The sequence below is a fragment of the Hungatella hathewayi WAL-18680 genome (genome assembly GCF_000235505.1).
GTDB classification, from domain to species: domain Bacteria; phylum Bacillota; class Clostridia; order Lachnospirales; family Lachnospiraceae; genus Hungatella_A; species Hungatella_A hathewayi_A.
On the sequence record NZ_JH379027.1, the window covers coordinates 114,887 to 345,572 of the forward strand.

The window sequence follows — 230,686 nt, forward strand, 5'->3', positions numbered from 1 at the left end:
AATCGAGGTAGGCCGGCTTTTGCTGTTTACAATGGGAGGCATGGAATAAGCGGGCTGTCTGCACTGATATGGAACTGCTGATTCCATGGCAAGCGGCGTTCCGTTCCGGTACTCAATTTTATTATTGGTGCCAAAATAATAGATGGTTGCCGGCTGCGGACGGTTGGAAAAGTCTACAGAACCGCTTACAGGAATGCCTGTTTCAGCATCTACCACAGTTATCCGAACACCATCGTTTCCGGGAGACCATTTATTTTGGGACGTTCCCTGTCCCATGTTACCGCCTCCCTGGTCGATATTCCCCTCCCCGGCGGCCAGGGCGCTGGCAGGAACCAATACCAGCATCATAATCAGGGAACAGAGAATAGCAAATAGTTGCTTCAAGTGATATCACGCTCCTGTTCTTTTAAATTCTGGGTATTAAAAAGCCGCCACTCATTCAAGCGGCGGCAATACATATATTAAACTAATCTCCCATATTTCCGACCATTTTGTCCGGGTCCCCGTCACTGTCGATTGTGGACTGGATTACCTCTGCCGGAGTCACCCAGCCGAATACCGGATCGTAATACGCCCCGTTCCCATCGGTGCTGCCTGGGGCCGGCGCGCTTTCCGCTTCTGGAGCCGGCGCGGTCACATCGGGAGCGGGATTGACCGGGTGTTCCGGTCCGGGATCTTCAATAATCGTCTTTCCCTCCGGCGCAGGCGGTGTCTCTGTCGGCTTTTCTGTGGGAGAAAACTCCACAGCAACATCCTTTTCTGTTTTCTCTGCAATCTTGGGGTATTCTGCGGTTGTTGTTTCAGCCGGAGCAGTAGTTGCCGACAAGGTGGTTTCGGGAACCGCCCTTGTTGTCTCCTCTAATTCGGGCGCTGTTTCAGAAGATGATTCCACCCATTCCTGTGAGGCTGTGGAAGGGGGAGGTTCATCAGCGGTAAACTGGCTGTTCTTATCTCTGTTTACCGCCCAGCAAATTCCCAGAATAGCAACACAGCACACAGACAGCATGGTGATAAGGAAGCCTCTGGATTTAAAAAATTTCTTCATTCATTATCCTCCGATTGTTTTATTTAGCTATACTTTACGGGATATCTCTGCATTTTTCAACAAAAAGAGTATTAAAATTTTGTGTTGTGATATCCGGTCAGTTCAATTCCCTGTGTGATAACAGGATAGGAGCGTCCAAACATTTTGACATAAAACTCCGCGTCACAATAAAACGTGTATTTGACCCGGTCCCCGGTCACATGAAAATCCAGGGTGATGTTTTTGATCTTGTAATCGTCAGTAGACAGGGGAACCTTTGTGGACAGCCCCTCCCGCACCGTATCCTCCAGCATCTCCGTATAAGAACTGCTGGAATAAAGAGTGCTTAAATATTCGCTGAAATTCGTTTCCCTTTGGGATCGGTAGGTATCCGCATAGATGCTGGCACTTAAATTGTTCAGCTCCATCTTGGCTCCATTGCGGATATTGATGCAGTTAATCCGGATAGAGGCGTACAGGAGAAGAAATGAAATCAGCATGACAATTCCCACAACAAAGAAGCAGGAGTAAATGGCAATCTCTCCGTGTTCATTACAGAGCCGTCCTCTTAGCCTGCGGTAAATATATTTCATGCGCCACCTCATTTCCAATAATGTTCACTGACTCCGGAACCCCTTGCTACTATATTGATACGGACAAGACGGAGGTTCCAGAAGCCCCCCAGCTTTGCGCTGCCTTCAATCGTGATATAGAAGGGCGTTCCCAACTGGATTCCATAGCTCATGCCCGGCGGGGTGGGAGAGTGATAGGTGGCGTCAACAGAATATGTGATATTTTCCGCCCCCTCAATCTGGGAGCAGAGAAATTCAAACATCTCATCTGTTTCAGAATTGATACCGCCGGAAAGCTGTATCTGCTTTACCATCTCGTCCGCACAGTAATCCAGCTCCTGTTTCGTGGAAATGATAGAAAACAGGTCAATGATAAATGCCAGCAGCAGCACCGCGATAAAAATGAATACCATGGTGCTGAAATAGCTTGCCTCCGCCCGTTGGCTGCCCAGTATTACGCGGATTCTTTTCACTAAAATAATAATCACCGCCTTTACAGCAAAACAGCCGTCCGTGACACCAGGCGGCTGTTTTGCAAAGTTTTAACTGTACACATTATATCAGATACGGCTTTACGGTAAAATAGCAGAACCGTGCCAATATTGTGCAGATCTGTGCCAATATTCTGCCATTGGTACAGATCAAAGATTCTGGCGGATAATGCGGGTGATAATTCCAACCGCCACGCCGCGCTCCTCGTCAATTCTCGTCACTGCAAAGCTCACATCGTCCTTTTTTCCAGGCATACGCTGGTCATAGCAGGAATGGGCCACCGCATTTACCCCGTTGGAGAGCCGGACATAAACGACACCTTTGTGAACGTCCGTAACCTTACCCGCATACTTGCTTTGAATCCGGCATTTTTTCAAATTCTCGCTGTTATTATTCTGTGTTACACTCTTGATATCAGCCTTTACACTGATTTCCTCCAGGCTGTCCCGTCTCACCCCAAGAACACGCACCAGAACCTCGTCACCCACAGAAAACCGCTCATGGGCGTCCCCGACCCAGTCCCAGGCCAGATCCCGGGCCATAATGGAACATTCTACGCCGAAAATCTCCACACGGATAACCTTTTCAGCCACAGCTATAATACGGGCCTGGACAACGCGCCCTTCATAGATACGGTACATGCCCGCAGAATCACTATCCAGATAGAAAATCTGCCGTTTTTTCAGCATGGCTTCCTGTCTGCTTGCGACCACGCTGCGGGTTTTGGAGTCAATTCCCTTTACCACAAAATCTATATGAGCGCCCAGCATATTGTTCAGAATCTTGTTCTGCCGCAGCATCAAATCCGCATAAGCCTGGCCCGAAGGACTGCGCCCCACCTGAATCATCATTTCCTTCAGGGGGATTACAATACGGAAGCCTTTATAATCCGCAATGGCAATGGTTTTTCCGGAATCCGTCTGTTCAATCCCGCATAGCTGCCCCATGAGAATCCGGCGTGTTCGGTACGCATTATGGATTTCATGCCAGATAACATCTTCCCGTTCCTCGGCCGTCTCAACCTCGCTGCGTGCTTCAATCGTCAGTACCGGGGCCTCTGCCGCAGGACGGCCGCGGGAAGCACGCCGGGAGGCAGGAGGAGAAGAGGCAGAGGCCGGCTCTCTGCCTTCAGCCAAATCTTCTGTGAATTCCGTCATTTCCGCAGTCAGAGCTTCCGTCTCGCCTCCATTGGCCTCTGTGATAAAAGACGATGTTACCGATCCTTCCATAGCGTCAGACTGTTCTACAGCTTTCGTACTTCTGGTGTCGCTTTTTTTCCTTGCCGCTCTCTTAGGACTGGCAGAGGGAGGGGGATCGGAAGCTCCATCATTGATTCCAGTGACTTCAACTTCGCTGTCCTCCCAGTCAGCAGTTTCACAAGATAATTCATCATCAGACGATCCGGGAATCGCATTACCGGTTAAGTCCGGTCCCATGTCCGACAGAAGCTCGTCCAATTCAGGCTCAACTTCCCCTGCTGCAGCAGGAGCGTCCGTGCAATCAGCCATTTCCTCCAGCAAAATTGCCCCGCTGTCAGCAGCTTCGGAATTTTCTGTACCGATAACTGCGGGTTCCTGTTCTAATAATTCCTTTTTCTTAGCAGCCATAAAAACCTCCTTATAAAATGTATTAAGATAAAATAGAATCTTTATCCGATGTAATGATATCAGCCGTAAAAGTCACTTCTGGCTCAGCCGGCGCGGCTTCTTTGGCGGCGGTCTGTGCCCTGGTTTCTTTTGGCTTTCGTGCCGCCGCCTTTTTAGGCGTCTTTGGTTTGGCTTTTGCCATATCCTGTGCCTCCTGTTCTAATCTGCGCCATTCCGGAATATGGGCAGAAGCCTTGCAGGATTGGAGCTTTGGATACTCCGGGTGCTTCGAGTAGTCGAATTTATTGACTTTCAACGCCTTCTTTCCCCGGATAATTACAAGCGCCTGGTCAATCGGCAGGCGCAGCACTTCGTCCGGAGTCAGGACCGGACGTTTGCCCACGCCGCTTGTCTCCCGGTATTCAGGCGTATAGTTGGAAATACGCCATGTTCCCAGCTGCTTTGACTTGCTGGATACCGCAACGCTGGCAAGCCCTGTGCGGGAACTGATAAATTCCGCGGTCAGCTCGTCCGTACAGCCCAGAAAATACTGGATATCGCAATTTCCCAGGATTTCCTGCCACTGATTCAATGGGTAGCGGTTCTGAAGCCCCGCCAGGTTTTGAAATACGCAGCTCATTGATATATTTCTGGATCGAATTACCGAGATTTTTCTGCTTAAATCCGGAATGACGCCGCAGGCGCACAGCTCCTCTCCTAAAACATGTACCGGAACCGGAAGCCTGCCGCCCTCACAGTTTTTATCCGCAAACCGTACCAGCTTGATAAACACAAAGGACAGAAACAGCGAAGAGAGAAAATCAAAGGTGCTGTCCTGATCGCTGGTAATGCAGAAGTAAGCGCATGGTTTTTGACCCGGAAGCTCCAGGTCAATTTCATCGCGGGCAGTAATTTTCTTGATGATTTCGGACTGGAACACCTGCAGACGGCTTCCCAGCCCAATGATAACGCCGCTCCTCACAGAATCGGAAGCCTGCTTAAACAGGCTGAACGGCGCTTTTGCCGGGTGTGTGGAAGGCAGAGTATCAAATAAATTGTTGAGATCGGATTCCGCATTCAGCGTCAATAGCTGGTAAACCTGCCCGATATTCTTATTTTCAGGAGCATAGCTTCGGTCCACATATAAAACCAGAGCCTTTAATAAATTCATTTCCGCAGAATCCCAAAAGTGGTCGCCTTTTCCGTTGGTTGTGGTGTTTTTTATAATAACGTCTACAAAAAGCTGCGCCATCAGCTCCTGACCGTCAATCTCGCAAAGGCAGTTCCAGGAATCGGAATTTTCAGCGGAAACAAGATTGAACACTCGGACAATATACCCTTTATCCCGCAGATATTCGCTGGACTTTTCATAAAGCTCTGACTTTGGATCGCAGATAATCAGGGATTCCCCGCAGGCAACGCTCTGTAAGATGCGGTTCATGCAAAAGGATCGGGTTTTCATGGAGCCGCTGGCGCCATACACGGCCAGATTGCGGTTGAGTCTGGTTTCCTTGGGCACACAGACCGCCTTATTGTTCAGCATACCGAGAATGGTGCCGGGGTGCCCGCGCAGATCCGACACCAGCTCCAGGACCCCGTCCATTTCCTCACGGTTCATCCAGCCGGAGGTTCCATACGTCCCCTTGGTGGAGTATGTAAAATTCCGGTCCTTATCGTACTCGCCGTCCTCGCTGTACCCAAGACGCATGACCATAACCAGCAAAATGGCGAACAGGCCAATGCAGATTAAGACGCCATACACTCCATAGGGCGGACGGAACACCAGGGTCAGGCAGGTAAAAAAATCAGGCGTTGGCATAACCGGAGATGTACCGTCTCCAGGAACGCCGCCGCCTTGCTGCCATACTGCATAATTTCCGATAAACTGCGCCAGATAGCCCCCTGCATATAAAATGGAAAGGACTGCCAATGGCGCGGCAATCATAGTTTTGATTAATTTATATTTTCCTATGGAAAGAACCTCCTGTTAAATTTAGTAAAATCAATGGTCTGGAAGCGCATTGCGGGAATGCAGTACCGGCGCAGCACATCACACTGGAAGTCAAAGCAAACCAGCGTTCCGCCTTTCCCCTGCAGGCTGAGGGCCGCGTTAAACCGGGCAATCCGGGGCAGGTCAAAAAAATATCCGAACAGCACCGGTTCCCCACTCCGGTCAATGGCGTCATTTTCAATATGCCAGTCAGGTATCCGTTCTCCAAAGCCCTGCCCCAGTATCCGGTCAAGCTCAGCGGTCATAGCCGGATTGCAGAGAAGCCTTAAAAGCGTCTCCCCATGTGGATTGTTTGTCAGATAATAAAAATGTTCATAGTTGCCATCAAGAATAAAATAATTTTGTTTTTTCTCCCTGCCGGCAACGAGTATTTCATAAGCCAGCTCCATGCTGTCTCCAAACAGCAGCGCTTTTACATCGTCCATCTGATACTGGCTGTGGAGACGGCGCTGGCACAGCTCCATCTGCAGCAGCGCCTTAACACGAAGCTCGGAACGGTTTTCCCATCGGGTAAGGGAGTCACCATTGTTGTAGACGGAGAATATACCAGAGGGGGACAGGAGCACGCCGGCCATACGGGAGCCCCTGATTTTTGCGGCCTCCATTCCCAGATCCTTGACCTCCCGCGAGCTGTAAAAGGCCGGTTCCCCAATATGGGATACCGGGGAGCCGGACGGTGAGAATACCTCTGGTTTTATATCCCGGAAAATATGGACGCCCGCCAGTTTCATGTTTACATAGACAACTGCAATCTGATAGAGGCGCAGCCGCCTTGTAAATTCCCCCTTTAGAAGGTTTGTATCCGAATTCCCCTCCAGATAAAAAGAGAACCGGCCGGGCTGTTCTGCCATCAGCTGCGCTTTCGCCTGGGCGGTTAACCGGTATGTCCTCAAATGATCCCGGTAAAACGTGCGTATCAGCCCTTCTCTTTTCAACGTCTTGACAACAGACTCCTTATAGGTACTGCCGCCAGGAAGTCTGGAAAGCAGGTCAGCCGGAAAGTCGCCGGACAGCGCTATCAGTTCAAGAAGCTGATACAGTTGTGTATCGCGTCTGGGTAGAGTGTGGATAATTACCCCATAAAACCACCTCCTTTGTGGAAAAGACTACCGAGGCTGAAAAGACTTCGGTAAAATTCAGCCGGGCTGCTTTGCAAAAAGTAACGGAACTGTCGAAAAATCCGGTGTTAAGGTACTATCCCTAAAAAAACAGGGCAGATACCTAAAAATCGGATATATTTTTCAGCCCCTTTTCCCGCTTAGCCAGCCATGCCGGAAAACGGTTTTTGGGAATGACAAAGATACGCGTGCAGTCCTTTTCGCCAAATTCCGTTGTATTGTAGGCATCACAGAGGAGTCCCGTATCATCAACCATGATATAGGAGGCCAGAACATCTAAAATCTGCTTCAGCTCCATATTGTCGTAATCGTGGACACGCCGGGCGGGAAGCTCCATGCTGTAGGTATGGGAAAAACAGACTACGCACTCCCTGTATTTTGGCAGCGTATTCTGTCCGGCATATTGGCTCAAATAAAAGTGAAGCGGGTCAAGCAGAAATTCCACGCTCTTGCGGTTCCGGCGCTTTGGAAGCAGGCTGGGCAGCGTCACCTCCAGGATTTCATCTTCATAAAGGATCTCAACTCCATGGACCTCACAGGCCAGACCATGATATTCAGGCTTTTTTATCCCGCCGGTGGAAAAAATTAAATGACGCAGCTCACAGGCGATTTTTTCTGCCCGCAGCGCGGCGTCCGTAGACAGCACCTCATAGTTATCAGGATACCGCTGGATATCAGCAGTTCCCATAGCGTAGAGGGTATTTGACAGACGGGCCAGGTCATCGAGTATCTGCCCGATTTGTTGGGAAAGATGTTTTCTCTCCAATCACATTCCTCCATTCGTTTTTTTATAGTATTGAACCTCTCCGGACAGCTCCGCGGTACAGAATCCGGTAATACCGGGAAAATCCAGCTGATGAAGCTGCTCATGGCTGTCTACCAGCACAATCCGGCGCCCGTCATGTATTCCATGCTGGCGCAGAATGTGGCTGATCAGAACCTCCTGACCTGCCGCGGCATAGATAATTTCATAAATTTCACCGGAAAGGAAGAAGGTGATCTTAACCGGAAACTCGCCGGACGAGTGGTATTCCACACGGTCAATAAAATCCAGCAAAACCCAGACCGCCCGATTCAGTCCGCTGTCAATCGTAAAATCGGTAGTTCCAGCCGGAAAGTATCTGCCAACATTAGTCGGTACGATACGGGCCTGTCTCTGTAAGTGAGCCAGCAGGTTCTTAACCTTATCTGCTTTGTCAGGATAAAAGCGGCAGAGCTGCGTCTCCGACAAACCGGGATACATAGCAATCAGCCGCAGCAGTTCTGTGGCCTCCTGTCCGTAAAGCTCGGCTCTGGTCTTTATTTGAATCACCTCCTTATGCGTAATCAGAACGTAAAAAACACGTAATCATCAGAAAATGCGTATATAGCGCGTAATTACAGCGTATTGCGGACGTAAACGACAGTACGGGTACGGCAGAGAATACGCTTAACAGAAGTATACGAAGCGTATTCGCCACCGCAAACGGTTCTTTACAGGATTCGCAGATTACAGCAATCCTCTCGGTTTGGGTTTACATGCTGCCGCCAGTATTCGTAATGCTCCGTGACGTCCTCACATATGGTTTTTTCTGGTATATGGATTTTATCAAGGATTTTAAGCTTTACATCTAAGGGCAGGTGGCGGTAGCCTCCGTGCTGAAGGCTGTACTTTGTAAAATCCACCTCTTTGAACCATTGTCTGATCCATGTGTTGATTCTTAAAAACTCAATGACACACCTTTCAATACCAAGAGAATTAAGCATATCAAAATCCATAAATTCCTCAATCACAGGACTCAGGCGTATGGAGACATCGAAGCCAGATTCCTGCAATTTTTGAATCGCCAGTATCCGCTGTGACGGCGGGCTGGCCTTTTCATAGGTAAATGCCTTTTTATTATCTAAACAGGTGACAGTAATCTGGATATGAGCCAGTGATCTGTCCAGAATCTCCATATATTCCGGCTCTGCAATTAAAGCGGACTTTGTGACGATGAGATAGCCTATCCTGCGCCGGTTCATTTCAAGTATGGTATGGTAGGTTACCCGTTGTTCCCGTTCGCAGGGCTGGAAGCAGTCAGTCATTCCCCCCAGGCGGATAATCGTTCCCGGAGATAACTGATTCACTTTTCGGGCTATCTTCCGTACATCGGCAGCCTTTGGCTGGTCCGCGTTCCAGAAGCCGCGGAAATGAAGCAGAGAGCGGGCGTAGCAGTAGCTGCAGTTGTGCTGACACCCGCACCCATAGGTATCCAGTCTTGTATTGTATCTGCATTTATCTCCTTCATTTCCCTGGACACTCTTATAAAAACTTTTAAACTCGCTTGTATCTACCTCCTTGTGTGTTAAATAATAGTTGGTTTACGGGCTGCGGCAATCAGTAACCGGCATCACCTCACTTTTCATAGCGGAGAGCAGTACCGCCCTGCTTTCATCTGGTAAAGCAGCCAGATATGTTCTTTACACCACTCCGCGGCAGTCATATAGGATGAGAATGAATGTATAGGCGTCCCGATGCCGGAACGCCTATGAAGCTACTGTAATATAAGGTTTTCCTTCCTCTTGCGGTCAACAAGCTCCTTCAACTCCCGCCTGTCCGTTGTAATCAGTTCCTTTTCCAGATGACTGGCCTTAAATTCCACCATAATATTATTGTTATTGGTGCTGATTAATCCGTGTCCCCGTTCAAAGTGCGTTACCTCCATGGTTTCGGCGTCTGACAGGTGCAAAGATTCCTGTACGCGCATGGCCTCATCGTCCTCCAGGTTCAGAATGATTTTAGTCTTAGAGTTGTTGATAATGCCCTTTCCGAACCGTCCTTCGTCCAGATTAAAAAAGTCGTTTAAGTCCTGGCTGGCACAGACCGCAGAACCGCCATAACCGCGTATGGTTTTAAATATTTCCAGTATAAAATCACCGGCCAGCCGCGTACCCGTAGCGCCGGCGCCGGAAAGAAGCTGCCAACACTCGTCAATGAAAATAGCCTTCTCCTCCGTCCTGTTTTCCTTGGCCCTGTCCCATACGAAATCAAGCGCCACGAACATTCCCACCGCCAGCATGTCCCCTGTAAGGGAAGAAATGTCTAATACCGTATACTTGTTGTCTAAGGATACGTTGGTGGGCTGGTTAAAGCTGCGGGCAGAGCCATTTACAAGGCGGTTGATGATGTTTGCCAGGCGCCTTGTATCCTGGGACTGTTTAAGAAGCTCATATAATTCCCCCAGAATTGGCATTTCCCGATAGTTACCCGGCCGTTTTGGATCCTCCAGAGAAGCATTATCATGGGTAATGCCTCTGGCGTTGTAGGTGCGTATCAGCGCATCGTCTAAGAGCTGCCGTTCCTCGTGGGTCATATCGGGAATCAACAGGCTGAAAAAAATATGCAGCCGCTGGATTTTGGCAGCCAGCTCCGACAGGTGGATACTTGGACCATCCAGTAAGTCATTAACTGTGTGGTCGATCCGCCGGATCTCCATGATATTGATACAGTGGGGGCTGGCCGGAGAAATCTGGATAAACTCCCCGCCTACATTGGCGCAGGCCCGGTGAAACTCATGGGCTTTAAGAGGAGCCAGAATAAAGACCTGAATCCCCTTCCGTCTCATTCTCAAAGCCATGAGCTGCATGGTAAAGGTTTTGCCTGCCCCGCTGGTGCCAAGAATCGCTATATTGGCATTTTTATATACTGCGCTGTTAAAAATATCCGCAATAATAAGAGAACTGTTATATTTATTTACCCCCAGCAAAATGCCATTATCATCACACATTTCATAGCTGGTAAAGGGGTAGCAGCTTGCGGCGCCCTCTGTCAGAAGGTTGCGTTTACTCTGTTCATACAGCTTTTTCTCCATAGCCGCTAATGGCAGAGAGGTAAGAAACGCCTGCTCCTCCCTGAAGTGGCATGTATTGACGCGCATATCCTGGGAGAGCAGCAGCTTCTTCATTTCACTGACCTTCCATTCCAGATCATCTTCACTGTGGGCGGTAATGGTAATCAGCAGATTCAGGAAATAAAAGTCCTCATTGCCGGATAACCCCTCTTTTAAAAAGTAACCGCTGCGGATCGCGCCGTCGATACTGTCAAAATCCGTGTTGGTATCGCTGGCGTCCTTTAGCTTGGAGCGGTTAATACGAAGCTGCTGTCCCACCTTCTGGACAATCCTCTCTTTGGGCTGACGGGTAAGAAACATATCTAAGTCAATTCCGTCACCGGCGTTCACAATGAGGCTAAGCCATCCCGCAGGAACCTGCGGTTTAAAGCCGTCAGAGGGAATCAGCAGGTAGGAGTAATAAAGACCATCAATACAGACAGAGCGGCTGCGGGTGAAGTCTATGCTGGACGGCGCGAAAAATTCATTAGCAGGAATGCGGTCAACATCGCTTTCCCGCCCATTTTCCATGTACTTTGCAATTACCTCCTGCACCCGCTCAGAAAGCGGCTTAACGGCGCTCTCATTGCGGCACAGCAGGTTATAGAGGATATCCACGGTAAACTCGTCCTCACTGTCAGGTATGATAACCTCGTTCCCGCATTGCCGCAGGTAATTGGAAGCTGTGCGGACCGCGCTTTGTAAACACCCGATGGCTTCCCCCTCCTCCTCGGAGCGCTTGGTATTAGACCAGGGCTCATACTCAAAGATAAGAAAAAAGCGGCGTGTAACAGCTTCACGGGAGCCAACCTGCTGTACAAATTTCAGGTAATCCTCCTGCATCAGCCGGCACTGTTCATTGGTTTCCGTCGCCATCTCGCACCGCACCGCGTCCATATGGCGGGAAATGTCCGCCCGGCGGGTCAGAACCTTAAACTGCAGCTTAACCGGACTGATTTTTAAGTAGGAGATGAAGGAATAGATAATACTCCGTTGTTCCCTGGCGCTTCTCAGCATAAAGTTGATAGGCACAACTTCAACCACCTTGATATAGCGGTGATCCTTGGTATAAATAATGCCGTTTTCAATCTTGGTGATTGGAAAATAGTCAGCCACAGGATTCAAGCAGGAAAATGCTGGTTCCTGGGTGCGGGCAGCTTTCTTTAAGTGAGGCCTTTGTTTGCCATGATGTTTCTGTTTATCAGGCTTTGACTTTACGGTCCTTTTCCGCTTAACCCCTTTGCAGGGCCGCAGCTTTTGCTTTATCTTATATTCTCGTATTTCATCAAATTCTGCCGGAAAATCAGAATCAGCCAGGGTGCGGCGCTTTTTCTCCATGCTTCCTTTTGCGGATTTTTGGGCCTTTGCAGTCCTATGATCTTTCATGGATTTAGCGGCCCTTACCCGCTTTTGCTTTTCCAATTTTTGCTTTTCCGATTTGGGAGAGACAGTATCATTGGAAGTCTCTTTCCCCACAACCCGCCGGTTCTTTAAAAATTTAAGAAATATCATTAAAAAAGAGGACAGGCTTTCTCCAGATATGCCAATAAGGGCAAGGAGCGCCAGCGGCAGCGCGGTTAAACAAAGCACAATGATTCTGGCAGTCAGACCGAAAGGGAGGAACAGGAAAACCGGCAATCCGATGGCAAATGCCAGGATGCCGGCTTCAATCACGTTGCGCGCTTTAAACATACCGCCGAAAAAAGTACCGGTTTCCACGAAATTCGGCGGTATAATATAAGTATCGTGGTCATTCTGATTGTTCATTGATAACCTCATTTCTTCAGCCGTCAGGCATTTATCCGATAATCCAGAAGGGGCCACCGGCAGCAGCCCGGCGGCTGGCTTCATTTAAAATAATTGATAAATCCCAGAGCTGATTACTCCGTTTATAGCTGCCTGAGTCAGCTACCATAATTTTACCGTCCTGAACTCCCCGCAGAACAATAAAATGTCCTGACGAGGTAAAATGTCCCTTAGCCATAATCGCCACCACCAGCTTTCCTTCCGACAGGGCGTCAATAATTCGCTGGGGTTCCGAAGCGCTGCAGCCGGAAACAGGAAGCCCCCAGGCTTTAGCTGCTCCCGGAACGAGCGCGTGGTAGGAGCCGCTGCCTTTGCACCAAAAACCGTTTTTATAGGCCCAATCCGCCATTTTTGCAGGGTCAACAATTTCATCGGTGAGAGAAGAAACCACAATCGCCATAGCGCTGGGGCCACAACCATAACTTCCAACATGGTCCGTCCCATAAGGTTTACCTGCGTATCGCTCGTCCATCTGGTTAAAATAGACAACCGGGGTGCCACCGTCCGCAAACCGGATATCCCCCAGAGAAGGAATACTGTTTCCGTTCCATGCTGACAGGTTTTGCAGCATACCATCCCCCAGAAAAAGGCTCAAATTGGAAGCATAATCAGCGGCCAGCTCCTTCTGTTCATCAGTCAGCTGAAAAACATTGTCCGCAAAATGAGCTTCCCCGTTGTAGGAAATGGTATAGACCATCCATTTTTCAGTGACCGTGCTTTTTTCGTTGGTATCAGGATCGGTCTCCTCCCTGTCCCGAAACTCCTCTTTCCGGGTAAAAGAATAAAAGTAGCTTTTATTTCTACGCAGCACAGCCTCCATATCGGATAGAGATATGGTTCTAAAATCTGAATTCCGTGCCGCACAATATTGTGATATGAATAAATTCGCGTTGTAAACCGGGGCGGAGGCGTAAGGATTATGTACCTCCATCTCATCACCGTCCGAAGCAGCAAAATCCGCATCTATGCGTGCCATCACATCGTCCAGCCCCTCACTTAGAATCTGATTGATGGAAAAGGTTATGTCATTTGCATTCTCAATGACCGCCTGTTCATCATTCAGGACGGGAAGTCCATCGGTTCCGGAAGAGCCGGAGCCTGTCAAGCCGCCAAACAGCAGACCAGGGAGCATTAACACAAACAGAACCGGAAGCATAACCAAGACAGCGATAGCCGCAACAATCTTACCGATATGCCTGCGTCCGGCCAGGACAGCGCCGACAGCGGCTCCGTATGGCCCGCCGACAGCGGCTCCTTTTGCGGCGGCTGATACGGCTTTTCCTGTTTTAATTGCCCCGTGTATCGCCTGCGCTGCTGGAGCTCCTGTCTCTACGGCTTCTGATAATCCATTTTTTTGTTCTTCAGCCATTCTATATCCTGTCCTTTCTCTGCGGGGGCGGCGGGAGCTTCTTTACAATAGATTCGTTGTATGCGATAGAGCCGTCCGACGCCATGTATGGTGATTTCTCGACAGCATCGGCGGCGTACTGTTTATACCAGGAAGCCCCGTCCGCTGTCTGGATAGTGGTATAGCTCCCTGATGGAGCAGTGTACTGGGCGGTATGATACATGCCAAAGGCAGCGCCCTCCGGGTATTCCTCTGAAACTTCGGTTCCGGTAATACGGCCGCCGCCAATCTCCACATCGGAGAAAGAAGGGATATGCTCTGCGCCTTCCCCCAAAGCGGCATAGCCCATATAAGATTGAAGGGCCTGGGCTGCCTTTTCTCCTGTCATGGAGCCGGAAGCTGCGATACTTCCAGTTGCAATGGAGCTGATTACGCTGTTGGCGAAGTTCCCGCCTTTACTGACAGAAGAAGCGAATATTTGACCGCCAATTCCGCCTGAATCTTTTCCAACGCCACCGATCCCGCCAGGCGTTCCGGTCTCGGAGGAACCAGTAGCCGCCCTGGCGGCTCCATTCTGTATGGACCGGCTGACAACACCAGCAAGCCCACCGCTCATGAACCCGCCCATAGCGCCTGCAGCTCCTGACTTGGAGCCTCTGACGGAATTAGTATGAGTGGAGCTGCTGCGTCCGCCCCCGAAATGACGGCTGGAGGCATTGCGGACTGTGGACAGTCCCTTTGTGGCAATCATGGCTTCCGCCAGCATACTTCCCCCGGTATGTCCCACGTTGACGCCCAGACTTGCCATAAACGAATCTATCTTCTGGGATATTTTCAGGAAGCTGACCGCACACAAAAACCAGATCAGCACATTTCCAGCCACGGCTTCCTTCCCGGCCGAATCCACCTGGGCCTGTACATCACTTTCGCTAATAGCGGCAAAAGCCGGTTGGCAGGATAAACAGACCAGCAGCGCTACCGCCAGGACGCCCACCAGAAACTTACAGACAGCCGGGCACATGGCCGCGTCATTGAAATTGCTCGCCTTCCCGCTCGTTATGAACCATAAAAAGCCCTTTCGGGCATACTCTTTTTTCACTGTAAATAAACCTCCTTATACAGAGAGTGGATTGGCTATAAATGCGCCAACCATACTTGTAAAGAGCCGCAGGCACCAGGCGTTCATAATCAAAAGAAACACCTGTCCGCCCAACATACGGCACCATGACTTAAAAATGTTTGATGTAGCCTGGGCGGCTCCCATGGAAAAGGCCACAGGTGCAGTATAAACAAGCACTCCCAGCAGGATATAGCGCTCCGCAGCCTCAAAAAGCAGCTTTAAATAATTCCACGCCAGAATCAGCACCAGAACCAGGGTTATGAGAGCAACCGCGCCATTGGCGCAGACGCCGATGATAATCAGCATTACGGAGTTAAAATCAGCAAAGCTCAGAGCCGGAAGTTCGGAATCCAAAATCCAGCCATAAGGGGTTCCCCCGATTTCTAGCACCGTATTGACAATATTATCCGAAAAGTATGCTAACAGGATAAAAAGAACGGACCGGATGGTGAGCTTTACCGGATCTTCTGCTTCGACTCCTGTGCCAAGTCCAAAGTTTTTAAAGAGCTGCCAGACCAGATTGAGCAGTATTAATCCGATGGATAAGGCCACAAATACGTGATACATGGTTTCGGCGGCGGGAAAATAGCGCAGGAACACGGTCATATCGCAGCCAAGCGCACCTAAGACTGATGTAGTCACCAGGTCGAGGCCATTCATTACCTGTTCTGCAATCCATTCCACAATGCCGTCTAAAATCCCCATAATAGAATCACTCCCTTCTAAAATTCACCCGGCACCGGAATCAGCCGGTCCACTTTCCATCTGCGAAAAATGGGGTAATGTAAGCCATAATAAAACCCAACCCGTTTATGATGGCCCAGCTTAAACAGATACGTTTAAGCCACGCCCTGCTTTCGTCCACGGTTTTGCCGCTGCGGGAAAAGTTCATCATCAACAAAGCAACCGAGGCTGTTACAATAGCCGCCACGGTAGAGATAAGCACAATCTGGTTGTACACATCCTGCATGATTTCCTTGGCTTTTGTCCACACATCAGCCGCATAAGCGGGTTGGGAATACATGACGGATAAGCATACGGCCAGATAAGCGCAGTATGCCGCTTTCCGGACAGGGAAACGATACCTGCGCTTTCCCATCGGCTCGGGCGGTTTTGCTGTTTGGGATACAGTCATTTTTTTCAATTTACTGACCTCCTAATTTGATTTTGAATACCTGTAAAATGGAAATGCCACATTGAGTAAAGGTTATCCCAACGCGGCATTTTCCTGGCGGTACAGCCATTTGGGCATGAAAAAACACCTTTCGGAAAAGGTGTGGATTCAGCCCGATTTAATTTTAGGTGCAAGTTTGAGCATATTCATTTTAACACATCGGGATTTACGGCGAAAGGGCAGAACTGTGCCAATGTTCTCTCAATCCTGTGCCAATTTTTTGCCATGGAGCTGATCCGGGAAAAATTGTTCCAGAATCGCCATACTGTCTTTGGCGGTATAGCCCCACAGGACTGAACTCAGTGCGTCGATAGCTTCCCTTCGGCGCCGGTAATAGGTTCGGAAGCTGATATCACGGATATGTGGGCGCAGCTTTTCGATAATTTCGTCCACATTGCGAAGCTGCTGGGGGGATAAAAAGGAGTAGTACAGCAGCCAGTAAAAAGATTCTCCATTTTTGTGCTTTGTGCGGAGAAGATCAATGGCCGTATCCAGCAGCTTGAGCATTTTGTGGCTCTGTTCAATGCATTGGGCATGGTGTTCGATTGCGCTGCCGGTCAAATCCGCCCCGGCTAAGTAAATGGAATCCAAAAATTCTTCAACGGCGTTTCCGTATTCAATTTCAAATGTGTTGCGGACTTGCTGCACAGACAGTTCCAGGCTCCATACGACATCACGGTATTTTTTCAGAAGTGTCCAGGTATTGTGGTACAGCGGGTTATCAGCATGATTCAGTTCATTCTTTTTTTTCATTCTCATTTCCTCCTGGGTTCCATCTCCGCACAGGGAGAGAGCGTAAGTTCAAAGGTACAGACCTGTTTACCATCACCGCAGAGGACAGCCAGACCAATGCGGGATTCAGAAATTCCTCGTGCGCGGATTAGAGACTCTTCCATGCAGGCGTTTGATAAAGGATATAACTTATATTGGGATTTGGGACATTCAAAGCACGGAATCCCTTGTGCAGACAGGACTTTCGCCATCTGCCGGAGTATGATTTCAATGTGCGCTTTTGAAACGCTGGAAAGCTCATTTGAGACGCAGACATTATATTCCGGCACAGGCTGATTATCCCCGGATTCTGCTTCATCGGGCAGCTCCAGCTTAATATTCAGTATCATGGCAACCTCCTCTTTATCTATCATGACGTCTGATATCTGAAACATGGTGGATAAGTAGCTTTGAAGATAAATCACATTGCCATGGCGGCCAGGGAAGGTCAGCAGAGTGAGGTATTCCAGATCGGAAAGTCTTTTTAAGACCCGTCCAACAGTAGCTTTAGAGATCCCCCACCGGGCGGACAATTCCGTGTAAGTTACAAGAGGGTTTCCGGTGCCGTTTCTAATATAGACTACCGGACCGACATCAGAGCCGTCCACCTGCTCATCGTTGTAGACCGTAGAAATCCATAAGTCCAGCGCAATGTCCATTTCAGAGCAGCGGCTGGTACTTAAAAGCTCCATGGCCGTGGAGACAGGCATAAAAAAGAAGCCGGTGTCCTTTTGGCAGGGGCAATTATAATCCAGGACAGTATTATGCTTTTTCCAGTCCCGGATTTTATATTTGATTACCTTACCACGGTTAAGCTGCAGGAAGGATATCAGGTGGAGGCTTTGGAGCTTTTCCAGGATATTGACGGCCTGGTATTGGAAGCGGGTGCGGAACCATGCTGCCAGCTCTTTTGTGGTACAAATCCACTCGCCAGGGTAGATGGTATAGCTGATCCCATCTATGTGGCGGTACGAGGTACGGAAATTGGCAAAATTACAGAGTACCACATAATGAAAAAGACCGGAGCCTTCACTTGCGCGAAAGCTTCGGTCATCCATAAGTGTACGGACAAATTGGCGGTATATCCGGCAGCGCGGATAGTCCACGATCTGCTTGATTTGAAGTTGATATTCTGACATAGATTCTCCTTGTTAAAAAGTATAATTTGCGGTAATATGGGATAAGACTCAGGTGAACCTCGAACCTATCCTTTTCAACTATATTGTAAAACTGCTAATATTTTGCTAATACGACCAGCAAATATCATCAGCAGCGTGGTGGAACAAGGAGCGCTCTGGAAGAAAATAGAAGTTCAAAACCTTTGATTTTATTGGAACAGGAGAGACAACAGGGACTGTGCGATTTCCCTGTGGAAATGGACTTTTCAACTCCTAAGCGGTTGTTCAATCCTCACTATTTACAATTTCATTTGATATACGCGCCAATAGCTCAGCTGGATAGAGCGTCCCCCTCCTAAGGGGAAGGCCGGGGGTTCGAATCCCTTTTGGCGCGCCAGATAATAACGCCGAAAGCCTTTGTTTTCAAGGGTTTTCGGCTTTTTTATTGAGCAGTAAAAGAAAAAATAATCAAGCTTCGCTTGGAGAGGTTTTTCTCTTTTATTGCTGCAAGGGAATCATGGTTCGGGTGTTTCGTATCGCTTATATTATACAGTAAATTCAGTGGTTTTGTACAGTAGCTAAATATTTAGGTGATTAACGGCGTTAAATACGGTTGGTGTCGGATGACCTTTAATTGCCCGAATTGTTCTTCTCGTACATGGCGATAGCAAACTCAAGCATCTGTTTTCCGGCTGAATCAGAAGCCACTTCCTCAAGCTTTTTTGCAAAATCTTCATCTGCCAGAGAGATTGTCGCTTTGGATTCAGAATCCGATTTGCCGGAGCGACTAAGAAACTTTCCAATCGCTTTCGCTGTATCAATTCTTACGCTGTCCTCCGGCGTTTCGTAATAGTCCTGTATCGTGCTCAACTGACGATGGGCGGTATCCTTAGCCAAGCTCACATAGTCATGCTTGTTATAATCAAGTTTTTTTGTGATTGAGAAATGCCTTAGGCTATACAGGTCTACTTTTGGAAGTCCTAAAGGCTCATAGAGTGAACGGAACATATCATCGGCGTATTGTGAACTGATATGCGTACCATCCTCGTGAGCAAATATCAAATCATCATCAATGTAGCTGTCTCCTGCAAGCTGCTTATGCTGATTCTGAACAAGCCTGTAATCACGGAGCATGAAAATGACTTCCGGCGCTATATAGATTCTGTCCGTCTTTGCTTCGATTTCCTTTTCCGTCTTGGTAACATGAAAGACCGCACGTCTTTTTGCATCCGGTCGAGTGCTACGAACTTGGTCGAATACTTTGAGAATCCCCCGACCATTTGTTTCTTTAATAAATTTCTCAGTGCGGTAAGTCAACTCCTTGTAGTTACGAATATAGGACGGTTCATGCTTGTCCTCGTTATCGTATACATCAGACCATGTTAAGGCAAGACATTCTCCAATACGGCTGCTCAATGCCACCATAAGGCTGATTAGAAGCTTGAGCTGTGGATCGGAACAGTTATCATACGCAAAATTAAACTGTTCTTCTGTCCACACCTCACGCCTGCTTGACTTCGGCTGCTTTACAGTCACACCCAACATGGGGTTTTCTGTGATAAGCTCCAAATCATCCGTAGCGTACTTAAATGCTCGGCTGATGATTTTCTTGCAATCATAAACAGTACGCTGTGATACCCTTGCCCCATTTGCCTTATGATTCCCGTTGGCTTGCGGTAATTGAAGCATATCCTTGAAGCCCTGTCTCATATCGACACGGGTTATTTTCCATATAGGGAATGAACCAAACACGGGAACAATGTAATTACGAATCTTACCGATATTCGCTCTGTAAGTGCCCTCGTCCCATCCATATCTGTCTCCGATGGTATGTAAATACTTAGTATGTTCGGCATAGGCGTACAAGAGTTGTTCAACGGTTTCTATCTCCGTTTTATCAACTTTTGAAGCTACTGTTGTGCCCTTGGCAGCCTTATGCTCCTTTTCTCGGAGCAGAAGATAGGATAAGAACTGATTCTTCGCACGTTCGTTGTTCACAGTCTCGGTGGTCTGGTGTTCCTTGCCTTCGGAATCAAGATACCCATAGCGGATGCGCCAGTTGTCATTGGTAGCGTTAATCTTGGTGGGTTCGCTATGCCACAAATACTCAGCTATGTCTTTCTTCTTAGGTTTTCTGCCCATAACATCCGTTAGAACTCGTTCGGATGATTGTTATACCAATCTTCAAAACTGTTCTTGTCGATACGAAGATATTTCCCCACCATGAATACACGAAAATCATTGTTTTTCTGATGCTTTTTGATAAAGTTGCGGACACTTTCCTCTCCGACACCATAGATGTTCATAATGTCCTGCACAGAGTAGTTGCGACACTCCATGATAGACTGGGTTACTCCTGCCATAGTATTCATCTCCTTTGTTATTACTGGTTAATGCGGCTTTGCAACACAGTATAACGTTAATGTTATATTGTGTTATATTCTTATATTACTCCTGAGTAGTGCCGTTGTCAATACGGTTGAAGCAAAATAGTTACGTTAATAGCGTTTTTCATTCGAATGCGAATGGTTAATCTTGATTTCCGGCTCAAACGATGGTATTATCTGAAGTGTATTGTTGGGGCAACACAGTTGGGAGGAAAACAAATGGGTTTGTGGGATAAATTTCGAAGCGATAAAAAGTCTGGAAGGTATCTGGGAACAGGAACAAAAATTCGAAGAATCCGTTCGCAGAAAGATACAACTGTTGTTGAATTGGCAAACGCTTTAGGGGTAAATGAAGCCGCTATAAGGAATTATGAAATTGGATATAGACAAGCGTCCCGAGATAAATTAGAACTGATTGCCCAAAGGCTCGGTGTGCCAGTAGAAACACTCATTGACCGCCAGATCGACAGCTATAACGATGCCATACACATTTTGTTTGAACTGTCCGAGAAATATGACCTTGTGCCAATCGAACTTCCGCAAGAGCCTAAATACGCTATCCAGACAAAGGATGAGACAATTCTTCAAGCGTTACAAGCATGGTACAACGAAAGGCGCAAATGGGAGAACGGGGATATCACACAAGCCGAACTGCAAGAATGGACGGACACATTCCCTTTACAGTGCGAAGAAAACGAACCTCCGGCAGAAAAAGTGGAATCCCGTTATACAGACTTTGAACGCATTCTGGGGTTGAAATCCTCGTTAGAGCAGTTTGATATGATTGTGAATGACAATGTAGAACTGATTGAGGATTGCATTGCTCATAAGGACTATAAAACAGCTCGGGAGCATTTGAGAACGCTTAAAGCCACCGTCCACACGCTGTCACAGGTGGATATCAAACGATACGGAAAATAAGAAAATCACAGGCGATTCCTATTGCACTACGCAAAGGAGCTGCCTGTGATTTTTTGTTATTTGGGTTCGATGGAGCAGCGGTCTAACGAAAACTCCAACAGTATACCAATCAGTTCATTTCGGCTGCGCCCTGTCTGAGCCGATATTTCATCAATGCGCTGCACAACGTCCTCTCTGATACGAACAGAAAAGGTCTTATAACCGTCATCCCCCTTGGGACGTTTCGGATGAATTATCAATTTTTCCTCTTTCATGCTAAATCACCTCTATGTTAGATTTTATGTTTCCATAGATGTGATTTATATGTTATAATTTATGTTATAAATTATATTGGAGGGATTGAAATGAACTCGGACGAATTATATACGCTGAAAAGTATGGTGCTTGATAACTATGAGCAGTACCATGACGGCCTTAGAATACTCTTAGAAAGCGATAAGGGGCTTTTCAAGGCGTTTGGACAGTCTCCCCGTACAAAGTACCTAAAGACGGAGAACTTCTACCTAACGTCAAAAGAACGTCTTACATACATGATGGGATTTATTGATGCCTTAGCTTGGCTGACAAGACAGGGAAAGTTGGTGCCGGATACATTCCCTACAGATATCACAGGATTCACAGACCCGGAGGAAACCCCGGAAGAACGTGCAGAATATTTTGAGCAACGATACAAGGGCTTATCGCCGGAACAGCGTGCCGAACTGGAAGCGTTTGATAAAGAAAACGAAGAACTGTGGCTTGAACAAGTCGAAGAAAGCATTAAAGAGAATAAAGTAATCAATAATCTGATTCTGCGTTTTATTACAGGGGAAGATTTTTGATTTAAGATTACACCGCCAGAAACAGAAAATTGAATTTGCGGAGGTATATATGAGCAGAATTACAACAAAAATCTTAAAAATGATAATTTTTTTAGGAATCTTTGCTTGGTACGTATATAGCCAGTTCCAAAAAGGAGGGGCGATTTTTTCATTAGAAATAATAGGTGCCGGTCTTGGACTTGCCTCTTTAGCCTATATAAGCTTATCGCTTTATGGATTTATATTAGATGTATCAAAGAGGTATCTCCTTGCATTTATAATAACGGTAGCGATAGCGTTGTTTGTAAGTTTTAAAATAGATGGAATTATTGCTTCTATTCCTTGGCTGAGCGAAGATGGATTTGTATTTATCATAATTGTTCTGACAGTTCTCTGTGTGGTTCGGGATGTTAAGACAATACGAACAATATCACAAATTCAAAAAAGCAGTGTAACACAAACAAATTCTACGGACGAGCGTAATACATAAAAAATTCTACAGCCATGAGCAAAACTCCGATTTACTCATAACGACATACAACATATAGCACTATCAAGCTCGATACAGCGGCATATGGTGGTATCAATGTTGCAAAACCTGCGTTTTGCTCATGGCTGAAAATTCTATTCTTGCGAGGTGATTCATTATGAAAGATTACAACTATAATGAAAATAGAGAAGAACAGAGTGCAAGGGAGATTGGCAAGAAATTTGCAGAGTTGGGTTTTGGCACTGTTATGACAGATGAAGAATACGCAAGGTCAGAAAAACGAATTGAAAAGTCAGAAAAAAGATATAAGTTTTTCGGTTCTGTTTTCAGTGAATTGAGGACGATTATTTACACGCCACTTTCCATTGCGTTTCATGCGGTTTCCTATGTCGCAAAAGGAATTGGTTACATTTCTTCTTTCGGACTGATTGCAGGAGTTTACTATCTGTATCAGTCTTTTTGTGCTTTCAAAAGCGGCGTCCCATTTGGAGAAATTGGAGAATTTACAAAGGCAGTAGGCTTCATTGTTTTTCCTTTTATCGCTTATCTGGTAAGCTATGTTTCGGAAAAAATCTACACCTACTTTGAAGAAAATGCGTACTAATACCAAGGTATGCCCGACAAAAGCTCTGCATTAGCTTTTCGAATATGATAAATAACAAGAGCACCTCTGCACTCAATTGAGTATAGAGGTGCTCTTTGCGTTTGCGTCAGCAGTTAAAGTGAAATCAATACGTTGACAGTTTATCGCTGGTAAACCACAAACGCAACCATCATCCCCAAAAGCTGTTGTGTGCTAATCGGCAGCTTTAAACGACTTTATTTTGATACAATTAGTTCGTAAAACTGGAAGTTAGATGACAAAGCTATTTGATAAGCCACCGTTCCCCGTTTGGCATAATACGAATATCACCCGGAAGTCTCTCCAAAATCGCTCCGTCTCGCAGAGAACGCACCAGCGTCTCCTCCCGATAGTCCGGGTCTTCGTACCAAATATTGAAATAAAGGTCATCCCCCTCCCGAAAGTTAAAAGATTCCCTATCATTTATCGCAAAGCTTATTTTCTCAGGCCAAATCATCTCAAATGTCCCGTCATTTGGCTGCCGTGTCAGCGATAATGGAGAGGTATGAAGGATGAGATTATAGCAGTCTTTCACTGTGGACAGAGGCAACCTTGCCACTTCCTGCGTTTTCTCTTGTTGATGTATGAACCGAAGAATATATATCATACTTTCTGCGAAATTCACTACCAGCAGCACAATAGCGCCTTCATCATACACGGGATAGCCAAGATATTGACCGTCCACAGGCGGCACAGGCTCATACACTGTACCGTCCGGATAGTGGATAAGATACAAGCGGTTACTCCGCACATGGTGTCTCTGCCGGAATAGTTCTTCCGCTTCATAGAGATCGCCGTGAATATAGTCCGTTGCCCAGTACCATTCGTCGGTTCCTCCCTGAACAAGCTCCATATTGGTCATGCCATGTATGTCAACGGTCTTCATTAACGCACCTCCCGCTTCACAAATATATACTGCTCAAATACGTCTCGTTCATAGTGCAAGTTAAGCCTGCTCACTCATCAAGGACACATTTCCCCTTTGTACCATCAGCATTCATATAGTATCCATCTATAATGGTGCGATAGCCACCGCCAAAACTCCACTCATTTTTCTCAATGAATGCAATAAATTTATCAATAACTTCATCCATCGAGACGTCTTTTGGAATGGTAATGCAGCCTTGAATTTCAATTTCTTTTGTCATCGGAAGTCCCTCCCGGAATCAGCATCGTCTTATTTCCAAACAATAGAATGATGGCCTGTTAGGATACATTTTATCGGGCGTATTCCAAACATCGGCGTGGTCAATTTCTTTGATATGCTATGTTGAGTATATAAACCCACACCCCTCTGGCTTCGCCTTGACCGCTAATCTTATCAATAGAGTTTTTCCACCTTTGGTAAAGTATAGCACATTATACTTTACTCCGTAAAGTCATGTGCAGGGGATACTCCCCTTCGCCCCCCTCTTGGGGCTTTGCCCCAAACCCCACACTCGCCGTGTGGCAGGGGAATAAGCCATTGCTTTTTCCCCTTTGGGAAGTGTTACACTCCACTCCGTCAAGGTCGGGTAGTATAAACTAAATGTTTAAATATATGCGCAAAAGCCCTAAGATTAGAATATGTACTGGATAAAAGAAATAGTTGAACCATTTATATTGTTTGCCTCTTTCACCATTATAGGTTAGAGTCATGCCAAAACCTATAAATGAGTAAAGTTCTTTTATAATTGATATATATCCCAGGCCAGCACCAAGGAGAGGTTTATCATAGAATATATAAAAGAGATAGGCAACGACTATTGCGTGATAATCATAATCAAGATTTAGCTCCATAGATAGAAACCCAAAAAATGCTACAATCAGGATTGATAAAGCATACCAAGGATATTTATTGCTGATTTTATCTTTAAGAATGTCAATAATCCAAATTGTAATAAGGCATAGCGCTAAGGTAAACATTATATTGTTCCAATATGGAGAGAAACAAGTTTTTGATGTAAACAAATCAAAAGGCACTTCTGATATTACACCAAAAATTAAAAGCATAATCAGATATTTCATTCTGTTGCCAGTTTTGAAGAATCCCTCTACAAGAAAAAAACAAACAGCGGGAATGCAATTCTGCCCAAAATAGAAAATAGATTGGACAAATGTAATAGAAAACCTTGTCCATTTAAATAAGGTGTTATTAAAGCGTTATTAACATGATCTATTAGCATAGATGCAAATGCCAAATACTTCAGTTGTGCTCCATTGAAGATCTGGAGCTTCTTTAATTTTGTCTGGTTGAACCTTGTATCCATAATATCCCCCTCTAATAATTAAATGTTACTTTATCCTCTGTGCAAATCGTCACTGTCGCAAGTAGCCAAAAACTCATATATGCGTATCTCTTTTTCAATCTTACCCTGTTACATCAGCTTCTTATAGCTCTCTGCCATTACCGAAAAACCATTCATCTTTCACCCTCCTGTGTCGCTTATTGTCGAACTTCATGCTCGTTTGCCCTCTGACCTGTGCGTTCTTGACCTTTAACACTTTCCATAAAAGGACAAAGGAGGGATATCTCAAATATCGATTTGTTGGTTTCATTTTATCATATAGCATCATCATCTTACAAGCGTATTTTCTACCATGGTTAGAAAACAGAGATTATTATACACTTGAGGAATCGTCCTTTGGCATCAGTTCCAGAATCTTTTTATACCAGAGTTTTTCCTCTCCGTTCTCTCGCAACGCAAACTGACAAAACAGTGTCATTAACTCAAAATATTTTGTTTGGAGTTCTCCCCAATCCTTATTAGAAGAAAATCGAACAGCATTTGTGTTATAAGCAATTTGATTGACATTGTTTCCAATGCGGTTCACTTCGTAAATCAACTGCTTTGCCTGGTCTCTATCCATGTGCCACTGCTTACCCGTCAACGATTCTGCAAGAATCAGTTTTCTTAAATATTCCGATTTCGATAAGCCGTACTCAAAAGCATTTTTTGTGAGCATAGCATTTTCCTCTGGAAGCAAAGTAAAACGGAATTGCTCTGTGCGAACTCTATCTTTTTCAGCCATTTATTACTTCTCCTTTCAAAACTTCCTCACCGTGAGGAAATTACAAAATTGTTCGTCAGTGGTTTTAGTTTTGTTGTGCCGTCTGTGGGACAGTCATTTTGCCGTTTTGCAAAATGGTACAGGTGGGGGTATTAGGGGGCGTTGCCCCAGTGCAACGGCTAACAAGTGGGAAAATGACACGAGTGGGTACATTTCCCCTATGCTTGCTATTGCAAGTATAGGGAGAATAATGGACAACGAGTGGGTACAATTTCCCCATGCTTGCTATATGCAAGTATGAGGGAATGGGTACATTTTCCCCCTGCTTGCTAATAATGTGTTGCTATGGATTTTCGGGGTCGAGAATTGTATCAAGCTGCGATTTCCACGCCATAATATTTTCGATTTCTTTTTCAAAAACATAGGATTCTTTTTGACGTTTTCGCTCCAAAAATTTGCCCCAATAATAATCAATTTCTTTCTGCAACTCATTGATATACTCTTGCAGTTCGTCCCGTTCCTCAGCGGAGTATTCTTCGGCATCGGCTGTCATTTCCGCCATTTCTTTTTTATTGCTTTCAAGTTCATCCATCAAATCAATATAATCGTCCAAATCCCCCCACAGCAGCAAAAATTTCAGAAATGTATCATCCGAAAACATGGCAAACCAACAACGCTGATACCACTGTTCCGCATACATCCGTTCATCACTTCCGTTGGAATATGTTCCGTCTACCAAATCCCCGATGAAGTTCTCCAACAGCTCTGAAATTGTCAACCCACCCTCGCCGGATTTTTCGGCAAGGCGTTTCACATCTGCATTGGAAAGATTCACTGTTATGGTTCTTGGTTTTATGGTTTCAATCTCAATTTTTTGTGAACTGTAATCTCTCATTTCGTCTCCTTTGCTTATAAAATAGATTGATTTAAGCTGAGGACAACGGCAACTACGGGTGCGCCGTTGTTTCCGTTAGGATAAGCGGTAGAATTTTGCCGTTGTCCTCAGAAATCCGACTACGGGTAATTTTTCTTCATCGTCCTATGAAAAACAACGGTGCTGGCGTAGTACCCGTAGTTACTTGACTTCGATATAGTCAAGGGTTATCCATTTTTTCTTGTTATGGAATGCGCTCACATAAGAAACCCCATAGATCTCTCTCAGCGAATCTTGCGCTGCTTTCAAGCTCTTTGAGAACACAGCAGCACTGTAACTAACAAGAATCGGCTCTCGTGCCTGTAAGTTTGTCAGCAGCTCTGTTGCCGTCCCCTCCCAATGGTGTGCTTCCTCTGCTTTGACGAAATTAACGATAGCGTGTAAGAACCGCTCCTTTTCATTGACAACAGATTCGTCACGGGTGAGCTTGTTCCAACGGCAGGATTCTTTGTCAAATTCAAGGGCAAATTCAAAGGCTTCGGTATCACGGTTGGAAATGGTGAGATTGGCTCTGGTGTCGGTGCGCTTGCTCTTTGTCAGCACCCAGTTCCCGTCTGTTCCTCCTGCCATGCCCTCGCTGCCGGAAATCTTGCTGATATCATCATCGTGCTTGCCTTTGTTGGTGTGCGTGAGCGCAAGGATGGTAAGGTCAAACTCCATGCTTATCTGGCGCAGGATGTTGGTAAACTCCACGTCCCCGGCATAGATGTTTTTTACAAACTCATTCCCTCTGATATGTTGGAGCGTGTCAATGACCACCAGTTTGATATTGGGATGCTGCGTTAAGTAATCACGGATATCTTCCTCAACGCCGGAAGTGATGCTGTTTGCCTTTAAAACGAAATGGATGTTCTCCATACCCTCATAGGCTTCAAGCATCTCAAAACGGCTCTGTAAGCGTGTTACGGTATCTTCCAGACCGAGATACAAGACCTCGGACTGTATGGCTTGATAGCCCCAGATTTGCCCTCCACTGGCAACAGCGTAGGATATCTGCTCGGCAAGCCACGATTTACCCACTTTAGCACCTCCGGCGAGGATAAAGAAACCGTGCGGTAAAATGGTACTGATGGTGTAATGAAGCGGCGGCAAGTCCATTTCCATCAAGTCTTTTCCATTGATGGATTCAAAGCGGCTCTCCTTTATTTTTTCTTTTATCGCTTCTTCGGTTCTCATATTTGTAGTCGATTCATTCATTGCGAATACTCCTTTGCGTACTATTGTATTTTGAGATTCGCCATGCTATAATGTGGTATATTGTATTTCATAGCATGGTCTGAGCTTCTGTGTATTTGCCTATACAGAAGCTTTTTTCATGTAAAAAGAAAACCACAACTTCGATAAACGAAATTGTGGTTTAGTGAGTGATATTTTGTAGAGACATCAAGCTATTTGTACAGTTGCGTTTTTAAGTATAAGCCGTGATAACCAGTTTTAATCGGCTTGATGTCTCTATAATCGTCACGGAGAAAATACAGAAACCGGGCACTAACGTCACGAATCCGTTACAAAACGGATAACCCGGAAGCCTCGATTTGCCTCCTAAGCGGAAGGCCAGCGGTTCGAATCCGCTCAGGAACGTTATACAAAAAGTCGAAAACCTGTAAATTCAAGGTTTTCGGCTTTTTGTTATTTGAAAATGTAGTTTGCCAAACATGAAGAATAAGACGTGAACAGGAGCTGTCCCGAATGCTAATTTCCATTCTTATATAGCTGTAATTTCTGATTCAACTGCTCGGTATCTTTTTTCAATGCTACGTGCATGGCGAACCACATGGCGGCCAGGCCGCCTTCCAGAAACAAAAGGAGTACTATGGCCGCCCATCCGGGAATTCCGGAGAACCAGTCAAAGGCCAGGGTTCCACCGATAAATCCAGTATTACATACCAGACTCCACAATACAGTCCGGCGGACCATAGCGGAGCCCTCCCAGATGCCTTCTTCAGGGAAAATCCAGGTTTCCAACAGTGCAATTGCAAAACAGACAAGCATCATTTCCAACAGGGTCGGAATTGTGATGGACCGTTCTCCCATAAGCCACTTTACGAAACCATTCGTTGCGATCAGTGCCAGCGTATAGATGGCCATATGAAATTTCATTTTGATTCCCCAGGTATAAAATCTAATAAATTCATTCATAAGTGTTCCTTCCTTTCTTCTTTTCTTTACAATCCCAGGCGCTCTCTGAGAAGCGGGGCATAGTGGCGGGAGACCAGCAGCTTTTCCCCTGTTTCCAGCACGGCTTCAATTCTCCCGGCAGGCATACTTTTCAAGCTGCGTATATGGTGCAGATTGACAACCGCGGATTTGCTGATGCGGCAGCAGCCGGTCTCTCCGTAACGGCCTTCCACTTCTGCCAGGCTCAGTGCGGTCTGGTATACCGTGCTGGCCGCGTAAACAAAGGTGCGTTCGTCCACGCTCTCACAATAGACCATCTCATCCGGCGTCAGAAGGGTTACCTCACGTTCATCATTCCACACGCATAAGCGCTGGAGCCCAGAGCGCAGCAGGGACAGAATATGGAGCATCTCCTGATCCAGTTCGGGGCAGCGAAGTATCACCTCATTTTCCGTAACCGATACGTGTTCAACGGTAATTTTCATACTCTCATTACCTCCTTTACAAGTTGAGCATAACAGAAGAAAGACTGCCCGGCAAGGGCAGTCACGGCAACAGGATATTATGAGGGGGTAAGCTGCAGATAATTTGGATTTCATGCTTGACCTGACCTCCCATCATATGTTATTGTTTTAATAACAGTAACTATTTTTATAATCATATGAAAAAGGAGGTCTCAATGGAATTTATCACCAATATGTCTCTTGTCGAATGGATTATTATGTTCGTGGTATTTGCCGTAATTGGAGCTGCCTACTGGCTGATTGACGACTCGCGCAAGCGGGGCATGTTTGTGGGCGGAAAAGCCTGTGGTGGATGTCCCCACTATTGTCAAATGAACCGTAACTGTGACGGAACACCAAAGTCCTCTCCTGATGTGGGGAAGGATATGGAGGAGACGTAAAATCTGTTATCGTTCTATCACCTTATTCTCCGCCCGCCACTCCCGCGGCGAGATTCCGTAAGTCTTTTTAAATGCTCTTGAGAAATGCAGTTGGCTGGGATAGCCAACTGCATTGCTGATATCCCCAATCATTAAATCAGTCAATTTTAACAGTTCGGCGGCTTTTGTCATACGGTAGCTGATTAGAAATTCCTGTGGGCTTTTGCCGACGGCGTCCCGGAATATTTTGCCGAAATAGCTGCGGTTTAAGTTGCAGAAGGCGGCGATGTCCTCCACGGAGATATCGTTCTGAAAATTCTGCTCGATGAAGGACGTGGCCTCCCGGATATAGAAGTCCTGGAGTTTGCCGCTCTGGAGCCGCTTGCAGGAGGCGCAGGAGCGGGTTAAATAGTCGAGAAACAGATACAGATGCCCAATCAGATGAAATGGAGACTGCTCCGGATGCTGGGCGATATAGAGCATCTCGTTTTTCAATTCCAGACTTAAGTCTCTGGCGGAGGAGTGGTAGACCGGATTGTCCACAGTCAGGCCTGCCAGCTCCAGCGCTTCTTTTACTCTCAGCCCATCAAATTCCACCCAGGTGTATTCCCATGGATGCTCTTTGTCGGCGCAGTAGGTGTTGACCTGCTTCGGATATATCATAAAGCCTTCTCCACTTTTAATCTGATAGGTGTTGGTGATTCCCTTGGAATCGGTTGACTGGAGCATACCGGTGCCGGAGATGACATAGTGAAACAGATAGTGGTTGCGCACGAAAGGACCATAAGAATGCAGCGGCTCGCAGTGCTCCCATCCATATTGATATAACCCCAAATCCACAAAATGTTCATTCGGAAAGATTGAAAATAACACGTTATCCATATGCCGGTATCCCCCTCATTTTTATTATTAATCCCATTATATACCCAAATGCTACCTGATATCAACTCACAGAGAGAAAAATAGCATTTGGGTATAAATCTGCCAAAATCTAAATATATACGCAAGCATAAGTGCATGTTATTATTAGATTAACAACAAAGTTCCTTTAAAACGAACGGACGGAATAGATATTATGCAACATGGCAACCAGAAAGGACAGGGGGTATATTATGATAAGAACAAAAAGGAAGGGATTGGCACTGGGACTGGCGGCGTTGATGACCGCGATGATGCTTGGCGGCTGTCAGGGAAATGGAGAGTCGGGCGGCAAGGTGAAGCTGTCCTTTCAAATCTGGGATACGGCCCAGCGAAATGGTATGGAAGCGGTAGCCAACGCCTACATGGAGAAACATCCCGATGTGGAAATCAATGTGCAGGTCACAAGCTGGGATGAGTACTGGACGAAACTGGATGCGGCCGCGGAATCCAACCAGCTGCCGGACATTTTCTGGATGCATACCAATCAGATTTTAAAATATGCGGATTACGGAATGCTGGCGGATGTGACAGATTTGTATGACGACGTGGATAAGGATTACTACACAAAGCATTTTTCAGAGATTTCACTGGGAAATGCAAAAGGCAGTGACGGCAGACTCTACGGGGTGCCAAAGGATAAAGATTCCGTATGTCTGGTCTATAACCGGGAGATGTTTGACGCGGCGGGTGTGGCGTATCCGGATGAAACCTGGACCTGGGACGATTTGACGGCCGCCTCCGCTAAAATCTATGAGAACACAGGCAAGTACGGGTTCATGGCATACGCGGACGAACAGCTGGGCTACTGGAACTTTGTATACCAGGCCGGCGGTTACATATTAAATGAAGATAAAACAAAAGCGGGATTCATGGATGAGGGAACAAGAAAAGGAATGGAGTTTTATGTAAACCTGCAAAAAGAGCCATGGTGTCCGGACCAGAATTATTTTGCGGAGACCAATCCCGGCACGGCTTTTGCCTCCGAACAGGGAGCCATGTACCTGGAGGGTAACTGGAACCTGATGTCCATGATGGAGAACAACAAGGACGTTGTAGGAAAATGGGATGTGGCGGTACTGCCAAAATGTCCGGACCCGGTTCGGGGAGACGGGCGGGCTTCCATCTCCAACGGTCTGTGCTACGCGACCGGCGCCAGGGGCAAAAAACTGGAGTATGCAAAGGACTTTTTAAAGTTTGCCGGCTCCGAGGAAGGACAGCGGGTTCAGGGGCTGTCAGGAGCGGCGATTCCGGCTTATATCGGTTTGGAGGATACCTGGATTCATGCCTTTGACAAATTCGATTACGTGCTGGATGTACAGAAATGTGTGGATATGCTGGAATACGGTGTTCAGAGTGTCAACAATGCGTCGCGTCCCAACTGGAAGACCCAGATCAATGATGCCCTGCTCAAGATTTACAGTGGGCAGCAGAGTCTGGACGAAGGATTGGCGGCGATGCAGAAGCTGGTTGATGAGGCGAAACAGCCATAAAGGAGTGGAGGTAACGTATGGGAAAGGGAAAGAAGAAATTTTGGACTGAGGATGCAAAATGGGGTTATCTGCTGATAGCTCCCACCATTATCGGACTTATTGTTTTAAATGTGTATCCGTTTATTGAGACGCTGGTGTTGAGCTTTTCCACCACCCATCCTTTTGGATACTTTGAGCTGAGCGGATTTGGCAATTATACCCAGATGTTCGGAAGCAGTGAATTCTGGAAAGCTACATGGAACTCCATTTACTTCTGTATTCTGACCGTGCCTCTGGGGATGTTCTTCGCACTCCTTACAGCCGTGCTGTTAAATGCAAAGATTAAGGGGAAATCGGTGTTCCGTGCCATTTACTTCCTGCCTATGGTTGTGGCCCCGGCGGCGATTGCCATGGTATGGAAATGGATTTTCAACGCGGAGTACGGCATTATCAACCAGATGATCGGTGTGAAGATAAACTGGCTGACCAACCCGAAGCTGGTGCTGCTAGCCTGTGCAGTGACAGCCATCTGGAGCGCGGTGGGATACGATGCGATTTTGCTGCTGTCCGGAATTCAGAATATTTCCAAAAGCTATTATGAGGCGGCAAGTCTGGACGGTGCTTCCAAAATCCAGCAGTTTTTCAAGATTACGCTGCCGATGGTTTCTCCCACGCTGTTCGTGGTATTGATTATGAGACTGATGGCTTCCATCAAGGTGTACGATTTGATTTACATGATGGTAGACCAAACCAACCCGGCGCTGACCAGCGCACAGTCACTGATGTATCTGTTCTACCGGGAATCCTTTGTGGCCGGCAACAGAGGTTATGCGTCCGCCATTGTTGTATGGACCGTGCTTCTGATTGGCATTATCACGGCAATTCAGTTCTGGGGACAGAAAAAGTGGGTTAACTACGAAGTATAAGGAGGAATTCAAATGAAGTCATTACAAGCAAGCCGCAATACAAACCGGATTCTGGTCTATGCAGTGCTGGGCGCCGGCGCAATCCTGATGATATTTCCATTCCTCTGGATGCTGCTGACCAGCTTTAAATCTGCGGGAGAGAGCGTACAGATACCGCCTACCATCCTGCCAAAGCATTGGCTGACCGATAACTACGGCCGGGCGCTGGAGGCCCTGCCATTTGTCAAGCTGTATCTTAATACGACACTGCTGATTCTGTTCCGTGTGCTCTGTGCGGTGGCATTTTCCTCCGCGGCGGGATTTGCATTTGCAAAGCTGAACTTCAAGGGCAAGGGACTGCTGTTCTCCCTGGTGATTGTGCAGATGATGCTGCCATCCCAGATATTTATCATTCCGCAGTATCAGATGCTGGCAAAATTTGGTCTGACCAACAGTCTCTTTGCACTGGTATTTCCGGGTATCGTCAGCGCGTTTGGTACCTTCTTCCTGCGCCAGGCATACATGGGAATTCCCGATGAGTTGGGGGAAGCAGCCTACCTGGATGGATGTACTAAATGGCAGACCTTCACAAAGGTGATGATGCCATTGACGAAGGCATCCATGGCGGCGCTGACCATCTTCACGGCAGTATTCGCATATGCCGATTTGATGTGGCCGCTGATTGCCAACACCGATTTGAATAAAATGACGCTGTCCGCAGGTCTGTCCACATTAAGAGGACAGTTTACCACCAACTACCCGATACTGATGGCAGGCTCCATGCTGGCGATGATTCCCATGGTGATTCTGTACATGGTATTCCAGAAACAATTTATAGAAGGAATTGCAATGACCGGAGGAAAATAAAAAATAGATATAAGAAAATCCGCGGGGGGAGATTCCCCGGCGGATTTTCAGGGACATTAGGAAGGAGACATCACATGGCAATCAACTATCAGGAAAAAGAACGCACATTCACAATCAATACGAACCGTACCAGTTATCAGATGAAGATAGACAGGTATGGGTTTCTGCTGCATTTATATTACGGAGCAAAGGTGAAGGGCAGTATGGAGTATCTGTTGACCTACGCGGACCGGGGCTTTTCAGGTAATCCCTATGATGCGGGAACGGACAGGACTTACTCGATGGATGCACTGCCCCAGGAATACCCGGTACAGGGGACGGGAGATTACCGCACCCCCTGTCTGGTGGTGGAAAATGCAGATGGCTCATATAGCTGTGACCTTCGCTATAAAAGTCATGAAATCAGCCGGGGAAAATACGGTCTGCCAGGGCTTCCGGCTATGTATGCGGGAGAGGATGAAGCCGAGACGCTGGCTGTCACGTTAGAAGACCGGGCTTCCGGCCTGACGGTTACATTGTTATATGGTGTATTTCCACAGCAGGACATCATTACCCGTGCGGTGAAAGTGGAACATCACGGCAATGCGGAAGTGACATTAAAGAAAGTGCAGAGCGCCTGTCTTGACTTCCTTCACGGTGATTATGACATGATTCAGTTTTATGGCCGTCATGCCATGGAGCGGAATTTTCAGCGGACGCCTGTGGCGCACGGTACCCAGGTGATTGGAAGCCGCAGAGGGACGTCAAGCCATCAGTACAACCCGTTTTTGATCCTGGCGGAGCGGGGCGCTTCGGAGGATGCCGGAGGCTGTTATGGCCTGTCTTTTGTATACAGTGGGGAGTTTAAGGCAGAGGTGGAGCAGGACCAGTACGAGCAGGTCCGGGTGACCATGGGGCTCCAGGATGAGCGGTTCAGCTACGGACTGAAGCCTGGAGATATCTTTTACGGGCCGGAAATCGTCCTAAGCTTCAGCGAGGATGGTCTTGGCAGTCTGTCACGGAATTATCACCATGGATTCCGGAATCATCTGTGCCGTGGTAAATACAGGAATATTCCAAGACCGGTACTGCTCAACAACTGGGAAGCGACCTATTTTGATTTCACCGGAGAGAAGATTCTGGAGATTGCAAAGCAGGCGTCGGAGCTGGGCGTGGAGATGCTGGTGCTGGACGACGGATGGTTTGGCAAACGTGACACGGATGATTCCGGTCTGGGAGACTGGGTGGTCAACGAGAAAAAACTTGGAAAACCCCTGGCAAAGCTGGTGGAGGAAGTAAATGAACTCGGCATGAAATTCGGTATCTGGGTGGAGCCGGAGATGGTGTCTGAAGACAGCGATCTTTACCGGGCCCATCCGGACTGGGCGCTGGCCATTCCCGGACGTCAGCCGGTGAGAAGCCGGAACCAGCTGGTTCTCGATTTCTCCAGGCCGGAGGTGGTAGATTACATCTTTGAGCAGCTTTGCATGGTACTTGACAAAACGAATATTGAATATTTAAAATGGGATATGAACAGGAGTATTTCTGATGTGTATTCGGCAATCTGGCAGGACCAGGGAGAAGTGCGCTACCGGTATGTGCTGGGGTTGTACGATTTCCTGGAACGTCTGGTGACGCGGTATCCCGATATGCTGATAGAGGGGTGCAGTGGCGGGGGCGGCCGGTTTGACGCCGGGATGCTTTATTACACACCCCAGATATGGTGCAGCGACAATACGGACGCCATTGACCGGCTGAGGATTCAGTATGGGACCTCCTTCGGATATCCGGTGTCGGCGGTGGGTTCCCATGTGTCGGCAGTGCCGAATCATCAGACCGGCCGGTACACGCCCATGAAGACAAGAGGCGTGGTGGCCATGGCGGGCAGTTTTGGCTATGAGCTGGATTTGAATAAGATTACGGAGGAAGAGAAAACCTGCGTCCGGGAGCAGATTCAGGAGTATCATAAGTACTGGAATCTGATTCACAACGGGGAGTATTACCGCCTGACCAGTCCCTTTGAGGATGAGGTGGCAGCCTGGCTGTTTGTGGCGGAGAATCAGGATGAGGCGCTGTTAAATATGGTGAAGCTGGAGGCCCACGGCAATCCGGTGACCAGCTATGTCAGGCTGAAAGGTCTTGATAAAAAGGCCATGTACCGAGATGAGGAGACGGGCCGGATTTATCCGGGAGCAGGGCTTATCTGTGGAGGAATTCCGGTGCCGGCTTCCGAGGGAGAATACCAGGCATGGCAGATGCACCTGGTGAAAATCCGGTAGCAGAGCGGACCGGAGGTTGCAGGATATGGAAGGTATGGGGAGAAGCGATGACAAAGAATGAGCAGTTATGGAAATGCCGTCTGGAGCGGCATCTGGATGAACTGAAATGGCTTTACATGGAATTGTACGATAACCAGCAGATGTTTGATGAGCTCTGTGCCCAGATGAAACAGTTTTACCAGGAGCGGAAACCGTCTCTCAAGCGTCTGGATGGGGATAGAGAGCAGAATCCCGGGTGGTACCGTGACACGGGAATTCTGGGCATGATGATGTACACGGAGCAATTTGCCGGTAATTTGAAGGGGGTACAGAAGCATCTTGATTATCTGAAACGGTGCAATGTTAACTATCTTCACCTGATGCCGCTTCTGGAGTCACCTGCCGGGCGTTCCGATGGCGGGTATGCGGTATCGGATTTCCGGAGTGTCCAGCCGGAACTTGGAACCATGGAGGACTTAGAAAAGCTGGCGGCAGAGTGCCATCGCCAGGGAATCAGCCTCTGTCTTGATTTTGTGATGAACCACACATCGGAGGACCATGAGTGGGCGAAGCGGGCGAGAAACGGCGAGCAGGAGTACCGGGACAGATATTTCTTCTATGATGATTACACGGTGCCTGTCATGTATGAAAAGACGGTACCACAGGTATTTCCAACCACGGCGCCTGGGAATTTCACCTGGCTGCAGGATGCCGGTAAATTTGTGATGACCACGTTTTACCCCTACCAGTGGGATTTGAATTATCACAATCCGGCGGTGTTTAACGAGATGATGTACAACTTCCTGTATCTGGCCAATCGGGGTATCGATGTGATTCGGATTGACGCGGTGCCATATATCTGGAAAGAACTGGGGACGGACTGCCGGAATCTTCCGAAGGTCCACACCATCGTGCGCATGATGCGGATGATTAGTGAGATTGTGTGTCCTGGTATTGTCCTGTTGGGCGAGGTGGTGATGGAGCCGGAGAAGGTGGCGCCCTATTTTGGTACGGTGGAAAAACCGGAATGTCATATGCTTTACAATGTGACGACCATGGCCACGATCTGGAATTCGGTGGCGACCCGGGATGTGCGGCTTTTGAAACGGCAGATGGAGATTATCAGCGGTCTGCCGGACAGCTATACCTACTTAAATTATCTCCGCTGCCATGATGACATTGGCTGGGGACTTGATTATCCGCTGCTGGCTCAGTGGGGGATGAAACAGGTGCCTCACAAGAAATTCCTGAATGACTTTTTCACAGGGAAACTGCCGGACAGCTTTAGCAGAGGAGAACTTTATAACGAGGACCTGGTGACAGGAGACGCCCGCTTGTGTGGAACGACAGCCTCACTGTGCGGCATTGAGAAAGCTGGTTTTGAGAACAACCAGGAAGGGATGCAGCGGGCCATTCGTCTGGATATGATGCTGCATGCATTCTTACTGTTTCTGTCAGGGATTCCCATGCTTTACAGCGGGGATGAAATTGGCCAGGTCAATGATTACAGCTACAAACAGGATGCGGTGAAAGCGCCGGATTCCCGGTTCCTGCACCGTGGGAAATTCCACTGGGAGCTGGTGGGAGAAATTGATAACCCAGGGACCGTGCAGGCGGAACTGTTTGAGAAATTAAACTGCCTGGAGTCTGTGAGGCGGAAGGAGCCATTGTTTCATGCATCGGTTCCCTTCCATCCGGCAGATACCTGGGACGACTCCCTGCTCTGTTTGGTGCGAAGAGATGGGGATGATAAACTGATAGGTCTGTTTAACTTCAGTGAGTTTGAAAAACAGGTGGATTTTTTAGAGAATGCGGGTGGGGTTCAGGATATTGTGGAAGGAACCGCCGTAAATGGACATGTGATACTGGAAGCCTTTGGTTTCCGATGGTTAAAAACAGGAGTCTGCTGCGAGTGATGCAGCAGGCTCCTGTTTTCAGGATTCAATCTTAAAGTTATTCTTGCCATTGTTTTTCACTGTGTAGAGGCTTTCATCAGCTCTCTGATACAAAGTAGTAAAATCATCCTCATTCCGCCTTATGGCGATACCGATGCTGATGGTGGAGAGAGGAACCTTGGCCTCTGCCATCCGCGCATCCAGGTGTTTGAAGAACTCCCGGCATTTCTCCTCCATCCAGGATTCTCCCTGATAGGAGATGCAGGCGATAAATTCATCACCGCCCAGCCGGCCCACGATTCCGTGGCGGCTAAAGACCTCTTTCAATGCGGCGGCCGTCTGGATTAATACTTGGTCTCCGGTGTAATGGCCATAGTTGTCATTGATACTCTTAAAATCATCCAAATCGGTAATTAACAGCGCCAGAGATTCTTTCTTGTCCTCCAGCATTTCCGTTATCTTCCGCTTCATGGTGATGTTGTTGTAAATATCCGTCAGCCCGTCTATCCGGCTCTTTTCCACAAGCCGTTCTTTTTCCAGCTTTTCTGCATGGATGTTCTGCATGCGTCCGATGGCGGAGACTGCTTTTTTGCCGTCCATAACAATTTTTATCACAATGCGGAACCATTCCGGTTCTGCTCCGGGGAACTTCAACTGCAGTTCCATATCCAGGTCTTTTTTCTGCTCCAACAGCGCCATAAGAGCCGGCAGAGAGACATCTGAATCAGTATTCTGGTGATACTGGGAGTAATGTTCGATGTACCCGCTGGTCTCAAAAATCCGGATACCTTCCTGCGAAAGCTCCAGGCAGTCCTTTTCATAATCATAGGTAAAGGTCACTTCTTTTAAGATGTCCGACAGGTACCGATAACGGGTGTTTTCCAGTTCCAGCTGTTTCTTCATCTTCAGCTGGCTGCGGTAATGGCTGGACAGCAGAAGGATGAGGCAGATGGCGATGAAAAGCACGCCCCCAATAAAGGTCATGGGATTGTCTTTCACAAAGGTCTGGAAGGTTACTTCCAGGTTTTGCTGGGCGTTGTTGTAAATATAATATTCCAGCTCGTTGGCGTCCACCGTGTTGATTCCCTTGTTGAGGATGGCGGATAACAATTTATTATCCTTGCTCAGTATTCCAAGGCAGTATTTAATGCTGTTTTCCGTGGGCAGTGGATAAATAATGGTGTGGCTGTGCCTGTTTTTCCTCTGATAAAAGGAAGCTGCATAGCTGTTGACATAGGTGTAATCACATTCACCCTGCTCTACCGCATTGAGACTTTCTTCTATGGAATCATAATATGAGACATATTCTGATTTCTCATAGTTCTTTTTCTCGCCTTTATAGACGGCAAGCCGCCGGCTGCTTAAGTCGGAAGCGCTGACGCCATCCCGTGTGACAAGTACCACCTCTGTCTCCAGATAAGGAATGCTTAAGAGGACATCCTCCTGCAAAGCCGTATTATAATCGTAGGGAACGGAAAGGACCAAATCCGCTTCATTTCGCAGCACACCGCCCTCGAATTCTGCATAGGTGTCCGAATAAATATATTCCAGATTCCATCCTGCCTTATCGGCGATGCCGTTTAATAAATCTTTGGCAACACCACGGACTTCCCCGTTTTCATCATAGTACTGAAGAGGGCCGAAGCCGTCATGAACCAGAACTTTCAGAGTCGGGTTCTCCTGGATATAGGCCTTCTCCTGGCTGTTTAAGATGAGCTGGCTGCTGGTTCTGGAGAAATATTTGTTGTATAAGTTGGCCTGAAGCATGGGGTTGATTTCACTTATGTAGGTGATGGCCTGGTTTAACTCGCTGATAATCTCCGTTTTTCCTTTTGTGACGGCGAAGAAAAAAGGGCTTGGAGAGTATTTGGCAATGGGCCGGAATTCATTTCCCAGGGATAAATCCTTATCAATCAGCGCGTCAGCTTCCCCGGATAACACCTTCTCATAGAGTTCGTCCCCATCCTCGCACCAGACGATTTCATAATCGATGCCATTTAATTTCGTATATTGAAAAAACTTTTCATTGCTATTCTTTGCCTGTTTTAACAGGGCGACACGAAGACCTTTGTAATCAGAGAGATTATATTCATCGATGCGGTCTTCATCGTTGCGCACCGCAATCACATAGTAGGCGTTACCATAATTTTCACTGGGAAAATCATAAATCTCAGCAAGCTGCTCACTGTATCCGATGGTTCCCAGTATATCAAGTTCCCCATTCTCCAGCATGGATAACATCTCAGTCAGCTGTTCGTCGAGAGTGCCTTCCAGCTCCACAAATTCATAAGTCCAGCCCGTGTACTGCGCGACCTCTAACAAATAATCGTAGGTGTAGCCGGAGTAGTCCCCATTTTCATTGCGCATGGTTAACCCCTCCTGTGCTGGGAATCCCACGCGAATCGGCTGCTGCTCCTGGGCAAAGGCGGCGGATGTATGAAGGAGGAGCATACATGATATGACTGCTAATATGGCGATATACTGTTTTATTCTCTGTTTCATATCCGGCTCCTTTTTATAGTTCTCATTATATATTATGATATTATACCATAAACCTCATAATGAAATATATAGTAATAATTCTTTTTCTTAAAAATAACCAGTAATTACCAGTGCCCAAACGGTTGATATTTCCCGCACTTTTTAGTATCTTTATAAGTGCTGACATAATGACTAGATGAACGACTAGATGAAAGGAGACTGTATTAATGGGAAAACGTGTACCGTGTACTCCATTTGGGAAAAAAGTAAAGATTGAGATGGTAAACCAGGGAATGGCCCAGTGCGAACTGGCCAAGAGATTGAATCTGGCGAACTCTACGATCAGTGATATACTTTATGGTAGAAACCAGTGTGAGAGAACCAAAAGACGGATTGAGGAAGAGCTGGGCCTCGATTAATATAGGAAGAGAGCATTGTCCAAAAAGGTGATTTGGGCAGTGCTTTTTTTGTTTTCAAACTCTGTTAAACATTAAGAAAAATGTGTTTGCATAAATGCACAAAAAAAAGTATTATTTAAATAGAATCTTGTTAAGAATATGTATTGATATTTTTTTAACGAACTGTTAAAATACAATTGTTAAATAAATATCAATCTTTTAGATATCAATGTTACAAGGCACAATATCAAAATTCTTTCAGGAGGTTCCGTTATGGCAAAGAACACAGAAACAACTGTACCAGAAATCATTGACAGCGTGGAAGCATTACAGGCCAAGATGAAAGCGATGCGCAAGGCACAGGAGGTGTTTGCTACCTACACACAGGAGCAGGTAGACAAAATCTTCTATGAGGCGGCCAAGGCAGCCAACCAGCAGCGTATCCCACTGGCTAAAATGGCAGTAGAAGAGACCGGCATGGGCGTGGTAGAAGACAAGGTAATCAAGAACAACTACGCGGCAGAGTACATATACAACGCTTACAGGTACACGAAGACCTGTGGGGTCATTGAGGAAGACAAGGCGTACGGAACGAAGAAAATTGCTGAGCCAATCGGTCTGATTGCGGCGGTAATTCCGACCACCAACCCGACCTCAACCGCTATTTTCAAAACCCTGATTGCACTGAAGACAAGAAATGCCATCATCATTTCCCCACATCCCCGTGCAAAGAACTGTACTATCGCGGCGGCGAAGATTGTGCTGGATGCGGCGGTGAAGGCAGGCGCACCGGAGGGAATCATCAGCTGGATTGATGTGCCGAGTCTGGAGCTTACCAACGAGGTTATGAGAAACTCCGACACCATTCTGGCAACAGGCGGCCCAGGTATGGTGAATGCGGCTTACTCTTCCGGAAAACCGGCCTTAGGCGTTGGCGCCGGTAACACACCGGTTATCATCGATGAGACGGCTGACATCAAGATGGCAGTCAGCTCCATTATCCATTCTAAGACCTTTGACAATGGTATGATTTGTGCTTCCGAGCAGTCCGTGACGGTGATGGAGCCAATCTACAAAGAGGTAAAGAAAGAATTTGAGGTTCGCGGCTGCTATTTCTTAAAGAAAGATGAGATTGAGAAAGTTCGCAAGACCATCTTAATCAACGGCGCGTTAAATGCAAAAATTGTTGGACAGTCGGCTTATAAGATTGCGAAGCTGGCTGGCGTGGAAGTACCGGAGGATACCAAGATCATTATTGGTGAGGTAGAATCTGTCGATATTTCGGAAGAATTTGCACATGAGAAGCTGTCTCCGGTTCTGGCTATGTACAAAGCCAAGACCTTCGATGAGGCGCTTGCAAAGGCAGAGAGACTGGTTGCAGACGGCGGCTACGGCCACACCGCTTCCCTCTATATCGATGAAAGAGAGAGCGAGAAGATGGCAAAGCATGCGGCTGCCATGAAGACCTGCCGTATCGTTATCAACACTCCTTCCTCCCACGGTGGAATCGGTGATTTATACAACTTTAAAATGACTCCTTCCCTGACGCTTGGCTGTGGTTCCTGGGGCGGCAACTCCGTATCGGAGAACGTAGGCGTGAAACATCTGTTGAACATCAAGACGGTTGCTGAGAGGAGAGAGAATATGCTTTGGTTCAGAGCGCCTGAGAAGGTTTACTTTAAGAAAGGCTGTATGCCGGTTGCACTTAGTGAGTTAAAGGATGTATTGGGCAAGAAGAGAGCATTTATCGTAACAGACTCCTTCTTATACATGAATGGTTATACCAAGCCGATTACCGATAAATTAAATGAGATGGGAATTGTATATCAGTGCTTCTCCGATGTACAGCCAGACCCGACACTGGCCAATGCCCAGGCAGGCGCCAAAGCCATGGCAGCATTCCAGCCGGATGTAATCATCGCGCTGGGCGGCGGTTCCGCTATGGATGCCGGCAAGATTATGTGGGTAATGTATGAGCATCCGGAAGTAGATTTCCAGGATATGGCCATGCGCTTTATCGATATCAGAAAACGTGTATACACCTTCCCGAAAATGGGCGAGAAAGCTTATTTCGTAGCGATCCCGACTTCCTCCGGTACCGGTTCTGAGGTGACTTCCTTCGCGGTTATCACTGATCAGGAGACTGGTGTGAAATATCCGCTGGCTGACTACGAGCTGATGCCGAACATGTCCATCGTGGATGTTGACAATATGATGAGCCAGCCAAAGGGTCTGACAAGTGCGTCAGGAGTCGATGTATTGACCCATGCACTGGAGGCTTACGCATCTGTTATGGCTTCCGACTATACGGATGGTCTGGCATTGAAGGCTATGAAGAATGTATTTGAATATCTGCCGAGAGCTTATGAGGATGGAACTGATGTGGAGGCGAGAAGCAAGATGGCGGATGCTTCCTGCATGGCAGGTATGGCATTTAACAACGCCTTCCTGGGTGTATGCCACTCCATGGCACATAAGCTGGGCGCCTTCCACCACATTCCTCACGGTGTTGCTAATGCCCTGTTAATCTCCCTGGTTGTGGATTACAATGCGGCGGAGTGCCCGAGAAAGATGGGTACCTTCTCCCAGTACCAGTATCCTCACACCATGGCAAGATATGCCGAGTGCGCGCGCTTCGTGGGTATTCAGGCAAAGGATGATGCCGAGGCCGTGAAGAAGCTGATTGACAAGATTGAAGAGCTGAAAGCCGCTGTGGGAATCAAGAAGACGATTGCGGAATACGGCGTAGATGAGAAATATTTCTTAGAGACTCTGGACGCTATGGTTGAGCAGGCATTTGATGACCAGTGTACAGGAGCAAACCCGAGATATCCGTTGATGAGCGAGTTGAAGGATATGTACTTAAGAGCTTACTATGGCAAATAAATATAAGAGTGGAAGGGAGATAGCGATATGAAGACAGATAAGATTTTAGCAACACGCACCCATAAAATCATCTACAAAGTCGGTGATACTGCAGTAAAAGTATTTGATAAGAATTACCCGAAGGCTGATGTGTTGAATGAAGCTCTGAATCAGGCGAGAGTGGAAGAGACAGGTCTTCCGATTCCGAGAGTCCTGGGCGTTAATGTAACGGAGGACGGCAACTGGTGTATCACCTCCGATTATGTGGAGGGACGTACCCTTCAGGAAATTATGGATGAAGACCCGAAGAATCTTGATAAATACATGCGCGATTTCGTGGCCCTCCAGCTGGAGGTACATAGCAAAAAGGCGCCACTGCTGACAAAGCTGAAAGATAAATGGGATGGAAAAATCATCTCCCTGACAGCCATCAGCGCCACGGTCCGCTATGAACTGAGAACGCGTCTGTCCAGTATGCCAAAGCATACGAAGGTGCTTCACGGTGACTTCAACCCAACCAACGTAATTGTAGATGCGAAAGGCCAGTATCATATCTTAGACTGGTCCCATGCAACCCAGGGTAACGCCTCCGCGGATGCGGCTACCACATATCTGCTGTTTGCACTTCATGACCAGAAGATGGCTGATTTGTACATGGATACCTTCTGCGAGATGAGCGATACCGCAAAACAGTATGTCCAGAGATGGCTGCCGATTACGGCTGCGTCCAGACTGGGCAAGGGGATTCCAGGGGAGAAAGACCTGCTTGAGAAGTGGCTGGATGTTGTTGAGTATGAGTAAGATTGTGTTTCTATCATAAATTGTTTGGAGAAGACTCTCCGGAGACCATCATAAATCGGTTTCCGGGGAGTTTTTTTCGTTTATTTTAAAAATGTATTGACCTTATACTTAGTGCACCCCTTATAATAACGGTAATGAAAGAAAGAGGTGGGGCAGATGAATATAAAAGAGTTAGAACGATTGACAGGTGTGACAAAGCAGAATATCCGGTTTTATGAGAAGAAAGGTCTGCTGACTCCCGACAGAAATCCACAAAATGATTATCGGGAATATACGGAGGATGATGTGGCGATTCTTCAGACCATCAAGATGTTTCGGAAGCTGGAGATATCCATTGAAGATATCCGGCGGATACTGAATCAGGAGGTGGAGCTGGGAGATATGATAGAGAAACATTTAAAAGAACTGACGGACCAGCAGAGCCATCTGAAGGCTTCCATTGAAATCTGCCGACAGCTGACAGATAAAGATCTGGAGAGTCTCAATGTCCCGGAGGTTCTTGAGAAGATGCAGGAGATTGAAAGGAGAGGAGGTAAGTTTATGGATATTATCGAAGATTATAAAAAAGTCGTGGAATGTGAGGGGAAGAAGGAGTTTTCATTTGTACCGGATACGATGGCGCTGACACCGAGAGAATTTACGGATGCACTTCTTCAGTTTGCTAATGAGAATAATCTGAATATTACCATCACAAAAGAGAGTATGTATCCGAGATTTCTGCTGGACGGGATTGAATATGAGGCGGACCGTGTATTTGGCCGTTTGGGAGCGGTGATACGGTGTCATATGGTAAATCCTGAGGAAGGGGAAGCGTGGGATGTCCCGCAGGAGAGACGGGAAAAATTGAAACTGGTACATCAGCTGATAGCGCCTGTTATCATGATTGTATGTGTGCTGCTATTCTGGGCTAGCCGGCAATTTACCTTGGCGTCCCTGCTGGTTGCCTTGAGTGCGGCCATTATATGGATAGCTTATCTGATAGTTTACCGCAATATCAAATAAAAAACCGTGTCAACCGGACTTGATTCCGCCCTATGCAAATACAACGGCCTATGCTATAATTTATCTATTATGAAAACTTACATCGTATTTGACTTAGAGTGGAACCAGAGTCCACAGGGAAAAGAAAATTCCATAGAGGAACTGCCTTTTGAGATTATCGAGATTGGTGCGGTCAAGCTGGATGAGCGGTTTCAGATGGTGGCGGAGTACCATCGTCTGATTTCTCCCCAGGTGTACCGGCAGCTGCATTACAAGATATCCGAAGTGACACATATGGATATGAAGGAGCTTCAGAAAGACGGACTTGATTTTAAGCAGGTGATAGAGGAGTTTATTGCCTGGTGTGGGGATGATTATACCTTTTGTACCTGGGGACCCATGGATTTGACAGAACTGCAGCGGAATATGAGCTATTATCATGTGGAGATACCTTTTAAGAAGCCATTGTTTTATTATGATGTGCAGAAGCTGTATGCACTTCTCCACGGCGATATCAAGGCGAAGCCGTCACTCGATACGGCGGTGGGAGAACTTGATATCAAGGAGGAGCGGCCGTTTCACCGGGCGCTGGATGATGCCTATTATACCGGAAAAGTGATGCAGAGGCTGGATTTTGTGGAAGCGGAGCCCTATCTGTCCGTGGACTATTTCCGGCTGCCGGGAGACAAGGCGGAGGAGATTTATCTGGAATTCCCGGATTACGCCAAATATGTGTCCAGAACCTTTGAGAACAAGGAGGATGCGCTGGCGGATAAGACGGTGACGGATATGCTGTGCCGCAGATGCCGGCGGATGCTGCGCAAGAAAGTCCGCTGGTTTTCCTTTAACCAGAAGACCTATCTGTGCCTGGCAGTTTGTCCGGAGCACGGATTTGTCCGCGGGAAAATCCGCATGAAGAAGTCGGATGATGGACGGGTTTATGTGGTGAAGACCATGAAGCTGGTGGATGATGATGGGGCCCAGAGTGTCTATGAGCGGAAAGAGGAGCTCAAAAAGCGCCGCAACGAAAAGCACAAAATAAAAAGGGCCGAAAGGCGTAACCATGGATAATCAGAAAACAATCTTATTTGAGCAGGCACCCATACCGAGTGCGGTCATGAAACTGGCGGTTCCGACAGTTTTGAGTTCGCTGGTTATGGTACTGTACAATCTGGCAGATACCTATTTTGTGGGAATGCTAAACAATCCGATACAGAATGCGGCGGTGACGCTGGCGGCTCCTGTGCTGCTGGCGTTTAACGCTGTCAACAACCTGTTTGGCGTGGGCAGTTCCAGCATGATGAGCCGGGCGCTTGGACGAAAAGAATATGAGACGGTACGGCAGAGTTCCGCTTTTGGCTTTTACTGTGCGCTGTTTAGTGGAATTTTGCTGTCACTGATGTGTACGGTGTTCCGCCAGCCGCTGTTAGGAATTCTGGGGGCGGATGTCAATACCATAGAGGCTACGGAAGGGTATTTGATCTGGACGGTTACCTTCGGTGCGGTTCCTGCCATTTTGAATGTGGTGCTGGCGTATATGGTGCGCTCGGAGGGAGCGTCTCTTCATGCCAGTATCGGTACCATGAGCGGCTGCCTTTTGAATATTATCATTGACCCGATATTTATTATGCCCTGGGGGCTGAATATGGGGGCGGCAGGAGCCGGATTGGCCACGTTTTTGTCTAACTGTGTGGCGTGTATCTACTTCTTTGTGCTGCTTTACAGGAAGCGGGGGAATACCTATATCAGCATTCGGCCAAGGGAGTTTGGATTCCGGAAACTGATTGTTCTTGGGGTATGCGGAGTCGGCATTCCCGCGTCGATTCAGAATCTGCTGAACGTGACGGGAATGACCATTTTAAACAACTTTACTTCTACATACGGAGCGGACGCGGTGGCGGCCATGGGAATTACCCAGAAGATTAATATGGTGCCCTTGCAGATTGCCATGGGATTTTCCCAGGGGATCATGCCGCTTATCAGTTATACCTATGCCAGCGGGAACCACAAGCGGATGAAGGAAGCCATCTTCTTTACCATGAAAACGCTGCTTCCATTCCTGATATGTGTCTCCCTGGCTTATTATACCTTCGCAGGCGGATTGACGAAATCGTTCATGAATAATCCAACGATTATCGCATACGGGACAAGATTTTTGCGGGGCTTCTGTCTGAGCCTTCCGTTTATGTGTATGGACTTTATCGCGGTGGGTGTCTTCCAGGCCATCGGAATGGGAAGGTCAGCTCTGGTCTTCGCCATTCTCAGGAAGATTATGCTGGAGATTCCGGCGCTCTATATTCTCAACTATCTGTTCCCGCTCTACGGGCTTACCTACGCCCAGTTTACGGCGGAGCTGGTGCTGTCTATCGCGGCGATTGTGATGTTGAGAAGGATATTTGTAAAACTGCAGAAAACAGAATATTTATGATTCACGCATCCGGTACCCAACGCCGATTTCGGTAAATATGTATTCCGGCGCGGCCGTATCCTTCTCGATTTTGCGGCGGATATGGGCCATATTTACACGGAGTATCTGGTTATTGTCATCGGTGTAGGGTCCCCAGATTTCCTTCATCAGGTAATCGTAAGTGAGGACTCTCCCCGCCTGTTTTGCCAGGATGGATACAATCTTGTACTCGATTTGGGTAAGGCTGATGACTTCCTCCCCCAGAGTGACAAGGCGGCGCTCAAAGTCGATGGTCAAATCCCCTGCATGATAGACGGTGGATTCCGTCGCCTCGGAGGTGGAGCGGTGTCTGAGGGCCGTTCTGATACGGGCCAGCAGTTCTCCTGTGCCGAAGGGCTTGGTGATATAATCATCAGCGCCGGAATCCAGCGCTTTCACTTTTTCCGCCTCCTGGGTTCTGGCAGAAATGATAATGACGGGTACTTTGGAGAAGCTGCGTATTTTATTCAGCACATCCAGCCCGTCCATATCCGGCAGACCCAAATCCAGCAGTACAATATCAGGGCATTGGGAAGCTGTCAGGGAAATGCCGTCGGCGCCGGTGGCCGCCGTCACTACTTTGTAGTCTGCCGATTCAAGGGTGGTCTCCATAAAACTGCAAATATTCTTTTCATCTTCGATAATAACCGCTATCTGCTTATGATTCATAATGTCCCTCTCCTATTGGTAATGTAAATATAAACTCTGCTCCGTCTTCATGATTCCGTGCAAATAAATCGCCGTGATGTGCATTGACAATGGTCTTACAGATGGACAGCCCGATGCCCATTCCCTTGTGGGAATCACTGCACTGCCCGGAAGCGGGGGCGCCGCCGTCAAACAGGGTGGGAATAATCGCTTCGTCGATTCCCTTGCCGTGGTCCTTGATAGAGAACCTGGCAAAATGTTCATCCGTGGTGACGATCAACTCAATTGGCGCGTCGCTGTTTGAGTGGTACACGGCATTTTCCAGAAGGTTGATAATCACCTGCTCTATCAGAGTGGCATCCATGGGAACCATGATGAAGTCCTCTGGGATATTCACCTGAACGGCCGCATCCGGAAGACGTTTGTGAAAGCGGATGACCGCATCCGGGATGACTTCTTCCAACGGTTCCAGTGTAGTGACAACGCTGGCGCCTTCCCCCTGTATCCTTGTCACGGATAGCAGGTTTTCCACCATATTTAAAAGCCAGTTGGCATCCTCGGAAATGTTGTGAATCAGGTGGGTCTTCTCCTCCTCCGTCATGGCATCCCCGTGCTCCAGATAATTATCTGTTGTGCCGATAATGCTGGTCAGGGGGGTGCGCAAATCGTGGGAGATGGCCCGCAGCAGGTTGGCCCGCATTTTCTCTTTTTCCGCTTCCATCAGAAGATGCTCCCGCTCATTGAGAATCCGTGTCTGCTCCTTTAAATGGGTGGTCAGGGTGCTGGTCATGGCGGTGATAAACATCAGTGCGATGAAGGTCAGCGGATATCCGTCCAGCGTAAAGTTTAATTCCATAAAAGGATAGGTGAAGATAAAATTGATGAAGACGACGGATACGCAGGATGCGATGATACCCGGCACATAGCCTTCCGTCCGCCTGGCAATCAGCATTGCCGCCAGCGCGTATATGATGGCCACGTTGGTAGTATTTTCCGTGGTTACGAAGAAAAGGGCGGCAATGGCGGTGGCAATGGACAGATAGGCGGAGGTCACGATGATATTGTGCCGTAAGTCCTTCTTGGACATGGTTTCGTTCTCCTTATGTTGAGTACTGAATTACTTTTTCCTAAATGGGAACTTGATGTTCCAGCGGCGTTTGGATGGTTTCAGGGTGTAGGAAGAGCGTTTCTGTTCCATCAGCAAATCAAATTCTACCGACGAATATCCAATCTCCTGAAGCCGCTGTAACCGTTTCTCACGGCGCCGGTTGCGCTCAGAAGCCTCTTTCCGCTCCAGATACCCTTTTACCATGATGATAATAGTAATCAACAGAGCCAGGGCCACGACGACAGCCAGAACGGTCCACACAATAGGAGGAATCTTGATCGGTTCCTTTTTTACAGGTTCCGGCTCCGGCACGGTGGTGCTCTCCAGCGTGATGTCAGCGATATCTGCCAAGGTGGTAGCCGGTATGGCAGGGCCTGAGATATCGGAGGTCTTAAGCTCCAGGTAGGTGGCGCCCACCGCTCTGTCGCCTAGCTGATACTGAATCTTTGCAATGGCATCTGCAGGGTCGGCATCACTCAAATCGTAAGTAATGCTGGAGGTGACAGAGGAGAAATCCGTATTCTTCGGAAGCGTTACCCGGCTGGTTTTGTCAAGCATCAGCCCGGATAAGTTGGAGGCGGATAAACCGGCTATAGTCATGTCGTTCTCAATGGACGTGTAAGTGTTGTCATAGTCGGAAGCTACCACCGACTGAAAGTTCTGGAATCCGAAATCCAGGAGCTTCCTTGTGTCGCTGTAATGCGTTTGATGGCCGTTTAAGATGACACTGACCAGTGTCATGCCGTCACGTTTCGCAAAGGTGACCAGTGTGTTGCCTGCCAGAGACGTGTAGCCGGTTTTCCCTCCAAAGGCGCCGGAGTAATATTCGGCAGAATTCTTCTTAATCATCTTGTGGCCAGGATAGATGCGGGCTCCGTCCGGATTTCTTTTTGTGACAGGAAGGTCATAGTACAGAGTGGAATCAATATCCACAAAAGTTTCGTTCTTTAAGGCGGCCTGTCCAATCAGGGCCATGTCATAGACAGAGGTGTAGTGGTCCGGGTTGTTTAATCCGCTCGGATTGGCAAAATTGGAGTCCTGGCAGCCGAGAGAGGCCGCTTTCTGGTTCATAAGAACCGCAAAGTCCTCTGTGGTGCCGGCCACGTGTTCCGCCAGCGCGTTGGCCACCTCGTTGGCCGATTTTAACAGCATGGCATAGAGACAGTCCCGGACGCTCAAGGTGTCCCCCACGTCCAGTCCCGCGCTGCTGCTGTTGGATTCTACGTTGTAAACAGCATTATGGGAAAATGTTACGGTCTCGTTTAAATCGCAGTTTTCGATGACGATTAAGGCCGTTAGAATTTTTGTGATACTGGCCGGGAAATAGGGGATATGGGCGTTCTTACTGTAAAGAATCGTCCCGGTATCCGCATCCATGACAATACCGCCTTCTGCTTCGATTGAGACGTCAGAAGGCCAGTCAGGGGCCGCATATGTGTTGGTTGTAAAAATTCCTATGCTTATGATGAGGCACAAGAGTACTGCTATCATTTTTTTCATTTATAAAATCTCTCCATACGTATGTCTTAGTAAAAAGGCAAAAATACACCTATGTTACAGTATATGCCATTTTAGGAGACAAGTAAAGAAATTGTGTTATTTTTTCTGCCTGCGGAGGTAGAAAAAGCAGGCCAGAAAAAGGATAAGAACAGATATCCCGTAGGTCAAAGCAATTCTGGCGGCCGTGTCCATGAAGAAAGGCTCCGGCACGATATTGATAAGCAAATCGGTGGCCGGGTCCAGAATCCATAAATCGTTGTTGAAGAAAATATGGTGGAACATCACAAAGTATTTGTTAAAATCTGTGGATATAATTCCAGCCAGCACACAGATAAGGGCGAAAAACAGACCGGTACCAATGCAGATACTCTTCGGAAGTATCTTTTTTACATTGGACTTTAACAGGAACAGGGCAATCACACAGACAGCCGCCACCGCCAGGCAGATTCTCCGAATCATCAAAGCCGCCAGGAACAGCCCCTGCACGTCCACCATATGGGCGATTTCCCGCTCGTTAAAGAATTCTCTCTGCACGCCGCCCACCGTAGTCTCCACATGCAGGTCCGCCCGGTCGCCCCGCAGGAAGGCCATCATCTCTTTCGTCACGTCAAGCAAGTCGTCCATCTCCATGTTGACGTCGGCAGTTACGTTGTACTTGGCGTATTCTTTCTCATAGTAACCGGGAGTCCAGTAGGCGACGGCTTCTACGGATGTGATTAGTAAGATTATCATCAGGCAGAAGGAACATAGGATGCCTGCAAAGTAGCGTAATATAGACATATGATTTACTCCTTATTGTTGTGGTTGGTGGTAAGTAATTGTGGAATTTATTATAGCACTGAATGTCATAATAGAAAACAAAAGATTTGATATTTGACAGACCATCACCAGATGAAAATACGGCGGTGGCCTGTCTATTATATTACTAAAAATCTAGTTTATCTAATTCATCTTTATAACTTTGCGGAGAAGGAGAAACAAAAACTTGCTGATTGTAGAAATAATTAAAAGCAGCCTGCCGACAGTTTTCTAAATGTGATTTCATTAGTTTCTCAGCGTTATCTATATCTTTCTTTAACAATGCAGATAAAAGTTCCAGATGTTCTGCCCGTGCGTCGTGAATCTGTACCTGATTCTGTTTGCTGGATATAATGACTCTTGTATTTTCATCAAATACGCGATGCATCATATCAATAAGATATTTATTTCCGCAGTGTTCAATGATAAACAGGTGCATGGCAGTATCAAGTCGGAACCCATTGCGGATATCAACCAGTTCCTCTTCAAATTTATTGCAAAAAGCAAGTAGTTCTTGTTCCGGAAGATAAGGGGCCGCCATGCGCAGGGTGATGGGCTCAATTTCAATTCTTGTCTGAAATAACTGAATAATATTGCTCAGCAGGATATCAGTTACATAGAGACCCTTTTTGGGCATAATTTTGATAAATCCGTCCATCTCCAAACGACTGATAGCTTCACGGACCGGTGTTCGGCTTAAATTTAATTCTGCAGACAACTGGGCTTCATTGATGATGGAACCAGGAGGATAGACACAGTTGATTAATCTCTCTTTTAAAATTTGGTAAACTTCATTTTTCAGATTGCGATTGGCAATAGTATTGGCTGGCATATGAATTCCCTCAGTCTTTCTGTAACATGTTACGTATAGTATACATCAAGTGTATTATATCGCGTTGTAAAGTAAATATCAACAGAAAAAACTACCTAACTTGCTTTTGATGTTGTGCAATATGCACAAATAACATGCTCCAAATATGGACAATATCAACATGGACATTGAAAAATAATTGTTGTATACTTTAGGAACATAAAGTGTTTACCATTGGTCAACAGTTAAAGAAAGGAGGGGAGCGAGTCATATGGTTCGAAAAGGAGAAGAGCTGTACCAGGAAAAAAAGCCGAGCCCATTTCATGGAAAAGGAGAAATCTTAGTCAGGAGTCTGCTAAACGGTCCGGAAGAAATGTATGACAAAGGGAGAGTTTTTGCACACACTACGATTTACCCGGATTCAGGGCTGGGCTATCATGTGCATGAAAATGAATCGGAGACCTATTACATATTAAGTGGAGTAGGGAGGTTTAATGATAACGGTAAGATTCGGATAGTGAAAGCCGGTGATGTGACATTTACAGGATATGGCGAAGGGCACAGTCTGGAAGCAGCCGGAGAAGAGCCATTAGAGGTGATAGCGCTAATTCTTTATAAGAATTAAAAGTATAGGTAAATGGAGGTACCATATTGAAGTTAATGGATAGAGCATCAGTCAAAGATGTTATCAAAGAGATGACTCTGGAGGAAAAAGCACTTCTGATAACCGGCCAGTTTATGTATGGAACAGAAGGTATAGAACGGTTAGGAATACCAAGAGCCATGTTTTTAGATGCAGGCGGCGGTGTGAACCTGCGCCAGTACATGGTTCAGTTAATCAGTACTGGACAGCTGACAGGTACATATTTGGAAAAGGCAGGCAAACATGGGCTGGGATTAATCGCTTATATGACTAAGATTATGAACAATTTAACCAGCAGGGAGAATCTCAGTGAAGAGGAGAATGAGCTGCTGGATGCATTTTTGGAGAAGATAAGGGAACTGGTGCCAAGCGGAGATTTACCCAGCTGTTTTCCGGATGGAATGCTCTTAGGAGCAACCTGGAACCCGGATGCGGTGCTTCACTGCGCTGAGGCAGTTGGTAAAGAGGCCAGTGCTTTTGGTGTGGATATGCTATTGGGCACACCATGTATCAACATTCACAGAAATCCGTTGGGAGGCCGTAGTTTTGAATCTTATTCGGAAGACCCATATTTGATTAGTGAGCTGGCCCCGAATTATTGTATCGGAGTTCAGAATCAAGGAGTCATAGCGGATGTGAAGCATTTTGCGGCAAATAATCAGGAGACGGAGCGGGAGAGTGTTAACGAGATTATTTCAAAGAGAGCGCTCTATGAGATATATTTTCCGGGATTTAAGGCCTGTGTGCAAAAAGGCGGTGTAAAAAATGTGATGACTGCCTATAACTATATCAATGGGAATGCGTGTGCCCATAACAGCTGGCTGATTCGGGATGTGCTGCGGGGCGAATGGGGATTTGATGGTTTTGTTGTGTCAGACTGGGGTGGTGTGTATGACCAGGTGGAAGCGTTAAAGGCTGGCAATGACTTGAGCGAGCCAGGACCGAGAGATACAAGGCCTATCATTGACGCGGTGAAGGAGGGCCGCTTGGACGAGGCCTGTCTGGACGAGGCAGTAGAACATTATTTAAATGTATTGGTCGAGATGCCGGTTATGAAAGGAAGAAAATATCATGATATCGATTCTGAGAAATCCAGAGAAATTGCCTATGAGACAGCTTGTGAGGGTATTACTCTTTTGAAAAATGATGGCGTACTGCCATTGTCAGTAGATACTCGTATTTCATTTTATGGTGAGAAATCGAAACATTTTCTGGATTGTGGAATCGGCAGCGGCCGGGTTCATACTGATAAAACTAGCAGTTTGATTGATTGCTCCAGACAGATAGTGGGAGACGAAAAGATACTGGTTTCTGAAATGTCTGATTTAACAGATGTGGTGATTATTTCTGCTGCTGCGGCTGGGCAGGAAGGCTGCGATAGAGAAGATATGAAACTGGATGCGGAGGACCAGAAACTGGTTCTTGAAACAGTGAGAGAAGCCAAAAAGCGGCAGAAAAAGGTAGTATTGATACTCAATATATCGGCACCTGTGGAGATGATGGATTACATAGATGATGTTAATGCAGTGCTTTGTGTATACTTTCCGGGAGAGGAAGGTGGACATGCGGCAAGTGATATTCTTTTTGGTAAGAGAAACCCCTGTGGAAAACTTCCATTGACATTTCCAAAGTATTACAGAGATTGTCCATCCTATTTGAATTTCCCAGGTGAATTTGGAGAAGTTCTGTATGGAGAAGGCATTTATGCCGGCTACCGCTATTACGACGTGAAACAGATAGAGCCGCTATTCCCCTTTGGTTATGGGTTGTCATATACAACTTTTGAATTCCAGAATATGAGTCTTAGCTCAGGACGGTTAAACATTGACAATGGAGAAACCGTGCAGGTCAAAGTTACCGTGAAAAATACGGGAAATATGGCTGGAAGCGAAGTGGTTCAGCTCTATATTCATGACCAGGAATCAACGCTTCAGAAGGCGGTGAAGGAATTGAAAGGATTTCAGAAAGTGTTCTTAAATCCTGGGGAGTCCAAAGAAGTTACGATGACGATTGGAAAAGAACAGTTATCCAGTTATGACCCTTACGAGAAAGACTGGGTTTGCGAGCCGGGAATATTCATACTTTTAGCAGGCAATTCTTCCAGAAATATCTATCTGAAGAAATCACTGCTTGTGGAAGGAACCAATGTTTATGGATACGGTCCTAACACGTTGTTTAAGAGAATAAACGACGATGAGAGAGCGGTGAAGATACTGCTGGAAGGTCTGCCGGAAGGGGTAATAGACAGAACTGTCTTAAAAAATTATAATAATACGCTGCCATTCCAGCCTTTTGAGAAGGTATGGGAGAAGGAAATTGTTCCACGGATGCACAATAAAACGGAGGCAGAGATTTCTGCGATGTTTCTTAACATCTGTGGGCTGTTAAAACGGCTGGATGTTACGGCAAGTGAAAAAAAATATATCGAAGATACCGTTTATTAAGGAACCAATGAAACATTTTATATTATTAAAAAGGAGAACAGTATGAAAAGAAAAGCATTGATATCTGTTGTGTTAAGTATGAGTTTGGTTTTGGGAATGACTGGTTGTTCATCCGGGAACACAAAAGAGACAGAGGCGGCGGGTACTACAACCAGTTCAGAGACAGCGGCGACGTCGACGGCGGAGACAACAAGTGAGAAAGTGTCCGAACCTGTCACAGTTTCATTTTATTCACCACTTCCTACTATCCAGGAACAGTATGACTCAGCAGCATCCCGTTACAAAGATGCTACTGGTAATGATGTGGAAATGACATTAATTTACAATGAATCCTATAAAGATAAACTAAAAGTCAGCATGGCTTCTAATTCCGCACCGGACATTTTTGCCCATTGGAGTGGAGGTCCTATGAATTCTTATATTCAGGAGGATTTGATTATTGATTTAACTCCGTATATGGAGGAATCGGGGTTGAAGGACCGTATCATGGAATCCAGTCTCCAGATGGGAACCTATGACGGGAAGATTTATGCGGTTGCTGCCGGTGGAGATTTGATGGTATTCCCATTGTTTTACAACAAAGAAATTTTCGCACAGTATAATCTGGAAGTTCCTGAGACATTAGACGAGCTGGAGACAGTATGTGACACGTTAAAAGAAAACGGTATTATACCTTTTGCTTTAGCAAACTTAAATAAATGGACAGGTTCAGCTTACTATATGTATTTAGTAGACCGTTATGGCGGACCAGATGCATTTTATAATGCTGCAAACCGTGTGAATGGTGGAAGTTTTGAGGATGAAGCATTTGTAAAAGCAGGAGAGACAATTCAGAAATGGGTTAACAATGGTTATTTCCCAGATGGTGTCAATGGACTTGACAATTCTACGGGTCAGGACAGACAGCTTCTGTACACAGGGAAAGCGGCTATGTTTATTTACCCAACTTCTGTTATTGCAATTATCAAAGATGAAATGCCAGATTTTGCGGATAAGATTGGCATTGCAACCTTCCCGGTTGATGGCGATGATAAAGAGGCGGCAAAACGTGTAGTTGGCTCGGCAGGTTCCAATTTCCTTTCCATTTCCAGTAACTGTGAGAATCCAGACGCAGCATTTGCATTTATTGAGGAATTGGCCAGTGAAGATACGGTAACAGAGATGCTGGAGGTTGGCAGATGTGTTCCGGTAAATGGAATCGTGGACAAGGTGACAGACCCGCTGCGCCAGAATGCATTAAATATGCTTCAGGATGCTACTTATGTACAGCTGGCTTATGACCAGTATCTGTCTCCGGTACTGGGGGAAAAACATAAAGATACCACACAGGAACTCTTTGGTTTGACCATGACACCGGAAGAAGCGGCAAAAGCAATGGAAGCCACTGCAAAAGAGCAGGAGAAATAGAGGTGTAGATATGAGAACGTCTCATAACTTTGCTAAGAAATATGAACGACAAAAATTTACAATAAAATTTCTGTTTTTGCTGCCTGTGTTTGGTTTTTTAGCGGTATTTATCTTTTATTCCATTTATAACTCCTTCCACATCAGTCTTTTTGACTGGAGTGGAATGGGTAAAATGACTGATTTTGTGGGATTGAAAAACTGGAAAATGCTGTTAAAGGATTTCACGTTTGCAAAAGCAATTAAAAATAACCTTTTGTTGATGGTGATTTCAGTTTTGGGGCAAACGCCTATTGCACTGGCATTGGCATATTTCCTGGATATTGCAGGAAAGAAGGCAAATATTTTTAAGATTGTATGGTTTTTACCACTGTTAATGTCCAGTGTGGCAATTGGTACCCTTTTTGGCTTTTTATTAGACCCTACGTTTGGCGGGTTGACGGCAATCCTGAATCTATTTGGAAGAGAGGGAATTCCGCTTTTAGGTAATCCGGACTATGCGCTTGTAACAGTTGCATTTGTGATTGTGTGGCAGTTTGTTCCATTTTATATGGTATATTTCCTGGCAGGAATGAGTTCGATTCCGAAAGAAATTTATGAGGCGGCAATGGTGGACGGGGCAAGCAAAAGTCAGTATTTCTTTCAATGTGCCATTCCCCAGCTGATGCCAACAATTAGAAATGCGCTGGTATTGCAGATGATTGGTTCTATGAAGCATTTTGACCTTATTTATATTATGACGGGTGGGGGACCCTCGGGAGCGACAGAGTTGATGGCTACTTATATGTATAAAAAGACGTTTCCGGAAATGCAGATGGGATATGGTTCTACGGTTGCTTCCGCCATGTTTTTGATTATCACATTGATATCTATTACGACTATAAAATTGTTGAGAAAGGGGGAGGATTAAAGATGAATAATAAACGGAGAAAAACTATAAAATGGTCAAAATGGATGGTTCTTCTGCTGGCATGTATCTGGGCGTTTATCACCATCTTTCCCTTCTTCTTTATGGTGTTGTCCAGTTTTAAACAGAGTTCGGAAATGTTTATGAATGGTGTATTTTCATTGCCTGAGCATTTCAGCCTGGCCAATTACGCGGAAGTATTGGAGAGACGATTCGGGATTTATTTTAAAAATTCAGGGCTGACACTGTTACTCTCTCTGGTGGGAATCCTGGTAATCTCTTCTTTAGCATCCTATGTATTTGCGAGGCTGGAGAGTAAATGGACCAATCGTTTGCTGGCTGTTGTAGTAGCCTGTATGTCGATTCCGATTCACATTGCATTTATACCGGTGTTTATTCTCACACAGAAATTTCATACTTATGATACAATTTTTGGACTTGTGGGGCCATATATCGCGTTTTATCTCCCCATCTCTATCTTTATTCTGAGTGGATTTATGAAAGGGATACCAAAGGAGCTGGAGGAGGCGGCACTGATTGACGGGTGCAGTTATTATCAGATATTTGCCCGGATTATTCTGCCGTTGTCAAAACCGGGAATTGCAACCATAGCGATTTACGACAGTGTGTATATCTGGAATGAGTTCAGCTTTGCTTTGATTTTGACTAGTTCCATGAAGAGTAAAACACTTCCGCTGGCGATTTCAGACTTTAAGGGTGAGTATACGATGAATGTGCCTTTGATTATGACAGTACTGACGCTTTGTGCTATTCCGATGATCATTGCATTTTGTATTGGTCAGGATAAGTTGGTGAAGGGAATGATGGCTGGGGCAGTAAAAGGATAGGTGAGTCAGAGAAAATGCCGAACCGCATTTGAAACAGGCGGTCCGGCATTTTTTAGTTGGCTAACAAATTTTCATGTAACAAAAAATCAATCAAATTCAAATGCCGAATTCCATTTCTGTCATTGGTAAGCGTGTCCATGGAAATGACATATTTGGGGTAATTATCATGGACGGAATCAAAGGCGCCAAACTCCCGCTCAATGGTTTTCTCATCGCTCATGAGGTAGGCAGCCTGGATATAAAGTTTGGAATTTGGCAGCTGGGCGATGAAATCTATCTCTCCACGGTATGTCTTGCCGATATAAACTTTATAACCGCGGGCGATTAATTCATTGTAAATGATGGTCTCAATGATAAAGTTCCATTCATCTTTGACCCGGTTCTTTTTTAACTGGAAAAAGCCTAAATCACAGACATAGGTCTTCTCTTCGAAAGCCAGTGCCTTTCGTCCGCGGATATCATACCGCGCTACCTTATCGACAATGCAGGCATCCACAATGTATCGGATATAATCGTAAACGGTTGGGCCTGATATAGACTGGTTGGAGTCAGTAAGGGATGCCGCAATATTCTTGCTGGATACGGTGGTGGAGGTGTTGGCAATCAGGTATTCCAGTATTTTTTCAAGGGACTGTGGGGAGGCGATTTTATTTCTCATGATGATGTCTTTTAAGACAATCGAATCATACAGGCTTGACAGGGTCATCATTCTGCTGTCTTCATCGGGAGCGGAGCATACCAGGGGAAAACCGCCCATGCGGACGTAGTCCTGGAATAATTCTTCCACAGGCTTCTGATAACCGTTAAACTCACAGAATTCTTTGAAATTGAATGGCATAACCCGAAAGGAGACCGTGCGGCCGCCCAGATGGGACGCCAGCTCGCCGGATAGCAGCTTGGAGTTGGAGCCAGTCATAAAAATACTGGTATTATGTGTGGCACGGAAGGAGTTGACAACCAGTTCATAATCAATGACATTCTGTATTTCGTCAAAAAAAAGGTAGGTAAGACCGTCTTCCGGAATCCGCTCCTCAATATACTGATAGAACGCGTCCGGGTCCATCAGCCGTCGATACTTATAATCCTCGAAGTTTACATAAATCATGTGGGTATCCGGGACTCCTGAATTTTTAAGTTCCTCCATGATTTGCAATAAAAGTGTGGATTTACCGCAGCGGCGTATTCCGGTTATCACTTTTACCAGCTCAGAAGGGTAGAACGGGCGAATCTTTCGTAAGTATAATTCTCGTTTTATCATAGTAATATCACCTTCCTCTTATAATTACTATATCACAATAAAACAGAAAACTCAATAGAATTAAATATATTTAAAACTATGAAAAATTATGGTATAGTATTAAACATATTTAAGATAAATAAAGTGAAATAGATTTAAAATATTTTTGTCTATCTCACTTTATTTTTATAAGAGTAAAATGTAATTTTATTAATGGAACTGTACAGACAGTCTATCGTTATCAATGATAAGAATGTCAGCGTACATGGCCCGTCGGTCGCCGGTATTGATGGTATCCAGGCTGCTGCGGGCGTGGTAGACAATCCAGATGGTATCATCAATTTTGATGAGGCTGTTGTGTCCGGTGCCCTCGATATCGCCGTGTCTGCTCAGGAGCGGGTGGTAGGTATGGTTGTCCGGGTATTTAATCCAGTGGAGATTTCTTAAATCTGTCGGACATCCTTTTGCGGTGCAGTAACCGACGAAATATGTATCCTGTTGATAGGAGGAGCCGCTGAATAACAGATAGTGTATATTGCCCCTGGCAAAGTAGTAAGGGCCTTCTACGGTGTACCAGTCCTTGCCGTCGTGAAAACGGTTTTTCTCATAAATTTCCTGAGGCAGGGTGGGACGAACGGCAACTTTGGGGCTTCTATCGAGTTTTGTGGGAGTTATTAACTTGTCTATGACAATAATAGTTCCCGGATATTCGGCTTCGGTATCGTTGACACAATAAAATAAGTACATGCCGCAGGGAGTCACAACTGCATGCGGATCAATGCTGAATGGGGGCAGCAGGACATTTTCTAAGGCAAAGGGACCTTCCGGTGAAACGGAGGAGGCGACCTTGATATGCTGCTCGTGCGGGTCGGTGGCTCCGACCCGCATAGAAGAGTAGTACATGTAGAACCGGCCATCGAAATGCATCACCGATGGCGCCCAATATTCTTTTTCTCCAGGGCTCTGATAGCAGAATCCCAGGTATTCCCAATCCGTAAAATTCCCGCTTCGGTAAAGCTGTACTCCGTCGGAGTGCGTCGCATAGATGTAATAACTGTGATTCCAGCAAATAATATACGGATCTGGTTGCTCCATAGGTGCTTTGTCACCTGGTCTGTGGTTATAAAGTTTCATAAGATTCCTCATTCTCAATAAGTGTAAGTGTAAGGATTAGTTGGAAGATATCTTATTTAAATAAGCATCTCTGATATAAGCGGTACAGTCGGCGATGCCCTTTCCATTGATGTCAGCGGCGAAGAGAGAGCCACCTGTTCCAATCTCGGACCACATGCCGGATGGCAGGTACTGGCGGTCAAATACATTGTCATAATAGATTGCGTCGCCGAAGATTGCGTCAGAGTCGTTCAATGCGGCAATTTCTCCGGTAATCGAAGCGTCGGAATCGGTGAGGGACGGAATACCGCCGATGATCTCACAAACTTTGGCGGAGATATCCGGACGGGCGAAGAAGTCCAAAAATGCTTTCGATGCATCCGCTTCTTTGGTCTCCCTCCAGATACCGAAAGCAAAGCCTTCACCGGAATAATAGGTCATTTTACCATCCTTGGCAGAAGCAGGAGACGGCATGATGCCCAATTCCGTATTTTCATTGTAAGTCCAGATACTTTTAATTACGTTGGTGCTGCCGTAGCTGAATGCGGTCTTGTCGGCAGCCATAGCCTGGTAAATCTCGTCCCATGTGGCAGTTGAAATATTTTCATTCATATATCCGTTGTTATACCAGCCCTGGAATAATTCCAGTACCTCCGGAAGCATACCATCCCAGTCAAAGGAACCATCTCCCATGCTCTTAATTAAATCTTCACTGTAATGCTCACCTCCCGGAGTGGTCCAGTATGGGGCAGCCGTGTAGCAGATCCAGTGAGGCTGTGCTGCCGCAACGGAGATTGCCGTGTATCCAGCATCGGTTACGGTCCTTAATGCTGCTGTGAAATCATCCCAGGTACGGATGGTAGTAGGGTCAACCCCGGCTTTGTCAAGAACTGTCTTATTATAGACAATACCGGAGCACTGGGAGGTAATACACAGACAGTTTAATTTACCGTCTGCGGAAATGACGTTGATGACACTGTCTGACACGTTGGATGCCCAAGGCTGATCGCTTAAATCCATCAAGTATTCACCATAACGAAGAGTGGCCCATCCATGGGTGTTCCAGACATCCGGCAGGCTGTTGGAAGCCATCCGTGTCTTCATAACAGATTCGTAGTCACTGCCATAGCTGACAATATTGACTTTCACCCCGGTTTCCTCTGTGAACTGGTCAATCAGGGTCTGCAGACTGGCTAAATCATTATCAGAGTAATTCAGAGCCACTTCAATTTCATGTCCGGCCAGGTCGCTGGCAATTGGAGCGGTTTCTTGCCCGGACGTCTGGCCGGTGGTCTGGGTCTCTTCTTTTGCGGTGGTTTCCGGCGCATCATTTGAGCTGCTACAGCCGGTGATAAGACCAGCGGTCATGATGGCGGTTAACAAAATCGCGGTGCTTCTTCTTTTCATAGTACATCCTCCTGATAGTATGTAGTTTGTTGTGCCTTTTGGAAATTATACTTGCATTATACAATACAATATGATAATATTCAATTGTAAAATACAAAAGAAAGGTGGAATATACTATTTACAAAGAAGAGATAAAATATTTTGCCAAAGCGCCGGAGAGCTGTCCCTTCGGCATCGAAATGACAGGGACATCCTACTGTGACAGCAGTTATTACATATCAAGGACACTGGAAGCTTCCAATGTCTATGTGTTGGAATATATCATTGAAGGGGAGGGGACTATTCATGTGAATTCGAAAGAATATCATCCCCAGACCGGTGATTTTTATTTACTGCAGCCGGGAAAACCTCATGAGTATTATTCCAGCGCCGAACAGCCGTGGGTGAAACTCTTTGTGAATCTGTATGGGCCGCTTTGTAAGGCGGTGATTGATACTTATGGGCTGACAGATACGGTTCTCGTGAAGAACTGTGATGTGCGGGGGCTGTTTGAAGCGCTGCTGCAGACTGCCAATGAGCCGGAACTGCCGGATGACATGGTGTTTAACCGCTGTGCCGGGAAATTCGTGGAGATTATCGCCAGAGTTTCCTCCCATATTTCCGATGAGAATCCTCTGCACAGTGAGGAAGCCATCCGGATGAGACAGTACGTGGATAAAAATACCCACCGGTTTGTCAGCGTTGCGGAGCTGGCGGATTCGATTTCCCGTTCCCTCGATTATACGGCGAAGTTATTTAAAGCGGAGTTTGACATCACACCGTATGAGTATCAGATCAGACAGAAGATGGATATCTGCAAGAGGCTGTTATCTACCACCAGTACGCCGATCCACAAGATTGCCGAGAGCCTTGGATATATGGATCAGCAGTATTTTTCCAGATTATTTAAGAAGCGGTGCGGCATGAGTCCGCGGGTGTACAGAAGTACACATCAACAGGACAATCTAAAATAGACAGAACAAAGGAGAGGGTTATTATGAAGAAGCGGGACATAAGAATGAATCTGTACTATATTCCGGCGCTGATCTTAATGTTGTCCTTCATTGTGTTTCCCCTGGGGAATGCGATAAGGCTGGCATTCTTTAAATGGAACGGCTACTCACAGAATATGGTATGGTACGGGGTGCAGAACTATATCAACATGGTGAAGGACAAGTATTTCTGGACTGCGTTCTTCAATACTCTTCTCTACGGCTTTGCGTCGATGCTGATTCAGAATATACTGGGGCTGGCATATGCTATATTTTTAAATACGAACTTTAGGGGAAGAGTGATTGTGAGGACATTTGTGTATCTTCCAATTATGATTTCCGGGCTTTTGATGGGGTATATCATGTATTACTTTGTGCAGTATCAGGGGGGCGTGTTTAATGAGATGTTGTCCTGGTTTGGTATTGCGCCGTTAGACTGGATGAACGATCCCATGAGAGCCAGACTGATGATTACAGCCATCAACGGACTTCAGTTTGTGGGGAATTCCATGATTATCTATCTGTCGGGCCTTCAGAATATACCAGCCATGTATTATGAGGCGGCGGCTCTGGACGGGGCCTCGTCCTGGGGAGTGTTTCGCAACATCACATTGCCGCTGCTGGTACCGGCCATGTCCACGGCGGTAGTGTTAAACTTGATTAACAGCCTGAAGCTGAATGACATTATCATTTCCATGACCAATGGAGGGCCTGCACTTTCAACACATTCGCTGTCCAGTTTTATCTCACACACCTACTTTACGGCGGAGCAGGCGGGGTATGCTTCGGCGATTGGTGTCTTTATGTTTTTGTTCATCCTGCTGGTCTCTGTGACCATGAATCAGTATTTTAGAAAGAGGGAGGTGGAATATTGATGAACGCAGCGAAGCGTATCAAATCCCAGTGGTGGAAATATGTGCTGGGACTTTGCATTATAGTGTTACATATTCTGCCTTTATACGTACTTTTGGCAATGTCTTTCAAAAAAATGACGGATATTGGTTCTAGACTGGCATGGCCCGGTTATCTGTATCTTGATAACTACGTCAGGATCTTTCAAAAAGGAACGCTGTGGACCGCTTACTTTAATACGGCAGTTATCACTGTGGCGGTGGTAGTGATTGAGATTTTCTGCGGTTGTCTGGCGGCGTATCCCCTTGCCAGGAACCAGTCAAAGTTTAATGAGGTCATCCGTTCGATTGTGCTGGGGGTCATGATGATTCCCGCATTGTCCGTGCTGGTGGGCGTCTATTCCCTACTGGTTAAAATGGGGGCAACCAATACCAGATGGGGGGTAATCCTGGTGTCAGCCGCATTTGGTCTGCCGTCCTCCATTTTTCTTTACAGTAATTATATTGTATCCATTCCACGGGCGCTGGATGAGGCAGCGACTATTGACGGGGCCAGTACGTTCCAATGTTTCTGGTATGTGATTTTGCCCCAGCTAAAACCGGTCACGGTAACTGTGATTATCCTAAAGGGTGTTGGTGTCTGGAATGATTATCTGTATCCTATGTACATTTTACAAAATCCGAAGCTCTATACGGTGGTATTGACCATCAAGCAGTATTTTTCTACGGAGGCGGTGAGCAACTTAAACGGGGCTGCGGCTTACTGTGTGCTGGGAATGCTGCCTGTGATTGTGCTTTATATCGTATTGAATAAATATTTTGTCCAGGGATCTATGGACAGTGCAGTAAAATAGAGAAAGACGGAAAATGCGGATGGTTGATGGGGAGTTTTATTGACATATGAAGAAAAAATCTGTTTTACTGTTTGTAACCGGATATTTGGCTTACAGTGCGGTTTATGTCTGTCGGTTGAATTTATCTGTGGCGGCGCCCGTGTTGCAGTCTGAGGGAATGATGACGAAGGCACAGATTGGGTGGCTTAGCAGTGTATTTTTTATCACCTATTCCCTGGGACAGTTGTTTAACGGCTGTCTGGGGGATCGGCTGAAAGCGAGAAATATGATCTGTACCGGCTTGTTGCTGGCCGGTATCTGTAATGTGATGATCGGGGCATTGCCGCCATTTGCGGCAATTTTTGTGCTATGGGCGATTAATGGCTATGCGCAGTCCATGGTCTGGGGGCCGTTGCTTCGAACGGTATCGGCGTCCTTTAATAAAGAGAAAGGACGATATATCGCTTCTTTGCTGATCTCATCTGTGGCGGCGGGGAGTGTTATTGGAATTGTGCTGGCTTCATTTTCGGCGTCTATGCTGGGGATCTGTTTTGCCTTTATGCTGCCGGGTTGTGTTACCCTGGTGGTCTGCGGTGTTGTCATGCTCCTGTTTCGAACTGAGGAACCGGCGAAGACGGAGAAGAGAAGTTTGTTAAAACAGCTGTTTTTGGAGCCGAAGATCCTGCTGATTTTATTGCCGGCCATGATTCATGGGGTGCTGAAGGACAATATTAACTTATGGGCGCCCTCTTATTTCGTGCAGACGTTTCAGACGAGTATCTCGGGGACGGCATTTTATGTGTTAATTATTCCTGTGATCAGTTTGGTGGGACGGTTGATTTATCCGGTGATTTACAGGGCCTGTCATGGGAGGGAACACCTTGTTACCATGCTGGCGTTAGGTGTATCCGGGATTGCTCTGATGCCCTTGTGTGTGGGAGCCGGTTCGATGGTTTCCGTGGTATGCCTAAGTCTGGTGGCGGCGGCGATTTCCGTTGTGAATACATCGATCCTGAGTATTTATCCCATGAATTTCAAGAAGGACGGATTGGTTTCTTCTGTGGCGGGGATTATGGATTTTGCTACTTATATGGGGGCGGGAATCAGTTCAGCGATTTATGGGTATGTTCTGGAATACAGCAGTTTTGAGATAATGTATGTTTCTTGGATTGTTTTATGTCTGGCCGGAATTGTGATTCTGGTAAAATTGGAAAGGAAGTACGGTTATGAGAAAATATCTGATTCAAGATAAGGGGAAGTTTTATAAAGCGAATCTTCATTGTCATAGCACGATGTCGGATGGACGTCTGACACCAAAGGAATTGAAAGAGGCTTTTAAGGAGCGGGGATATTCGGTACTTGCCATTACGGATCATGAGGTGATGCTTGACCATTCATATTTGAATGATGAGGAATTTCTGACATTGACTGGCTATGAGATGGCGGTCAATCAGCCAGGAGATTACTGGCCGGTGACAAAGGTGTGCCATATGAATATCTACTCCTGCGATCCGCACAAAATAGACCAGGTTTTTTATGATCCGGCCATGTTGATTTTTAATAACAAACAGCATGAAAACCGAATAAAATTTGTTGGTGAGAAAGTGAAAAAAGAATACAGTCCGGCTCATATTAATGCCACGATACGCGCGGCAAAGGAACAAGGATATTTAGTCACTTACAATCATCCGTCCTGGTCTTTGGGGGATTATCGGGATTATGGAAGCTATGAAGGGATGTTTGCTATGGAGATATACAACACCTGTTGTGCGGTTCCTTTGGCCATGAATGAATATAATGAGCGGACTTATGATGAACTGTTGCGTGCAGGAAAGCGCTTGTACTGCGTGGCGGCGGATGACTGCCATGGAGACAATAACTTTGACTCTATAAACAGCGATTATTTTGGCGGCTGGATCATGATTAAGGCCGATACCCTGGAATATCAGACCATTTTCCAGGCGTTAAAAGACGGCCAGTTCTATGCTTCCTGCGGTCCTGTGATCCGCGAACTCTATATAGAGGATGACTGTGTGGTGCTGGAATGTGAACCGGCGTCAGCGATACGCTACGGCACTTACGGAAGAACGACAAAAGTAATTCGGAACGAGGACGGCAGCCCAGTGACTAAGGCGAGTATTCCGATTAACCGCGAAGACATTTATTTCCGGTTTGAAGTGATGGATGAGCGGGGGAAGAAGGCATATACCAATGCTTATTTTATAGAAGATCTGTAAGAGCTTTAGGAGCACTTTAACAATGTGAAGCCAATCGTGGGTAATGCCTGGCGCTACCCAGATATTACCTCTGATTTATAAAAAGCTGCCACGTTTGTCGTGGCAGCCTCTTTCATTTCAATTATTCTGCTTTTGTCTTATTCCGTTTGATGACCTTCAACCGGGTAAACTCTTCACGCTCTTTCTCTTCCAGAGCATTGGAGATGTTCTTCGTCAGGGTGTCGTACATCGGAATCGTGATATTCTTTAATGCATTGGCACGCTTCTGGGTCTTCTTGATGTTGTTGGCCAGGCGGTAGGCGGAGTTTTCTACCATGGATAGCTTGATAGTCAGTTCTTTCACCTTCTCGAATCTGGCTCTGGCTTCATCCAGGGACTCTTTGGTGCTGTAATAGGCATAGGTCAGGCTCATCGGAGTCTCTTCATGCTGAACCAGCGGAATCTCGGTTCCCATGATGCTTCGGGTTTTGATACGGATTCCGGTCTCAATGGGGATGGAGGCGCTGATTTCCTGGACATAGTTGATACCCAGCTCGATATTGGCCATCTGGAGGGCCAGGTAGGCCTCCCGGAAGGTCACATCAATCTCAGACTGGATATCTTTCGCCTGGTCAATCAGTTCCATCAGTTCCCGAATCAGGATATTCCGTTTCTTATCCATCAGCACATAGCCCTGGCGGGCAAGAGCAAGAGAGTTTTTGGCCAATATTAAATTGCCTTTTGTAGGAAATGAATTCGGATTCATGAAATCCCTCCTATTCTCTAGTCTTCGATAGTGCCTTCAGTTGGTTTGTAATAGACATCCAGTACCTTGGTATCAATACGGTCTAACTCTTCTCTCGGAAGCAGTCCAAGGAGCTCCCAGCCGATAGTCAGAGTGTCAATAATGGTACGGTTCTCCGTAGGAGACTGGCCCACAAAGCGGCGCTCAAATTCCTTACCAAATTCCAGATACTTTTTGTCAAGCGGTGACAGCTCATCCTCACCGATAACGGAAGCCAGGGCCCGTGCATCGCCCACTTTGGCGTAGCAGGAGAACAGCTGGTTCGCCACATCCTGGTGGTCGGCTCTTGTGAAGCCCTCACCGATACCGTCTTTCATCAGACGGGACAGGGATGGAAGTACATTGATAGGTGGATAGATGGACTGTCCGTGTAAGTTACGGTCCAGTACAATCTGTCCTTCGGTAATGTACCCTGTAAGGTCAGGAATCGGATGGGTAATGTCATCGTTAGGCATGGTCAGAATCGGTATCTGGGTCACAGAACCGCTCTTGCCTGCCACGATGCCGGCACGCTCATAAATGGTTGCCAGCTCACTGTACAGATAGCCAGGGAAGCCCTTTCTGGAAGGAATCTCGCCCTTGGAGGAAGAAACCTCACGCATGGCCTCCGCAAAGGACGTCATATCGGTCAGGATAACCAGGATATGCATTCCCTTCTCAAATGCCAGGTACTCTGCCAGTGTCAGCGCTACCTTCGGTGTAATCAGACGCTCCACCACCGGGTCGTTGGCCAGGTTGATAAACATAGCCACGTGGGAGGAAACGCCGCTCTCCTCAAAGGTTCTGCGGAAGAAATCAGCCACATCGTATTTGACGCCCATCGCGGCAAACACAATCGCGAATTCCTCGTCAGAATCCTCACCCAGAGAAGCCTGCTGTACAATCTGTGCTGCCAGATTGTCATGTGGAAGACCGTTGCCGGAGAAAATCGGCAGCTTCTGTCCACGAATCAATGTGGTCAGTCCGTCAATGGCGGAAATACCGGTACGGATATAGTTACGCGGATACTCACGGGTCACCGGGTTTAACGGTTTGCCGTTTACATCCAGCTTCACATCGGAGCGGATATCTCCCAGGCCGTCGATGGGAACGCCGATACCGTTAAAGGTACGGCCCAGCATATCCTCCGACACGGCCAGCTCCATGGGATGTCCGGTCAGGCGGGTATGGGTGTTGCGAAGCGCCATCCCTTCTGTTCCCTCAAATACCTGGATAATTGCCTTATCCTCATAAACCTCTACAATACGGCCCAGCTTTTTCTCTGTGCCATTCACAGTCATTTCCACGATTTCATCGAAGCTCGCACCCTGGACGCCTTCCAGAACAACTAAAGGTCCGTTAATCGCACTTAAACCTAAATATTCTACTGCCATGGTGTCCCTCCTTACGCGTTACGTTCAATGACTGCATCATAGAACGTATCAATATCTTTCTTATATTGGTCAAACATATCCAGTCTGTCGTTTGGAATGTCGTATTTCATGGCGATAACCTTGTCAAAAATCTTGTCTTCCTTCAGAACTGACATCGGCATTCCCATAGAAATCAGCGAGCGTGATTTCTTGTACAGGTACAGGATGACATCCATCATCTTGAACTGTTTTTCCATCGGCACGCAGGTATCATCCTTGTGGAATGCGTTCTGCTGTAAGAATCCGACACGGATGACCTTGGCAATCTCCAGAATCAGCTTCTGGTCGTCCGGAAGCACGTCGCCGCCAATCAGCTTGACAATCTCCATCAGGCTGCTCTCCTGGTTTAACAGGTAGACCATACGGTTGCGGTAGTCCACAAACTTTTTGTTGACATGCTCGGTGTACCATGGCGCCAAATCGATTAAGTACTCGGAATAGCTGGTCATCCACTGGATTGCCGGGAAATGTCTCGCATAGGCCAGAGACTTATCCAGTCCCCAGAAGCAGCGGACGAAACGCTTGGTATTCTGTGTCACAGGCTCGGAGAAATCGCCGCCCTGTGGGGATACCGCACCGATGATGGATACGGAGCCCTCGGTTCCATTTAAGTTCTGCATCATGCCGGCTCTCTCATAGAAAGCAGACAGTCTGGATGCCAGATAAGCCGGGAAACCTTCCTCGGCAGGCATTTCCTCCAGACGGCCGGATATCTCACGCAGCGCCTCAGCCCAACGGGAGGTGGAATCCGCCATGATGGCAACGTCATAACCCATATCTCTGTAATACTCCGCCAGTGTCAGTCCGGAATAAAGACTGGCCTCACGGGCCGCCACAGGCATGTTGGAGGTGTTGGCAATCAGTGTGGTTCTGTCCATCAGAGGGTTGCCGGACTTCGGGTCAACCAGATGGCTGAACTCTTCCAGAACCTGGGTCATCTCGTTGCCACGCTCGCCACAGCCGATGTAGATGATGATATCGGCGTCAGACCATTTGGCGATCTGATGCTGTGTCATGGTCTTGCCGGTACCGAATCCGCCGGGAACCGCAGCTGTGCCGCCCTTTGCCAGCGGGAACAGGGTATCCAGAATTCTCTGTCCGGTGATAAGCGGAACGGAGGTCGGATAACGCTTTGCGGTAGGTCTTGGCACACGGATGGGCCATTTCTGTGTCATGGTTACTTTTAATTCTTTGCCATTTAATTGCTGTAAGGTGATAAGAGTGTCACTAATGGTATAGTCCCCATCAGGCACCGTATCCAGCACAAAGCCCTCCACATCCGGCGGCAGCATAACCTTGTGGGTAATAGCCGGCGTCTCCGGAATCTCGGCGATGATGGCGCCTGGGAACAGCTTGTCACCTTTTTTAACGGTAATATGTGTAGGCCATAATTTCGTCGTATCCAGTGATTCCACACTGACACCACGGTTGATGTAAGCGCCGCCATCTTTGGCAATCTCGCTTAAGGGGCGCTCGATACCATCGAAGATATTGTTGAGGATACCCGGCGCCAGGGTTACGGACACGGGGGAGCCGGTACCGGTGACGATTTCACCCGGTTTTAATCCGGTTGTCTCCTCATAAACTTCAATAATTGTATCATCAGAGGCCAGGCCGATGACTTCACCAACCAGATTCTCTTTTCCTACATAAACCATCTCGTGCATCTCAAAGCCGACATCGCCTTTGATGTGCACGATAGGGCCATTGATACCATAGATAGAACCTGTTTTAGCCATGAATCCTACCTCCTGCTTCTGTGTTTAACTCAAATCTGAAATCTGCTCTTGCTTCCGCCAGCTTCGTCTCGAAGGAATTGTCGATCAGGATATTCTTGGACGGAATGACAGCTCTGCTTCCTCCTGAGAAGGAATACTCGCTGATGCGAATGTCCGCATTGTGCTGAAGTGCCAGTCTGCGGGCTTTGTCCTCGTCAGCCGGGTCCAGATAGATGATAAGCGGTTCATTGCCGGCCACTTCTTTTGCCCGGGAAATCTGGCTTTCCAGGAGCTTCTGATAATCAGCAGTCTCCATGAAGTTTTCCAGCATATCCTTTAACTCCACAAAAAGCATATCCTTCAACTCATCCTGCTTGTGTCCCAGGGTTCGCTTTAAATTTATCTGTTCAATGGAGAGATTCTTGTTGATTTCCCTCTGCATTTTGGCTGTCTCGGCGTCGAGCTGCATGTTGGCACGGCGAGTGGCGTCGGCCTGATGTTCCTCAAATGTCCGCTCCAGGGCATTTGTGTACTCGTCTAACATCTTTGCACTGCGGGTTCTGGCATCTTCGATACAAAAGCTGGAAAAATGCTCTAATTTTTCTTCTGTTGTCAAGACGACCACCTTCTTTCATTTTAATTTCGCTATTCGTTATAATTTTAATCCAATTGCCTCATTCACGTAGGAAGTGATAAAGTTTGGCTTGCGGCCGGTGCCATGGCGGTCGGGAATCTCGACGAACAGAGGCATTTTGCTCAGCTTGACCTGATTAACCAGGTCCGGATAATCCCTGCCGAATTTCTCTGTGAGCAGAACAATCCCAACTTCCTTGTCGGCCATCACTTTATCAAGTTCTTCCTTGAGCTGCTCCTTTTCATGGACCACAGCTCCCTCGACACCTGCCAGGCGGAGACCTGTGTAGGTGTCAATGTTGTCGCTGATTAAGTACATTTTCATAGTTTATAACTTACCTAAAATCATGAAAGAGATGATTAATCCATACAGACACACACCTTCGGCAAGACCTACGAAGATTAATGATTTACCAAGGATGGAACCGTCTTCGCTGATTGCGCCAAGAGCGGCGCTTGCAGCTGCGGATACGGCGATACCGCCACCGATACAGGCAAGACCGGTAGAAAGTGCGGCAGCCAGATAACCCATACCGGCAACTCCGGAAGCAGCGGCTGTTGTCTCAGCAGCGAACGCGTTGCCGGAGAACATAAATACGGAGGAAACAATTAAGGTACCAAAGAATAAGAATGCGTTAACGCCCAATGCTGTTTTGTAACGTCCTTTTGTCTTCTCGCCCATTGCAAATGCGCCGAATGGTACGGCAATGCTTAAGATTAATGCTGCTGCTAATGTGATTTTAACTAATAAACTCATGATAAAATTCTCCTTTTCTCATAAATAGTGATGTATTGATTCTCAGGCTTTCTTGCCATATGGTTTGAATGCTCTTCCGGTTCCGCGATAGAAACGGCTGAATAACTCATAATATTCCAGACGAAGTACCTGGATACCTACAATCAGTCCCTCCATGCCGCAGACGAACACGTTACCCAGGATAACTACCAGCCAGTTGGGTGAGCCGCCGGCTTCCGCGCCTGCAAGCATCAGCACAACCTCCATCATAGCCGCATGGCTGACTGCGAAAGCGCCCACACGGACGAAGGACAGAGTGTTGGAAAAATAGCTTAACAGTACTTCAAACATCTCGAAAAAGCCCTGTACGAAGAACATGCCTTTTTCTTTCGGCATAATCTCGGCTTTCTTCTCTATCATTGCGGTCAGCGGTTCCTTCAGGAACACAATTAAGAGCGGCACTGCAAACATGACAACCAGCACAATTGTTGCCGGAAGCGGGTTCTCTGTCATATAGAGAACAACGGTCACAACAATGCTTCCGTAGAATACAAGGCCGGCCACGCCGTTGGTATCAAAGTATGCCTTCTCCGCATCATGAGAACGAACGCTGTTGATGATGTTTAACACCATGGTCATGATAATGATGCCCATACCGAGGGCAATCGCCACGATGAACACCGTATTTAAGTTGCCGATAAATGGCAGCTGGGTCATCGCTTCCTTTGGACGGAGCCATGCGGCTTCGATAATATTTTCAAATCCGAAGACACTGCCAAACAGGAAACCAAATATGGTGGAGAAGAAACCGCAGCAGGAAATAATAGCCGCCAGGCTCATCTTCTTTGTCTTAAACAGCAGGAAACCGCCGATTAACAGGCAGAGTCCCTGTCCCACATCGCCAAACATGAATCCGAAGAGAATCGAGTAGGTGATTCCAATCAGAATGGTTGGGTCAATCTCATTGTAGGACGGAAGTCCGTACATGTCGATAAACATTTCAAAAGGCTTGAACAGTTTCGGGTTCTTTAATTTTGTTGGAGGACGGCTGATGATGTTGCTGTGGTCGTCTTCCACCACGCAGTAAGCCTTGTCATCGCCGGATATCTCCTGCTGGAACGCTCTAGCGTCTTTCTCGGTCATCCATCCGCACAGAATGTAGAAAGTATTGACATCCTGCTTGGTACAGGCGGCCAGCTTTCTCACATCAAAGTTGTTGGAGAAGGTGGTCAGCCGCTGGTTTGCCGCAATCAAATCATCTTTTCTGGTGGACAGAATACTGTTAATCTGATTGTCAATCTGGCTGATAGAAGCATTTACCTCGGCAATCTTATCCTCCAGGGATTTCATGGCCTCTGTGGGCGTTCCCTCATATTCATCCGGAAGGAAGAAACGCTCAAAGTGCATGGAGGAATAAATGGCGTCTACCTTGTCGGAAATGGTATCCGGAACGAAATAAACAACCCAGATGTAATCCTCATCCTCTTTACAGTTGTAGAGAACCGTATCGATGGTGTCATACACATAGTTGAAGAATTTGTCATAATAATCTCTTGCGATGCGGCCAAACCGGAACTTGATGTATTTGAACTGTAAGATAGCGCTTAAGTCATAGTCAAGTCCGGTGAAGTGATTTACCTTGTCAAGGGAGGTCTGAAGTGTCTCCATCTCGGCGGTAAGCTCCTCTTTCCTGGCAGACAACTCTTTGATCTGTGAGTCCAGTTCCTGTACGATAGCTACCGCTTCTTCTACGGAGAGCTGTCTGGAGGTGGTGAGCGGTGCATTCTGGCCCAGGCTTGACAGTATCTCGCCGGAACGCTGGTATACATCCTTATAGGGATTGGATTCCATATAAGGTCTTAAATCTTTTACGGTTTTGAGTTCTGATAAAGCATTTTCCAGCTGGATGTCGTACTTGGATAAGTACTGGTCGATGACTCTGTCGATATCATCCTTGGGGCCGGTAACGCTTAAGAACTTCATTTTTTCAATCACTGGTAATAACCCCCTTGCTAATTTTTGATTACATAGGAGCAGATGATATCTGCCCGAATGCCATATCGAATGCTCTCTATGACAGTGATGATTTTATGAACTTCCAGCTCCTTGAAATACAGATAGGAGTTCAGGGCAGCCATGGAATAAGGGTCCCTCTGGCTGGTAATGCGGTGAATCCGGTTTAACACCTTCTCATATAATCCTTCCAAATCCGGTCTCTCACTCAAGTCAGTAAGCTCCAGAGAACCATAAAAAGTACTCTGAAGAGCAGTGTAAAACTCATCCAGGTTTCCGGCTTCCGCCATCTTGATGATTTCTTCTTTTTTCAGATGGTACTGAACGGGTATGAGCAAAGAATAGATTTCCGTTGAAGAAAGATTGTAATACTTTTTAGAACGGTATATCCATTGGATGTTTAACATATCCAGTTTGGAACCAAAGCATTGGGAAAGCACCTTTTTCTCGTTATTGGAAAGCTGCCGGCCCTTGATTTTCCACACGGCTTTGAAATACATCAAATCCAGCTGCATCTCATAGTCAAACAGGGTTGGCTCCTCCACATTGGACAGATTATCCAAAATAGCGGCGTAAGGCGAACCCTCCAGCTGTGAAATCAGTTCCGTCAAGTTTTCACAGGAGGCGAGTTTGGCAAAATCCAGCTTCGAGTGTTTGTCCAGAAATTCCTGAAAGACGGAAAGGTCCAAGTCGAATTTCTGGTTGTCCAGAGCATTTCTCAGGCATTTTTTCAAGAGAGCGATCTCATAATGCATGAAGTATAGGTCGAGAAATTTCCGCTGGGACAGATTGGAAAACCGGTAAAGCTTGGCAAAGTCGTCATAGAGAGAGAGCATGAGCCGCTGCTCAATCACGCCTCTGTGCAGTTTATCTTCCTCTAAGCTGTTAAAAATAGAGGCGTAGGATGGGATTCGCATCAGAAACTCAACGGCATCCGGCACGCTCTCCAAGGAAGCCATCTCCCGAAACCCATCGTCGGTGATAAAACGGCTTTCCATGGCTTTAACCTTCGTGGTGATACCGCTGTAAGCTAATAAGCCACCCATATAATCACCTCTCTATCATGGCCTTGAAAAGTTGTCTGGCATAGGCTTCATGATTGTCACGATAGTTTTCCTCCATCATGGCCAGTACTTTGTCGGCATCAGATTTCTGCTTAGACAACTTGGTTTGCATGTCGACTTCCATCTTTGCCCTTAAATCGCTTAGTTTGGCGGCTGTGTCTGCTTCAAGCTGTTTGTCAAATGCAGACGTTTTGTCTTCCATCTCTTTTGCAATCTCTTTCTTACGGACGCCAGCGGCATCCATAATCGCGGTTGCGTCGTGTTCAATGTCAGACAGCTTGTCGATCATATTATTCACGTTATATCCTCCTTGTCCTTATTTTCATTGGAACAGACTTATCATAACGGCAGCGTTATCATATCATAAGAAATACATTATAATAAGAAGAATGTGCCTAAGATAAGTAGTACCATAACATAATACTACAATTTAAAAAAATTTCCAGTGGAAAATATAAAAAATGTAAAAAATATAAAATTTCTATGGAATATCTATGTTTTAAGGCTAAAAAAGAGCACTATACACAGGGTATAATGCTCTTGGAAGCTAAAACGTATTCTGAAATTCCTAATCGTGAACCAGATACTGGGTGGCCACATAGGACTGTTGTCCTTCGTATGTGATAATCGACCACTCATCGTCGTGCTGTCCCACATAGTCCACAATGGTGTCAGGCTGAAGCTGACCGCGGATGGTGGCGGTGGTGGACGGCTCGGCGCGGACATTCAACACGGTGGATGTCTTGTAGACAGGCGCCGGTGTTGTCTCGGCCATGGTCTCCGGCGGCGTTGACTCCGGGGAAGTTTCTTCGGTAGTAACTGGTGTTGTCACATCGGCGTCCTTCTTTTTGCCTGGTCTTAAGAAGTTGACTAAAACGATGATGAAGATAATACACAGAACTCCTATGAGAATCCGCAGCATGTCTGCCTGGGAAAGTGAAAATCCCTTTTTATTTCGTCTGGAACCTCTCCGGCCCCGGCTGGCGCTGGCTCCGGAGGATGTGGCAGGTTTATGAGTCTTAGGCCGTGAAGCCTTGTAATCGTTGGAAAATGTATAGACCTCCTGGGATAACAGGTGGAAGGCCTGGTCGGCGTCGTAGGCGCTGTCGTTACCCTCGTGGACAGCCTTGTTGCCTATCATGCGAATCTTATGGTAATGGTCACAGGTCGTCCTGCTAATCCACTTGCCCTGATAGAGGTCATCAATGGTCACACTTAAATCCGCGTCCACCATGCAGGCTTTATCAGCCAGACTGCGGACCATGATTTCAAGGGTTTGGCGGCACTTTATCATAGCCAAATTATATTGCTTCTGTCCAAGAAGCCTTTCCGCATCCTTCATCCCGAGCCGGATTTTGTCCCAGCTGCTGGCGGTTTCCGTAGTTCCCATAAGATTCCTCCTTTGCAGTAACCGTATATAACCAGTTACTGTTATTATAATATCAAATGTTTATTTCTGCACGCTTATTTTCACTTCTTAAGATATTTGTAAAAAGTCACGTATTTTTAAATTTCTTGAAAAGAAGGAAAGCAGATGTTAAAATGTGAAATGATATGAAAAATGATATAGAAGATGAAGATACAAAAAATAAGAAAGAGAAAGATATCTGGAGGAAATGTTATGAGATTACGCCATATTCCTGGCTCAGAGGAAATGATAGAAAACAGTCCTTATGTGGTACAGAATCCGGAGGAGCGCAAAGGGCACTGGAAGGAGCTGTTTGGCAATGAAAATCCCATCGAAATCGAAGTGGGGATGGGGAAAGGGAAATTCATCATGGAGCTGGCACAGAAGAATCCTGATGTGAATTATATCGGGATTGAGCGGTATCCCACGGTGATGTTGAAGGCGCTTCAGAAGAGAGAGCAGCTGGAATTATCCAATATTTATTTTATGTGTGTGGACGCAAAAGAACTGGGAGAGTATTTTGAGGAAGGAGAGGTGTCCAGAATTTTTCTGAATTTCTCTGACCCGTGGCCCAAGGACCGCCATGCCAAGAGAAGGCTGACGTCGCCTCAGTTTATGGCGGTGTATGACAGGATATTAAAGAAAGACGGTGTGGTGGAGTTCAAGACGGACAACCGGGGGCTGTTTGACTATTCCCTGGAATCCATTCCGGAGGCGGGCTGGATTGTGGACAGCCATACCTTTGATTTGCATCACAGCGATATGGCGGAGGGGAACGTGATGACGGAGTATGAGACAAAATTCGCATCCGAGGGAAAACCTATCTGCAAGCTGGTGGCATACAGGAAATAAGCGGGGAGTAGTGGATAGGAAGCAGGAAAATGCATACAATATAGTAAATCTGCAAAACAGGTGATAGTATGGGTATGCGGGAAAATCTGAATAAAAAACTGTGCCAGGCTACCTGCGATAAGATTGAACTGAATCGTCAAATGCTTCGGATTTGCAAATGTCTGAAGGAAGTGGAGAAGACGATTAACTGTGAAAAGAAGAAAAAAGAGAAGTAGGCAGGATAACCGGTTTTGGGGGTACAAGTAGATGGAGGCAGCAGGTGAAGAAACAATATAATATGCTGACAGATTCCCCGGGCAGGACGATGTTCTTTTTCGCACTGCCCATGATTTTGGGGAATCTGTTTCAACAGTTTTACAATATTATGGATTCCGTCATTGTGGGGCGGTTTGTGGGGGAAGAGGCGCTGGCTTCGGTGGGCGCTTCCTACTCGGTGACCAACGTGTTTATTGCCATCGCCATCGGCGGCGGTATCGGAAGCGCCGTGATTGTTTCCCAGTTTCTGGGAGCGGGGCAGATGGGGAAAATGAAGACGGCGATATCGACGACGCTGATTAATTTTCTGTGCCTCAGTGTGATTCTGGGGACGGTGGGATACCACATGAACGGGCAGATTCTGGAATGGATGAATACGCCGGACAATGTGATGTATGACGCGGCGGTGTATTTGAAGATTTATTTTGTGGGGCTGCCGTTTTTGTTTATGTATAATGTGCAGGCTGCGGTCTTTAACTCGCTGGGAGATTCGAAAACGCCGCTGTGGCTGCTGATATTCTCCTCGTTTTTGAATATTGTGCTGGATTTGGTGTTTGTGATTTCCTTTGGATGGGGAGTGGCGGGCGTGGCCGTGGCGACGCTGATTGCCCAGGGGGTGTCGGCGGTGATATCCTTTGTGATTCTTATGCTGAAGGTGAGAAAATATCATTCCGAAGGCCATTTTCAGCTTTATGACGGGGGAATGGTGCTTGGGATGCTGAAGGTGGCGGTGCCGTCTACTCTTCAGCAGTCGATTGTTCATATTGGAATGCTGCTGGTACAGTCGGTTATTAATGGATTTGGATCCTCGATTATGGCAGGGTATGCGGCGGCCACCAGAATTGAATCCATCAGTATTGTGCCTATGCTGGCCATCGGCAATGCCATGTCCACCTTCACGGCCCAGAATATGGGCGCCGGCCAGCCGGAGCGGGTGCGGACAGGCTACCGCTATGGAGCGATGATGGTGGGGGTCAGCGCGGTGATTCTGTGTGTGCTGCTTCAACTGTTTGGAGACACCTTCATCATGGCCTTCCTGGACCCGGAGAGCGGTGCGGAGGCATTTCGGACAGGTGTGAGTTATGTAAACTTCATCTCGTTTTTCTTTGTATTTATCGGTTTGAAAGCCACAACGGACGGATTGCTGCGCGGGGCGGGGGATGTGCTGGTATTCACCATCGCGAATCTCGTCAACCTGACAATACGTGTCTTCGTGGCCTTCCAGTTTGCCCCCATATGGGGCCCACAGGCCGTCTGGTTCGCCATTCCCATGGGCTGGGCCGCCAACTATCTCATCTCTCTGGCCCGCTATCTGACCGGCCGCTGGAGCAGAATTAAGATGGTGGGATAAAATCTTTGTAAAATTCTGAAATATTTTCTGAAGATTTTTTGCAAAAAAGGGTTGACTTTTGTCCACCCATGAGATATACTAATGCTCGTGTCACTTGTGAACAACATGTGAACGGCAGATGCGCCTTTAGCTCAGTTGGTAGAGCAGTAGACTCTTAATCTATTTGTCCAGGGTTCGAGTCCCTGAAGGCGCAGTTAGAAAGTACTGGTTTTGGTGACTGAGAGCACCGGGGTCGGTGCTTTTTTTGTGCGTGGATTTATAAAGTAACATGGGCAGATACGACGGTATTATACAAATATAAAGATTAATATCAGTTATAAACTTCGGCAAGTAAAAAAACAGACCCGAATTATTGGATATAATAGACAAAAAATATTTTTAAATTTCTGAATTAGAGTAATAGTGTTTAATGAAGAAAACTAGTAAATAGCAATAATTGTAGAATGGAAAGCAAGAATCGTAAAGCGTCGCATCATTAGTCATGATACACTGAGTCTACAAGGTAACGTTCTAGAGCTCGGAACAAGCAATTTAATTGGAGGGAAAAAGAATGAAAAAATTTATTGCGTGGCTGATGTGTGGATGTATGGCAGCGGCAACCCTGACAGGCTGTGGCGGCGGAGCGGGGAAGGATACGAGCGGGGAGCCGGCGGCCGGTGGACAGAGTGCTGAGACGACACAGAGCGCGGGGAGCGAAGCATCCGGTTCAAAGGTTATCAATGTCTGGTCTTTCACGGATGAAGTGCCAAACATGATAGAGAAATATAAAGAACTGCACCCGGATTTTGATTATGAGATTAAGTCAACCATCATTGCCACCACGGACGGCGCATACCAGCCGGCTCTCGACCAGGCACTGGCGGCCGGTGGAAAGGACGCACCGGACATTTACTGTGCGGAGGCGGCATTTGTCTTAAAATACAGCCAGGGAGATGCGAGCCATTACGCGGCTCCTTACGAGGACCTTGGAATTGACGTGGCGGCTATGACAAAAGAAGCGGATATCGCACAGTATGCGATCGATATCGGAACGAATCAGGATGGCAAGATAGCTGCTCTGGGATATCAGGCAACCGGTGGCGCGTTTATTTATCGCCGTTCTATCGCTAAGGACGTGTGGGGAACGGATGACCCGAAGGAAGTAGCAGCCAAGATTGGCGGCGGTTCCGGAAGCTGGGATAAGTTCTTTGGAGCGGCAGAGGAATTGAAGGCCAAAGGATACGGAATGATATCCGGCGACGGCGACCTCTGGCATGCAGTGGAGAACAGCTCCGATAAGGGCTGGATTGTGGACGGGAAATTACATATTGACCCGAAGCGTGAAGCATTCCTGGATTTATCCAAAGAACTGTTGGATAACGGCTATGAAAATGACACCAGAGACTGGCAGGATGCCTGGTTTGCAGATATGAAGGGAGAAGGTGCAAAACCAGTTCTCGGCTTCTTCGGACCGGCTTGGCTGATTAACTATACACTGGCTCCAAACTGTGGTGGAACAACAGCTGGAGAGGGAACCTTCGGTGACTGGGCGGTTTGTGATTCTCCAATCGGCTTCTTCTGGGGCGGAACCTGGCTGCTGGCCAACAAGGATTCCCAGGTGAAGGATGCGGTAGCGGATATTATTAAATGGGTAACTCTTGACAGCTCCGAGGACGGACTTCAGTATATGTGGGCCAACGGAACCATGAATGAGACCGGAACCAAGGACGCGGTTGCATCCGGTACTGTAATGTCCAAGTCGGACGGTTCCGTGGATTTCCTGGGCGGCCAGAATATGTTTGATGTATTTGTTCCGGCAAACCAGTACGCCAACGGTACAAACCTGACTCAGTTTGATGAGACAATCAATACCTACTGGCGTGACCAGGTACGTGAATATACCGCCGGAAATAAGAGCAGAGAGCAGGCGATTGCCGACTTCAAGCAGGCCGTTGCCGATAATCTTGATATTCAGGCAGAGTAGGAAACGGGTACATCAGGGCGGGAATTTCTTCCGCCCTGATGTGGTATCCGGGCTTGTAAAAAGGAGGAGAAAAAGCATATGAAGCGGAAACGGAAAGGATATGCGAAGTGGGGATATATTTTCTGCGCGCCGTTTATGGCAGCATTCCTGATTTTTTCATTGTATCCGGTTATTTTTACCGGGATTATCGGGTTTACGGATTTTAAGGGCATCGGTGTCACGAAGTTTCATTTCCTGGAAGACCCGTTTGCCAATTTTACCAGTGTGCTGACCAATGCAACGTTTCAGAAAGCATTTCAAAATACCGTGGTTATCTGGCTGACGAACTTTGTTCCCCAGATTCTTCTGGCGCTGCTCCTCACGGCCTGGTTTACGGACAGACGGAGTAAGATTCGGGGAGAAGGGCTGTTCAAGGTGCTGTTTTACATGCCGAACATCATCACGGCGGCAACCATCGCCATATTGTTTAACGCCCTGCTGGGATATCCTATGGGACCGGTCAATGATGTGTTGATGCGTCTTGGTATCACGTCACAGCCCATTAACTTTCAGGTCAATAAGATGGTGGCGAGAGGGACGGTGTCCTTCATCCAGTTCTGGATGTGGTATGGGTACACGATGATTATTCTGATTTCCGGTGTGATGGGAATTAGCCCGGAGATTTTTGAATCGGCGGAAGTGGATGGAGCCAACCGGGTTCAGACCTTTTTGTATATCACATTGCCGAACTTGAAGACGATTCTTTTGTTTACATTGGTTACCAGTCTGATTGGCGGTTTGCAGATGTTTGATATTCCTAAGCTGTTCTTAATGGGCGGGCCGGATAACTCGACGCTTACCACCAGTGTGTTTATCTATAACCAGGCGTTCAGCGGAAGCTACTTATATAACCGGGCGGCCGCAGCCAGCATGATTATGTTTGTGATTATCTGTATTATGGCGGCATTTCTGTTCTTTCTGCTTCGGGATAAGGATGAGGCGGCTGAGAACCGTATGTTGAGAAAAAGCGAAAAAGAGCGCCGTCTGGCTCTGAAAGAAGGGAGGAAACAGGCATGAGAAAGAAAAGACCAATCAGTGTGTTGACTGTCATTATCTATGCGGTGTGTATTTTTCTTGCAGTCCTTAGCGTGCTTCCATTCTGGATTATGTTTATGAATGCTACCAGGTCCACCACGGAGATTCAGCAGCATGCGATTGCATTTCTCCCGTCGACCCATGTGATGAAAAACCTGGGGATTCTGCTGGGGAAGAGCTTTAACCCGGCGGTGGGATTTATGAATTCCCTGTTGATTTCCGTGGGGGCTACGGCCTGTGCGGTATATTTCTCCACCATGACGGCCTATGGGCTGATTGTGTACAGCTGGAGGTTCCGGAAACCGTTTTTCAGTTTTATCATGGCAATCATGATGATACCGGCTCAGGTGACGATGATTGGATTTTATCAGATGGTCTACCGGATTCACATGACCAATCACCTGGCCATGCTGATCCTGCCGGCCATTGCATCTCCGTCCATGGTGTTTTTTATGAGGCAGTATATGCTGCCGGCGCTTTCCATGGAGATTATCCAGGCGGCCCGCATTGACGGGGCTGGGGAGTTCTATATCTTTAACAAGATTGCGCTTCCAATCATGAAGCCGGCCATTGCAACCCAGGCCATCTTCAGTTTTGTCACCAGCTGGAACAACCTGTTTACGCCGTTGGTACTGCTGACGGATAAGAGCAAGTATACCATGCCGATTATGGTAAGCCTCCTGCGGGGCGATATCTACAAAACAGAGTATGGCTCCGTGTATCTGGGGCTGGCGCTTACCGTGCTGCCACTGATTGTGGTGTATCTGCTGTTGTCCAAATATATCATCGCAGGTGTCGCCCTGGGCGGCGTGAAGGGATAGGCGACTGTCACAGCTGGACCAGAATCGGGGGCGCTTCGTCGATAAACTGGACGCGGTACTCGCTGGGGCTGTGCTTGGTGTATTTCTTAAAGCATCTGCCGAAGGAGGTAGAGCTGTTAAATCCGGTCTGGAAGGCGATATCCGTGATGGAGGCCGAGGTGGTTAAGAGTGTCTGTGCGGCCTGAATTCTCTTGCGGCTTAAGTAGTCATAGAAGGTGGAGCCGGTGTGTTCCTTGAACAGACGGGAAAAATGATATTTGGAAAAACCCATGTAATCGGCCATTTTTTCCAGAGTCAAATCCTCGCTGATATGGGTGTCAATGTAGGACAGCAGACTGGTAAATTTCTGGTAGTACTCGTAGTACTTTTCCGCGGATGCATCGGAGCCGGAAGACACGGTCTGGTAGTAATCCCGACCGAGTGTGGTCAGGATATTGATTAACAGGGAGTAGACCGAGTATTCCCAGAAAATATTGTTGGAGAAATAAATATCATTAATCTGCATTAAGCAGGAATAAAGATGCTCATAAATGCCGGGATGGGACTGCCGGCTGACAATGCGGGGTTCCATAAGTACCGGTTCTAAGGAGCTGGAGTCCTGGAAACCGGACAGAGGCTCCGTATTGAACATGTAAATAAAGCGGGAACCGCCTTCCGGTTCCAGTATTTCATGAATGGAAAGCCTGGGGATAATCAGAATATCACCAGGTACAATGGTAAATGTTTTATCGCTGATAATGATGGTGTATGAGGACTCCATAGGGACTATGATTTCCAGCGCACTGTGCTGGTGTGGAGCGTAGCCATCGGCCTGGGTGTTGTACCAGACACGGAGATTGGAATTGAGGGAATAGCTGACATTTTCCAGAGTTCCTACCAGACTGCGTTCATGAAAGGTACCGTCGGGCTGTTCATAGAAGTTGGCTTTTTTCATCGTAAGACCTCCTTTTGTCTGATTATATCACGGTTAAGGTGGAAGGAAAAGAAAAACAATGGAGTGTGGAGGAAGATAGGAGATATGAATAGAGAGGAAGCAAGGCGGAAAGCGGTCCGTCTGGTAGAGCAGATGACATTGGAGGAACGGGCATCCCAGATGCGCTACGATGCTCCGGCCGTACCGCGGCTTGGAATTCCTGCCTATAACTGGTGGGGCGAGGGACTGCATGGAGTGGCAAGAGCGGGAACGGCTACAATGTTTCCTCAGGCCATAGCCATGGCGGCTATGTTTGATGTGGAACTGACAGAAGAAATTGCAAATGTGGTCTCCACGGAGGGGCGGGCGAAATACAATCAGTTTTGTGAGGAGGGGGACAGGGATATTTACAAGGGACTTACCTTTTGGTCTCCCAACGTTAACATCTTCAGAGACCCCAGGTGGGGCCGGGGCCATGAGACCTATGGGGAAGATCCCTATCTGACATCCAGGCTTGGAACGGCCTTTGTGAGAGGTTTACAGGGGGATGGGGAGCATTTGAAAATTGCCGCCTGTGCCAAGCATTTTGCCGTGCATTCAGGGCCGGAAGCGCTGCGTCATGAATTCTGGGCGGACACGTCGAAGAAGGATTTGTGGGAGACATATCTGCCTGCATTTGAGGCGTGTGTGAAGGAGGCCCATGTGGAATCGGTGATGGGGGCTTACAACAGTTATCACGGGGAGCCCTGCTGTGCCAATACGCTTCTGATGGAGGAAATTCTGAGAGGACAGTGGGGATTTGAGGGCCATTTTGTGTCGGACTGCTGGGCAATCAGAGATTTCCATATGAATTATATGGTTACGGATACGGCCATGGAATCTGCCGCGCTGGCGGTGAAAAAGGGCTGTGATTTGAACTGCGGCAATACATATCTTCAGGTTCTAAAAGCCTGTGAAGAGGGGCTGCTTGATGATGCCTGTGTTACCGAGGCGGTGGTGAGGCTGTTTACCACCAGATATCTGCTGGGTATGGGGGAGGAGACGGAGTATGACGACATCCCCTACGAGGTGGTGGAATGTAAGGAGCATCGGGAGCTGGCAGTGGAGGCGGCCAGACGGAGTATGGTGCTTCTCAAGAATGACGGATTGCTGCCGTTACATGCGGAGAAATTGAATACCATTGCTGTGATTGGGCCAAATGCAGACAACCGCACCGCGCTGATTGGAAATTATCATGGGACATCGTCCTGTTACACCACCATCCTGGAGGGAATTCAGGACGCGGTTGGAGAGGACGTGCGGGTGCTGTATGCGGAGGGCTGCCATCTGTTTAAGGACAGAGTGGAGCATCTGGCTGTGGCCGGAGACAGACTTTCCGAGGCGAGAATTGTGGCAAAGCACAGCGATGTGGTCGTTCTGTGTGTGGGACTGGATGAGACGCTGGAGGGCGAGGAAGGCGACACCGGCAACAGCCATGCGTCCGGTGACAAAAAGGACCTTCTGCTTCCGGAATCCCAGCGCAGACTGATGGAGGAGATTTTAAATCTTGGAAAACCGGTGGTGGTCTGCAATATGAGCGGAAGCGCCATCGATTTAAGTCTGGCTCAGGAGAAGGCCGGTGCGGTGATTCAGGTATGGTATCCGGGGGCCGAAGGCGGCCGGGCGTTGGCGGATCTGCTCTTTGGCAAGGCATCTCCATCCGGCAAACTTCCGGTGACCTTTTATAAGGACTTGGAGAATCTGCCGCCGTTTGAGGACTATTCCATGGATGGAAGAACTTACCGCTATCTGACAGCGGAGCCGCTTTATCCCTTCGGATTTGGTCTGACTTATGGCACGGTGGAATTGTCAGAGGGGGAAATGACGGAGGAAGCGGCCTGGGTAACGGTGAAAAACAGCAGTGATATCTCATTGCAGGAAGTTCTCCAGGTTTATATCAATCCGGTGGATTCCCCGAACCGGGTTCGCAATTACAGTCTGTGCGGATTCATGAGAGTCTGCCTGGAGCCTGGAAGTGAGGCGAGAGTCCGGATTCCGCTGTCGGCCCATGCGTTTGAGTGTGTGGACGAGGAAGGTATTTACAGAAAGGACGCTACAGTGTATGAGTGCTTCATCGGAGTGAGCCAGCCGGATAAGCGGAGCCGGGAACTTGGAGCGCCGGAGCCGGTAAAACTGCTCTGGAAACCTGCGTAAACGTTAGGAGGAGAAAACGGGATGAATCAGGAATTTATTTGGGGTGCGGCGACCTCGTCGTATCAGATTGAGGGAGCGGCGGACGAGGACGGGAAAGGGCTTCATATCTGGGATGTGTATAGCAGACAGCCCGGAATGGTCTTTGACAATCACAACGGGGATGTGGCCTGTGACCATTATCACAGGTACCGGGAAGACGTGGCGCTGATGAAGGAAATCGGAATCCAGGGCTATCGTTTTTCCATCAGCTGGTCCCGGATTTTTCCGGAGGGAACCGGGAAAGTCAATGAAAAAGGGCTGGCGTTTTATGACAAACTGATTGACGAGTTGATAAGCAATGGGGTGAAACCCTATATCACGCTGTTTCACTGGGATTATCCCTATGAACTCTATCAACGGGGTGGATGGATGAATCCGGACAGTGTGGACTGGTTTGCCGAGTATGCGAAGACGGTTGTGGAGCATTTCTCGGACAGAGTGACCTGCTTTATCACGTTTAATGAACCACAGTGCTTTATCGGAATGGGGCATGTGACGGGACGCCATGCGCCGGGGCTTAAGAACCCGCTGCGGGATACCTTTTTGATGGCTCATCATGTGATGATGGCCCATGGAAAGGCGGTTCAGGCCATGCGGGCGGTGGCGAAACAGCCGATTCTCATCGGATACGCCCCCACGTCCACGGTGTGCGCGCCGGACAGCGACAGGGCGGAGGATATCGAAGCCGCCAGAAGTCTGTATTTCCAGTGCCCGGAGAAGCCGGAGGAATGGAGCTGGAATGTGAGCTGGTGGAGCGACCCGGTGATGTTTGGCAGATACCCGGAGGATGGTATCAGACAGTATGCCCCTTATCTGCCGGATATCCGGCCGGAGGACTTGGCGCTGATGAATCAGCCTATTGATTTCTATGGGCAGAACATCTATAACGGTTACCGGGTCCGCCAGGGTGGGGACGGGAAACCGGAGTGTGTGAAACGCAGCCCGGGATATGACAAGACGGCTATGGAGTGGCCAGTCACGCCGGAAAGCCTATACTGGGGGCCAAGGTTCTTATATGAGCGTTATCAGAAACCTATCTACATCACAGAAAACGGGATGGCCTGCCATGATATGATAAGCCGGGACGGGCATATTCACGATGCGTCGCGCATCGACTTTACGGAGGCCTATATCCGGGAGCTTTTGAGGGCGCGGGAAGATGGCGTGGATATCCGTGGATACTTCTACTGGTCCCTGATGGATAATTTTGAGTGGACGGAAGGATACCGGGAGCGGTTTGGTCTGATTTACGTGGATTATCAGACGCAGAAGCGGACTCTGAAGGATTCGGCGTACTGGTACCGTGAGTGGATTCAGAATCATCGGTGATGGAGAGAACAATCGAAACACAGAAAAACCGGGAGACGGCTGGCTGGCCGCTCCCGGTTTTGTCATATAGCCGGAAAGAACCAGTGATTATCACGATTGTCAATACTTGTCTCTTTTCATCTCCCTGGAAATGTGTTAAAATAGACAGGATTCGACAACTCGAGAGGAATTATTTATGAATATGATATATAAAAAGAAGATGTACATATGGCTGGCAGCCGCGCTGCTTGCTGCCGGCAGTCTTGGCGGCTGTGGCAAAAAAGCGGACTCGCCGGTCGATACCGGGACCACGGCGGTCGAGGAAACGTCCCCTGTGGAGCCGGAGACCCAGCTGGTTCAGGGAATTGGCCAGCTGACACCGGATGGTCCTGACTATGAGGTGGTAAAGGATATTATCATCCCGGAGACGGAGCCGGCTCCGGAATATCTGCGGGAAGGCGTGGAACATGCCAAAGTGGCGGAGCTTCAGGCCCGTCTGATGGAACTTGGATTTATGGATAATGATGAGCCCACCCAGTACTTCGGCCACATGACCCAGGCGGCCGTTCTCTCCTTCCAGAGACAGAATGAGTTAAACATGGACGGTATTGTGGGACCGGAAACCTGGGACGCCATAATGACGCCGGATGCCAAATACTATGCCGTGTCAAACGGCGTATCGGGAGAGGACATCAAGAGAATCCAGAATCGTCTGTACGAGCTGGGATATCTGGCGACACCGGATTTGGTGACAGGAAAGTTTGGCGATATGACAGAGGCGGCAGTTATCAAGCTGCAGGAGGTCAATGGAATCGCCGTGGACGGCAAGGTGGGACGGCAGACCATCAACCTGCTGTACAGTGATGAGATTAAACCTAACATGCTGGCTTACGGCGACAAGAGCGAGGTGGTGCTGGCAGCCCAGAAGAGACTGAAGGATTTGGGCTATCTGACCACAGACCCGGATGGAAGCTATGGCTTTGACACCACGGCGGCGGTGAAGCAGTTCCAGTCCCGTAATGACCTGGTGGTAGATGGCTATTTGGGGCCATCCACCCGTTTTACATTAAATGATTCCAGCGCCGTACCCAACGGCATGTCACTGGGCGACCAGGGCGACAGTGTACAGCGGGTGCAGCAGCTGTTAAGCAAGTATGGCTATCTCTCCTCGAGCAATGTGACGGGATATTACGGAGAAGTGACCGAAGGCGCGGTTAAGAACTTCCAGTCCACCAACGGACTCAGCAGCGACGGCTCCGTGGGCAGACTGACTATGGCCAAGCTGACCGGGGACAATGTGAAGAAGGCGACCTCCAAGAGCGGAACCTCTTCCAGTGGCGGCAACGGTAAGAAGTCTTCCTCCGGCAGCAGTGGTGGAAGCAGCGGCGGAGGTGGCGGCGGCGTAAGCTCCCTGATATCCGTGGCCAGTTCTAAGCTGGGCAGTCCATACGTATATGGAGCGAAGGGCCCCAATTCCTTTGACTGCTCCGGTTTCGTCTACTGGTGCTTAAACCAGGTGGGAGTAAAACAGAGTTATCTGACATCCTCCGGCTGGCGCAGTGTCGGAAAGTACACGAAGATATCCAATTTCGGTGATTTGAGGGCCGGCGACATTATTGTGGTAAACGGCCACGTGGGTATTGTCGCAAATGGAGGAACCGTCATTGATGCTTCTTCCAGTAACGGAAAAGTGGTACACAGAAGTTTAAGCTCCTGGTGGAGAAGTAACTTTATCTGTGGCTGGAGAATATTTGGGTAGAGAATATTAAAGTAATTTAGAAAATTAAAGATACCAGATATGGATGTGCATACAGCAAACCATATCTGGTATTTCTATTTTGTATCAGAATTTGTATCAAGACAATCAATCAGGCTTTCACTTTTATAGGGAATCCAACTTGTGCCTTGAATAAATCTCCGTCAATATACAGGGTAAAGGTTCCACCCTGAAGTTCCGTCAAGTTCTTTGCGATGGAGAGTCCAAGTCCGCTTCCCTCCGTGGTTCTCGCCACATCGCCCCGGACAAAACGCTCCGTCAACTCATCCGCCCGGATATTCAACGGATTCTCAGACACATTTTTAATGGTAAAATACACCATGTTATCCTCTTTGAAGATATCAATATAAACACGGCTGTTCATCATAGCGTACTTAAAGGCATTGTTGTAGAGATTTTCCAAAACCCGCCACAGCCGCCGCCCGTCCGCCTCGATAATGATGGCCTCATCGGGAAAATGACAGATCATTTCCAGATGACGGATTTCAAACTTCTCCTCGAACTCCCCGTTCGTCTGCCAAACCAGCTCCACGATATCAATATCCGAAATCTCCAGTTTTAAGTTGCCGGAGCTTGCTTTGGACGCTTCCACCAGGTCCTCCGTCAGCGTCTTCAGCCGCTGGGATTTCTGGTCCAGGACCTCCAGGTAACGCTGAATCTTCTCATCCTGCACCTTCTCCCTCTTTATCAAATCAATATAGTTGATAATGGAGGTGAGCGGCGTCTTAATATCATGAGATACATTGGTAATCAAATCGGCTTTTAACCGCTCGCTCTTGACCTGCTCCTGCAGGGCCGCGTCCAGTCCGCTTCCGATATTGTTGATGGCTTCCGCCAATTGCCGTTCCCTTCCGGTAAAGACGTCCACGTCCACCGTGTATCCGGTATCGCCGGAGGAGATGTTATACAGCGCTTTGGAGATTTTCTCGCTCTCAACCGCATTTTTCAGAAGCTCCAAAAATACCCAGATATTGAAGCAGATGATAGCCACAGCCGGTATCAGGTAAAACAGAGAAAAAGACAGCAGGTCCTGTTTGGTGAACAGGTAGGAAAATGCAGCTATCAGCACACCGTTGACCAGCAGATACCCTAGAAATGTCAGGGTGAGCCGGAACGGATAGGAGACACCGGTGAGATAGCGGATAATCCACTGGTACAAACTGTGCAGCAGGCTGTTTGTCCAAAGCACCTTGGCCTTATAGCACCGCACCAGGGAAAATGCTTCTGTCAGGCAGCACAGATAAATCAGGGTGTCCAAAAGCAGCCGCTCCGCAAAGTTCCAGTAGTGGTTGTCCACCACCAGATGCAGGAACCGGTAGCCGACCTTCTCGGAAAGCAGAGAGGCCAGATAGAGAGCCAGCAAAAAGAGAACCGCGTTGAGCTCTAGCGGCAGCTTATCGAAGCCGTGGAGCCGCACAGCATCCCGTTTCCGGGTCTCATATCCCGATATGGGGAGCAGGCAGGCCAGGGTAATCAGACAGCCCACCAGGCCGATACCGAGAAGCACCAGGCCGGTGATATAATCAATCCGGATGCTCAGGTATTCATGGTTCGCCTTAGAGTAATCGTCCTCGTAGGGATATGTGGTATCCAGCGCGATAACGATATAATAGTTGTTGTTGCTGTAAAGATTGTATTTCTCCAGCAGGGAAGTGATGTTGTCAGGGATATACTTCATGTTGGTATCCATGAGAATCGTCTCCCCGGAGATATACAGGTAACGGCCCAGCTGTTTTAATTCATCCGGCGAACGCCCGGCGGCGTTGGTATAGAGATTGTCCTGGAGACTGTCATCCATGTAGAACACCTGAAAATACAGGTTGGACGGTTTCGCTACATAGTTAAACTGAATCCGGTAATACTCGCCAAGAAGGGTCAGCACTTCCACGGAAAGCTCCTCCAGAGAGGCGTAGGCATCCCCGGGTTCGTTGTACTGCTCATCCGGGTTGTAGGCCTTCCAGTTGATCTGCGGGTAGGCGACCTCGTCCATGCTGGGAGATTTGGGACCTCCGGCCACCTCATAGGAATCGTCCAGATAGTATCCCATCCCCTTGGCGTACCGCATCAGGGCGTCTAAGGTGTAGACCACCGTCTTGCCGGAGTTGAAGGTTACACTGACCATCTCCTTGGAGTAGTCGACCTCCCCGTCGGTCTCAAACACGTCCTTGTAGTTGACGTACTGGAAGATTTTCTCAATATCGTCCTCTAACAATTCCTTGAAGGCAAAGGTATCGGCGTAAGATTCCTCGTGAATCCAGCTGAGTCCTCTGCCATAGTTGGAATTTAAGTATATGAAACTGAAGCCTGTCAGAAGCAGACCTAAAAAAACGATGTGAAGCAGAAGGATGAACTGCTTTTTTAACTGCATAGACCATTGTATTTTTTTCATGTGTTTCCTCTGGCAGCCCCTCTACTGTTTCTCAATCTTGTAGCCCACGCCCCACACCACCTTCAAGTAGCGCGGCTCTCTCGGGTTAATCTCAATCTTCTCGCGGATATGGCGGATATGTACGGCCACGGTGTTGTCGGCTCCGATGGCTTCCTCGTTCCATATCTGCTCGTAGATTTCGTCAATGGAGAATACCTTGCCTGCATTTTTCACAAGCAGCAGCAGGATATTGTACTCGATGGGAGTCAGTTTAATCAGCTCGTCATCCACGGTCACTTCCTTGTTGTCATCGTTAATCAGCAGACCGCCGCATTTGTATATCTGGTCACTGCTCTGCTGGTTGTTTAAGTTGCCAAGCTGGGTGTAGCGGCGCATGTGGGATTTCACACGGGCCACCAGTTCCAGCGGGTTAAACGGTTTGGTGATGTAATCGTCCGCACCGATATTCAGGCCGAGAATCTTGTCGGTGTCCTCGGATTTGGCGGACAGGATGATGATGGGGATACTGCTGGTTTCACGCACCTTCAGCGTGGTTCGAATTCCGTCCAGTCCCGGCATCATGACGTCCACAATCATTAAGTCAACCGCGTGGGTCTCCAGTAACTCCAGAGCTTCGTAGCCGTCATAAGCCTTAATCACCTGGAACCCTTCGCCAGTTAAATAAATATCAATGGCTTCTACAATCTGTTTGTCGTCATCGCATACGAGTATGGTCTGCATGTTATTTTGCCTCCTTGGTATAGTGTGTTAGTTAGCAGGTTATGATGCCGGATGGATAGTAAGTAAAGTAGTTAAAAACGGAAGATAGCCGTACCGTAAGCCGGAAGCCGATAGGCGAAGGAATAAGGCTGGCCGTCACATTCACCCTTGGTGGATTTGTATACAGGTCCCTTCTCCTTGCCATCGTAGGCGCCGTGGGTCTCATCCAGCAGCAGCGTATAATTCCCCCGCTTCGGAACGCCCACCCGGTAATCAGGCCGTTCAACCGGGGTGAAATTGCAGATAAACAGCAGGTTCTGCTTCCCGGTAGTTCCCCTTCGGATAAAGCTGAAAATGCTTCTGTCCGCATCATTGGCGTTAATCCACTGGAATCCATCCCAGTCATAATCCATGGTGTATAACGCCGGATATTTTTTATAAATGTGAAGCAAATCCTTCACGTATTTCTGTAAATCAGCGTGGGTGGACTCCCCGGTCAGATACCAGTCGAGGGACACTTTTTCGTCCCACTCGTGAAGCTGGCCAAAATCCTGTCCCATGAAGAGCAGCTTCTTGCCCGGATGACCCATCATGAAGGTGTATCCCACCTTTAAGTTGGAGAATTTGTCCTCGTACAGTCCGGGCATCTTGTTAATCATGGAGCATTTTAAATGTACCACCTCGTCATGTGACAGCACCAGAATAAAGTTCTCACTGGTGGCATAGGTCATGCCGAAGGTCATCTTGTTGTGGTTGGCCTTGCGGAAATAGGGGTCCAGCTTCATGTATTCCAGGAAATCGTGCATCCAGCCCATGTTCCATTTGAACCGGAATCCCAGTCCGTCATCCTCCGGATGCTTGGTCACGTTGGGCCATGCCGTGGACTCCTCGGCAATCATCATGGCGCCGCTGTTGCGTCCCTGAAGTACGGTATTCAAATGCTTGAAGAACTCAATGGCCTCCAGGTTCTTGTTGTCCCCGTACTTGTTGGGAATCCAGTTGCCGTTGGAGCGGCCGTAGTCCAGATACAGCATGGAAGCCACCGCATCCACTCTCAGACCGTCCACGTGGAATTTCTCCACCCAGAAAACAGCGTTGGCAATCAGGAAGTTGGACACCTCATGTTTGCCGTAGTCAAAGACCTTGGTGCCCCAGTCCGGGTGCTCGCCCATTCTCGGGTCCGCATACTCGTAGAGCGCCTGGCCGTCGAAATCAGCAAGACCGTGGGCATCCTTTGGAAAATGTGCCGGCACCCAGTCAAGGATAACGCCGATGCCATGTTTGTGCATGTAATCCACGAAATACATAAAATCTTCCGGAGTCCCATAGCGGGAGGTGGGAGCAAAGTAACCGGTCACCTGGTAGCCCCAGGAGCCGTCATACGGATGCTCGGCGATTCCCATCAACTCCACATGGGTATATCCCATCTCCTTCACGTAATCGGCCAGTTCGTGGGCCGCTTCCACATATGTATAAAATCCGTCTTTTTCTTCCCGGTCCTTCTTCTTCCAGGAGCCAAGATGAACCTCGTAGATGGACATCGGCATGTGGACCGGGTCCGTCTCATGGCGTTTGGTCATCCAGGCGCTGTCCTTCCATTTGAACCCGGATAAATCCGCTGTGATGGATGCGGTGCCAGGACGATATTCTGCTTCAAACGCAAAGGGGTCCGCTTTAAACAAAATCTTGCCGGTCTGTGTGGTGATGGCGTATTTGTACAATTCTCCAACACCCAGTCCTGGAACAAATACCTCATAAATGCCGGAATCGGCCAGTACGGTCATGGGAGTCGCGTCGATATCCCAGCCGTTGAAATCGCCCACCAGGTTGACAGCCCGCGCGTGGGGGGCCCAGACAGCAAAATACATGCCGTCCTTCCCTTTATATTTTCTCGGATGGGCGCCCAGCTTCTCAAAAATCTCATAGTGGGTGCCTTCCCCGTACAGATACCGGTCAACCTCCGTGATAAACCCCGTTCCAATCTCTTTTTTGCTACCAGCCATAATTTAGCCCTCCATTATCTTTAAGACAATTCCGTGATTGCCCTTTATAGAAACCCCAACCCGTCCATCAGAAACAGGATATTTCTCGTTCGTCATCAAATCCACGGCTTCGTCCGCATGTACCGGCACCGGTACGGAAAGGGTGGCAGGTGCATCATCATTGTTGACAATGGTGATGACAGCGGACCCCTCTGCGAAACGCGCAAACGCATACTGCCGGTTGGTCAGCAGCAGTTCCTGATAGCGTCCGCCATGAAATTCCGAATGTTCCTCATGAATCTTGCCAAGCTGGCTTAAAAAGTCAGTCAGTTCACTGTGAAGTTCCGGCTCCTCCCCGATGGAGATACAGGGCCGAAGAGCCACGTCGCTGTCCCGGGTACGTTTTCCCTCAACGCCCCATTCCCCGCCGTAATAGATAGACGGAATTCCGGGAAGGGTGTAGAGCAGTGTGTAAACCGGATACAGATGGTCTTTGTTATTCAGTTTGCTTGCAATACGGTCCTCGTCGTGATTGTCCACGAAGGTATAGAGCTGGTAACCAATCTGTTCCAGCCGTCTGACCGTGTGTGCAATCTCAAAATAGTTGTGGTCGTTGTGACCGGAATACAATCCCTTATGTAACTCATAGTTAGTCACAGAGTGGAGCATCTCCTGGTTGACCCAGCGGCTGTATTCCCCGTGGATAACTTCTCCCATGAGCCAGAAGTCCTCCTTCATCTTCGAAGTCTGGCTGCGAAGCTCCTTCATAAAGCCAAAATCGAGAACATTGGCACAGTCCAGCCGGATGCCGTCAATGTCAAACTCATCAATCCAGAACTGAATGACATCGAACAGATACTGTTTCACCTCCGGGTTCCATAGATTCAGACAGGGCAGTTCAAAATGTCCCTGCCAGGCCTCATACCCGAAGGAATCCCCAAGGGGACTTCCCCAGCCGAAATTCACACCCTTGTACCAGTCCTTGTAGGGAGACTGCTCCCGGTTCTTCTGAATGTCCTGAAATGCGAAGAACTCTCTCCCGGTGTGGTTGAACACTCCGTCCACCACCACTCTGATTCCTGCTTCATGGCACAGGGAGGTAAACTGGCGGAAGCTGTCGTTGTCGCCCAGTCTTCTGTCTACCAGTTTATAATCCCTGGTGTCATACCCGTGTGAGGAGGATTCAAAAAGCGGCCCGATGTATACGGCGTTGCATCCCAGGGAGCGGATATGTGGAATCCACTTGTCCAGCTCCTCAAAACGATTGATGATGTCAGGCTCCTCATTGGTTCTCGGAGCCCCCGTCATGCCCAGGGGATACATATGATAAAATATCCCCTTCTCATACCACGTACCCATAATAATTGTCCTCCAGTTATCTTACTTTGTTTTTCTACACCTCCAGGCTTTTAAACCGCCTCAGAAGGAATTGATATCGCAGCTGTGCCGCGTTCAATTCATAAATATAACAGTCAATGAGAGTAGGCTCGACGGCCTGCTCAAAATGGTTTCTGGCAGAGTCAATGCAGTTGCGGCTCTGCTCAATCTCGGCCCGCAGTCTCTGGGTTTCCAGAAAGCGGTCCTTTGTTTCTTTTAATTTTCTGATATGCTTCATAACATCAACTCCCATCTTATGATAAAACTAGTATAACTGGAAGTTGGAAATGTTATTCATAAGTACCTTATATTTTACCATTGTGAGGAAATTAGGTCAATGAATATTGTCTGAATAAAAAGACACCATTCGATTAAATTTCGACAAAATTTTGAATTTAGTGCTTGACATTTCGTAGATTAGCGTGCATAATGAAAAAACATTCAGGTGTTTCTTTCTGAAAACACCGCTATGTACTAGTGATATCCAAAGGATATCATGTAATGGCCCGGTTCGGGCATATATTCCAGTAAGAGAGTAAAGACACTGAGAACAGGTAAGGGGGAATGTATTTCTGATTAAGACAATTGTTGTATTGGTGATTCTGGCCGGCGGCGCTGTCTACGATTTGCGTGAGCACCGGATACCCAACTGGTGGGTGTTTGGCGGAGCCGGTATCGGAATGGGGCTTTTGTGGTGGCTGTCCATGGGAAATGTGGAGCGCGCCTGGGAAGTGCCCGTGTGGTTTCTCGTCCGGTGTGTGGCGACATCGGCGGTATTTTTCCCTCTGTTTTATGTCAGGATGATAGGGGCGGGGGATATCAAACTGATGGCGGTTATCTGCGGATTTCTCGGTCCGTGGGATGGAAGCCTGTCAATTGTTTATGGATTTCTCATAGGGGCGGCTATGTCCCTGATAAAAATGCTGGTGCAGAGGACTCTGTTCCGGCGTCTGAATTATCTTTACGCCTATGTCAGGCGGTTAATTCTCACGAAAGAAGTGACGGCATACCATGACCCGTCCAGGGATGGATATACGCACACCATACCGTTTGGTCTGTGTCTGTTCCTGGGGGCGCTGGTATATCTCTTTTTTATCAAAGGCTGATGTTAAAAAGCCGATAAAAGGGAGAGGAGCATACAAAGGAGGGACTTATGGAGAAAACTATGGCGGTGTACGATGTGGAGCCGCGCTATGCAGACCGGTTTGCGGATGTGACAAACCAGAAGGAGAAGGTGCCGTTTCAGGTGGTGGCGTTTACGAGCCTGGAGGCGCTGAAGGAGTATGCCAGGGAGCATACCATTGAGATACTGTTAATCAGCAGTGCGGTGCCGAAGGAGCTGGTGAAGGAGATACCGGCGGGGCAGGTGGTGGTGCTGGCGGACGGGGAGGTGGTCCCGGCGCCCAAGGAGTATCCGAGCGTGTACAAGTACCAGTCCACGGACAGCATTATCCGGGAAGTGCTGGCCCACTACTGCGAGCAGCCGAAGACGGCGGAATATGTGATTGTGGGGACGAAGGCGAAGATTCTGGGGGTGTATTCTCCCATAGGAAGGTGTCTGAAGACCTCATTTTCCTGGACTCTGGGGCAGCAGCTAGGGAAAAATGGGAAAACGCTGCTGGTGAGCATGGAGGAGTATTCCGGCTTCTCCAGGCTGGTGGGGGAGGAGATGCAGTCGGACCTGGCGGATGTCTTTTACTTTTACCGCCAGGGGAACTGCAGCTTTGCCCGGCTCAGCTCCATGATTTACACCTGGGGGAATCTGGACTATATTCCGCCGGTGCGCTACCCTGAGGATTTGGGACAGATAACCGGGGAGGAGATGGCGGAGTTTCTGACCAGGATTGCCAGCGAGAGCAGCTATGAAATGCTGGTGGTGGACATGGGAAATGTGGGCCGGCACGCCATACCGATGATGGATGCGTGCGACGCGGTGTATATGCCGGTGAAAGATGACTGCGTGTCGGCGGCCAAGCTGGAGGAGTTTGAGGCGTATCTGGAGACGTCGGGGAAGCGGGGGCTTCTGGAGAAGATCCAGAGAGTGAAGCTGCCGTATCACAGCGGGTTTGGGCGGAGAGATACTTATCTGGAGCAGCTGGTGTGGGGCGAGCTGGGAGACTATGTGAGACAGCTTTTGAAAGGAAAATGATGGGAAAGGGGATGACGTTATGGGGGAATCGGACGTTCGGAGAAAAGGAATCCGGGAGGAACTTCGGGAGCGGCTGCGGGTGGAGCTGAACAGCAGGCAGCAGGTCACGGACGAGGAACTTTATGAGATGATAGATGTCTGCATTCTGGAGACAGGCCAGAGGGTATACCTGCCGTTGAAGGAGAAGGTGCAGCTGCGGACATCGCTGTTTAACTCGTTTCGGCGGCTTGACGTATTGCAGCAGGCCATGGACAACCCGGAGATTACGGAAGTGATGATAAATGGGAAGGACCACATCTTTGTGGAGGAAGGAGGCCAGGTAAAGCCCTGGGATTATGAGTTTGAGTCGGAGGAGCAGCTGGAGGACATGATACAGCAGATTGTCAGCCGGGTAAACCGGGTGGTCAACGTATCGTCCCCCATCGTGGATGCCAGAATGCCGGACGGCTCCCGTGTCCATGTGGTACTGCCGCCGGTGGCATTGGACGGACCCACCGTGACCATACGGAAATTTCCACGGGCTTTCACCATGGACAACCTGATTGAGGCGGAGGCGCTCACAAAGGAGGCGGCGGAACTGCTTAAAAAACTTGTCCGGGCAGGTTACAACATCTTTATCAGCGGTGGCACGAATTCCGGTAAGACCACCTTCTTAAATGCATTGTCGGCATATATTCCCGAGGATGAACGGATTATCACAATCGAAGACTCCGCTGAACTTCAGATACAGCACGTGCAGAATCTGGTGCGGATGGAGACGAGAAATGCCAACGCCGAGGGGGAAGGGGCTATCTCTATCGGAGATTTAATCCGGGCGTCGCTTCGTATGAACCCCGACAGAATCATTGTCGGTGAGGTCCGGGGAAAAGAGGCGCTGGAGCTGTTGAACGCTTACAATACGGGACATGACGGGGGACTGAGCAGTGGGCACGGCAACAGTCCCAGGGACATGCTGGCGAGGCTGGAGACCATGGTGTTGATGGGAGCGGATTTGCCGCTGGCGGCCATCCGGAGCCAGATTGCGTCGGCCCTGGATATTATGATTCATCTGGGGCGGCTGAGAGATAAGAGCAGGAAAGTATTGTGGATTACGGAGGTGGGAGATTATGAAGAAGGGGAGATTCGGCTCAATGCCCTCTACCGCTTTGAGGATACCAAAGAAAAGGGGACTCTTAAGAAGGTTGGGGAGCTTAAGGCCAGGGAAAAGCTCTGGGCAGCAGGTGATTCGCTATGACAGATACCGGCTGACGCCGTTGGATGTGATAACGGGTCTGGCTGTGGGACTGGCGGTGGATGGGGTGATAGCTTACACCTTTTACAGAAATATCTATGTGTTTCTGGCACTGCTTCCGCTGGTGTTTCTGTACCCGGTCTATCGGAGAAAGGAGCTGAAGGAGAAACGGCTGCGGGAGTTGAATTTACAGTTTAAGGAAGCGATTCTCATCTTGGCGTCCTCCTTAAGCGCCGGATATTCCATTGAGAATGCCCTTGATATCAGCGGGCAGGAACTTCAGACCCTTTATGGAAGCCAGGGACTCATAACCAGGGAGTTTGCCTATATGGTCCAGCAGATCAGGATGAACAGGCCGGTGGAATCGGTGATGATGGAGCTGGGGGAGAGAAGCGGGCTGGAGGATGTGGAGAATTTTGCGAGAATCTTTTCCGTTGCAAAGAGAAGCGGCGGGCAGCTGGTGCCTATCATCAATCACACGGTGGGGGTCATGAATGACAAGATTCAGGTGCAGGAGGAAATCAGGACCCTGACGTCCTCCAGGCAGTTTGAGCAGAAGATTATGAATCTGATTCCCTTTCTGATTATTCTGTATATCGACGGGACGTCCCCGGGGTTTTTCAATATGATGTATGAATCGACGATGGGGCGGGTGATTATGTCCGTGTGTCTGGCGGTGTATCTGACAGCGTATCTGATGTCGGGGATGATATTGAAGATTGAGCTGTAAGAAGGACTGGAATTGCTGGAATATTGGGGAACAAGAGGCACAGTAGGTGAACAAATGAAGGGAGTCAAGGACAAAGAAATATGAAGATTGGAAAGAAGCAGATATTCTGTGTGTGCGGCGGCGTGGTGTGTTTTCTGCTGGCCCAGTGGGTGTCCGGAATGGAGGACATCGGAAAGACAGGGGCGCTGCCGAGAAATTCCTATGGGCAGGGGGAGACGGATTATGAGCTGCTGGTGGACGGGCTTTTCGATGGGGAGGAGCCGATTCAGGTCACTGTCGGGGAACGCCGGTATAGGGAGGACGAGGCGGAAGCCGTGTTTGAAAATGTTATGTCAACCATTGGGGAGCGGGTTCTGGAGGGAAATGCCAGCTTTTCCGAGGTGAGGGAGGACTTGAATCTCGTCACCTGGCTCTCCGATGAGGGAGTGAAAATCCGCTGGTCTTCAGATGAACCAGATATTATGGACTCCTTCGGGCATATCAAAGATACAGCTCTGCCAAAGGATGGGGTACCTGTCTGGCTGACGGCTTATCTGATGGCGGGTGAGTACAGTGAGAAGTATGAGATTCCCATCCGGGTTCTTCCGCCGCTGCTGACGGAGCGGGAGGAGACTGTGGCCGGGCTGTTGAAGCGGATTGCATTTCTTGACAGGATGCAGCAGACGAAAGAGGAGCTGTGGCTGCCGGGTGAGTATGGGGGAAATACGCTTCATTACAGGGATAAAAGCAGCTCCGGCAATGAGATACTGCTGGTTCTGGGTGTTCTGATGGCGGTCTTGTGTTATGCGAGAGACAAGATGGAGGTGGAAGAGAAGAAGAAACGGCGGAGCCGGGAGATGATGGCCGACTACTCGGAGATTGTATTCAAACTGATGGTATTTATTGGGGCAGGAATGACCGTGTTGAATGCATGGGAGCGGCTGGTATTGGATTATCAGGAGCGGTTGAAGCGGGGGCGGGTGAAACCGCGGGCTGCCTATGAGGAGATGGGGGAAACACTGCATCAGATATCCTGCGGGGTGTCGGAGGGACAAGCCCTTATCAGCTTTGGGAAGCGCTGTCAGCTTCAGCCGTACTTGAAACTGTCCAGTCTGCTGGAACAGAACCGGAAGACCGGGACGAAGAATCTGAAGAATCTGCTGGAAGCGGAGATGAACCATGCATGGGAGCAGAGGAAAACCATGGCGAGACGGCTGGGGGAGGAGGCCGGGACAAAGCTGCTGGTGCCGCTGTTTCTGATGCTGGGGATTGTGATGGTGATTATCATGGTTCCGGCCATGATGTCCATGACTTGATGAATGATTTTAAAGAGAAAGACAAAAGTAGAAGGGAGAATTTATATGAAACGGTTAAAAGACGAAATCAGGGCGTTTTGCGTGGAGGAAGACGGGATAGGTGTCATTGAAGTGGTACTGATACTTGTAGTGTTAATCGGGCTTGTGATTATCTTCAAGAAACAGATTACCGATTTGCTGGAAAGTATCTTTAAAGAAATTAATAACCAGTCGAAAGAGGTGTATTAAGCACGTCCGGTCGGAGAGGAATGAGAATGGGTAGACGGAAGGGAAAACGGGGAGAAATCACGGTGTTTCTGAGCATGGTTCTGCTGTGTGTGGCCGGGCTGATTTGCGTTATGCTGGAATCGGCCCGGACAGCCGGGGCCAGATGTTATCTCCAGATAGCCGCAAATTCCTCCATGGATTCGCTGTTCAGCCAGTATCACCGGCAGTTGTGGCAGAAATATCACCTGATGGGGCTGGAGTATGAGACTACGGATGATATCAGAGACCGGTATCTGGGATTTCTGATGACTTCCCTGGAAACAGAGAACTGGTACCCCATGACGGCAGACTCCGCGGAGCCGGAGGTGATACAGAGTTTGACAGACGGGGACGGAATCTGGCTGGAGGAGGAGATACTGGCTTACATGAAATATGGAATCTGGAGTGGGCTTGATATCAAGCCGGAAGATGGGGAGCAGTTTTTTCAGAATGTAAAAGAGGCCGCTTCCATGCAGGGCCTGGCATCTTCCTATCAGCAGGAGAGTAAGGAAGCATGGAAACTGGAACAGGCGCTGGACAATCTCTATGCGTGCCAGGCCAGGCAGCAGGAGCATCACGCCCAGGGAGCCAGGGCCTTGCAGGGGGAGGACAGCTATGGGTTCTTTCGCGCGGCCAATGACCTGAGGGATGAGATAAAGAAGATTCCGAAACTTCTGAAGGCTTATGAGAAGCAGGCGGATAAATGCAAGGCACGGCTGGAGGAGATGGAGGCAGAGCTGGCCTCGAAGGGGGAGGACCTGACGGAGGAGCGAAGGCAGGTGATGAATCAGGAGCTGGAACAGTACCGCTCCTATGTGGCGGAGGATGGCGCCAGACGTCAGGAGATACTGGCTCTTGGGGAGGAAGGGGAGCGGAATCTGGCCGTGATTGAGGAGGTAAAAGGCCGCGTCAACGATATCGAAGCCTACCTGGCTTCTCTGGATGAGGAGGACGATGACAACTCCGGCCCCATGTGGTCGGCGGCGTCAGGCGTCTGGAATCAGATACATATCAGCGGGCAGAAACAATCCGGCGTCAAAGACGAGGAGAAGCGCGGCTGGCTGCTGGAGATAGAAAACATGGTAAACCAGGGCTTGTTGGAGCTTGTCATACCACCGGAGCGCCAGGTATCTACTGTCATGCTGAATCTGACGGACGCGCCCTCGAAAGAGAAGGAAAACCCGGGAGAGACAGACCGGCTCAATCTCATCACACGGGTGCTGGTGGATGAGTACTGCGCCAGGCATTTTGCCAATTTTGTCTCCGCTCCCGGATTCTGGATTGGAAAGGAAGAGGGGACGGCAGACAGCCGGGCTTTGAGACAGCAGTATCAGATGGAATATCTGCTCACCGGCGGGGAGGATGACAGGAGCAATCTGGCGGACGCGGTGAAACAGGTTTTGATGGTCCGCTCCGGGCTGAACCTGATACACATTCTCTCCGACAGCCAGAAGCGGGAGGAGGCCAAAGCTCTGGCGCTGGTGATTACCGGCGCGCTGGGACTGACTCCGCTGGTGGAGATAACATCCTTTTTTATTATGGGTGTCTGGGCGTTGGGAGAATCCATTGTGGATGTGCAGACCTTGCTGGAGGGCAGAAAAGTTCCATTGCTGAAAAGCCGGGAGGACTGGGCGCTGGGAGTGGAGCAGCTGTTACGTATGGGGCAGAGCAGGGGAAGTTCTGTGACATCAGGAGGCGGGAAGGGCCTTGATTATGCGGGATATTTAAAACTGCTTCTTCTGCTGGTGCCGTCGGGGCAGAAATATTATCGGATGATGGATGTGATGCAGATGGACATCCGGCTGGAGCAGGGAGGATTTTTGATGAAACGCTGTGGTTACCGTGTGGATATGAAGACACAGGTTTGTGGAAAACATGTCTTCTTTGCGCTGCCCTTTGTGGAAAACATGACGGGAAGCGGAGAACACGGATATCAGATGCAGGTAAGGTCTCAGAAGGCCTATTAAGATAGGAAAATATAAAAGATACGGGGAGGTGGATGGCAATGTCCTTTTTCACACAGTCATTTGAAAAAATCGGGGATATTAAAAAAAATAAACAAATAGCAACTCTCCAAGTACGAATTCCCCGCTTAAAAAGAAGGAAGAATTGTGGAAAGAGGACATTTCCATCCATCTTCCTCTGTCTGGGTGGGAGTATGACGGTGGAAGCGTCCGTGGTGCTGCCTTTGTTTCTGTTTGCCATGGTGACTATGACCATGCCGTTTGCCATGATGAACCGCCAGCGGCAGGTGCAGGCGGTGGTGGAGTCGGTGTGCGAGGATTTGTGCCAGCTGGCCTATGTGGGATATGAACTGAAGGAGAAGAAGACGGAGATAAAGCTGCCGGAGGAAGGACTGGACATGGAGTTTGACGTGGACGGGCTGGAGGGGGCGGCCATGATGGCTTATGCCCAGGTGCAGGTGAGGCGGAAACTGAATGAAAGCCAGATACGGAAGCTGTCACTGAGCCAGTCGGAATTCATGGAAGACGGTGAGATGGTGAATCTGGTGGCCAGCTATGAGATGGCGCTGCCGTTTCCGGTGCTGGGTCTGTCCGCGGTTCCCATGACCAGCGCCAGCTGCCGCCGGGCGTGGATTGGGAAGGAGGGCGGCTGGCTGGAAGACGGCGCCGGTGAGGAGGATGACGAGATTGTCTATGTGGGGAAAAACAGCACCCGGTATCATGAGAGCCGGACCTGCCATTATCTTTACAATCAGCTGACGGGTGTATCGCGGGAGGAGGTGGACGGCCTGCGCAATGCGGATGGCAAAAAGTATCACCCGTGTGCCGTCTGTGGCGGTGGAACCGGGGGACAGGTGTTTATCATGCGGAGTGGGACCAGTTATCATGGTTCTTCTTCCTGCACGGCCATCATGGCTTATGTTAAGGCGGTCAAAAAATCAGAGGTGGCACATCTTGGTGGGTGTTCCTATTGTTCGGGAGGTTGATATGAATCTTATATGGTATTGCTTTATGGGAATGACGGCGGTGGCAGACTTGATAAAACGGATGATACCTGGCTGGATGTTCTGGGGATTTGGAGTTATCGGAGCGGCGGGCCGTATCATGGAGATGGTGTGGGGCAGCAGTGGGGATATGGCCGGTGGGCCGGATGCTGCGAGACGCCTTGTTGGAATTGGATGCAGTGTGGCGGTGGGAGGAGCTCTTCTGGTGGTCAGCCGTCTGCTCCATGGCGATGTGGGGGAGGGGGACGGTCTGTTCTTTGTGGTCAGCGGGCTTTATGTGCCATGGAAGATAAATCTGGGGCTGTTGTGTTATGGGCTGATGTTCTGTTGTGGTTATGGAATGATGTTGATTATCTGGGGCGTTGTCAGGGGAGTTCCGGTTCGCAAAATGTGCATTCCATTTCTACCATTTGTGTCAATTGCGGCAATATTCATGAATATCAGTCATATGTGGCAATTATAAGTGGCCGATAAGGAGGAAGTATATGTCAGGAAAACGATATAAGGCCAGTTACACCGTGGAGGCGTCTTTTATCATGGCCATTGTGCTGAGCGTCATGGTATCCTTGATTCAGTTTGCGTATCGGCAGTGCAGACAGACCAACGGAAACATGCGCCTTCAGGAAATGGTGGAGGTCCTGCGCCACAGGGAGACTATGCCGGGGGATTCCCTGGCGTTAGATACCGTTCCATATCAGATAGAAGCCGAGCGGGGGATGTCCCGCGTAAGTGGCCGCGTGGAGGGCGGAAACTGGAACCTTAATATAGAAAGTAACATCTATGAACCGGAAGAATTTATGCGTCTGTTGACGCTGGTACAGGAGTGAATATGGAGATAAGTTATAAACGGGAGATGAAACACAATTATCTGGTTATCGAGGGGGAGAGTACGGATAACAGCTATGAAGTGCGGATGATGGCCGATAATGTCATCGAGGGCCTGATGAAGTTCCGCGTCAAGCGGGTGGACAATCAATGCTGCTACTGCTATGAAATCACGTCCAGACAACCCCTTAGCCGTCTGTTGGAAAACCGGTGTCTCAAAGCGGAGGAAGTCCGGATTCTGATTCTGGGGATGGCCAAAACACTGGGGAAGCTGGAAGAATATCTGCTTCGGGAAGAACAGATACTCCTCCAGCCGGAATATATCTACGTAGAGCCGGAGCGATTCTCCGTCGAGTTCTGCCTGATACCGGGCAGAATGAGTGACTTCCCTGCGGAGCTTGGAAAGCTGTTGGAGTATCTGCTTGGGAAGGTGGATTATCAGGATAAAGCCTGTGTCGTCATGACCTACGGCATGTACCGGGAGAGCCTGAAAGAAAACTATGGAATCGAGGATTTGTTAAAATTCCTGACAGGGGTGGCCGGACAGGAGACGGAAGAAGAGCGGGAAAACCAGCCAGGGTATCAATCAGAATATCAGTCGGAGTATTCATCGAAATACCAGTCAAAGTATCAACCGGAACCATCACCGGTTATCCCATCAATAAAGTCAGTCAAGCCAGCTAAACCAGTTAAACCAATCAATCCATTGGAACCACCGGAAGAAAAAATAAAAAATTATCATGGAAGGAGTGGCTGAAGCAGAAATTCTGTCAGCTTCGAGGTGAAAAGAATGAGAAAATCCAGCAAAAAACAATTACGTCACAGGAGACAGAGCTTCCGTGGCAGATGGTATTTGCCGATGAGCAGGTCCATGCTCCTGTCCCCCAGGACACAGAAAGCAGCCAGACACCAGGAAAATACGAGGAGCCAGAAGGCGCCAATACCGTGCTGCTTTACGACAAGGAGAAGAAACAGCTTCGCCGGCTGACCAGCCTGGAACCAGGTATCCCGGACATCGTCATAGCCTACTATCCATTCATCATCGGCAAACAGGAAAACCTGGTCGACTTTGTGATGGCCCAGGACACAGTCAGCCGCCTTCATCTTCGGATTGACGAAAAAGACGGCGTCTATCAGATAACCGATCTAAATTCCACAAATGGCACAGGAGTAGCAGGAAGAATCCTGGAAAATAACGAGTCAACGGAGGTACATCCGGGGGACGAGGTTACGGTGGCTGGAATGCGGTTTAAATTTGGATAAATATTTTGCAGCAATAAAACTGTAATATTTATCAGGAAGGATATATGATTGAGAAAAGACAGAAACATAAACACTATTATTGATGCGGATGGAAATAAACTTGTTCTTATTAATGATATTCGTTTCAAAGGAAAGAGAAAAATAGACTGGGAAAGCGTGAAGTTATATCTCAAAGAATATGTTGGCGCTTATTATGAGATAGCAGAGAGTTCCGAAATTATTTATATTGGGAGTGAATTTCCCGAAGAATTTACGGAATCGGAAAGCAGGAAAGCCCTGATGGGGGCTAATGCAAAAGCTAAGGCGAACGCATCGACAGCAATTCCTGAATTAATTCAGATTGCAACCAACCCTTCTTATGAGAAGAACCGGAAGTCAAAGCATTTCAAAAAAGCTAAAAATGGCTGGTACAAGTATGATATACGATTTGCATTACCCATTTATGAAAATGAAATATTGGTTAGATACAATGTATTTAATGCAAGATTGCTTGTAAATCATGCGGAGAATGGAAAACGGTACTTGTATGATATTTTGGCAGTAAAAAAAGAAACGAGCAGGCCACAACAATCAGTGTGGTGAAAACCCATTTCTTACGATTAGAATAATACAAATGATTTAATTTGTCAATAAAGAATCCTAGAAAATAATGAGTCAACGGAGGTCTATCCTGGGGACGAGGTTACGGTGGCTGGAATGCGGTTTAAATTTGGATAATACTTAACAAAAGTGAAAACTTATGATAGAATAGGTACGTTAAGAAGGAGTTGCCGAATGGGATATAGAGACTCGAAAAAAACAGCTTATATCAACATTTTGTTGATTGCCATTAATGTACTTTATTTTATCTTTCTGGAGATGACAGGCTCCAGCGAGAATTCCTTGTTTATGATTCAGCATGGGGCGATGTATGAACCTCTTGTGACGGAGAACGGGGAGTACTACCGCCTTCTGACTTCTATTTTTATGCATTTTGGAATCAACCATATTGTCAATAATATGTTGATGCTTTTTATACTGGGAGATAATATGGAGCGGGCTTTGGGCCATATCAAATATCTCTTTTTTTATCTGATATGCGGAGTCGGCGCCAATATTGCGTCCATGACAGTGAATGTCATGAACAAGGAACTTGTGGTGTCCGCAGGAGCGTCGGGGGCTATTTTTGGTGTGATTGGCGGTCTGCTGTATGCGGTGGCTGTGAATCATGGCCGGCTGGAAGATTTGAGTACCAGACAGCTGGTTGTCGTTATTTTGTGTTCTCTGTACTTTGGCTTTACCAGTGGGGGCGTGGACAACGTGGCCCACATTGCAGGTCTGCTCATAGGCATCGTTATGGCGATGTTATTATATAGAAAACCAAAACCGGTCTATGAGGATAGATTATGGGAGTAATGTTAATGTAGAGAGAGGAGGGAGAAACATGAAAAAAGACGATTGTATTTTTTGCAAAATTGCCAACGGCGTTATCGGTTCCACTACGGTTTATGAAGATGAAGATTTCCGTGTGATTCTGGACTTAAGTCCCGCATCGCCCGGCCACGCTTTAATCTTGCCCAAAGAGCATTTTGATGATGTGTGCCAGCTAGAGGAAGCAGTTGCACAGAAGGTACTGCCACTTGCGGCCAGAATTGGGGAGGCCATGAAAGAGGCGCTGCATTGTGATGGATTTAATCTGGTTCAAAATAATGGTGAAGCTGCCGGACAGACGGTGAAGCATTTTCACATGCATGTCATACCGAGGTATGAAAACTCCGGTAAGAAGATAGTGACATGGGACCCGGGGGAAGCCACTCAGGAAGAGAGGGAGGCCCAGGGAGACGCCATTAGACGTGCATTAAAATAAAAGCAGGAGAACGCAATGCAGCAAGATAGAGATGAGCTGCTGCGAGCCATGTACGAGGAATATCAGGGAACGCTTCGTAGAGCGACTAAGAATTACGGAGTACCTGATGGCTATGTAGATGATATTGTACAGGAGACATTCGTGGCCTATTTCAGCCATTATTCGTTAGAATGGACGGATGCGCAGAAGAAAGCCATGTTAATGACGATACTAAAGAATAAGTGTACGGATTATTTCCGCAGGAACAAACACTATGACTGTGTCAGCATGGATACAGAGGTATTTGATGAGACGGATGTGTTGTCACAGTATGTAACAAGTGACACTTTAGAGAAAATACTGGTTGATGAAACACTGAGAGAAGTCCGAGAGACGATTATGAATATGAAGGATGACTGGCGGGAGATTGCGGTTCTTCATCTCATTGAACAACGTCCGCTGTCGGAAGTATGTCAGATTCTGGATTTGAAGTCAAGCGTATGCAGGATGAGGTTATCCAGAATCCGAAAATACTTAAGGGAGCGATTTAATTCAAAACGTTATCATCCCTGATTGGCGTAGGATTCTATCAGCTCGATGACGGTTTCGACTGCATTGGTGAGAGAACTCTGCTCCATGTTGTGAATGTGTGCAGCTCTATTCTCATAGGTTTCCTGGATTGCCTGATAAAGGGCATCATCGGATAACTGCTCTTCCTCAATCACTGTACTAAAGCCCTGTTTCCGGAAGGATTCGGCGTTCAGAATCTGGTCGCCACGGCTGGCTGCAGCAGATAATGGAATTAAGATATTTGGCTTGCGCAGGGCCAGGATTTCACAGATAGAGTTTGCGCCCGCTCTTGATATGACGATATCAGACGCGGCAAACAGATGGCGCAGCGGTGCGTCAACGTATTCGTATTGGACATAACCTTTTGTTCCAATCAGGCTTTCGTCCAGATTGCCTTTTCCGCAGATGTGTACCACCTGATAATCCGGCAGAAGCCGGGGCAGCAGGCTGCGCACAGCGTTATTGACAGTCACGGAACCGAGGCTGCCTCCGATGATGAGAATCACCGGTTTGTCGGCTGACAGATGGGCATACTGAAGCCCGGACAGACGGTCACCCTGTAACAGTTCCGCACGGATGGGGGAACCGGTCAGCACGGCTTTGTCTTCCGGAAGATATTTTAGTGTCTCCGGGAAATTACAGCATACTTTTTTGGCGGATGGAATGCAGAGTTTATTCGCCAGACCTGGAGTCATATCGGATTCGTGAATGATAGTAGGGATGCGGTAGTGTTTTGCGGCAAGAACCACAGGGACCGCAACAAAGCCGCCCTTGGAGAAGACCACGTCAGGTTTATATTTTTTCATCAATCTGAGCGCTTCTCCGTATCCTTTTACCACACGGAGCGGGTCTGAGAAGTTTTTGATATCGAAATAGCGGCGGAGTTTGCCGGAGGAGATGCCATCATATGGAATACCGGCTCCCTCGATTAATTTCCGCTCGATGCCCTGGTAAGAGCCGATATAGTGAATCTCGTAGTCAAGTTCCTGTAAAGAAGGAATCAAAGCCAGATTCGGGGTAACATGACCGGCAGTTCCTCCGCCGGTGAGAATGATTTTTTTCATGATGCTGCCTCCCGTGTTTAATAGTGTATCTACTATATATAATACTAAGCAATCCGGTATAAATGTCAACCCCAAACAGATGGAAATAAAACCAGACGAGGTGTCTTTTGAAAGAAACAGGAAAAAATCAAGAAATTGACAATTTAATAGAAGAAGAGATGAGAAATGCGTTTGGTTATGGAAGTGAGAAACTGATTGCAGATTTTGATGCCGCCGCCGAGCAGATGGACGAGTCCGACTGCACGCCGCCAAAAGGAGAGTTCGAAAGAATTGTTGCCAGGGTGGATGAGATAGAGGCGGAGGAGAAGAAATCTTCGAAAAAGGTTGTGCGGCTGAGACGGGTTGGGAAAGTTGGATTGCTGGTTGCGATATTGGGATGCGTGTTGATGGGGACTGGAATTGGGGCTAGTGGGAAGAGGGCGTATGAGTATGAACTTAGGGCTTCTAATCAAGGAAAAAGTTATGTATGGAATAATACGGAAAATTTAGAACCAATATATGAAGTTGAAGAGGCATATCAGAAAATAAAAGATGAATTGGGAGTAGATGTACTTAGATTAGTATATATTCCAGAAAAGATGGAATTAAGTAATTTGATATTGGGTGATGGATATACACGAATGGATTTTACGTGTGACGAAAACTATATCTATTTTATACAATCACAATACCCTGTTGAAAATTCTGGAAATACAGCTACGGACTGTGAAAAAGTGAAAACGGTTTATAACAAAGCGTTAAAATTAAATTTATTGATTAAGAAAAATTCCATATCTGATAACAGAGTGGAGTATTTCACAGAGTTTACCATAGATAAAACTTATTATTATTTAATTGGTGTAATTAGTGAAGAAGAATTTGAAGATATACTTATAAAAATAAATCACTAGGATTGTATATTATTATGGGGGATAATACAAATGAATAAAATAATTTCTAAAGTTATTAGTGCATGTTTAGTTATTAGTTGCCTTTTTACGATGACATCATATGCTGCAACTGGGAAAAACGGAAATTTACATGTTCCACCTACAAATACTAAGTTATTAACAAATGGACAAACATACTCAGAAGATACCACGCAAGCATTGCAAAGGGGGTCGATACTTGCTGCGAGTGTTTTGAATATTTCAAATGCGGGTGGCGGAGAAATTGGAATATTGGCAGATACCATGTGTCATGTAGATGTAGATGCAATTTATGTGACAATATATTTGGACTGTTATAATGAGGAAACAGATAAATGGTCAAATAAAAGGGTTTATCAATTTGAGTTTACACCAGAAGATACTCCAGACGGGAAATTACATGCTATGTTGATTAATTTCCATGAAACAGAGCAGGAGCCTGGTCATTATTATCGGTTATGGGCATACCATGAAGTTGAGAAAAATGGTGTATGGGAAACAATGAGAACGGCTACCGACGGCGTCTTAATCACCAGCACCCCATAAAAAAGGAGAACACAATCAATGATAGGAATCATCGGAGCCATGGATGAAGAAGTGGCAAAAGTGAAAGAACAGATGAGCGACGTAGAAATCAAGACCATCGCAGGCATGGATTTCTACAAAGGCACCATGTGCCACAAAGAAACCGTTGTCGTCCGCTCCGGCATCGGCAAAGTGAACGCGGCTGTCTGCAGCCAGATTCTGGCTGACCAGTACCACGTGACTGCCATCATCAACACAGGAATCGCCGGTTCCCTGAGAAACGAGATTAACATCGGAGACGTAGTCCTCTCCACCGACGCCCTCCATCACGACATGGATGCCAGCGGCTTCGGTTATCCGGTGGGCCAGATTCCCAGCATGGACGTTCTCTCCTTCCCGGCGGACAAGCACCTCCTGGAAGTGGCACAGTCATGTTATGAGAAAGCAGTCCCGGGGATTGGCGTTCACACAGGCCGTATTGTCAGCGGAGACCAGTTCATTTCCGACAAACAGAAAAAGCAGTGGCTCACAGACACCTTCGATGGCTATTGCACCGAGATGGAAGGTGCGGCCATCGCTCAGGCGGCATACTTAAACAACATTCCATGCCTGATTATCCGCGCTATTTCCGACAAGGCAGATGACAGCGCAGAGATGGATTATGCCGAGTTTGAGGCGGCGGCCATCCGCAACAGCGTGAAGCTGTTAACCGCCATGATACAGGAATTACCTTAGGCTAACATGAACCTGATAGTCGAATTTACCGAGAATTTGACGAACGATTCTAGGCTCCCTTATCTTCCCAAACAGAAAATCCGTAGTTATAATAATAGCTATCTGGAAAAATCTGGAGAAAGAAAGGGGAGCTTTTATTATGCTACAATTTTTAGAAACAGGAAAAGCACTGTACGTGCTTACGGCAATCTGCCTGCTGGGAGTGCTGAGCAGATTCACGGCACGCGGCCTCTACAAAAGATTAATTAAAGAAACTGATAACATGACACTGACGAAAAACCGTTTTATGCGGGAACTGAAACAGAAAACAGAAAATACATACCGCCTGAATCAGGGCATCCACAACACCCAGGCATATCTGGAGAAGCAATTATATGGATATCGTTTCATCGGCCTTTCCTTAAATGGATGGACAAGCTTTGCCAGCCAGATGACTCTGCTGTGTTTCCTGGCAGGAGGCGCGGCGGCATTTGGAGCCTACTGGTTCCGTTGTGATAACTACTATATTGTATTGTACGGTTCCATGGGTATCCTTACCGGACTGTTCACTATGCTGATTGATTACGGCGTAAATCTAGGCGGAAAGAAACAGCAGCTGGTGCTGGCCCTCCAGGATTATCTGGAGAATTCACTTTTCAACCGCCTGTCAAAAGAAACGGGCGCTGCCATCAATATGATGGAAGATACGGCAAGGGAGACGGCACGCAGTGGCAGCAGTAAGAGCATCCGGCCCATCAGCCGCCCGGAGCGGGTAGACAGGGCTGAGCGTGTGGAGCGGGCCACGGCCACCAAGGAGCCGGAGGAGGCGCCGCAGCCAATCAAACGGGAGCGGGCGTCCCGTACCAGCCGAAAGGAGCTGGCACCACAGCAGGAGCCGGATGTAGTGAATTCCAGACGGGATATTGATTATCTGAAACGCAGTCTGGAGCAGATTGCCGCAAGCAGAGAGAAGAACCGCTCTGAGGGAGACTGGGTCAAAGCGCTGACTCCGGACGAGATGCAGCTGGTGGGTGATATTTTGAAAGAATATCTGGCTTGAATCTGGTGGAAAGTATAAAATCCAGATGCAGGGCGTTATAAATTGTGATATAATACGGTTAATTCCTCAGAACTGGAAACGGGTACCTATTATTCCAGTTCTGACAGATAACGATTGTGTAGAAAACCACACAATATGATGCTTGTAAGAAAAGGAGAACAGAATTATGAGTAGAGAAGTAAGTTTTGATTATTCCAAGGCGGCAAGTTTTATCTCAGCAGAAGAGTTAGAGAACATGAAAGCACCTGTGATGTGTGCAAAGGAAGTGCTGACTGCAAAAACCGGCGCCGGTAATGACTTCTTGGGTTGGATTGACCTTCCGGTCAACTACGACAAGGAAGAGTTTGCGAGAATCAAACAGGCGGCAGCTAAAATCCAGAGCGATTCAGATGTTTTGCTGGTAGTAGGTATCGGGGGTTCCTACCTGGGAGCCAGAGCTGCAATTGAATTTCTGACTCATAGTTTCTATAATGTTTTAGATAAGGCAGAGCGCAAAACCCCGGAGATTTATTTTGTAGGAAACAGTATCAGCAGTAAATATATCAAGGATTTGCAGGACGTATTGAAGGGCAAGGATTTCTCCATCAACATCATTTCCAAATCAGGAACCACCACAGAGCCGGCCATCGCTTTCCGTGTGTTCAAGGAGATGTTGATTGAAAAATATGGCAGAGACGAAGCCAACAAGAGAATCTATGCGACCACAGACAAGGCCAGAGGAGCATTAAAGAGCCTGGCAGACCAGGAAGGGTATGAATCTTTCGTGGTACCGGATGATGTTGGAGGACGTTTCTCCGTCCTGACAGCAGTGGGCTTACTTCCAATCGCAGTCAGCGGGGCCGATATTGACCAGCTGATGGAGGGTGCAGCAAGCGGAAGAGCCAAAGCGTTAGAGACACCGTATGAGAGCAATCCGGCGCTTTTGTATGCCGCTGTCCGCAATATTTTACTGCGCAAAGGGAAACAGGTGGAGATTGTGGCCAACTACGAGCCAAGCCTCCATTACGTATCAGAATGGTGGAAACAGTTATATGGTGAGAGTGAGGGCAAGGACCAGAAGGGTATCCTTCCGGCAGCTGTGGATTTGACCACAGACTTGCATTCAATGGGACAGTTTATTCAGGACGGTGCGCGCATTATGTTTGAGACCGTTCTTAATGTGGAAGATTCATCTGCAGAAGTGCTTCTGAAAGAAGAAGAGGTGGATACTGACGGCATGAATTATTTAGCAGGGAAGAGTGTGGATTTCGTCAACAAGAGTGCTATGAACGGTACCATTCTGGCACATACTGACGGCAATGTACCGAACCTGATGGTGACAATACCGAAGCAGAATGCCTATTATCTGGGTCAGTTATTCTACTTCTTTGAATTTGCCTGCGGCGTGAGCGGTTATCTGCTGGGTGTCAACCCATTTAATCAGCCGGGCGTCGAGAGCTATAAGAGAAATATGTTCGCATTGCTGGGTAAACCAGGATATGAGGCAGAGAGAGAAGCGCTGTTAAAGAGATTATAATTTACATAGATACGCCCCTGGGTCCGCTGCCCTGTACAGTGGCAGACCCGGGGGCTTTTGGCTGTAAAACATTATTCTTCAATCACCTGTATCTCCAGGTAATCAAATTCAATATGCTCAATAAAGCAGTCCTGTCCAAATCTGGTTTTGGAGTGACGCTGGAAGTCGTGGATATTGGCTTCCAGCCAGATGGGCTTGCCCAAATCAAACTCATAGCACATCTCGTCCAGAGCCTTGAAGACCATCTCGGTCCGTGACATGGAATAGTCGCCGATACAGATGGTGGTGTCTTTGATAAATCGGTTGTCTTTTATTATTTTTCCCCACATGCGGAACATGTTATCTACCTCGTTTTTTCCTGTATGAATTCTATTATATGTAATACAGAATTAGTTGTAAAGAAAATGTTATGGAGTTATAATAGATTCTATACGGAATTGCTTGGAATTTAAAAGAAATCAATATAAATACTTGCGTGGAAACAGTCATGATATGCGAAGGAGGACAGTATGGAGCAACCTATCACGGACTATGTGGTTTTTCTGGATGAAGCCAGACAAGCTGTGACAGATATGAACCGGATGCGGGAACAGGAAGAGATTATGAAGCAGAGGGTGAAGGATGCACAGAAGGAACTGGAGACAGCCGAGAAAACCGTGGCCGACACCATTAACCAGACGGTTAAGAAACGGATGGAGGAGATCAATTCCAGCTATGACAAGGAGCTGAGCCGGGGACAGGAACGGCTCAAGAAAGCCCGGAGCAGACGGGAAAAGGCCAAGAGCCAGGGTGTGAAGGAGAGGATTGCCGAGGAGACGGCAGAATTGCGAGAGGAGAACCGGGAGCTGCGGCTTCAGATTAAGACGCTGTTTCAGCAGAACCATGTTCCGAATTACTGCAACACCAAGGGTTACAACGCGCTGTTTATGCCACACTGGTTTTCGGAGTATGTGCGGCTGCTGTTTACTATTCTGGTGTGTTTTCTGGTGATTCCCTATGGCGGTTATTTGTTGCTGCCAAAGAAGTCTACGGTTTACCTGGTAGGTATCTATCTGGTCTGTATACTGCTGTTTGGGGGCTGTTATGTTCTGATAGGCAACCGGACCAGAATCCGTCATGCCGCCACCTTGAAGGAGGCCAGGCTGATTCGTGACAGGATTCACGGCAATGAGAAGAAGATAAAGGTTATCACCCATACCATCAAGAAAGATAGGAACGAGGCCATCTATGATCTTCAGAAGCACGATGATGAGATAGCCCAGATAGAGCAGGAGATGACGGAGATTGCGGCCAAGAAGAAGGACGCGCTCAACACCTTCGAGAATGTGACAAAGAATATTATTTCGGACGAGATTGCGGACAACAACAAGGATAAGATTGCTTATCTTAAGAGTATTTATGAAGCGCAGGAGCAGGAACTAAAAGAGCTGGAGGGGTCCATCAAGACAGGGGCGCTCCAGATTGCGGACCGCTTTGAACCCTACGTTGGAAAGGATTTTCTCCAGCCGGAGAAACTGGCCGCACTCGGAACCAGTATTCAGAATGGCACCTGTGTCAACATCAGTGAAGCGATAACAGAATATAGAAACAAACACGCATAATAACCAGACTGCCGGTCTATAATAGAATTAAGAAAATTTGGACCAGGTGGAGACGTAATGAATGTTTGGAAGAAGATGGCTCCCTTTGAAAGAAGGGAGCTTTATTATTTTGACACCACAAAAGAGTTTGAGGCGGCGGAATTGGCGGCGAGACTGTACACTATGATACAGGAGGAGCTGGAGCGCCAGAACAAAAAAGAGGTGTTATTTTTATGTATTGGGACGGACCGCTCCACGGGAGACAGTCTTGGTCCCCTGATTGGACATAAGCTGCAGGAGAAACATTTAAATAATGTGAGAGTTCTTGGGACGTTAAATCGCCCCGTCCATGCCATGAACCTGGATGAACATCTGCGGATACTGGAAAATCGTTACCCCCATCACCTGGTGATTGCCGTGGACGCGTCGGTCGGCAGGACGGACCATGTGGGCTGTATCACCCTGGGACGCGGCGCCCTAAAACCGGGACTTGGCGTCAGCAAGGAACTGTGCTCGGTGGGTGATATCTTTATCACCGGCATTGTCAGCAGCTGTGGCAACTATGACCCGCTGATGCTTCAGAGTATTCGTCTGTCAGTTGTGATGCGCCTGGCGGACTGTATCAGTGAAAGTATCTGTCTTGTCGAAAAGTTATGGGATTCCATGGCATTGGTTTGACATAATTTGCGCTCACACTGTGCTATTATTCCTTGGACAATAGAAAAATAATAGCGGGGTGAGCCTATGGGAGAATTATATAACCCATTTCCTAAGCTGCCGAAAAACATTCGGCAGATAGGGGAACGGGATGATATGGTCAGATTGTACCTGGAAGATTACGTAAATACATATTTGAAAAAACTTTATCCAAGAGGAGGACAAGACCTTCGGGTGGGACTTTTGCTTGGAAGTATGGAGGAGCAGGACGGCGTTCCCTATCTTTTCGTGGATGGAGCTATGGAGATGGAGGACGTGACCGAGGACGGCGAGCGTGTCATATTTTCGGAGGCGGCCTGGAAAAAAGCTTATCAGAATATGGAGAAAATGTTCCCGAAACGCAATATTCTGGGATGGTTCCTCTGCGGAAACCAGGGAACCCAGCTGAGTCCGCTAAATTACTGGAAACAGCACGGACAGTATTTCGCGGGAAAATTCCAGCTGATGTATCTGAATTCCGGATTGGAAGGGGAAGAGGCCATCTACATTACCTCGGAGGACGGATTTTATAAGCTGAGGGGCCACAGCATTTATTATGAGAGAAATGAGATGATGCAGGACTACATGGTGCTTCGCAAAGATGCGCGGAGGATTGAGTCCGGCACCGGGGATACGGTGATTCGGGATTTCCGGCAGAGGATGGACGAAAACAAGACCCAGATAGCGGCGCGCCGCAGCACAATCAGTATGCTGGGGGGCTTATGCAGCGTGTTGTCCATTGTGGTGCTGGCCGGCGGCGTTGTCATGTTTAATAATTATGAGAAAATGAAGGAGATGGAGAGTGTGATTGCCTCCGTCATGCCTGTGGACGGGAAAGGTGGGGAGCATTATCAGGCGTCAAAGCCATCGGGCAGCAAGCCGTCGGTGAACATTATCACGGATGAGGACGGAGATTTGATTATTGAGGAAGCGGCGGGACAAGTCTATCCCACGGTTGCGGAGGAGACTATGTCTCCTACTCTGCCGGAGACCCAGGTCTCTGAAGGGACCCAGTCCGGCGAAGCCTCATCGGAGACCACGGCTGTGGCTGGTGGACAACCCTCCACGGTGCCGTCCTTAGAGCAGCAGGAGACACTGATGGAGACGGCGGCCCAGGCGGCTAACGGCCAGAGCACCTATGAGTATGTCGTGCAGGAAGGAGAGACGCTCTACGGAATCTGTCTGAAGTTCTACCATAGTATGAATAAACTGGACGAGATATGCGAACTGAATGGCCTGGAGGACCAGAATAAAATTATTGCGGGCCAGAAACTGATTTTACCCGATTAACGGAAATCGTCTGAAAAAGGTAATGCGCATCTTCTGAAATTGTTATATAATAGAAACTGCCGGCGAAGCCGTGTAGATAACGAAATAGCTGGGTAGGAACTGATTGATTCTGGGAGATTGCGTATGAGTGATATGAGCTCTATGAATAGAGATTTGAAGAAACGCCAGTTGAAACGCCAAATCATTTCCAATCCCGCCATGCGGCAGGAGAAGGAGGAGGACAGCGAGCAGGTAGTCAAAAAGGCCCACAAAAAGGTCTGGAAGAAGCGCCTGACCATAATGGCTGTTCTGGCAGTGGTGATTGCGGGGGCCGTGTACGGCGGTTACCGTTATTATAGAGATTTCCAGTATACGGATTATACGGTGGGCTGGGAGCGGCAGCTGGACCGTGGGGATTCCAGTTTTACCGGATATCTGAAGTATGGAAGCAACCTGCTGAAATACAGCAAGGACGGTGTGTCCTATGTGGACAGCAGCGGCAAGGATGTGTGGATTTTAAGCTATGAGATGAAGACCCCCATAGCCGCGGTCAATGGGGACTATGCGGTTATTGCGGACCAGCAGGGCAACAGCATTTATATCTGTGACAAGAATGGTGGAGTGGGTGTGGCGACGACGAATCTGCCCATCATTAAAGTCACAATATCGGCAAAGGGTCTGGTGGCCGCTGTTCAGGAGGAGCAGAAGTCTACTCGTATCGATATGTTCAAGAAGGATGGCAGCCCACTGGATATCAGTATTAAGGGCCTGATGGGCGGCGATGTGGGATATCCGCTGGACATTTCCCTGTCACCGGATGGGACTAAGCTGGTGGGTTCCTTTATGTACATAGAAAATGGGTCGCTGAAATGCCGGGTGGCCTTCTATGACTTCTCGGAGATTGGAAAGAACATTCCCACTCGTTTTGTGGGGGGATTTCACGATATTTATGAGACGAGTATGATACCCAGAGTGAAATTTCTGGACGAAGTATATTCCTGCGCCTTTGCGGATGACAGCATCTCATTTTTCAGCTCCAGAAATGCCATGTCGCCGGAACTTCTCGTTCATATTCCGATTGAGGAGGACGTGAAAAGTGTGTTCTATTCATCGGATTATGCCGGTGTGATTGTAGGGGCAACATCGGGAGAATACAACTATCGGATGGATGTCTACAAGTCCAACGGAGAAAAGGTATTCAGCGAGCCATTCTCCTACGACTACCGGGATGTCGATATTGACGGGGAACATATCTTTTTGTATAATGAAGATTCATGCAGAGTGTACAATATGTGGGGGAATTTAAAGTTCGAGGGGAATTTTGATTTCACCATATCCAAGATTACCAACGGTTCTTTCCCGAATTCTCTGATTGTGACGGGACCCCAGAATATGAAAGAAATAAAATTACAATAGACAACTACATTACACAAACGATAGGAGGATTTACCAATGAGCAATCTTGATACCATGTCAGTAAATGCAATCCGTGTCCTTTCGGCTGACGCGATTCAGAAGGCAAATTCCGGTCATCCGGGACTTCCGCTGGGGGCGGCGCCAATTGCATACGAACTTTGGGCTCATCATATGAACCACAATCCGGCGAACCCGCAGTGGGAGAATCGTGACCGCTTTATTCTGTCAGGCGGGCATGGCTCCATGCTGCTGTATTCTCTGTTACACCTGTTTGGTTACGGGGATTTGTCGAAAGAGGATATCATGAATTTCCGCCAGATGGGTTCTCTGACCCCAGGACATCCGGAGTACAGACATACCGTGGGTGTGGAAGCGACGACGGGACCGCTGGGAGCCGGCATGGGTATGGCGGTTGGTATGGCGATGGCAGAATCCCACCTTGCGGCTGTGTTTAATAAAGACGAGTATCCGGTTGTGGATCATTACACTTATGTGCTGGGCGGCGATGGCTGTATGATGGAAGGCATTTCCTCCGAGGCGTTTTCGCTGGCAGGGACGCTGGGGCTGTCGAAATTGATTGTATTTTATGATTCTAACCGGATTTCCATCGAGGGAAGTACGGATATTGCCTTTACGGAAAATGTGCAGATGCGGATGGAAGCATTTGGTTTCCAGACGATTACGGTTGAGGATGGCAATGATTTGGAAGCCATTGGCCGTGCCATCGAGGAGGCGAAGGCGGACACCGAGAGACCGTCCTTCATTACCGTGAAGACGCAGATTGGTTATGGATGCCCGGCAAAGCAGGGCAAGGCCAGCGCCCACGGGGAGCCGCTGGGCGCTGAGAATGTATTGGCATTAAAAGAGAACCTGGGATGGCCGTCACAGGAGCCGTTCTATGTTCCGGAAGAGGTATATGAGAATTATCGGAACCTGGCGGACGAGAAGGCGGAGACGGAAGCGGCCTGGAACGTGATGTTCGCGGCTTACTGTGAGGAATATCCGGAGATGGAGGAGCTGTGGAATCAGTATCATGATACCAAAGCGGCGGAGAGTCTCTGGGATGATGAAACATTCTGGGCGCAGTCCGAGAAGCCGGATGCCACGAGAAATCTGTCCGGCAAGGCGTTAAATTATATGAAGGACAAGCTGCCGAACCTGTTTGGCGGTTCTGCGGATTTGGCTCCTTCCAACAAGACCAATATGTCCGGAGCCGGTGATTTCTCCAAGGAAACGCCGGAGGGACGCAACCTGCATTTCGGCGTCCGTGAGCTGGCGATGACGGCGATTGGAAACGGAATTATGCTTCACGGCGGCCTGCGGGCTTATGTGGCGACATTCTTCGTGTTCAGCGATTATGTGAAACCGATGGCCCGGCTGTCTGCCCTGATGGGAGTGCCGCTGACCTTTGTATTGACACATGACAGTATCGGCGTTGGCGAGGACGGACCGACCCATGAGCCGATTGAGCAGCTGGCGATGCTGAGAGCGATGTCCAATTTCCATGTGTTCCGTCCCTGTGACGCGGTGGAGACGGCGGCGGCCTGGTATTCGGCCGTGACATCGGAGAAGACTCCGACGGCTCTGGTGCTGACGAGACAGAACCTGGTGCCGATGGCGGGAAGCAGCAGGGATGCGCTGAAGGGCGGCTATGTCATCGACGACTGCGAGGGAATGGCGGACGTGATTCTTATGGCAAGCGGTTCCGAGGTGGAGTTGGCGGTGAAAGCGAAAGCCGTACTGGAGAGCCAGGGCACGAAGGTGCGAGTGGTATCCATGCCGTGTATGGATTTGTTTGAGGAGCAGACGGAGGAATATAAGGAGTCCGTACTTCCGAAGGCAGTGAGAAAACGTGTGGCCATCGAGGCGCTCAGCGACTTTGGCTGGGGCAGATATGTAGGTCTGGACGGCGCTTATGTGACCATGAAGGGATTTGGCGCCAGCGGTCCGGCTGCGCAGCTGTTTGAGCATTTTGGCTTTACCGTGGACCATGTAGTTGCCACCGTAAAGGGATTATAAGCACCAGACGAAGGATAAGGAGAATAGAATTATGGGGAAGAAATGTATTGGTATTGATGTAGGTGGAACATCGGTGAAGATTGGCCTGTTCGAGATTGACGGGACTCTGGTTGACAAGTGGGAAGTGAAGACCCGCAAGGAAGAGCAGGGGAAATATATTCTGGAGGACGTGGCGGCTTCTATCAAGGAGCGGCTGGCGGACAAAGGGATTGAGCTGTCGGAGATAGCCGGAGCCGGAATCGGCGTTCCGGGACCGATTATGCCGGACGGTTATGTGGAAGTGTGCGTGAACCTGGGCTGGAGAGACAAGAATCCGGTGAAGGAGCTGCATGCACTCTTAGGCGTTCCGGTCCGCGCCGGCAATGACGCCAACGTGGCGGCTCTGGGTGAGATGTGGCAGGGCGGTGGTAAAGGATATACGGATATTGTGATGGTGACCCTTGGCACCGGCGTAGGCGGCGGCGTGATTATCGATGAGAAGATTATCGCCGGGAAGCATGGCCTTGGCGGCGAGATCGGTCATATCCATATTCGTGATGAGGAGACGGAGCACTGCAACTGCGGCGGCGTGGGCTGTGTGGAGCAGATTGCATCGGCTACGGGCATCGCGAGAGAAGCCAGAAGGAAGATGGCGGCCAGCGATAAACCGTCTGCCCTCCGTGAATTTGGCGAGCACGTGACAGCCAAGAATGTGCTGGATGCGGCGAAAGCCGGAGATGAGCTGGCAGTGGACGTGATGGAGGTTGTAGGCCACTATCTGGGCCTTGCCCTGTCACAGCTTGCATTGACCGTGGACCCGGAGATTTTTGTCATCGGCGGCGGAGTATCCAAGGCGGGACAGTTCCTGATTGATGTGATTGATAAGCATTATGACAAATACATGGTGATTTCCAAGAACCGCCCAATCATTGGACTGGCCACGCTGGGCAATGACGCGGGGATTTATGGGGCGGCCAGGTTGATATTGGATTAATGAGTTGGTTGAGTTGGTTTACATAATAAAAGAACAGCTGCGGGATGTGTGGGCAGCTGTTCTTTTTTTGTGTACGCTTATTGGCATTGCTGAATCGCATTCTGATAATCCGGGTCATAGTACCACTGTGGTGTTCCTTCCATGGCTACCACAAAGGAATAGACTTCAGATAGTATCTTACATTCCAGATATTCTAACGGTCCCAGCTGGCACATGGCTTCTCTCTCCGTGTAGAAAAGAGGCGTGCCCGGAGCAATTTCTAAAAGCTGGGCGTCAATAAAATCTGCTTTGATGGCGGTCAGCCGCTCAATCCCCGTGGTGAAAGAAACATTATAATGTTTTTGTAGAAACAGATATAGGTCAAAAAACTTGTCGGTATATGCATCTAAATCCGGAAAGAAATCCGTGCGCAGATAATTGGTCATAATGCAGAAGGGGCGGTCCCCATTGCATAGTACACGCTGGATGCGGAATACCTCGGTCTTCTCATTGACTCCCAGTGACTTGGCTGCTTTGGGAGGAGCGATAACGCGGTCTATCCAGGTTCCCTTGGAATAGGTGTAGCCCTGGTTGGAAAACTCTCCGGTAAGTGAGACGACATTGTGAAATTTCTGATAAATCTTGGAGAAACCGGGACTTTTTATATTGACAACCTCCGTACCATGACCCTGTTTGACTCTGATAATTCCTTCACGGACTAACAGGTCTATGGCATGACGGACGGTGGTTCGACTAACATGAAATATTTTTTCCAGTTCACCTTCCGGTGGCAGGAAGGTGCCTACCGGATAAACATCATTATCAATATCTTCTTTTAACTTGTTATACACGACTTTATATGCTGGATAACGTGCCATTAGCAATCTCCCTCCCTGAAATACAGAAGTCATATTTATAAAGTATTGTACGGTGTATTTGTTAAAAAGTCAAATAGAAAGGCCGTAAAATAATAAATATATACAAAATAGACAAAAAAGAGGTAGATATTTGGTAAAGATATCAGTTGAAAACAAATATTGGATTGATTACAATGAAAACATAAAACATAATTATGTTTTGGCGATATTAGAACAAATATGATGATTAATTTGTGATGGGGAGGACTTCATGAAGGAAAAGGTTACGATGATAAAGCAGGATTATGTTCCAAGAGTGGCAAAAGAGAACCCTATTTATGAACTGAATTCCATGGACCAGTTGAGAGAGTCACCGCTATACACAGTTTCTGTCAATGGAACAAAGATTAGGACATTCCATAATGAGTTTTTTGACTTTGCCCTGCCAGTGGTGGAGGAAGGAGAGTCACTGGATATAGAAGTTGTGGTAGACGATATATTTCAAAAAGCGGAGCTTCGGCCGGTAAACGCCGGATATGTGCCGGTGATAGAGGGAAATACGATAAAACTGCATTTGGATGAGCCGAAGAAGCTGGTTCTGGAACTGGATGAAGATCTGGAGTGCCCGTTGTATCTTCTTTGCTCTTACCGGATACCGAAACCGGAGCATGTTACCCATGAATTCAAGAAGGGGCAGGTCTATCAGATAGGACGCTTGGAACTGCACACGGACGACGTGGTTTATCTGGAAGAAGGTAGTGTGGTCAGCGGCCAGTTCTATTCCAGAATGGCCAACCGGATACGGATTCTTGGAAATGGAATGCTGTATGGAGGGAATTGGCATTCCTGGTATGAGAATTCCGGGGAACAGATGATTGTCACCGTACTGGGAGATGATATCCGGATGGAGGGAATCACAGTGGTTGACGGCGGTTCCTGGCATGTGGTTCCGGTGGCAAGCAAAAATGTGGAGATTCAGAATGTCAATATCATGTCACGGGTGATAACTGGGGATGGAATGGATATTGTGGGCTGCGAGAATGTGACAGTGAGGGACTGCTTTATTCGTGCCAATGATGACTGCATCTCCATCAAGGCAGAGGAATTTCAGGACCCATCGGGGTGCTGTGATGTGAAGCACATTTTAGTGGAGAATTGTATCTTCTGGAATGCGGAGTTTGGTAATACGCTTGAGATTGGCTATGAGACCAGATGTGATGAAATCTCCGATGTGGTGTTCCGGAACTGTGATGTGGTCCACTGCCAGTATGAGGGCAATCAGAGCGGCGGTGTGCTGACCATTCACAATGCGGACAGAGCTTATATACATGATATTTTCTATGAGGATATTCGAATTGAGGACGCACAGGAGAAATTTATTGATATTAAGACACTGGATTCCAAATATTCCAGAGACCGGGTGCGGGGAATGATATGCGATATCTATTTTAAGAATATCAAAATTGTGGGCGGCCAGTTCCCTGTGTCAATTATCCGGGGATTTGAGATGCAGAATGAAGTCTGCCGGCCTCATGATTTTTATTTTGACAATGTGGAGATTCTGGGACAGAAGATGGAAAATGCCAATCAGTTAAGGATGGTGGTGGAACTGTCCAATGAACTGCATTTTACCGGAAATACTGCAGACGACAAATAAATGTTCGTGATGAAAATGCGGAAATGGAGAAATCGGGATGAAAGAATATCTGCTTGTGGGAACCTATACGACAACTGATGCGCCGGGGTGTGGGGAAGATACTGTCTGCGGCAAAGGTGTATATTGCTATTCCTACGATTCCGCGACGGGCCAGATTGGGGATATGACAGATATGCTGGAGATGGAAAATCCGTCTTATCTGACGACAGACAAGTCGGGGAACCTGCTGTTTGCAGTGAATGAGACAGGGAATGCCAGTGTGGTAGTTCTGTGTTCGCAGAAAGAAGGAAAACTGGAAGTGGTGGACCGCCTGTCTTCCGGTGGAGCGGCGGCCTGCCATGTGGCATATGAAGAGAACCGGGGGCTGCTGGCGATAGCCAACTATATGAGTGGCAGCATGAGCATCGCGACGGTGCGGGACAGGCAGAAGCTGGAGCGTCGGCTTCACATCTGGTACCAGGGGAAGGGAAGCATAGAAGCCAGGCAGGAAATGTCCCATGTACATAGCTGTCTGTTTTACGAGGATTATCTTTTGGTGGCGGACCTGGGACTGGATAAGATTCATTTATACCGGATGGTAGACGGAGAGATAGAGTTTCTGGAGGATATTGGCACCAGGGCGGGAAGCGGGCCCAGGCATATGGCGGTTTACCGGGAAGGTGACGGCACATGGCTTTATGTGGTGAATGAACTGTCCTGCGATGTTTCGGTTTACAGGTTCCGAATGGGAGAGTTTCAGGAGATTCAGAGAGAACCGCTTTATGACGGGCCGTTTGTGGAAGGCAGTCTGGCGGCCGACATTCATATAACCAAAAATGGAATTCTGTATACCTCCCTGCGTGGTGCCGATCAAATCGTATGGTTTCAAATCCAGCATGGAAGCCTGAGACGAATGGGGAGTATGGACAGTGGCGGAGAGGGGCCGAGAAGTTTCTGCTTTGACAGGGAAGAACGGCATCTGATTGTAGCAAATCAGCTTTCCGGTAATCTGGCGGTGTATCCGATGGAGCGGGGAGTCGTACAAAAGGAAACTGTCATACACTTTCCGGTATCGGTACCAGTAAAGGTTTTGACGGTTCAGGGATAGTGATTAAGTGATTAGACGACAGAAGAGAGGAGATAACGTGGAGAGAAAAAAAGCGCTTGTGACTGGCGGAAGCCGGGGAATTGGAAGAGGAATTGTGGTATGTCTGGCAAGAGCTGGATATGATGTGGTTTTTTCCTATAACAGCAAGGAGGAGGAAGCCATTGAGACAAAGCAGATGGCGGAAAATGCCGGAGGGACCTGCTATTATCATCAGGCTTCTTTGGAAAATCCCGGCGTGGGACAGGAACTGGTACATACGGCCATACGGGAGCTGGGAGGATTGGATTTACTTGTCAACAATGCGGGAATCACGGTGTTTGAGTCCATTCTGGATTTGAGCTGGGAGAATGTACAGCGATTGACGAATCTGGATTTTCTGAACTATCTGTTCATGGCGAAGGAGGCGGCAGGTTATATGGTGGAACATAAGGTGCATGGCTCCATCATCAACATTACCTCCTCAAGGGGGCAGCGGGCGTATCCGGAAGATGCCGTATACGGAGGAATTAAGGCAGCTATCAACCGGGCTTCCCAATCCATGGCCCTGGACCTTGCGCCATATAAGATTCGGGTTAACTGCGTAGCACCGGGCGCTATCTGTATCCGTACGGCGGAGGAGTTGAAGGCGGAGAATCGAACGGAACTGCTGGGCTTCTGGGAACAGCTGGGGCCGAGAATTCCCATGGAGCGCAACGGAACGCCGGAGGATATCGGCAATGCCGTGGTATGGCTGGCGGATGATAAGGCCGGATATATCACTGGGGAAGTGCTACGGGTGGATGGCGGACTTATTCTGGCAGGTATGCCGGAGATGATAGAACCAGGACAAACGGACTGGGGTGGAAAGAAGCGGGGGTAATGAGACATGAGTGTAATGATAAGGGATGTGAGAACCATTTGCTGTGCTCCGGAAGGCATTAATCTGGTGACAGTTAAGATTGAGACAACAGAGCCGGGACTTTATGGAATCGGCTGTGCCACGTTTGCACATCGGCATCTGGCGGTGGTGACAGCCGTGGAGGAGTATTTAAAGCCCTTTTTGATCGGTAAGGATGTCTCTTATATAGAGGATATCTGGCAGACAGCTATGGGGATGAGCTATTGGAGAAACGGGCCGGTGTTAAATAATGCATTGTCCGGTGTGGACATGGCGCTATGGGATATCAAGGGAAAGATGGCGGGTATGCCATTATACCAGCTGTTTGGCGGAAAATGCCGGGAGGCGGTACCCTGCTATACCCATGCGGAAGGAAATTCTGTGGAGGATGCCGTTGAGAAGGTAGCATACTTGAAAGAGAACGGTTACCGCTATGTCCGCGCGCAGGCAGGGGGATACGGCGGGAATGAGATGATTCACCAGCCGCCGGAAGGAGCGTTATCCGGAGCTTACTATGACCCGAAGGTCTATATGAGAAAAACCATAAAACTGTTTGAAAAACTGCGGGATACCTTCGGAGACGAACTGGAGCTGTGCCACGATGTGCATGAGCGTCTGGCCCCGGTGGATGCGGTTGGGTTCGCAAAACAGATGGAGCAGTTTCAGTTGTTCTTCCTGGAAGATATTCTGCCACCGGAGCAGGTGGGCTGGTTTGAACGGATTCGCAGCCAGACGGTGACACCATTGGCTATGGGGGAACTGTTTAACAATCCGAATGAGTGGATGGACCTGATAAAGAACAGAAGAATTGATTACATCCGTGTGCATTTAAGTCAGATTGGCGGCATCACGCCGGCCAGAAAATTGATAGCGCTCTGTGATGCATTTGGAGTGAGAACGGCATGGCACGGGCCGGTTGACTTAACGCCGGTGGGACACGCTGTGAACGCCCATCTGGATATCTCTTCACCAAACTTTGGGATTCAGGAATGGTCGGATAGTATCTGTGGCTTTTTCGCAGACAGAAATCCGGAGGCACTGGAAGAGATATTCCCGGGAATGCCAAAAGTGAAACAGGGATACATTTACCTAAATGATAAACCGGGTATCGGCGTGGACATCAATGAGGAGGCGGCCGGGAAGTTCCCATGTTCCAGCGAAGTCGTAACATGGAGCTGGATGCTTCCAAAACTTCCGGATGGAACATCGGTAAGACCGTAACAGAAATGAGAATCAGGGTTACGTTTCCCATTGCGGGATTCATAATAAATCAAAAAAAGGAGAAGAAGTTTATGAGAAAAAGTAAAAAAATTGCAGCGGCAGCCATGGCAGCAGTTATGATGTGCTCTTTATGGGGCTGTGGAAATTCCGGCGGAGGAGCCGGTACGGAGACGACAAGTGGAGGAGGCGCGGCAGCGGAGACTACCACGGCGAAAGCGGAGGAAGGAGGCAGTGGAAGCAAAACGAAACTGACCATGGCCGTGTGGAACGGAAACTGGGCGGAGAAGCTGGAGCAGGCGCAGAATACCTTCAACAGCCAGAATCCGGATATTGAACTGGATATCCAGATGCAGACCGGAGATTACTCCGATTTCCTGGGGGCGAAGGTAGCTTCGGATGACCTTCCTGACATCTATATTTTGACCCCGTATAAGCAGGTTCAGGCATTTGCGGAGGCAGGCAGACTGAAAGATTTAAGTAATGAACCGTTTGTGGACAAGGTGTATGAGAACGCGCTGGATGCATCTACATACAATGGCAAGGTTTATGGTTACCCGGCAAACTTTGAGTATCTGGGTGTCTTCTATAATAAAGATTTATTTAAACAGGCTGGAATTGAGAGTGTTCCGACGACGAGGGAAGAGTTTGAGGCATGCTGTGAGAAACTGCAGGCCGCTGGCATTAACCCAATCGCACCAACCTACAAGGATTCCTGGACCTTAAAGCATCTGTTCAGCGCCCTTCTGACTCCTGAGGTTCAGGATGATATTCCGGGATTTATCTCAAAGCTGGATTCCGGCGAGGGAAGTTTTGATGTGGAAGGAATTGACGAAGTGTTTGCATTTGCGGATATTATGAGAAAATACTCCGGCGGCAACATGATGGACCAGGATTCCACTTCCGGATTCAATGCACTTGCCAATGGCCAGGCAGCCATGCTGCTCTCCGGTGAATTCAGTCAGGCCACCGTGGCAGCTATGGACAACCCTCCGGATATCGGCTGTTTTGCAATTCCGGTTTCCTCCGATGCGGCGAAGAATAAACTGGGCGTAGATGTTGGTATTGTGTATGTAGTGAATGAGAAGACCTCTGATTTTGGTGCATGCCAGAAGGTTCTGGAGTTCCTGAGCAACGCGGATGACCCGGAGGGCTATATCGCAATCACAACGGCAAGAATGGGAGATGCTCCGCCAGCTATGCCTTATGAAGGCGGTGTGGCATGTTCCTCTTCTGACGACTACAAGGCATATGCGGATGCGGGAAACATTGTTCCGTGGGTATATCAGCAGTATGTAAATGGATTTGATGTAATTTCCGGCGACATTTTCCAGGGGTATATGGCTGGAGCCAAGGATAAGGATACCGTGATTAAAGAATTAAATGAGAACTATAAGAATTTCCTGGAACAGTAAGCAGATTTCGAAAAGATGGGGCCGCTGCGCGGACAGCGGCCCGCTTTCCAAAACGTAAGGAGGTAGGCGGATGTCTATTCTATATCGAAAAAACAGAATTTTTTATTTTTTACTCCTTTGCCCGGCTTTACTGTTGTATGGGTTTGCCCTGCTGGTGCCTCTGTTTGGAGGGACATTTCCGTATTCCTTCTTGAAATGGAACCTGATGTCGGGAAAGAAAAGCTTTACGGGAATTTCCAACTATGTGCGTCTGTTCTCGGACAGCGGGTTTCGGTCGGCATTTTTGTTTAACTTGAAATTGGGACTTTTTACAATAATTGGCAGTAATATCTTTGCGTTTGTGCTGGCTTATTTTTTAAATGAGAATATCAGGGCGAAGGGAATTGTGCGCTCGCTGTTTTTTATTCCGAATATAATCAGTGCCGTTCTGGTGGCGTTTATCTGGACCTTTATCTTTGCGCAGGTACTTCCGGGGGTGGCAAAGATCATGGGGATTGACTGGCTGGCAAATATCAGCTGGTTTGGCACGCCGCAGATGGCATCGTTGACAATCATAATCGTCTCTATCTGGCAGAATGTGGGCTTTCTGATGATGATTTATACGGCGGGGCTGCAGACGATTCCGACGGATATCGTGGAGGCGGCCAGAATGGACGGATGTAAGGGAATCCGGATGATTCGCTATATCCAGATGCCGCTGTTGATGCCTACGTTTACGATTAATCTGTTTGTGTCCATCTCGGGGGCATTTAAGGCATTCGATATCCCCAACGCGATGACGGCCGGCGGGCCTTACGGTTCAACCATGCCGGTGGCTATGGATATCTATCAGGAGGCGTTTGTGAAATATAATATGGGCTACGGCGCGGCAAAATCGGTGGTGCTGTTTCTGACAGTGGCGGCCATTACCGTACTGCAGCTGTATGTTACCAGAAAACGGGAGGTGGAGTATTGATGGGTGGAGAGAAGAAGAAAATACTGCCGACCGTGATTATGCTTATTTTTGGCGTGATATTCGTGATGCCGATTCTGCTTTTAGTTATGAACTCGTTTAAACCCTACAACGATATGATACAGAACTTTCTGTCATTTCCAAAAAGTCTGTATCTGGGGAACTATGTGACGGCGATGAAGCGGATGGATTTCTTCCGTGTGTTTTTTAACTCGGTAATTATCACGGCAGGAACGGTGGTTACGGGAGTGATGGTGTCATTTATGGCGGCTTATGGAATTTCTCATTTGAGAGGAAAAGTGAGCACCGGGTTTTATCTGTTGTTTACTTTGGGACAGATTGTGCCGTTTCATACGATTATGATTGCGCTGTCGGTGATGACGACGAAGATGAAAATGAACAACAGTTTTCTGGTGTTGATCTGTCTGTATGCCGGGTTCCACTGTGCCTTTGGTATTTTTACTTATGTGGGATTTTTAAAGTCGATTCCCAAGGAATTGGAGGAGGCGGCCGCTATTGACGGATGTGGGGCGTTCCGAATGATGTGGCAGGTGATTTTTCCGCTGGTGGGACCTACCAGCATTACCATCGGTGTGCTGTTCTTTCTGTGGACATGGAATGATTTCCTGATGCCGAGTCTGATGCTCAGTGATTCCTCCAAGCGGACGCTGACGGTGATGATGTATCTGTTCAAGAGCAATGCAAGCTCAGAATGGAATCTGCTGGTTGCGGCGCTGACACTGTCGATTCTTCCGGTGATTCTGCTTTATATCTGCGCGCAGAAGTATATTACCAGCGGTATCACAGCAGGTGCTATCAAAATGTAGGAGAGGAAGAACATCATGGACAATATGAACATACAAGTCATCAACGGTTATATGGTTCAGCTGGCTGCTGAGCATGTGTGGGCGGTGGATGAATTTGGGGCAGATATGTGTTATGTGGTAGAAGGGCAGGAGAGAGCTCTTGTGGTGGACACGGGATATGGATTTGGGAAACTGCGGGATACGGTGGAGCAGATTACCTCACTGCCCTATGTGGTAGTCAATACCCATGGCCATATGGACCATGTCTGCGGGAACTGGCAGTTTGAGACGGATACCTATATGCATGAGGCGGATTTGTTTTTAATTGAGCCGGAGTATCTGGAAAAGCGCTGGCCGGCCTCCTGTGAGAAAACGAAGAAGGAACCGGGATTTACCGGGGGTGTTTACGTAGATGGAGAGCGGGTGCCGGTGATACAAAAGCCGCTGCCATTGAAGGAGCATCAGATCTTTGATTTGGGCGGGCGGGAGCTGGAAGTGCTGTTTACACCGGGACATACACCGGGATGTATCGTCCTGCTGGATGCCCAAAACAGGCTGTTGATTGCCGGTGACAGTGTGGTGAGTACGCCTATTTTGATTTTTGATACTTACTCGGCTACGGTGGAGGAATACCGGAATGGGCTTTTGAAGCTGTTGAAACGGGAGGTAGAATTTGATATGATTCTTCCTGGACATTATCTTCGTCCAATTGGAAAACAATATCTGTATGATTTGATTGCCTGCGCGGAATATATTCTGGATGGGACGGCGGAACCGGAGCCGGTGGATTACAGCCACATGTCCGAGGAGCCGGCAGTTCTGTACCGATATGGGAAGGCGTCAATTGCATATTCGGAGAAACATATCCGGTAGTATTATTACAAGAGCCCGGCGGATGTCAGTCATCTGCCGGGCTCCTTTTGTGTTAAGCCGTGCTTGCACTTTCCAAACACAGTTGATATAATGAAAAAAGACTCTTAGACATGAGGAGACCCCAGTTGCAAGCAACTGGGGTAATTATGAAAAATCTATGTGCAATTTGACGATTCAATCAACTCGCATAATTGATTTTCTATACAATTAGTATAAAAAACAGATATGAATAGAATATGAACATGATGTAAATAGATTATGAAAAGTAGAATAAGAGGAGGATTTATGGCAGAATATAACAAAGGGAAAACCATTGTCATTGGACACAAGAATCCGGATACGGATTCCATCTGCTCGGCTATCTGTTACGCCAACTTAAAACGGGCGGTGACGGGGGAGGATTTTGAGCCACGCAGAGCCGGTCATGTGAATGAGGAGACGCAGTTTGTGCTGAAGCATTTTGGCGTGAAGGCGCCGGAGCTGATTGAGCATGTGAAGACGGAAGTCCGCGATATCGAGATTCGCGAGATGGAAGGCGTGAAGAAGAATATTTCGCTGAAAAAGGCGTGGAATCTCATGCAGGCGGCCAACGCGGTGACGCTTCCGGCGGTGACGTCGGACGGGATGCTGGAGGGACTGATTACAGTGGGAGACATTACCCAGTCCTATATGAATGTGTATGACAGCAGCATTTTATCGAAGGCTAACACCCAGTACAGCAATATCATCGAGACCCTGGAGGGCTCTCTGGTGGTGGGCAATGCGGACACCTACTTCAACGACGGGAAGGTGCTGATTGCGGCGGCCAACCCGGATATGATGGAGTATTATATTGCGAAAAATGATTTGGTCATTCTGGGAAACCGGTATGAGTCACAGCTGTGCGCCATCGAGATGGATGCGGCCTGCATTATCGTGTGCGAGGGGGCATCGGTGTCCATGACCATCAAGAAGCTGGCACAGGAGCGGGGATGCACGGTCATTACAACGCCCTATGACACCTATACGGCGGCCCGTCTGATCAACCAGAGTATGCCCATCAGCTATTTTATGACGAAGGACAATTTGATTACGTTTGAGGAGACGGACGTGATTGACGATATCAAGGAAGTGATGGCGAATAAACGCCACCGCGACTTCCCGATTCTTGATAAGGACGGGAAATATAAGGGGATGATTTCCCGTAGAAACCTGCTGGGAGCCAGGGGGAAATCCCTGATTCTGGTGGACCACAACGAGAAGACCCAGGCGGTGGACGGCGTGGAGAACGCGCGGATTCTGGAGATTATCGACCACCACAGACTGGGGACCATTGAGACCATGTCTCCGGTATTTTTCCGCAACCAGCCGCTTGGATGTACGGCGACGATTATTTATCAGATGTATCAGGAAGCGGGCGTGAAGATTGAGAAAGAGATTGCGGGGCTTTTGTGCAGCGCGATTATCTCCGACACGCTGCTGTTCCGCTCTCCTACCTGCACCGAGGTGGATAAGCAGGCAGGACTTGCGCTGGCGGAGATTGCGGGCATTGATGTCAATGAATACGCGGCGGAAATGTTTGCGGCGGGAAGCAATTTAAAGAATAAATCGGATGAGGAGATTTTCTATCAGGATTTCAAACGGTTTACGTCCGGGAAGGTTTCTTTCGGGGTGGGGCAGATCAGCTCCCTGAACCAGAAGGAACTGGATAAGCTGAAGGCGCGGATGATGCCGTATCTGGTGAAGGCGCATAAAGAGCATGGCGTGGATATGATGTTTTTTATGTTAACCAATATTTTGACCGAGTCCACCACGCTGCTGTGCGAGGGCATGGGAGCGGAATCCATGATTCTGAATGCATTCCACATTGATGTGGAGGAAAACGGAGACAAGAAGGACGGGATTGTGGAGCTTGAGGGCGTTGTGTCACGGAAAAAGCAGCTGATTCCGGCGATCGGAATGGCATTGCAGGGCTAGGAGGAACAGATAGATGGGAAAACAGTATTGGAAGCCGGGAAATATGCTGTACCCGGTGCCGGTTGTTATGGTGAGTTGTCAGAGAGAAGGGGAGAAGCCGAATATCATCACGGCGGCTTGGTGCGGGACCACATCGTCCACGCCGGCTATGCTGTATGTGTCTATCCGGCCGGAGCGTTATTCCCATGGGATTATCAGTGAGACGAAGGAATTTGTGGTGAATCTGGTGAACCGGGATTTGGTGTTTGCCACGGATTACTGCGGTGTGAAATCCGGGCGTGACGTGGATAAATATAAGGAGATGAATCTGACTCCATTGCCATCAAAACAGATCGCCGCCCCGGGGATTGAGGAGAGTCCTGTGAACCTGGAGTGCCGGGTGGTGGATATCAAGTCTTTAGGGTCCCACGATATGTTCCTGGCGGAAGTGGTGGGCGTGACGGTGGATGACCACTACATGGATGAGACGGGCAAATTCAACTTGAACCAGACCGGGCTTGTTGCCTACTCCCACGGGGAGTATTTTGAGCTGGGAGAGAAGCTGGGGAAATTCGGTTACTCTGTGAAAAAGCCGGATAAAAAAAGGAGATAGCACATATGGAGAAGAACAATATCACTCTGATTGGCATGCCGGCATCCGGCAAGAGCACGGTAGGTGTCCTGCTGGCCAAACGGCTGGGGTTTTCATTTGTGGATGTGGATATTCTGATTCAGGAGAAGGAGAAACGGCTTCTGAAGGAGATTATCGCCGATGTGGGCGATGACGGGTTCATGGAGATTGAAAACCGGGTAAACGCGGAGCTTGAGGTGGAGCGCTCGGTGATTGCGCCTGGCGGCAGTGTCATTTACGGAAAAGAGGCCATGGAGCATCTGAAGGATATCAGCACGGTGGTGTATTTAAAGCTGAGCTATGAAGATGTGAAGGAGCGGCTGGGGGATTTGGTGGACCGCGGGGTGGTTTTGAAGAATGGTATGAGTCTCCTGGATTTGTATAACGAGCGTGTTCCTTATTATGAAAAATATGCGGACATCACCGTTGATGAGACTGGCGTGGAGAGCGCCGGAGATACGGTTGATATACTCAGGAAAATGATGGAAGAGCGGTTTGGACTGACTACATAATAATCGTGATACATTGGGGGATACTGTTGGTATGAGAAGAATGGTTGAGATATGTTGTGGGAGTTATTATGATGCGAAGCAGGCGGCCCTTGGAGGCGCGGAGCGGATTGAGCTCAACAGCGCGCTGCAGCTGGGGGGACTGACGCCTACCACCGCCACGTTAAAGCTGGTGAAGCGGGAATATCCGGACTTAAAGGTGATTGCTATGGTAAGACCGAGGGGGGCGGGATTCTGTTATTCAGAGGAGGACTTTCAGGAAATGGAGGCCCAGTGCCGGGAGCTGATGGCAAACGGGGCCGACGGGATTGCCTTCGGCTGTTTAAAACCGGACGGGACGCTTGATGTGGAGCAGAATCAAAAGACTGATTGAGATTGTGAAAGGCTTCGGGCAGGAGAAGGAGGCGGTATTCCACCGGGCATTCGACTGTGCGGCCAATCCTTTTGAGACGATGGAACGTCTGATAGAGCTGGGCGTTGACCGGGTGCTGACCAGTGGTTTGAAACCGAAGGCGGTGGATGGCATGGAGATGTTATGTAAACTTCAGACGGCCTATGGAGACAGAATTCAGATTCTGGCGGGAAGCGGCGTCAATGTGACAAATGCCAGCCAGCTGATGGATGATACCGGCATTTCCCAGGTACACAGTTCCTGTAAGGACTGGCTGCAAGATGATACGACGGTCGGTGATGCGGTGTCGTTTAGCATGGTTTCCGGGGAAAAGGAATCCTGCTATGATGTGGTGTCAAGGCAGCTGGTGGAAGAGCTTCTAAAGCGTGTGGAAGCCCGGGAGGCAGAGACGTGCTGACAGAATTGAAGAAGAATAAAATGGTGCGCAGGGTCATAACGATTGTGGCAGTTATCGCTTCGGCGCTGTTGCAGACGTTTGTGATTCAGGCATTTATCCGGCCGGCCAATCTGCTGTCAGGCGGATTTACCGGTGTGGCTATCCTGATTGACAGGATTACGTCGTTGTACGGGTACAGTTTTTCCACCTCATTGGGCATGCTGGCGCTGAATATCCCGGTGGCGTTTCTGTGCAGCAAGAGTATCAGCGTGCGGTTTACGTTCTATTCCATGATGCAGGTATTTCTGGCCAGTTTCTTTTTGAAGGTCCTGCATTTTCAGCCCATGTTTAACGATGTGATGCTGAATGTGGTGTTTGGCGGATTCCTGTACGGAATTGGGATTGTGATTGCGCTCCGCGGCAATGCGTCCACGGGCGGTACGGACTTTATCGCGTTGTATGTGTCCAACAAGACCGGGCGTTCGATCTGGGAGTATGTGTTTGCAGGGAATGTGTTGATTCTCTGTATATTTGGATTTATTTTTGGCTGGATTTATGCTGGGTATTCGATCTTGTTCCAGTATATCTCTACACGGACCATATCGGCCTTCCATCACCGGTATGAGCGGGTGACGCTCCAGATTACCACCTCCAAGGCGGAAGCGGTGATCAGAGCCTATATTGCCCACTACCGCCACGGAATCTCCTGTGTGGATGCCGTGGGCGGTTACAGTCACAAGAAGATGAACCTGCTTCACACCGTGGTCTCCTCCTACGAGGTGCCGGATATTGTGGCATTGATGAGAGAGGAAGACCCACATGTGATTGTGAATATGATTAAGACGGAGAATTTCTATGGGGGATTTTATCAGGCGCCTATGGAATAAGAGGAAAATAGATATTGAAATAAAAAAGCTGTTGCACGTTAGAGAGTCGTGCGACAGCTTTTTTCATTTTCGTAATGCCGGTCAATACTGTTGTTTGTTTTCTTCATCATTATCCAGAAAATTTAAAAAGGCCAGTACGGCTTTGATTTGCTCTGGTTGAAGCCGTTCTATTTTCAGAATTGCTTTCTTGTGAATGTCTGACAGCGTCTTGTTTTTTCTGGGAACTTTTAATTTGGGTTCAGCTCCGGTTAGAATCCAGCTGCTGTTGTAGCCATACTTTTCTTCAATCAGGGTTGCCAGTGCCTGGGATATATTTGTATTTCTGCCGTTTAGCAGAGCGGAGATATAACTTTCTGTGACACCGAGTTCTTTCGCAAGTTCTTTCTGTTTCAGATGATTTTCTTTCAGTATCATTTTGATTCTATCGCTTAAATTCAAGTTGGTCACCACCTTTACAATGAATATATCATAGGAACTAAATTGAGTCAAGAAAACAAAATTGACAACTAAATTCAGTTGTGATAAACTTGACTCAGGTTAGAATATCTTTATTAAAAGGAGAAAAGTATGGAGCCCACGGAAAAAGATATTGTAATAAAGAAAATCATGAATTTGCCGCCGGAACAGGTATCAAAAGTGCTGGCTTTTATTGACGCGCTGGAATCCGTGGGGGGCGGGACGGCGGCTGCATTGATGAAAGGTGATGATTGGAAGACGGGAAACCAAATTGGGGGAGGAGGGAAGGAGAGGAACGTTTTGCTGTAAAAAACAGAGATTTAGTAGTTTACATAACATTTTGAAGTAAGGAGACAGATATGAAAAATTTCAGAAAGCAGATTGCGGCATGGCTGGCGGTTGCGTTATTTGCCAGTTGTTTCAGTTTTAATGGGTTGGCGGCCGAAGTGGAAAGACGCTGGGAGTTAAGTGAGGATGGGGAATGGACTTTTTGGCGGAATGGGGAAATGCAGACCGATAAGCTGATTACCGAGACCAAAAATGGAGTGAAGAAGTCCTACTATTTGAAGGAAGACGGAATCATGGCCAGTGATGAATTGATAGAAATCGATGGTCATACCAGCTATGCATATCCGGATGGCCACATTGCGACAAACCAGTGGATTTATTTAAATGATGAGGGAAAATGGCATTCAGGCGAAGAGTCAGGCACCTGGTATTATTTTGGTAAAGACGGTGAGCGCTATGAAGACCGGATGAAAATGATAAATAAAAAGTATTACCGCTTTGATGAAAATGGGGAAATGGTATCGAAAAATTTTGCAGAATGGGATGGAGTAAAGTACTATTTCCAGCGCGATGGAGAGCGGGCTGCAGGTAAATGGCTCAATATCAAAGGAGACTGGTATTGCTTCAACAGCGATGGTTCTTTTCTGACGGCGACCACCGCGTCCAGCTCGGATGCTGCCTATGAATTTGATGAAGAAGGACGCCTGGTATCCGATATAGCGCCTTGTCGTGTTGTCAGTGGAATTGAATTGAAAGGAGATGAGACGTCACTGAATGCGGAGGTTGGTCAGGAAGTGATGTTTGAATTCGATGTTCAGCTTGCTACCGACAGCGATGCGACGGAGCAGGGATACACAAAGAATTTTGACCAGTGGCTGGATTCGGAGTCGAGAGAGGTTTATGATACGGCCAGAAATAAGACATATAAGTTTGACAATGGCAAACTTTATCTGACTTACACGCCGCAGTTCCCAAATGAGGTGAGCTTTACAGTGGGAATTGACGAAGTGAGCGGCGAGACGGTTACGGTTACGTCGGATTGGGCGGAATCGGATGAAAAGGCAGATGCCCAAAAAACGGAGGCTATCGTCAATCTGTTATCCTCAGATGATGTGGGGACGGCGGTGCAGACCGTGAAAGAATTGAGCGCGACGGTTACGGACAACAGTCAGATTAAGGAAAAATGGCTGGAGGAAGCGAAGACGCTGGAACAGTTAGATGAATCCTATGCCATGATGAATAAAAATGTGATATCGCAGACGACCACAGAAGCGGCGAAAACACTGATGGGCAGTGGAAATGTACAGTTGATTGGCGGCAGTCTGAATGCGGAAGCCGGTCAAACGGTTGAACTGGCAGTGGACAAAGGCGGAGATGCAGAATTGCCGGAAACGTATGAGAAGCAGGTTTCCTTCGGATTAAGTGTGCTGATTGACGGCTCAGAGACTTCCAAACTGGATATTCCGGTGGTTATCAAAATGCCAATTCCTGATGGAATGAGTGGTGACGGTCTTCGGGTTTACCACATCAGCGATGACGGAACTGCCGAGCGGTTAAAGACTACGGTCAGCGGAAATGAAGTGTCATTTGTAACGGACAGCTTCAGTGATTATGTGTTTGCAGGTAAGGCATCCACTGGGGGCTCTACCGGTGGAAATACGAACAACAATAACAGTTCCAGCTCCAGTTCAGGCAGCAGCTCCAGCTCCAACAGAAAAGCTGTCGCAAAATCCACAATTCCCGAAACTCCAGGTTCCTGGAATAAGCTGGCGAATGGAAAGTGGCAGTTCCTGCAGGCCAACGGCGCTCCATACATCAATACCTGGATTTACGTAAAAGGACAGTGGTACTGGATAAATCCAACGGGCATGATGGCAGAAGGCTGGCAGACCATCAACGGAAAACGCTACTATCTGACCCCGGAATCCGGAGCCATGAAACAAGGCTGGCTCCAGGATGGCACCTCCTGGTACTATCTTGACACCACCGGCGCCATGCAGACCGGATGGGTTTCCGTCGGAGGCAAGTGGTACTATATGGATACCACCGGCGTCATGATGTTCAACAGAATGACCCCAGATGGGTTTAAGGTGGATGAATCCGGCAGCTGGGTGCAGTAAATTTGGAATAATATGAAATTAAGAAAAGGCGCCGTATCGCGAGTAGAGCGATACGGCGCCTGATTTATGCTGCAAAAGAACAAATTCCCACAAATGTATTAACGTTTAATATAAGTCAACTGATACTTCGGTGAATTTAAAATCAACTCCGTGTAATCCATCACCTGCCCGTTTTCCAGATGGGTGATGTTGGCTACCTTGATAATGGGGGTGTCGGAGGTGATGCCGAAGAGTTCGGCTACCTCGCGGCTGGGGTGGATGGGGGTTACGGTGTGGTGGCTGTATGCGATGGTCATGTGTTTTACCTGCTCGAAATAGTGGTATTTGGATTTCTCCAGCATCTCGATAGATAAGTCCGGGTATAAGCGGGCGGACATGTAGGAGGTCTCCAGCTGGAGAAGTTCCTCGTTGCCGTAGCGCTGTCTGCGGATGAAGTAGATGGGCTCGTCCTTCTCGATGTTTAAGATGGAGGCGATGTTGGCGGATGCCTTCTGTAAGGAGAAGGCGGTGACCAGGGTGGAGGGCACCATGCCCTGGGCCTTCATCACATCGGTAAAACCCAGAATCTGGGTGGGGTTGGAGGTGACGGACGGGTGGCAGACGGAGGTTCCGACGCCGGCCATCCGGGACAGCAGTCCCCTGGCGACCAGGTTGTCCGTGGCCTTGCGGACGGTTACCCTGGAGACCTGGTAGGTGGCAGCCAGTTCCAGCTCCGTGGGAATCAAATCACCTTTTTTATAGTAACCCAGATTAATCTTCTCCAGCAAATCATTTTCTATCTGTTTGTACTGGGCAATCTTTTTCTCTGACATGATGGCAGTCTCCGCCTCCTGTTCCCTTGTCGTTTACGTTATTACTTGAATTATAATACAGAATCGTGGAAAATACAATGATACTTATATGTATTGACAATTAACACGGGCTAATCCCCTACAAAGATTAATACATTTAATAATACAAATAGCAACTAAATGTATTGACATTTAGAAAAAAGCAATATATAATCAGCATAGATTAAAGGTTTTATAGCAAATATGGACAAAAGGAGAGAGACAGGATGAATGTGGTTTATCTTCATACCCATGATTCAGGAAAGGTGTTAAGCCCATACGGCTATCAGGTGCCGACCCCGAATCTGGAAGGGTTTGCGAAGGATGCGGCGGTGTTTCGAAACTGTTTCTGCGTCGGTCCTACCTGTTCTCCCAGCCGGGCGGCCATGTTGACGGGGACTTATCCTCATCAGAACGGCATGCTGGGACTGGCTCAGAGGGGGTTCGAGCTGGATTATGGAAAACATCTGGTACGGTATTTAAACCAAAACAACTACCACACGGTGCTCTGCGGCATACAGCATGAAGCCGGCTGGTATCTGGATGAAGGCGGTGGAGCGCTTATCGGGTATCAGGAGGAGCTTACGGAGGATAACAGTGGTTACCGCCAGGAAGATTTGGTGGACTGGGATAAGAAAAATGCCGGAAAGGTCTGTGAGTGGCTGGAGCATTACCAGGGGGAGAAACCATTTTTCCTGTCCTACGGCATGTACGCCACGCACCGGAGATACCCGGATACCATAGCGGAGAATATCAACAGGGATTTTGTTCTTCCGCCGCCGCCAATCCCGGACAGTCCCAAGACGCGTGAGGACTTTGCAAGATATATGACAAGTCTTCAGAAAGCGGATGAATGTGTTGGCATGGTACTGGACACCTTAAAGCGTCTGGGTCATATGGAGGATACGATTATCTTCTTCACCACGGACCACGGCTTAGCCAATCCATTCTGCAAATGCACACTGTTTGACAGTGGAATCGGCGTGGCCTTCATGATTCGGGTGCCGGGTGGGAAATCCAACGGAGCCGTGCTGGACGGTCTCGCATCTCATGTGGATGTGTTCCCGACGCTGTGCGACTTACTTCATCTCGAAAAGCCGGATTATCTGGAGGGCGTATCTTTGGCGCCGATGCTGGAGGACGCCAGCAATGTCCGGGACGAGATATTTGCGGAAGTGAATTTCCACACATCCTACGAGCCTATCCGCTGCGTGCGGACAGAGCGGTACAAATATATCCGGTATTACGACAAAGATTACTTGAAGATAAACCGCTCCAACATAGACGACTCGCTGACGAAAGCCTATCTGACAGAGCACGGGCTGGAGCGGCAGACCAAATATGAGGAGGGGCTGTACGACCTTCTCTACGACACGGGAGAACGAAATAACCTGGCTGACAGGCCGGATTATCAGGAAATCAAAGAACAGCTGGCGGCCCGCCTGGAAGCCCATCTGGAGCAGACGGACGACCCCATCCGCCACGGAGCCATTCCGGTAAAAAATAGCTGGAAGGTAAATAAAGTGGAGTGTGAGACGGCCAGTTCTAAAAATCCGGACGACTATGTCAGTCTGGGGAAACAGGGATAGGAGGAAATGATGACAGGAATCATTGTAACAGGGCATGGGAGCTATGCCACGGGAATTACCAGCGGACTGAAGCTGCTGGCCGGGGAGCCGGAGCATTACAGGGCGGTGGATTTTCTACCGGAGGACTCCACGGAGAGTCTGGAGGAGAAACTGCGGGATGCCATCAAACAGCTGGCGGAGTGTGACAAACTGTTGATTCTGGCCGATTTGGTGGGAGGTTCCCCCTTCAATGTGTCCCTTCGGCTGAAATTGTCGGGAGAGTGGAACATGGAAGTGATTGGCGGATGCAATCTGCCGGTGGTGCTGGAATCCTATATGTCCAGAATCATGGAAGACGACGTGGAGAAGCTGGCTACGTCCTCAGCCCAGGTGGGAAGAGAGCAGCTGGTTCACTATGTACAGCAGCAGTCGGATGATGATGACGACTACGAAGAATAAAGAGCGGTTGTAATACGGGGAAGTTTCCCGGTGTAGCAGCACATAAATCAATACGAAGGTAGGAGGAAAATGGTATGAGTTTTTTTCAAGCATTACTGATTGGCCTGTTTGCTTATTTGGGAAGTAAGCGTACACCATGGTTCTTTGGTGTTTCAGGCGGATGGAACATGATTGGGCGGCCGCTGGTAGCGGGTCTGATTGTCGGTATTATTTTAGGGGATGTCCGTGGCGGTGTTATTGCCGGCGCCATGGTACAGGCATTGTTTATCGGACAGATTACACCGGGCGGCGCTATGCCGGCGGATGTTAACTGGGCGGCTTATATCGGTATTCCGCTGGCTCTGGCGGCAGGCGGTACCGGAGAGCAGGCGGTAGCTCTTGCAGTTCCGCTGAGCATGCTGGGCCTGGGTCTGTTTAACTTCATCATGACTATCAACGCGTATTTCCCACATATGGGCGACAAAGCGGCTGAAAAAGGCGACGGCAGCGGTATCCACAAGGCAACCTACCTGGCGGCAGTTCCAAGTTTTATCCTGCGTGCCGGTTCCGCTATGATTATCTGCTATCTGGGAACACCGGTAGCCGAAGCATTGTTAAACAACATGCCGGAGATTGTGCTTCACTTCTTTGAGGTAGCCGGTAAATTACTTCCGGCCATCGGATTTGCTATGCTGTTAAAACAGTCCTTATCCAAGACCTGGATGCTGGTTCTGTTCTTACTTGGCTGGATTTTAATCGGTTCCACTTCCATGTCCGTAACGGCTCTGGCCATCTTTGCGACGGCAGTTGCATTTATCTTTGTTATGGCACAGGGGAACCAGGAAGCAGCTGCAGCGGTGCAGCCAGCAAGCGTAGAGGAGGATGACTGCTATGAAGAATAAAGAACAGGGACAATTATTAAGCCGGAAAGATATAGACAAGGCGGCTTGGTCATACATATTCTTTTCCCAGGCCACCCAGAACTTTGAGCGTATGATGGGACTGGCATTCTGCCACGTGGTAGAGCCGATTTTAAAGAAACTATATAAAAATGATGACGAAGAGTACAAGCGCGCGCTGAAACGCCACATGCAGTTCTACAACACAGAACCGCAGTTAGGCGCCCTGATTCCAGGTATCACCATCGCTATGGAGGAAGCCCGGGCTTCCGGCGAGGAAGTCAGCGAAGAACTGATTGTAAACACGAAGAATGCCCTGATGGGACCGTTCGCCGGAATCGGCGATTCCATGTTAATCGGAACTTTAAGCCCGATTTTGCTGAGTATCGCCATGAGTATGTGTATCAATGACGGCAACCCGGTGGGCCCGATTTTCTTCTGTGTGACCTGGCTGGTGTCCATGGTGGCCCTCCAGTGGTTCCTGTTCCACAAAGGTTACAGCATGGGTATCGACGCGGCCAACACCTTCTTTAAGAACAAGGCGCTGACCAACAAGATTACCACCGGACTGACCATGATGGGTCTGATTGTCATCGGCGGTGTGGCGTCCACGACCGTAAAGGCAAGCGTCATTTACAAATTCGTAAGCGGTGACATGAGCATTTCCATCCAGGAGCAGATTTTTGACAAGATTATGCCTGCCCTTCTTCCGCTGGCCGCCACTCTGGTGGTGTGGTATCTGATGGACAAGAAGAAATGGAACGCCAACAAGATTATCCTGGCTATCGTTGTGTTTGCAGCGGTTATGGTAGCGCTTGGTATTATGTAAACTATTATGAAAGATATCTTACTGATTATGTCGGACCAGCACGGCCAGGCATACATGCAGATGGAGGACGGGAGAATCCGCACGCCGCATATGATGAGAATCGCGGAGGAAGGACTCTCCTTCTCCCACTGTTATTGCAATGCGCCGCTGTGTGTCCCATCCCGGATGTCCTTTTTGAGCGGAAAAATGCCGGGAGAATTACAGATATTCAACAATGACACCACTTTGCCTATCGATATGCCGACGATTGCCCACGCCATGGGAATCCGTGGGTATCACACGGTGCTGGCGGGGCGGATGCATTTTAAAGGGGACGACCAGAATCACGGGTTTGATGAGCGGCTGGTGGGGGATATCACCTCCCAATACTGGGGAACCGGTGGAAAACAGCGGACGGATTTCGGCGCCTACACGGGGACCAGTAATCGGAAACACTGCCTGGAGGTGGTGGGTGGCGGCTATTCCCCGGTGATGGCCTACGATGAGGCGGTATTTCAGGCGGCGATAGAGTGCCTGGAGAAAGAGCATGAGGAGCCACTGTTTCTGGTTGTTGGTTTTTACGGGCCTCATTTTCCGTTTACCTGTGAGCCGTCGCTGTACCGGCATTATAAAGGATTACTTGGAGAAGAAGAGTTGACGGCTCTCGACTGCGAGGATGAGTACCTGGAATACAGACAGACATTTACAATGGAAAAGGCGCGGAACTGCAAGGCGGCCTACTACGGCCAGGTGGAGACGCTGGACGGCTATGTGGGGCGGTTGTATGACAAGTTCCGGCAAAGGAGCAGAGAGCAGTTATTTATCTATGTTTCCGACCACGGGGAGCAGCTGGGGAAACATGGAATATTTGGCAAGCAGACGCTGTATCAGGAATCGGTGAGAGTGCCGCTTCTGGTGGCGGGTACGGGTGTGGGGCCCGGAACCCGTCACGGCCAGGTGAGTCTTCTGGATGTGTCAAAGACAATTTTGGCAGAGGCCGGGGCGGATGGCAGCTGGCATAGAGGCACGGCCATCTCCCTGGATAAGGAAGAGGAGCCGCGCCCGCCGGTTGTGATTCAACAGATGCTTGACCTTGGGGGAGAAAATACGGCGCTGGCGGAGGCGGTAATCCGCGTGCCGTTCAAGGCCGTAAAAATCGGTGATGCCGTCCGGGTATACCGGTTAGGGGAAAATGGTGAGGAAGAGCTGTGTACTTCGAAAGAAGGCCAGGAGTTTTTGACAGAGGCGATGGCCTGTTTTACAAGCGATGATATTGTCAGGAAATACATCAGGCAGGAACTGGAATTGAGAAAACAGCATGACATATTAAAACAATGGGGAAAGGCGAAGAAACCGCCGGAACCCGCCCGCATGCCGATACCGGAATGTGCGCGGGAGATGCCCATGGAATAAGGGGAGCAGACACATGAACTATAAGAAACTTTGGACAGATATGCACAGCAATCTGCATCACGAGCAGATAGAAGTACTGCCCATGTGGTTTGAGCAGATTCGAAAAATGATGGACTTTTGGCCCATAGCCTATTACCCGTTCTATATGAAGCCGACGGAGTGGGGGCTGAAGGTGGAAGACCGCTACGAGGATGAACTGATCAAAACAGACTGGGAAATCATCCGGGAGTTTACCAAAAAAGTAAACGAAGAGGGATACCCCATGTTTATGGGATATGAGTGGCAGGGCTCCGGTCTCGACGGGGACCACAATGTATTTTTCCTGGGAAATGACGAGGAGCAGAAGCATCCCATGCGCTATCAGGAGCTGGCGGCGGCATACCGGGATATCGCGGCAATCGGTATTCCCCATCACGTAGCCTATCAGCTTGGCTCCAGGGGAAAGAACTGGGAGACTCACGATGAGAAATTCTCCCCGTTTGCGGAGATTTACTCCTCCCACGGCAGCAGTGAAAATGATGACGGCCCGCTGTCCATGAACCGCCACATCCATATGGGTCCGAGAACCGGTGAGACCGCCTATGAAGTGGGGTTAAACCGGGGATACAAAGTGGGTATTATCGCGGCAGGCGATAACCACGGGGTGCCCGGCGTATTCGAGCATGGCAGTATGTGCGTGCTGGCGGAGGATAATACAAAAGAGGCCATCTGGGATGCCATGGTGAACCGGAGAACCTACGGCGTGTCACAGAGCCGGATTGAGGTGGATTTTGCTGTCAATGACACCTGCATGGGCGGGGAAGTGGAAGTGGCGGACGACGCCCAGCTGTCCATCCATGTGAAGGGAACCTCGGCGGTCGACAGAATTGAGATTTTGAGAGATAACATTCTGGATGAGATGGTGGTGCACTCCGGAACCTGGGAGAGAAAGCCCCAGGAAGGGGTTATCCGGTTCAAGTTTCGCGTGGAATTTGGCTGGGGCCCGGACACCAGAGTGTATCAGGACAAGATTATCCGCAATTGGAGCGGGAAACTGGTCACGGACGGCAGACTTCTCAGCGTGGAGAAATGCTGGAATAACTACGGTCAGAATCTGACTCATGTGGATGAGAACAGCTGTGAATTTGAGATGACTACTTATCAGTCCACGGCCACCGGCAAATGGATGGGACCGAGCAATGTGACGACGGAAGGATTCATCTTTGAGGTGGAGGCCGATGTGGACAGCGAGATTCATCTGTGGGTGGACGGAACCGACTACCCGATGAAGGTCCGCGATATGCTGAAAAGCTCCAAGGTGACGGCTCTCTGGGATGAGGTGCACCAGCTGACCAAAGAGCGCTACGGCGACGTGGAGCATTACCGGGATGACCCGTGGTGGCACAATGCATACAAGTTTAAAGTCAGCAAGGCTTCCCCGGAGGATTCCTATGTGGTAGACTTTAAGAAGAAACTGGATGTGGAGGAAACCTGCAATCTCCGCCTGCGCGTATGGCAGAAAAACGGGGATGTGGCATGGACTTCACCAATCTTTATCACGAAGAAATAAGGGGGAATTGACATGGCAATTGTAAATATCCGAATTGATGACCGTTTAATCCACGGACAGGTAGCCGCCGTGTGGAGTCTGGTGACGAAAGCCAACCGCATTATGGTGGTGGATGATCTGGTAGTGAAGGATGTGGTAAATAAAGAGGCCCTCAAGATGGCCTGCCCGCAGCAGTGCAAACTGTCCATTCTCACCGTGGAAAAAGCAGCCGAGAATCTGAAAGCCGGAAAATACGACGAGGAGCGCGTCTTCATCGTAGCCAAGAACCCGAAGACCATCCGGGGACTTCTTGACCACGGATTCCAGATGGAAGCCGTCAATGTAGGCAACATGGGTGGAAAGCAGAATACCAAGATGCTGAAGAAAGCAGTCAGCGTCAGCCAGGAAGATATTGAAAACTTCCTGTATCTGGCGGACCACGGCGTGAAAGTGACCGCCCAGATGGTTCCGACGGATGAGGCGCTGGATTTTGTGGAGTTAATCAAGAAAGCGGAAGCATAAAAGGAGTAAGGACCGGCCCCAGGTACGAAATACCGTGGGACCGGTCTTTTTTGCTGTCAGAAAAATGCCCATGCCACCGCCACAAGCAGCGCCGGCAGCATATTGGCGACTCGGAGTTTTTTCTCCCATATCAGATTGACACCGACGCAGAATATCAGAATGGAGCCGGTCAGGGACAGGTTTGAGAGGGCGGCTTCCGTCATCAGGGGTTCCAGGAAGGTGGACAGAATGGTGATACTGCCCTGAAACAGCGCCACGGGGATAGCGGAGAAGATACAGCCTTTGCCCATGGAGGCCGTCATGATGATGATAATAATCAAATCCAGCACCGCTTTCGCGGCCAGTACTGAATAGTCGCCGTAAACGCCGTCCTGAATCGCTCCAACCACGGCCATGGCGCCGATACAGACCGTGAGGGAAGCGGTCACAAAGCCTTCCACAAACCCGGCATCCCTGTCATTTCCGGTCTTAGCCTTCAGCCAGTTTCCGAACTGCTCCATCCGAAGTTCGATATTCAGCCACTCTCCCAGCAATGAGCCGATTGCAAAGCTGCCAATCACCATCATGGTCCCGCGGGTGTTCAATCGTCCCTGGCTGACCGTCATCATTTCCTCCAATGCACCGCTGATACCGATGAAGAGCACGCAGACACCGGTAGCTTTCATCAGCGTACTCTGGTACCGCTCCTCCATCACCTTGCCAAACAATAATCCTATGATACCGCCGGCTACAATTCCGGCCACATTAATACAGGTTCCCAATCCTATCATGATATGTAGTCTCTTTTCAGGTTTCATCTTGTGACATCATTCTATCACGTTGCGCCTATTGTGTAAAATATAAAAATGTTTCCGCCCGCCAAAACGCCGGATTCCGGATAGGACCCCCGGTATTGCACAGCGCTGCGCAGTTATGGTACAATCAGTGTTACGAGGTGAGAGATGATGTATGGGGTAGAATACCGGCAGACGCAGGAGCAGAAGACTGCGCTGTCTCACAAGATGATACAGTCGGCTGAAATCCTGCAGATGGATGTGCAGGAACTGGAGAATTATGTCCAGCAGCAGGCGTTGGAAAATCCACTGATTGACTTGGAGGAACTGGAAAAAGGGGGCTCCGGCTCGCTCTATGAAGCGGGGGACGGTGCGCCTCGGGAGGCGGACGAGTTCATGAGGAAGCTGGAATGGCTGAACCGCACGGACGAACAGAACCGGATTTATTACTCAGAAGATTACGAAGAGGCGGAAGGCCGGGATTCCTGGAATGTCTCCCGTGAGGAGAACAGTCTGGAGGACTATGTGCTGAGCCAGCTGGTGATGCAGCTTCGGACTGATCGAGATTATGAATGTATGGAGTTCCTGGTGTACAGCCTGGACTCCAGAGGATACTTGACAGATGATGTGGAGGAACTTCAGCAGAAGCTGGGCGTGGACGAGGAGACGATGGGGCGGTATCTGGAGTTGTTACAGTCGGTGGAGCCTGCGGGTGTGGGCGCTCAATCGCTGGGGGACTGCCTTCAGATTCAGCTTAAACGGATGCAGGCAGGCGGATGTCTGGATGAGGAGGACTTTGACGCACTGATGACGCTGGCCGGCTCCTACATGGAACTGCTTGGCAAGAAGCATTTTGCCCGCATTGCAGAGGAGATGGATATCAGCATGGAGGAGCTGCTCCGGTACTACGAAGTCATCCGGGGCTTAAACCCCATTCCTGGCAATTCCTTCAGTTCCAGAGAGGAGATGCGCTATATCAAGCCGGATGTGACGGTTGTGAAGTTTGAGGATTATTTTGAAATCCTCGTCAATGACGTGAATATCCCCCATATATCGGTGAACCGGCAGTACTTAAATATGATGAATGAGGACGCCTCCGGCGAGGTCCTTGAGTATCTGCAGAACAAATACCGTCAGGTACAGTGGGTCCAGCGCTGCATCGAGGACAGAACCAGCACCCTGCAGAAAGTGGCCCGGGAAATGGTGGCGGTGCAGAGAGAATTCTTTGAAAGTCCCGGAGGAAAACGGGTGCCCATGAGTTTAAAGGACATCGCAGAGCGGCTGGATATCCACGAGTCCACAGTGAGCCGGACGGTGAAAAATAAATTTTTACAGTGCGCCTGGGGCATTTACCCCATGAACTACTTCTTTGTGAAAAAGGTAGCGGCCGACACGGCCGGGGACGGAACCACCCCGGAGCTTGTCCGGTTAAAGATTCAGGAGCTGATACAGGAGGAGAATAAGAAAAAACCTCTCAGCGACCAGAAGATCGCGGACCTCTTAAAAGAGTCCGGCATCGAGGTGTCAAGACGGACCGTGGCAAAATACCGCGGTGAGATGATGATAGCGGACGCCTCGGGGAGAAAGAATCTGACATAGAGCTGTGCTTATATAGAAGGGACTGCTGATGAAAGAACAGATAATAGCATTAATCGAACATGAAAATCCCAAAAATCCTCTGACGGATGAGGAGATAGCGGAGAAGCTGGGGTTAAACCGCAAAACCGTCACAATGTTCCGCCAGGAGGCGGGGATTCCGGATTCCAGGGAACGCAAAAAGCCGGTGCTGATGGCAAAGATGCGGGAACTGATAGCAGAACAGCCCTCCATCTCCGACCGTGGTTTGACCAGACTGCTGGAGGACGATGGATTTGCCGTGGGAAAATATGTGGTCGGGAAGCTGGCGGAGGATATCCGCGCGGAACTGACTGGGAAGAGTATGGATGATGCAGGCGCATTTTCCCCGTCAGAATATGCGGGAAACACGGAATATGCGGCAAATACGGACGACAGGCACTTGAGCGGGAAGGAGCAGAATCCCAGCGTCTTTCAGAACTTTATCGGCTATGACGGCAGTCTGATGAACCAGATATCCCAGGCCCAGGCGGCGATTCTCTATCCGCCGAAGGGTCTGCACTGTCTGCTCTATGGGCCGTCCGGAGTTGGAAAGAGCTATCTGGCGGAGCTGATGCACAGTTTTGCCTGCGGAACCGAGAACTTTGGCGAGAATCCGCCCTATTTTGCATTTAACTGCGCGGACTATGCGGACAATCCGCAGCTGCTTCTGGCGCAGTTGTTTGGATACAACAAAGGCAGCTTTACGGGCGCCGACAGAGACAGGAAGGGCGTTGTGGAGATGTGCAACGGCGGTATCCTGTTTCTGGACGAGGTACACAGACTTCCGCCGGAGGGGCAGGAGATTTTATTTTACCTGATGGACAAGGGGAAGTTTCGGAGGCTGGGGGAGGTGGACACCCACCGGGAGAGCCGCCTGATGGTGATTGCGGCAACCACGGAGAATCCGCAGAGTTCCCTGTTGCTGACCTTCCGAAGAAGAATTCCCATGATAATTGAGATACCGCCATTAAAGGAGCGTCCCCTGGAGGAGCGGCTGGAATTTATCCGCCGGTTTTTCTGGCAGGAGTCCAGCACACTAGGGCAATATATCGTCGTAAAGAAAGAGGTCCTGCAATACCTGATGAGCATGGATTATGCGGGAAATGTAGGGCAGGTGAAGTCCGATATCAAGGTCTGCTGTGCAAAGGCATTTCTGGAGAGCAAGCGGAAGAAGACAAAGAATATTGAGATTGATTTCAAATGTCTGGCGGGCAACATCAAAGGGGCATCCCGCACGGACTATACGGAGGAGAGTCTGCGGCTGATACGGGAGGACATGCATTTCCACCCGGAGGATATGCCCCAGAAGCAGAGAGCGGATGAACTGGAAAATTGGGATATCTACGGAACTCTGGAGCGGACCTATAACCGCCTGGTGGAACGCGGGGTCAGCGAGGAGGAGATCAGCAGCAAGCTCTCCTCGGAGATAGAGGCCCAGCTCTCCCGTGATATCCGAAAGATAGAGACATCCCGGTTCAGCGGGGATGAGATGGAGACCATTGTGGGCGCCGAGGTGATGAAGATTACCAGAGATATTTACCAGGCGGCAAAGCGGGAGATTCCGGACCTGCGGGAGGAGCTTATCTGTCCGTTGGCAGTTCACATCAAGATGGCGCTGCAGCGGAGCGAGCGGGGGACCAGGGCGGCGACGGGAGTGCAGAACTTCAAGGTACGCCATCAGGAAGAATACGGGACCGCCAGAGCCATATGGGAAGAAATCAGCCGTAAATACTATGTGAAGGTACCGGAGGAGGAAATCAATTTCCTTGCCATGTATTTATACCGGTTCCGGGAGCGGGCAGGCGCCGGGAAGAAACGAATCAGCGTGCTGGTGGTTTCCCACGGGGCGGTGGCCTGCGGTATGGCGGAGGTGGCCAATGCCGTGCTGGGGACGGACCACGCCAAGGGACTGGAGATGAACCTGATGGATTCCCCGGCGGAGATGACGGAAAAGGTGATTCAGGCGGCGTCGATTCTGAACCAGGGAAGAGGCATCATTATCCTGGCGGACATGGGCTCCCTCATGCTGGTGGGAGACAAGATACGGGAACGGCTTGGAATCCCCGTGGGCATTGTGGGCAGGACAGACACTATGATGGTGATAGAGGCGGTCCGCAGAACCCTCTGGACCGACGACAGCCTGGAAAAGATTGTGGAAGAACTGGATGTGAAATATCTCTCCACACCGCCGGAGACATCGAAGAAACAGCGCCGGAAAGCGGTGCTCTGCCTGTGCATTACCGGCGGAGGAGCGGCCCTGGAGCTGCAGAATTTTGTTCAGGAGCGGTTGAAAAGCAGCTTGAACGGCATCGAGGTTCTGGTGCGGGGATATATTGAGGCCATGGACGTAAATGAGATTATCGGCAAGGTGGAGGAGGAGTATGAGATTCTTGCAATAGTGGGAACCATAGACCCGGAGCAGGAAAAATACCCCTTCCTGTCCGTTCAGATGATGTACCAGGGCGACGGTTTGAGTTCCCTTAGACGAATTCTGAAGCGCCGCAGACTGATGGAAGAAAATGATTTGAAGGATGTGATTCACACCGGACATATCACGGTTCTCCACGAGCAAGGGTATAAGGACGGGATACTGGATGAGATGGTTGGCCGGCTGACGGAGGATGGATATGTGACGAAGGATTTCCTGCTCAGCGTCTACAAGCGGGAGAGTATGATGGCCACGGTATTGACGGGTGGAATCGCTATTCCACACGGTGCGTCCGAGCATGTCCTAAAACCAGTCATAGCCGTAACAAAATTGGACACGCCCGTTGTCTGGGATGGTGTCAACCTGGTAAATTTAATTTTTGTCCTGGCGCTGGATGAAAATTCAAAAAAATATTTTGAGCAGTTATATCAGATTATTTCTGATGAATCCATGGTTTCCGCCCTTCGGGGCTGTCAAAAACCGACGGATATTTACAGGATTTTGTGTGAAAGTACAAAATCAGACAAATAATTGGCATCGTTCTTGCTGTTAAGATAAGCGAAAGGAGTAAGAACGATGAACATTCAACATTTTCCAAAAGTAACAGTTATTTTAAGAGGCTACACCTATCCGCAGATTCGAACGGTTGTGAAAAACCTTGTGGGAAGCAGGCTGCGTGCCGTTGAGATTACGATGAATACACCGGGAGCTTTAGAAGCGATTGAGAAAATCAATCAGGAGTTCGGTGATTCCGTGATGGTCGGCGCGGGAACCGTGCTTACCTATGAGGAGGCACAGGCGTCTATTGCGGCGGGCGCAGCCTTTTTGTTGTCTCCCACGATGTTGGATAAGCGGATTCTTGACCTGTGCAGGGAAAAGGACGTTGTCAGTGTGCCGGGAGCATTTTCCCCAACGGAGATTAAGAAGAGCTTTGAGGACGGCGCGGACATCGTAAAGGTGTTTCCGGCGGCCAGACTGGGGAGCAGATACTTGTCGGATATTGCGGCGCCTTTGGGGAAAATGCCGCTGATGGTGGTCGGTGGAATTGGGACCGCCAATGTTGGGGAGTATTTTGCGGCGGGGGCATCGTTTGCAGGAATTGCCTCCGGAATCTTTGATAAGCAGGACATTCTAAATCAGAATGAGGCGGGAATCAAAGCATCCATTCAGGCAATGGAAGAGAAATTGAGAGAGCTGGAAGGAGATTTGTAATATGAGCATTTTACTGGACCAATCCCTGATTTTGCGGATGGAACATGCAGAGTCAAATGTGGACGTGCTGAAACAGATGTGTGACCATCTCTGCAAAAAGGGAATTGTAAAAGATACATACTGTCAGGCAATTCTGGAGAGGGAGAAGAATTTCCCCACCGGACTGAATACGGGAGGAATCAATATCGCAATCCCCCATGCGGATGTGTGCCATGTCAACACGGCGTGCCTCTGTGTGGCGGTCTTAAATCCACCGGTTGACTTTAGGGCGATGGATGAGCCGGACGACGCGGTGCCAATCAGTCTTGTCATCATGCTGGTGCTGACGGAACCCCACGGCCATCTGGAAATGCTTCAGAGAGTGGTCGGATTGATTCAGAACCAGGAGGAAGTGAAAAACATAATCACCGCGGACGACAAAGCGGAGATAGAGGCGATTATCAGGAAACATCTGCTGGAAGCAGAGTGAGAGCAGTGTCAGATAACAATAACAAATAAGAAAGAGAGAAAATGAATATGAAACGATTATTAGTAGCTTGTGGAAATGGAATTGCAACATCAACTGTAGTAGCGACAAAAATCAGAGAGAAATGTGAGGAGAACGGTGTTCCGGTTATGGTAAACCAGTGTAAGCTGATGGAGGTGGATTCCAAAGCAGACGACTATGATTTACTGGTAACCACGGGGAAATTCACCGGAGGGACAGTCAATATTCCGGTTATCACGGCTATCTCACTGCTGACGGGAATCGGTGAAGAGGCAACGCTGAACCAGATTGTTGAGGAATTAAAGAAATAAGAATTTCTTGGTGTAGGGAAACGAGAACATGAAATAGTATGAGTGGAGGATATCAGTATGCAGGTTTTCTATAATATTTTTAATGTGATTCTGGATGCGGGCGCGACCGTTATGCTGCCCATCATTATCACGATTGTGGGTCTTATTTTTGGTGTGAAGCTGGGCAAGGCATTCCGCTCCGGCTTGATTCTTGGCATTGGTTTTGCAGGCATTAACCTGGTTATCAATATGATGAAGAACAGTATCGGACCGGCTGCCCAGGCGATGGTTGAGAATTTTGGGATTCATCTGGATATTCTGGATGTGGGCTGGGGCTCCATTGCGGCGGTGACCTGGGCGTCCCCGATTATTGCGCTGTTGATATTTGCGATTCTGGCCACGAATATTATCATGCTGGTGTTGAAGGCGACGGATACGCTGGATGTGGATATCTGGAACTATCATCACATGGCGATTGTAGGTATTTTGGTATATTATGTGACAAAAAATGTATTCCTGGGCGTGTCCGCATCCGTGGTGATGGCGGTTATCTCCTTTAAGCTTTCTGACTGGACCGCACCGCTGGTGGAGGATTTCTTCGGGATTCCAGGTGTCTCCCTGCCAACCATGTCAGCGCTGTCCAGCGTGGTGATTGCGGCTCCGCTGAACTGGCTTCTGGACAGAATTCCAGGGGTTAACAAACTGGATTTCAGTGTGAAGGATGCGAAGAAATATCTCGGTATCTTCGGTGAGCCGATGATGCTGGGTCTGATTTTTGGCTGTGTGATTGGGGCTCTGGCCCGCTATTCGGTTGCGGATATTCTGACGCTGGGTGTCAATATGGCGGCCGTTATGGTGCTGATTCCGAAGATGACTTCTCTGTTTATGGAAGGTCTGATGCCGATTTCCGAGGCGGCCAAGAAGTTCTGTCAGGAGAAATTTAAAGGCAGAAAGCTGTTAATCGGTCTGGATGCAGCCATTGTGGTAGGTAATCCGGATGTTATTACCACTTCCCTGATTGTGATTCCGTTAACAATTCTGATGGCAGCTTTACTGCCTGGAAACCGGGTGCTTCCGTTTGCTGATTTGGCGGTTGTAACCTTCCGTGTGGCGCTGCCGGTGGCGATGACAAAGGGCAATCTGTTTAAAAATATTATTATTGGTCTGTTCTGTACGGGAGCGATTCTGCTGGCAGGTACGGCCACATCCCCGATACTGACAGCTCTTGCAAGCGAAGTGGGACTGGATTTGGGCAGCAATATGATTACTTCTTTTGCAGGGCCTAGTCTGACCGTGAGCTATTTGATCTACACGGCATTTACAAAGAATCTGTTGATTACAATTCCGGTTATGGTTGCTGTGATTGCGGCGGTATGGGTATTTATGTCACGTAAAATGAAAAAGCAGGCCGCGGAAGCATAAGACTGGAAACAACATGGAAAAGAGGAAGTAATATGATAAGAGCCATTGATAAGCTGGAGCCGTTTCAGCGCGCAATTTCCAAAGCGCATCTGGCGTCGGCCGGTGTGTCCATTGATTCCCTGGATTCCAAGCCGCTGATTGCGATTGCCAACAGTTGGAATGAAATCTGTCCGGGCCACGAGCCGTTAAAGCAGCTGGCGGAGGAAGTGAAAAAGGGAATTCTGGAAGCGGGAGGGGAGCCCGTAGAGTTTAACACGGTTGCCATGTGCGACGGAATTGCACAGGGACACTCCGGCATGCGTTACTGTCTGCCACACCGTGAGATTATCACGGATTCGGTGGAGGCGATGGTTGTGGGCGAAGGTGTCTTTGACGGAGTTGTCTATATGGGCTCCTGTGACAAAATTGTGCCTGGAATGCTCAACGCGGCGGCGAGAATCAACCTGCCTTCGATTATCGTGACGGCGGGACCCTGCTACGCGCAGATAAAACCGAACGAGTCCAAGGAGCTTCGACAGAGATTTCTGCGGGGCGAGATTACGGAACGGGAATTGATTGAGGGGACGTTAACATATTATACGGGACCGGGTATCTGCCCGTTCCTGGGAACGGCCAATACCATGGGAGCGCTCTGCGAGTCTCTGGGCATGATGCTTCCGGGCGGCAGCCTGATTCCGTCCAGCACCAGCATGCGCCGGTTCTCCGCCAGGGAGGCTGGCCGCACCGTGATGAAGCTGGTGGAGAAGCAGATCACACCGGCACAGATTATGACGAAAGAGGCCCTGGAAAATACCATCACCCTGCTCAGCGCCATCGGCGGTTCCTTAAATGCGCTGATCCATCTTCCGGCATTGGCGGCAGAGCTTGGGCTGGAACTGGACTGGGATGATTTCTCGGAGATTACAACCAGAACGCCGGTGCTGACAGCCATTGTGCCAAATGGCAACCAGACGGTGGTGGATTTGCACTATGCAGGTGGAATCCCAGCGGTGCTGAAGGAATTGAGACCGGTACTGCACACGGATGCAATGACCGTGACCGGGGAGACAATCGGTGAGATACTGGACAGAGCGCCGGACGGGAATAGAGATACGATTCATACCATGGAGGACCCGGTTTCAAGGGCGGATGGGATACAGGTGCTTTACGGCAACCTGGCGCCCGACGGCGCCCTGGTGAAGACTTCGGCGGTGCCGGAGGATGTGAGAGTGTTTACTGGCACGGCAAAGGTATTTGACAGTGAGGACGAATGCTATGCGGCATTCCGGGAGAAGAAGATCGTGGAAGGTGATGCCATTATCGTGCGCTACGAGGGACCGAAAGGCGGCCCGGGCATGAAAGAGCTGCACCGGATTACTGAAATTATCAAAGGAATCCCCCGGACGGCCGTCATCACCGACGGAAGATTCTCCGGAGCCAGCGGCGGCTTAAGCATCGGCTATCTCTGTCCCGAAGCAGCCGACGGCGGCCCCATTGCGCTGGTGGAAGAGGGCGATAAGATATCCGTGGATTTGAGCAGAAGCTATATTCATCTGGAAGTCAGCGAAGAAGAGCTGGAGCGCCGCAGGAGAGAGTGGAAGCCGCTAAAGCGGGATGAGGAAAAGGGCCTGCTGGGAAGATACGCCAGGACAGTAAGCACGGCGAGAAAAGGGGCGACCCTTCGGTAAACTTGGCGTCCAATAACATGAGGAGCGCCATAGAAGGTTCCCCGGAAAACTCAGGCAGAGATAGTCTGGTTTTCCGGGGAACTTGCATTTCCCACTTTTTCGTGTTATAGTAAGTCGACGGTGTGTTCGAGACCTTCCACACCTAAAACAAAACTAAAGGAGAGAACTTCATATGAACAAATCTGACAACAAGGCTGTGTATTACATGGCCTATGCGGCTGTGATTGCCGCAATCTACGTGGTGTTGACCATGGTGTTTGCCCCTATCAGTTTCGGGCCGGTGCAGTTCCGTATCTCGGAAGCGCTGTGTATTCTTCCATTTTTTACTCCGGCGGCGGTTCCAGGGCTGTTTCTTGGATGCCTGTTATCAAACCTGCTTTACGGTGCGGCGGCGCTGGATGTGGTGTTCGGAAGTCTGGCTACGCTGATTGGCGCGGTGGGGTCTTATGCGCTCCGCAGGAATAAGTGGGCGGTCTGCGTGCCTCCGATTCTGGCCAACACGGTGATTATCCCCTGGGTACTCCGCTATGCCTACGGCTCCCCGGATTTGATTCCGGTGGCGATGGTGACAGTGGGAATTGGGGAGATTCTGGCGATTGGTGTGCTGGGAAATCTTCTGCTAGTGACGCTGGAGCGATATAAATATGTGATTTTTAGAAACCATATGGCGTAAGCGCCGGATGGGGTACCAGGAGGGTACTGACATGGATTGAAAATGTCAGCCCTGCTGGTATTTTTTGCCTTTTCAAAAGCCCTCTATTGTGTTGGAAATGCATAATATATGATAAAAAATGGGGAAATAACATGCCAAAAAGCAGATAAAACACATGCTGAAAAAGACTATAATTGTAAATGTGCATAATAAAATAAAAATTAAAAAGAAATATATGTGCAAATATATTGACAACGCTAAAAATGTGTGCTATTCTTTTGGTACATCGTTTTAGCAACTCAATATTATTTTTTTAAGCTATGCTAAAACGATTTAGCATAATTCAAGACAATCCATGGAGGTAGTAATGAAAAAAGACGGAATCTTAAATACCAATCTAATTTCAGAAGTGGCGGCGATAGGGCACACCCAATATCTGGTGATTGGCGATGCGGGCCTGCCAATTCCGAAAGGAGTCAATGTTCTGGATATATCTTTGACAAAGGGAGTTCCCGGTTTCATGCAGGTGCTGGAAGCGGTGAATGAGGAACTGGTCAGTGAAGCCTACATTTTGGCGGAGGAAATCAAGGAGGGGAACCGGGAACTGGAAACACAGGTACATGAGCTGTTAAAGGAACAGCCGGTGACTTACGTCCCCCACGAGGAATTCAAAAAACTGACGGAGGAAGCCCAGGTGATCGTCCGGACGGGAGAAACTTCTTCCTTTGCCAATATCATTCTGGTGGCCGGAGTTAATTTTTAACCAACGATAAGAGAGAGGGGATGACAGAATGGAACTGTCTCAAAACACAGCGCTCATCATTGTTTTGATTGTCACGTTTTTATGGGGCTCCTGGTTCCAGGTAGTCAAGCATACGGACGACTACCCCATATATGCATTTTTAAGCTGGCTTTACCTGTTTTCACTGTTTATCGTGTGGGGCTCCATCGCAGTCCTGCACCGTTACATGATACCGAAAGGCGTTTTCCACGAGATAGCCGGTGATATTCCAAGAGCAGTTCTGATCTTTGGCTGCGGCGCGGTCTATGCCATCGGGATGCAGATACAGCTGTCCGTGGTCAGCCGGGTGGGACTGATTCTTTCCAGCTCCATAACCTCCACCTGCTCCATACTCAGCGGAATTATGATTACCTCCGTATTTGGAGGAATCTCGGAGAGCTCGTCTCTGCTACTGATTATTCTGGCGGCCTTCCTGTTGATAGGGGGAACTATCGTCTGCCAGATATCGGGAGTTATGCGGGATAAGGACGTGGGAAAGGTGCAGGAGAAGGATACGAAGAATACCACATCCCAGAAGAAAGACATTATGTTACTGGTTATCACAAGTGCAATTATGATTCCATTTTACTCCATTGCATCCTCCTTCGGTCTCAGCACGGACTTAAGACCCAATGGTTTTTCCTCCCTGACATGTATGGGAATCCTGAGCATCGGGGCGTTGATTGGAACCAGCGTGTATAGCGCCTATTGGCTGACAAGAGAAGAGAAATGGAACAAAGTGTTACATCCGCGGAAGGGACTGCCGATTATATTAGCGATGGCCTGTATCGCAGCGTTCTGCCACTTTGGCGGAAATGTGCTTCACTCCATTGCGGCGCCGGTAGTAAGTGTCGTCATCGCCACGGGCATCGGGTACTCCTACGGAATGTGGTCCTATCTGTGGGGACTGCTCTACGGTGAATTCAAGGGGGCGGGCAAACGCACCTTCGCCGTGCTGGCAGGCGGTATCGCCCTGTTTGTCATTGGCGTTCTGATATTAACCTTCAATGTATAAACGAGATGGAGAAACGTAATGCGTAATGAATAAACAAACCCACAAAAAGGAGGAACCATGAAGAAGATACTTGTAATAGGAAGTACCAATATTGATTTTGTCGTAAATGTTGTGGACTTCCCGGTGGCGGGAGAGACAGTCATGAGCCAGTCCTTTCAGAAAATGCCGGGAGGAAAGGGCGCGAATCAGGCGTATGCCTGTGGAAAGCTGGGCGGCGATACCGCGTTTGTCAGTGTGATAGGGGACGACGGCCTGGGAGACCTGGCGATGAAGAATTTAAAGGACGCGGGCGTCAACATTGACTCCGTGAAAACCGCGCCGGGAACTCCGACAGGTATGGCCCAGATCAGCATCGATCATTCCGGAAACAACTGTATTATTGTGGTACCAGGGGCCAATAGCGCCTGCAATCAGGAATTTATTGAAGAAATTTATGACAGGATTGACGCCTGCGATATTCTGCTGATTCAGATGGAGACGCCGTTAGCCGGGGTGCTGAAAGCCATTCAGCGGGCGAAACAGGCCGGAAAGACCGTGATACTCAACCCGGCGCCGGTACCGGAGGAGCCCCTGCCGGAGGAACTGTTCAACGGCCTGACGTATCTCACACCCAACGAGACGGAGCTTGGGAAATTGACGGGCATGCCGGTGGACACCTTCGAGGAAGTCTGTGCGGCCGCCAGAAAGCTGCTGGAGCTGGGCGTGGAACATGTGATTGTAACGCTGGGGGAGAAAGGCGCCGCATTTATCAACCGTGAGACAGAGGTTTTATATGAGACCAGAAAAGTGGAGGCGGTGGATACGACAGCAGCGGGAGATACGTTCAATGCAGCCATAGCTGTCTTTTTGTCTCACGCTAAAACGATTGAGCAGGCTATTCGGTTTGCAAATCTGGCCTCAGGCATATCGGTGACCAGGCAGGGAGCGCAGCCCTCCGTGCCATCCAGAGAAGAAGTGGAAGCATTGGCTGCTGAGATTGGGTAGTAAAAAACAACATATAACAAAAAGAAAAGGAGAAGGTATTATGAAGAAAACACTTAGTATGATTCTTGCGGCGGCGCTTATGGTTTCCATGGTGGGATGTAGTGGGACAAAGAACACTACGGCGGAGACCACAAAACCACAGACAGAGGCTGTGAGCCAGGGGGACACGGCAGAGGCAGACACCACGAAAGCGATGGAAGCAAAAGATACGTCTGAACCACTGAAAGTCGGCCTCAGCTTTGTGTCACTGAACTTCCCATACTTTGTCAGAATGTATGAGCAGTTTATGGACGAAGCAAAGCAGAACGGCTGGGATGTCTCCTTCGTGGATGGCAATCTTGACGCGGCCACACAGTTAAACGGCATTCAGGATATGATTAACAATGACGTGGACGTGATGGTAGTCAGCGCCTGGTTTATCGATGCCATGGAGGATGTATTTGCCCAGTGTAAGGAGAAGGGGATTCCTGTCTTCATCATCGGCAACACACAGAACCCGGATGCCATCAACGATTTGATTGTCTATGCCTGCGGCACCGAGCATTACGATGCGGGCTTCCTGGGAGGAACCTGGGCGTCAGGATACTTTAACGATTTGGGAAAGACTGAGCTGAATATCGCCATCATGTCCGGTTCCACCGAGCAGATGAAACAGCGTGGACAGGGCTTTGTGGACGGCTTGACCAAGGGCGGAATCAAAGTGGAAGTGAAGAATGAGTATGACGTATCCACCAGAGAAGATGCCATGGCCAGTGCGGAGGATGCTCTGACGGTTTATTCCGATTTGGATTTGATTTATGGTGTCAGCGCCCAGGGTTCTCTTGGAGCCTATGACGCAACGGTGGGAGCAAACCGGACGGAAGTCTATGTGGTCGGCTATGACGGCGAGGATGAGGAACTGGAGTTGATTGACAAGAAACTTAACTACATTGCCACCATTACCCAGGACCCGGCGGGAGAGGCATCCACCACGGTAGAGTATATTCTGAAATATCTGGACGGAGAGAAATTTGACAAAATAGTTCCCATCTCAGCAGGCATCTACTGTGCGGAGGGACAGCTGACATCAGAACAGGTACTTGGCAACTAATATCAGAAGCTGCAATATAATCCGAAAGGTGACAGGTTATGGAGAGTGCTGTAAATATACTGAAACTGACAAAAATTAATAAGGCATTTCCTGGCGTGAAAGCACTGACAGACGTGGATTTGACAGTGAGAAAAGGAGAAGTGCTGGCCCTGGTAGGGGAGAACGGAGCGGGGAAATCCACCTTGATGAAAATCCTCTCCGGCGCCTACAAGAAAGATAGCGGAACCATTGAATTTGAAGGCAGGGAGGTGGAGATTCATTCACCGAAGCAGTCGGAGGAGCTGGGCATTTCCATCATCTATCAGGAACTGAATCTGATACAGAGAGTTACGGTGGCTGAGAATGTATTTTTAGGGCGGTATCCCATGAAAATGGGAGCCGTCCAGTGGAAAAAGATGAGAGAGGATGCCAAAAAGCTGTTTGACGATTTAGGCATCGAGATGGATGTCCGGGCAATGCTTAGGGAGCTGAGTCTGGCCCAGCAGCAGATTGTGGAGATTGTGAAAGCGGTAAGCATCAATGCGAAGGTAGTTATCATGGATGAGCCCACGTCCTCGTTGTCCCATAATGAGACGGAGATATTGTTCCGAATCATCAGGATGCTGAAAGAACGGGGAACCGCGGTGATTTTCATCACCCACAGACTGGATGAGATTTACACTATCTGCGACAGAATGACAATCCTGCGGGATGGCTGTTACATAGGAACCAGAGAGGTCAAGGAAGTCACCAAGGCCGACATGATCGAGATGATGATTGGACGGCAGCTGACCAATCAGTACCCCCAGCGAGACACCAAAATCGGAAAGACGGCACTGGAGGTTCGGGGACTTTCCGACGGTGGAAAGCGGGTAAAGGAAGTGTCATTTGCCGCCCGTTCCGGCGAGGTGCTTGGGTTTGCCGGGCTGGTGGGAGCCGGGCGGACGGAGACCATGCGGATGATTTTCGGGGCCGATAAAAGAGCCAGAGGTGAGATATTTATTGACGGGAAACAGGTGTCCATCAACTCGCCGAGAGATGCCATCGGCATGGGAATCGGTTTTGTAACGGAAAACAGAAAGGAAGAAGGATTGTTTCTCCGCTCCTCCGTAAAAGTCAATACCGTCATGGTGGCATTGAAGAAAATTCTGAAGGCCGGCTTTTACTTCGACTTTAAGAAAGAGAAACAGGTAGCGGAGGAATATGTCAAACTTCTTCATACTGCAACACCTTCCGTGGAACAGAGAGTAATGTTCTTAAGCGGTGGAAACCAACAGAAGGTGGTACTCGCCAAGTGGCTGTTTTCAGATTCTAAGATTATTATATTTGACGAGCCCACAAGAGGAATCGATGTTGGAGCAAAACGTGAGATTTATGAGATTATCAACAAGCTGGTTTCAGAGGGCAAGACGGTGATTGTCGTGTCGTCGGATTTGGAAGAGATTATGGGTATCTGCGACAGAATCCTGGTAATGCATGAGGGCGTAATCTCTGGTGAAGTGGAAAAAGCGGAGTTCTCACAGAGTAAAATTACAGAATATGCAGTAGGAGGAAGTTGACCATGGATAGGAAAAGTATAAAATCAAAAGCATTTTCAATTGCCAACAATATGGGGGCGTGGCTTTTAATTATCGTCATCATTGTACTTATGGCGTTTGTCAATGACAAGTTTCTGACTGTCAGCAACATTATCAACGTGCTCAGACAGGTGTGCGTGGTGGCAATCTGCGCGCTGGGCGTGTCCTTCGTGGTGCTGGGCGGAGAGATTGACTTGAGCAGTGGTATGGCCGCCACCTTTGCGGGATGTAACGCGGCGCTGCTGATCACCAGACTGGGAGTGCCGCTGGTACCGGCGATACTGCTGGCAGTTCTGCTGGGCGCTGTGGTGGGAACGATGTCCGGCTGTATCGTTACCTTTTGGAAAATCCCGTCCTTTATAGGAACGTTAGGAGTCCAATATATCATCCAGGGCTTAATCTTAATCACTACTAACAGTATGCCGGTGACTGGACTTCCGGAGGGATTTTTGTTCCTGGGGAGAGGATATGTCGCCAATATCATTCCCGTTCCGGTTATCATCATGCTGGTGTTCTTCGCCATCGGCACCTTCCTGCTGAAGTACACCACCTTCGGCCGCTCGGTGATTGCCGTCGGGGAAAATGCGGAGGCCGCTGCTCTCTCAGGCCTGAAGGTCGTTCAGACCAAAGTGCTGATGTTTACCATCTGTGGATTCTGCTCTGCCTGTGCCGGTATCGTGATGACGGCGAGATTGTCCTCCGGCCAGCCAAGCTCCGGCAGTGATATGGCACTTCAGGCTCTGGCGGCCGTTTATATCGGCGGTACCTTCAAGGGCAGTATGTTAAACACTCTTGCAGGTGCGCTTGCCTGGGGATTTGTAAACAACGGATTGAATTTGCTTGGGGTAAATGCTTACTGGCAGAAGATTGTGTTAGGCGCGGTGATCGTCGTTGCAGTCCTGTTCGATTCCATTCGGGCTAAGATTTCAACAGCAAAATAAAAGGAGGTTTCTAATGAAGAAAAAAGCGTATATTTTTTATGGCGGCTGGGAGGGCCACGAGCCGGAATTGGTCAGTGCGAGATTTCAGAAAATGCTGGAGAACGAGAATTTTGAGGTTATCCGGGAAGACACTCTGGAGCACCTGGAGGATGAGGAATTCTTAAAAACCATGGATTTGATTGTCCCGTGCTGGACCCAGGGAGAGCTGGAGGATAGATGCTGCTTTGCAATTACGGAAGCCGTGATGTCAGGTGTTGGTCTGGCCGGCTGCCATGGTGGAATGTGCGATTCTTTCCGTTGGAGTGTGGAGTGGCAGTTCATGACCGGAAGCCAGTGGGTGTCCCATCCGGGAGACCCGTGGATGCACCATGTATCCAGGCTGACAGATGAGAACCTGGCTTATGTACATGAGCATTACCCGGAAAGTGAAGCGCCCGGAGCATTTTGGACCCACTACGATGTAAATTTCAAAAAGCAGTCCTCGTCCCCGCTGATTCAGGGGCTGGATGATTTCAATGTCTATACGGAGCAGTACTACCTGCATCTGGACCCCTGTGTGGATGTTCTCGCGTCGACGAAGGTTCATACGGAGGGACCACACAGCGCAAACGGCGTGGTGGATATGCCGATTATTTATACAAAGCTGTGGGGGAAGGGAAGAGTGTTCTACAATGCGCTGGGGCATCACGATGACATTTTTGACATTCCCCAGGTAGCGGAGGCGCAGAGAAGAGGATTCCTCTGGGCCGCTAGATAACAGGGAACGTTTACCGGTAATTCTGAATGGGAAAAGGAGAAGAGACTATGAAAGTGAATGGCGTATTTGTTACGGATTATATGAAACTTGGCGTTATGGAGAATGAGATTCCGGATGAGCCGAAGGCCGATGAAGTCCTGATTAAAACTATGGCATGCGGAGTCTGCTGCTGGGATTCCTGGTTATACCGCGGCGTGAACGCGCCGGGACCCATGCCTTATGTGATTGGCCATGAGGGCGTGGGAATTGTTGAGAAAGTGGGTTCCCTGGTGACTAACGTCAAGAAGGGCGATAAAGTGTTTGCGGCCTATGGTGGAAATGATATGATGTGTGAATATTTTATCAATCGGGCGGACGGCATTGTGAAGCTGCCGGATGATACCACCGACTGGGCCGGCGTGGTCTATGAGCCAACCTGCTGTGTGGTGAATCTTCTGAATATCGCCGACATTAAGATGGGTGACCATGTAGTGCTGGTGGGAGCCGGGTACATGGGGATGCTCACCTTGATGGGACTGACCAGAAGCACCCAGGCAGGAAGAATCACGGTATTTGAGCTTCGGGAGGACAGACGGGAGATGGCCAGAGGGCTGAATCCGACGGAGGTTCTGGACCCTGAGAGCGAGGAAGGAAAACGGGTGATCAAAGAGATTCAGGATAAGGGCGGAGCCGACGTGGTGATTGATTTTGGCGCTTCCGATTCCGGCTTCCATCTGGCGGACTCCATGACAAAAATGGCCGGAAAGTTTGTCATCGGCAGTTTCCACAGAGGGGACGTGACATTCAACGGAACCAAGTGGCATCTGGGCGGCTTGACCGTATACAATCTCTCCCCATTTAGCAATGCACATTACCCGGATATGATTCCGAGGACTTATACCATGATTGAAAAAGGCGTGTTTGAGCCGGCCAAATTCGTCACCCACACCGCTTATTTTAAGGATGCACAGGGGATGGAGAACATGTTCCAGAGAGCATGTGACAAGAAGGACGGCTATATTAAAGGGGCAGTCTTATTTTACGAGAACTAAGGAGTGTAGATTATGAGCGCATCATTTCCAAAAACAGAGGTTGCGGGAATCAAACTTCCACGACTGATTATCGGATGCAACTGGATATCAGGATTCAGTCACCAGACGCCGGCCAGGGATGAACAGATTTTAAAGAGACACAGTTCCCCGGAATCGGTGGCCGATATCTTTGCCACCTTCATGGAGGAGGATGTTAATGCGGTGTTGGGGCTGTTCGGGGTGGACCATGATTTGATTGATGCGGTAAAGCTGGCCGAGGAGCGGACAGGAAAAAAGATGATTCTGATGGACTCGCCGATATTGAACGTGGATGACAACACGTTGGCGAGGCAGGAGGCGGAGAGGACGATTAAGGAGTGCGCAAAAAGGGGGGCAAAATTCTGCCTCCCCCTCCATTCCTGTATCGAGCAGCTGGTGAACAAAAACACGGGAACCATCAACCGCCTGCCGGATTACTTAAAGATGATTCGAGACGCGGGGATGATTCCGGGGTTGTCCGCCCATATGCCGGAGCTTATCCAGTACGCCGATGAAAATGAGTACGACGTGGAGACCTACATCCAGATTTTTAACTGTATGGGCTTTTTGATGCAGGTGGAGATTGAGAGTGTGGCCAAGATTATTCACAACGCGAAGAAGCCTGTGATTACCATCAAGCCCTGCGCCGCCGGGCGGACGACGCCCTATGTGGGACTGAATTTCTCCTACAATGCCATCCGCTCCCAGGATATGGTGTGCATTGGCTGTTTTAATGGCCAGGAAGCATATGAGGACATTGAGTATGCAAAGGCCGCCATCGAGCGGAGAATGCCCGACATCCAGTCCCGGAACAGTCCCTTAAAAACCAGCATAATCAATGGGTCATGATTGGATTCAGTATCTCATCCATTTCCTTCCAAATGTTGTAAATTACTTTGTTTTAAAGTATAATGGTTACAAAATGAATGGGAGCAGCAATGTATGAGAGTGACAATCAAAGATATTGCGCGTGAGACAGAGCTATCACCTACAACCGTGTCTATTGTACTTAATAATAAGCCGCACCGTCTCTCAGCGGAAACGAGAAAAAAAGTTTTAGATGCCGCAAAAAGGATGAATTACAGGCCCAACAGCCTGGCAGCCAGTCTGAAAACCCATAAAACCAAGACCATCGGCATGGTGATATCCAACTTCACCAACTCCTATTTTGGCGAACTGGCCAGAGGGGCGGAAGCCAGGTGTGCGCAGGATGGCTATGCGCTCATTCTCTGCAACACCAATGATAAATCAAAGAAGAATTTTGACTACATCAATATCTTGATTGACCGGGGTGTGGATGGCATCATCATCTCTTTTGATGGGATTGAGGCGGATGAGACGGACAGGCTGATTGCCCATATGCTGAGCTTTGGCATCAAAATCATCTCCATCGATTACAGGACCCAGTACAAATCCGTCAGCAATGTCATGCTGGACAACAAAATGGGCGGTTTTTTGGCGACCCGCCATCTGATAGAGCAGGGACACCGCAAAATCGGCTGTATCACCGGCCCGCTCCAGGCGGATTCCAGTACGGCCAACCAGAGGTATCTGGGGTACAAGCAGGCGTTAGAGAAGTACCAGATAGAAGTTAATGAGAAGTTCGTGGCTTACGGCGAGTACAATATCGAGTCCGGCATAAAGCATGCCGGTACGCTGCTCTCCGAGGGCGTGACCGGGATTGTGGCCGCCAACGATTTGTGCGCCTATGGCATTTACAAGTGGGCCAGGGAGCACGGGATCACCATACCGGACGATTTGTCGGTGGTAGGTTATGATGATATTGTGTACTCCGATTTTTTCAGCCCCCGTCTGACTACCATACGCCAGCCGGCCTATGATATGGGATTTGAGGCGGCGAACAAGATTATTGAGAGCTGTGAGGATATTTCTGACGGCGACAAGGATTTGATATTCAAGCCGGAGCTGGTGATTGGTGGAAGTACGAGACATCTGTAAATCTGTAATATAAAATGCCTTCTGAAATGTGATTCAGAAGGCATTTTTAGTGTTTGATACTTTTTTTGTTACTATACCATAGTCTCATCCTTCAGCACATCCACCATATTCCCACGGCAGATATATCTCCCGCCCAGATAGTAGGCCAAGCCGACGGTGAGCAGTACAAACGCCGCAAAGAGAAACGTCGGTATCACCGGGGCATTTGGGAGAAATTCCTTTGCCGGGAGACAGGCGGAATGGAGGGCAAATGCCGTGATGGGCACATTGATGACCAGGCTGAGGATGAGGGGATTCAGGCTCAGTATCAGGGTCTCCATAAGCAGGATTTTTCGCATCCCTTTTGGCGACAGGCCGGCGGAAAGATATCTTGCGAATTCTTTTCTGCGCTGGTGAATCTGTCCCAGAACAGAGGAGAAGATATTGGTGATTCCGATGCAGGCCAGCAGACCGGCCAGAGCGCCTATGACGATTTTCAGCCCGTTTCGCATGGAAGCCTCGGAGGATTCCTGTTCCGGCCTGCTTTGAAGCGTATAGAGTTCTTCCTCCGACAACTGCATGGGAAGAGCATTTCGTATGGCGGGGATAGCCTGTCCGGAAGCCGCCTTAATGTTGTAATGCACCTGGACATCGGGAAAACTGTCTGCCATGTCCTGATACATTTCCTGTGATATGATTAAGGTCAGGGAATACTGGATGAAATCTTCCCTGATAGCCGGAAACGCATCGGAGTAAGCCGATACCGTCACAGGCACGGTCGGCATTCCGGCCAGATCCACATTTACCAGATTCAGAGACAGAGAACCGCTGTCATCCAGCAGTGGAAGGTAAGTTCGGTGGATGCGGTCGCTGTGAGCGCTGTCCCAGATCTTGTTTACCACCACTGCCTGCTCTTCCCCGGTTATCCCCTGAGCGGTGCAGTATGCCTGAAAACTGGTGTCATCCAGCACATAGACGGGGGTCCGGAACACATAGTCACCATCTTCATTTCTATCCACATTCTTATCCAGAATCTCCATTCCATTTCCAAGCAGAACGTCGTTTAGCATTTCCCCGGAAATATCCGCGCTTGCCATAAATCGCTGATAGGCAATGCAGTTTTCGACTCCCTCCATACCACGGATATCTGCCAACAGTTCCTGATTCCGCTCCGGACCATATTCTGCCGTGAACATGATATCCCAGACGTCCCGAAACCTTTCGTAGTAGGTCTGCTGTGTACTCATCCCCGATATGGCTTCCAGGTTGAGAAAGCTGATGAAGGCCAGAAAGGAAAACATCAGGGAGACTGTTGAGGTTCTCAGCGATTTCCGGCGGGCATAGAGGGACTTTCGCGCCAGCTCCCCGTATATCCCAAATACACGGGAGATGACAGGAAAATGTCTCATACCGCCGGGAACTGTGTCCGCTCCTGAGTGAATGGCTTCCAGCGATGTCAAACGGCTGATGTGCCTTGCCGGAATCCATGCGGACAGCAGCACGGTTACCATGGAGAGGGCGAACGAGGCTATGCCAATACCCCAGTGATACTGAAAGATCACATCATATTTCCGGACGGAGGCGGTTACGGAAATGATGAGCTGCAGAAAACCATAACACAGCCCAAATCCGGTGAGAACGCCGGCTGCCGCCGGTATCGTACACAGAATCAGCACCTCCTGAAGCAGCATGGAGCGAATCTGTCCCGGCGTGGCGCCCACACTCTTCAATATCCCCAGCTGGTGCAGTCGGCTGTTCATGGAGACTTCAAACGCATTGTGAATCATGGCAGTCAGAGAGGCGCATACCATCATCAGAATGACGATATAGGCGATAATAATCGGTTCCGCCACGGAAGGCGCATCTCCGGTTTTCAGGATTTGCCGGTGAATTCTGTCTGTCCACAGGTTATAGAAGACTCCGCTGGTTAGGGCGAGAAGAACCGCGGAAAGAAAAGAGATTCCGGCCAGGAACACGCTGGTTATGCGGTTGGCCTTGATATATCTGATGGCGTAGCTGCTCCACATAAGCATTTCACCTCCGTTTATCGTTCACATGCTGATCTGACACAATCCTTCCGTCCTGTATCTGGATGATGCGGTCAGCCTGCAAGGCGATTTCTTCATCATGGGTCACAAGGAGAAGCGTCTGCCTGTATGTCCGGTTGGAGTATTTTAACAGCTCGATGATCTCGTGGCTGTTTTTGTTGTCCAGATTCCCGGTGGGCTCGTCCGCCAGCATTAGGGCCGGGGCGTTGATAAGAGCGCGGCCAATGGAAACACGCTGCTGCTGTCCGCCGGATAACTGCTTTGGCAAGTGGTTGCGCCGCTGGGAAAGCCCTAAAATCTCAATCAGTTCATCCAGACGCTGACGGTTTATCTGCTGGCCGTCCAGTTTCAGGGGCAGTGTGATATTTTCCTCCACATTTAATACGGGAATCAGGTTGTAGAACTGATAAACCAGCCCCACCTGCCTGCGCCGGAAGATTGCCAGCTCCTCCTGGGACTTCCGGTGAATTTCCGTGCCGTCCACCAGAACCCGGCCGGAGTCTGGTACGTCCACGCCTCCGATTATGTGCAGCAGGGTGGATTTCCCGGAGCCGGACGCGCCGGTGATGGCCACAAATTCTCCCTTTTCCACAGTAAAAGAAATATCGGACAGGGCATTCACCTGATTTTCTCCATCCCCGTAGGTTTTGCACAGATGTTCCACTTTTAATAGTTCCATGACGAACCTCCTGTTTTTTGAGTAAGTATACCACGTGCCGTGTGACAGCTTCGTGACAGTTTTATGACAAAATAGTCACAAAAAAGGGGCGCACGGAATCAAATGGCCCCTTTATAAAAACGGATATGAAATTCAGCACCACGAGGAGTACGGTTCTTTGCCGCCACGGTTCCGTTCTGCTGTTTTATAATCATCTGAGCAAGTGCCAGACCGATGCCCGCATGCTCCGGCCCGGAATCCTTACCCCGATAAAATCGCTCAAACAGATGGGGCAAATCTTCCGGGGCGATGCCAGTTCCGTCGTCGGAGATGGTAATGCCGGTAAAGAGGGGATTGTCACGGGCGGTGACAGTCAGCGTACCGCCAGGGGGCGTGTGCTCCATGCAGTTTTTCAGGATATTCCCGACGGCTTCCACACTCCAGAGCCGGTCGCCGGAAAATGCGGCATTTTCATCGATGTCAGTTTCTACGGTTATCTCTTTCACATCCAGCATGACAGCCAGCGGAGCGAGCGCTTCCAAAACCAGCTCCTCCACGTTGACCGGAGTCTGCCCGAAGGCCACCGTGCCGGTTTCCAGCCTGGCGATTTTTAACAGGGAGGATATCAGCCATTCCGTTCGGGAGAGCAGGGAGCTGATATCACGGATGTACTGCTGTCTCTGCCCGGCATCCGCATCCTCACGCCCAAGCCTTGGCACTATCATCCGGATGGAGGTAAGAGGTGTCTTTATCTGATGGGAGATATCGGCGATGGAGCTGTTTAAATAATCTTTCTCTTTTTGCAGCAGCTCGGACTGTTCCTGAAGACGGACGGTCATCTTGTAGATTTCACTGGTCAGAAGAGCCAGTTCCCCCTCTTTGTCCGGCACAAAACAGGTCGACATATCGCCATGCAGAATCTGGTCCAACTGACCGCTTAAATGGGAAATGTCTTTGTAGCGCCTTTTCGTATAGTATAAAAACAGCGCAAGGGCCCCGGCACAGATCAGCAGGGTATAGATAGCCGGAGGCATGGCGAGCAGAGGGGCGGCGGTAACGACGGCCAGTGTGAACAGACCGTAAGAGACAAGCATTTTTTTAATCTCAGGATTTCTCAGAAGCAGCATATTATTCTCCTAACATGTAACCCAGGCCCCGGACTGTTTTTATGATGGCCGGCTCGGATGGGTTCTCCTCGATTTTATCGCGAAGCCGTTTGATGTACACGGTCAGGGTGTTGTCATTTACAAAATCTCCGGCAATATCCCAGATTTCTTCCAGCAGGCGGCTGCGGGAAAGCATTTCTCCCTGGTGATTTAACAGGACCAGCAAAAGACGGTACTCCAGGGCGGAGAGGGGAATCTCCTGGCCTTGTCTGGAGACGGCCGCTTTTAAGGTGTCTATCTTCAGCCCGCCAATCTCGAAGACGGATGGACTTTTCCCACACCGGCGCAGCACATTCTTGACGCGGGATATCAGTTCCAGGGGCTTAAATGGCTTGGTAATATAATCGTCCGCGCCAAGCTGAAAGCCGGTCACAATGCTGGCTTCGTCGTTCATGGCGGTCAGGAAGATGACGGGGATATCCTGCTGGCGTCTGATTTCGGTGCACAGGGAATAGCCGTTGCCGTCCGGCAGGGTTAAGTCCAGCAGAATCAGGTCGAAGGAATGCTGCTCCAGCTGGGCCAGGGCTTCCTTTCGTGACACGGCTGTCCGGACCTTGAAGTTTTCATCCTCCAGCAGCAGGCGGAGATACTTGAGAATGTCCAAATCATCTTCTATCATTAAAATATTTGCCATTTTTATCACCTCCTGGATTTTATTGCGTTTAGTATAGCATAGACGGTTTGAAATTCCCAGTAAAAGGCGCCCGTCCGTATAAAAAACGGGGGTCTGACTCTGGAAGCAGTGGATTTTCTGTTGTTTTTCTACTATAATATAAGAAAACCATTGACTTTCTACTGGAAAAGAAGTAAAAGTAAGGGGACTAAAACCTAAAAAAGGAATGGAAAACCATATGTATCAGATAGATTTTAACAAACCGGAGGCGATTCATTTCATTGGAATCGGGGGTATCAGCATGAGTGGGCTGGCGGAGATTCTGATGGAGGAAGGGTTCCGGGTGAGCGGCTCGGATTCCCAGAAATCGGAGCTGACAGAGCAGCTGGAGGCCAGGGGCGCCAAGGTGTTCTACGGCCAGCGGGCATCCAACATTGAGGACGGGATTGACGTGGCCGTGTATACGGCGGCGGTGCATCCGGATAATCCGGAGTTTATGGCGGTGCAGGAGAAGGGGATTCCCATGCTGACCAGAGCGGAGCTTCTGGGACAGATTATGAAGAACTACAAGTATGCGGTTGGAATCGCGGGAACCCATGGCAAGACCACCACCACCTCCATGGTGACGGAGATTCTGCTGGCGGCGGACATGGACCCGACTATCTCGGTGGGCGGTATCCTGAATTCCATTGGCGGCAACATCCGCGTGGGGGATTCCGAGCTGTTTGTGACGGAGGCCTGTGAGTACACCAATAGTTTCCTGTCGTTTTTCCCGACGATGGAAGTGATACTGAACATAGAGGAAGACCATCTGGACTTTTTTAAGGATATTCATGATATCAGGAATTCGTTCCGCCAGTTTGCCGAGAAGCTGCCGGAGGATGGACTGCTGGTGATCAGCAGTGATATTGATAATTACCGGGAGATTACGGACGGCCTGGCCTGCCAGGTGGTGACCTGCGGAAGCCAGCCTTCCAGTGACTACTCAGCGGACAACATCACCTACGATGAGTTTGCAAGACCTGCCTTTGATTTAATGATTGGCGGGGAGAAGGCCGGCAGGATACGTCTTGGAGTGCCGGGAGAGCACAATGTGTACAATGCGCTGGCGGCAATCGCCCTGTGCCGGAAGTTAGACGTCTCCATGGAGAATATCAGGGAGGGGCTGCTGCGCTTTACCGGAACCAACCGGCGTTTTGAGAAGAAGGGGGAGCTGGCCGGCATCACCATCATTGACGACTACGCCCACCACCCGCGGGAGATAGCGGCTACCCTGGCGGCAGCCAGGAATTATCCACACAACAAAATATGGTGCGTATTCCAGCCCCATACATACACGAGAACCAAAGCCTTTCTGGACCAGTTTGCAGAAGCCTTGTCCATGGCGGATGAGGTGATACTGGCGGATATCTATGCGGCCAGGGAGACCGACAATCTGGGCATCAGTTCCGGCGATATCGCTGAGAGAATCGAGAAACTGGGGACAAAAGCGCATTATTTAAGGTCTTTTGACGACATCGAAACATTTATTTTAGAAAATTGTGTTCACGGTGACTTGTTGATAACTATGGGCGCCGGAGACATTGTAAAAGTGGGAGAAAAGCTGATTGGGATGTAGTTATCCACATTATCCACATAGTTGTCAACATTTTATGTTAATATGCTATGTGGATTTTCTAATTTACATAATAAAATGTCTCACAATTCCACAACCCGTGATTCAATAAGGGATTCTACACATTTCGACAGGTTTCACGCGATTATGTATACCGGATATCCACATTATCCACATTATCCACAATGAAAAAGTGGAAAACTCCCGCCTATTTTCTTTTGAAAAGACATGTGGTATGATGGTATCAAGTTAAGAGAGGCAGGGTGAAGTAGGGCTATGAGAAGCAGTTTTCAGATACAGGCGACGGAGGTTGCCAACAAGTTTATTGACGAGTATATGTCAGCCGCAAGTGGAGAGTACGTGAAGGTTTATCTGTATATACTTCGTCATCATGGTGAGACGCTGAACGTAGATACGATTGCCGATGCCCTGAACCATACGGAGGCCGATGTGCGCCGGGCGATTACATACTGGAAGAAGCAGGGCGTGCTTGTGGAAGATGGGGGACAGGGGGCGTCGGATTCAGGTAAGAAGCATTTTGAGGTGGAACGCGCCGAGGAGGCGGAAGGCCGGGGAGCAAAACGGGCGGATAACAAGGCGGATAGCCGTATGGAGAACCGAATCGAGGCAGTGGAGCATGATTCCGAGGAGGACTATCTGGATGAACCTGATGCGGACGATTCGTTTATCAGCGAGGATGCGGCTGCGAGAGAGGACATCCTGAAGCCGAGACAGGAGGAAACCCTGCTCCAGGCGGGATCGGCCAGAAAGCATGCGTCCATGGCGAAGAGCGAGAAGAAGACATCCCAGGTGAGACCGATCTATACCACGGAGCAGGTGAACCGGGTGGCCATGGAGGAAGACTTTGGCCAGCTCCTCTATATTGCACAGAAATACATGAATAAAGTGTTCACGCCGAGGGACTGTGAGCTGTTTGCCTATCTGTATGACGGGCTTCATATGTCCATGGAGCTTTTAGAATACCTGGTGGAATACTGTGTACAGGGAGGACACTCCAATCTCCGCTATCTGGAGACGGTGGCCCTCAACTGGCATGAGAAGGGCATCAGGACGGTGGATGAGGCCAAGATGTATGTGACCTCCTACAACAAGGACACCTTTGCGGTGATGAAGGCCTTTGGTCTGGGGGACAGAAATCCGGGCAGTGTGGAACTTGATATGATACAGCGCTGGTTCAAGGAGTACGGCTTTACCAAGGAGATTGTGGTGGAAGCATGCAACCGTACCCTGGCCGCCATACATACACCCAGCTTCCAGTATGCGGACAAGATACTGTCTGAATGGAGGAAGGCAGGGGTGAAAACCATGCGGGAGATTTCCGCTCTGGACGAGAAGCGTGACAACCGCACGTCTTCCAGACAGCCGGTGGCGCCAAAGACAGGCAGAAACCAGTTCCACAACTTTGAGCAGAGAGACACCAACTATGACGCCATGGTGCTGGAGCGCTTGAAGAAGCGTCTGGGAGAACAGTAAGGAGATAAGATGGCACTGAGCAATTCGCAGTACAATGCAATCATGCGGGTCTATAACCAGAAACAATTGAAGAATAAACATGAGCAGGACGAGCGGGTCCGCAGAGTATACGAGCAGATTCCCCAGATTCGTGACTTGGAGCAGGAGATAAGCACCAGGGCGGTTCAGTGCGCCCGCAGGCTCCTGGATGGGGATGAGAGCGCGAAGGAAGGGTTAAAGCAGCAGATTGAGGATTTGAGAGAGCAGAAGGAGATACTGCTTAAGTCCGCTGGGTTTCCAAAGGATTACATGGAGATGCACTACTCTTGCCCGGATTGTCAGGATACGGGGTATATCGGCGGAAAGAAGTGCCACTGTTTCAAGCAGGAGCAGATCAAACTTCTCTATGCCCAGTCCAACATCGACAAGATTATCGAGACGGAGAATTTTGATACCTTTTCCTTTGAGTATTTTGACAATCAGGAGATTGTGCCGGAGATACAGATGACGGTGGCCGACTACATGAAACAGGTGTTGGGCTGGTGCCGGGAATTTGTGGACAACTTCCGGACAGAAGGCGGCAATCTTATCTTTACCGGAAGCACCGGCGTGGGGAAGACATTTCTCACCAACTGCATAGCCAGGGAGCTGATTCAGGCTTATCAATCGGTGATTTATTTGTCAGCCAATGATTTATTTGATGTATTTTCGAAAAATAAATTCAACTATGAGCCGGAGCTGGAGATGCAGGACATGTACCAGTATATTCTGGACTGTGATTTGCTGATTATTGACGATTTGGGGACGGAGCTGAACAACACGTTTGTGTCGTCCCAGCTGTTTTACTGCATCAATGAGCGCCTTCTTCGAAAGAAAGGGACCATCATTTCCACAAATCTGTCAGTCACCATGCTGCGGGATACGTATTCGGACCGGGTTTCGTCCAGAATTATGAGCCAGTACACTATCATTCCTTTATATGGGGATGATATTCGAACGAAAAAACATTGATTAGCTTGACTATTTCGGCGCATAATGATATAAAAGAGTAGCATTGAACGAAAATATAATACAAGATACCATATGTTGGAGGAAAGTCATGATATACGAAGAGAAGACGATTGAGACCATACCGGTTGGGCCGCTGGGCCTGGTTCCCCTGAAGAGCTGCATGGAGCTTGGCAAAAAGGTAGATGAGTACCTGGTGGCGTGGAGACGTGAGCGGGAGAGCGAGCACAAATCAACCATCGCATTTTCCGGGTATCAGAGGGATTCTTACATTGTTGAGAGCAAAATTCCCAGATTCGGAACCGGGGAGGCCAAGGGAACCATCACGCAGACCATCCGTGGAGACGATTTGTATATTATGGTGGATGTGTGTAACTACAGTCTGACCTATTCCTTGTGCGGCATGACTAACCATATGTCGCCGGACGACCATTTCCAGGATTTAAAGAGAATTATCGCCGCGGCAGCAGGCAAGGCCCGCAGAATCAACGTGATTATGCCATTCTTATATGAGAGCCGTCAGCACAAGCGCTCCGGCAGAGAATCTCTGGACTGCGCACTGGCGCTTCAGGAGCTGATTAACATGGGGGTGGAGAATATCATCACCTTCGACGCCCATGACCCGCGTGTGCAGAACGCGATTCCGCTGAAGGGATTTGAGACGGTTCAGCCGATTTATCAGTTTATCAAGTATCTGCTGAAGGTGGAGACGGATTTACAGATTGACAGTGACCACATGATGGTTATCAGCCCGGACGAGGGCGGCATGGGACGTGCCGTATACTTTGCCAACGTGCTGGGACTGGATATGGGTATGTTCTACAAGAGACGTGATTACACACAGATTATCAACGGCCGCAACCCCATCGTTGCCCATGAGTTCCTGGGCTCCAGCGTGGAGGGCAAGGACGTGCTGATTATCGACGATATGATATCTTCCGGCGAGAGCATGCAGGACGTTGCCAAGGAGTTGAAGAGAAGAAAGGCCAGAAAGGTCTTCATCTGTTCCACCTTCGGCCTGTTCACCAACGGTCTCACCAAGTTTGATAAATATTATGAGGACGGTCTGATTGACCGCATCCTGACCACCAATCTGGTATACCAGACACCGGAGCTGTTGTCCAGACCGTATTACATCAACGTGGATATGAGCAAGTATATCGCGCTGATTATTGACAATCTGAACCACGATGCATCTTTGAGCGAGCTTTTGAATCCGACCAGAAGAATCAACAAGCTGCTGGACGCTTACCGCTCGAAAAATCAGAAATAAATAAAACATGACAGGCCCGCGGAATAAAAACCGCGGGCCTGTTTTTTGCTGCTTTTTTAAAAACTATTAACTCTGCTGGCTGATATTTATCAGATGATATGGCAGTTGATTGGCTGTCAGCATCTGGGCTTCCCTGTGGTGGCAGGTGAAGATGATAATCTGTCCACCGTAGGATTGAACCAGCCATTTCAGTGCATTTCTGAGACGCTCATCGTCATACAGGGCGAAGCTGTCGTCGAATATCAATGGCATCTGCTCCGTGCCGGTTTGAATCATCATGGCGGCCGCCAGACGAAGCGCCAGATACACCTGGTCCATGGTACCGCTGCTGACCTGCTCTAAGGGCACCAGCTTCTTTCTGGTGTTCAAGAAGACATTTAAGTTCTCGTCCACACTCATGCTGGTGTAAGCGCCGTCGGTGATGCCGGATATCAGCCGGGAGGCTGTCTTGTTTAAGTAGAGTCCGAAGGAATCCTTGATGGTGGAGGAGAGTTCTGTCATGGTCTCCTGGGCCAGGTCGATGGCCTCGATTTCCTGCATGATTTTCTCATTCTCCGCCAGTGTGTGCTTCAGTCCTTCCGCCTGGGTCTTATAATTGCCCAGGGTCTCCAGCAGTTTTTCCAGCTCCCACTGGGATTTCTGCTGTTTCTCGATGATCTCGCTGCATTCATTCTGCTCCCGCTGGAGGGATGCTATCTCCTCCGACAGCTTGTGCAGGGCGCTCTCAGATTTGTCCATATTGGTGCTTAAACTCTGATAACCCGCCATCTTCTGGTTGAATTCCTTGATTGCCTTGTCGGAGATTTCAGGATTGCCGTTGTGACGTCCGAACGCTTCCTCAAGCTCCTTGGTGCAGGAGGCCAAATCCTTCTTGTCCCGCCGCCCTGAGATAAAACTGATAAGGGCCAGCAGATAGAACAGCAGGGAAACGCCTGCGATGCCGGCACATACAATCCAGGGCTGGATGGTTAAGTAGCGGTTGATAAGTCCGGAGGTGTCAAAGAAAAAGAGATAACCCGCCACACCTAAGAACGCGGTTGCCAGCACAAGGGCCACAATCCGAAGCACTAAAGGTGATTTCTTCTTGCAGTAATCCTTTAAATCATCGTATTCTTCATATTCTTCCTGAATCTGTTTCTGATAATCGGTGATGGAGTTCAAGGAGGTAAACTGGTTCTGGGTCAGTATCTCCTTCCCCCTTGCTGTGCTGGCCAGCAGCTGTTCTTTCTCTTTCTGGCGAAGTTCCAGCTGCGCCTGGGCGTAACTGCGGCGTTTCTGATAGGCGGAAATCTGGTTCTCATACTCCGGCGAGGAAATCTCTTTCTCAAGAGACTTGATATCCCCGATAACCGTTGTGTAGGAACGTGCCGCGTCCGGAACCAGCTGGGCCTCCATATGGCGGCGCTGGCTCTTTAAATAGGCCGATGCCTTGGTGATATTGAGGGCCATATTGCCGGAGGTGTTCATGTTGGCGATGTAGTTACGAAGCTCCGACACCATCCCCTCCTCGGTAGCACTTTTGAGCTGGCCGATGCTGATGGTGTTGTTGTAGGTGGTCTCATTCAGCCCACAGAGCAGTTCGTCCATAAATGCTTTGGTGGCGGAGACCTGTTTGCCCAGCGTCTCATTGACGATGACCAGGGTCTTGTTGTTCTTTTGGAAGGTACGCTCGATGCGGTAGACGGTGTCCTGGTGCAGAACTCTCAACGTCCCCTCATAGGTGCCGCTGTTTTCCCAGGGCTCGTACTTGCTGTACAAGTCATTCCTGGCTGCCCGCCCACGCTGTCTCTCGATGCCGAAGAGCATGCCGCGGATGAAGGTGTGGAATGTGGACTTGCCCGCCTCGTTAGAGCCGTAGACAACGTTCACCCCATCCTGAAATGCAACCGTACAATCATGAAACTTTCCGAATCCATGGATGTGAAGGTCTAATAATTTCATGGCTAACTCCTTTCATCAGTAGTACGAAGCAGGGCGCTGATACCGTAGTAGAGAGCTTTTTTCTCCACAGGGCTCATCTCCGGCTTCTGAAGTGTCTGAATGTAAAAACCTATCATATCACCGGGGTGCTCCGCTAATAGGGCGCCGAAGTCATATTGAGGCTCCGTCTCATCCAACACCTCCACAACGCGGTATTTGGTCTTCAGGTTCTCAAAATCAAAGGTCAAATCCGGGTCACGCATGCCGCAGACGCGGAATCGGTACAGATTCTGCCGTCCACGTTTCTCAATCTCCTGGGAAATGCGCAGGTCAAGCTCTGTGTTGGTGGTGGAAGGCGTGATGTTGATTGCCAGAGGAATATACTGGGATTTGCTCAGCGGCACAAAGTTCAGTGATTCGAGCTTTAGGGTAGCGGAGTTAATCTCGCCTAACAGAACACCGTGAGGACCGGTCTCGGTCTTGTCGAGAGGTTCGGGAGAGCCCGGATAGGCCATCCTGCCCTCGGCAATGATTTCCGGTTTGTGAATATGCCCCAGGGCAACATAGGAAAATCCGGCTTCAGCCAGAGATTTGCGGTCGAAGGGTAAATGTGTGGCGTCGCCGCCATGTACCATCAGAATATGTATCCGTCCGTCCTCCGGAGCCTTGATATCTTCAATCCAGTTCTCCTTGATATCCATGGTATGGTAGCTGAATCCGTGAATCTCCGTGTTGATGTCCTCAAAATAGACGGACGTCATCTCCTCGTTCATGATAAACGTCACATTAGGCGCCCAGGCAAAGCTTAAAAGGGCAGAGTTGGTCCGTATCCGGTCGTGATTGCCGGCGATGATAATGATTCTGACGCCAGGAATCGTGGTGAAGAGATAGTTGATTTCCTTTAAATCTCTGGCCAGGGGCTGGCGGTGGAACAGGTCCCCGGAGATGAAGAGGCAGTTAACCTCCGCATCCCGGGCCTTTGTAATAATCTGTGTAAAAGTGTCTTTGATAGCCTGATACCGCTCACGGCTCCACGGAGAGTCACTGTCGGGAGTCATGCCCCAGTGTATATCTGCTGTATGAAGAAATTTCATGTCAGTCCTCCTTTGTATAGGCTTGCATGTCAGCCTGCGCGGCTGTTACAGGTCACAGTTGTTGACGGTTCTTGGGAATGGGATGACGTCGCGGATGTTGCCCATACCTGTCAGGTACATCACGCAGCGCTCAAAGCCCAGACCAAAGCCGGAGTGGCGGGTGGAACCATATTTTCTCAAATCCAGATAGAACTCGTAATCCTCCGGTTTTAATCCCAGCTCCTCCATACGGGACAGCAGCTTGTCGTAGTTGTCCTCACGCTGGCTGCCGCCGATAATTTCGCCGATACCCGGAACCAGACAGTCCATAGCGGCCACGGTTTTATTATCATCGTTCAACTTCATATAGAAGGCTTTAATCTCCTTCGGATAATCGGTGACGAACAATGGCTTTTTGTAGACTTCCTCGGTCAGATAACGCTCATGCTCCGTCTGAAGGTCGCAGCCCCAGAATACTTTATATTCGAACGCGTCGTTGTGCTCTTCCAGAATCTTGATGGCCTCGGTGTAGGTCACATGACCGAACTCGGAATTCAGCACGCCGTTCAGACGCTCCAGCAGACCCTTGTCCACAAACTGGTTAAAGAAGTTCATCTCCTCCGGTGCATGCTCCAGCACGTAGCGGATCACGTATTTTAACATGCCCTCGGCCAGCGCCATATTGTCATCCAAATCGGCGAAGGCCATCTCCGGCTCAATCATCCAGAATTCAGCCGCATGGCGGGTGGTGTTGGAGTTCTCCGCCCGGAAGGTAGGTCCAAAAGTGTAAATGTTGCGGAAGGCCATGGCGTAGGTCTCGCCGTTGAGCTGTCCGCTTACGGTCAGGCTGGTGGGTTTGTTGAAGAAATCCTGGCTGAAGTCCACGGCGCCGTCCTCGGTCTTCGGGATATTGTCTAAATCAAGGGTGGTCACCTGGAACATCTCCCCGGCGCCCTCACAGTCGCTGGCGGTGATAAGCGGAGTGTGGACATACACGAAATCCCGCTCCTGGAAATACTGGTGAATCGCGTAGGCAATCAGGGAGCGCACACGGAACACGGCCTGGAAGGTGTTGGTTCTGGGACGCAGGTGGGAAATGGTCCTCAGATATTCAAAGCTGTGGCGTTTTTTCTGAAGTGGGTAATCCGAAGCGGATGGACCCTCCACAGTCACCTCTGTGGCCTGAATCTCAAATGGCTGCTTGGCCTCCGGTGTCGCCACCAGAGTTCCCTTGACGATAATGGCTGCGCCTACATTTAATTTACATATCTCATCAAAATTTGGCATGGTATCGTGGTAGACTATCTGAAGTGTCTCAAAATAAGAGCCGTCACTGACGACGATAAATCCAAATGCTTTCGAATCGCGAATACTTCTAACCCATCCCCCGACAGAGATTTCCTGAGACAGATACTGTTCCCTGTTTTTGTAAATCTCTCTTACTGTTGTTAAATTCATGCTGACTTCTCCTTCTTCTATTCCCCATAGCTTTTGCAGCAGGGACTTTCCTTATTACATACTTACGCCAATTATACTGTATTTTTTTATATGATTCAAGGGCTTCCAATCTATTTAGTGGGAATTATTTACAGATAATACAAGATGTGGACAATAAATTATAAAAATTACGGAAAACGCGAAAAATGTCGGAAAATGCACAAATTTCCCAAAAAATTATTCTTAAATTTGTTCACTATTTTAGAAATATATGGTATAATGCAATTACGATTAAATACAACAGCAAGAGGTGATAACGTGATTAAAAAAGAAATGATTGCCATGCTTTTGGCAGGAGGACAAGGCAGCCGCCTTGGCGTGCTTACTCAAAAAGTAGCAAAACCAGCAGTATCATTTGGTGGAAAGTATCGAATTATCGATTTTCCGCTGAGCAACTGTATCAACTCGGGGGTGGATACCGTAGGGGTATTAACCCAGTATCAGCCGTTACGTTTGAACACTCATATCGGTATCGGTATTCCGTGGGATCTTGACCGTAACGTTGGAGGTGTTACCGTCCTGCCACCTTATGAGAGAAGCAAAGGCAGTGACTGGTATACCGGTACGGCCAATGCTATCTTCCAGAATCTGGAATACATGGAGACCTACAATCCTGATTATGTCCTGATTCTTTCGGGAGACCACATCTACAAGATGGATTATGAAGTGATGCTGGAGTATCACAAAGCGAACAACGCTGACGTCACCATTGCTGCAATGCCGGTTCCGATAGAAGAGGCCAGCAGATTTGGTATCCTTATTACTGATGATAACAATCGTATCACCGAATTTGAGGAGAAGCCGGCAAATCCAAGAAGCAATCTGGCTTCCATGGGTATTTACATATTCAGCTGGAAAGTGCTGAAAGAGGCGCTTTTGAAGCTGTCGGACGAGCCGGGCTGTGACTTTGGTAAACATATCATACCGTATTGTCATGAGCAGGGTCAGAGAATTTTCGCATATGAGTACAATGGCTACTGGAAGGATGTTGGTACTCTCAGCTCCTACTGGGAAGCAAATATGGAATTAATTGATATCATTCCTGAGTTCAATCTTTACGAGGAGTACTGGAGAATTTATACGAAGAGCGATATCATACCGCCCCAGTATATTTCGGCGGATTCCAGAATTGAGCGTAGTATCATTGGTGAAGGAACGGAGATTTACGGGGAAGTTATCAATTCCGTAATCGGTGCCGGAGTCACCATCGGCAAGGGGGCCATCGTCAGAGACTCCATTGTGATGAGAGGCAGCGTGATCGGAGAAGGAAGTGTGCTGAACAAAGCAATTATAGCAGAAGACGTGACCGTCGGGGCGAGAACGGAGCTGGGCGTTGGGGATTATGCGCCAAGCACTTACGACCCCAAGGTTTATCAGTCTGATTTGGTAACGGTAGGTGAGCGAAGTGTGATTCCGGACGATGTGAAGGTCGGAAAGAATACCGCAATCTCCGGTATTACAAGCGCAGAAGATTATCCGGATGGATTACTTGCAAGTGGCGACTATATTATGAAGGCAGGTGGTGTACGATGAGAGCAATTGGTATAGTTTTAGCAGGCGGAAACAGTAAACGGATGCGAGAGCTGTCCAACAAGCGGGCCATAGCTGCCATGCCTATTGCAGGAAGTTATCGCAGTATCGATTTTGCACTGAGCAATATGACCAATTCCCATGTTCAGAACGTGGCAGTTTTCACACAGTACAACTCCCGTTCGTTAAACGAGCACTTGAGCTCCTCCAAGTGGTGGGATTTCGGTAGAAAGCAGGGAGGTCTGTATGTATTTACGCCAACGATTACAGCCAAGAGCAATGACTGGTATCGCGGCACGGCGGATGCCCTCTATCAGAACCTGACGTTCTTAAAGAACAGCCATGAGCCTTATGTGGTTATCGCAGCAGGCGACTGCATCTATAAACTGGATTACAGCAAGGTGCTGGAGTATCACATCGAGAAGAAAGCGGACATCACCGTGGTATGCAAGACCATGCCTGCCAACGAGGATGTGACCAGATTCGGTGTGGTTAAGATCAATGATGACGGTAGAATTACGGATTTTGAGGAGAAGCCTATGATTGCTTCCTCCAACACGATTTCCTGCGGTATCTATATTATCCGCCGCCGTCAGCTGATTGAGCTGATTGAGAGATGCGCGGCTGAGGACAGATACGATTTCGTTAATGATATCCTGATTCGTTATAAGAACTTGAAGAGAATCTATGCTTATAAGATGGATACCTACTGGAGCAATATCGCGTCAGTGGAGTCCTACTACAAGACCAACATGGATTTCCTGAAACCGGAAGTCCGGGATTATTTCTTCAAGCAGTATCCGGAGGTTTACTCAAAGATTGGTGATTTACCGCCAGCCAAGTATAACCCGGGCGCCGAAGTGAAGAACAGCTTGATATCTAGTGGCAGCATTGTAAACGGTACCGTAGAAAATTCCGTACTGTTTAAACAGGCATATATTGGCAATAACTGTGTGATTAAGAACTCCATTATCTTAAATGATGTCTATATTGGAGACAACACGGTGATTGAGAATTGTATCGTGGAGAGCCGCGATACCATACGGGCCAATACCACTTATATCGGTACGCCAGATGAAATCAAAGTGGTTGTGGAGAAGAACGAAAGATACACATTATAATGTGACAGAGAGGGGTTTTACCATGCAGATTACAGACGTAAGAGTTAGACGGATTGAAAAAGAAGGGAAGATGAAGGCCATAGTTTCTATCACTCTGGACAATGAATTCGTGATTCACGATATCAAAGTGATAGAGGGGGAAAAGGGCTTGTTTATCGCAATGCCGAGCCGTAAGGCTGCTGATGGTGAATATCGGGATATTGCTCATCCGATTAATTCAGAAACCCGCGATTTAATTCAGAACGTTATATTGACGAAATACGAGACAACTGCTTTGGAAAGCGAAGGGGAATCAATCATAGCATAATGTAAGGTAGCAAAGATTAGGGTTGTAAATGATAAATGACTGCTGTATGGGACGGAATGTTTCCATACAGCAGTTTTTTTCTAAAAATTGCTGTTATCCGGCATTTGTAACCGCCCTGTAACCAAACCGTGTTATAGTGTATCCATAAAGTGGTAAATTGAAAGGAGTCGTCCGTTCATGAAAAAGAAATTAATAGCAGCAGTTGTGGTGGCCGTGGCGGCGCTTTTTACCGCCGGAGGGACTTTGGCGTGGTTTACAGATGACAGAACGGCAAATTCGGTTATTCAGACCGGAAATGTTGACATAGAGGTTTTGGAGAGCACCAACGAGCCGGAAGGGACCTATGAGAAGACTTCCGATGGAATTGTGTATAGCGGCCATTTTATGCCGGGGCAGACGTTTTCTAAGATTGTGACGGTCAGAAATAAAGGTATCAACAGCGCCTATGTGCGGGTGAAGGTTTCCTATCAGGATCATGAGAAGAAGGTACTGCGTTACGAGAAAAAGCTGGAGCCGGTGGTGGAATCCAGCGGGTTTGGAAGCAGCGGGGACAGCTGGGAGCTTGGGAGTGACGGGTATTATTATTACAATCAGGCTCTGAAACCGGGGGCGGTGACGGCGCCGGTGATGGAGACGGTTCATCTTCCGCTTGGATGGGAACTGGAACAGACGACTTCGCTGTACCGGGTTGTGATTATGGCGGAGGCAATCCAGTCAGATTTTACCGGAGATACTGCGAAAGAGGCATTTGGGTATCAGGAAGTGGGGCCGGGGATTGTGTCTAAAGCGAAAAAACTGGTGGCTGAGTATCAGGAGCTTTCAAATGCGTACCATGAAGCTGTTGGCCAGAAGAATAAGGAGGAGCAGGAGCGGATTCTGAAACAGATTCAGGAATTAATGGAAGTTGATGATAGTATGACTTGGAATCAAATCAATAATAATGATAAATTCCGGTCTGCGTTGACAAAAGTGAACGGCGATTGGCCGACGGTTGCAGAGGAAGGTCTTGCGGAAGAACTTCATATGTTAGAAGAAGAGAGTCAGAAGTGGTATGTCAATATTTATGTGGTAGTGAAGGATGATTGCCGGGTTGTACCGTATATCAGCAAAGCTCCAAGGCTTGGAGTCGGAGACCAATGGAGAGCCAGATATCTGCAGATTGATGGAGTGTGGTATCAGCCGAAGGAGGCACCATCGGCGTCATCGGATATGGTTGAGAATATCAATAAGTTTTATGAGAATGGATGGGACGGGATCAAGAATAGTTGGAAACCGGTAGATTTCAGTACGGTAGAATAAAGATATGAGAAAAAGTGCTTTATGAGGAGCAATAAGATTTGTTCTTCATAAAGCACTTTCTTGTATGCATTTATTTATTGAGAATACTTCTCGCCACGCTGATCCCATTGGCGGACGCCTGCTGGAGTCCTCTGGTGACGGAAGCGCCGTCGCCGATGGCGCGCAGGCCTTTCACGCTGGTCTCGAAGTCAGAGTTTACCACCACTTTGTTGGAGTAGAATTTGACTTCCACGCCGTAGAGCAGGGTTTCGTCGCTGGCGATGCCTGGGGTGACTTTGTCCAGGGCCAGGAGCATTTCCTTGATGTCCACCATGATTCGGTGCGGGAATACTAGCGATAAATCGCCTGGTACGGCATCCTTGAGGGTGGGAATCAGGTTATTCCGGCAGAGACGCTCCTCGGTGGTGCGGCGTCCCCGCTGGAAGTCGCCGAAGGTCTGTACCAGGATTTTGCCGTCGCAGAGCATGTTGCTGAGCTGGGCGATGTGTTTGCCGTACTCGATCGGGGTCTTGAACGGTTTGGTGAAGTTCTTGGACACCAGGAGGGCAAAGTTGGTGTTGTTGGTTTTGTATTCCTGGGACTTGTAGGCGTGGCCGTTTACCACGGCAAGTCCGTTCTCATAGTACTCGGTGGCTACCTCGCCGGAGGGGTTCGTACAGAAGGTGCGGACCTTGTCGTCGAAGGTTGGGGTGTAGTACACCAGCTTGGCTTCATACAGGTTCTTGTTCAGGAATTCCATAACCTCGTCCCGGACTTCCACCCGGACGCCGATGTCAACGGTGCCCACCTGGGTCTCGATGCCGTGGTCGCCGCAGATGTGGCTGAACCAGTCGGAGCCTTCCCGGCCGATGGCGGATACGATTTCAGGCGCGTAGTAGGTCTCACCCTTGTCGGTGACGATACCACGGGCTTCATTTCCCTCGATGATAATGTCTTTGACCATGGTGTTGAATTCCATATGGATGCCCTGGGCCAGCAGGTGCTCCTGCAGCCGGGTGTATATCTTGTAGCCCTCCTCCGTGCCTAAATGGCGGATGGGGCATTCTATCAGTTTTAGGTTGGCGCCGATGGCTTTGCGGCGGATTTCCTGAATTTCTTTCTGTTTGTCCAGACCGTACACGTTGGTGTCCGCGCCGAATTTTAAGTAAATGTTATCGGATTCCTTTAACAGCTCCACAGTCTTGTCATAGCCCAGAATCTCAGGCAGATTGCCGCCTACATCCGGTGACAGGGAGAGCTTTCCGTCGGAAAATGCTCCGGCTCCCGCAAATCCTGTGGTGATGGAACATGGCTGGCAGCCCACACACACTTTGGTGGTACGCTTCGGGCACATCCGTTTTTCGATGGGGCGGCCTTTCTCTACCATAAGAATCTTCATGTCCGGTTTCTGCTGAATCAGCTCATAGGCGCAGAAGATTCCGGATGGGCCGGCTCCGATGATGATGACATCAAATTGGTTCTTAGAATTCATATACAACACTCCTTTTCAAATGCACGACTCCGGGCAGTAAAAAACCAACTACTCATAGAGCCAGTGATACAGTAAACTATCACTTATAGTCAACTATTGAGGTAGTTGGTAGAAACGTTCAACCGATTTTGAACTTATATAAGCCATCTTTTTCAGTTTAGCATATTGTCTCACTGGAATCAAGTGGAAAAACAGTGTCTGCGCCCTTTACTTCTGGGAATTTTGCTGTTAAAATGAGTACACCAGCGTTAGATACCCCCGGTGCGGAGTAACTAACGCTTTAGGGCGTGCTTTGAATAGGTCGATTGTTTTGAGAAACAATATAGAATGCGAATGTTTGGACAGGAGAAAAGATATGTATATAATAGTTGGGCTGGGAAATCCAACCAAGGAATATGATAAGACGAGACATAATGTGGGATTTTCGGTGATCGATGTGCTGGCGGACCGGATTGGAATCGATGTGTCGGAGAAGAAGCACCGGGCGCTGTGCGGGAAAGGGATGCTGGAAGGGCAGAAGGTGATTCTGGCAAAGCCGCAGACGTTCATGAATCTCAGCGGGGAGAGTGTCCGGGCCATGGTGGATTTCTATAAGGTCTCGCCGGACGAGGTGATTATCGTCTATGATGACATCAGTCTGGAGCCGGGGCAGCTGCGCATCCGCACGAAGGGCAGCGCCGGCGGGCATAACGGGATTAAGAATATCATTGCCCATCTGGGAACCCAGGAGTTTCCAAGGATTAAGGTCGGCGTGGGTGAAAAGCCGAAATATATGGATTTGGCGGATTATGTGTTGAGCCGGTTCTCCAAGGGGGAGCAGGAATTGATGGACGATGCGTTCCGGGAAGCGGCGGACGCGGTGGCGATGATGATTTCCGAGGGAATGGACGCGGCTATGAATCATTTTAATGCAAAGAAGACGAGAGGATAATCTATGAGCAGGTTGTTTGCCAATCCTTTGGCAGAACTGATTGAGTTTGAGGAATTAAATAAGGATTTAATCCGGGGAAATGGTCCCGTTCAGGTGACGGGCTGCATGGATTCCCAGAAGGTGCATCTGATGCAGGAAGCGGGGGAAGGTCTGCCGTGGAAGCTGGTGGTGACCTATGACGATTCCCGGGCCAAGGAAATCTACGAGGATTTTCGGTGCTTCCGGGAGGACGTGTGGCTGTATCCGGCCAGGGACCTGCTGTTTTACAGCGCAGATATCCACGGAAATCTGATGACCAGACAGCGGGTGTCGGTACTCCGTCATTTAAATGAAGACGAAGGCGGCGTGGTGGTGACGACGGTTGACGGGTTGATGGACCATCTGGTACCCCTTGGTTATCTGGAATCCCAGGTGATGAAGGTGGAGACCGGGCAGACCATCGATGTGGAAGCCTGGAAGAAACGGCTGACGGCTCTGGGGTATGAGAGAATGGCCCAGGTGGACGGGATGGGACAGTTTTCCATCCGTGGCGGTATCATCGACATTTTCCCATTGACGGAGGAACTGCCGCTTCGAATTGAGTTGTGGGACGATGAGGTGGATTCCATCCGCTCCTTTGATATTGAGAGCCAGCGCTCGGTGGAGCAGCTGGAGGAGGCGCTTATCTATCCGGCTACGGAGATGGTGCTGAGCGAGGAGCAGATACGGGCCGGGATAGATAAAATTCGCAAAGAAGCGAAGAAGTATGAGAAATCTCTCAGAGAGCAGCTGAAGACGGAGGAGGCCGCCAGGATTCAGGGGATTGTCCGGGAATTGACGGAGGGGCTGGAAGAGGGCTGGCATGTCAGCGGGCGGGACAGCTTTCTGACGTATTTTTATTCGGATACGGTGTCGTTTCTGGAGTATTTTCCGGCGGATAAGACTGCTCTTTTCCTGGATGAGCCGGCCAGACTTCGGGAGAAGGGGGAGACTGTGGAGGCGGAATTCCGGGAGAGCATGGTGCACCGGCTGGAGAAGGGATATCTGCTTCCGGGACAGACGTCCCTGCTGTTCACGGCGAAGGAGACGCTGGCCAGAGTGCAGGTGAAGCACGGGGCCATGCTGACGGGGCTGGAGCAGAAGATAGCCGGGATGGCGGCGGAGAACCGGTATCACATTGAGGTCAAAAATGTGAACTCCTATCAGAACAGTTTTGAGATTCTGATTAAGGATTTGAAGAGATGGAAGCGGGAAAAGTACCGGGTGATTCTGCTGTCCGGTTCCAGGACGAGAGCCAGCCGTCTGGCCGGGGATTTGCGGGAGTATGAGCTGAGCGCGTTCTGTCCGGACGATGAGGAAAGGCAGGTGAAGCCGGGGGAGATTCTGGTCACTTACGGCAATCTTCACCGTGGTTTTGAGTATCCCCAGATTAAGTTCGTGGTGATTACCGAGGGGGATATGTTCGGCACCAGGCAGAAGAAACGGAAGCGGAAGAAGACCTCCTATGAGGGGAAAAAGATTCAGAGCTTTACGGAACTGTCTGTGGGCGATTATGTGGTACATGAGGAGCATGGACTCGGCATTTACCGCGGGATTGAGAAGATCGAACAGGATAAGGTCATCAAGGATTACTTAAAGATTGAGTACGGGGATGGAGGTAATCTCTATCTGCCGGCCACCAGGCTGGACGGAATCCAGAAATATGCCGGAGCGGACGCCAAGGCGCCCAAGTTAAATAAGCTGGGCGGCGAGCAGTGGAACCGGACCAAGGCCAGAGTGAAGACGGCGGTCAAGGAGATTGCCAAGGATTTGGTGGAACTATATGCGGCCAGACAGGACTCGGACGGATTTGAGTATGGGCCGGATACGGTGTGGCAGAAGGAGTTTGAGGAGCTGTTCCCCTACGAGGAGACGGAGGACCAGTTAGACGCCATCGAGGCCACCAAGCGGGACATGGAGAGCCAAAAGATTATGGACCGGCTGATCTGCGGCGACGTGGGGTATGGGAAGACGGAGATTGCACTGCGGGCTGCATTTAAGGCGATTCAGGATGGGAAGCAGGTGGTTTATCTGGTGCCCACCACGATTCTGGCCCAGCAGCATTACAATACGTTTGTCCAGAGAATGAAGGATTTTCCGGTGCGGGTGGATTTATTGTCCAGGTTCCGGACAGCCACGGAGATTAAAAAGTCCCTGGAGGATTTGAAGCGGGGGCTGGTGGATATTGTGATTGGAACCCACCGGGTGCTTTCTAAGGATGTGGAGTTTAAGAATCTGGGACTGCTGATTATCGACGAGGAGCAGCGGTTTGGGGTGACCCACAAGGAGAAGATAAAGAAGCTGAAGGAAAATATCGACGTGCTGACGCTGACGGCGACGCCGATTCCCCGGACCCTCCATATGAGTCTGGTGGGAATCCGGGATATGAGTGTGCTGGAGGAGCCGCCGGTGGACAGGATTCCGATTCAGACTTACGTGATGGAGTACAACGATGAGATGGTGAGAGAAGCCATCCACCGGGAGCTGGCCAGAAATGGGCAGGTGTATTATGTATACAACCGGGTGCAGGATATCGATGAGGTAGCCGCCCATGTGGCGGAGCTGGTGCCAAACGCGGTGGTGACATTTGCCCACGGGCAGATGCGGGAGCACGAGCTGGAGCGGATTATGTTTGATTTTATCAATGGGGATATTGATGTGCTGGTGTCTACCACGATTATTGAGACGGGGCTGGATATCCCTAATGCCAATACCATGATTATCCACGACGCGGACAGGATGGGTCTGTCCCAGCTGTACCAGCTGCGAGGACGTGTGGGGCGCTCCAACCGGACGGCATTTGCATTTCTGATGTACAAACGGGATAAGTTGCTGCGGGAGGAGGCGGAGAAACGCCTCCAGGCAATCCGGGAGTTCACGGAGCTGGGCTCCGGCATCAAGATTGCCATGCGTGATTTGGAAATCCGTGGCGCGGGCAATGTGCTGGGAGCGGAGCAGCATGGACATATGGAGGCGGTGGGCTACGATTTGTACTGCAAGCTGTTGAACGAGGCGGTCCAAGCGTTGAAGGGCCAGCGTGAAGAGACAGAGGAGTACGAGACCGTGGTGGACTGCGATATGGATGCCTATATTCCGTCCACGTATATTAAGAATGAGTATCAGAAGCTGGATATCTATAAACGGATTTCCGGGATTGAGACGGAAGAGGAATATATGGATATGCAGGATGAGCTGATTGACCGGTTCGGCGATATGCCGCGCTCGGTTGGAAACCTGCTGACAGTGGCGGCCATCAAGGCTATGGCTCATAAGGTGTATGTGACGGAAGTTTATGTAAACCGAAACGAATCCCGGCTGACCATGTATAAGAATGCGAAAATCGATACGATTAAGATTCCGGAGTTTGTGAAGAAGTATGGCGGGGATTTGAAGTTTGTGTTGAAAGACGGGCCGTATTTTATGTATCAGACACGGGAGAAGAATATGGACTGCGAGACGATGATGGAGAGGACGCAGGAGATACTGAAGGATATGATGGAGTTGGTGGAAGAATAGAAAAAGTTTTTTGTGCGGAAGGCGCCTGAGAAATCGGGCGTCTTTTTTTACTGCATTGCGGTTAAATTGAGCAGAAAATTGTATATAGTGCACAAGAAAACATGGCTGTCTTTATCATATAGTAACAAAGTGTCGAAAAATGTCAAACTTTGATTGACATTGAATATGCTTATGTATATAATCAAATTGTAAACAAACGAAAGTAAAATAGCTTTCAAATGAAGCTAGATTGAAATTGAAACAAAACCATGATACACTACTGATAAGTGATTTTACCAAATATTTCCAGGAGGTGCATTATGTCTGAACGACAATTTCAAATCTTAGCGATTATCTCAGAAAATGGAAGGATGGAAGTTGCGAAACTTGCAAAACTGCTGAACGTTTCCCAGGTGACAATCAGAAAAGACTTAGATGTCTTGGAGGGGAAGCGGCTTATCCGGAGACAGCAGGGATTTGCGGAGCTTGATTCTGAAGATGATGTTACGAATCGGCTGGCCTATCATCACAAGGAGAAACTGGCCATTGCAGAAGCCGCGGTTAGTCAGATAAAAAACGGGGAGACCGTTATGATTGAATCCGGTTCCTGCTGTGCGCTTCTGGCGGAACAGATTGTGAAGAAATTGAAGGACGTCACGATTATCACAAATTCTGTTTATATTGCGGAGCATATCCGGCCAGCGCTGGGAAACCATGTGATATTGTTAGGCGGAGAAATCCAGATGGAGCCGATGGTGACTGTGGGCCCAATCATGGTTCAGGCAACCAGCAATTTCTATGTTGACAAATTCTATACGGGAGCAGACGGCTTTACGTCTGACGGCTATTTTACCGGAGGAGACATCATGCGTGTGGAGACGATTCGAACTATGTCAAAACAGGCGAAGAAAACTATTGTCTTAACGGAATCTGAGAAATTTACGGCACATGGGGTGATTGCGCTGCTTCCATGTAAAGAGGTCTACGCTCTTTATACCGATGATAAAATTCCTGCAAAGGTGAAAGCATATCTTCAGCAAAGCGGGGTTAACGTGTACGCGGTGAATACAGATTCCAAATAACCAGAACCAGATGAGGAGGGTTATTATGAAGAAGGGATTATCGTTACTGCTGACAATTGCGCTGCTGGCTGGTGGAACTGCGGGCTGTTCAGGGAAGGCGGACACTCCTGCGACGGAGCCGGAGAAACAGACTGAGGCCCAGGCGGAGACAGAGGCGCCCAAACAGGAGGAGACAGCGGGGGAGGAGAAACTGAAGGTTGGAATTCTGCTTAAGACCCTTGCCAGTGAATACTGGGTAGCCATGGCGGACGGAATCAAAGAAGAAGCGGAGAATCTGGGAGTGGAAGTCGAGATTATGGCGGCGGCATCGGAGAGTGACACGGGAAGTCAGTTACAGATGCTGGAGGATATGGTCTCCAAGGATTATGACGGAATCGGCGTTGCGCCTATTACGGATACAAACCTGATACCGGGCGTGGCATCGGCCTGTAAGAAGGGAATCCCGGTTGTAGATTTGGACCAGGAATTTAATGCGGAAGAGCTGAAAAATGCGGGCGGCTGGGTGATTGGCTACTGCACCACGGACTATGTGGTGACCGGGCAGCAGGCTGGCGAATTTCTGGCAGGCAAGATGGGGAATCAGGGAAAAGCCATTATTATTGAAGGAATGGCAGGCAATTTATCCAGCGAGTCCAGAAAGAAGGGCTGTACGGAAGTGCTGGAAAAGGCAGGTATCGAGATTGTGGCATCCCAGCCCTGTGACTGGGACCGCCAAAAAGCCATGGATGCGACGACGAACTTGATGAGCGTTCATTCTGACGTGACCGGTATCTACTGCTGTAATGATACCATGGCATTGGGAGCGCAGCAGGCGGTCAATGCACTTAATTTACAGGGGAAGGTATTCGTAGTGGGAACCGACGGCAACGGGGAAGCGATTGAGTCCATCGCTAACGGTGAGATGGCGGGAACAGCGGCCCAGAGACCTGGAGAGATTGGGGCTATCTGTCTGCGTATGCTTGTGGATGTCATCAAATCAGGAGAAATTGGTGACGTAAATATGGAACTGGAGACAGAACTACTGGATTCCTTTATCATTTCCCCTGAAAATGTGTCGGAGCATAGAAACTAAATTTGCCATTGGTAAAAGGGCATTGCAGAGTGTGAATCATCACTTTGCAAGTGCCCTTTCTAAAAAGGAGGATTCTTATGGGGACTTTAGTGGCAATGAAGGGAATCACCAAAACATTCCCCGGAGTCTGTGCGTTAAATAAGATTGATTTGGATTTGAATGAGGGGGAAGTACACCTGCTTTTGGGGGAAAACGGGGCGGGAAAATCCACTCTGATGAAGATACTGAGCGGCGTCTATGAGCCGACGGAGGGGACTATCTGCATCGGAGATGAGACGTTCACCTCCCTGACGCCGCAGCTGTCCAGGCAGAAGGGCATCTCGATTATCTATCAGGAGCTGAGCGTGGTCAATGAGCTGACAATTGTGGAAAATCTGTTTATGGGGAAACTCCATGTGAAGAAATACTGCAAATGTATTCCTGTGGTGGACTGGGCGAAGATGATGGGACAGGCGAAGCAGGTGCTGGAGAAAATCGGCTTCCACAAGGATGCAATGACCCGGGTTTCGGAGCTGTCTATCAGTGAAAAGCAGCTGGTGGAGATTGCCAAGGCGCTGTTAGATAATTCAAAGATTCTGATTATGGATGAGCCGACTTCTTCCTTAAGCCAGGAGGAGACGAAAAATCTGTTTAAGATTATGAAGGAGTTGAAGGCCGAGGGCGTCGGCATCATCTACATTTCCCATAAGATGGATGAAATCAGGGAAATCGGGGACCGGGTCACGATTCTGAAGGATGGGGAACTGGTGAAAACCATGGATATGGCGGATGTGACGGACAATGAGCAGATTATCTCTCTGATGGTAGGCCGGAAGCTGTCCAGAGAGACCATGAGGAGAAATGACGGGACGGATTTGAGAAAAGCGGAGGTGGTGCTTCGGGTCAGCCATGTGGTCAACGAGGAGCACACGGTGGAAGACGTGAGCTTTGAACTGCACCGGGGAGAAATCCTGGGATTTGCAGGTCTGGTGGGGGCCGGGCGCACGGAGCTGATGAACGTGATATTCGGGGCGGAGAAGATGGAGAGCGGGGAGGTCTGGCTGTACGGCGAGAAAGTGCAGATAAAATCTCCTTACGGGGCGATCAAGAATGGAATGGCGTTTATCACGGAGAACCGCCGGGAAACCGGGTTTTTTGATAATTTTGATATCTGCCGGAATGTGGCGTCGGTGAAGATTTTAAAGGCGACGAAAGCCGGGGGAATCACTGGCATGATACATAAGCAGGAGGAAAAACAGCTGGCCATGGAGCAGAAGGAGAATCTGTCCATCCACTGTACGGATATCCGGCAGCCGGTGGTGACGCTGTCCGGCGGCAACCAGCAGAAGGTGATTGTGGGGAAATGGCTGGCGTCCGAGGCGGATATCATGATTTTCGACGAGCCGACCAGAGGAATTGATATTGGGGCAAAGAATGAAATCTACCATATTATGAGGAATCTGGCGGACCAGGGGAAGAGCATTCTGATGGTGTCATCGGAGCTGCCAGAACTTTTGCGCATGTGCGACAGAATTCTGGTATTTAACAAAGGACATATCCGTGGGGAGTTTTCGGGAGAAGAAGCGACAGAGCAGATGATTATGTCCAGTGCGATTTCGTAGTGAGGAGAATGCGTTATGAAAAATACGGGGAAACAACGTTTGTCGTCCTATTGGGACAGATTCGGGACTTTTACAATTCTGGTACTGCTCATCTTGATGCTGGCTCTGTTTGGGCCGCCGCAGTTTATTGCGCCCAGCAACCTGCTTCAGATTGCGATTCAGAGTTCCATCACGATCATCATTGCCTGCGGGGAATTCTTTGCTATTTTGATAGCCGGCATTGATTTGTCGGTGGGCTCCATCATGGCGCTGGCTGGCATGGTTACCGCCAAGCTGGTGGCGATGGGAAGCGTTCCGTGGGAGATAGCAGTGCTTACAGGACTTCTGGTGGGGGCCATGTGCGGTATTTTTAACGGGATGCTGATTAATGTGACCGGGCTTCATCCGTTTGTGGTGACGCTTGGAACACAGTCGATATTTCGTGGTCTGGTGCTTATCTTCTCGGATGCCAAGTCCGTGTATGGATTTCCACAGCAGTTTAAGGATTTTATGGGTGGCTGGCTGGGTGGGAAGGTGCCGAGTCCGGTTATCATTGCTTTGATTATGGCGGTGCTGTTGTGGTTTCTGTCATCGAAAACCGTGCTGGGGCGGAATATCTATGCGCTGGGAGGCAACAAAGAGGCGGCATGGTTTTCCGGCATCAACACGAAGCTGTATATTCTGATTGTTTATATTATCAGTGGTGTCTGCTTTGGATTGGCGGGAATTGTATATACCGCGAGAATCGGTTCGGCGGAGCCGCTGGCCGGGCAGGGGTATGAGACATTTGCCATCGCGTCGGCGATTATAGGCGGAACCAGCTTTTTCGGGGGCCGCGGGCAGATTCCTACGGTGGTTATCGGCGGATTGATTATCGGCACTATCAGCAATGGGCTTAACATGCTGGGTGTCAGTTCCTATTACCAGCAGATTGTGACCGGCTCCCTGATTATTATAGCGGTGTTCTTAGACAGGATATTTAAGGGGAAAGCATCGAAATAGAAGGGGCGTGGGATGATGAGACGGTTGGAGTATGGGTTTGGTGTGTGGCTGGATGAGAAGAGTTGTGAGCTGGTTTTTGAGAATGGTGTTTCCTGTGAGGCGTGTAAGGAGAAACGGTTCGGGGAAATGAAGCATCTGGCTTATGAGGAGGATGAGGCGGCGGACGGGGAGGTCTGCTACCGGTTCTATCAGAATATATGGGATGAGTCGAAACGAAAGGTATTTGAGGACAGGCAGGTGACTAATGGGATAACGATTCTGATGCCTGGGCTGATGGGGAGAGAGTGCCGCAAGAATTCCGGACATTATCACGGGGTCAGCGAGGGACACCGGCTGCCGTTTCCGGAAGTGTATGAGGTGCTCTGCGGTACGGCTGTGTTTTTGATTCAGGAATCCGAAGCGTTTCTGGAGGACGGACCTCTTGTTGTGAACCGGATGCGGGCGGCGATGCTGCAGGAAGGGGAAAAGATTATTATTCCGCCATACAGCGCCCACTGTGTCTGCAATGCCGGGGACGGGCCGATGGCTTTTGGGAATCTGGCAGTGCCCTGCGCCCTGCATTACGGGCCGATTGCCAGGATGCACGGGTTTGGAATGTATCTGTTAAAGGAGAAGAATCATCTGCTATTTGTTCCCAATGCCAGATATGAGAAGCTGCCGCAGATGGAGTTTGTGAGTCCGGTGGAGAAGGAAAATCTGGGAGTGGTGAGGGATGTTTCTTTAAATGAGATGTTCTGGGAATGTCCGGAGAGGTTTGACTATCTGGCGGAGCCAGAAGCATTTGAAACGGAGATATGGGAGCAGTTGGGAAAATGACGGAGGAATAAAAATATGAAACTTCAATTGGCAATGGATGTAATCGGTATGGAAGAGGCGGTCAGGCTGGTGGGCACGATTGCGGATGTGATTGATATTGTGGAGATTGGGACGCCGATGATTGTGAAGGACGGGATGCTTCCGGTGCAGGCCATGAAGCAGGCGTATCCGGATGTGACGGTACTGGCGGATGTAAAGATTGCGGATGGCGGTTCTATCGAAGCGGGTTATGCGGTGGAGGCGGGAGCGGATATTGTGACGGTGCTGGGGATTGCGGCAGATGAGACCATTCAGGGCGCCCGGGACGCCGCCCATAAGCTGGGACGGGAAGTTTACGTGGATATGTTGAGTGTGGAGGATGTAGTAGGGCGTGCCAAGGAGCTGGATGAGATGGGCGTGGATTACATTGGGGTTCACACGGCCTCCGATGTGCAGCCTTCGGGGAAAGGGCCATATGAGGAGCTTCAGAGAATTGCCGCGGTGGTGAAGCACGCGAAAATTGCGGCGGCAGGCGGTATTTCCCTGGCGACAATCTCGGACGTTCGGGATATGGGAGCGGATGTGGGAATTGTCGGCAGTGCGCTGATGAGAGAGAAGAATTTGAGGGAAGCGGTTATCGCTTATCAGGCGAAGATAAAAGGGTGAAGAGTATGAGAGATATTGTAGTGACAGGGATGGAAATTGCAGGTGAGATACAGGAGAATCTGTCGGCTGTCGGAAAAGAGATGGGGGAGCAGCTGATAGATGCCATTCTTCAGGCGGATAAGATTTATTCCGCGGGATGCGGCAGGTCTCTGCTGATGATTCGCGGACTTGCTATGAGGCTGATGCATATTGGACTAAAATCTTATGTGGTGGGGGAGACGGTTACACCTGCCATCGGGGAAGGGGATTTGCTTATCATCGGCTCCGGTTCGGGGGAGACATCCACGCTGAAGGTTATGGCGGAAAAGGCAAAAAAAGCGGGGGCAAAGCTGGCGGTGATTACGATTTATCCGGAATCGACTCTGGGCAAGATGGCGGATATCACGGTGGTGATTCATGGCGTGACGGCCAAGGTGCAGGACGATGGGGAAAACCATTCCATTCAGCCTGGCGGGAATCTGTTTGAGCAGAGTCTTCTGATATTTGGAGATGCGCTCAGCATGTGCGTGGCGGACCGGGGCGGGATGTCCATGGATGACAAAAGCATTATGAGCCGCCATGCGAATCTGGAGTAGATGGAGTGGAGTTATCGGGAAATAATGCAGAGGGAACCTGGAATAGAACAAGAGGTGCTGGATGATGAAGGATGTGACAATTGGTATCGATATAGGGGGTACGCATTTTCGTATCGGAACGGTTGCGGTGGATGGCAGTCTGAGCGGTTTTGAGAAGATATCCAGCGGAAAGTTTGGCGGCGTGGATGGAGTGTCTGTGCTGGTGGATGAGGTCAGGGGATATATGGAGCGATGGAAGCCGGATGGAAATGTGAAGGCGGTAACGATCGGAATCCCAGGAACGGTCAGCCGGGATAAGACAACGGTGTTCAGCGCTCCGTATGTTCCCTCCTTCACGGGCTTTGATTTGAAACATCGGCTGGAAGATGCCTGGGGAATACCGGTGTTTATCGAGAGGGATGCCAATATCCTGATGTTTGGAGATATGTTTTTTCACAGAGAGGACATCTGTTTTGAGAGTGACGGGATGCTGGTTGGCCTGTATTATGGCTCGGCGGTTGCCAATGCCTTTTATTTTCGGGGACAATTTTATGACGGGAAGAACGGTGTGGCCGGGGAGATTGCCCACAATCCCATCCGGGGGCTGGAGGAACGCTGCGTGTGCGGCAATATAGGCTGCCAATGTCTTCGCTGTGGGGGAAAGTATCTGGAGCGGCTTGCGGCGGAGCGTTATCCTGACACGGCATTTGAGCAGTTGTTCCTGGCTCATGGACAGGAGGCGCCTGTAAGGGAATTTGTGAAGGATATGGCGGTTCCTGTGATTGAGATAGCCAATATTTTGGACCCGGAGCTGATTTTTATTGCGGGCGGTGTGACGGATATGGCAGGTTTTCCGTGGGGGCTTCTGGAACAGTATATCCGGGAGAATACCAGACATCCCATGCCGGCCGACAGCCTCCGGTTTATCTTTACCACACACAGCAGGGAAAGCGGAGTATTGGGAGCGGGACTGTACGGCGCTTACCGGCTGGGACTTGTGGAATTGTAGAGAAAGGAGACAGGTATGAGAGATTTATTTGCGCCTTCCATTATGTGCGGGGATTTGCTGAATCTGGAAGAAGAAATCCGGACGTATGAGAAGGCGGGGGCGGATATGATTCATTTTGACATCATGGACACAACATTTACCAACACAACCATGCTTCCGCCGCTTCTGCTTCCGGCCATACACAGGGCCACCCGCCTTCCGGTGGATGTCCATGTGATGGTGGACAGACCGGAGCGGTTTATCGAAACGCTTTTACCTTACTGTAAGGATACTTACGTGAGCATTCATATTGAATCCACGAAGGAGATACAGAATCTGCTGAAAGCCATCAAACAAGCGGGGGGCAGACCGTCCGTGGCGTTGAATCCGGGGACGTCTCTGTGCATGGTGGAGGAGGTGGTTCCTCTGGTTGATATGATGCTGGTGCTTCTGTGCAATGCAGGTTCCGGACCGAAGCAGGACATTGACGAACAGTTATCACATAAACTGCAGAAGGCCAAAATGATGCTGGAGCAGTATGGAAAGCCGGGAGCGCTTTTGGAAGTGGATGGAAATGTTTCTTTTGAAAATGCAAGACGGGCGAAGAGCCTGGGTGCCAATGTCTTCGTGCTGGGGACCGCAAGTATCTATAATGATAAGGGGACGGTTCCTGAAAACATGGGGCGGTTAAGAGAATATCTGGAGAACAACTGATATGAAGAAAATAATCAATAAACCGGAAGATTTTGTGAGAGAAACGGTGGAGGGCATTATAGCGGCCTATGGGGAGCAGTTAAAGCTGGGCAATGGTGACTATCATGTGGTGCTCTCCAATGAGAAGGCGCCAGCTGGAAAAGTGGGCGTCGTGACTGGCGGCGGCAGCGGGCATCTGCCGGTATTTCTGGGATATGTGGGGAAGGGAATGCTGGATGGATGCACGGTGGGAAATGTGTTCGCATCCCCGTCTGCCGGCAAGATGGAGGATACGATTCGAGCCTGCGATTTTGGCGGCGGAGTGCTGTGCCTGTATGGAAATTATGGCGGGGATGATATGAATTTCCACATGGCCTGTGAGAGTGTGGAGATGGATGATATTGAGACGAGGATTGTCAAGGTATGCGACGATGTGGCCAGCAGTCCGAAGGGGGAGGAGAGCAGGAGGCGGGGAATCGCCGGGATGGTCTATGCCTTCAAGATTGCCGGCGCCGCGGCGGAGCAGATGAGAAGTCTTTGTGAGGTGGAGGCGGTTACCAAAAAAGCCCTTGGCAATATCCGGTCGATGGGAGCCGCTTTGTCGCCTTGCATCGTACCGCAGGTGGGGAAACCTACGTTCACGGTGGGGAACGGGGAAGTGGAAATCGGTATGGGAATTCACGGGGAGGCCGGAATAGAGGTTAGAAAAATGATGACGGCCGATGAATTGTCCTCCTGCCTGCTTGGGAAGATTCTGGAGGATATGGAGCTTGCAAAGGGGGATGAGGTCTCTGTTATGGTCAATGGCCTGGGAGCGACACCGCTAGAGGAGCAGATGATTGTGTACCGGAATATCCACCAGGAGCTGACAGATATGGGAGTTGGAATTGTCGCGCCGCATATTGGAGAGTTTGCTACCTCCATGGAGATGGCGGGAGTTTCGTTGACGGTATTTAAATTGGATGGAGAGCTGAAGGAATTGCTCTTACGGCCGGCGGTGACACCATTTTACCGGATGTAATACCGGAGCGGGAAAGGACGGTTGATGGATGGATAGGGGACGGTTGGCAGAACTGATGGCCGAATTGAGTAAGGTGATGAAGGAGAACAGGGATTATCTGGTAGAACTGGACCAGCGAAATGGGGACGGTGACCTGGGGATTTCCATGGATGACGGTTTTCGGGCGGCTTTTCAGGCAGTTGACGGAGCGGAGGAACGCGATTTGGGGAAAGTGCTGGCGAAAGCCGGAAAAGCATTTAATGAAGCGGCCCCTTCCAGTTTGGGGACTATTCTCACCATGGGATTTATGGGGATGGGAAAATACCTGAAAGGAAAGGAGAATGCCGGATTTGCCGAGATGGCGGAGGCCCTGCGGGCAGGTGTGGCGGCTATCATGGAAAAGACAGGGACGAGGCCGGGGGAGAAGACGGTGATAGACGCCCTTTGGCCAGGGATGGAAGCTATGGTTTTGTGGAAGGATGATGAGGCGAAAGCGGTATCGGAGGCGAGACGTGCGGCGGCTGAAGGGGCAGAGAAGACTAGGCAGATGAAGCCGGTTCATGGGAGAGCAGCCTATTATGGCGAGAAGGGGATTGGGCTGGTAGATGGCGGCGCTGAGGCCGGACGACTGATCTTTGAGGCTGTGGAGAAGTTTTGGTTTCGCGGTGCGGCAGGAGAAGGAGAATAAAAAGGAGAAATAAAAACTGGCATGGGTAACTGCCAGTTTTTATTTTGCCGTTGTTTGATGGATAAAGGATTGCAACAAAATGTCAATAATTATTAAACAAAATGTTTAGAACATATGGAGTTTTTGGAATAGATATGCTATACTTCAATCAACTTAAAAACTTTTGTGAAGACCTATGGAGGGATAGCGTATGACGATGTTGGATTACATCATGGAACAGCCTGAGATTTTTCGGAAGGTGTTGGAACAGAATGTTGAGATTACGGCCGGCTTTGAAGAGATTTTTGATGGGGAGAAGCCTGACCATGTGTATCTGATTGCCAGTGGGACGTCATGTAATGCGGCGAAAGCGGCGGCGCCTTTTATGGAGCATGTGTTGAAACGGGAGGTCAGTGTATTTCCGCCGTCACAGATGGAGCGGGTGTTTGGGGAGAGACCGCTTCTCATCTTCATTTCCCAGGGCGGGAAGTCTACGAATATGATAGCGGCTGTGGAGAAGATGAAGGGATATCCCAGAATTGCCATGACGGGAAATGCGGATGGACGGATTAATTCCATGTGTGAGCATTATATCATGATTCCGTGTGGGGATGAGGCAGTGGGGCCGAAGACGAAGGGATATACTGCGACGATTCTCACGCTGTATCTGATGGCGCTGGAGGCGGCGAGGAAGACAGGCAGTGTGACGGAAGAGGAGTACCGGGAGTATCTGGCGGTTCTTGAAACTTCTTCGGTGCAGTATCAGGAGAATATTGAGCGGACCAGGAAGTGGATGGAGAAAAATGAGGAAGGGCTTCAGGCGCTTAAGGAGATTTACCTTGTGGGCAAAGGACAGAGTATGTTTGTGGCTCAGGAGGGGGCGCTGAAGGTGATGGAAACCTATCTGATTCCGGGGCTGTCTTATGATTTTGAGGAGTATCTGCACGGGCCGTCCTGCTCGATTCGGGAAACTACGGGCGGCATGTATCTGCTTCCGATGGCGGATGACGGAGATTATGAGAGGATGCAAAAGCTGGTGGCGTATCACAGAAGCATTTGCGGTCAGGTGTATACGGTTGGCCTTCCGGCGTCTGAGGATGAGAGAGACTGCACTCTGCTGAATTCCGGGCAGTGGTACACGAAGCCATTTGAGGAAATGCTGCCGTTACAGATGATTTGCGCGGTGATTCCTGGGAAACTGGGGATTGATGGCGCGGGAATGCAGCATTTTAAAGAGATCGATAAGTTCATGGATGTAAAATATAAGGAAGACGTTAAACAGGCGGAGTAAATGAGGAGGGACATCATGGAATACGTTTTAGGAATTGACAGCGGCGGAACGAATTACCGGGTGATGGCGGCGGATTTGGAAGGGAAGCGTCTGGGATATTACGTGGGAGAACCGGCGAATCTTCATTATCTGAATGAGGAGGAGCTGCTGAGACGGATAACCAGGAATGTGACGGAGTGTCTGAGTCAATTTGGAGGGCATCCGGAGGATGCGAAATATCTGTTGTGTGGAACGACTGGGATTGACTGTGAGGAGGACGCGGAGCGCCTGCTGAGGGCGTATAAAAAGCTGGAGGGATTTTCCTGTCCGATGAAGGTGATCAATGATGCGGAGCTTGCCCATTATACGGTGACTGGCGGGAAGGGAATTCTGATTATATCGGGGACGGGGTCTATTGCATTTGGCATCAACAGCAAAGGGGAGAGTTCAAGGGCCGGCGGCTGGCCGCTCTCGATTTTTGGAGATGAGGGCTCCGGCATCTGGGTGACGAAAATGGCCCTGAAGCATTATGCCCGCTATCTGGACCGGGCGGTGGAGAGTGGACCGCTTATTCGGCTGATTGAGTCTGAGGGTGGGATTCATACGAGGGATGAGCTGATTCAGGTTTCCCTCAAAGGCGGGAAGAACCCTGCCGATTTCCCGCAGCTGGGAAGGCTGGTGAACCAGGCGGCAGGGGAAGGCGATTCCTATGCCATGGATATCTTGAAGGGGGCGGCGCAGGAGCTGTACAAGATTATAGTCGATATCGTCTATGCGCTGGATATGGAGAAGACGGAGCCCGACTTCTGTGTTGGCGTGTGGGGGAGCAATATTGTGAAGTCTGCGATTGTGCTTGAGGAATTTTCCAAACGGGTGAAAGAGAGATATCCACAGTCCAGGATTCTTCTGCCGGAGAAGGAGTCTATTGACGGCGCGGTGGAGATGGCGCTTGGTTTGGTCGAATAACGGGATATTGTGGAGTGAGAGCGGGCGGTCGTAGTACTTACGGACGGCCCGCTTGAATTTTATGGTACCTTCTTAATTTGGGGGATGGAGGTTTATAGTTGGGTGTATATGGTTGGCTGCATATAGCCGGAAACGGTTGGAAGTTTACATATTTTCGGCGATAAATGTTGTTATGTGCCTGTGCAGCTGGTCGAGCGCTGGCGGTTCTACCGGATAGTGGCCTCCGTTTTCCAGAATAGTTATGGTTACCGGTACTTTTTTTATCCGGTCCAGGAAAGGTTTGCTCAAATGGAGAGGGGTCCAGCGGTCTTTTTCCGGCTGGGTAAGCAGAATTGGGCAGAAGTCAAAGTCTTCGGGGGATGTTTCCGGTGTGTATTCCATGTAGGAGTGAATAAATTTCATGGGAACCGCGTTTCCGGCGGAAGTTTTGTCTGCGAGGAGTTCGTTTAAGCAGTCCTGGTGGTTGCACAGCGCGGACATTTTTGAGCAGGTGGACATTTTCATTCTCATTCTGCCAAAGCCCAGCCGGGTGGCAAGTCCGGCAAGGGGAGTTCCTAAGTGGGCCCAGAATGCATTGTTGGTGGTTTCATTGCGCACCTGCTGGTTTTTCTGGTCAAGAAAGGTCATGCCGATGATTCCTTTGATATTGCGGTTTTTGCAGGCGATGTGATAGGTCTCCATACCACCGGCGGACAGGCCGTAAAGAAAGATGGGGCGGTTGTCCCGGCTCCACTCGTGGTTGACATAATCATTTCCAAGCTGCACCCAGTCTTCGTAGCTGATAACCATCTTTTTGTTTACTTCTGTGACCCCGTACAGCGGCATGTCAATGGCAATGACTTCATAGCCGTCCTTGGCAAGGGGGCCGCCAATGATTGTGGAAATCTGGCGTCCGTTGGTTCCGACGCCGTGCAGGAGAATGATTTTAGCTTTGGCGTCCGCGTTCCGGAAGGTATCCAGATGAACCAGATTCCCCTTCCAGTCCCAGTGTTCTTCTGTGGGGGTGTACTGTTCGGTGAAGTGAAATTCCGGTGGGAGAAAAGACATGATTTTTTTCCAGTTATTCTGGTCTGAGTAGTTCATAAAAATGCCTCCTTGATTTCATGAGTTTAAACATATAAACATATCGGCGATAATAGAACGCCACCGAAGTGACGTTTTATCATGATTCCATCTGCCGGATATCGTTCTCAATAGAATCGGTTAAGTTTTTCAAATGCGTAAGCGCCGGCTTCAAGTTTACCTGGTAATACCGTTCCTTCCCCTCCTGACGGACCGTTACCAACTCCGCATCTAACAATAATTTCAGATGATGGGAGACAGCCGGACGGGATAGGGAAAGCTTCTCCGTAAGAGCCGTAACGCTCAACTCGCGATGCTCAAACAAAAGCTGTGTGATTTCCTGCCGCCGTTCGTCCTGAAGCATTGAAAAGATAGGAGCGCATGTTTTCATGTAAATCATGGTTTGTTTGCTCATAGAAGTCTCCTTATAACGCGTTTATATGTTTAAACATATAGTATCACTTCTGTGATTGGAATACAATCCTTTTTTATAAGTTTATACACATAATTGGGTGAAAATGAGTTCTGATTATGTTATGATGGAGCGTAGGGAGGGGGGATACCATGTTTCACCGTGAAATTAATCAGACATTCCGTCAACTTAGAAAAACGCAGATTTTGACCATGTGTCTTTCCATTATAAAAATAGTTTTGAGATTTTCTCTTTTGATACAAATCCAAAAGACGGTCGACAGTATTTCGTTGAATAACTTAAATGTCACTCAAGGCTACTTAAAATCCTGTATCTGGCTGTTGGTGATATTTTTCCTTATGAACTGCATTTTTCAGTACTTTTTTAGAAATCTGCAATACACCAGTCACTATACATTGATGAAAAGTCTTTTTGGATTGGCGTTTGAGAAGGATTATTCTTTTCATATGAAGTATGTGCCATCGGCTGTGTTGTCTATGATAAAGGATGACAGTAAATTTATAGCCGATTGGAACAGTATCGGCGTGATTTTGATAACAGGACATGTGATGACCCTGGTTATGGCGTTTCTGTTGATGCTTCATTATAATGTGGTTATTACGGCCGTCATTTTTTTATTTATCTTATTTTGTTTTGTCGTCACGCATTTTATCAGCAAGAAGATTGGTAATAAAACCTATGATTTGCAGGTGTCCAATACGGAGTTGAATCAGAGAATGATGGACTACCTTGGCGGTGTTAAGGATGTCAAGCAGTATAAAAAAGAGTCCTTTTTTCAAAAACGGCTGTCCGATTTTATTGATGGGAATACCTATAAACACAGTAAGAGTATTTCTCAGTATTATTCGGTGTTTACCTCTACCTATGCGATGCTGACCGTTGCATTGCCGATATTGACTATTTTGATAGGCGCCATTTTAATCTTGAACAACCAGTATACTATCGGTGAGTTGATTGCGACTTACGTGCTGGTTGGCAATCTTCAGGAGCCGGTGCAGGTGATACCGGATTATTTGAATCAGAGAAGACAGGCGTTGAAAATGCAGAATAAAATCATGCCGATTTTGGAAGATAACTCCATATCCTATGCGCATGAGAAACTGGACGCTTTTCAGGAGTTTTCGTTCCACTCGGACGCCTATGTGTTTGAGGATGGGAAAGTTATTTTGAAGGATATTGATTTTACAATTCAAAAGGGTGAGCCGGTGATTATCAAGGGAGAGAGTGGGAAAGGGAAGAGCAGTTTGCTGAATTTGATATCCCGTTTTTGCGGCACGGATGGCCAGGCGGTCAGCATGGAGTACAATGGAATTCCGGTAGAAACCATAGCTCCTGATGTCTATTACCAGCATGTGCTGCAAGGGCAGCAGCTACCCTATATTTTCCGGGATACGGTTCAGGAAAATATAACATTGGGGGAAGCGGTTGATGAGGAGACTTTGAAAGAGGTCATCCATACGGTCTGCATGGAGGAGTTCGTGGGTATGAAAGGGCTGGATTATCTGCTGGAACAGGATGGGGAAAATATTTCCGGTGGGCAGAAACAGCGTATCGGACTTGCGAGGGTGCTAGTGCGGAGGCCGGATATCTTAATGCTGGATGAGCCAACCAGCGCGCTGGACCCGGAGCTGATAAACATGATAACCGAGCGGATTGTCAAATATTGTGAGCGGTATCAGATTGCATTGGTGCTGGTGTCGCATAATGATTCGTTTGAAAAGTATTATCAAAGAGCGGAAGCAGGGCAGGTAAAAATGATTCAGGTTTAATCAAAAAGTGGCGGAGGCGCCGTAGATGTCTATTCATCTATGGTGCCTCCGCCATTGTGCCTGGGTTAGTATGTAATCTTTCGGTTCCTGGCGGTGATGGGCCATTCGGCGGTCAGGGAGCCGGCGGATATGACGTAGGCTTTGTCGTAGAGCGCGGAGGTGGGACAGACGTGCCAGGGGATGATGTAGAGGACGGTTCCGATGGCGGGCCGCTCGCTTTCATGGCCTTTGTCCATGGTGAAGGTCCAGTGCTCTTCACTTTGAAATGCCTCCTTCGCGTGGGGGAGTTCCGGGATGATGCCGCGGATTCCCTGTTCGGCGGAGATGGCTTTATAGCCGGCATCCAGGGTGAAATAGCCTTCGGCCGGGTGGCTGACCACCCGGGTCAGAATGGCGGCGCCGGCCAGGTAGGGAAGGTCCGGGAACTGCTCGGTGTAGCCTTCGTCATAGATGAAGACGGTGCCGGGCGAGAAATAAACTCCCTCCATGCCGTTTGCATAGCACGGGAAGGTAGGACTGCCGCCCATAATCAGGATGGGACAGGACAGATTCTGCCCGGTCAAAGTGTCGCGGATGGATGTTACGGCCGCAATGGTTTCGGTTACTCTCTGCATCCGTGAATCGTAATCTTTCTCATGGCGGTCCCCGTCATAGCAGTGCAGACCGGAGGCTGTGATACCGGGCAGCTGGCTGAGTTTCTGATAGAAGGGGATTGCTGATTCAAACGGCACACCGGTGCGGTTCATGCCGGTATTGATGTCAACCAGGCAGTTGACACTGGTATGGCGCTGGGCAGCCAGATCTCCCAGGATGGAAAACTGCTCCAAATCGTCGCCAAGAGCATAGAAGGTTTTGGCCGGATAAGCCTCGGCCAGCTTTAAAAACCGCTCCATGTTGGGGCCGACCAGAGGGTAAGCCAGCAGAATCCGCTCCGCATCGGTCTGCGCTACCATCTCCGCCTCCGCAATCGTAGCACATTTAAAGTTTTTGATACCCATTTCGGTGGATAGCTGTGTAAAATCCTTGGACTTATGAGATTTTACATGGGGCCAGAGACGTTCCGGGGAGCCGGCTGCCCGGATAGCTGTCTCCGTGTTTTTGATTAAAATGTCCTTATCATAGACAAGGGCCGGGGAAGGAATGGATTCTTCCTCCAAAAAATGATAATTCACATGATGAGTTTGCTGCATAATCAGACCTCCTGTTCGTATAGCAGAATTATACAACAAAATGTTTAAGAATACAATGAATTATTGACAAAATGTTGAAACAATGATACCATTATCACCATAACAAGTTGTCTATGCTGTGGGAGAACGAGAATGGGAAGAAAATTATTAGTAAATGGCACGGTTTATGATGGAAAAGGCAATGAACCGGTGGTGGCAGATATTCTGATTCAGGACGATAAAATAGCCGCAATCGGAGAAAACCTTGACAGAGACGGGGCAGATGAGGTGTTTAATGTGTCCGGCTTGACGGTGACGCCAGGATTTGTGGACATGCACCGCCACTGCGACAAAAGTCCCTTCGAGACAGCTAAGGGGGAGAATACCTACGGAAAAGTCATGCTGAGGCAGGGAATCACCACGACAGCCACCGGAAATTGTGGTATCTCCATGTACCCGCTGAGCAGCGATAGGGCTGTGGTGGAGGAAATGCGGAATTATTATGCCCCGGTCCTTGGAAATATTGACGCCTACGGGGACATTGCCACCTATGAAGATTACAGAAAACGTCTGAAGGAATGCCAGCTTCCGGTAAATACGGCCGCCATGATTGGCATGGGCGCTATCCGGATTGCGGTAAAAGGATTCTCGGAGGAGCCGTTCACAGAGAGCGAGATAAAGCAATGCCAGAACATCATTGAGGATGCACTGAAGCAGGGCGCTCCCGGCGTGTCCGTTGGGCTGATGTATCTGCCGGAATGCTTTGAGACCGTGGAGGAACTGGGAGAAATTCTGAAGCCGGTGGGAACATACGGCCGCATCGTGACGGCTCATATCCGTGGCGAGGGCGACAGCCTTGTGAAAAGTGTGGAGGAAGTGGTTCGTATTGGCCGCATAGCCGGATGCCGGATGGAGGTCAGCCACTTTAAATCCTGTGGAATGGCCAATTGGAACCGGGAAATACATAAGGCCATTGAGCTGATAGAAGCGGCCCGCCGCGACGGAATCGCGGTGGACTGTGATTTCTACCCCTACGACTGCGGTTCAACCACCCTGCTGTCCATGATACCGCCGGAGTTTGTAAACGGGAACATTCCGGAGGCCCTTGCAAGACTTCAGACAAAGGAAGGGCGGGATGCGCTTCGCGATATGTTGGAGTGCACCTACGACAATTGGGATAACTATGCCATTTCCCTGGGATGGGATAAGGTGATTATCTCGGCCGCGTCGAAGCCGGAGAATCAGGACAAAATCGGAAAGAGCATTACGGAGATTGTGGAGGCATTTCACTATGAAGATGAGGTAGAAGCTGTCTCGGATATCCTGGTCAGTGAGAACGGAACGGCGGCGATTATCATCCGCAGCATGGAGCAGAGCGATATCGATGTGATAGCGAAACTCCCTTATTCCTGTGTGATTTCCGATGCGATTTACGCGGAGACGGATCGCCCGCATCCGAGAATGTATGGGGCATTCCCTCGACTGATACATGATTATGTGTACCAGAGAAAGGTTCTGACATTAAAAGATGCCATCCGGAAAATGACATCCATGCCAGCACAGCGGATGGGACTGGAAATGCGGGGCGTGATTGAGGAAGGCGCATACGCGGATATCAATGTATTTGATGCGATGAAATTCAAAGATATGGCGACTTATGTGGAGTCCACACGGTATGCGGAAGGATTGAATTACTGCTTCCTGAACGGGAATCTTGTGGTGAAGGATGATGAAGTTCTCCTGGAGAACTGCGGGCGCATGTTGTAATATGGGGACATAGCAAAAGGAATATTGTGAGTTTTTAACCTAAACGCACCTAATAGGTTGAGAATATTGACAATAAAAACCGAATTGCATATAATAAGAGTATAAGGAGGTGTTATTATGGCATTAACAACTTTCAGTGTAAGAATGGATGAAAGTTTAAAACGACAGTTTGATGCCCTTTGCTCTGATTTTGGAATGAATGCGACTACTGCGTTTAATGTGTTTGCCCGTGCTGTTGTTCGGGAAAAAAGAATCCCATTTGAAATCCAGGCATCCAGCGATTTCACAAGACAGAGTGGTATGCAGGCATTTATGGCACTTCGGGTACAGGCAAAGGAAAACGGTGTGCAGGACTTGTCCCTTGATGAAATCAATGAGGAGATTCGCAAATCCAGATATGAGGAGGCAACAGAGTGATTTGTTATGCGGTGATTGATACCAATGTGCTGGTATCTGCACTCTTGTCAAGTCACGATGATGCCGCCACTGTTCAAGTGGTGGGAAAGCTGTTCTCCGGCGAAGTGATACCATTATTGAGCAAGGAAATATTACGAGAATATGCCGAGGTATTAAGGCGAAAGAAATTTGGATTTTCAGAGGAAACAGTCAGCTCCTTAATTTATGTAATTAAAAAATACGGAGAGATGCTTGCTCCTACACCGACAGGTGAAATTTTACCCGATATGAAAGACTTGCCGTTTTATGAGGTCGTTTTGGAAAAGGGTGAGGAGGAAGCCTACCTTGTAACTGGAAATCTGAAACATTTCCCCATAAAACCGTTTATCGTGACTGCACGAGAGTTTTTGGACATTTTAAATGGAAATAAATAAGATACACTAAATTGTCAAAAGAGGCTGTTTCAAGCAGTCTCTTTTCTTTTTGCCTTGAAAAAAGGAGGATGCAGACCATACCGCAAAGCAGATTACTGGCAGCTTCGGTGAATGGATTGTTTTATAAAGAAACCAGAGAGTGAATATTTTGAAGTCGCTCTCTGGTTACAACTTGTTTGCTAATCGTTAAGTTAGTTTTGTGATATTTCCTGGCGTGCTATTTAATCTCGTTTAAATAATTATAAATACTATACCGGGAAAGTCCCAGGAAGTCGGCGAGTATCTCGGCGGACTTCTTGATCAGGAAGAATCCCTTTTTATCTAAAGACTGTACAATATTTACCTTTTCTTCTTTCGTCAAATCCTTGATTTCTTTGCCGGTCTTTGAGACGGCGTCGTTCATCATCTCTTCCAGCAGGCCGTCGATGTTGCCGATGAAAAATTCTGATGAATTGTGGGCCGGCAGCTCGCTCTCATCGCAGGTAAGGAGGCGCAGGGAATCCTGGCATTTAATTAAATCGGTGATGTCCAGGTTGATGCAGAGACTTCCGTTGACCTTTCCGTATTCGTCGCGGAAATATTTGCTGGAGGAACGGAGAATCTTGCCGTCGGGCGTGGTATTGATGTAATGGTACTGGTCGTCCGGGGATACGGAGCCTTTCAGAATCTGGAGACCTGCGTTGGTACCGCCATCTCCAATCTTCCTCCCGGTAACGTGCCCGTTCCAGATGGCCACGATGGTTTTGTTGTAGGGAAGCGTCAAATCGTGCAGGACAACTTCACAATTCTCACCAAACTGCATGGCTATACATTTGGCTATATCGGAGAGCAGGTTGATATTATCGGTTACGTATCCCATAGAAATTCCCCTCACTTCTTATATGTTATGTTCTGAGTTTTTAGTGTCCGGAGTTAATCAATATCCCCTTACGTTTTATTCTACAACACTTTCAGGAATAATGAAACAAAAAGTTGAAAAAATATTTTTAATAGAAAAAATGTGTAAATTGTAGATGAGATTAAAACAAAACGTTGACATGTTTATGTTAATAATTTGGCAAAATGATTAATTTAAATATAAAAATCATGTTTTTATTGACAGATTGATGAAGATATAGTATAGTGAAGAAGAAATAAGTAAACAAAATGTTGAAGCGCGTACAACAAAAGGTTTAAAACGAAGTATCTTAAGCATGGCCGGCATAAAAAACCTGCCGGAGGTAGTGAGCAAAAGGAGGAAAGTCATGAAAAAAAGACTGGTAAGTTCTATTTTAACACTTAGTATGGTTGCTATTGCAATGACAGGATGCGGAAGTTCAGACAGCGGGAAGACAGAAACAACAACAGCGGCAGTTACGGATAATGGGGGTTCTGAGAGTAGTGCGGCAAAGGAAGAACCGGCTGGGGATGCCCAGGTTGTGACCTTCTGGTATAACAATACAGGAGATGAAGCTAAAATTTATGAGGATGCGATTGCAGCATACAATGCATCTCAGAGCAAATACAAAGTAGAAGGTTTGAGTGTTACCGATGGACAGAAAATGATTGTTGCCATGAGCAGCAACGAAGCGCCTGACGTTATCAAACATGGTAATCAGACCGTGATACAGTACGCCATGAACGGATTGGTTGAGCCTCTGGAGAGCTATGTAAAAGCTGAAAACTTTGACCTCTCTATCTATTCAGACCAGGCAGTCAATGCCAACCGTGTTGACGGCGACCTGTATGCACTTCCTTTGGATGCCTATACAATCCAGATGTACTACAATAAGACATTGTTGAAAGAAGCAGGATACACAGAGCCACCAAAAACCATGGAAGAGATGTATGAGATGGCTGTAAAGGCAACCAAGGCAGACGGCAATGGTAACATTGATGTTCTGGGCTATCCGCTGTTCCCATACGCTTCCGCAAGACAGGAGTTAATCTACGGTTTCGGCGGCAGATGGTGGGATGAGGATTCCAACCTGACACCTGACAATCAGGGAATTCTTGACAGTCTGAACATGAACGTGAAGTTCAGAGAAGAATTTGGCGGTAAGGCGCTTGACAGCTTTATCGGTACGGCCAATACCAACCGCTATACGGAGCAGGATATGTTCTTCCAGGGTAAACAGCTGTTCAGATTAGACGGCTCCTGGCTGCCTACTATGATGGCTAACTTTAATTCAACTGTTGATTACGGTATCACATTGGTACCTGGAACAGAAGCTCATCCGGAATACAGAGGCGTCAGCCGTTTTGAGACAGATTCCATCGCAATAACATCAATGTCTTCTAATAAAGATGGTGCATGGGATTTCACAAAGTGGCTGTGCAGCGCAGAGGGTGCGAAAATTATCAACCTCGGAACAGGTAACCTTCCGGCGATTAAGTTTCTTTATGATGACCCTGAAATCCTGGCAGTTCCCGGATTTGCAGAATTCATCGATGCACTTAAGGAAGAGAAGGGTGTTCAGTATCCACAGATGTCTGACTATGACGAATACATGAATCTGGTAAACTCCGCATTGGATACCGTATATTCCGGAAAGATGACACCAGAAGATGCTATGCGCTCATTGAAGGAACAGAGTGCCGGACTTGAATAATTGACCTGCTTGTGCCGATGCCGGATGAGATAAGTTCCGGCATCGGCATTTTTTAAAGGATTATTCAAGAAATATGGGAAAGGAGAATAATGTGAAGAAAACAAAATCATGTTGGGAGAAAAAAGAATTCAAGTATGGTCTGCTGTTTGCGGCTCCATGGATTTTTGGTTTTTTGGCATTCAGTGTGTATCCGCTGGTTAGCTCTCTATATTACAGCTTCACAAAATTTAATGCAGTAACAGCTCCCAAATGGGTAGGTCTTAAAAACTTTGAAGATGTCTTCAGCGACCCCCTCGTATGGAAAAGTTTATTAAATACGCTATTTATCTCATTCGTATCAACCCCCATCAACCTGGCGGTTGCCCTGTTGCTGGCCTGTATCGTGACAAAGAATTTCAGAGGAAAAGGCGCCGTGAGAACCGCATTTTTCCTTCCATCCGTTATCCCAATGGTAGCTGCTACCATGGTATGGATTTGGATGTTTGACCCAACCTACGGTTACATCAACAATGTCCTGGGATGGTTTGGAATCAACGGCCCCGCATGGCTTCTGGATGCAAAATACACTAAATGGGCGCTGGTGCTGATGGGAACCTGGAATACGGGTACGATCATGCTGGTATGTATGGCGGCTCTCCAGTCGGTTCCCAAAAGTTATTACGAATCGGCGGAGATTGACGGAGCGGGTTCCGTGAAGAGATTCTTCTATATTACATTGCCCTGCGTGGCCCACGTATTTGTATACCAGGCGATACTCAGTATCATCAACTCCTTCCAGTACTTCCAGCAGGTTTACATTATCGTTACGGCAAATGCTGGCGTGAAGGGCGGAAGCGCCGCGGGAGGACCGGAGAACTCGATTCTGATGTATCCGCTGTATATTTTCCACAACGCGTTTACATACCTGAAGATGGGGAAAGCGTCCGCCATGGCGTGGATTCTCTTCATCATCGTTGCTATTCTGACGGTTATCATGACGAAGGTGACGAAGAAGGTGACCGAAGATGCAGGAGGTGAGTGATTATGAACAAGTTAAAGCTTAAGAAACAGATAAAAAACGGATTGTTTTTTCTTATGGTTGCAGTGCTGGTCATTATATTTGTCTCACCGTTTATGGTCATGTTCCTGACGTCGTTTAAGACGAACAGCGACGCCTTCACCATCCCGGTGAAGCTGCTTCCGAGAAAATGGATTACGGATAACTTCCCGGCGGCATTTGCGGCAATCCCGTATTTCAAATATATGGGAAATACCATCTTTATCACCGTGCTTTCCGTAGCCGGACAGGTGTTAGTCACCCCGCTGGTGGCTTACTCCCTCTCTAAAATCAAATGGAAAGGCGCGGATATCATCTCTGGACTTGTCATGGCGACTATGATGATTCCGATTACGGTAACGATGGTGCCGTTGTATAAGATTTATTCCAAACTGGGACTGACAAATACCTATATTCCGCTGATTCTGCCGGCATTTTTCGGAAAAGCATTCTATATCGTGCTGGTGAGACAGTTCTTCAACGGCGTTCCAAACAGCTTGATTGAGGCCGCCAGAATCGACGGCGCCAACCATTTCACCTGTTACTGGAGAATCGCGATGCCGCTGTGCAAGCCGGTGCTGACAACCATTGGTATCTACGCGTTTTTGGACGCTTGGAGCGACTATCTGTATCCGTTGATTTTCATCACGAAGCCGGAGCGCTATACGCTGTCTTTAGGACTTCAGCAGTATCTGAGCGAGTATTCGATTGACTGGTCGCGATTGATGGCGGCGGCGCTGGTGTTCGTGCTTCCGGTTATCGTCTGCTTTGCGGTGTTCCAGAGAAACTTCGTGGAAGGAATTGCAACCAGTGGACTTAAGGCATAAGGAATGACAGAGGATGATGAGACATCATGGATAAAATTCAGTCTTTAAATGGAATCTGGAATTTACAGAAGGGAAATGATACCGCAAGCCGGATTCCGGCCGCCGTGCCGGGGACAGTCCTGTCGGCGATGCTGAAGCATGGGGCGATAGAAGACCCTTTCTGGAGATGTAATGAATACCGGACACGGGAGTTTATGGCATCCGATTTTACATATGACAGGGAATTTACGGTGGAGTCGCTGGACTGTGACTCCGTTACCCTGGTGTGCGAGGGGCTTGATACCCTTGCCACGGTGGCGGTCAATGGAGTGGAGATTGCCAGAACGGATGACATGCACCGGACGTACCGGATAGAAGTGAAGAAATTTTTGAGGGCTGGGGTGAACCATATCTCCATCCGGTTTGACTCCGCCCTTGTGGCCGCCAGAAAAGAAGACGCGGAAAATGACATATTTTATGCATCCACCGGATGTATCCATGGAAATGCCGCCATTCGGAAGGCCCACTATATGTTCGGCTGGGACTGGGGCCCGCAGCTTCCTGACGCGGGGATATTCCGAAATATTTCTCTGGAATACAGAAGCCTGCCGAAGTTTGCGGATGTTTTAATAAAACAGGAGCATGGCGGGGATGGAAGCGTGGCCTTGAAACTGTACACAGAGGTGGATTTCCTGGCGGAGAAACGGAACTTATCGGTTTCGATGTCCCCGGAATCCAAGTGGACAGAGACAGAACTTTCTCTGGCCGTAACCATTGAGGACCCGGACGGGAACTGCATGGCGGAGATATACCCCTTCCAGAGAGAGATTTCCATGGAAATCCCCAACCCACGGTTATGGTGGCCCAACGGAGTGGGAGAACATCCGCTCTATCAGGTGAGTGTGGAACTGAAAACTGGAGATGGCGTGGTCTGTGACATCTGTCGGAAAAGAATCGGGCTCCGGACCATTGACGTTTGCACGGATGCCCACGAATACGGCAGTGAGTTTGCCTTTGTCGTAAACGGAGTCAAAATCTTCGCCATGGGCGCCAATTATATCCCGGAGGATATTCTTTTAAGCCGGGTGACCAAGGAGAGAACTTGCCGGCTGGTGAAGGACTGCGAGAGCGCAAACTATAACTGCATCCGGGTCTGGGGCGGCGGTTACTACCCGGACGATTATTTCTATGATGCCTGCGACGAGGCCGGCATCATGGTCTGGCAGGATTTGATGTTTGCCTGCAACGTGTATGCGCTGACGGAGCATTTTGAAGAAAATATCGTGGAGGAGACGAAGGACAATGTCCGCCGCCTGCGCCACCACCCCTGTCTGGCCTTGTGGTGTGGAAACAACGAGATGGAGTGGGGATGGGGCGATGAATGGGCCAGAATCAAGGGCCATCATCCGAGATATAAGGCGGATTACATCAAGATATTTGAGTACATTCTCCCCAAGGCGTTGAAAAACTGCGACGATGTCACCTTCTACTGGCCGTCGTCTCCTTCCTCCGGCGGGAGTCTGGATGACCCCAACGCCGTGAACCGGGGCGACCAGCATTACTGGGAGGTGTGGCATTCCGGAAAGCCGTTTACCGAGTACCGGAAAGAGTATTTCTCTTTCTGCTCGGAGTATGGATTCCAGTCCTTCCCAGGGATGAAGACGATTGAGAGCTTCACTCTTTTGGAGGACAGAAATATCTTCAGCCAGGTGATGGAATCCCATCAGAAGAATGGGAGCGCCAACGGCAAGATACTGAATTACGTGGCCGATTATTTCCTGTATCCCAAGTCGCTGGGAGATTTGGCCTACATTTCCCAGGTATTGCAGCTGAAAGCGATACAGTACGGGGTAGAGCACTGGAGAAGAAACCGGGGGCGTTGTATGGGCTCCCTCTACTGGCAGATCAATGACTGCTGGCCGGTGGCATCCTGGGCGAGCATCGACTATTTCGGGCGATGGAAGGCCCTCCACTATGGAGCCAAACGGTTCTACGCGCCGGTTATGGTTTCGGCCTGTGAGAAGGAGGAGCTGTCATCGGAGATTGGCTACTTTGTGAATAACGATACGTTAGAGCCGGTTCAGGGAAGAGTGGAAGCGGCGCTGATTGACCAGGATTTTCAGGTTCTGTGGGAGCATACGGAAGATATCACGGTGGAGCCCATGTCAGTAGGACAGAGCTTTTCGGTAGATTACCGGAGTGTGGCCCCGAAGAGGATGGAAGAGCGGAAGGAAGAACAGCAGGCAGAGCGTCATGCAAAGCAGCAGGAAACGTGGGACGAAGAGAAGTCCTGCTTCTTTGCGAGAGTGAGACTCTATATTGGAGACACGCCGGTGTCAGAGCAGGTCACCCTGTTTGTGAAGCCGAAACATTTCCAATACCGGAAACCGGAGTATGTGATTGCGGTTACGGAGACAGAAGAGCAGTTTATAATCCGGGTGAGAAGTTCCTCGTTTGCACAGTATGTGGAATTGGAGCTTGAGGAATTAGACGGCGTTTTCTCCGACAATTATTTTGACATCACCACCCCGGAGGGAGTGGAGGTATCGCTGCCGAAAACAGAGCTTCCCGAAGGATGTACGCTCAAGAATCTGGAGCGGCAGATTCGGGTGAGAAGCGTGGCGGACAGTTATGAAGTAGGATAAGACATTGCTAATCAAATAGAAAAATCAAAAAAGGAAGGTCTCTTTTATGAACATTTATGAGAAATTAAAAGAATGCAACTTGACATTGCCGGAAGCGCCGGCTAAGGGCGGTCTTTATACGCCATGTATGGAATTTGGAGAGAATCTGGCATATATCTCCGGGTGCGGTCCGGCGATTGGAGATAAAAAACCATGCGGCAAGCTGGGGAAAGAATACACCACCGAGGAGGGAATGGAATGGGCAAGAAATTCCATGCTGAATGTGCTGGCGGTTCTTGAGGCGCAGGTGGGTGATTTAAATAAGGTAAAGAAGGCGGTTAAAATCCTTGTCTTTGTGGCCAGTGACGACGAGTTTACAGAGCAGCCCATGGTGGCAAACGGAGCCAGCGCCCTGCTTGGCGAGCTGTTCGGGACGGAGAACCTGCCATCACGCTCCGCCATTGGCGTCAATGTCCTTCCCGGCAACATTCCGGTAGAAATTGAAGCAATTTTCGAGCTGGAGAAATAGGTAACCGAAGCATACAATTCCGCAGATTATGGAGGTTTCATCATGAATGAGTTGTTTCAAAAAAGTTTGAGAGAATCGTTGTATGTGCATTATCCGTTAAAACCGGAGCAGGACAGAAGCATTGAGGGAAAGAATCTGAAAAAGGAAGTCACGAGTTCCATTCCGCTCTGGGATGGGGAGAGTATGGACTGCTGGAGCTTTGAGGGAGAAGGCGAAGTGGAGATTCGGGAAAAGGGCGTGCTGCATCTGCACACCTGGTCGAGAGCGGACCACTGGCCGGACACGGAGGTCCGTGCCCATGACGCGGCCGGCGGGGCCTATGCCACCTTCGGAAGCTATATTCCCAAGCTGGATGTCAGCGGACTTGACCTGTCCGTGGGCAACCGGATTTATTTTAAAATCAAACCGGAGTGCGAGGGAAACCGAAGCCCCATCGTGCGGGTGGGATTTACTAACAACGGGGTTATCAAGATTCCGGACGCCTATTCCAGAGAAGGCTACAACGCCATGAACTTAAAGAACCATGAGTGGAATGAATGTGTCTGGGAGATTGACGCCATTGCCCATGATAAGATTGAGGAGATTTCCTTTAATATCCACCGCTACGGCAAGGACGTGTCCACCGGCGATAACATGTATTTCGAGTTAAAGGACATTTACTTCCAGGAAGTGGAGCCCAATGTGGTTCACGGCTGGCAGTGCGGCAAGGAGAGGGCGGCTTACTCCACCACCGGATATTTTACGGACGGTGACAAGACGGCCATTGTGAATACGGATGCGGAGACATTTGAGATTGTCCATGCGGCTGACGGCTCCGTGGCATACCGGGGCGATATCAAACGGGTGCAGGGGCAGGCCGGCGAGTTTGGCGTGATTGATTTTACGGAGCTTCGGACGGATGGGGAGTACCGGATACGGTTTGGCAGTACGGAGACCGAAACCTTCCACATCGGCCAGGATATTCTGGTGCCAAGTCTCTGGAAGCTGATTAACTTCCTGTACTGCGAGCGATGCGGCTACCCGGTTCCAAACTGCCACGGCGCCTGCCATCAGGATGTCTATGCGGACCACAACGGGGTGAGAATGATTTTCAATGGCGGCTGGCATGACGCGGCGGACGTCTCCCAGCAGACCATGCAGAGTGCCGAGATTCTGGACGCCATGATGGCGTCGGCAAAAGAGGCCCGGAAATTCGATGAGATGCTTTACTTAAGAATGATGGAGGAGGCAAACTGGGGTCTCGACTTTATCCTGAGAATGCGTTTCGGGGACGGATACCGGACTTCCCACGCGGCTCTCAGAAGATGGACCGACGGATTGATGGGCAATATGGATGATGTGATTGCCGACGTCAACAACCGCTCCTTTGAAAACTTTGTGTTTGCGGCTGTGGAAGCGGGCGCGGCGGAAGCTTTCGGGGAGAGAGACCCGGAGCTGGCCTGGAAATGTCTGGACGTGGCGAAGGAAGATTTTATGTTTGCGGATGAGCGGTTCCGTAAGGTAGGACTGGAAGAGCCTCACATGGTAGAGCACACAGCCGGGGCCAGTCTCTCTCAGTATTATTCTGCGGCTGCGTGGGCGGCGGCAAGACTGTATAAGATGACAAAGGAAGACCGGTTCGCTGCATTTGCGAAAGAGTATGCGGATAAAATTGTGGCCTGCCAGGAGACTGGCGATGAGACGCCGATGAACGGATATTTCTACCGGGATGAGACGAAGAAGCACATTGTGCATTTCTCCCATCAGGCCAGAGACCATGTGTTTGTCATGGCGCTGGCAGAGGTCTGCGAGGCCTTGAAGGGCCATGAGAAGATTGAGGCCTGGGAGCAGGCGATGAAGCTGCACGGGGAGTATCTGAAGAAGCTGAAGGTCTATACACAGCCCTACGGAATGCTTCCGGCCGGCATTCATCATATCTCCGAGATTGATGACAAGGCCACTTTCGATGTGCTTCATCCTACTGCTGAATATGAGGCGGAGAAGGCCAACTATAAGGAGCAGCTGGAAAATGGTATCGACCTTGGAAACGGATATTATATTAGAAGATTCCCGGTATGGTTCTCATACAGAGGGAACTCGGCTATCCAGCTGTCCATGGGAAAAGCGGCTTCTATTTTAGGACAGTATTTTGGTGACAGGGAATTGATTGAGATTGGCCGCGAGCAGCTCTACTGGGCTCTGGGCAAAAATCCGTTCACCCAGTCCCTCATGTACGGCGAGGGCGACAACTACGGTCAGGAATACACCGCTCTTCTTGGCGAGACGGTGGGAGAAATGCCAGTAGGCGTTCAGACCAGAAGAAATGAGGACCTTCCATACTGGCCTCAGGCGAATATCGCCACATACCGCGAAGTATGGACCACGCCGCCAGGACGTTTCATGGCAATTGCGGCGGACGTGATGTAAGAAAGAAAAAGGAGCTGCGCACGGATTACTGAGTGCGACAGCTCCTTTTTTATGTCTATCTCATAAGCGGCATACTTCCGGTCAGCTTGTTGACCAGCTTTTTGGGGCCGCAGATGGCCAGGCCGTAGTAGGACATGTCCGGGGTTTCGGTCTGGGAGGCTTTGAGGGTGAAATCGTCGTAGTGGTTGCAGGTCTGGGCCACCTCGGAGAAATCGACCACAATCAGCTCGGCAAAGTCGGGCTGGTAGAGCTGCTGGCGGAGGTCCCTGATTTTCTCCCGGTCAGCTTTTAAGATGGGGACGGGAATCTGGATGATTCCCAGATGGGAGTTGCCGGTTTTGTCGGTGACGTCGGGCCCGACACTCTCTGGGATGTGGCGGCCCAGGGTGATGCCCATGATTGCTGCGGTGTTGGCGATGATTCCGAGAGGAAGCTCGCTGTCTATGACCATAACGCATTTTTTCTCCAGTATATCCATATCATAATACTCCTTTTTCGACGTTATATACCTGTATTGTAGTCCCAAGGAGTGAAAAATTCTTGTATGATATGACACCGGCCCGTCTTACTGACAGATAAGACGGGCCGGTGCCGGTATAATTATATACTTGTATCCGTGTCAGGAAATAGCCGCTTTCATAGCCTTGACGTAGTCGCAGACCGGAGCAATACAGCCCGTGCCATACTGTGCGACAATGCGGACAATGGCGCTTCCCACGATGACTCCATCGGCGGAGGCGGCCATTTTCTTTGCCTGCTCCGGGGTGGAGATGCCGAATCCAATGGCGCAGGGAATGTCGCTTTCCTTCTTCACAAGGGAAACCATTTCCCCGATATCCGTGGTAATCTCTGTCCGAACCCCAGTCACGCCCATGGAGGAAACGCAGTAGACAAACCCTTCGGCCTCCCTGGCAATGGCCGCAATCCGCTCCTTCGAGGTGGGAGCAATCAGGGAAATGAGTTCGATATCGTACTGATGACAGTAGGGGAGCAGTTCCTGCTTTTCCTCAAACGGCATATCCGGCACAATCAGGGCGTCAACCCCACACTCCTTACATTTGGCAAGAAAACGCTCCGCCCCGTATACAAAGATGGGATTGATATAGGTCATAAAAGCCAGCGGAGTGTCCATCCTCTCCCGGATGCGTTTCACCATCTCAAATATCTTATCGGTGGTAGTGCCGGAAGCCAGCGCCCGCATGTCGGCCTCCTGAATCACAATTCCCTCCGCAATCGGGTCTGAAAATGGAATCCCGATTTCAATTAGGTCGGCTCCGGCTTCCGCCATGGCCGGTATCAGCCGTTCCGTTGTCTCCAGATTCGGGTCCCCGGCGGTCACAAACGGGATAAATGCTTTTCCATTCTGAAATACATCACTGACTCTACTCATAGATATTCACCCCCATATATCTGGCGATTGCCGCCACGTCTTTGTCTCCACGTCCTGATAAGTTAATCACGATAATGTCATCCTTGCTCATACCCGGCGCCACTTTTCTTGCGTAGGATACGGCATGGGCGCTCTCGATAGCCGGGATAATGCCCTCCATCCGGGAGAGATACTGGAAGGCATCCACCGCCTCGTCGTCCGTTACAGGCACGTAGGAAGCCCGGCCGGTATCGTGTAAGTTGGCGTGCTCCGGCCCGATGCCCGGGTAGTCAAGCCCGGCGGAGATGGAGTAAACCGGTGCAATCTGCCCGTACTCATCCTGACAGAAATAGGATTTCATGCCGTGGAAAATGCCGAGAGAGCCCTTGCAGATCGTGGCGGCGTGCTGCTCGGTTTCTACGCCCTTCCCTGCGGCCTCACAGCCTACCAGCGCCACGGACGGCTCGTTGATAAATTCATAAAAGGCCCCCATAGCATTGCTGCCGCCGCCCACACAGGCAATCACCATGCTGGGTAGTTTCCCCTCGGCTTTCAGAAGCTGCTCCCGGATTTCCCTTCCGATAATGCTCTGGAAATCCCGGACAATGGTGGGAAACGGGTGAGGACCCATAACGGAGCCAAGCACATAGTGGGTGTCCTCCACCCGGTTGGTCCATTCCCTCATGGTCTCATTGACGGCGTCCTTCAAGGTCTGGGTGCCGCTGGTGACCGGGTGGACTTTAGCGCCAAGCAGCTGCATGCGGAAGACGTTTAACGCCTGCCGGTCCGTATCCTCCTTGCCCATAAAGACTTCGCACTCCATGCCCAGCAGGGCCGCGGCGGTAGCGGTGGCCACACCGTGCTGGCCGGCGCCTGTCTCGGCAATCACGCGGGTCTTGCCCATTTTTTTGGCCAGAAGCACCTGTCCCAGGGCGTTGTTAATCTTGTGGGAGCCGGTGTGGTTTAAATCCTCCCGCTTTAAGTAGATTTTGGCTCCGCCCAAATCCTTTGTCATCTTCTCCGCATAATAGAGAAGGGAAGGGCGGCCGGTATAGTTTTTGTGAAGGTCATTGAGCTCGGCGATAAACTCCGGGTCTTTACTGTATTTGTTGTAGGCGGCTTCCAGCTCCTGAACCGCGCTCATTAAGGTTTCGGGGACGAACTGTCCGCCGTGCTGTCCGAATTTTCCAACTGACATAGTGATTTCTCCTTTTATTGATTCGATATGGTTTCGTTATGAAGGGTTTTAAAATAAAGTTTGAGTCGTATTCCGGTTGTAAGCCCGGATGGTCTCGACAACCCGCCTGATTTTGTCCGGGTCTTTCCGCCCGTCCGTCTCCACGCCGCTGCTGATATCCAGGCAGAAGGCCGGTGTCCGGGCGGCCTGGATGATGTTGTCGGGAGTCAGCCCGCCTGCCAGAAAGTAGGGCCGTTCCATAGGGGGAATGCAGGACCAGTCAAAGGTCTGACCGCTTCCGCCGTAGGCGTCTTTTGTGTAGGTGTCAAACAGCAGATAGTCGCTTGGGACTGAGAAGGCCCGGTGGATGTCATCAGTTGTCCGTACCCGGACGGCCCGAATCACGGGTGCCTTTGTTTTGGCCTTCAGCTCCAGTATCATCTGCTCCGGCTCATCCCCGTGAAGTTGAATCATGTCAATGATTCCGGCTTCCGCCAGAGAAAGAATCCTGTCGACAGATTCATTGACAAAGACACCGATGGCCTGGATACCGGGGGCCAGATGATCTTTCATAGCCGCCGCCTGGGAAGCCGTCACCTGGCGTTTGCCCGGAGCAAAGACGAAGCCGATATAATCCGGCCGAGCTTCATTGACGGCCTGGATGTCTTCCAGTGTGCGGAGACCGCAGATTTTTATGTTAACCATATCCGATATCCATACCCTTTCCAGTGTTTTATAAAGCCAATGAAATATTTAATTGAATCAAGTATTACATCAAATAACATCCCGAACGAAGCTTATCAAGCTCCAGTTTTTTATTCACCGAGCGCATCAGCGTCTCCCCGATGAGAACCGCGTTGACGCCCGCCTCATAGAGCACATGGATGTCTGCCGCCGTCCGGATACCGCTCTCCGCCACAAACAGAATTTCCGGCGGAACCAGGGAGCGCAGCTGGATGGAGTTGTTGAAATCCACCTCAAAGGTTTTCAGATTCCGGTTATTGATTCCGATAATCCGCGCGCCCGCCTCACGGGCCGATAAAACCTCCTCCTTGGTGTGTGCCTCGACCAGTGCACTGAGGCCAAGCCTGTCGCAGACATTTATATAAGAAGAAAGTGTTTCCGTATCTAGCAGAGAGCAGATTAACAGCACCGCGTCGGCGCCGATGACCTTCGCCTCATAAATCTGATACTCATCAACAGTAAAATCCTTACGGAGTAGGGGGATTTGTACCGTGTTTTTTATCTCCGTCAGGTATTGATTGCAGCCCATAAAGTAATCCGGCTCCGTCAGCACCGAGATGGCGGAAGCGCCTGCCATCTCGTAATCTCTGGCAATCTCCGTGTAGGGAAAGTTGGGGGCGATGACTCCTTTGGAGGGAGACGCCTTCTTCACCTCACAGATAAAAGCCATGTCAGGGCGATTGATGGCCTGCTCAAAGGGGAACTCTCTTTTCGGCAGAGCCAGAGCCTTTTCTTTCATTTCTTCCAGCGGACATCGTTTCTTTGCTTCCAGTACCCGCAGCCTTGCGGTATCTGCTATGGCGTCCAATATCATATCTTCACCTCGTATCATTTGCAGCGTTTAACAGGTTTTCGTGGCATTTACAAATTCATTCAGTTTCGCGTAGGCCATACCCGAGTCAATCAGCTCAGCCGCCCTTCGCACACAGTCTTTGATGGTGCAGTCATCAATGCCCAGATACAAACTCATGGCGGAATTCAAAATCACGATATCCCGCTTCGCCCCCTTCAGTTCTCCTGATAAAATGTCTCTGGTTATCTGCGCGTTCTCCTCCGGCGTCCCTCCGATGATATCGGACAGCTCATAGCGGGAAAGTCCCACCTCCTCAGGAGTGATATCATAAGCCTTTAATTTCCCAAACCGGATTTCACACACGTGTGTGGGCCCGGTCACCGTGGCCTCATCCAGTCCGTCCGCACCGCAGACCACCAGCCCGCGGGTAACGCCCAGATTGCTCAGCACTTTGGCCAGCGGCTCCACCAGCGATTTATCATACACGCCCAACAGCTGCATGGTAGCCCCCGCCGGGTTGGACAGCGGCCCCAGGATATTGAAGATGGTCCGTATGGCCAGTTCTTTTCTCACCGGCGCCGCATATTTCATGGAGGAGTGGTATGCCTGTGCAAACATGAAGCACATCCCCGTTTCCTCCAGCAGCTTCTCGGACTGCTCCGCCGTCAGCGCCAGATTCACGCCAAGCTGTTCCAGCACGTCGGCGGCCCCGCTCTTGCTGGACACGCTGCGGTTGCCGTGTTTGGCCACTGGGACACCGCCCGCGGCTACCACGAAAGCGCTTGTGGTGGAAATGTTGAAGGTACCCACCTCGTCGCCGCCGGTGCCCACAATATCAATCACATCGAAGGACGGTGTCAGTTTCAATGCCTTTTCCCGCATCACCGCCGCGCAGGCCGTGATTTCCTCGATGCTTTCTCCCTTCATCCGAAGCCCTGTCAGAAATGACGCCATCTGCGCCTGTGTGGCTTCCCCGTTCATAATTTCTCCCATTACCTGTTTTGCGGTATCAAAGTCAAGATTTTTCCGCTCCGTTACGTCGTGAATTGCCTGCTGTATCATAAGATTACCTCCAAAAAATTTTTCAATATTACCATACCGTCCGGCGTCATAATCGATTCCGGATGGAACTGAAGTCCATAGATAGGAAACTTTCGGTGCTGTACCGCCATGATTTCCCCCATATCGTCCTGAGCCGCAATCAGAAGCTCGTCGGGAAGGGTCTCCCTGGAAGCGATCAAGGAATGGTATCTCGCCGCCGGAATCTGATCCGGCAGTCCCGCAAACAGGGGACAGCCTGGGTTCAGGGAAATGATACTCTGCTTCCCGTGCATCAACTTTTTCGCGTGGACGATGGCGGCGCCAAACACTTCGCAGATGGCTTGATGCCCCAGGCAGACGCCCAGGATGGGGACGATACCCTTCATCTCCCGTATCACATCCTCGCATACTCCCGCGTTTTTCGGATAACCTGGTCCGGGAGAGAGAATCACGTGGCTGGGATGCAGCTCTTTGATTTCATCAACGGTCATCTCGTCATTCCGGATCACCCGGATATCCGGCGTCAGACTTCCGAAGAGCTGAACCAGATTGTAGGAAAAACTGTCATAATTATCAATCAGCAGTATCATCAGTCATTCACCTCCCTGGCTTTTAAGATGGCATTGATAACGGCTCCCGCCTTGTTGGCGGATTCTTCGTATTCCAATTCCGGAACACTGTCTGCCACAATGCCGCCTCCCGCCTGAACATACACCTTGTGGTTTCTCTTCACCGCCATGCGGATGGCGATGCAGGTATCCATGTTGCCGGTAAAGTCCAGATATCCCAGCGCCCCGCCGTAGATGCCCCGCGGCACCTGCTCCAGTTCGTCAATAATTTCACAAGCCCTGATTTTAGGCGCTCCCGACAGCGTTCCCGCCGGCAGCACGGCTTCGATGGCGGAGCAGCCGTCACAGTCCGGCCGGATATCACCCTCCACCTGGGAGCAGATGTGCATAATCCGGGAGTATTTGTGGATCATTTTGTATCCGGTGACTTCCACGGTGGAAAACTTTGAGATTCTTCCCAAATCGTTTCTTCCCAAATCCACCAGCATGTTGTGCTCTGCCAGCTCCTTCTCGTCGGCCAGCAGTTCGGCTTCCAGTCTGGTGTCCTCCTCCGGTGTGGCGCCTCTTGGTCTGGAACCGGCCACCGGGAAAGTAGTCAGCCGTCCCTGCTTCAGCCGTACCAGGGTCTCCGGCGAGGTGCTCATGATTTCGTCGTCGTCCAGCTTCATGTACACCATGTAGGGAGACGGATTGGTGGTCCGCAGCACCCGGTAGGCATTTAACAGGCTGCCCTCATAGGGACTGGAAAACTGTCGGGAGATAACCGCCTGGAAAATGTCTCCGTCCACGATATACTCCTTCGTCCTCTCCACCATCCGGCAGTAGTCTTCTTTTGAGACATTGCAAGTGAATTCCGGCTTGTCGGTGGTGACGGATTTGGCCAGCGGCGCATTACTCTGTATCAGCCGCGCGATGGATTCCAGCTCCCCGCAGGCCCTGCCGTACTGCTCCATCACGTTGTCAGTTTTCATGTTGACCACGATGGATATCTTTTGCTTCAAATGGTCGTAGGCGATGACCTTGTCAAACAGCATCAAATCATAATCGCTGCCGTCATCTTGTTTCAGTTTCAGCGTCGGCTCCGCGTACTGGATCATGGAGTAGGAAAAATATCCCACGAAGCCTCCGGTAAACGGCGGCAGTCCCTCGATGACCGGCGCCTTGTAATCTTTCAGGATATCCCGAAGGACATCCAGCGGCTTGCTGGTTTTGACGGAGCGCCTTGTATGCTCCTCCCCGGAGGAATCCTCCACGTCCACGGTGCCGTTCTTGCAGGTCAATCTCATAATCGGGTTAAATCCCAGGAAAGAATAGCGTCCCCAGGTCTCACCGCCCTCAATGCTTTCCAGCAGAT

At 49.0% G+C, this 230,686-nt stretch carries 213 protein-coding genes, 2 tRNA genes, 2 pseudogenes and 1 riboswitch (2 of these 218 cut by a window edge); of the genes and pseudogenes, 137 read left to right on the forward strand and 80 right to left on the reverse strand.

The genetic code is table 11. The features are described 5' to 3' along the window. The 17 genes from HMPREF9473_RS00590 to HMPREF9473_RS00670 form a co-directional block, all read right to left on the reverse strand. Positions 1-384, reverse strand: partial view of a hypothetical protein gene (locus tag HMPREF9473_RS00590; RefSeq protein ID WP_006778116.1) — the beginning only. Its footprint begins 1,323 nt before the window's first position; the window shows 384 of its 1,707 coding nt (coding positions 1-384); it begins with the start codon at positions 382-384; its stop codon lies beyond the left edge, outside the window. Positions 385-466: 82 nt separating this feature from the next. Then, positions 467-1,045 (reverse strand): DUF6550 family protein, encoded by a 579-nt coding sequence (locus HMPREF9473_RS00595; RefSeq protein WP_006773326.1) that lies wholly within the window; start codon positions 1,043-1,045, stop codon positions 467-469. 71 nt (positions 1,046-1,116) lie between these two features. Further along, positions 1,117-1,617 (reverse strand): hypothetical protein, encoded by a 501-nt coding sequence (locus HMPREF9473_RS00600; protein ID WP_006778117.1) that lies wholly within the window; start codon positions 1,615-1,617, stop codon positions 1,117-1,119. Between the two features lie 8 nt (positions 1,618-1,625). After that, positions 1,626-2,069, reverse strand: a complete 444-nt coding sequence (locus HMPREF9473_RS00605) for a DUF4320 family protein (protein ID WP_006778118.1) — start codon at positions 2,067-2,069, stop codon at positions 1,626-1,628. A gap of 168 nt (positions 2,070-2,237) precedes the next feature. Then, positions 2,238-3,695, reverse strand: a complete 1,458-nt coding sequence (locus HMPREF9473_RS00610; protein WP_006773329.1) for a S1 RNA-binding domain-containing protein — start codon at positions 3,693-3,695, stop codon at positions 2,238-2,240. A gap of 22 nt (positions 3,696-3,717) precedes the next feature. Further along, positions 3,718-5,619: a VirD4-like conjugal transfer protein, CD1115 family gene (locus tag HMPREF9473_RS00615; RefSeq protein WP_006773330.1), complete on the reverse strand. Its 1,902-nt coding sequence runs from the start codon at positions 5,617-5,619 to the stop codon at positions 3,718-3,720. A gap of 23 nt (positions 5,620-5,642) precedes the next feature. Beyond that, the gene (locus tag HMPREF9473_RS00620) at positions 5,643-6,578 is read right to left on the reverse strand and encodes a hypothetical protein (RefSeq protein ID WP_006773331.1); all 936 of its coding nucleotides are present in this window, start codon (positions 6,576-6,578) and stop codon (positions 5,643-5,645) included. Positions 6,579-6,906: 328 nt separating this feature from the next. After that, positions 6,907-7,569 (reverse strand): DUF6100 family protein, encoded by a 663-nt coding sequence (locus tag HMPREF9473_RS00625; RefSeq protein ID WP_006773333.1) that lies wholly within the window; start codon positions 7,567-7,569, stop codon positions 6,907-6,909. After that, on the reverse strand, positions 7,570-8,115 hold the full coding sequence (locus tag HMPREF9473_RS00630) for a DUF5697 family protein (protein ID WP_006773334.1): 546 nt from the start codon (positions 8,113-8,115) through the stop codon (positions 7,570-7,572). Positions 8,116-8,276: 161 nt separating this feature from the next. Then, complete coding sequence (locus tag HMPREF9473_RS28455; RefSeq protein ID WP_347509088.1) at positions 8,277-9,041, reverse strand: SPL family radical SAM protein; 765 nt, start codon at positions 9,039-9,041, stop codon at positions 8,277-8,279. Positions 9,042-9,319: 278 nt separating this feature from the next. Then, positions 9,320-12,421, reverse strand: coding sequence for a VirB4 family type IV secretion system protein (locus HMPREF9473_RS00640; protein WP_006773337.1), 3,102 nt, complete (start codon positions 12,419-12,421; stop codon positions 9,320-9,322). Between the two features lie 31 nt (positions 12,422-12,452). After that, the gene (locus tag HMPREF9473_RS00645; protein WP_006773338.1) at positions 12,453-13,829 is read right to left on the reverse strand and encodes a C39 family peptidase; all 1,377 of its coding nucleotides are present in this window, start codon (positions 13,827-13,829) and stop codon (positions 12,453-12,455) included. Position 13,830: 1 nt separating this feature from the next. Then, positions 13,831-14,907, reverse strand: coding sequence for a hypothetical protein (locus tag HMPREF9473_RS00650; RefSeq protein WP_006773339.1), 1,077 nt, complete (start codon positions 14,905-14,907; stop codon positions 13,831-13,833). Positions 14,908-14,922: 15 nt separating this feature from the next. Beyond that, entirely contained in the window at positions 14,923-15,633 is a 711-nt protein-coding gene (locus HMPREF9473_RS00655; RefSeq protein WP_006773340.1) for a hypothetical protein, read from the reverse strand. Between the two features lie 40 nt (positions 15,634-15,673). Continuing rightward, positions 15,674-16,063 carry a hypothetical protein gene (locus tag HMPREF9473_RS00660; RefSeq protein ID WP_006773341.1) on the reverse strand — a complete coding sequence of 130 codons (390 nt, stop codon included), beginning with the start codon at positions 16,061-16,063 and terminating at the stop codon, positions 15,674-15,676. 240 nt (positions 16,064-16,303) lie between these two features. After that, positions 16,304-16,855, reverse strand: coding sequence for a hypothetical protein (locus HMPREF9473_RS00665; protein ID WP_006778122.1), 552 nt, complete (start codon positions 16,853-16,855; stop codon positions 16,304-16,306). Between the two features lie 2 nt (positions 16,856-16,857). After that, positions 16,858-18,012 carry a MarR family transcriptional regulator gene (locus HMPREF9473_RS00670; protein ID WP_006778123.1) on the reverse strand — a complete coding sequence of 385 codons (1,155 nt, stop codon included), beginning with the start codon at positions 18,010-18,012 and terminating at the stop codon, positions 16,858-16,860. Between the two features lie 299 nt (positions 18,013-18,311). Between HMPREF9473_RS00670 and HMPREF9473_RS00675 the strand changes: the two genes are divergently transcribed. After that, positions 18,312-18,388, forward strand: a tRNA-Arg gene (locus HMPREF9473_RS00675). A gap of 233 nt (positions 18,389-18,621) precedes the next feature. Here HMPREF9473_RS00675 and HMPREF9473_RS00680 read toward each other — a convergent pair. Together HMPREF9473_RS00680 and HMPREF9473_RS00685 are read right to left on the reverse strand one after the other, a co-directional pair. Beyond that, positions 18,622-20,133 carry a tyrosine-type recombinase/integrase gene (locus tag HMPREF9473_RS00680; protein ID WP_006773345.1) on the reverse strand — a complete coding sequence of 504 codons (1,512 nt, stop codon included), beginning with the start codon at positions 20,131-20,133 and terminating at the stop codon, positions 18,622-18,624. Positions 20,134-20,141: 8 nt separating this feature from the next. Then, positions 20,142-20,354, reverse strand: a complete 213-nt coding sequence (locus tag HMPREF9473_RS00685) for a helix-turn-helix domain-containing protein (RefSeq protein ID WP_006778124.1) — start codon at positions 20,352-20,354, stop codon at positions 20,142-20,144. 243 nt (positions 20,355-20,597) lie between these two features. Here HMPREF9473_RS00685 and HMPREF9473_RS00690 point away from each other — a divergent pair, with 243 nt between their 5' ends. Beyond that, on the forward strand, positions 20,598-21,299 hold the full coding sequence (locus HMPREF9473_RS00690) for a helix-turn-helix domain-containing protein (RefSeq protein WP_006778125.1): 702 nt from the start codon (positions 20,598-20,600) through the stop codon (positions 21,297-21,299). Between the two features lie 56 nt (positions 21,300-21,355). On the opposite strand, the gene HMPREF9473_RS00695 is transcribed toward HMPREF9473_RS00690, so the two are convergent. Beyond that, positions 21,356-21,553 (reverse strand): ribbon-helix-helix protein, CopG family, encoded by a 198-nt coding sequence (locus HMPREF9473_RS00695; protein ID WP_006773348.1) that lies wholly within the window; start codon positions 21,551-21,553, stop codon positions 21,356-21,358. 90 nt (positions 21,554-21,643) lie between these two features. Between HMPREF9473_RS00695 and HMPREF9473_RS00700 the strand changes: the two genes are divergently transcribed. The 3 genes from HMPREF9473_RS00700 (at position 21,644) to HMPREF9473_RS00710 (ending at position 23,193) form a co-directional block, all read left to right on the forward strand. Then, complete coding sequence (locus HMPREF9473_RS00700) at positions 21,644-22,120, forward strand: hypothetical protein (protein WP_006773349.1); 477 nt, start codon at positions 21,644-21,646, stop codon at positions 22,118-22,120. Between the two features lie 49 nt (positions 22,121-22,169). After that, positions 22,170-22,589: a hypothetical protein gene (locus HMPREF9473_RS00705; protein ID WP_006773350.1), complete on the forward strand. Its 420-nt coding sequence runs from the start codon at positions 22,170-22,172 to the stop codon at positions 22,587-22,589. Positions 22,590-22,746: 157 nt separating this feature from the next. Further along, entirely contained in the window at positions 22,747-23,193 is a 447-nt protein-coding gene (locus HMPREF9473_RS00710; protein WP_006776313.1) for a hypothetical protein, read from the forward strand. Between the two features lie 262 nt (positions 23,194-23,455). Here the strand turns inward: HMPREF9473_RS00710 and HMPREF9473_RS00715 are convergent, their stop codons facing one another. The 8 genes and pseudogenes from HMPREF9473_RS00715 to HMPREF9473_RS00750 form a co-directional block, all read right to left on the reverse strand. Then, positions 23,456-24,097, reverse strand: a complete 642-nt coding sequence (locus tag HMPREF9473_RS00715; RefSeq protein WP_006776314.1) for a hypothetical protein — start codon at positions 24,095-24,097, stop codon at positions 23,456-23,458. Between the two features lie 70 nt (positions 24,098-24,167). Further along, a complete protein-coding gene (locus tag HMPREF9473_RS00720) occupies positions 24,168-24,359 on the reverse strand; it encodes a hypothetical protein (protein WP_006776315.1) in 192 nt (63 codons plus the stop codon). Positions 24,360-24,735: 376 nt separating this feature from the next. After that, a pseudogene (locus HMPREF9473_RS00725) lies at positions 24,736-25,460 on the reverse strand (TraX family protein). Positions 25,461-25,812: 352 nt separating this feature from the next. Beyond that, on the reverse strand, positions 25,813-26,223 hold the full coding sequence (locus tag HMPREF9473_RS00730) for a plasmid mobilization protein (protein ID WP_006776318.1): 411 nt from the start codon (positions 26,221-26,223) through the stop codon (positions 25,813-25,815). Between the two features lie 322 nt (positions 26,224-26,545). Further along, positions 26,546-27,097 (reverse strand): hypothetical protein, encoded by a 552-nt coding sequence (locus tag HMPREF9473_RS00735; protein WP_006776319.1) that lies wholly within the window; start codon positions 27,095-27,097, stop codon positions 26,546-26,548. Between the two features lie 180 nt (positions 27,098-27,277). Further along, positions 27,278-28,333, reverse strand: coding sequence for an AAA family ATPase (locus tag HMPREF9473_RS00740; RefSeq protein ID WP_006776320.1), 1,056 nt, complete (start codon positions 28,331-28,333; stop codon positions 27,278-27,280). Positions 28,334-28,828: 495 nt separating this feature from the next. Beyond that, entirely contained in the window at positions 28,829-29,275 is a 447-nt protein-coding gene (locus HMPREF9473_RS00745) for a DUF3021 family protein (RefSeq protein WP_006778127.1), read from the reverse strand. Positions 29,276-29,301: 26 nt separating this feature from the next. After that, positions 29,302-29,739, reverse strand: coding sequence for a LytTR family DNA-binding domain-containing protein (locus HMPREF9473_RS00750; RefSeq protein WP_006778128.1), 438 nt, complete (start codon positions 29,737-29,739; stop codon positions 29,302-29,304). 194 nt (positions 29,740-29,933) lie between these two features. Between HMPREF9473_RS00750 and HMPREF9473_RS00755 the strand changes: the two genes are divergently transcribed. Then, positions 29,934-30,158: a hypothetical protein gene (locus HMPREF9473_RS00755; RefSeq protein ID WP_006778129.1), complete on the forward strand. Its 225-nt coding sequence runs from the start codon at positions 29,934-29,936 to the stop codon at positions 30,156-30,158. Positions 30,159-30,164: 6 nt separating this feature from the next. Here HMPREF9473_RS00755 and HMPREF9473_RS00760 read toward each other — a convergent pair whose 3' ends face one another. After that, positions 30,165-31,019: an AraC family transcriptional regulator gene (locus HMPREF9473_RS00760; RefSeq protein WP_006778130.1), complete on the reverse strand. Its 855-nt coding sequence runs from the start codon at positions 31,017-31,019 to the stop codon at positions 30,165-30,167. A gap of 230 nt (positions 31,020-31,249) precedes the next feature. Here HMPREF9473_RS00760 and HMPREF9473_RS00765 point away from each other — a divergent pair, with 230 nt between their 5' ends. The 5 genes from HMPREF9473_RS00765 (at position 31,250) to HMPREF9473_RS00785 (ending at position 38,452) form a co-directional block, all read left to right on the forward strand. Beyond that, positions 31,250-32,548, forward strand: a complete 1,299-nt coding sequence (locus HMPREF9473_RS00765) for an ABC transporter substrate-binding protein (RefSeq protein ID WP_006778131.1) — start codon at positions 31,250-31,252, stop codon at positions 32,546-32,548. Positions 32,549-32,565: 17 nt separating this feature from the next. Continuing rightward, complete coding sequence (locus HMPREF9473_RS00770) at positions 32,566-33,453, forward strand: carbohydrate ABC transporter permease (RefSeq protein WP_006778132.1); 888 nt, start codon at positions 32,566-32,568, stop codon at positions 33,451-33,453. Between the two features lie 12 nt (positions 33,454-33,465). Further along, positions 33,466-34,299: a carbohydrate ABC transporter permease gene (locus HMPREF9473_RS00775; protein WP_006778133.1), complete on the forward strand. Its 834-nt coding sequence runs from the start codon at positions 33,466-33,468 to the stop codon at positions 34,297-34,299. 74 nt (positions 34,300-34,373) lie between these two features. After that, entirely contained in the window at positions 34,374-36,557 is a 2,184-nt protein-coding gene (locus HMPREF9473_RS00780; protein WP_006778134.1) for an alpha-galactosidase, read from the forward strand. A gap of 47 nt (positions 36,558-36,604) precedes the next feature. Next, entirely contained in the window at positions 36,605-38,452 is a 1,848-nt protein-coding gene (locus HMPREF9473_RS00785) for an alpha-amylase family protein (protein ID WP_006778135.1), read from the forward strand. An 18-nt stretch (positions 38,453-38,470) separates the two neighbouring features. On the opposite strand, the gene HMPREF9473_RS00790 is transcribed toward HMPREF9473_RS00785, so the two are convergent. Continuing rightward, a complete protein-coding gene (locus HMPREF9473_RS00790; protein ID WP_006778136.1) occupies positions 38,471-40,933 on the reverse strand; it encodes a GGDEF domain-containing protein in 2,463 nt (820 codons plus the stop codon). A 206-nt stretch (positions 40,934-41,139) separates the two neighbouring features. Between HMPREF9473_RS00790 and HMPREF9473_RS00795 the strand changes: the two genes are divergently transcribed. From HMPREF9473_RS00795 to HMPREF9473_RS00820, 6 genes are all read left to right on the forward strand, one after another. Continuing rightward, on the forward strand, positions 41,140-41,331 hold the full coding sequence (locus tag HMPREF9473_RS00795) for a helix-turn-helix domain-containing protein (RefSeq protein ID WP_006778137.1): 192 nt from the start codon (positions 41,140-41,142) through the stop codon (positions 41,329-41,331). 252 nt (positions 41,332-41,583) lie between these two features. Beyond that, the gene (gene adhE / locus HMPREF9473_RS00800) at positions 41,584-44,196 is read left to right on the forward strand and encodes a bifunctional acetaldehyde-CoA/alcohol dehydrogenase (protein WP_006778138.1); all 2,613 of its coding nucleotides are present in this window, start codon (positions 41,584-41,586) and stop codon (positions 44,194-44,196) included. Between the two features lie 27 nt (positions 44,197-44,223). Beyond that, positions 44,224-44,976 (forward strand): phosphotransferase family protein, encoded by a 753-nt coding sequence (locus HMPREF9473_RS00805; protein WP_006778139.1) that lies wholly within the window; start codon positions 44,224-44,226, stop codon positions 44,974-44,976. 156 nt (positions 44,977-45,132) lie between these two features. Next, positions 45,133-45,978, forward strand: a complete 846-nt coding sequence (locus HMPREF9473_RS00810; protein ID WP_006778140.1) for a MerR family transcriptional regulator — start codon at positions 45,133-45,135, stop codon at positions 45,976-45,978. A gap of 69 nt (positions 45,979-46,047) precedes the next feature. Continuing rightward, a complete protein-coding gene (locus HMPREF9473_RS00815; protein WP_006778141.1) occupies positions 46,048-47,028 on the forward strand; it encodes a 3'-5' exonuclease in 981 nt (326 codons plus the stop codon). Further along, entirely contained in the window at positions 47,021-48,385 is a 1,365-nt protein-coding gene (locus HMPREF9473_RS00820) for an MATE family efflux transporter (protein ID WP_006778142.1), read from the forward strand. Before HMPREF9473_RS00815 ends, HMPREF9473_RS00820 begins: the two co-directional genes overlap by 8 nt. On the opposite strand, the gene HMPREF9473_RS00825 is transcribed toward HMPREF9473_RS00820, so the two are convergent. The 5 genes from HMPREF9473_RS00825 to HMPREF9473_RS00845 form a co-directional block, all read right to left on the reverse strand. Next, a complete protein-coding gene (locus tag HMPREF9473_RS00825; RefSeq protein WP_006778143.1) occupies positions 48,380-49,072 on the reverse strand; it encodes a response regulator in 693 nt (230 codons plus the stop codon). The genes HMPREF9473_RS00820 and HMPREF9473_RS00825 overlap by 6 nt on opposite strands. After that, complete coding sequence (locus HMPREF9473_RS00830) at positions 49,062-50,138, reverse strand: sensor histidine kinase (protein ID WP_006778144.1); 1,077 nt, start codon at positions 50,136-50,138, stop codon at positions 49,062-49,064. The genes HMPREF9473_RS00825 and HMPREF9473_RS00830 overlap by 11 nt, the downstream gene beginning before the upstream one ends. A 30-nt stretch (positions 50,139-50,168) precedes the next feature. Beyond that, complete coding sequence (locus tag HMPREF9473_RS00835) at positions 50,169-51,659, reverse strand: D-alanyl-D-alanine carboxypeptidase family protein (protein ID WP_034857765.1); 1,491 nt, start codon at positions 51,657-51,659, stop codon at positions 50,169-50,171. Positions 51,660-51,755: 96 nt separating this feature from the next. Continuing rightward, positions 51,756-52,439 (reverse strand): TIGR01906 family membrane protein, encoded by a 684-nt coding sequence (locus HMPREF9473_RS00840; protein ID WP_006778146.1) that lies wholly within the window; start codon positions 52,437-52,439, stop codon positions 51,756-51,758. 145 nt (positions 52,440-52,584) lie between these two features. After that, the gene (locus HMPREF9473_RS00845) at positions 52,585-53,289 is read right to left on the reverse strand and encodes a GntR family transcriptional regulator (RefSeq protein WP_006778147.1); all 705 of its coding nucleotides are present in this window, start codon (positions 53,287-53,289) and stop codon (positions 52,585-52,587) included. 250 nt (positions 53,290-53,539) lie between these two features. Here HMPREF9473_RS00845 and HMPREF9473_RS00850 point away from each other — a divergent pair, with 250 nt between their 5' ends. Genes HMPREF9473_RS00850 through HMPREF9473_RS00870 form a run of 5 tightly spaced genes read left to right on the forward strand, consistent with a single transcriptional unit; the run spans position 53,540 to position 59,514 of the window. Further along, a complete protein-coding gene (locus tag HMPREF9473_RS00850; RefSeq protein ID WP_006778148.1) occupies positions 53,540-53,893 on the forward strand; it encodes a cupin domain-containing protein in 354 nt (117 codons plus the stop codon). 35 nt (positions 53,894-53,928) lie between these two features. After that, on the forward strand, positions 53,929-56,355 hold the full coding sequence (locus HMPREF9473_RS00855; RefSeq protein WP_207636777.1) for a glycoside hydrolase family 3 N-terminal domain-containing protein: 2,427 nt from the start codon (positions 53,929-53,931) through the stop codon (positions 56,353-56,355). 42 nt (positions 56,356-56,397) lie between these two features. Next, the gene (locus HMPREF9473_RS00860) at positions 56,398-57,762 is read left to right on the forward strand and encodes an ABC transporter substrate-binding protein (protein ID WP_006778150.1); all 1,365 of its coding nucleotides are present in this window, start codon (positions 56,398-56,400) and stop codon (positions 57,760-57,762) included. Positions 57,763-57,772: 10 nt separating this feature from the next. Beyond that, positions 57,773-58,669 carry a carbohydrate ABC transporter permease gene (locus tag HMPREF9473_RS00865; RefSeq protein ID WP_006778151.1) on the forward strand — a complete coding sequence of 299 codons (897 nt, stop codon included), beginning with the start codon at positions 57,773-57,775 and terminating at the stop codon, positions 58,667-58,669. A gap of 2 nt (positions 58,670-58,671) precedes the next feature. After that, complete coding sequence (locus tag HMPREF9473_RS00870; protein ID WP_006778152.1) at positions 58,672-59,514, forward strand: carbohydrate ABC transporter permease; 843 nt, start codon at positions 58,672-58,674, stop codon at positions 59,512-59,514. A gap of 52 nt (positions 59,515-59,566) precedes the next feature. Here the strand turns inward: HMPREF9473_RS00870 and HMPREF9473_RS00875 are convergent, their stop codons facing one another. The 3 genes from HMPREF9473_RS00875 to HMPREF9473_RS00885 all read right to left on the reverse strand — a co-directional run bounded on the left by HMPREF9473_RS00875 (position 59,567) and on the right by HMPREF9473_RS00885 (position 63,271). Beyond that, positions 59,567-60,772 (reverse strand): ATP-binding protein, encoded by a 1,206-nt coding sequence (locus HMPREF9473_RS00875; RefSeq protein ID WP_006778153.1) that lies wholly within the window; start codon positions 60,770-60,772, stop codon positions 59,567-59,569. A 189-nt stretch (positions 60,773-60,961) separates the two neighbouring features. Continuing rightward, complete coding sequence (locus tag HMPREF9473_RS00880; protein WP_157140193.1) at positions 60,962-61,846, reverse strand: glycoside hydrolase family 43 protein; 885 nt, start codon at positions 61,844-61,846, stop codon at positions 60,962-60,964. A 75-nt stretch (positions 61,847-61,921) separates the two neighbouring features. Further along, positions 61,922-63,271, reverse strand: a complete 1,350-nt coding sequence (locus HMPREF9473_RS00885) for an ABC transporter substrate-binding protein (RefSeq protein ID WP_006778155.1) — start codon at positions 63,269-63,271, stop codon at positions 61,922-61,924. A 104-nt stretch (positions 63,272-63,375) separates the two neighbouring features. Here HMPREF9473_RS00885 and HMPREF9473_RS00890 point away from each other — a divergent pair, with 104 nt between their 5' ends. Genes HMPREF9473_RS00890 through HMPREF9473_RS00910 form a run of 5 tightly spaced genes read left to right on the forward strand, consistent with a single transcriptional unit; the run spans position 63,376 to position 68,163 of the window. Further along, positions 63,376-64,224: a helix-turn-helix domain-containing protein gene (locus HMPREF9473_RS00890; protein ID WP_006778156.1), complete on the forward strand. Its 849-nt coding sequence runs from the start codon at positions 63,376-63,378 to the stop codon at positions 64,222-64,224. A gap of 23 nt (positions 64,225-64,247) precedes the next feature. Beyond that, complete coding sequence (locus HMPREF9473_RS00895) at positions 64,248-65,117, forward strand: carbohydrate ABC transporter permease (protein WP_006778157.1); 870 nt, start codon at positions 64,248-64,250, stop codon at positions 65,115-65,117. Further along, a complete protein-coding gene (locus tag HMPREF9473_RS00900; RefSeq protein WP_006778158.1) occupies positions 65,117-65,947 on the forward strand; it encodes a carbohydrate ABC transporter permease in 831 nt (276 codons plus the stop codon). Before HMPREF9473_RS00895 ends, HMPREF9473_RS00900 begins: the two co-directional genes overlap by 1 nt. Before the next feature lie 46 nt (positions 65,948-65,993). Beyond that, positions 65,994-67,178 (forward strand): MFS transporter, encoded by a 1,185-nt coding sequence (locus HMPREF9473_RS00905; RefSeq protein WP_006778159.1) that lies wholly within the window; start codon positions 65,994-65,996, stop codon positions 67,176-67,178. Then, positions 67,153-68,163, forward strand: a complete 1,011-nt coding sequence (locus HMPREF9473_RS00910) for a PHP domain-containing protein (protein ID WP_006778160.1) — start codon at positions 67,153-67,155, stop codon at positions 68,161-68,163. Before HMPREF9473_RS00905 ends, HMPREF9473_RS00910 begins: the two co-directional genes overlap by 26 nt. 121 nt (positions 68,164-68,284) lie before the next feature. Here the strand turns inward: HMPREF9473_RS00910 and HMPREF9473_RS00915 are convergent, their stop codons facing one another. The 10 genes from HMPREF9473_RS00915 to HMPREF9473_RS00960 all read right to left on the reverse strand — a co-directional run bounded on the left by HMPREF9473_RS00915 (position 68,285) and on the right by HMPREF9473_RS00960 (position 77,913). Further along, positions 68,285-68,908 carry a V-type ATP synthase subunit D gene (locus tag HMPREF9473_RS00915; RefSeq protein ID WP_006778161.1) on the reverse strand — a complete coding sequence of 208 codons (624 nt, stop codon included), beginning with the start codon at positions 68,906-68,908 and terminating at the stop codon, positions 68,285-68,287. Positions 68,909-68,925: 17 nt separating this feature from the next. Next, positions 68,926-70,320, reverse strand: coding sequence for a V-type ATP synthase subunit B (locus HMPREF9473_RS00920; RefSeq protein ID WP_006778162.1), 1,395 nt, complete (start codon positions 70,318-70,320; stop codon positions 68,926-68,928). An 11-nt stretch (positions 70,321-70,331) separates the two neighbouring features. Continuing rightward, positions 70,332-72,098, reverse strand: coding sequence for a V-type ATP synthase subunit A (locus HMPREF9473_RS00925; protein ID WP_006778163.1), 1,767 nt, complete (start codon positions 72,096-72,098; stop codon positions 70,332-70,334). Further along, positions 72,091-72,693 carry a V-type ATP synthase subunit E gene (locus HMPREF9473_RS00930; RefSeq protein ID WP_006778164.1) on the reverse strand — a complete coding sequence of 201 codons (603 nt, stop codon included), beginning with the start codon at positions 72,691-72,693 and terminating at the stop codon, positions 72,091-72,093. The genes HMPREF9473_RS00925 and HMPREF9473_RS00930 overlap by 8 nt, the downstream gene beginning before the upstream one ends. Positions 72,694-72,729: 36 nt before the next feature. Continuing rightward, positions 72,730-73,035, reverse strand: coding sequence for a V-type ATP synthase subunit F (locus HMPREF9473_RS00935; protein ID WP_006778165.1), 306 nt, complete (start codon positions 73,033-73,035; stop codon positions 72,730-72,732). Between the two features lie 3 nt (positions 73,036-73,038). After that, positions 73,039-73,467 (reverse strand): ATP synthase subunit C, encoded by a 429-nt coding sequence (locus HMPREF9473_RS00940; protein WP_006778166.1) that lies wholly within the window; start codon positions 73,465-73,467, stop codon positions 73,039-73,041. A 42-nt stretch (positions 73,468-73,509) separates the two neighbouring features. Further along, a complete protein-coding gene (locus HMPREF9473_RS00945) occupies positions 73,510-75,441 on the reverse strand; it encodes a V-type ATP synthase subunit I (protein WP_006778167.1) in 1,932 nt (643 codons plus the stop codon). Between the two features lie 17 nt (positions 75,442-75,458). Further along, entirely contained in the window at positions 75,459-76,505 is a 1,047-nt protein-coding gene (locus tag HMPREF9473_RS00950; protein WP_006778168.1) for a V0D/AC39 family V-type ATPase subunit, read from the reverse strand. Between the two features lie 4 nt (positions 76,506-76,509). Continuing rightward, positions 76,510-76,812 carry an ATPase gene (locus tag HMPREF9473_RS00955; protein WP_242830818.1) on the reverse strand — a complete coding sequence of 101 codons (303 nt, stop codon included), beginning with the start codon at positions 76,810-76,812 and terminating at the stop codon, positions 76,510-76,512. Positions 76,813-77,091: 279 nt separating this feature from the next. Next, on the reverse strand, positions 77,092-77,913 hold the full coding sequence (locus HMPREF9473_RS00960; RefSeq protein ID WP_006778170.1) for an SH3 domain-containing protein: 822 nt from the start codon (positions 77,911-77,913) through the stop codon (positions 77,092-77,094). A gap of 231 nt (positions 77,914-78,144) precedes the next feature. Between HMPREF9473_RS00960 and trmB the strand changes: the two genes are divergently transcribed. From trmB to HMPREF9473_RS00990, 7 genes are all read left to right on the forward strand, one after another. Beyond that, positions 78,145-78,783 (forward strand): tRNA (guanosine(46)-N7)-methyltransferase TrmB, encoded by a 639-nt coding sequence (gene trmB / locus HMPREF9473_RS00965; protein ID WP_006778171.1) that lies wholly within the window; start codon positions 78,145-78,147, stop codon positions 78,781-78,783. Between the two features lie 68 nt (positions 78,784-78,851). Continuing rightward, on the forward strand, positions 78,852-78,998 hold the full coding sequence (locus HMPREF9473_RS27535; RefSeq protein ID WP_006778172.1) for a hypothetical protein: 147 nt from the start codon (positions 78,852-78,854) through the stop codon (positions 78,996-78,998). Between the two features lie 62 nt (positions 78,999-79,060). Further along, positions 79,061-80,389 carry an MATE family efflux transporter gene (locus HMPREF9473_RS00970; RefSeq protein ID WP_050810046.1) on the forward strand — a complete coding sequence of 443 codons (1,329 nt, stop codon included), beginning with the start codon at positions 79,061-79,063 and terminating at the stop codon, positions 80,387-80,389. A 120-nt stretch (positions 80,390-80,509) separates the two neighbouring features. After that, positions 80,510-80,582: transfer RNA gene (locus HMPREF9473_RS00975), tRNA-Lys, on the forward strand. Between the two features lie 357 nt (positions 80,583-80,939). Continuing rightward, positions 80,940-82,352, forward strand: coding sequence for an ABC transporter substrate-binding protein (locus HMPREF9473_RS00980; protein WP_006778174.1), 1,413 nt, complete (start codon positions 80,940-80,942; stop codon positions 82,350-82,352). A gap of 78 nt (positions 82,353-82,430) precedes the next feature. Then, the gene (locus tag HMPREF9473_RS00985; protein WP_006778175.1) at positions 82,431-83,408 is read left to right on the forward strand and encodes a carbohydrate ABC transporter permease; all 978 of its coding nucleotides are present in this window, start codon (positions 82,431-82,433) and stop codon (positions 83,406-83,408) included. After that, positions 83,405-84,247, forward strand: coding sequence for a carbohydrate ABC transporter permease (locus HMPREF9473_RS00990; protein ID WP_006778176.1), 843 nt, complete (start codon positions 83,405-83,407; stop codon positions 84,245-84,247). The genes HMPREF9473_RS00985 and HMPREF9473_RS00990 overlap by 4 nt, the downstream gene beginning before the upstream one ends. A 7-nt stretch (positions 84,248-84,254) precedes the next feature. Here HMPREF9473_RS00990 and HMPREF9473_RS00995 read toward each other — a convergent pair whose 3' ends face one another. Beyond that, a complete protein-coding gene (locus HMPREF9473_RS00995) occupies positions 84,255-85,181 on the reverse strand; it encodes an AraC family transcriptional regulator (protein ID WP_006778177.1) in 927 nt (308 codons plus the stop codon). An 84-nt stretch (positions 85,182-85,265) separates the two neighbouring features. Here HMPREF9473_RS00995 and HMPREF9473_RS01000 point away from each other — a divergent pair, with 84 nt between their 5' ends. The 3 genes from HMPREF9473_RS01000 (at position 85,266) to HMPREF9473_RS01010 (ending at position 90,459) form a co-directional block, all read left to right on the forward strand. After that, positions 85,266-87,353: a glycoside hydrolase family 3 C-terminal domain-containing protein gene (locus HMPREF9473_RS01000; RefSeq protein ID WP_006778178.1), complete on the forward strand. Its 2,088-nt coding sequence runs from the start codon at positions 85,266-85,268 to the stop codon at positions 87,351-87,353. A gap of 21 nt (positions 87,354-87,374) precedes the next feature. Continuing rightward, positions 87,375-88,721 carry a GH1 family beta-glucosidase gene (locus HMPREF9473_RS01005; RefSeq protein ID WP_006778179.1) on the forward strand — a complete coding sequence of 449 codons (1,347 nt, stop codon included), beginning with the start codon at positions 87,375-87,377 and terminating at the stop codon, positions 88,719-88,721. A 175-nt stretch (positions 88,722-88,896) separates the two neighbouring features. Then, a complete protein-coding gene (locus HMPREF9473_RS01010; protein WP_006778180.1) occupies positions 88,897-90,459 on the forward strand; it encodes a peptidoglycan-binding protein in 1,563 nt (520 codons plus the stop codon). Between the two features lie 109 nt (positions 90,460-90,568). On the opposite strand, the gene HMPREF9473_RS01015 is transcribed toward HMPREF9473_RS01010, so the two are convergent. The 5 genes from HMPREF9473_RS01015 to HMPREF9473_RS01035 form a co-directional block, all read right to left on the reverse strand. After that, complete coding sequence (locus HMPREF9473_RS01015; protein ID WP_006778181.1) at positions 90,569-92,866, reverse strand: sensor histidine kinase; 2,298 nt, start codon at positions 92,864-92,866, stop codon at positions 90,569-90,571. Positions 92,867-92,887: 21 nt separating this feature from the next. Continuing rightward, positions 92,888-93,586 (reverse strand): response regulator transcription factor, encoded by a 699-nt coding sequence (locus HMPREF9473_RS01020; RefSeq protein WP_006778182.1) that lies wholly within the window; start codon positions 93,584-93,586, stop codon positions 92,888-92,890. A 71-nt stretch (positions 93,587-93,657) separates the two neighbouring features. Continuing rightward, positions 93,658-95,568, reverse strand: a complete 1,911-nt coding sequence (glgB, locus tag HMPREF9473_RS01025; protein ID WP_006778183.1) for a 1,4-alpha-glucan branching protein GlgB — start codon at positions 95,566-95,568, stop codon at positions 93,658-93,660. 3 nt (positions 95,569-95,571) lie between these two features. After that, positions 95,572-96,906, reverse strand: a complete 1,335-nt coding sequence (locus HMPREF9473_RS01030; RefSeq protein ID WP_006778184.1) for an alpha-amylase family glycosyl hydrolase — start codon at positions 96,904-96,906, stop codon at positions 95,572-95,574. Positions 96,907-96,940: 34 nt separating this feature from the next. After that, the gene (locus HMPREF9473_RS01035; RefSeq protein WP_006778185.1) at positions 96,941-97,162 is read right to left on the reverse strand and encodes a YaaL family protein; all 222 of its coding nucleotides are present in this window, start codon (positions 97,160-97,162) and stop codon (positions 96,941-96,943) included. A 358-nt stretch (positions 97,163-97,520) separates the two neighbouring features. Here HMPREF9473_RS01035 and HMPREF9473_RS01040 point away from each other — a divergent pair, with 358 nt between their 5' ends. The 16 genes from HMPREF9473_RS01040 to HMPREF9473_RS01115 all read left to right on the forward strand — a co-directional run bounded on the left by HMPREF9473_RS01040 (position 97,521) and on the right by HMPREF9473_RS01115 (position 110,029). After that, positions 97,521-98,030: an A24 family peptidase gene (locus HMPREF9473_RS01040; RefSeq protein WP_242830819.1), complete on the forward strand. Its 510-nt coding sequence runs from the start codon at positions 97,521-97,523 to the stop codon at positions 98,028-98,030. A gap of 47 nt (positions 98,031-98,077) precedes the next feature. After that, entirely contained in the window at positions 98,078-99,073 is a 996-nt protein-coding gene (locus HMPREF9473_RS01045; protein WP_006778187.1) for a hypothetical protein, read from the forward strand. Positions 99,074-99,092: 19 nt separating this feature from the next. Next, positions 99,093-100,307: a CpaF family protein gene (locus HMPREF9473_RS01050; protein WP_006778188.1), complete on the forward strand. Its 1,215-nt coding sequence runs from the start codon at positions 99,093-99,095 to the stop codon at positions 100,305-100,307. Continuing rightward, positions 100,297-101,034 (forward strand): type II secretion system F family protein, encoded by a 738-nt coding sequence (locus tag HMPREF9473_RS01055; RefSeq protein WP_175422946.1) that lies wholly within the window; start codon positions 100,297-100,299, stop codon positions 101,032-101,034. The genes HMPREF9473_RS01050 and HMPREF9473_RS01055 overlap by 11 nt, the downstream gene beginning before the upstream one ends. Positions 101,035-101,114: 80 nt before the next feature. Next, on the forward strand, positions 101,115-102,329 hold the full coding sequence (locus tag HMPREF9473_RS01060) for an immunoglobulin-like domain-containing protein (RefSeq protein ID WP_006778190.1): 1,215 nt from the start codon (positions 101,115-101,117) through the stop codon (positions 102,327-102,329). Between the two features lie 45 nt (positions 102,330-102,374). Then, positions 102,375-102,557 (forward strand): Flp1 family type IVb pilin, encoded by a 183-nt coding sequence (locus HMPREF9473_RS01065; protein WP_006778191.1) that lies wholly within the window; start codon positions 102,375-102,377, stop codon positions 102,555-102,557. A gap of 26 nt (positions 102,558-102,583) precedes the next feature. After that, positions 102,584-104,542: a DUF5702 domain-containing protein gene (locus tag HMPREF9473_RS01070; protein ID WP_006778192.1), complete on the forward strand. Its 1,959-nt coding sequence runs from the start codon at positions 102,584-102,586 to the stop codon at positions 104,540-104,542. Between the two features lie 191 nt (positions 104,543-104,733). Then, a complete protein-coding gene (locus HMPREF9473_RS01075; RefSeq protein WP_138669821.1) occupies positions 104,734-105,525 on the forward strand; it encodes a hypothetical protein in 792 nt (263 codons plus the stop codon). A gap of 1 nt (position 105,526) precedes the next feature. Then, positions 105,527-106,006, forward strand: a complete 480-nt coding sequence (locus tag HMPREF9473_RS25860; RefSeq protein WP_006778195.1) for a hypothetical protein — start codon at positions 105,527-105,529, stop codon at positions 106,004-106,006. Between the two features lie 22 nt (positions 106,007-106,028). Then, positions 106,029-106,370, forward strand: a complete 342-nt coding sequence (locus HMPREF9473_RS01085) for a hypothetical protein (protein WP_006778196.1) — start codon at positions 106,029-106,031, stop codon at positions 106,368-106,370. 2 nt (positions 106,371-106,372) lie between these two features. Beyond that, the gene (locus HMPREF9473_RS01090; protein ID WP_006778197.1) at positions 106,373-107,125 is read left to right on the forward strand and encodes a DUF6382 domain-containing protein; all 753 of its coding nucleotides are present in this window, start codon (positions 106,373-106,375) and stop codon (positions 107,123-107,125) included. An 89-nt stretch (positions 107,126-107,214) separates the two neighbouring features. Further along, the gene (locus tag HMPREF9473_RS01095) at positions 107,215-107,631 is read left to right on the forward strand and encodes an FHA domain-containing protein (RefSeq protein ID WP_006778198.1); all 417 of its coding nucleotides are present in this window, start codon (positions 107,215-107,217) and stop codon (positions 107,629-107,631) included. 48 nt (positions 107,632-107,679) lie between these two features. After that, on the forward strand, positions 107,680-108,213 hold the full coding sequence (locus HMPREF9473_RS01100) for a hypothetical protein (protein WP_006778199.1): 534 nt from the start codon (positions 107,680-107,682) through the stop codon (positions 108,211-108,213). Between the two features lie 192 nt (positions 108,214-108,405). Continuing rightward, complete coding sequence (locus tag HMPREF9473_RS01105; protein WP_006778200.1) at positions 108,406-109,026, forward strand: rhomboid family intramembrane serine protease; 621 nt, start codon at positions 108,406-108,408, stop codon at positions 109,024-109,026. Between the two features lie 28 nt (positions 109,027-109,054). Continuing rightward, on the forward strand, positions 109,055-109,477 hold the full coding sequence (locus HMPREF9473_RS01110) for an HIT family protein (protein WP_006778201.1): 423 nt from the start codon (positions 109,055-109,057) through the stop codon (positions 109,475-109,477). Between the two features lie 15 nt (positions 109,478-109,492). After that, positions 109,493-110,029 (forward strand): RNA polymerase sigma factor, encoded by a 537-nt coding sequence (locus tag HMPREF9473_RS01115; protein WP_006778202.1) that lies wholly within the window; start codon positions 109,493-109,495, stop codon positions 110,027-110,029. On the opposite strand, the gene HMPREF9473_RS01120 is transcribed toward HMPREF9473_RS01115, so the two are convergent. Next, positions 110,020-111,090 (reverse strand): undecaprenyldiphospho-muramoylpentapeptide beta-N-acetylglucosaminyltransferase, encoded by a 1,071-nt coding sequence (locus HMPREF9473_RS01120; protein ID WP_006778203.1) that lies wholly within the window; start codon positions 111,088-111,090, stop codon positions 110,020-110,022. The genes HMPREF9473_RS01115 and HMPREF9473_RS01120 overlap by 10 nt on opposite strands. Positions 111,091-111,197: 107 nt before the next feature. On the opposite strand from HMPREF9473_RS01120, the gene HMPREF9473_RS01125 reads away from it, so the two are divergent. From HMPREF9473_RS01125 to HMPREF9473_RS01145, 5 genes are all read left to right on the forward strand, one after another. After that, positions 111,198-111,980, forward strand: a complete 783-nt coding sequence (locus HMPREF9473_RS01125; RefSeq protein WP_006778204.1) for a hypothetical protein — start codon at positions 111,198-111,200, stop codon at positions 111,978-111,980. Positions 111,981-112,010: 30 nt separating this feature from the next. Continuing rightward, positions 112,011-112,544: a DUF6147 family protein gene (locus tag HMPREF9473_RS01130; protein ID WP_006778205.1), complete on the forward strand. Its 534-nt coding sequence runs from the start codon at positions 112,011-112,013 to the stop codon at positions 112,542-112,544. Positions 112,545-112,562: 18 nt separating this feature from the next. After that, the gene (locus HMPREF9473_RS01135; RefSeq protein WP_006778206.1) at positions 112,563-113,258 is read left to right on the forward strand and encodes a 5'-methylthioadenosine/adenosylhomocysteine nucleosidase; all 696 of its coding nucleotides are present in this window, start codon (positions 112,563-112,565) and stop codon (positions 113,256-113,258) included. Between the two features lie 139 nt (positions 113,259-113,397). Then, positions 113,398-114,297 (forward strand): hypothetical protein, encoded by a 900-nt coding sequence (locus tag HMPREF9473_RS01140; protein WP_006778207.1) that lies wholly within the window; start codon positions 113,398-113,400, stop codon positions 114,295-114,297. A 166-nt stretch (positions 114,298-114,463) separates the two neighbouring features. Next, positions 114,464-115,813 (forward strand): glucose-6-phosphate isomerase, encoded by a 1,350-nt coding sequence (locus HMPREF9473_RS01145; RefSeq protein WP_006778208.1) that lies wholly within the window; start codon positions 114,464-114,466, stop codon positions 115,811-115,813. Between the two features lie 71 nt (positions 115,814-115,884). On the opposite strand, the gene HMPREF9473_RS01150 is transcribed toward HMPREF9473_RS01145, so the two are convergent. Beyond that, positions 115,885-116,151 (reverse strand): hypothetical protein, encoded by a 267-nt coding sequence (locus HMPREF9473_RS01150; RefSeq protein ID WP_006778209.1) that lies wholly within the window; start codon positions 116,149-116,151, stop codon positions 115,885-115,887. 171 nt (positions 116,152-116,322) lie between these two features. Between HMPREF9473_RS01150 and HMPREF9473_RS01155 the strand changes: the two genes are divergently transcribed. The 6 genes from HMPREF9473_RS01155 (at position 116,323) to HMPREF9473_RS01180 (ending at position 123,766) form a co-directional block, all read left to right on the forward strand. Then, positions 116,323-117,414, forward strand: coding sequence for a hypothetical protein (locus HMPREF9473_RS01155; protein ID WP_006778210.1), 1,092 nt, complete (start codon positions 116,323-116,325; stop codon positions 117,412-117,414). Positions 117,415-117,471: 57 nt separating this feature from the next. After that, a complete protein-coding gene (gene yyaC / locus HMPREF9473_RS01160) occupies positions 117,472-118,071 on the forward strand; it encodes a spore protease YyaC (RefSeq protein WP_006778211.1) in 600 nt (199 codons plus the stop codon). A 66-nt stretch (positions 118,072-118,137) separates the two neighbouring features. Continuing rightward, complete coding sequence (locus tag HMPREF9473_RS01165) at positions 118,138-119,379, forward strand: LysM peptidoglycan-binding domain-containing protein (protein ID WP_006778212.1); 1,242 nt, start codon at positions 118,138-118,140, stop codon at positions 119,377-119,379. A gap of 123 nt (positions 119,380-119,502) precedes the next feature. After that, positions 119,503-120,774 carry a DUF5711 family protein gene (locus tag HMPREF9473_RS01170; protein ID WP_006778213.1) on the forward strand — a complete coding sequence of 424 codons (1,272 nt, stop codon included), beginning with the start codon at positions 119,503-119,505 and terminating at the stop codon, positions 120,772-120,774. Between the two features lie 36 nt (positions 120,775-120,810). Continuing rightward, positions 120,811-122,793: a transketolase gene (gene tkt, locus HMPREF9473_RS01175; RefSeq protein WP_006778214.1), complete on the forward strand. Its 1,983-nt coding sequence runs from the start codon at positions 120,811-120,813 to the stop codon at positions 122,791-122,793. A 31-nt stretch (positions 122,794-122,824) separates the two neighbouring features. Next, positions 122,825-123,766, forward strand: coding sequence for an ROK family glucokinase (locus HMPREF9473_RS01180; RefSeq protein ID WP_006778215.1), 942 nt, complete (start codon positions 122,825-122,827; stop codon positions 123,764-123,766). A gap of 77 nt (positions 123,767-123,843) precedes the next feature. Here HMPREF9473_RS01180 and HMPREF9473_RS01185 read toward each other — a convergent pair whose 3' ends face one another. After that, entirely contained in the window at positions 123,844-124,623 is a 780-nt protein-coding gene (locus tag HMPREF9473_RS01185; protein WP_006778216.1) for a GntR family transcriptional regulator, read from the reverse strand. Positions 124,624-124,873: 250 nt separating this feature from the next. Between HMPREF9473_RS01185 and HMPREF9473_RS01190 the strand changes: the two genes are divergently transcribed. The 13 genes and pseudogenes from HMPREF9473_RS01190 to HMPREF9473_RS01250 all read left to right on the forward strand — a co-directional run bounded on the left by HMPREF9473_RS01190 (position 124,874) and on the right by HMPREF9473_RS01250 (position 138,237). Beyond that, the gene (locus HMPREF9473_RS01190; RefSeq protein WP_006778217.1) at positions 124,874-126,259 is read left to right on the forward strand and encodes a glycosyl hydrolase family 28 protein; all 1,386 of its coding nucleotides are present in this window, start codon (positions 124,874-124,876) and stop codon (positions 126,257-126,259) included. 37 nt (positions 126,260-126,296) lie between these two features. After that, the gene (locus tag HMPREF9473_RS01195) at positions 126,297-127,346 is read left to right on the forward strand and encodes a lactonase family protein (protein ID WP_006778218.1); all 1,050 of its coding nucleotides are present in this window, start codon (positions 126,297-126,299) and stop codon (positions 127,344-127,346) included. A 37-nt stretch (positions 127,347-127,383) separates the two neighbouring features. Continuing rightward, positions 127,384-128,205 carry an SDR family NAD(P)-dependent oxidoreductase gene (locus HMPREF9473_RS01200; RefSeq protein WP_006778219.1) on the forward strand — a complete coding sequence of 274 codons (822 nt, stop codon included), beginning with the start codon at positions 127,384-127,386 and terminating at the stop codon, positions 128,203-128,205. Positions 128,206-128,211: 6 nt separating this feature from the next. Continuing rightward, positions 128,212-129,444: an enolase C-terminal domain-like protein gene (locus tag HMPREF9473_RS01205; protein WP_006778220.1), complete on the forward strand. Its 1,233-nt coding sequence runs from the start codon at positions 128,212-128,214 to the stop codon at positions 129,442-129,444. A 71-nt stretch (positions 129,445-129,515) separates the two neighbouring features. Then, on the forward strand, positions 129,516-130,856 hold the full coding sequence (locus tag HMPREF9473_RS01210; RefSeq protein ID WP_006778221.1) for an ABC transporter substrate-binding protein: 1,341 nt from the start codon (positions 129,516-129,518) through the stop codon (positions 130,854-130,856). Between the two features lie 205 nt (positions 130,857-131,061). Beyond that, on the forward strand, positions 131,062-131,811 hold the full coding sequence (locus HMPREF9473_RS01215) for a carbohydrate ABC transporter permease (RefSeq protein WP_242830762.1): 750 nt from the start codon (positions 131,062-131,064) through the stop codon (positions 131,809-131,811). Continuing rightward, a complete protein-coding gene (locus HMPREF9473_RS01220) occupies positions 131,811-132,635 on the forward strand; it encodes a carbohydrate ABC transporter permease (RefSeq protein ID WP_006778223.1) in 825 nt (274 codons plus the stop codon). The genes HMPREF9473_RS01215 and HMPREF9473_RS01220 overlap by 1 nt, the downstream gene beginning before the upstream one ends. 24 nt (positions 132,636-132,659) lie before the next feature. Continuing rightward, positions 132,660-133,487 (forward strand): MBL fold metallo-hydrolase, encoded by an 828-nt coding sequence (locus tag HMPREF9473_RS01225; RefSeq protein ID WP_187388681.1) that lies wholly within the window; start codon positions 132,660-132,662, stop codon positions 133,485-133,487. Positions 133,488-133,772: 285 nt separating this feature from the next. Then, positions 133,773-135,443 (forward strand): putative manganese-dependent inorganic diphosphatase, encoded by a 1,671-nt coding sequence (locus HMPREF9473_RS01230; RefSeq protein ID WP_006778225.1) that lies wholly within the window; start codon positions 133,773-133,775, stop codon positions 135,441-135,443. 13 nt (positions 135,444-135,456) lie between these two features. Further along, positions 135,457-136,035 carry a flavin reductase family protein gene (locus HMPREF9473_RS01235; RefSeq protein WP_006778226.1) on the forward strand — a complete coding sequence of 193 codons (579 nt, stop codon included), beginning with the start codon at positions 135,457-135,459 and terminating at the stop codon, positions 136,033-136,035. 5 nt (positions 136,036-136,040) lie between these two features. After that, complete coding sequence (locus HMPREF9473_RS01240) at positions 136,041-136,565, forward strand: shikimate kinase (protein WP_006778227.1); 525 nt, start codon at positions 136,041-136,043, stop codon at positions 136,563-136,565. Between the two features lie 40 nt (positions 136,566-136,605). Continuing rightward, positions 136,606-137,371 (forward strand): annotated as a pseudogene (locus tag HMPREF9473_RS28670) (copper homeostasis protein CutC). Between the two features lie 20 nt (positions 137,372-137,391). After that, positions 137,392-138,237, forward strand: a complete 846-nt coding sequence (locus HMPREF9473_RS01250; RefSeq protein ID WP_434059285.1) for a YitT family protein — start codon at positions 137,392-137,394, stop codon at positions 138,235-138,237. A gap of 81 nt (positions 138,238-138,318) precedes the next feature. Here HMPREF9473_RS01250 and HMPREF9473_RS01255 read toward each other — a convergent pair whose 3' ends face one another. Continuing rightward, positions 138,319-138,675 (reverse strand): helix-turn-helix domain-containing protein, encoded by a 357-nt coding sequence (locus tag HMPREF9473_RS01255; protein ID WP_006778231.1) that lies wholly within the window; start codon positions 138,673-138,675, stop codon positions 138,319-138,321. Positions 138,676-138,804: 129 nt separating this feature from the next. Here HMPREF9473_RS01255 and HMPREF9473_RS01260 point away from each other — a divergent pair, with 129 nt between their 5' ends. Next, positions 138,805-139,002, forward strand: a complete 198-nt coding sequence (locus HMPREF9473_RS01260; protein ID WP_006778232.1) for a hypothetical protein — start codon at positions 138,805-138,807, stop codon at positions 139,000-139,002. Positions 139,003-139,052: 50 nt separating this feature from the next. Then, positions 139,053-141,101 (forward strand): N-acetylmuramoyl-L-alanine amidase family protein, encoded by a 2,049-nt coding sequence (locus HMPREF9473_RS25865; RefSeq protein WP_006778233.1) that lies wholly within the window; start codon positions 139,053-139,055, stop codon positions 141,099-141,101. A 98-nt stretch (positions 141,102-141,199) separates the two neighbouring features. On the opposite strand, the gene HMPREF9473_RS01270 is transcribed toward HMPREF9473_RS25865, so the two are convergent. Further along, positions 141,200-141,913 (reverse strand): GntR family transcriptional regulator, encoded by a 714-nt coding sequence (locus HMPREF9473_RS01270; protein ID WP_006778234.1) that lies wholly within the window; start codon positions 141,911-141,913, stop codon positions 141,200-141,202. Between the two features lie 245 nt (positions 141,914-142,158). On the opposite strand from HMPREF9473_RS01270, the gene HMPREF9473_RS01275 reads away from it, so the two are divergent. From HMPREF9473_RS01275 to HMPREF9473_RS01305, 7 genes are all read left to right on the forward strand, one after another. Then, the gene (locus HMPREF9473_RS01275; protein WP_006778235.1) at positions 142,159-143,520 is read left to right on the forward strand and encodes an N-sulfoglucosamine sulfohydrolase; all 1,362 of its coding nucleotides are present in this window, start codon (positions 142,159-142,161) and stop codon (positions 143,518-143,520) included. A 6-nt stretch (positions 143,521-143,526) separates the two neighbouring features. Next, positions 143,527-143,958 (forward strand): PTS sugar transporter subunit IIA, encoded by a 432-nt coding sequence (locus HMPREF9473_RS01280; RefSeq protein ID WP_242830763.1) that lies wholly within the window; start codon positions 143,527-143,529, stop codon positions 143,956-143,958. A gap of 74 nt (positions 143,959-144,032) precedes the next feature. Next, positions 144,033-144,839, forward strand: a complete 807-nt coding sequence (locus HMPREF9473_RS01285; protein ID WP_006778237.1) for a PTS mannose/fructose/sorbose/N-acetylgalactosamine transporter subunit IIC — start codon at positions 144,033-144,035, stop codon at positions 144,837-144,839. After that, a complete protein-coding gene (locus tag HMPREF9473_RS01290; RefSeq protein ID WP_006778238.1) occupies positions 144,829-145,665 on the forward strand; it encodes a PTS system mannose/fructose/sorbose family transporter subunit IID in 837 nt (278 codons plus the stop codon). The genes HMPREF9473_RS01285 and HMPREF9473_RS01290 overlap by 11 nt, the downstream gene beginning before the upstream one ends. A gap of 6 nt (positions 145,666-145,671) precedes the next feature. Continuing rightward, positions 145,672-147,057 (forward strand): sulfatase-like hydrolase/transferase, encoded by a 1,386-nt coding sequence (locus tag HMPREF9473_RS01295; protein WP_006778239.1) that lies wholly within the window; start codon positions 145,672-145,674, stop codon positions 147,055-147,057. A gap of 13 nt (positions 147,058-147,070) precedes the next feature. Continuing rightward, positions 147,071-148,606 carry a DUF3604 domain-containing protein gene (locus tag HMPREF9473_RS01300; RefSeq protein WP_006778240.1) on the forward strand — a complete coding sequence of 512 codons (1,536 nt, stop codon included), beginning with the start codon at positions 147,071-147,073 and terminating at the stop codon, positions 148,604-148,606. Positions 148,607-148,618: 12 nt separating this feature from the next. After that, entirely contained in the window at positions 148,619-149,107 is a 489-nt protein-coding gene (locus tag HMPREF9473_RS01305) for a PTS system mannose/fructose/N-acetylgalactosamine-transporter subunit IIB (RefSeq protein WP_006778241.1), read from the forward strand. 56 nt (positions 149,108-149,163) lie between these two features. Here the strand turns inward: HMPREF9473_RS01305 and HMPREF9473_RS01310 are convergent, their stop codons facing one another. Beyond that, entirely contained in the window at positions 149,164-149,877 is a 714-nt protein-coding gene (locus tag HMPREF9473_RS01310; protein ID WP_006778242.1) for a DUF554 domain-containing protein, read from the reverse strand. Between the two features lie 171 nt (positions 149,878-150,048). On the opposite strand from HMPREF9473_RS01310, the gene rpoN reads away from it, so the two are divergent. The 18 genes from rpoN (at position 150,049) to HMPREF9473_RS01400 (ending at position 169,787) form a co-directional block, all read left to right on the forward strand. After that, entirely contained in the window at positions 150,049-151,479 is a 1,431-nt protein-coding gene (rpoN, locus tag HMPREF9473_RS01315) for an RNA polymerase factor sigma-54 (RefSeq protein ID WP_006778243.1), read from the forward strand. Between the two features lie 28 nt (positions 151,480-151,507). Then, positions 151,508-154,456, forward strand: a complete 2,949-nt coding sequence (locus HMPREF9473_RS01320; protein ID WP_006778244.1) for a sigma 54-interacting transcriptional regulator — start codon at positions 151,508-151,510, stop codon at positions 154,454-154,456. Between the two features lie 45 nt (positions 154,457-154,501). Then, positions 154,502-155,137 (forward strand): bifunctional 4-hydroxy-2-oxoglutarate aldolase/2-dehydro-3-deoxy-phosphogluconate aldolase, encoded by a 636-nt coding sequence (locus HMPREF9473_RS01325; RefSeq protein ID WP_006778245.1) that lies wholly within the window; start codon positions 154,502-154,504, stop codon positions 155,135-155,137. 1 nt (position 155,138) lies between these two features. After that, a complete protein-coding gene (locus HMPREF9473_RS01330) occupies positions 155,139-155,606 on the forward strand; it encodes a PTS sugar transporter subunit IIA (RefSeq protein ID WP_006778246.1) in 468 nt (155 codons plus the stop codon). 47 nt (positions 155,607-155,653) lie between these two features. Further along, complete coding sequence (locus HMPREF9473_RS01335) at positions 155,654-155,935, forward strand: PTS sugar transporter subunit IIB (protein WP_006778247.1); 282 nt, start codon at positions 155,654-155,656, stop codon at positions 155,933-155,935. Positions 155,936-155,992: 57 nt separating this feature from the next. Then, the gene (locus tag HMPREF9473_RS01340) at positions 155,993-157,336 is read left to right on the forward strand and encodes a PTS galactitol transporter subunit IIC (RefSeq protein ID WP_006778248.1); all 1,344 of its coding nucleotides are present in this window, start codon (positions 155,993-155,995) and stop codon (positions 157,334-157,336) included. A gap of 32 nt (positions 157,337-157,368) precedes the next feature. Further along, a complete protein-coding gene (gene ilvD / locus HMPREF9473_RS01345; protein WP_006778249.1) occupies positions 157,369-159,003 on the forward strand; it encodes a dihydroxy-acid dehydratase in 1,635 nt (544 codons plus the stop codon). A 172-nt stretch (positions 159,004-159,175) separates the two neighbouring features. Beyond that, positions 159,176-159,676 carry a QueT transporter family protein gene (locus HMPREF9473_RS01350; protein ID WP_006778250.1) on the forward strand — a complete coding sequence of 167 codons (501 nt, stop codon included), beginning with the start codon at positions 159,176-159,178 and terminating at the stop codon, positions 159,674-159,676. A 346-nt stretch (positions 159,677-160,022) separates the two neighbouring features. Next, a complete protein-coding gene (rbsD, locus tag HMPREF9473_RS01355) occupies positions 160,023-160,418 on the forward strand; it encodes a D-ribose pyranase (RefSeq protein WP_006778251.1) in 396 nt (131 codons plus the stop codon). A gap of 28 nt (positions 160,419-160,446) precedes the next feature. After that, on the forward strand, positions 160,447-161,451 hold the full coding sequence (locus HMPREF9473_RS01360) for a hypothetical protein (RefSeq protein ID WP_006778252.1): 1,005 nt from the start codon (positions 160,447-160,449) through the stop codon (positions 161,449-161,451). Between the two features lie 57 nt (positions 161,452-161,508). Further along, positions 161,509-162,435, forward strand: coding sequence for a ribokinase (rbsK, locus tag HMPREF9473_RS01365; protein WP_006778253.1), 927 nt, complete (start codon positions 161,509-161,511; stop codon positions 162,433-162,435). Positions 162,436-162,475: 40 nt separating this feature from the next. Next, positions 162,476-163,525, forward strand: a complete 1,050-nt coding sequence (locus HMPREF9473_RS01370) for a sugar ABC transporter substrate-binding protein (protein WP_006778254.1) — start codon at positions 162,476-162,478, stop codon at positions 163,523-163,525. Between the two features lie 38 nt (positions 163,526-163,563). Then, the gene (locus HMPREF9473_RS01375) at positions 163,564-165,063 is read left to right on the forward strand and encodes a sugar ABC transporter ATP-binding protein (RefSeq protein WP_006778255.1); all 1,500 of its coding nucleotides are present in this window, start codon (positions 163,564-163,566) and stop codon (positions 165,061-165,063) included. A gap of 2 nt (positions 165,064-165,065) precedes the next feature. Next, positions 165,066-166,022, forward strand: coding sequence for an ABC transporter permease (locus HMPREF9473_RS01380; protein WP_006778256.1), 957 nt, complete (start codon positions 165,066-165,068; stop codon positions 166,020-166,022). Positions 166,023-166,035: 13 nt separating this feature from the next. After that, positions 166,036-166,779, forward strand: a complete 744-nt coding sequence (locus HMPREF9473_RS01385; protein WP_006778257.1) for a ThuA domain-containing protein — start codon at positions 166,036-166,038, stop codon at positions 166,777-166,779. Positions 166,780-166,826: 47 nt separating this feature from the next. After that, positions 166,827-167,810: a zinc-dependent alcohol dehydrogenase gene (locus HMPREF9473_RS01390; protein WP_006778258.1), complete on the forward strand. Its 984-nt coding sequence runs from the start codon at positions 166,827-166,829 to the stop codon at positions 167,808-167,810. Between the two features lie 12 nt (positions 167,811-167,822). Continuing rightward, on the forward strand, positions 167,823-168,677 hold the full coding sequence (locus HMPREF9473_RS01395) for a hypothetical protein (RefSeq protein ID WP_006778259.1): 855 nt from the start codon (positions 167,823-167,825) through the stop codon (positions 168,675-168,677). A gap of 93 nt (positions 168,678-168,770) precedes the next feature. Further along, positions 168,771-169,787 (forward strand): LacI family DNA-binding transcriptional regulator, encoded by a 1,017-nt coding sequence (locus HMPREF9473_RS01400; protein ID WP_006778260.1) that lies wholly within the window; start codon positions 168,771-168,773, stop codon positions 169,785-169,787. 71 nt (positions 169,788-169,858) lie between these two features. Here HMPREF9473_RS01400 and HMPREF9473_RS01405 read toward each other — a convergent pair whose 3' ends face one another. The 4 genes from HMPREF9473_RS01405 to HMPREF9473_RS01420 form a co-directional block, all read right to left on the reverse strand. Beyond that, on the reverse strand, positions 169,859-171,793 hold the full coding sequence (locus HMPREF9473_RS01405) for an ABC transporter permease (protein WP_006778261.1): 1,935 nt from the start codon (positions 171,791-171,793) through the stop codon (positions 169,859-169,861). A 7-nt stretch (positions 171,794-171,800) separates the two neighbouring features. Continuing rightward, positions 171,801-172,493, reverse strand: a complete 693-nt coding sequence (locus tag HMPREF9473_RS01410; protein ID WP_006778262.1) for an ABC transporter ATP-binding protein — start codon at positions 172,491-172,493, stop codon at positions 171,801-171,803. Positions 172,494-172,591: 98 nt separating this feature from the next. After that, positions 172,592-173,599, reverse strand: a complete 1,008-nt coding sequence (locus HMPREF9473_RS01415) for a sensor histidine kinase (RefSeq protein WP_006778263.1) — start codon at positions 173,597-173,599, stop codon at positions 172,592-172,594. A 1-nt stretch (position 173,600) separates the two neighbouring features. After that, positions 173,601-174,272: a response regulator transcription factor gene (locus tag HMPREF9473_RS01420; RefSeq protein ID WP_006778264.1), complete on the reverse strand. Its 672-nt coding sequence runs from the start codon at positions 174,270-174,272 to the stop codon at positions 173,601-173,603. Between the two features lie 217 nt (positions 174,273-174,489). Between HMPREF9473_RS01420 and murC the strand changes: the two genes are divergently transcribed. The 4 genes from murC (at position 174,490) to HMPREF9473_RS01440 (ending at position 179,620) form a co-directional block, all read left to right on the forward strand. Continuing rightward, positions 174,490-175,869 carry a UDP-N-acetylmuramate--L-alanine ligase gene (gene murC / locus HMPREF9473_RS01425; RefSeq protein ID WP_006778265.1) on the forward strand — a complete coding sequence of 460 codons (1,380 nt, stop codon included), beginning with the start codon at positions 174,490-174,492 and terminating at the stop codon, positions 175,867-175,869. A 273-nt stretch (positions 175,870-176,142) separates the two neighbouring features. Further along, the gene (locus HMPREF9473_RS01430; RefSeq protein WP_006778266.1) at positions 176,143-177,360 is read left to right on the forward strand and encodes a DnaD domain protein; all 1,218 of its coding nucleotides are present in this window, start codon (positions 176,143-176,145) and stop codon (positions 177,358-177,360) included. 9 nt (positions 177,361-177,369) lie between these two features. Continuing rightward, on the forward strand, positions 177,370-178,350 hold the full coding sequence (locus HMPREF9473_RS01435; protein WP_006778267.1) for an ATP-binding protein: 981 nt from the start codon (positions 177,370-177,372) through the stop codon (positions 178,348-178,350). Positions 178,351-178,438: 88 nt separating this feature from the next. Then, on the forward strand, positions 178,439-179,620 hold the full coding sequence (locus HMPREF9473_RS01440) for a ribose-phosphate pyrophosphokinase (RefSeq protein ID WP_006778268.1): 1,182 nt from the start codon (positions 178,439-178,441) through the stop codon (positions 179,618-179,620). Positions 179,621-179,686: 66 nt separating this feature from the next. Here HMPREF9473_RS01440 and HMPREF9473_RS01445 read toward each other — a convergent pair whose 3' ends face one another. Genes HMPREF9473_RS01445 through asnS form a run of 3 tightly spaced genes read right to left on the reverse strand, consistent with a single transcriptional unit; the run spans position 179,687 to position 184,071 of the window. Further along, complete coding sequence (locus tag HMPREF9473_RS01445; protein ID WP_006778269.1) at positions 179,687-181,561, reverse strand: ATP-binding protein; 1,875 nt, start codon at positions 181,559-181,561, stop codon at positions 179,687-179,689. 2 nt (positions 181,562-181,563) lie between these two features. After that, positions 181,564-182,634 (reverse strand): metallophosphoesterase family protein, encoded by a 1,071-nt coding sequence (locus HMPREF9473_RS01450; RefSeq protein ID WP_006778270.1) that lies wholly within the window; start codon positions 182,632-182,634, stop codon positions 181,564-181,566. A 45-nt stretch (positions 182,635-182,679) separates the two neighbouring features. Next, entirely contained in the window at positions 182,680-184,071 is a 1,392-nt protein-coding gene (asnS, locus tag HMPREF9473_RS01455) for an asparagine--tRNA ligase (protein ID WP_006778271.1), read from the reverse strand. Positions 184,072-184,368: 297 nt separating this feature from the next. Between asnS and HMPREF9473_RS01460 the strand changes: the two genes are divergently transcribed. From HMPREF9473_RS01460 to HMPREF9473_RS01475, 4 genes are all read left to right on the forward strand, one after another. After that, complete coding sequence (locus HMPREF9473_RS01460) at positions 184,369-185,643, forward strand: glucose-1-phosphate adenylyltransferase (protein WP_006778272.1); 1,275 nt, start codon at positions 184,369-184,371, stop codon at positions 185,641-185,643. Beyond that, positions 185,640-186,761 (forward strand): glucose-1-phosphate adenylyltransferase subunit GlgD, encoded by a 1,122-nt coding sequence (gene glgD / locus HMPREF9473_RS01465; RefSeq protein WP_006778273.1) that lies wholly within the window; start codon positions 185,640-185,642, stop codon positions 186,759-186,761. Before HMPREF9473_RS01460 ends, glgD begins: the two co-directional genes overlap by 4 nt. 22 nt (positions 186,762-186,783) lie before the next feature. Further along, positions 186,784-187,068: a septation regulator SpoVG gene (gene spoVG / locus HMPREF9473_RS01470; RefSeq protein ID WP_006778274.1), complete on the forward strand. Its 285-nt coding sequence runs from the start codon at positions 186,784-186,786 to the stop codon at positions 187,066-187,068. Between the two features lie 177 nt (positions 187,069-187,245). Continuing rightward, positions 187,246-188,367 (forward strand): TasA family protein, encoded by a 1,122-nt coding sequence (locus HMPREF9473_RS01475; protein WP_006778275.1) that lies wholly within the window; start codon positions 187,246-187,248, stop codon positions 188,365-188,367. Positions 188,368-188,437: 70 nt separating this feature from the next. Here HMPREF9473_RS01475 and HMPREF9473_RS01480 read toward each other — a convergent pair whose 3' ends face one another. Further along, positions 188,438-189,838, reverse strand: a complete 1,401-nt coding sequence (locus tag HMPREF9473_RS01480; RefSeq protein ID WP_006778276.1) for an NAD(P)/FAD-dependent oxidoreductase — start codon at positions 189,836-189,838, stop codon at positions 188,438-188,440. 66 nt (positions 189,839-189,904) lie between these two features. Continuing rightward, positions 189,905-190,000: riboswitch (purine riboswitch) on the reverse strand. Between the two features lie 193 nt (positions 190,001-190,193). On the opposite strand from HMPREF9473_RS01480, the gene pth reads away from it, so the two are divergent. The 15 genes from pth to HMPREF9473_RS01555 all read left to right on the forward strand — a co-directional run bounded on the left by pth (position 190,194) and on the right by HMPREF9473_RS01555 (position 206,617). Beyond that, the gene (pth, locus tag HMPREF9473_RS01485) at positions 190,194-190,769 is read left to right on the forward strand and encodes an aminoacyl-tRNA hydrolase (protein WP_006778277.1); all 576 of its coding nucleotides are present in this window, start codon (positions 190,194-190,196) and stop codon (positions 190,767-190,769) included. A gap of 3 nt (positions 190,770-190,772) precedes the next feature. Next, complete coding sequence (gene mfd, locus HMPREF9473_RS01490; protein WP_006778278.1) at positions 190,773-194,303, forward strand: transcription-repair coupling factor; 3,531 nt, start codon at positions 190,773-190,775, stop codon at positions 194,301-194,303. Positions 194,304-194,602: 299 nt separating this feature from the next. Continuing rightward, the gene (locus tag HMPREF9473_RS01495) at positions 194,603-195,364 is read left to right on the forward strand and encodes a DeoR/GlpR family DNA-binding transcription regulator (protein WP_006778279.1); all 762 of its coding nucleotides are present in this window, start codon (positions 194,603-194,605) and stop codon (positions 195,362-195,364) included. 25 nt (positions 195,365-195,389) lie between these two features. Next, entirely contained in the window at positions 195,390-196,436 is a 1,047-nt protein-coding gene (locus HMPREF9473_RS01500) for a sugar ABC transporter substrate-binding protein (RefSeq protein WP_006778280.1), read from the forward strand. A 77-nt stretch (positions 196,437-196,513) separates the two neighbouring features. Continuing rightward, a complete protein-coding gene (locus HMPREF9473_RS01505; protein ID WP_006778281.1) occupies positions 196,514-198,037 on the forward strand; it encodes a sugar ABC transporter ATP-binding protein in 1,524 nt (507 codons plus the stop codon). Positions 198,038-198,052: 15 nt separating this feature from the next. After that, positions 198,053-199,018 carry a D-allose ABC transporter permease gene (alsC, locus tag HMPREF9473_RS01510; protein ID WP_006778282.1) on the forward strand — a complete coding sequence of 322 codons (966 nt, stop codon included), beginning with the start codon at positions 198,053-198,055 and terminating at the stop codon, positions 199,016-199,018. A gap of 12 nt (positions 199,019-199,030) precedes the next feature. Continuing rightward, positions 199,031-199,834 (forward strand): glucose-6-phosphate isomerase family protein, encoded by an 804-nt coding sequence (locus tag HMPREF9473_RS01515; RefSeq protein WP_006778283.1) that lies wholly within the window; start codon positions 199,031-199,033, stop codon positions 199,832-199,834. 15 nt (positions 199,835-199,849) lie between these two features. Further along, entirely contained in the window at positions 199,850-200,479 is a 630-nt protein-coding gene (gene hxlA / locus HMPREF9473_RS01520) for a 3-hexulose-6-phosphate synthase (protein WP_006778284.1), read from the forward strand. 5 nt (positions 200,480-200,484) lie between these two features. Next, positions 200,485-201,054, forward strand: a complete 570-nt coding sequence (gene hxlB / locus HMPREF9473_RS01525) for a 6-phospho-3-hexuloisomerase (protein WP_006778285.1) — start codon at positions 200,485-200,487, stop codon at positions 201,052-201,054. A gap of 61 nt (positions 201,055-201,115) precedes the next feature. After that, the gene (locus tag HMPREF9473_RS01530) at positions 201,116-202,042 is read left to right on the forward strand and encodes an ROK family protein (protein WP_006778286.1); all 927 of its coding nucleotides are present in this window, start codon (positions 201,116-201,118) and stop codon (positions 202,040-202,042) included. A 15-nt stretch (positions 202,043-202,057) separates the two neighbouring features. Next, positions 202,058-202,735 carry a ribulose-phosphate 3-epimerase gene (locus HMPREF9473_RS01535; RefSeq protein ID WP_006778287.1) on the forward strand — a complete coding sequence of 226 codons (678 nt, stop codon included), beginning with the start codon at positions 202,058-202,060 and terminating at the stop codon, positions 202,733-202,735. 1 nt (position 202,736) lies between these two features. After that, on the forward strand, positions 202,737-203,735 hold the full coding sequence (locus tag HMPREF9473_RS01540; RefSeq protein ID WP_006778288.1) for a dihydroxyacetone kinase subunit DhaK: 999 nt from the start codon (positions 202,737-202,739) through the stop codon (positions 203,733-203,735). A 28-nt stretch (positions 203,736-203,763) separates the two neighbouring features. Further along, a complete protein-coding gene (locus tag HMPREF9473_RS01545; protein WP_006778289.1) occupies positions 203,764-204,402 on the forward strand; it encodes a dihydroxyacetone kinase subunit L in 639 nt (212 codons plus the stop codon). Positions 204,403-204,592: 190 nt separating this feature from the next. Then, the gene (locus HMPREF9473_RS01550) at positions 204,593-205,672 is read left to right on the forward strand and encodes an SIS domain-containing protein (RefSeq protein ID WP_006778290.1); all 1,080 of its coding nucleotides are present in this window, start codon (positions 204,593-204,595) and stop codon (positions 205,670-205,672) included. 15 nt (positions 205,673-205,687) lie between these two features. After that, positions 205,688-206,617, forward strand: coding sequence for an N-acetylglucosamine kinase (locus HMPREF9473_RS01555; protein ID WP_006778291.1), 930 nt, complete (start codon positions 205,688-205,690; stop codon positions 206,615-206,617). 144 nt (positions 206,618-206,761) lie between these two features. Here HMPREF9473_RS01555 and HMPREF9473_RS01560 read toward each other — a convergent pair whose 3' ends face one another. Together HMPREF9473_RS01560 and HMPREF9473_RS01565 are read right to left on the reverse strand one after the other, a co-directional pair. Next, positions 206,762-207,700, reverse strand: coding sequence for an alpha/beta hydrolase (locus HMPREF9473_RS01560; RefSeq protein ID WP_006778292.1), 939 nt, complete (start codon positions 207,698-207,700; stop codon positions 206,762-206,764). A gap of 79 nt (positions 207,701-207,779) precedes the next feature. Further along, a complete protein-coding gene (locus HMPREF9473_RS01565) occupies positions 207,780-208,094 on the reverse strand; it encodes an ArsR/SmtB family transcription factor (RefSeq protein ID WP_006778293.1) in 315 nt (104 codons plus the stop codon). A 209-nt stretch (positions 208,095-208,303) separates the two neighbouring features. On the opposite strand from HMPREF9473_RS01565, the gene HMPREF9473_RS01570 reads away from it, so the two are divergent. Continuing rightward, entirely contained in the window at positions 208,304-209,881 is a 1,578-nt protein-coding gene (locus HMPREF9473_RS01570; protein WP_242830820.1) for an ATP-binding cassette domain-containing protein, read from the forward strand. A 65-nt stretch (positions 209,882-209,946) separates the two neighbouring features. Here HMPREF9473_RS01570 and HMPREF9473_RS01575 read toward each other — a convergent pair whose 3' ends face one another. Next, positions 209,947-211,071: a D-TA family PLP-dependent enzyme gene (locus tag HMPREF9473_RS01575; protein WP_006778295.1), complete on the reverse strand. Its 1,125-nt coding sequence runs from the start codon at positions 211,069-211,071 to the stop codon at positions 209,947-209,949. A 132-nt stretch (positions 211,072-211,203) separates the two neighbouring features. On the opposite strand from HMPREF9473_RS01575, the gene HMPREF9473_RS01580 reads away from it, so the two are divergent. The 3 genes from HMPREF9473_RS01580 (at position 211,204) to HMPREF9473_RS01590 (ending at position 213,647) form a co-directional block, all read left to right on the forward strand. Next, on the forward strand, positions 211,204-212,817 hold the full coding sequence (locus HMPREF9473_RS01580) for an N-acyl-D-amino-acid deacylase family protein (RefSeq protein WP_006778296.1): 1,614 nt from the start codon (positions 211,204-211,206) through the stop codon (positions 212,815-212,817). Between the two features lie 117 nt (positions 212,818-212,934). Then, positions 212,935-213,234 (forward strand): type II toxin-antitoxin system RelB/DinJ family antitoxin, encoded by a 300-nt coding sequence (locus tag HMPREF9473_RS01585; RefSeq protein WP_006778297.1) that lies wholly within the window; start codon positions 212,935-212,937, stop codon positions 213,232-213,234. Then, positions 213,231-213,647 (forward strand): putative toxin-antitoxin system toxin component, PIN family, encoded by a 417-nt coding sequence (locus tag HMPREF9473_RS01590; RefSeq protein ID WP_006778298.1) that lies wholly within the window; start codon positions 213,231-213,233, stop codon positions 213,645-213,647. Before HMPREF9473_RS01585 ends, HMPREF9473_RS01590 begins: the two co-directional genes overlap by 4 nt. Before the next feature lie 217 nt (positions 213,648-213,864). Here HMPREF9473_RS01590 and HMPREF9473_RS01595 read toward each other — a convergent pair whose 3' ends face one another. After that, positions 213,865-214,506, reverse strand: coding sequence for a helix-turn-helix transcriptional regulator (locus HMPREF9473_RS01595; RefSeq protein WP_006778299.1), 642 nt, complete (start codon positions 214,504-214,506; stop codon positions 213,865-213,867). Between the two features lie 385 nt (positions 214,507-214,891). Between HMPREF9473_RS01595 and HMPREF9473_RS01600 the strand changes: the two genes are divergently transcribed. From HMPREF9473_RS01600 to HMPREF9473_RS01625, 6 genes are all read left to right on the forward strand, one after another. Beyond that, positions 214,892-216,238, forward strand: coding sequence for an ABC transporter substrate-binding protein (locus HMPREF9473_RS01600; RefSeq protein ID WP_006778300.1), 1,347 nt, complete (start codon positions 214,892-214,894; stop codon positions 216,236-216,238). Positions 216,239-216,329: 91 nt separating this feature from the next. Beyond that, the gene (locus HMPREF9473_RS01605) at positions 216,330-217,259 is read left to right on the forward strand and encodes a carbohydrate ABC transporter permease (RefSeq protein ID WP_006778301.1); all 930 of its coding nucleotides are present in this window, start codon (positions 216,330-216,332) and stop codon (positions 217,257-217,259) included. 2 nt (positions 217,260-217,261) lie between these two features. Beyond that, positions 217,262-218,101: a carbohydrate ABC transporter permease gene (locus tag HMPREF9473_RS01610; RefSeq protein WP_006778302.1), complete on the forward strand. Its 840-nt coding sequence runs from the start codon at positions 217,262-217,264 to the stop codon at positions 218,099-218,101. A 26-nt stretch (positions 218,102-218,127) separates the two neighbouring features. Next, positions 218,128-220,725 (forward strand): beta-mannosidase, encoded by a 2,598-nt coding sequence (locus tag HMPREF9473_RS01615; RefSeq protein WP_006778303.1) that lies wholly within the window; start codon positions 218,128-218,130, stop codon positions 220,723-220,725. Positions 220,726-220,771: 46 nt separating this feature from the next. After that, complete coding sequence (locus HMPREF9473_RS01620) at positions 220,772-221,233, forward strand: RidA family protein (RefSeq protein WP_006778304.1); 462 nt, start codon at positions 220,772-220,774, stop codon at positions 221,231-221,233. Between the two features lie 42 nt (positions 221,234-221,275). Next, a complete protein-coding gene (locus HMPREF9473_RS01625; RefSeq protein WP_006778305.1) occupies positions 221,276-223,639 on the forward strand; it encodes a glycoside hydrolase family 9 protein in 2,364 nt (787 codons plus the stop codon). 55 nt (positions 223,640-223,694) lie between these two features. On the opposite strand, the gene HMPREF9473_RS01630 is transcribed toward HMPREF9473_RS01625, so the two are convergent. The 8 genes from HMPREF9473_RS01630 to HMPREF9473_RS01665 form a co-directional block, all read right to left on the reverse strand. After that, positions 223,695-224,117 carry a DUF2000 domain-containing protein gene (locus HMPREF9473_RS01630; protein WP_006778306.1) on the reverse strand — a complete coding sequence of 141 codons (423 nt, stop codon included), beginning with the start codon at positions 224,115-224,117 and terminating at the stop codon, positions 223,695-223,697. 141 nt (positions 224,118-224,258) lie between these two features. Next, positions 224,259-225,029: a tryptophan synthase subunit alpha gene (trpA, locus tag HMPREF9473_RS01635; RefSeq protein WP_006778307.1), complete on the reverse strand. Its 771-nt coding sequence runs from the start codon at positions 225,027-225,029 to the stop codon at positions 224,259-224,261. Then, a complete protein-coding gene (gene trpB, locus HMPREF9473_RS01640) occupies positions 225,022-226,206 on the reverse strand; it encodes a tryptophan synthase subunit beta (protein ID WP_006778308.1) in 1,185 nt (394 codons plus the stop codon). The genes trpA and trpB overlap by 8 nt, the downstream gene beginning before the upstream one ends. Before the next feature lie 48 nt (positions 226,207-226,254). Next, entirely contained in the window at positions 226,255-226,890 is a 636-nt protein-coding gene (locus tag HMPREF9473_RS01645; protein ID WP_006778309.1) for a phosphoribosylanthranilate isomerase, read from the reverse strand. 64 nt (positions 226,891-226,954) lie between these two features. Further along, on the reverse strand, positions 226,955-227,743 hold the full coding sequence (gene trpC, locus HMPREF9473_RS01650) for an indole-3-glycerol phosphate synthase TrpC (RefSeq protein WP_006778310.1): 789 nt from the start codon (positions 227,741-227,743) through the stop codon (positions 226,955-226,957). A 27-nt stretch (positions 227,744-227,770) separates the two neighbouring features. After that, positions 227,771-228,784 (reverse strand): anthranilate phosphoribosyltransferase, encoded by a 1,014-nt coding sequence (gene trpD / locus HMPREF9473_RS01655; RefSeq protein WP_006778311.1) that lies wholly within the window; start codon positions 228,782-228,784, stop codon positions 227,771-227,773. Then, entirely contained in the window at positions 228,781-229,353 is a 573-nt protein-coding gene (locus HMPREF9473_RS01660) for an anthranilate synthase component II (RefSeq protein ID WP_006778312.1), read from the reverse strand. Before HMPREF9473_RS01660 ends, trpD begins: the two co-directional genes overlap by 4 nt. Continuing rightward, a protein-coding gene (locus tag HMPREF9473_RS01665; protein WP_080568843.1) for an anthranilate synthase component I family protein crosses the window boundary here: on the reverse strand, positions 229,353-230,686 show its 3' portion. It continues 139 nt past the right edge of the window; the window shows 1,334 of its 1,473 coding nt (coding positions 140-1,473); its start codon lies off the right edge, out of view; its stop codon occupies positions 229,353-229,355. Before HMPREF9473_RS01665 ends, HMPREF9473_RS01660 begins: the two co-directional genes overlap by 1 nt.

Excerpts from the sequence above, each read along its gene's own strand:
- HMPREF9473_RS01180 (WP_006778215.1), top strand. The coding sequence starts at position 122,825 with ATGGGGAAGAAATGTATTGGTATTGATGTAGGTGGAACATCGGTGAAG.
- HMPREF9473_RS01385 (WP_006778257.1), top strand. The coding sequence starts at position 166,036 with ATGAAGAAAAAAGCGTATATTTTTTATGGCGGCTGGGAGGGCCACGAG.
- HMPREF9473_RS01150 (WP_006778209.1), bottom strand. The coding sequence starts at position 116,151 with ATGTTCCGCATGTGGGGAAAAATAATAAAAGACAACCGATTTATCAAA.
- HMPREF9473_RS00935 (WP_006778165.1), bottom strand. The coding sequence starts at position 73,035 with ATGAAAATGTACTTAATCAGCGACAACATTGACACCTACACAGGTCTC.
- HMPREF9473_RS00710 (WP_006776313.1), top strand. The coding sequence starts at position 22,747 with ATGAAAGATTACAACTATAATGAAAATAGAGAAGAACAGAGTGCAAGG.
- HMPREF9473_RS01435 (WP_006778267.1), top strand. The coding sequence starts at position 177,370 with ATGGCACTGAGCAATTCGCAGTACAATGCAATCATGCGGGTCTATAAC.
- HMPREF9473_RS00720 (WP_006776315.1), bottom strand. The coding sequence starts at position 24,359 with ATGACAAAAGAAATTGAAATTCAAGGCTGCATTACCATTCCAAAAGAC.
- HMPREF9473_RS00660 (WP_006773341.1), bottom strand. The coding sequence starts at position 16,063 with ATGACTGTATCCCAAACAGCAAAACCGCCCGAGCCGATGGGAAAGCGC.
- HMPREF9473_RS01555 (WP_006778291.1), top strand. The coding sequence starts at position 205,688 with ATGGAATACGTTTTAGGAATTGACAGCGGCGGAACGAATTACCGGGTG.
- HMPREF9473_RS01620 (WP_006778304.1), top strand. The coding sequence starts at position 220,772 with ATGAACATTTATGAGAAATTAAAAGAATGCAACTTGACATTGCCGGAA.
- HMPREF9473_RS01600 (WP_006778300.1), top strand. The coding sequence starts at position 214,892 with ATGAAAAAAAGACTGGTAAGTTCTATTTTAACACTTAGTATGGTTGCT.
- HMPREF9473_RS00655 (WP_006773340.1), bottom strand. The coding sequence starts at position 15,633 with ATGGGGATTTTAGACGGCATTGTGGAATGGATTGCAGAACAGGTAATG.
- HMPREF9473_RS01595 (WP_006778299.1), bottom strand. The coding sequence starts at position 214,506 with ATGGGATACGTAACCGATAATATCAACCTGCTCTCCGATATAGCCAAA.
- HMPREF9473_RS01645 (WP_006778309.1), bottom strand. The coding sequence starts at position 226,890 with ATGGTTAACATAAAAATCTGCGGTCTCCGCACACTGGAAGACATCCAG.
- HMPREF9473_RS01480 (WP_006778276.1), bottom strand. The coding sequence starts at position 189,838 with ATGAATTCTAAGAACCAATTTGATGTCATCATCATCGGAGCCGGCCCA.
- HMPREF9473_RS00985 (WP_006778175.1), top strand. The coding sequence starts at position 82,431 with ATGAAGCGGAAACGGAAAGGATATGCGAAGTGGGGATATATTTTCTGC.
- HMPREF9473_RS00600 (WP_006778117.1), bottom strand. The coding sequence starts at position 1,617 with ATGAAATATATTTACCGCAGGCTAAGAGGACGGCTCTGTAATGAACAC.
- rbsD (WP_006778251.1), top strand. The coding sequence starts at position 160,023 with ATGAAAAAAGACGGAATCTTAAATACCAATCTAATTTCAGAAGTGGCG.
- HMPREF9473_RS01050 (WP_006778188.1), top strand. The coding sequence starts at position 99,093 with ATGGGGGAATCGGACGTTCGGAGAAAAGGAATCCGGGAGGAACTTCGG.
- mfd (WP_006778278.1), top strand. The coding sequence starts at position 190,773 with ATGAGCAGGTTGTTTGCCAATCCTTTGGCAGAACTGATTGAGTTTGAG.
- HMPREF9473_RS01065 (WP_006778191.1), top strand. The coding sequence starts at position 102,375 with ATGAAACGGTTAAAAGACGAAATCAGGGCGTTTTGCGTGGAGGAAGAC.
- HMPREF9473_RS00680 (WP_006773345.1), bottom strand. The coding sequence starts at position 20,133 with ATGGGCAGAAAACCTAAGAAGAAAGACATAGCTGAGTATTTGTGGCAT.
- HMPREF9473_RS01195 (WP_006778218.1), top strand. The coding sequence starts at position 126,297 with ATGAAAGAATATCTGCTTGTGGGAACCTATACGACAACTGATGCGCCG.
- HMPREF9473_RS01610 (WP_006778302.1), top strand. The coding sequence starts at position 217,262 with ATGAACAAGTTAAAGCTTAAGAAACAGATAAAAAACGGATTGTTTTTT.
- HMPREF9473_RS00615 (WP_006773330.1), bottom strand. The coding sequence starts at position 5,619 with ATGATTGCCGCGCCATTGGCAGTCCTTTCCATTTTATATGCAGGGGGC.
- HMPREF9473_RS01565 (WP_006778293.1), bottom strand. The coding sequence starts at position 208,094 with ATGAGCAAACAAACCATGATTTACATGAAAACATGCGCTCCTATCTTT.
- HMPREF9473_RS01390 (WP_006778258.1), top strand. The coding sequence starts at position 166,827 with ATGAAAGTGAATGGCGTATTTGTTACGGATTATATGAAACTTGGCGTT.
- trpA (WP_006778307.1), bottom strand. The coding sequence starts at position 225,029 with ATGAGTAGAGTCAGTGATGTATTTCAGAATGGAAAAGCATTTATCCCG.
- HMPREF9473_RS01330 (WP_006778246.1), top strand. The coding sequence starts at position 155,139 with ATGAGCATTTTACTGGACCAATCCCTGATTTTGCGGATGGAACATGCA.
- HMPREF9473_RS01240 (WP_006778227.1), top strand. The coding sequence starts at position 136,041 with ATGGAGAAGAACAATATCACTCTGATTGGCATGCCGGCATCCGGCAAG.
- HMPREF9473_RS00865 (WP_006778151.1), top strand. The coding sequence starts at position 57,773 with ATGAGAACGTCTCATAACTTTGCTAAGAAATATGAACGACAAAAATTT.
- rbsK (WP_006778253.1), top strand. The coding sequence starts at position 161,509 with ATGAAGAAGATACTTGTAATAGGAAGTACCAATATTGATTTTGTCGTA.
- HMPREF9473_RS01300 (WP_006778240.1), top strand. The coding sequence starts at position 147,071 with ATGAACTATAAGAAACTTTGGACAGATATGCACAGCAATCTGCATCAC.
- HMPREF9473_RS01320 (WP_006778244.1), top strand. The coding sequence starts at position 151,508 with ATGAAAGAACAGATAATAGCATTAATCGAACATGAAAATCCCAAAAAT.
- HMPREF9473_RS01270 (WP_006778234.1), bottom strand. The coding sequence starts at position 141,913 with ATGTCAGAGAAAAAGATTGCCCAGTACAAACAGATAGAAAATGATTTG.
- HMPREF9473_RS27535 (WP_006778172.1), top strand. The coding sequence starts at position 78,852 with ATGGGTATGCGGGAAAATCTGAATAAAAAACTGTGCCAGGCTACCTGC.
- spoVG (WP_006778274.1), top strand. The coding sequence starts at position 186,784 with ATGCAGATTACAGACGTAAGAGTTAGACGGATTGAAAAAGAAGGGAAG.
- HMPREF9473_RS00880 (WP_157140193.1), bottom strand. The coding sequence starts at position 61,846 with ATGGAGCAACCAGATCCGTATATTATTTGCTGGAATCACAGTTATTAC.
- hxlA (WP_006778284.1), top strand. The coding sequence starts at position 199,850 with ATGAAACTTCAATTGGCAATGGATGTAATCGGTATGGAAGAGGCGGTC.
- HMPREF9473_RS01500 (WP_006778280.1), top strand. The coding sequence starts at position 195,390 with ATGAAGAAGGGATTATCGTTACTGCTGACAATTGCGCTGCTGGCTGGT.
- HMPREF9473_RS00805 (WP_006778139.1), top strand. The coding sequence starts at position 44,224 with ATGAAGACAGATAAGATTTTAGCAACACGCACCCATAAAATCATCTAC.
- HMPREF9473_RS00870 (WP_006778152.1), top strand. The coding sequence starts at position 58,672 with ATGAATAATAAACGGAGAAAAACTATAAAATGGTCAAAATGGATGGTT.
- HMPREF9473_RS01575 (WP_006778295.1), bottom strand. The coding sequence starts at position 211,071 with ATGCAGCAAACTCATCATGTGAATTATCATTTTTTGGAGGAAGAATCC.
- HMPREF9473_RS01475 (WP_006778275.1), top strand. The coding sequence starts at position 187,246 with ATGAAAAAGAAATTAATAGCAGCAGTTGTGGTGGCCGTGGCGGCGCTT.
- HMPREF9473_RS01045 (WP_006778187.1), top strand. The coding sequence starts at position 98,078 with ATGGAGAAAACTATGGCGGTGTACGATGTGGAGCCGCGCTATGCAGAC.
- HMPREF9473_RS00955 (WP_242830818.1), bottom strand. The coding sequence starts at position 76,812 with ATGATCGACAAGCTGTCTGACATTGAACACGACGCAACCGCGATTATG.
- HMPREF9473_RS01235 (WP_006778226.1), top strand. The coding sequence starts at position 135,457 with ATGGGAAAACAGTATTGGAAGCCGGGAAATATGCTGTACCCGGTGCCG.
- HMPREF9473_RS25865 (WP_006778233.1), top strand. The coding sequence starts at position 139,053 with ATGAAAAATTTCAGAAAGCAGATTGCGGCATGGCTGGCGGTTGCGTTA.
- HMPREF9473_RS00785 (WP_006778135.1), top strand. The coding sequence starts at position 36,605 with ATGACAAAGAATGAGCAGTTATGGAAATGCCGTCTGGAGCGGCATCTG.
- HMPREF9473_RS01085 (WP_006778196.1), top strand. The coding sequence starts at position 106,029 with ATGTCAGGAAAACGATATAAGGCCAGTTACACCGTGGAGGCGTCTTTT.
- HMPREF9473_RS01570 (WP_242830820.1), top strand. The coding sequence starts at position 208,304 with ATGTGTCTTTCCATTATAAAAATAGTTTTGAGATTTTCTCTTTTGATA.
- HMPREF9473_RS00970 (WP_050810046.1), top strand. The coding sequence starts at position 79,061 with ATGCTGACAGATTCCCCGGGCAGGACGATGTTCTTTTTCGCACTGCCC.
- HMPREF9473_RS01350 (WP_006778250.1), top strand. The coding sequence starts at position 159,176 with ATGAACAAATCTGACAACAAGGCTGTGTATTACATGGCCTATGCGGCT.
- HMPREF9473_RS00825 (WP_006778143.1), bottom strand. The coding sequence starts at position 49,072 with ATGAATCATAAGCAGATAGCGGTTATTATCGAAGATGAAAAGAATATT.
- HMPREF9473_RS00900 (WP_006778158.1), top strand. The coding sequence starts at position 65,117 with ATGAACGCAGCGAAGCGTATCAAATCCCAGTGGTGGAAATATGTGCTG.
- HMPREF9473_RS00790 (WP_006778136.1), bottom strand. The coding sequence starts at position 40,933 with ATGAAACAGAGAATAAAACAGTATATCGCCATATTAGCAGTCATATCA.
- HMPREF9473_RS00690 (WP_006778125.1), top strand. The coding sequence starts at position 20,598 with ATGGGTTTGTGGGATAAATTTCGAAGCGATAAAAAGTCTGGAAGGTAT.
- trpC (WP_006778310.1), bottom strand. The coding sequence starts at position 227,743 with ATGATATTGGACGCCATAGCAGATACCGCAAGGCTGCGGGTACTGGAA.
- HMPREF9473_RS01060 (WP_006778190.1), top strand. The coding sequence starts at position 101,115 with ATGAAGATTGGAAAGAAGCAGATATTCTGTGTGTGCGGCGGCGTGGTG.
- HMPREF9473_RS01075 (WP_138669821.1), top strand. The coding sequence starts at position 104,734 with ATGACGGTGGAAGCGTCCGTGGTGCTGCCTTTGTTTCTGTTTGCCATG.
- HMPREF9473_RS00855 (WP_207636777.1), top strand. The coding sequence starts at position 53,929 with ATGGATAGAGCATCAGTCAAAGATGTTATCAAAGAGATGACTCTGGAG.
- HMPREF9473_RS01530 (WP_006778286.1), top strand. The coding sequence starts at position 201,116 with ATGATGAAGGATGTGACAATTGGTATCGATATAGGGGGTACGCATTTT.
- HMPREF9473_RS01305 (WP_006778241.1), top strand. The coding sequence starts at position 148,619 with ATGGCAATTGTAAATATCCGAATTGATGACCGTTTAATCCACGGACAG.
- HMPREF9473_RS00795 (WP_006778137.1), top strand. The coding sequence starts at position 41,140 with ATGGGAAAACGTGTACCGTGTACTCCATTTGGGAAAAAAGTAAAGATT.
- HMPREF9473_RS01450 (WP_006778270.1), bottom strand. The coding sequence starts at position 182,634 with ATGAAATTTCTTCATACAGCAGATATACACTGGGGCATGACTCCCGAC.
- HMPREF9473_RS01210 (WP_006778221.1), top strand. The coding sequence starts at position 129,516 with ATGAGAAAAAGTAAAAAAATTGCAGCGGCAGCCATGGCAGCAGTTATG.
- HMPREF9473_RS01030 (WP_006778184.1), bottom strand. The coding sequence starts at position 96,906 with ATGGGTACGTGGTATGAGAAGGGGATATTTTATCATATGTATCCCCTG.
- HMPREF9473_RS01140 (WP_006778207.1), top strand. The coding sequence starts at position 113,398 with ATGCTACAATTTTTAGAAACAGGAAAAGCACTGTACGTGCTTACGGCA.
- adhE (WP_006778138.1), top strand. The coding sequence starts at position 41,584 with ATGGCAAAGAACACAGAAACAACTGTACCAGAAATCATTGACAGCGTG.
- tkt (WP_006778214.1), top strand. The coding sequence starts at position 120,811 with ATGAGCAATCTTGATACCATGTCAGTAAATGCAATCCGTGTCCTTTCG.
- HMPREF9473_RS01110 (WP_006778201.1), top strand. The coding sequence starts at position 109,055 with ATGAAAAAAGACGATTGTATTTTTTGCAAAATTGCCAACGGCGTTATC.
- HMPREF9473_RS01415 (WP_006778263.1), bottom strand. The coding sequence starts at position 173,599 with ATGCTGCTTCTGAGAAATCCTGAGATTAAAAAAATGCTTGTCTCTTAC.
- HMPREF9473_RS00780 (WP_006778134.1), top strand. The coding sequence starts at position 34,374 with ATGGCAATCAACTATCAGGAAAAAGAACGCACATTCACAATCAATACG.
- trmB (WP_006778171.1), top strand. The coding sequence starts at position 78,145 with ATGAGATTACGCCATATTCCTGGCTCAGAGGAAATGATAGAAAACAGT.
- HMPREF9473_RS01445 (WP_006778269.1), bottom strand. The coding sequence starts at position 181,561 with ATGAAATTATTAGACCTTCACATCCATGGATTCGGAAAGTTTCATGAT.
- HMPREF9473_RS00905 (WP_006778159.1), top strand. The coding sequence starts at position 65,994 with ATGAAGAAAAAATCTGTTTTACTGTTTGTAACCGGATATTTGGCTTAC.
- HMPREF9473_RS01410 (WP_006778262.1), bottom strand. The coding sequence starts at position 172,493 with ATGGAACTATTAAAAGTGGAACATCTGTGCAAAACCTACGGGGATGGA.
- HMPREF9473_RS01000 (WP_006778178.1), top strand. The coding sequence starts at position 85,266 with ATGAATAGAGAGGAAGCAAGGCGGAAAGCGGTCCGTCTGGTAGAGCAG.
- HMPREF9473_RS00920 (WP_006778162.1), bottom strand. The coding sequence starts at position 70,320 with ATGGCAGTAGAATATTTAGGTTTAAGTGCGATTAACGGACCTTTAGTT.
- HMPREF9473_RS01290 (WP_006778238.1), top strand. The coding sequence starts at position 144,829 with ATGAAGAATAAAGAACAGGGACAATTATTAAGCCGGAAAGATATAGAC.
- HMPREF9473_RS00755 (WP_006778129.1), top strand. The coding sequence starts at position 29,934 with ATGGAATTTATCACCAATATGTCTCTTGTCGAATGGATTATTATGTTC.
- HMPREF9473_RS00875 (WP_006778153.1), bottom strand. The coding sequence starts at position 60,772 with ATGATAAAACGAGAATTATACTTACGAAAGATTCGCCCGTTCTACCCT.
- HMPREF9473_RS01260 (WP_006778232.1), top strand. The coding sequence starts at position 138,805 with ATGGAGCCCACGGAAAAAGATATTGTAATAAAGAAAATCATGAATTTG.
- HMPREF9473_RS01625 (WP_006778305.1), top strand. The coding sequence starts at position 221,276 with ATGAATGAGTTGTTTCAAAAAAGTTTGAGAGAATCGTTGTATGTGCAT.
- pth (WP_006778277.1), top strand. The coding sequence starts at position 190,194 with ATGTATATAATAGTTGGGCTGGGAAATCCAACCAAGGAATATGATAAG.
- HMPREF9473_RS00700 (WP_006773349.1), top strand. The coding sequence starts at position 21,644 with ATGAACTCGGACGAATTATATACGCTGAAAAGTATGGTGCTTGATAAC.
- HMPREF9473_RS00810 (WP_006778140.1), top strand. The coding sequence starts at position 45,133 with ATGAATATAAAAGAGTTAGAACGATTGACAGGTGTGACAAAGCAGAAT.
- glgB (WP_006778183.1), bottom strand. The coding sequence starts at position 95,568 with ATGGCTGGTAGCAAAAAAGAGATTGGAACGGGGTTTATCACGGAGGTT.
- HMPREF9473_RS00670 (WP_006778123.1), bottom strand. The coding sequence starts at position 18,012 with ATGTCAGAATATCAACTTCAAATCAAGCAGATCGTGGACTATCCGCGC.
- HMPREF9473_RS01505 (WP_006778281.1), top strand. The coding sequence starts at position 196,514 with ATGGGGACTTTAGTGGCAATGAAGGGAATCACCAAAACATTCCCCGGA.
- HMPREF9473_RS00830 (WP_006778144.1), bottom strand. The coding sequence starts at position 50,138 with ATGTCCAAGAAGGACTTACGGCACAATATCATCGTGACCTCCGCCTAT.
- HMPREF9473_RS00770 (WP_006778132.1), top strand. The coding sequence starts at position 32,566 with ATGGGAAAGGGAAAGAAGAAATTTTGGACTGAGGATGCAAAATGGGGT.
- HMPREF9473_RS00950 (WP_006778168.1), bottom strand. The coding sequence starts at position 76,505 with ATGGGTGGCTTATTAGCTTACAGCGGTATCACCACGAAGGTTAAAGCC.
- HMPREF9473_RS01220 (WP_006778223.1), top strand. The coding sequence starts at position 131,811 with ATGGGTGGAGAGAAGAAGAAAATACTGCCGACCGTGATTATGCTTATT.
- HMPREF9473_RS00990 (WP_006778176.1), top strand. The coding sequence starts at position 83,405 with ATGAGAAAGAAAAGACCAATCAGTGTGTTGACTGTCATTATCTATGCG.
- HMPREF9473_RS01310 (WP_006778242.1), bottom strand. The coding sequence starts at position 149,877 with ATGATAGGATTGGGAACCTGTATTAATGTGGCCGGAATTGTAGCCGGC.
- HMPREF9473_RS00695 (WP_006773348.1), bottom strand. The coding sequence starts at position 21,553 with ATGAAAGAGGAAAAATTGATAATTCATCCGAAACGTCCCAAGGGGGAT.
- HMPREF9473_RS00835 (WP_034857765.1), bottom strand. The coding sequence starts at position 51,659 with ATGAAAAAAATGATAGCAGTACTCTTGTGCCTCATCATAAGCATAGGA.
- HMPREF9473_RS01340 (WP_006778248.1), top strand. The coding sequence starts at position 155,993 with ATGCAGGTTTTCTATAATATTTTTAATGTGATTCTGGATGCGGGCGCG.
- HMPREF9473_RS00815 (WP_006778141.1), top strand. The coding sequence starts at position 46,048 with ATGAAAACTTACATCGTATTTGACTTAGAGTGGAACCAGAGTCCACAG.
- HMPREF9473_RS00845 (WP_006778147.1), bottom strand. The coding sequence starts at position 53,289 with ATGCCAGCCAATACTATTGCCAATCGCAATCTGAAAAATGAAGTTTAC.
- HMPREF9473_RS01035 (WP_006778185.1), bottom strand. The coding sequence starts at position 97,162 with ATGAAGCATATCAGAAAATTAAAAGAAACAAAGGACCGCTTTCTGGAA.
- HMPREF9473_RS01275 (WP_006778235.1), top strand. The coding sequence starts at position 142,159 with ATGAATGTGGTTTATCTTCATACCCATGATTCAGGAAAGGTGTTAAGC.
- trpB (WP_006778308.1), bottom strand. The coding sequence starts at position 226,206 with ATGTCAGTTGGAAAATTCGGACAGCACGGCGGACAGTTCGTCCCCGAA.
- HMPREF9473_RS01550 (WP_006778290.1), top strand. The coding sequence starts at position 204,593 with ATGACGATGTTGGATTACATCATGGAACAGCCTGAGATTTTTCGGAAG.
- HMPREF9473_RS00595 (WP_006773326.1), bottom strand. The coding sequence starts at position 1,045 with ATGAAGAAATTTTTTAAATCCAGAGGCTTCCTTATCACCATGCTGTCT.
- HMPREF9473_RS00705 (WP_006773350.1), top strand. The coding sequence starts at position 22,170 with ATGAGCAGAATTACAACAAAAATCTTAAAAATGATAATTTTTTTAGGA.
- HMPREF9473_RS01325 (WP_006778245.1), top strand. The coding sequence starts at position 154,502 with ATGAACATTCAACATTTTCCAAAAGTAACAGTTATTTTAAGAGGCTAC.
- HMPREF9473_RS01375 (WP_006778255.1), top strand. The coding sequence starts at position 163,564 with ATGGAGAGTGCTGTAAATATACTGAAACTGACAAAAATTAATAAGGCA.
- HMPREF9473_RS01115 (WP_006778202.1), top strand. The coding sequence starts at position 109,493 with ATGCAGCAAGATAGAGATGAGCTGCTGCGAGCCATGTACGAGGAATAT.
- HMPREF9473_RS00715 (WP_006776314.1), bottom strand. The coding sequence starts at position 24,097 with ATGAAGACCGTTGACATACATGGCATGACCAATATGGAGCTTGTTCAG.
- HMPREF9473_RS01120 (WP_006778203.1), bottom strand. The coding sequence starts at position 111,090 with ATGAAAAAAATCATTCTCACCGGCGGAGGAACTGCCGGTCATGTTACC.
- HMPREF9473_RS00640 (WP_006773337.1), bottom strand. The coding sequence starts at position 12,421 with ATGAACAATCAGAATGACCACGATACTTATATTATACCGCCGAATTTC.
- HMPREF9473_RS01285 (WP_006778237.1), top strand. The coding sequence starts at position 144,033 with ATGAGTTTTTTTCAAGCATTACTGATTGGCCTGTTTGCTTATTTGGGA.
- HMPREF9473_RS00995 (WP_006778177.1), bottom strand. The coding sequence starts at position 85,181 with ATGAAAAAAGCCAACTTCTATGAACAGCCCGACGGTACCTTTCATGAA.
- HMPREF9473_RS01360 (WP_006778252.1), top strand. The coding sequence starts at position 160,447 with ATGGAACTGTCTCAAAACACAGCGCTCATCATTGTTTTGATTGTCACG.
- HMPREF9473_RS00685 (WP_006778124.1), bottom strand. The coding sequence starts at position 20,354 with ATGGCAGGAGTAACCCAGTCTATCATGGAGTGTCGCAACTACTCTGTG.
- HMPREF9473_RS01105 (WP_006778200.1), top strand. The coding sequence starts at position 108,406 with ATGGGATATAGAGACTCGAAAAAAACAGCTTATATCAACATTTTGTTG.
- glgD (WP_006778273.1), top strand. The coding sequence starts at position 185,640 with ATGAGAGCAATTGGTATAGTTTTAGCAGGCGGAAACAGTAAACGGATG.
- HMPREF9473_RS00735 (WP_006776319.1), bottom strand. The coding sequence starts at position 27,097 with ATGAGAGATTACAGTTCACAAAAAATTGAGATTGAAACCATAAAACCA.
- HMPREF9473_RS00760 (WP_006778130.1), bottom strand. The coding sequence starts at position 31,019 with ATGGATAACGTGTTATTTTCAATCTTTCCGAATGAACATTTTGTGGAT.
- HMPREF9473_RS00860 (WP_006778150.1), top strand. The coding sequence starts at position 56,398 with ATGAAAAGAAAAGCATTGATATCTGTTGTGTTAAGTATGAGTTTGGTT.
- HMPREF9473_RS01380 (WP_006778256.1), top strand. The coding sequence starts at position 165,066 with ATGGATAGGAAAAGTATAAAATCAAAAGCATTTTCAATTGCCAACAAT.
- HMPREF9473_RS01250 (WP_434059285.1), top strand. The coding sequence starts at position 137,392 with ATGGTGCGCAGGGTCATAACGATTGTGGCAGTTATCGCTTCGGCGCTG.
- HMPREF9473_RS01130 (WP_006778205.1), top strand. The coding sequence starts at position 112,011 with ATGAATAAAATAATTTCTAAAGTTATTAGTGCATGTTTAGTTATTAGT.
- HMPREF9473_RS01005 (WP_006778179.1), top strand. The coding sequence starts at position 87,375 with ATGAATCAGGAATTTATTTGGGGTGCGGCGACCTCGTCGTATCAGATT.
- HMPREF9473_RS00775 (WP_006778133.1), top strand. The coding sequence starts at position 33,466 with ATGAAGTCATTACAAGCAAGCCGCAATACAAACCGGATTCTGGTCTAT.
- HMPREF9473_RS01335 (WP_006778247.1), top strand. The coding sequence starts at position 155,654 with ATGAAACGATTATTAGTAGCTTGTGGAAATGGAATTGCAACATCAACT.
- HMPREF9473_RS01400 (WP_006778260.1), top strand. The coding sequence starts at position 168,771 with ATGAGAGTGACAATCAAAGATATTGCGCGTGAGACAGAGCTATCACCT.
- HMPREF9473_RS00910 (WP_006778160.1), top strand. The coding sequence starts at position 67,153 with ATGAGAAAATATCTGATTCAAGATAAGGGGAAGTTTTATAAAGCGAAT.
- HMPREF9473_RS01165 (WP_006778212.1), top strand. The coding sequence starts at position 118,138 with ATGGGAGAATTATATAACCCATTTCCTAAGCTGCCGAAAAACATTCGG.
- HMPREF9473_RS01615 (WP_006778303.1), top strand. The coding sequence starts at position 218,128 with ATGGATAAAATTCAGTCTTTAAATGGAATCTGGAATTTACAGAAGGGA.
- HMPREF9473_RS01070 (WP_006778192.1), top strand. The coding sequence starts at position 102,584 with ATGGGTAGACGGAAGGGAAAACGGGGAGAAATCACGGTGTTTCTGAGC.
- HMPREF9473_RS00750 (WP_006778128.1), bottom strand. The coding sequence starts at position 29,739 with ATGAAAATTACCGTTGAACACGTATCGGTTACGGAAAATGAGGTGATA.
- HMPREF9473_RS25860 (WP_006778195.1), top strand. The coding sequence starts at position 105,527 with ATGAATCTTATATGGTATTGCTTTATGGGAATGACGGCGGTGGCAGAC.
- HMPREF9473_RS01145 (WP_006778208.1), top strand. The coding sequence starts at position 114,464 with ATGAGTAGAGAAGTAAGTTTTGATTATTCCAAGGCGGCAAGTTTTATC.
- HMPREF9473_RS00980 (WP_006778174.1), top strand. The coding sequence starts at position 80,940 with ATGAAAAAATTTATTGCGTGGCTGATGTGTGGATGTATGGCAGCGGCA.
- HMPREF9473_RS01515 (WP_006778283.1), top strand. The coding sequence starts at position 199,031 with ATGATGAGACGGTTGGAGTATGGGTTTGGTGTGTGGCTGGATGAGAAG.
- hxlB (WP_006778285.1), top strand. The coding sequence starts at position 200,485 with ATGAGAGATATTGTAGTGACAGGGATGGAAATTGCAGGTGAGATACAG.
- HMPREF9473_RS01225 (WP_187388681.1), top strand. The coding sequence starts at position 132,660 with ATGAACATACAAGTCATCAACGGTTATATGGTTCAGCTGGCTGCTGAG.
- HMPREF9473_RS01170 (WP_006778213.1), top strand. The coding sequence starts at position 119,503 with ATGAGTGATATGAGCTCTATGAATAGAGATTTGAAGAAACGCCAGTTG.
- HMPREF9473_RS00915 (WP_006778161.1), bottom strand. The coding sequence starts at position 68,908 with ATGAATCCGAATTCATTTCCTACAAAAGGCAATTTAATATTGGCCAAA.
- HMPREF9473_RS01090 (WP_006778197.1), top strand. The coding sequence starts at position 106,373 with ATGGAGATAAGTTATAAACGGGAGATGAAACACAATTATCTGGTTATC.
- HMPREF9473_RS01135 (WP_006778206.1), top strand. The coding sequence starts at position 112,563 with ATGATAGGAATCATCGGAGCCATGGATGAAGAAGTGGCAAAAGTGAAA.
- HMPREF9473_RS00645 (WP_006773338.1), bottom strand. The coding sequence starts at position 13,829 with ATGGCTGAAGAACAAAAAAATGGATTATCAGAAGCCGTAGAGACAGGA.
- HMPREF9473_RS01215 (WP_242830762.1), top strand. The coding sequence starts at position 131,062 with ATGTCGGGAAAGAAAAGCTTTACGGGAATTTCCAACTATGTGCGTCTG.
- HMPREF9473_RS01545 (WP_006778289.1), top strand. The coding sequence starts at position 203,764 with ATGGATAGGGGACGGTTGGCAGAACTGATGGCCGAATTGAGTAAGGTG.
- HMPREF9473_RS01155 (WP_006778210.1), top strand. The coding sequence starts at position 116,323 with ATGGAGCAACCTATCACGGACTATGTGGTTTTTCTGGATGAAGCCAGA.
- HMPREF9473_RS01585 (WP_006778297.1), top strand. The coding sequence starts at position 212,935 with ATGGCATTAACAACTTTCAGTGTAAGAATGGATGAAAGTTTAAAACGA.
- HMPREF9473_RS01440 (WP_006778268.1), top strand. The coding sequence starts at position 178,439 with ATGATATACGAAGAGAAGACGATTGAGACCATACCGGTTGGGCCGCTG.
- HMPREF9473_RS00610 (WP_006773329.1), bottom strand. The coding sequence starts at position 3,695 with ATGGCTGCTAAGAAAAAGGAATTATTAGAACAGGAACCCGCAGTTATC.
- HMPREF9473_RS00885 (WP_006778155.1), bottom strand. The coding sequence starts at position 63,271 with ATGAAAAGAAGAAGCACCGCGATTTTGTTAACCGCCATCATGACCGCT.
- HMPREF9473_RS00895 (WP_006778157.1), top strand. The coding sequence starts at position 64,248 with ATGAAGAAGCGGGACATAAGAATGAATCTGTACTATATTCCGGCGCTG.
- murC (WP_006778265.1), top strand. The coding sequence starts at position 174,490 with ATGTATCAGATAGATTTTAACAAACCGGAGGCGATTCATTTCATTGGA.
- HMPREF9473_RS01230 (WP_006778225.1), top strand. The coding sequence starts at position 133,773 with ATGGCAGAATATAACAAAGGGAAAACCATTGTCATTGGACACAAGAAT.
- asnS (WP_006778271.1), bottom strand. The coding sequence starts at position 184,071 with ATGAATTTAACAACAGTAAGAGAGATTTACAAAAACAGGGAACAGTAT.
- HMPREF9473_RS00665 (WP_006778122.1), bottom strand. The coding sequence starts at position 16,855 with ATGAAAAAAAAGAATGAACTGAATCATGCTGATAACCCGCTGTACCAC.
- HMPREF9473_RS00765 (WP_006778131.1), top strand. The coding sequence starts at position 31,250 with ATGATAAGAACAAAAAGGAAGGGATTGGCACTGGGACTGGCGGCGTTG.
- HMPREF9473_RS01020 (WP_006778182.1), bottom strand. The coding sequence starts at position 93,586 with ATGCAGACCATACTCGTATGCGATGACGACAAACAGATTGTAGAAGCC.
- HMPREF9473_RS00850 (WP_006778148.1), top strand. The coding sequence starts at position 53,540 with ATGGTTCGAAAAGGAGAAGAGCTGTACCAGGAAAAAAAGCCGAGCCCA.
- HMPREF9473_RS01185 (WP_006778216.1), bottom strand. The coding sequence starts at position 124,623 with ATGGCACGTTATCCAGCATATAAAGTCGTGTATAACAAGTTAAAAGAA.
- HMPREF9473_RS01630 (WP_006778306.1), bottom strand. The coding sequence starts at position 224,117 with ATGGATATACTGGAGAAAAAATGCGTTATGGTCATAGACAGCGAGCTT.
- HMPREF9473_RS00730 (WP_006776318.1), bottom strand. The coding sequence starts at position 26,223 with ATGGCTGAAAAAGATAGAGTTCGCACAGAGCAATTCCGTTTTACTTTG.
- HMPREF9473_RS01540 (WP_006778288.1), top strand. The coding sequence starts at position 202,737 with ATGAAGAAAATAATCAATAAACCGGAAGATTTTGTGAGAGAAACGGTG.
- HMPREF9473_RS01295 (WP_006778239.1), top strand. The coding sequence starts at position 145,672 with ATGAAAGATATCTTACTGATTATGTCGGACCAGCACGGCCAGGCATAC.
- HMPREF9473_RS00840 (WP_006778146.1), bottom strand. The coding sequence starts at position 52,439 with ATGTCTATATTACGCTACTTTGCAGGCATCCTATGTTCCTTCTGCCTG.
- HMPREF9473_RS00960 (WP_006778170.1), bottom strand. The coding sequence starts at position 77,913 with ATGGGAACTACGGAAACCGCCAGCAGCTGGGACAAAATCCGGCTCGGG.
- HMPREF9473_RS01660 (WP_006778312.1), bottom strand. The coding sequence starts at position 229,353 with ATGATACTGCTGATTGATAATTATGACAGTTTTTCCTACAATCTGGTT.
- rpoN (WP_006778243.1), top strand. The coding sequence starts at position 150,049 with ATGATGTATGGGGTAGAATACCGGCAGACGCAGGAGCAGAAGACTGCG.
- HMPREF9473_RS00925 (WP_006778163.1), bottom strand. The coding sequence starts at position 72,098 with ATGGCTAAAACAGGTTCTATCTATGGTATCAATGGCCCTATCGTGCAC.
- HMPREF9473_RS01560 (WP_006778292.1), bottom strand. The coding sequence starts at position 207,700 with ATGAACTACTCAGACCAGAATAACTGGAAAAAAATCATGTCTTTTCTC.
- trpD (WP_006778311.1), bottom strand. The coding sequence starts at position 228,784 with ATGATACAGCAGGCAATTCACGACGTAACGGAGCGGAAAAATCTTGAC.
- HMPREF9473_RS01015 (WP_006778181.1), bottom strand. The coding sequence starts at position 92,866 with ATGAAAAAAATACAATGGTCTATGCAGTTAAAAAAGCAGTTCATCCTT.
- alsC (WP_006778282.1), top strand. The coding sequence starts at position 198,053 with ATGAAAAATACGGGGAAACAACGTTTGTCGTCCTATTGGGACAGATTC.
- HMPREF9473_RS00940 (WP_006778166.1), bottom strand. The coding sequence starts at position 73,467 with ATGAGTTTATTAGTTAAAATCACATTAGCAGCAGCATTAATCTTAAGC.
- HMPREF9473_RS01430 (WP_006778266.1), top strand. The coding sequence starts at position 176,143 with ATGAGAAGCAGTTTTCAGATACAGGCGACGGAGGTTGCCAACAAGTTT.
- HMPREF9473_RS01395 (WP_006778259.1), top strand. The coding sequence starts at position 167,823 with ATGAGCGCATCATTTCCAAAAACAGAGGTTGCGGGAATCAAACTTCCA.
- ilvD (WP_006778249.1), top strand. The coding sequence starts at position 157,369 with ATGATAAGAGCCATTGATAAGCTGGAGCCGTTTCAGCGCGCAATTTCC.
- HMPREF9473_RS01205 (WP_006778220.1), top strand. The coding sequence starts at position 128,212 with ATGAGTGTAATGATAAGGGATGTGAGAACCATTTGCTGTGCTCCGGAA.
- HMPREF9473_RS00740 (WP_006776320.1), bottom strand. The coding sequence starts at position 28,333 with ATGAATGAATCGACTACAAATATGAGAACCGAAGAAGCGATAAAAGAA.
- HMPREF9473_RS01495 (WP_006778279.1), top strand. The coding sequence starts at position 194,603 with ATGTCTGAACGACAATTTCAAATCTTAGCGATTATCTCAGAAAATGGA.
- HMPREF9473_RS00820 (WP_006778142.1), top strand. The coding sequence starts at position 47,021 with ATGGATAATCAGAAAACAATCTTATTTGAGCAGGCACCCATACCGAGT.
- HMPREF9473_RS01370 (WP_006778254.1), top strand. The coding sequence starts at position 162,476 with ATGAAGAAAACACTTAGTATGATTCTTGCGGCGGCGCTTATGGTTTCC.
- HMPREF9473_RS01405 (WP_006778261.1), bottom strand. The coding sequence starts at position 171,793 with ATGTGGAGCAGCTACGCCATCAGATATATCAAGGCCAACCGCATAACC.
- HMPREF9473_RS01580 (WP_006778296.1), top strand. The coding sequence starts at position 211,204 with ATGGGAAGAAAATTATTAGTAAATGGCACGGTTTATGATGGAAAAGGC.
- HMPREF9473_RS01010 (WP_006778180.1), top strand. The coding sequence starts at position 88,897 with ATGAATATGATATATAAAAAGAAGATGTACATATGGCTGGCAGCCGCG.
- HMPREF9473_RS01420 (WP_006778264.1), bottom strand. The coding sequence starts at position 174,272 with ATGGCAAATATTTTAATGATAGAAGATGATTTGGACATTCTCAAGTAT.
- HMPREF9473_RS01095 (WP_006778198.1), top strand. The coding sequence starts at position 107,215 with ATGGTATTTGCCGATGAGCAGGTCCATGCTCCTGTCCCCCAGGACACA.
- yyaC (WP_006778211.1), top strand. The coding sequence starts at position 117,472 with ATGAATGTTTGGAAGAAGATGGCTCCCTTTGAAAGAAGGGAGCTTTAT.
- HMPREF9473_RS01535 (WP_006778287.1), top strand. The coding sequence starts at position 202,058 with ATGAGAGATTTATTTGCGCCTTCCATTATGTGCGGGGATTTGCTGAAT.
- HMPREF9473_RS01280 (WP_242830763.1), top strand. The coding sequence starts at position 143,527 with ATGATGACAGGAATCATTGTAACAGGGCATGGGAGCTATGCCACGGGA.
- HMPREF9473_RS00745 (WP_006778127.1), bottom strand. The coding sequence starts at position 29,275 with ATGAATGAATTTATTAGATTTTATACCTGGGGAATCAAAATGAAATTT.
- HMPREF9473_RS01190 (WP_006778217.1), top strand. The coding sequence starts at position 124,874 with ATGAAGGAAAAGGTTACGATGATAAAGCAGGATTATGTTCCAAGAGTG.